Source organism: Paenibacillus sp. Y930, assembly GCF_056786375.1.
On record NZ_JBXCIX010000006.1, the window covers coordinates 1 to 230,686 of the forward strand.

The window sequence follows — 230,686 nt, forward strand, 5'->3', positions numbered from 1 at the left end:
CCTTGGTCACTTTGATGTTATTGGCAGAAGTAGCAGATTCAGTGACAACTTCCTGCGGAAGTTCGTGAATACCTGAACGTTAGGTGAAATACATGCAAAGAATTTTAAGGAGCAATTATGAATCAAAATACCCTAAATTCCAATACAATATCAAAACTACTTCAGCTGGATAATGAGCTAAGGGATCATTACGATGCAACTCTAGACCATTTTATTGGGCTATATATTCGTAGTGAAGAAGGCATAAAGTATGATTGTACGCCCGATGATGCCAAAGTATTTGCTTCCACGGGAATGGGTGGTGATCATTTTGCTTTCTCAACGCTGAAAGGAACAATCAGCGATTTAGATGAAGCTCCCATCTTGTTTATTCAACCTATGATGTTTGATAATCCAGTAAAAAAAGTAGCGAGAAACATTAAGGACTTATTCTCTATATATTTGAAACTCAAAGAATTTTATATCCTGGAAAGGTTTGATGGATATAAATCTGAGTCAGACATGATACATGATATAAAGAAGTACTATGATAAGGGATTAAAAGAACGAGCACAAGATATTGAATTCATATCTAAACAACTTGAAGGCCATCTTAAAATTAAGCCAATGGAGGATATATTTAATTATATGATAAAGCTAAGAGAATAATATATGGGGTATTTCATGTTGGCACGTACTTCACCTAACACAGTATTCACGCGGCGGCTGCGCCTTGGTCACTGGTGATGCTTTTGACAGAGTAGTAGATTCAGTGACAACCTTGCATGCGCAAGGTTCGTGAATACCTGAACGTTATCAGAAATACCTTAATAAATTTGTAGTTGGAGGTGAAGGTATCTCAAAGTTATATGAAATAATCTACAAGAATATCTATTTTATTAATTTTTTGCCTGTGATTATATTTCATATAATCTTACTGCCTATATGGCTACTAATTAATTTATTTCCATCATTGTGGGGAGTTAGCATTGTATCACAAATAGTAACGACATTATTTTTACCGTATATTCTGATTGAATTAAATATGAATTACAATATAAAATATGCGAAAAAAGTATTTATTATTAACTGGTTACTTGTCTCAATCTCAACTTTAGTTTCATTTTCATTGTCATATCTTAATTGGGCATTAGCCTCGGGAGGAATCTTAAATCCAGATAGTGAAACTATTCTAATAATAAGATGGGAATCAACAATCTCAATCATATTGATTTTTATTCTAAGCATTATTAAACAAATAAAACTAATACATCAAGATTAACAAACCTAATGAACGTAGATTGCAATGAAGAAGGTACTTCTGATAACACAGTATTCACGCAGCGGCTACGCCTTGATCACTATGATGTTTTTGACAGAGTAGAATATTCATGTGACAACTTGCTGCGGAAGTTCGTGAATACCTGAACGTTATAGGAAATCAGTGAGAATAAAAATAATCTAATAATATCAATGAGTGGGTGATGTTCTGAATGAAGAAGATGATAATTCTATTGATGATTATGTTTCTCATGAGTTGTCAGAGCCAGCAAGAAGAATACATGATAATAAAAGACGAACAAGGGAATGTTTTAGCTACAAATAATGATTTTAAGGTAATTGTAATTGCAGCTATGACAAGTAAACCAATTTTGGGGCTATATTTAGAATTTAAGGATAATGAAAAACTCAGAAAAATTGTTAAAGATAATTATGAAAAGTCACTTTACTTTTATCATTCAGAAGAATTATTATTTTCAGAAGAGATATTTATAGAACATCCTGAATATCTGTTTAATATAATATTTCAAAGCTTGGACGAAAAGGAATTATCACGAATGGAAGAAATCTTGAAAATATACAATGATTAGTAAACTCAGAGAAGCCACTGACTTCGTCTAACACCATATTCGCGCTGCGGGCATACGCCCTCGGAAAATCGAGGATCAGATTCAACTATTCATTCAGCTCCCATGGAAGAACGGAATTACTTCCATCATCTGTGGTGCAGCGTTTGCGCTGCATGTATGGCTAACGGAGAACGATAGTTCAAAAGGTACGTAGATTAAACCCTCTACTTAGAAGCAAACTAGATTAATAGTTTCTAAAGGGAGGTTTTGTTATGAACTTGAGTGAGTTGTGGCGGTTGTACGAGGTTGATAAACGTATTCAAGGATTTAGTCCGAAAACATTAAAAGCTTATGTCCTCCAGCACAAAATGCTGATGTTGGAACTTGGCGATATCGAAATATCAGAGATCACGTTAACAATGTTGAAGGAGTACTTGGCCAAACAAGCAGATCGATTAAAGCCTAGTAGCCTAGGGCATCGAATTCGGTTTGTTCGTTCCCTTTTTCGCTACGCATATGAGGAGACGTACCTGACTTCAAATCCCTCTCTAAAATTAAGAGAACCAAAACTGGATAAACGTATTCCTAAATTTTTGATCGAGGAAGAAGTTATTCACTTAAAGATCTCTTGTCAGTCACTTAGGGAAAGAGCTCTTCTTGAGTTTCTTTACTGTTCCGGCTGCCGAGTTGGTGAAGTGGAGAAGATAAACATCGAGGATCTCAACTGGGAAAACTGCTCTGTAATAGTTGATGGCAAAGGGTCAAAGCAGAGAGAAGTTTACTTTACGACAGAGTGCAAAGTATGGTTAAAGAAGTATCTTGCTAGCCGTACTGACTCCTGTAAAGCCTTATTCGTAACCGATACACATCCGACTTGTAAATGTCAACATAAGAATGTATATTTTTGCTTGTTTAATGATGTACAAAATCACTTGTCTTCTTTCACAAAGTGATCCTTCAAACGGTAAGATTCGCCTACAATCGTGACGACTGTTGCATGATGTAAAATACGGTCTAAGATGGCATTTGCTAACTTTGGTTCCCGAAAAACTTCATCCCATGCCTTAAAATTTACATTCGTTGTAAAGATCGTACTTCGCTTCTCATAGCGCATATCGATGAGCTGAAAGAAGATCTTTGCATCCTCAGGTTCAATCGGGAGATATCCGATCTCATCGATGATGAGAAGCTTGTATTTTGTATAGTGTTTGAGTCTCGTTTCCAAGCGATTCTCTAATTTTGCACGCTTAAGATTCTGAATAAGATCATGGCATTTAATAAAATACGTGCTGGTTCTTTTCTTAGCTGCAGCAATGCCAATCGAGGTGGCTAGATGCGTTTTCCCAACTCCACTAGGGCCTAAAAATACAATGTTTTCATTGGCCTCCAGAAAGCGTAGGGTACTAAAATCCAAGATTTGCTGTCGATTCACAGACGGTTGAAAGCTAAAGTCAAAATCCATGAGTTCCTTCTTGTGAGGGAAAGCCCCGACCTTAACCATTGCTTCGATCATGTTCTGTTCACGCACATCGATCTCGTAGCTTATTAACTTCACGAGCGTGTCCATAAACGACAATTGGTTAAGGATACTAAAGTCGACGACCTCATCCAGATGAGCAACCATTTGTTTTAACTTCAAATATTCTAAATGCTGTAAGGCTTGTTGGTAGGAGGTTCCCTTCATTCAAAGACACCTCCGATCGTGCGAAGATTCTTCTTGGCTAGGTCATTAATATCTGGATAGCTTGGCATAGACAGCTTGAGATTCTCTCTGTAATGCTCTTCTTTGTAATTCAATCTTGTCTCACCTAAAGGGTGGCGTACCAGAAGTTTCGTGTTATAATAAGCATACAAATGGTTGTCATAGACTTGTAAGCCTACTGTTTTTCCTTGATACCCAGCGGGAACTGAGTATTGTCTGGATTAGTAGGAGATCATGTTTGATGCATTGATCTTCACAAGCTTATGATGTATGCGATAGGAACTTCTTACACGCTCTGTTGGCAGTGGGTGTAGGGAGTTCTTTTCCTTTTTTAAAGAAAGAACAGGTACTTTTCCACTCCCTTGATGGAACGATTGATTGACACGGTTACATAGTTTTTGAATGAAGTCATGAAGTTCTGGCAAGCTTAATTTTCCTTGGTACGCATGGATCTCATCGAGTAGTTTCATCTGTGCTTCTACCTTTCCTTTTGTCCGTGGGCGACCGGCTACACAGGGCTTCACGTTAAATCCAAAGTCGGTAGCAAATTGGTTGAACTTCGCGTTAACTTTTCCAGCAGATTGTTCCGTTCTTGCTTCATCCATCACCGTTTTCATGTTGTCGGTTAAGAGCTCATGAGGCACACCGCCTAGGGTTTCAAAAGCTTCCGTTAAGAACGACATTAACACGGCTTGTGACTTCGTAATGCTCATATGGTAGAAGCGAAAACGTGAATAGGATAGCAGCAACACGGCAACATTGATCTCTACTTTCTCACCCTCGCGAGTTTCAAAGCGAATATTTTCTTTCCAATCTAGTTGGGCTTGCACGCCTGGTGCCGTCTCGAAACGAATGGTTCCTTTGGGTGATGGAAGGCGATCTCCTTGTTTGAAGTAAGCTTCAAACGCCGGCTTACGAGCAATGTACGCCCTAAAAGCAGAGGCAGAGCAATCCAACCCATGATTATCCTTCAGATATTGCCACAACACACGCTTGTAATAGAAGATTTGCTTGCTGTCTTCAGAAAGCAAAGCAGCAATGATCTCGTAATACTCATCGATCTTAGATCCCTTGTCTTTCGTTGTTTTCTTTGTAAATCCATCGAGATACTTCTGGATGGTACGAGGATCTACGTCTAACTCTCTAGCTAATTGACTTCTATTGATTTTCATCTTAAGATTCTCCATCAATGATTTAAATTTAGGTAAGTCTAGTAAACTACGAATCTCAAATTCCGTTTGAACATCCAACGTCATGTACATGTGCTCATCTCTCCCTTGAGAAAAGTATGTAGCATGTCGTCAAAACTGTACATTATTATTCAAGCGTTTCTGTACATATTTAGACTAGCATTTGTACCGACTAAACGAATGGCTATTCCTACGATCAGGTGGGCTTTGAAACGGCTGGCAGATCGGGGAGAAATCAAAGCAAATGTATATCCCCATCGATTTAGACATACTTATGCGTGCCAACTACTGGATAACGGTGCACCATTGGATTTCATCCAAGGTATGCTGGGGCATGAAAAAGCATCAACCACGCAAATCTATGCTCAGCTCCGTGGTGAGCGCCGGAGAGAACTTTATCGGCGATTTTTTTAGCATGAATTAGCGGTGGACTCGCCTTTAGTGATCCTCCGCTATTCAACTAAAGGGCAGTTTATTGAAGTAACATTTGTAACAAAAGAAGGTGATTTTACGTTTTAATACATAATTGCTATGCAGGAGGGATTTCATTGAGATTGAAAATTATAACTTTGTTGATTTGTATATTAGCTTTATCCGCTTGTGGATCTAAACCGGAGATAACAATAGATTCCGATGTAAACAGTGTTTCGTCTTCGCATCCTGATTTAAATCAAGATAAAAGATTTAATGATGGATTTGTAGGATTCGTGGTAAAGAAAGAAAATAATCAAGTTCTTGTCACAAACCCAAATGTTCAAGACTTCAGTGCGAACGGCGGGGAAAAATACTATTATTCGGCTGAATGGTATACGAACGTCCCCTCCAACATCGAGATCGGTCAGAAAGTGGAAGTATGGGTCGCTGATGGCGCTAAGACAACTCAATATCCAGGTAGAGATACAGCGGTGGATGTTGAGGTTCTTCAGACTCCGCAACCAGATGGAGCCAACTTAATCGAAGAAGATGCTATCCGAAAAGCTCTTGCTTCAAAGGAAGTAGCAGCGGCTAATTATTCATGGCCAGTTATAAAAGAAGTGAAATATGACATATCTAAATCTCGTTGGACGATTTTCGTAACACAGATGAGCGAAGAAAAAGTGTTGGAGATAATTGTTGATGATAAGTAGAAAGCAAATTTGGAAGTTTTTATTAAGCTAACGGGGAACGATAGTTGAATAATACCCATGGATGAGTAGGCGTTGTGATGGCCTGCTCATTTTATTAAGCTAAAGGGCAGTTTAGCAAAATAATCACAACCGTATTCTGGTAATATAATTTTTAGGAGGAAGTCACTTCGCCAAGAGCCTGTAACAGTTTTACCTTTCTAAATTTAATAAAGGAAGCAATTCTCCAAGGTACTACATAGCTAAAAGCAACTATAAAGAAAAGCATACCTAGACTTGTTGGATCCATGCCAGAAAAATATTGTCTTGCTACGAATCGAATCACCACAACTGCAATCAAAACGATAAAAAAGGATTTATTTTTTTGTGCATAAATCTGTCCGTCCTGACGAATTTCATAGTTGGTAGTCAACATAAGAGGAACTGCCAGTAATACCCCGATCAAAGATGCTACGCCAATTTCCCGAATTTTCAAGTGGAATGGAAGTTGTGAAAACATAGAAATCACTGGAAATAAATAGAGTATCGGGAGCAAAATTTTGATCCCCGACCCTTGAATCGGGCGAAACATCGCCCTAGTGCGCCTCCAAAATACTAACCCTAAAATCACAACCATGAATCCATAAATGGTTAATCCGTTCACTTTTCATTCTCCTTGTTCGCTTATTGTTAGACGATTAAGTCTTGTTTTTCGTTTGCACCCTGATAATATCGCCCTTTATTAGGAGAGAAATAGTAACCTTTGTCAACAATTCCATGTTACTATAGTCACTCACTAGTATGAGATGTGACAGGTTCGCTCAGTTGCTAGAAGGAGGGGCTTAGCTCAGCTTGGAGCACACCTCTTGTTGGTTACACACTCGAAAAAACTATTCAAAAAGTAAGACAATTTGCACGGGGTCATTGCTCAGCTGGCAGAGCGCTACACTGGCAGTATAGAGGTTAGGGGTTTGATCCCCCTTTCCTAAATGGTTTTGGATATTATCTCTACGATATGGCAGGGTTATAAGATAAGTTTACATTTAAGAATGATCTCAATATTTGGTCAAATTACACGCTTAGACTCTTGTTGACGTGGTGCAACCATTCTTCCAAGTGTAAGACCGAACCATACCAAGAAAAGGATGAGTAGTAGCGCGATAACAGTACCTATCAGAAACGTCACTACATCTATCACAGCTGCGTCGAATAATCTATAAAGGGTATACGTGGAATAGGGGATTTCAAGTAACGATGCTGTGATGACACCTGGAGAGTACATTTTTAATGCAATGGTCACCCCAACATGTTTAATACCATCCAGCAAAATCACGGCAACGATTCCAACAAACAGCATATTTAGTTTGCCGTTACTGTCGAAATCTTTTATAGCCAAGTATGTTATTAAACTAAGAAACGAACCGAGCAGCAATACCGCAAACGTAAATTGAAATGTGATGCGCTTTTCCCAATTAATCAGGCGGTTTCCCATAGCTAAAAAAGGATGGTCCTTATTTACCCTCAGACACTTCTCTATCGTCACAATTTCTTCTCCGTCATGGATGGAAAATATGATCGGCAGCAACCATATCAAGGTTTTTGTGCTGATAAGTTCATTTATGTACCATAACATTATCATCGCCTTCCTTTCGTTGCATTGTACGGATAACGTAGGCGAAGAAACGTAGCTTCAACCTCTTGGGCAGAAGCTTACTGACGCCTGCATATAAGAATCGATTATGCCATCCTGGGACAATAAGTGATTTTTTCCCAAGGTTACGTATGGCTGCTGTGACGACGGATGACGCACTCATTGCTCCAACGTCACTAATGCCTGCAACCTCTTGAAATTCCGTCTTCGTTGCCCCAGGACATACGGTTAGCACATCGATTCCCTCATGTTTCAATTCATATGACAAACCTTCTCCAAAATAAGCGTTGTGAACTTTCGTAGCGGAATAATGTGTCCAGTAAGGCACAGGACTGAAAGCGACACTGGATGAAACGAAAACAATACCTCCGCGCTTGCGAACGGCCATTTGCTTGCCGAACGTATAGGCCAATAGAATAGGCGCTAAACAATTGACATGCAGCATATCCAATTCTTTCTGTATATCGTTATTCAAAAATGCACCCGTGATGCTGAATCCTGCGCAATTGACTAATAAGCCAATTTCAATCGTATCTGTTATAGCAAGGATCCCAGTTAAAAAATCTGGCCGAGTTAAGTCAACGGCGGCTACTTTTATCTCTACTCCATGCTCCTTAACTAAAGTCTGTGCCAATTCATTCAGCTTGTCTTCACGGCGTGCAACCAATACCAGATTCATCCCGCGACTTGCAAGTTGCTTGGCAAATTCGGCGCCAATACCGGAGGATGCTCCAGTTATTAAGGCCCATGAGCCATATGATTCGATAAATGTACCCATATCATTTCACTCCTAAATAATAATTAATTGAGTACTCACTTAAATTAGAGGAAAAAAGAATGGCTGCCGTGGACTGTTTCATTATAGACAACTGCAATCAGCTATATTTTAGCTATTGTTGTACGATCAGGCCATGCAACAGCAAATGCACAAGATGGCGAATGTATGGCTCTTCTTCGAGCATGAAAACGTTGTGTCCAAAGCGGGAACGGATAATAACGTATACGAGAATAGATGACGTGAGCGATATCATGGCAACTTCATAAGAACCTTCATCCCATTGCTCACTTGAAGTTCCATTGTTAAGTGTGATACTGCCAATTGTACCGATATTCTTGATCAGATGAAGCACCCCTTGGGATACCGTTTCATCCTGAATCATTTCTGGAGACCAAATAAGCATAATGTAATCTAAATTTTCCTTCAGAAAATGTAGGTATCTCATCCCGTAATGAACGAGCGCTTCCTCCAGCGGCAGTTGCGCAAGCTTTTCTTTCTCCTCCTGTATTCGCAACGCAAAAGAAAAATTGTTCACAAGATCGAGTAAAAGTTTCCGTTTATCGCCGAAATAGTAGAAAATAAGTCCTTCCGCAACGCCGCACTCATTCGCGATTTCTTTGGTCGTGGTAGCATGAAAGCCTTTTTGCGAGAAAAGCTTCAGTGCTGCCTTAAGAATAAGCTCCTTCTTGGATTCCTTGTCCTCTTTTATTGGCAAAATAATATGTCCTCCCTTTGAATACGAATATCATTTTATTTGAGTATATACTCAAATTTTGTCTTATGTTCAGTCCTTTGTCAAGAGGGGGTCAGAATGGGTGTGTTTCGCATCAGAGGTGTCAAACTAACCCTTATCACGTTTTTTTGTATTGTGGGGTTGAAGCAACGGTAGGGTTATGGGGAGCCAGTTATTTGGTTGGTGCAAGAGATGTTACGGCTGAGACGGTAGCCTGGTGGATATCTTTATAATATGGGAGGAATTACAGTGTGAAGGTTTATTACTGGCTTTATAACGCTGAAGGTTCTAAACTGTGTGTTAATCCGCTTAGGTCAGCTCGTTTTCATTGTAGGCGGAATTATCATCTTGCTTCCAGTGCCTACTCCGCTATTACTGATTGGATTCATTCTGGTAGGTCTCGGTCTTGCACCCATCTATACTGGGCTGCTCCATGAAGGGCCACAACCCGGTAAGCTTTACACTAACGGAGAACGATAGTTCGATAATACACATTGATGAGCAGTACTTCGGTAGCCTGCTCTTTTTATTAAGCTAAAGGGCAGGATTATTGAACGAGATAAATCAAATCTTTTAATATAAGGGGGGGTATTTTGATATTTTCAAGGAAATTTCTAGGGTTTGTTTTAACTACTTTGTTAATTGGAATATTCCTTACTTTCCTTTTTGCGATAACAGAAGGCTCAAGTTTCTTAGCTATTGGACTTCTTCTTACAGGTGCTTTTCCATTTGTACTTCTAATTGGGGTACCTGTATCTTTCTTATCTGATTACCTAACAAAAAATCTAAACGGAAAACAAAGAAATATAGTGGCATTATTTATTCATAGTATATTTGGTTTAATAGCTGGATTAGTGATTTCTTTCTTATTTGAGAGTTTATTTCTTGTTGGAGTAACAATTATAGCCGCACTTATATTCTGGTTAGTTGATGAATTTTTGAGAAAGAAAATAAGGATAAAAAATAAAAAAATTTAACTAACCGAGAACGATAGCTCAATAAAAACACAAAGGCAGCAGTCACACTGACATGCTGCCTTTGTTCAACTAACGGGAAGTTAATCTCCAATATGTGGTATTATATGTTTATTAAGTTAATGACTTCGTTAATTCAATATCAGTACGGATGGAGGGGGCTAATAACATTAAAAAGAAAAAACTTGTGGGATTGTTCGCATCAATATTCCTCATTTTATATGGTATATGGAAACTGATTGATTTTTTTGAACCAAAAGTTGGTCCAGTAGGTAACGGTCCTAGTGACACTGTTGTGGAAATAGTATGGATATTATTTGGTATATCAATGATTTTTGGTGTTGGTGGAGTGATTTGTTTTTCTTATTCAATTTTTAAAAAGAAATGACTAATTAATAATCCAAAAGTTAGTTGTTTCGCTAACGGGGTACCATTAGTTGAATGATACTCATTAATGAGCAGGCGCTAAGGTGCCTTATATTGTCGAGTGGCGGAGAAAATGAATTATTAAAGGACGAGGGGACGGCAATTAAAATGAATAAAAGCACAAGCATTCCATTAGTTTTGATTATTCTAGGAACTTTACTGATAGGTTTTATTTTGGGCATCTCTGTTAATAAATCTAACTCAACTAATGAGAATCAATACCGCTACCAATTAATTAGTGCTAACGATAGTAATCTAATATTATTCGACCAGAAAACAGGTGAGTATTGGAGAAAGTTCATTCCGGCTAATGAAGGTCCTACTGAATGGGAAAAAGAGAACTCACCAGTTGAGAACTAAAGCATCAACGTGAAGATTTTCAATATGTATTAATCCAGAGGGGTCAAAGTCAATAAATCAAGTTTTGCATTACGCTAACGGAGAACGTTAGTTGAACGTAAAAAGGAACAGTTTGCCTCGGCAGCTGTTCCTTTTTTTATTAGGGTAGGATAATAAAAAAAGTGAATGAGTAAATTTATCAAAAATGATATGATATAACTAAAACTACCAAAAAAGGAAGTTGCGACACGGTACTTTCGTTTTTTTCATTGCAAGCTATTTTTATGATCATTTTTTACGGACTATTAATGTTGATGGGTCTATATAGTCTTTACTTGTTCATTAAACTGCAGATACGAGGTATAAAAGCCCTAGATATTTATCTTGATGAAAAGAGAAATAGACGTTTATAACTACCACCCTAACGGAGAACGATAGTTCAATTATATTAAGGCAACCGTGCGGCAGTATTTTCTCGATTAACGGTCAGGTTAATTCGAACTTACAATATAACCAAACTATAGGTAGTATATATGAGAAAAAGAATAAGAGGTGATTGTCATGAAGTTTGAATATACTGTCCTGGGAAAGCGGGATGATATATACGGTGTTAGATACATTTTGGATGAAAAAGAGCATCTTCCAAAATACAATGATATCTCCCTCATAAGAGTTTTAAATATTCTTGGAGATCAAGGATGGGAACTGGTAGTCAAAGAAAGCCGAAGTACGTATATTCTAAAGCGTCAGCTGAGATAGAAAATCCTTGGATTTTCAGCTTTTACATACCCACTTGTTATCTAACGGGCAGGATACTTAAAAACTGCAAAGAGAAATTTGGTCATAATGTATGTTCGGGAGGTGATATTTTGGTTAATATAATTTATATTTCACTCACTGTTATATTTTTAGCGTTGTTAATATTTGGACTTATACAATGTAGAAAACATTCCTTTACTGCAGGTTTTTATTGCTTTCTCATTTTAATTGTCCATCAGATTTTACCTTATATTTATTCCCCTTTTATTCATAAATACATTAATTATTCATTGACTAGCGGTAATACTCCCATGGGAATGACTATTGGTGAATTAGTAGCTTGGTTTACTCTATTTCCTAGAATTATAGAAGTTATTGCTTTTAGCTTTTTAGTAGTTGGACTATATCGAATGTGGAAATCTAAGATCATCAAATCATGATCATCACAGTTTATTCAGCTGACGGGCATCGCTTGTTTACTTGAACGGACGCTATTTGAAGGGAAGTAAACGATCGTGGCGGTTGATTGTGAGGAATACCTTTATGAAATCGGGGGACGTATTATGAGTGAAATAGAAGAAGTGCTACCAGGTGGGAATGTCAACAAGGTTGTTCGAGTAGGCGATACCATACGCCGAAGTGCTAACAACAATCCGTATGTAAATGATCTTTTGCTTTATTTGGAAAAAAGCGGATTCTACAATGCCCCACGTTTTCTCGGCATGGATGAACAGGGGCGCGAAATGTTTACTTTTATCCCAGGTGAGGTTCCTGGAAATGACTATCCGGATATAGCACCTTACATGTGGTCGGATGCTTCGCTTATAGAAATAGCGAAATTACAGAGACATTTTCACGATACAACACGAGGGTTTGCTTCCAAAGCAATACCAAAAAACGCTTATCCAGATCCAGCAATAAATGAAGTCGTTTGTCATAACGACGCGGCGCCGTATAATATCGTCTTTAGAGACCAGCGCCCAATGGCGCTCATCGATTTTGATATGGCAAGTCCGGGGCCTCGTATTTGGGATATCGCGTATACACTGTACACAACCGTTCCGCTTGCCAGTTTCGAGCCGGCTGCACCCGATGCGGCAACGACGCCCTATAGTCCCGATCTACATGCTGGAAATCGTCGTCGTCGGATTGCTCTGTTTTTTGAAAATTATGGTATGGAAGCCCCGGATAACCTAAAGGAGTGGGTTATTGAGCGCCTTCAAGCTATGTGTACAACCCTTTCGCAAGGCGCAGCTAATGGGGAGGAAGCTTTTGTGAAAATGATTGAAGAGGGTCATTTATCGCATTATGAGCAGGAAATTAAGTTTTTGACTTTGCATTTCGACGATTGGACTATATATCCAGGTTAATATACAGTGAGCCATCATTGAACTAACGAAGAACGATAGCTTAATAACGATAAGAAGGCAGCCGGATAGTGCAGACGGCTGCCTTTGTTCAACTAACGAGCAGCTTTGTTCGAATAGGGGTCGCCTCACGAAACGGTAAAAATCGTACGTTAATTGAATATGGACACAAAAATAGCCATCATAAGGATTTTGCTGTCAAAAATTTTACTGAACCTTTTTCCTCTTGAGAGCGAATTAAGGGTTGTAACACGTCAGGGAGGGGCCCCCATGAATGATAAAGAGTTAATACCGTGGCTTGAAAAAGCAACGTTGGGCGACGAGTCGTCCTTTCAGCTTGTCTATCAAGCGACTCACCAAGACGTCTATCGGACGGTTGCTTTTCTCGTCTACAACAAACAGGACATTGAGGATATCGTGAATGAAATTTACCTGCGCATGTGGCGGTCGTTTCACACGTACGACCCGAACCGGCCATTCCGGTATTGGTTGCACGGGATCACTGTACGCCAAGTCCAGGATTGGAAAAGAAAAACCTGGCGGCGAATTCGCCTCTTTGAACGAAACCGGCAGATGACTTTCGAACAGTTCGAGTGTACGGACAAAGCTGTCCTGCAGTCCGAAATGCAGCATGAGCTGTTCAGCCTTGTCCGTCAGTTATCTTACAAACTACGTGTGGTCGTCATCCTGCGCTATTTTCACGACTATGCTCTGGTAGAAATCGCAGATATGCTGCAGATCCCAGTTGGTACAGTGAAATCCAGGCATCATTTGGCACTGAGAGAACTCCGAAAACGTTTCGAAATGACGGGAGGAGACGTGTATGTCTATTGATAAGGAATTGCGTGAAGAACTACGTCAGGCAGCAGATTCGATGAACTGCCCACCTGAATTGTATGGACGTGTCCGACATTCCTATCAACACTATGTAAACGAAAAGAGAGGTGGATCTCCCATGAAGAAACATATTCTGGCAGGCATTATCGCAGCAGCAATCCTGATTCCGTCTGCAGTATTTGCTGCTTCCTATCTGGCCGATGATATTTTCGGCTCTTCTGCGACCATTGAACAGCAGGGTGGTACACAGGAAGGTTATCAAGAGATTGAAGGAATGCTTCAGGAAGTAAAAGGCAAGCTCACGGAAGACGAATTCAAGGAGTACATGGAGTTAACCAAGCAGTTAATGCAATTAAAGCTGAAGATCACCGATGAAAATGGAGTCAAACATGAGGAGAAGTTGACCAAAGAAGAGCAGCAGCAGTTTGAGCAGCTCGCATCCAGACTAGCCCCTTACTTCGAGAAGATAAACGGAACCGCCAAACCGTAATAAAATGAAGCAGGGACCCATCCGATCTGGATTGGGTCCCTTTTTCTTTTGTTGAAATAAATGGAATTTTAGTGTAACTATACTTCAAGTTAATCCCTTATTTAGTTAGAACGGGTTTCAAAAGATAGTACCGATATTCCTATTTCAATCTGGAAAGGAAACATATTACAAATTTTTACGTCTATAGTAAGGAAGGTCAGAAATTAAAAGCTCTTCGGGAGGGACATAAAAATGCTGAATAAGTTATTAATACCTTTACTTGTATGCATCTTATTAACACTTGCTGCTTGCAGCAATAAACCTTATGGACATTACGAAGATAATAAAATGATTGGGAATATTGAACTGGTGGAACCAGAAAATAACTTGGTTGAAGTGGATATTTCTGAATGGGATAAAAGAGATGTTAGAGGTAACGTCAACGATTACGGCGTGTCTATTAGGGTTAAAGTAACGGATGATTTGATTATTAAGAAAGAGGATGGGTCCATATCCAATATTAATTCATTAAAAATCGGACAAAAAGTACTTCTCAACCCACCAAAAGGGAGTGATGAAGGCGTCACATATGAAGCAAAGGAAATTATTTTGATGGGAATGTCATACAAGGAGAAGTATAAACGATTATTGTCCAACCAAGAGGGGAGGTATCTGACAACGGTATTTGTTAAAGAAGGAGACTCATTGCCATCAACAACGGAAGATACACTGATGGGTCTTCCATCCAAAAGTCCAATAAACTTCGGAGTTTATCAAGAGGACTATGTTGTTGATTATAAGCAGGAATTGAATATTGAAAACTTCCCTGTCATGCTAGTATTTGATGCAGAGGGATTAGTTTACAAAACGTATGATGTAGATGAATTGGTAGCTTTTTTTAACGGTATATTATAATTAAGGCCCGCTCCGAAGGTGAGTTTTAGTGAACTCTTCCATGCGAAGCGCCTTAACTCAAAAATAAATCGACACTACATTTCATAGCTTCTAAATTGAGAGAATGCAGGTGAGAAATTGAACTTTGTTTTCATTAAACGATTTTTAATAGTAGTAGCAATTTTTTTTAGTTGGTTTATTATTCACACTACTTTCGTCATAATAGATGGGTTAAATGATGAATTGAAATCTGTTGACGTGGCTGTAGTATTAGGAAATAAAGTAGAAACTAATGGACAGCCTTCTGAGCGGTTAAAAGCAAGATTAGATAAGTCCGTAGAACTTTATGATGAGGGCTATTATACTTTCATCATTGTAAGTGGTGGTATTGGTAAGGAAGGCTTCGATGAGGCAAAGGTTATGAAATCATACTTAATAGATAAAGGGATAGCGGAAGATAAAATTATAGAGGATAATAATGGGTACAACTCCTATATGACCGCCCAAAATACCAGCAAAATTATGCTTGAGTTGGAATTAGACTCCGTTATGGTTATTACCCAATATTTTCATGTATCTAGGACAAAATTAGCGTTTAGTAAAATGGATTTTAAAGAAGTGTATTCAGCTCATGCCAAAATCGTTGAGTTTAGAGATATTTACTCAATAATACGAGAATTCCCAGCATATTATAAATATCTCTTTGAATAATGAGAGAAGGATTAACCCTGTACTTTGAAATCATCGTGTAATCTCCGCAGACGGTAAGCGTTCATTGCGAATTCACGTAGCTCCTCAAGAATGGTATAATTCGCCCATGCACCTGCGACAGCGCCGATCCCAGGCACCATCTGCAACATTTTCCGGAAATCAATGGATTCGCGATACTCGATCTGAAATGTCTCCCAGTCCATATTATTGGAGTATTCAGCGTCAGAGAGCCATTGTTCCTTTTCAATATGCCAATGCTTGATGGAATCCAACAATCTAACACGGTTGTCCGGACCCGAAAACGTCATTTGAAATACTTTGAGAATGAATACACGCTCCGAGAAATGTTTGGTGTCATAACCGTAAACATGTGCAAGCTGGAACAAAAATTTCATTTTGATCGCAATTAAAGCTGGAAAGTCTACCATGCTAAACATAATACCGCCTGCTCCCGTTCCTGCGCCTTCGGCAACAGCGACTTTTTGGTACAGGGCAAATAACTCAGTTGCTTTTTGATCGGTAGACTCCAATTCCAAGTTACGTTGAACCGGACCTCTAGGCGTATATTCCGCACCGAACAGTGCTGTACGCACGATCGATTTTATGGTGGACGTAATGATGCTGTGTACCTTCGGGGGAATCAAATGATTAATTCGATTGCCGATTGTTTTCGACGTTTTTTCCAGCCATCCCGGAGGTTTGAACATTTTTTGCTCCCAGTCGGCAACTTCCCTTTGCACTTTATGCTCGTAATTCATGATCAATCGCTCCTCCAAAAATCCTATAAATAGAATTGCTATGAAATCAACATAAGTAAATGGTTTACTAATCTCTTAATGCTCATTAATCGTTTCTTTCAATGTAGCGATAAACGCTTGAGCTGCCTTCGATAAATATCTTCCTTTACGACTTGCGATTACGAGAGTTCGTGTTGGATGTGACTTTAGCTTAAGGTATATTGGCGTGTAATCAGAAAGTGAATTACGAGTCAACATATTCGGAACAAATGCGATGCCCATTTCACCGGCAACAAGCGATTGTACTGTATCGATATTTGTGCTTTCAAATACAATGCGAGGGCTGAATCCAACCGCTTCACAAAGTTCTAACGTAATTTGACGGAATCCTTGACCACGCTTCAATGCAATAAATGGTTCATCTTTCAATTCAATAATATCAATAGGGTCTGTGCGACCTGCTAATCGATGATTTTTCGGTACTGCGACGCAGATTTCTTCTTCCATATAAGGCTCGCAAGAAAGGGTTGCGTCAATTAACGGTAAGCTTAGTAGACTTAGATCAGTTCCACCACTAGCCGTTAATTGCTCCAGCTTGGCTGTAGTTTCCTCCACAAGCACAACTTCAATTTGCGGATACTGTGCTCCGAACCTTGGAAGTACAAGAGGTAAGATATGTGCACCAGTAATCGGTAATGTGCCAACAACGAGCTTCCCTTTACGCATTTGAGCCATATCGTCCATCTCTTGACGTAGCTGCTCGACCGCATCGAGAATATGCTGAGCCTTTTCAACGAATACTTGCCCAGCCTCGGTTGGTTCTACAGAATTGGTCGTTCTACGAAATAGCATAACATTCAATTCTTGCTCTAGCTTCGATAATTGCTGACTTAATGAAGGCTGAGCAATATGAAGCTTCTCCGCAGCCCGTGAGAAGTTTTTATCCTTAGCGATCTGTATGACATAGCTTAATTGTCTTAATTCCATAGTATTACCTACCTTCTTTATAATAACGATATACTTAATCGTGTAGCCGATCTCCAACTGAGAAGGATTATCAAAATCAATAAGAGATACTACTTCTATAGGTTAATCCTATAAAGGTTATAGATATTATATCTTAGAATAATGAAAAAAGACATGTTATGATTATATTAATAAAAAAATGCGTTGCACGGCAATGCTATACAATCGATAGAGGTGATTATAATGGCGAAAAAAACAATGTTCGAGAAAATTTGGGAAAATCACGTCATTCATCAAGAAGAGGGCAAACCAAGTGTAATTTATATCGACCTACATCTTGTTCATGAAGTAACTTCTCCACAAGCATTTGAAGGTCTTCGTTTGTCTGGACGTCAAGTTCGTCGTCCTGAACGTACATTCGCAACAATGGATCATAACGTTCCGACACAAGATCGTTTCAACATTAAAGATCCAATTTCTAAGCAACAAATCGATACACTTACTCAAAACTGTAAAGATTTTGGCGTTAAGTTGTATGATCTTGATAGCCTTGACCAAGGTGTTGTTCACGTAATGGGACCTGAGTTGGGACTTACAGCTCCAGGTAAAACAATTGTTTGTGGTGACTCTCATACTTCTACTCATGGTGCTTTCGGTGCGCTTGCATTCGGTATCGGCACTTCAGAAGTTGAACATGTTATGGCAACTCAATGTTTACAACAATCTAAAGCAAAAACAATGGAAATTCGTTTCAATGGTAAACGTAAACCAGGCGTAACAGCAAAAGATTTAATTCTTGGCGTTATCGCTCAATATGGTACTGACTTTGCAACTGGTTATGTTGTTGAATATACTGGTGAAGCAATCCGTAGCTTATCTATGGAAGAGCGTATGACTGTTTGTAATATGTCAATCGAAGCTGGTGCTCGTGCAGGCATGATCGCACCTGATGAAACGACTTTCAACTATCTACGTGGTCGTCAGCATGTTCCTACTGAATATGATGCAGCGGTAGAAATTTGGAAAGAACTTGTAACTGATGAAGGCGCTGAGTTTGATACAACGGTTGATTTCGATGTAGATTCTCTAATCCCGCAAGTAACTTGGGGAACTAGCCCAGGTATGGGTACAAACATTGAAGCATCGGTACCTAACCCTGCTGAAATGGCAACAGAAAATGAACGTAAAGCTGCTGAAGCAGCTCTAGAATATATGGATTTGAAACCAGGTACGCCAATGACTGAAATTGAAATCGATTATGTATTTATCGGTTCTTGTACAAATGGTCGTATCGAAGATTTACGTGCTGCTGCTGAAATCGCTCGCGGATACAAAGTGTCTGAAAAAGTTACAGCTATCGTTGTTCCAGGTTCAGGTCGCGTTAAGATTCAAGCAGAAGAAGAAGGTCTTGATAAAATCTTTACAGAAGCTGGATTTGAATGGCGTGAAGCTGGTTGCTCTATGTGTCTTGCAATGAACCCAGACGTATTACAACCAGGTCAACGTTGTGCTTCAACATCTAACCGTAACTTCGAAGGTCGTCAAGGTCGTGGTGGTAGAACGCATCTAGTGTCTCCAGCAATGGCAGCTGCGGCAGCAATCGAAGGTCGTTTCACAGATGTTCGTAACTGGGAAGTTAAACAACCAGTAGCTAACTAATTGGAGATAAGAAAGGGGTAACCATCATGGAAAAATTTATTCAACATACAGGAATTGTAGCTCCAGTTGACCGCGTTAACGTCGATACGGATGCAATCATTCCAAAACAGTTTTTGAAACGTATTGAGCGTAGTGGTTTTGGTCAGTTTTTATTCTACGAATGGCGGTTTGACGAAGAAGGTAATGTAAATCCTGAATTCGAGCCGAACAAACCACGTTATGAAGGTGCATCTGTACTTATTTCTCGTGCTAACTTCGGTTGTGGATCTTCTCGTGAGCATGCTCCATGGGCAATTCTTGACTATGGTTATAAAGTAGTTATCGCACCATCTTATGCCGATATCTTCTTTAATAACTGTTTCAAAAATGGTATTCTACCTATTAAACTTAGCGAAGAGCAAGTGGAAGATTTGTTCCAGCGTACTGCTAAGTATGATGGCTACCAATTAAGTGTTGATCTTGAGAGCAAGAAGTTGACTGATAACTATGGTCTTGATATTACTATTGATATCGATGAGCACCGTCGTCAATTTTTACTTCAAGGTCTTGATGATATCGGTCTTACGCTTCATCATGTTGATGCAATTACAGCATACGAAGAAAAACGCGCTCAAGGCATCGTATAATATACGATTTTCAGACACCGATTGGCAATTTATTGCTAATCGGTGTCTTTGTTTTTCATTTTAGTAGATACATATGGGAAAAATAGAGATATAATGGTAGATAAGAGAGTTGATCGTTTAATATTGTTGCCATGCGCAACTTTTTCGGACAAGTTACGTCTAAATTGGTGATGGGTTGACAGCATCTGAGATTGAAGAAATGATCATCGAGGTGGGAAATGAAAAGAGTTGTTAGTAGTTTTATCGTTGTATTGAGTTGCTTCTTACTGTTTGGAATTGTAGGTAATGTATCTGCAGCAATCGTTCCGAAAATATTTGTTGACGGGAATCAATTGCATAGTGACGTTGATCCGTTTATTACAAAAGGTACAACCCTTGTACCGCTAGCTGTATTATCAACTGGACTCGGATATACAGTGAAATGGGACCAAGCATTAAAACAAGCTACTGTGCAAGATGATGACATTAGTATCGTGTTAACGATTGGTCAGAAAATCGGCATGGTTAACAATGAAAGCTATGAATTAGCTTTGGCGCCTATTGTGGTTAAGGGACGCACGATGGTACCTTTACGGTTTGTAACGGAAATTTTAGGGTTTAAGCTAGAGTGGAAGCAAGTTGAGCAAGAAATTTATTTGACTAGTCCAGTGAAAGTACCCGAAATCATCGAACCGACGACACCTGCAGTACAAACAGGGACGGTAACTGGAATAACGGTGGATGCAGATTCTACTATTCACATTAATTATTCAGGTTCAATGAATGAGCCTACTACAATGCTATTGAGCTCTCCCGATCGGCTTGTTGTTGATTTATCAGATACAGGCTATACATACGACTTATCTACTAGTTTTATTAAAGGTCAGACGGAGGTTACTTTAGATGGATTTGAGAATATTACAGGGTATCGATATTCAATATTTAGTAATAATCCTCTAACTGCAAGATTTGTTATTCTATTAAATGAGACTCCAAATTACGAAATTGTGAAGACTGATACGGAAGTGAAGATTTTGTTTGGTGATATGGTCGGAACGGAGCCACCGTTAACTACCGAACCACCAACGACGCCTCCACCAGTAACGGAAAATGGGGATAATCAAGGTAAAGATGTTTATCATGTCGTGCTTGATGCTGGTCACGGCAATGGCGATCCAGGATCAGTAAATAGCAAATTAGGACTGTTTGAGAAAACCTTTAATCTAAGTGCCGTGTTGAAAATTAAAGGTGAGCTTGAAAAAAATCCGAAAATAGTTGTTCATCTAACAAGATCGGATGATACATATTTAGAATTAACGGAACGTGTTGCATTTGCTGAGAAAATACCTGGTCTTGGTAAGAAGGCGGATATCTTTATATCGGTTCATGCGAATAGTTTTACGACAAGTGATGCTAATGGTACGGAAACATATTATAGTAACGCTAGTAGTAAGACGCTTGCTGAAACGATACATCCGCATGTTGTCGCAGCAGTTGGCTTGAAGGATCGTGGTGTGAAGACCGCTGGCTTCAAAGTAATCAAGGCTACAACAATGCCGGCGATTCTATTAGAAGTAGGCTATATGAGTAATGCTGGTGATATTAAAGTACTATTTAATGAAGCGACCCAAAATAAGTTGGCTGTAGAAATAGCAGCTGGCGTGAACAAATATTTGAATCTGCAATAGAATATTTGCTGAACCGATATCATTCACTCTATAAATCTATCATTCAATAATGGTATGATAGATTTATAGCTTTGAAGTTATGTACATATATCTACAGCGATTCTGTTATTTTCGTTTACCGTTTTTCGTATTTGATAATTAGTTATGCAATATATGATATTAAATTTGAATAATAAGGTGGAATTTAATTATGCCAAAACATATTTCGTGGAAAAAAATCATGAGCGGGGCGATTGCCTTTACGCTTATAGCTGGGAGCTCAATTCCTGTATTAACGGCTAATCCGGTTTCAGTAGAAGCAGCTACAACAACGGCAACAAATACAACAAAAGCAACTGGAATTACACCATTTGTAGATATTCCTGTTGGCTTGTATGCTGAGAAGCATATTTATCGTCTGTCGCTACAACAAATTGTTAAAGGTTATCAAGATAAAAAAACAGGTACATTTACCTTCCAATACAATAATACAATTTCGCAAGAAGAAGCTGTTATTATGGCCATTCGTTTCGCAGGATTGGTGAATGAACTTAATACGACAGATATGATTATTTTTGATGAGAAGTTTGTTGTCAAAGAAGATTATAAGCCATACATAGCGCTTGCTTTCGAAAAAGGACTACTTGATCGTGAGCTGGAATATGAGCTTGCAGCTGCAGATACTGTGAATAAATGGGGTTCAAAAGCAGCAAGTCGTGAATGGGTTACCAAACTAGTTATTAAAGCGCTAGATGCACAGCAGAAAGCAGATGAACTTGCTAATAGTGCGACAACATTTACAGATAATAACAAAATAGATAGTAAATATATTGGTTATGTCAATGCAGCAGTTGAATTAGGTCTTATTAAAGGGCTAACTGCGACAACATTTGGACCTGCGTCCCCTATTAACCGTGCAAGCTTTGCGACAATTCTAAGTCGTGCGCAAAAGGATTTCCCACTTGAAGTTGAAGGTCAGCATTATGGTATTCTAACAGCGATTACCGACAAGTCGATTACGATCTATGAGAATGATGTTGAGACAACTTATGCAACAGATGCAACAACAGGATACTACGAGACGGATAATGATTTTGCGATTGATCGTAAAGATCTAACAAAGTACGGAGAAGTAGCTTTATTTGTATCTGGTGGAGTTGCAAAGTTCATTGAAGCCCAAGGTAAAGAGACGTATGTGGAGAGTATTACGACAACAGTTGGTATAGTGAATATTGAGAAAAAAACGATCTATGTATATATTGACAAAGATGCAGTTCCTATTATTTATAATGATAATGTGAAAATATTGAATGCTAAAGGTGAAGCGATCCCGGTATCGACGATTAAGCAAAATGATAGCATTACCATTTTACGCGATACATTCCGTGAAAATTCAGTTCCGATATCGATTACGTTGAACGAGTCTGAAAAAGTGTCCTCTGTTGTAACAGGTACTATGTACAATTTAGATAAAAAAACAATTACAGTGGATACAGATAAAGGATTTGTAGTTAAATTACTTGCTCCAAAAGTAGCAGTTTCCATTCCGTTTGTTAATAATGCTACTATGTCTGATCTAATTAAAGAAGTTGACCAAGTGACGATTACGATGAATGATAAGGATGAAGTCATTAGTATCATTGTATCCGATCGTAATATGAATACGATGTATGCTCCTAACATTGTTAACTTTGATGGAGCGAATAAATTGATTACGGTGACCGATTCAGAAGGGGATAATGCGCAAGCAATTTACTTAACCGATGGGACTCGTTATATGATGGATGGCGTAAGCGTAGATTATAAGACGATTACAAGTATTGTAGATGGGTGGCAAAATATTGTACTTCGTTATGCGGAGCAAAATGATAAAAAGGTTGCTATCTATTATGATTTGGTTTCCAAATATGAAGGTGAGCTTGTGTCGTTGAACCAGACGGACAAAATTGTAACGTTCAGCCTGCCTGATGATACGATCGTGAAAATGGATTACAGAGGAGCTACGATCGACAGTCTAACAAATACATCGACTACGTTCTCGAATATGAAGGTGGGGACGAAGCTAACATTCGAGTTATCTTCATCTGATGTGAAAGTTACTTCCTTCAACTTACATGAAACACATCAACTAACGATTCAATCGATTACACAGTCTACGGAAGAAATTAAATTCAAAGATAGTAAAGGCGATTTATATTTCGCTCTATTTGATGAAGTGGAAATTGTAAAGGCCGATGGCTCTGCTGCAACTCCCAAAGATCTCGTGACTGGAAAAACAGTATCAGTAATTTTTGTTGGAAGCCAAATTTCAACGGTTACTATTCCGTAAATACGACATTATACGTAACATTTTGTGAAAACTGCCCTTTTTGGGCAGTTTTTTTTGTAATATAAGAAATTGTTACTTGCACAGTGTAGATTTTTTCGCTACACTTTGAACGATGGTTAAGAAGTGGAGGCAAACGAATGAATGGAAAGCAAAAAATGAGGCATGTGTTAGACATATTAGCTGATATGTTTCCTGATGCTCATTGTGAACTTATTCACAGCAATCCATTTGAATTAACGATTGCTGTACTGCTTTCAGCGCAATGTACAGATGAGACAGTGAATAAGGTGACGGTTAATTTATTTCAAAAGTATAAATCTCCAGCAGATTATTTGGCTGTGCCTCTTGAAGAACTTGAAGGAGATATCCGGAGAATTGGTTTGTTTCGAAGTAAAGCTTCTAATATACAAAAATTATGCCGTATCGTAATCGATAAGTATGATGGCGATGTGCCAGATACTCATGAAGGTTTAATTGAATTACCTGGGGTTGGACGTAAGACGGCTAATGTTGTGATGTCTAACGCGTTTGGCGTTCCTGCCATTGCTGTTGATACTCATGTTGATCGTGTCTCCAAACGTTTAGGTTTTGCCAAACAAGACGATACCGTATTAGAAGTGGAACATAAGCTGATGAAGCTAGTACCGCGAGAGGAATGGACCCTTACACATCACCGTTTAATCTTTTTTGGCCGCTATCATTGCAAAGCGCAAAATCCGCAATGTGCAGTCTGTCCTTTGATTGAGTTGTGCAAAGAAGGAAAGAAGCGTATGAAAGTCACTGAAACAACTAAAGCTAAGTTAAAAACTAATGCTAATGCAAAAACTAAACTAAAGTAATGAGGATGATTAACAAATGAAATGCATTTCCGTGTACACAAATAGCTTTGAAAATTTTTCTGATATTTATGAGCAAGTTCTAGAATCACCACCACAAGACAATGAAGATATTGTAGTTGATGGCATTACGGTAAGTGGATCTGGACATGTACCAACTCAATATATTGAACGTATGCGTGCAAAACCAGAGGTTGTTGTTATGAGAGAAAAAGCTCGCGATATTATGATTCTTCAACACGGTAACGTATTTGAAATCTGCTTACCATCTGATGAAGAAGAAGTAGAAGAATATGAAGAAGAATTAGAAGTTGTTGAATAAGGAGAGACATTGATATGTCGATGGTTAGTTTACTAGAGAAGATTCAATATATCTCAAGTGAAATGACTTCACATAACGATCATATACATGCTCACAAAGCATTAGAGTTGAATAGTAAGCTGACTGAAGGTCAGCTTACTATTGCTTTATGTGGACACTTTTCTGCAGGGAAATCTACATTAGTTAATACTTTATGTGGCGCCAAATTGCTACCATCTAGCCCAATTCCGACAAGTGCGAATGTCGTTACGATTTCATATGGCAAGCAGAGCAAGGCAGAAGTAGAAGTGTGGAGTAATGGTATCACTCGATATGATGAAGTAGCAATTGAACAGTTAGAGCAATATTGTACCGATGGTGAAAAGTTTATTTCGGTTAATATACAGTATCCAAGTCCTCTATTAAAGAAAGGACTAGTACTACTTGATACACCTGGAATTGATTCAACCGATGCGGCACATAAGCTAGCGACAGAATCCGCTTTACATATGGCAGATGTCGTGTTCTATGTAATGGATTATAATCATGTTCAATCAGAAATTAATTTTTCCTTTGCGAAAGAGCTGAAGGAATGGAATAAGCCATTATACTTTATCGTTAATCAAATTGATAAGCACCGCGAGCAAGAATTAAGCTTCGCGTCCTATGAGCAAAGTGTTGTAGAAGCGTTCCATGCATGGCATTTGGAGCCTGCTGGCATCTTGTATTTGTCATTGCGAGAACCCAATCATCCGCATCATCAATGGCATTTATTACAGCGCTTACTTGATGAATTAGCAAAACAACAATCGCATCTAAGTACATTTAGCGTCTGGTCATCGATTTTCCAGTTAGCTAAGGAGCATGGTCAGATCATAGAGGAACACTCCTCTGAGAAGCGCCACGAGCTGCTAGAGGCTATCGGAGGCGAAGATCAGCTTATTCATGTGGAAACACAATTGCAGGCGCTTAATGGAGAAATCTCAGAACTGCAAGCGCAATCAGAACAGTTTCCAATTGTGCTTCGCAAAGAAATTGAGGAAGTATTAGACAATGCGAATATTACACCTGCTGAACTACGGGATTTGGCTCATCAGTTTCTGGAAAGTCGAAAGCCAGGCTTCCGTCAAGGTCTACTATTTGCCAAGGGCAAGACCGCTCAAGAGCAAGAACGCCGCCTGGCACAATTTTATGTAGAACTGAAAAAGCTCACGAATGCAGCGATTGAATGGCATCTTAAAGTACTGCTTCGTAACGCAGGTAAGAAAATCGCTTATGACGAGCAAAGGTTAGAGCAGCTTCTGCTAATGGTTGATGAGCATAGTCCTTCGGAGCAATTGCTCAATGAAAAAGTAAATCATGGAGCAGTTTTCGGTAATGAATATACGATAACGTATAGTAAAGACTTGTCCAATACGATTAAGCTTAACTATCGCCTTGTTGCACTCACTATCGTTGATCAATTGTGGGACCACTTGAAGACTAGTCATCTGACTCGAAGTAATGAGCTACATGAGCAACTGATGCAGTGGAAGGAACGGGCAGCGGCAGTAGAACAGTATCGTTTGCTTGAAGAGGAAATTTCTGAATATCAAGTGAAGCTACTGTCTAGCTTAGAGCCACCTATTCAGTCGCCTATTCTGCCTAATCCGTCGCAGCTGCTTCTAGAAGAGGAGCAACCAAGTCAAGAGGATGAATTGTTATCATTTGTTGGGCAGAAGGAGCAAGTCGATCTAAGTGAGATGTTCGCTGCTCATGATGACAACGTGGCGAGCTCATTTTCTGTGGAGCAACAACAATCACTACAGTATGATATTAGTGATCAGCTTAAGGCGGTAGCGAAGCTCATTGCAACTGTAGAAGGTCTGGACAGTATTGCGCATGATTTATTAGTGAAAAGTGAGCGACTAACACATAATGAGTTTACGATCTCTTTGTTTGGTGCATTTAGCGCAGGTAAATCATCGCTAGCTAATGCACTAATTGGAGAAGCCGTCTTGCCCGTTAGTCCGAATCCGACTACAGCAGCGATTAACAGCTTATTACCTCCAAAAGCTGGCTTCGAGCATAATACTGCACTGATTTATATGAAATCGAAAGAACTAATGCTCGATGATATGTATTACTCATTGTCACTGCTAGGCCATACGATCCCCAAGAAAGCGAAAGAAGATGTTGAGCATCTCTTTAAGCTAATTGATAGTATTACACCTGATAGTATTCATAATGGGGGTAGAGCTCATTATAGCTTCATTAAAGCGGCAAGGCAGGGCTGGGCGGCACAAGAGCAATGGTTAGGTCAAGAACGTAAAGTTGATCGAGATCAGTATGTGTTGTATGTTGCGGAAGAACAACGCTCATGCTATGTACAAGAAATAAAGTTCTATTATGATTGTCCTTTGACTGCAGCGGGAATTATTCTAGTGGACACTCCTGGAGCTGATTCTGTTAATGCACGTCATACTGGCGTAGCGTTCAATTATATTAAAAATACGGATGCGATTATTTTCGTAACGTATTACAATCATGCATTTTCACATGCTGATCGACAGTTTTTGAACCAACTAGGACGCGTGAAGGATCAATTTGAACTAGATAAAATGTTCTTTGTCGTTAATGCAGCGGATCTCGCTTCGGATAGTGAAGAGCTTCAAGGTGTGTTAGATCATGTCGAGCGTAATTTGAATGGGCATGGCATTATGAAGCCAAGGTTGTTCCCGATTTCTAGTATTCAAGCGTTAGAAGCGAGACAGAATGAAGATCCGACGTTATTACAGCAATCAGGTCTAGCTGTATTTGAGCAACTGTTTTTCCAATTCATTCATGATGAGCTAGGTTCATTAACAGTAGATGCTGCTAAGCAGGAATTACTGCGTAGTCAGCAGTTAGTAGCAGGTCTGTTGCAAGGCGCACAGCATGCGCAAGCAGACAAAGCAGCGTCTCTACTAGCGCTCGCATCTGCTGAGCAAGCATTAGGTGAGCCAATTGAACGTTTTGCTAAGTCGATGATCCCGCAAGCGTTAAAACAAGAAATCGAAGAGTTAATGTACTATATTATTCAGCGTATACGTTTCCGGTTTGGCGACTTCTATAATTATGCCTTCAATCCATCACAGCTAAGGGATGATATAGGGCAGCTGTCACAAGCGGTATGGACGTCATGGCTAGAATTACAACGAACGCTTGCCCTTGAGTTAGAGCAAGAACTATTGGCTACTACGATGCGAGTTGAGAAGAAACTGAAGCAGCAACTAATGGAACCTTATATTCACTTAAGTGAACAAGCCGTTACCCAATTGAACGGTTACTCTCTCGCTGCCTTTCATATTGACGATATCGATCAGCCTGCAGGGCAAATTTCTTGGGCGTATGATGAGATGAAATCAAAGTGGCTGTGGAGTCAGTTCAAATCCCCAAAAACTTTTTTTGAAGGCGAAGGTAAAGTAGCACTTCGTAAAGAATTAGATGCGCTACTATTTCCAACGATGGAGATATGGATGAAGGCAGTAAGTAGCGAGTGGTTGCTGCACTATGATGCACAGTGGCAGGAGCATACGCAGATGCAAGCGAATAAATTGCTTGCTAGTATTGCTCAATTCACATCGCAGCAGCGTAAATTATTGTCTGATGAAGCTTATGTATTACAACTTCAAACCATTTCAAAAGCAGTTAATGACATCGTTGATATTGCTTGATTATCATTATCATAAATTACTTATTACGCGAATGTCCATTTCTTTCTATGTCAGAAAGAAATGGGCATTTTTGCACAAATGAGTGTGAAAATATGCAAAAATGGAGCAATACGAACATATTAGCTACTAAGTACCATCAATTGAGAGTAAAGTTAAACTATGTTCACTCATTTGCCATATTAAGAGTTCACATAGTTGGAAACGCTACAAATTGCAGTTTGCTGTTCTTTGCAGGAGTTGATAAGATTCTTGCATATTAAACAAATGTGGGGAGTTGACCGTCTTGGAAATACTGAGGCAGCTGAAAGCCTTCTATCTACCAGAGAAGAAATTTATTGTAGGATCATTGTTTTTCCTCGTTCTTGCTACTGGAGTAGGTCTTGCTCAGCCTTACCTTATGAAGTATTTGATCGACGAGATTATTTTGAAGGAGAATTTTGAACTCGTTGTACCAATTGCGTTATTAGTTGTAGGCGTTGTAACATTTAAGGCAATCAATCAGTTTTTACATGGTTTCTGTGGTGGTAGATTAGGTAATCGAGTCGCTACTAGAATGAGAAATGCATTGTATGAGAAGTTGAATACGCTGTCTTATCAATATTATGATAAGGCAAAAACGGGAGATTTGATGTCACGTTTAACGGCGGATTTGGAAGCTATTCGTAACTTTATTGGCTTTGGCTTTGCGCAATTATTGAATGTGTTCTTAATGGCAGTTTTAGGCGGAACAATGATGATGGTTTTCAGTTGGAAGTTAACATTAATTACGTTGTTACCACTTCCGTTATTGCTATTTCTTGCTTTCCGCTTTGAAAGTCGGATTCATCCAATATTTAGAGAGATGCGTAAAGCGATGAGTAATCTGACAACGGCTGTACAAGAAAATATTACAGGCGTTCGTACCGTTAAGTCGTATGCTCGAGAAGGCTTTGAAGTTGACAAGTTTTCAGAGCGAAGTGTTGCTTTTCAGAAGAATCAAATTAATGCGTCAGCCAAATGGGCACAGTATTTCCCGATGATGGAACTTGTCGCTAACCTATGTGTCATTATTCTGCTTGTAGCGGGTGGTACGATGGTTATCAATGGTTCTTTAACGCTTGGTCAGTTTGTTGCTTCTTTTAATTTAATCTGGTTCATTATTGGTCCAATGTGGGGACTAGGGTTCCATATTAATAACTACACGCAATTCAAGGCTTCTAGTGAACGCGTGTTAAATCTACTAGCAGAGCCGATTAAAGTGAAGAATAAAGCGCATGCAAAAGTACTTCATGCTCAAGATGTTGTGGGTGAAGTTAAGTTTAACCATGTAACATTTAACTATCCAGATAAGAAGCCTGCTGTAACGGATATTGACTTACACGCTCCTGCTGGGTCAGTCATTGGTTTACTTGGAGCAACAGGTTCTGGTAAATCAACGATAATTCAATTGCTGATGCGTGCCTATGATGTTAAGCAAGGTTCAATTACAGTTGATGGTCAAGATATTCGTGAGCTAGATGTCGGATCGCTGCGTACGATTATTGCACCTGTATTCCAAGAGACTTTTCTTTTCTCATCGTCTATTAGAGATAATATCTCTTATGGTATTTCTGGGTTATCACAAGAGGATGTCGAACGTGCAGCAAAGCTTGCGAAAGCCCATGAATTTATTATGGAAATGCCACTTGGATATGACACGGTCGTAGGGGAACGAGGCATGGGGCTATCTGGTGGACAGAAACAACGTCTTGCGATTGCGCGCGCATTTATCAAAAATCCGAAAATTCTCATTCTTGATGATGCGACCAGTGCAGTCGATATGGAAACAGAGCATGATATCCAAGCGGGCTTCAAAGAGCTAATGGCTGGCAGAACGACATTTATTATTGCACATCGTATTTCATCGTTAAGATTTGCCGATGAGATCATTGTGTTAGACGAAGGTCATATTGTACAACGTGGTAATCATCAATCATTACTAACGCAAGATGGACCTTACCGAGACACATATCAAATACAATATGCTGATTCGCCAGAGCAACAAATAGCCTCTGCGGTTAGTGAGAAAGTGTAGAGGAGGTCTTGTAAATGGCGAAAAAAGCAAAAGTAGAAGAAACGATTAAAAATGATCGTTTTATATATACGGATGATGACGCAATTGAGAAAAGTTTTAACTGGGAACAGCTTAGTCGATTATTTACTTACATGAAGCCTTATAAGCGTGAACTTATTCCTGTTATCATCATGATGGTTATTGGTACATTAACTAAACTAGGTGTACCACTACTTATCTTTTATGGAATTGACCATGTCATTGATCCCAAGAAAGGGTCAGGGCTAACTAGTGATCTGTGGCTATTAGGCGCAATTATGCTTGGAATGTATCTCATTCAGTTATTTGCAACACAGTTTCGAATTCGTAATACGAATATCATTGGTCAAAAGGTACTGTATGATCTGCGTACCCATATATTCACTCATATTCAGAAGCTATCATTCCGCTTTTTCGATAAGCGACCAGCCGGTTCAGTCCTTGTACGTGTAACGAATGATGTTAATGCCCTGCAAGATTTGTTCACCAATGGTGTAGTCAATCTATTGATGGATATTGTTCAATTAGTAGGTATCGTAGTGATCTTGCTGGCGATTAACATTAAGCTAGGCTTGGCAGTTATGATTACTGTTCCGCTCATGTTTATTGTGTCTACTTCATTGCGGAAACGGATTCGGTTTGCTTGGCAGGATGTTCGGATGAAAAACTCGCGCATTAACTCACATTTGAATGAAAGTATTCAAGGGATGAAAGTGACGCAAGCTTATGTACAAGAAGAGAACAATATCAAATTTTTCAAAGATATGAATGCATCTAACTTGAAATCTTGGAATAAAGCATCAGCAATGAATCAGGCGTTTGGTCCGATTATTGAGATCACTTCTGCGATCGGTACTTGTATACTATTCTGGTACGGTACTCATCTTATTCAGATTGGAGTATTCTCAGTAGGTATGTTAGTTGCATACTCAAGCTATATGAGTAACTTCTGGGAGCCGATCAATCGTCTTGGTCAAATGTATTCACAATTACTAATCGCGATGGCATCATCAGAGCGTATCTTCGAATTTATCGATGAAGAACCTAATGTTGCACAGAAGACGGAAGCAGGAGCATTGCCGCATATTGAAGGTAATGTAAAGTTTGAAAATATCGTATTTGAATATGAACCTGGTAGACCTGCACTGAAAAATATTTCGATTGATGTGAAAGCTGGTCAATCGATCGCTTTGGTCGGTCATACTGGCTCGGGTAAAAGTACCATTATTAATTTGCTATGTCGCTTCTACGATCCTGTACAAGGACGGGTTCTCATTGACGATACCGACATTCGAGATATTACATTTGACAGTTTGCGAACACAGGTAGGTCTTGTGATGCAAGATACGTTCATCTTCTCAGGAACGATCAAAGATAATATTCGTTATGGTAAATTAGATGCGACTCATGATCAGATTGTAAAGGTAGCGCAAGCTGTTAACGCTCATGAATTTATTATGAGTTTGCCAGATGGCTACGATACGCAAGTAGAAGAGCGGGGCAATATGTTATCTATGGGTCAAAGACAATTATTATCATTTGCTAGAGCGTTATTGTCTGATCCGAAAATTCTTATTCTTGATGAGGCTACGGCGAGCATTGATACCGATACAGAATTGAAAATTCAAGCTGCATTGAAGGTGCTGCTGAAAGGCAGAACATCGTTCATGATCGCTCACCGACTATCTACGATTCGTCATGCTGATGATATTATCGTGCTAGATCATGGTCAAATCGTCGAACAAGGTAATCACCAACGATTGATGCAAGAAAAAGGCGTATATTATGGACTCATCCAAGCACAATATCGTTATTTATAGTTGATTTTTCTACGAAGAACCTCAATAATGGAAGAAAACAATGTCTATTCACGAATATTAGTATTCGAAAGAGTAGTCATATGATTCCAGGAGGTTCTTTTTTTATGTATGGAGCACCATATTCAAATAAAGCTCGTAAATTGCTTTTATTAGGTTCTGGAGAGTTAGGTAAAGAAGTTGTTCTGGAAGCACAGCGTCTTGGTGTAGAAACGATAGCGGTAGATCGTTATGAGCATGCTCCTGCTATGCAAGTAGCCCATCGCTCTTATGTTATTAATATGCAGGATGGAGAAGCTTTGCGCCAAGTCATTGAAGCTGAAAAACCTGATTATATTGTCCCTGAAATCGAAGCGATAGCGACTGATATGTTAGTACAATTAGAGTTAGAAGGTCATCGTGTTATTCCAACTGCTCGTGCCGCGCAGCTTACAATGGATCGTGAAGGTATTCGCAGATTAGCTGCGGAAACACTCGCTTTACCTACAGCACCTTATCAATTTGCTGAATCATTAGATCAATTACGTGAAGCGACAGTGCAACTTGGTTTTCCATGTGTCATTAAACCTCTGATGAGCTCTTCAGGAAAAGGACAAAGTGTATGTCGTTCTGAGGAAGATATAGAAGTATGCTGGAAGTATGCTATGGAAGGCGGAAGAACGCAGAAACAACGTATTATTGTGGAAGGTTTCGTTCAATTCGAATCAGAAATCACGTTGTTGACCGTTCGCAGCGCATCTGGAACGAGCTTCTGTAATCCAATTGGTCATATTCAACGTGATGGCGATTATATCGAATCATGGCAACCACATGAGATGTCTGAAGCTCAGATTGTTGAAGCAGAGCAGATTGCACGAACGATTACTGATGAATTAGGTGGTTATGGTATTTACGGTGTAGAACTATTTCTAACGAAGGATGGCGTATTGTTCAGTGAAGTATCGCCCCGTCCACATGATACTGGAATGGTGACGATGGCAACGCAAGATTATTCGCAGTTTGCCTTGCATGTTCGTGCTATTCTAGGCTATCCTATACCTACCATTCGCCAATTGACGCCAGGTGCATCACATACGTTAAAAGCAACGATGGAATCAAAGCATTTTATGATTGGTGGAGTAGAAGAAGCATTATCTGTGCCTAATACTACGGTTCGCATATTCGGCAAGCCCGAGACTACAGTAGGTCGTCGCATGGCGGTAGCACTTTCTAGTGGAGATAATACGGATGAAGCGAGAAGCTATGCAACCAGAGCAGCAAAATCATTATTCATTGAAGAGATAGTTCAATAAGTGGACTTTGATTATAAGAAATTAAGTAGGTGAAACAATGGGTAAGAAACAGAAAAAGGTAACAAAGCAAAAGGAATTTACGAGCAGCAAAAATGAATCTAACACGACAAGTGGATCAAGCTTGAAGGATTTACTCGGTAGTGATGTGCTGGAAAAGTTGAAAGCACAAAGTGACGCACTTGTACAAGCGGATCAAGATCGTAAAAACAAGGAAGCCGAGGCGAAAGCGGAGCAACAACGCTTAGAGCAGAAGCGACTTGAAAATGATTTTGACTATTTGCTTAACAATAGTGATACAAATTGGAGTAAATATAAGTAACAGATATAAGTAATGCTTTAGTATTAAGGTAAGTTGGACTGCTCTGAGAGTCGTTATAATATGACTTTTAGAGCAGTTTTTTTGTGCTGTGATTTTCTAGCTAAGCTCCATTCAGCACATTGCGCATCGATCCGCAATACCAGTACTCTCAGTGCACCTCACACCTATTAACGAAACTTGCGGACTGTAAGGACGTTATTCCTACGTTTTTCGCTTATTATGAGTTATCGAGGACTCAGAGGACGTTATACACTCGTTTGCGCTGAATGTAGCTACTACGCCATAACAAAGCCAAAAGTACCTTTAATAAGCGCTGAATGGTGCTATCAAGCACGGCGAAATAAAGAAAAAGTTTCTTTAATAGTCTGTTGACATGGCAATTAAGCGTAGTTAATGTAACTTTTTGCGCTGTTAATAACATTCACGATTTCTAGGCAACTGTCATATGCTAGAAGCAGAGGACTTAGAATGGAGTGGGTGACGGATGGAAATATCGGTTCGACAAGGCGACACACTATGGAATTATAGTGTCATGTTCGAAATCCCGATCGGACTAATTATCGATGCAAATCCAGATCTGGGCGATGAATTGCAAATTGGGGATGTTGTCGTAATACCTGGCTACGAATGGTATGAATATGAAATTGTAGCGGGCGATACGATCTGGCAAATTGCTAAGCGTAACAACATTACTGTTAATCTTTTGTTACAGAGTAATCCTAATCTAGAAGCTGATCAATTGCATATTGGATCTAAAATAAGATTGCCTCGGCGCATCGTTGGTAGAATAATCAATGCGAACAAAAATTACACATATGAGCATTTTTATCAAGATGCGATGAGGCTGATGGAAGTATATCCGATGTTAACGGTGAATTCGATCGGAACATCTGTAATGGGTAAAGATATATTAGAACTACGTCTAGGAACAGGACCATCAGAGCTACATTATAACGCGGCAATGCATGCGAATGAATGGATTACTGCTGCATCGTTGATGACTTTTATTAATGATTTCTTGCTCGCTTTAACGAATAGTGGAACATTGAATGGCCAAAGCGTTTATCCAAGCTACAAGACACATACCTTCTCTTTCGTGCCTATGGTTAATCCAGATGGTGTTAATCTTGTATTGAATGGGTTGCCTGAGAAGGAGCCGTTTCGTTCGAATGTATATAATATCAATGATGAAAGTACTAATTTTCAAGGGTGGAAAGCAAATATTAATGGTATTGATCTTAATAAACAGTTCCCAGCGTTATGGGAGGTTGATGCTGTTCAAGGCCCACAAGAGCCGGCGCCGCGAGATTACTCAGGCACAGCTCCGCTAACGGAACCAGAAGTGATTGCTCTTGCTAATCTGACGAAAGAGAGAAATTTCAATCAAGTGTTAGCTTTGCATACACAAGGAGAAGAGATATATTGGGGCTTCCAAGGGTTAGAACCACCTGAATCAGAAATGATTGCTAATCGAATGGCACAAGCGAGTGGATACAATGCTGTTCGAACGGTGAACAGTACAGCTGGTTATAAAGATTGGTTTATTCAAGATTGGCGTAGACCTGGATTCACGATCGAATTAGGATTGGGCACAAATCCATTGCCACTAGATCAATTTAATGATGTGTATGATGCTACAAAAGCTATTATTTTGGAATCAATGAAAAGTGTAAATGCTTGATGCGTTGAAAGTTGGATGTGATAAAAGTTGGATACGATGAATAAGTGAAGCTTCGGCTTTCCGTGATGGAATCATGGGGAGCTGAGGCTTTTTTTATTGTAAATGAGCTGCTCAATTGCTTATTTGCTATCTTATCTGTTGTAGTGTAATGTAATGTAGAATATACGTTCGTATCGGTGTGTTGACAGAATTATACTATGAATCATTTACCGTTCACAAAAATTGGGATTAGCGTTTGCCTAATTGGCAGTATTGCGAGTATGATGTTATTATGTTTGCTATGCTAACATAGCTTAGTCGGCGGCGAATATGAATTGAAACGAAAGAAAAGACAAAGACAGGTAGTTGATTGGGGGAAGATCATGACAGAGCATATCGATCTTTTTAATACAGTTACAAAGAGCGAAGATTATGGTGCGGATGATATTCAAATTCTTGAAGGCTTAACAGCTGTAAGGAAACGACCAGGTATGTATATTGGTAGTACAGGCAGTTCAGGACTTCATCATTTGGTATGGGAAATTATCGACAATGCTGTAGATGAGCATTTGGCAAAGCATTGTTCAGCGATAGAAGTGACTTTACATAAAAATGGTTCAATTACCATTCATGATAATGGTCGAGGAATTCCAACAGGGATGCACAAATCGGGAATTCCTACACCACAAGTCGTATTTACAATTTTACACGCGGGTGGAAAGTTTGGCGGCGCAGGATATAAGAAGTCTGGTGGATTGCATGGCGTAGGCGCTTCTGTTACGAATGCACTATCGGAATGGCTTGAAGTAGAAATTTTCCGTGAAGGTAAAATTCATAAGCAACGGTTTGAATATTGGATTGACAAAAAAGGCAAAGAGCATGTCGGAGAGCCAGTTTCTACTCTAGAAGTGACTGGAAATACGAATCGTACAGGAACAAAGGTTACATTTAAACCAGATATTAAAGTGTTCGCTAACGGTATTCACTTCAATTACGATACATTAGCAGAGCGATTGCAAGAAATTGCTTTTCTTAACTCTGGGTTTAAAGTTACGATTAAAGACGACCGTACGGGTACAATCGATATATTCCATTACGAAGGTGGAGCAAAGCAATTTGTCGAATTTTTGAATGAAGGCAAATCGGTTTTGCATGATGTTGTCCATTTTGCTGGTGAGAAGGAAGATATTGAAGTTGAAATCGCGCTTCAATATAACGATGGTTATACGGAGACGATTGTATCATTTGTCAACTCGATTCCAACTCGTGGCGGCGGTACGCATGAGACAGGTTTCAAGGCTGCCTATACCCGAGTCATGAATGATTATGCTCGTAAGGTAGCTATTCTCAAAGAAAAGGATAAAAACCTCGATGGTAATGATCTTCGTGAAGGTATGATGGTGGTCATTAATACGAAGATGTCTGAGGTTGAATTTGTTGGTCAGACGAAGGATCAACTCGGAAGCTCATCTGCACGTGGTACGGTTGATGCCATTGTAACTGAGCGTATGAACGTTTTTCTTGAGGAAAATCCACAGGTTGGTCAATCTCTTCTGAAAAAAGCTGTACAAGCTGCAAGAGCTCGTGAAGCGGCACGCAAAGCACGTGAAGAAATTCGCACAGGGAAGAAACGTAGTGAAAGCTCCAATCTGGGAGGTAAGCTGACGCCTGCGCAATCGAAAGATTCCTCGCGTAATGAGCTGTTCATCGTAGAGGGTGACTCTGCGGGAGGATCAGCAAAGCAAGGTCGAGATTCGAAGCATCAAGCGATTTTACCGCTTAAAGGTAAGCCGATGAATCCTGAGAAATCAAAGCTTGCTGATATTTTGAAAAATGAAGAGTATCGTGCGATTATAGCGGCGATTGGAGCTGGTGTTGGTTCTGAATTTGAAGCTGAGGAAAGTAATTATAGTAAAGTAATTATTATGACCGATGCCGATACTGATGGCGCCCATATCCAAGTATTGCTACTTACATTTTTCTATCGCTATATGAAGCCATTAATTGATACGGGTCGTGTCTTTATTGCACAGCCGCCTTTATATAAAGTAACTCGCAAATCAGGTAAGCTGAATACGATTCGATATGCTTGGACCGACGAAGAGTTACAAAATTATACGAAAGAAATGAATAAAGGCTTCGAACTACAGCGTTATAAAGGTCTTGGTGAGATGAACCCTGATCAGCTTTGGGAAACGACAATGGATCCTGAGACGCGTACGTTGCTGCAAGTTCAGATCGAAGATGCCGCTAAGGCAGAACGTCGTGTATCTACTCTTATGGGAGATAAAGTAGATCCTCGTAAGCGCTGGATCATTGAGAACGTAGACTTCACAGATTATGTTGAGTAGGTAAGGTAATTCAAAACGTGGGCTTTGATAACGATGAGTATGCTGACGTAGCATATTCGACATCGCATCTGAAACGAACTAATGCTTTCGAGGTATGTTTCTTTCAGAAACATCTTAGGTTCGCGTGTACAAAAACGTACACTTGCGCTTCCGCCTTTCTCAAGTAGCGTTTCACCTGCTCGACTTGCGAAAGCCCACGTTTTGAACCTTTATTTAAATAGTAATACAAATATTTCGTAGCCATGCTGAAAAGTTTAAGGAGCGAGGATTATGAGTACTTTAGAAGAATTTTTACCTGCGTTTCTTGAAGAAGTGGTAGGGGACCGCTTCGGACGCTATTCCAAATATATTATTCAAGATCGCGCGATTCCCGATGTGCGTGATGGCTTAAAGCCAGTACAGCGTCGTATTTTATATGCCATGTACGATTCAGGTAATACACCTGATAAGCCATATCGTAAATCAGCGAAAACAGTCGGTGATGTAATGGGTAACTATCATCCCCACGGTGATTCATCGATCTACGATGGTATGGTGAGAATGGCGCAGCCATGGAAGATGGGCTATACGCTTGTCGATGGTCATGGTAACTGGGGATCACAAGATGATGATCCTGCAGCAGCGATGCGTTATACGGAAGCGCGCTTGTCGAAGATTGCGATGGAACTATTACGCGATATTGAAAAGCGTACTGTATTATTCAAAGATAATTTTGATAATACAAACAAGGAGCCTGTCGTATTACCGTCACGTTATCCCAACTTGTTAGCTAACGGTGCTAGTGGAATATCCGCTGGTTTTGCAACGGAAATACCTCCACATCATCTCGGTGAGATTATTGATGCAAGTATTGCTTACATGAATAATCCTGCGATTGAGCTTCCTGAAATTATGCAAATTGTTAAAGGTCCAGATTTCCCTACCGGTGGTATTATTATGGGGGAAGATGGGATACGCGACGCATATGAAAGAGGTAAAGGACGTATTTACGTACGTTCCAAAACAGAGATCGAAACGCTTCGCGGTGGCAAACAGCAAATTGTTATTACGGAAATTCCTTATCAAGTTGTGAAATCACGCCTTGTAACGGCGATGGAAAATATTCGACTTGAGAAAAAAGTAGATGGTATCGCTGAAGTTCGTGATGAGAGTGGTCGTAATGGATTAAGAATTGTTGTCGAGCTGAAGAAGGATACTGATGCTACAGGTATTCTTGCTTATTTGTTCAAAAAAACAGATTTGCAGGTTACGTATAACTTTAATATGGTTGCGATTGTTAATAAAGCTCCGCAACAATTAGGTATCCTTTCAATGATTGCTGCTTATATCGAGCATCAGAAGGAAATCGTTACGCTACGTACCAAATACGATCTTGAAAAAGCTGAAGACCGTGCCCATGTGCTAGAAGGTCTCGTAAAAGCACTTAATCTACTTGACGAGATTATCGAAACGATTAAAGCTTCGAAAAATCGTGGAGATGCTAGTGATAACTTAATGGCAAAATATCAGTTCAGTGAACGACAAGCTGACGCTATTCTTACATTACAATTATATCGCTTAACGAATCTTGAAGTTAATTCTTTGGAAAAAGAACATGCAGAGACGATGAAGAAAATTAAGTATTTGCGTTCTATTCTTGATAATTCCAAGAAACTAATTGCTGTTATCCAGCAGGAGCTACTAGAAATCAAGTCAACGTATGAAATTCCGCGTCGTTCATCTATCCAGAGCGAAGTGGAAGAGCTGAAAGTTAATCTTGAAGTGCTCGTTAATTCAGAAGATGTTCTTGTTACATTAAGTCACGAGGGCTATGTGAAGCGGACGAATATGCTTTCTTATACGCGATCAGGTGCTGAGCTTGAAGGCTCTGGTGTGAAGGAAGGCGATGTGATTCGTGAATTGCTGCAAGTGAACACGCTAGATAACTTGCTTTTATTTACGAAAAAAGGACAGTATTTCCTACTGCCCGTTCATCAGATTCCAGAGTTCAAATGGAAGGATACCGGTACAGCAATCGTTAACATCATTCCACTAGCGAAAGATGATAGCATTGTAACGGTCATTCCTATTAGAGATTTGAACATTGAGAAAAGTCTCGTCTTTGTTACGAAGCGTGGCCAAGTAAAACGAACAGAGTTGAAGGAATATGCAACGACTCGTTCGACAGCGATTGCGGCTTGCAAAGTATCGGATGGAGATGAAATTGTTACGGTAGTATTAAGTGACAGTACATTAGATTTGATGCTAGTTACTGCACAAGGAATGTCCATTCGTTTTGCTGAAAGTGAAGTGAATGCGATGGGCCGAACGGCTGGCGGCGTTAAAGGAATTAGCTTAAAAGCAGATGATGAGATTGCATCAGCACTTTGGGTTGATAATGATGAGGGTGAAGTTCTTGTCATCTCCGACACTGGTCACGGTAAACGTACATTGTTACTCGATTATCCGATTCAAGCTCGTGGTGGTAAAGGTGTGCAAACCTTCGAGTTCAAAGAGGGTAAACGTGTTCGTACGAACGGACAGAAGCTATTTGCAGCATTCTATTGTCGTGAGCCAATTCAGATCTCAGCATTTACTGAAAAAGCTGTTAAATATGTCGTAGACTCTGAACGTACAATTATAGAAGAACGCAAAGCAATCGGACGAGCAATATTTACGTTCGATAAAGATGACTCTATTAGAATATTGTTTCAGCTTAAAGAGTTAAAGGGAATAGCAAAAACTGATCTGTAACGATTAGATAAATAGTAATATCAATATTAAATGGAACAAGGGTTCTCCTCATGTAGGAGAACCCTTGTTTTGATGATGTCATTCTAATTGAGAATATCTTTTTTAATAGTTGAAAATGTAGGCCATGTCGAAAAATGTTGGATAATTTTCGTTTGTAGGAATAAGGAACCATTTGTAAAATCTTGTAACGGGATCGTTTGTGAAGAAGTAGTGATTTTGTCACTTTTTTACTTAGTAGTGTAAAAATACTTAGCTTTTTACTGGAAAACCTTGTGGTTTTATATTACACTTATGAGAACACCTCAATGGAAGGAATTAGATGATGATAGATGTACATTGTCATATCCTGCCAAATCTTGATGATGGCGCCTTGGATATGGAAGAGGCAATTGCGATGGCAAGACAAGCAGTGAACGATGGAATTCAACATGTTGTGGCAACACCACATCATCGGGCTCATCACTTCTTTAATGAACGAGTGACGATAGAGAGGTCTGTTCAACAGTTGAAGCAGCAATTAGTAGACTATAATATACCATTACATATTTATCCTGGGCAAGAAGTTCGTACATATTCGGACCTTATGCTAGATTACGAGAAGGGTCTTTTGCAATCTCTTAATAATAGTCGTTACTTGCTGGTAGAATTTCCAAGTTCACATGTACCTGATCTAGCTGAAGAAATCATGTATGAGTTGAGTCTATTAGGTGTGGTTCCGATTATTGCACATCCGGAACGTAACAAAGAGCTTGCTAATGATAGTACTAGATTGAAAGATTTAGTTCGCGAGGGAGCATTGGCTCAGATGACGACCAATTCAATAACAGGTCAACTAGGGAAATCTATTCAAAAGAAATCTCTTGCTATGTGTAGGGAAGGACTTGTTCATTTCATTGCAACTGACGCACATAATGTACAGACTAGACCATGTATCCTTTCTGAGGCATACCAATTAATTAATGACCAGTTAGGCAAAGAGTTTGTTGATTACTATCAGACAAACGCAGAGCTATTGCTACAAAATGAAGCTATCGAACAACAAAATCTTTTGATGGCTAAGCGTAGCTGGTACAAATTTTGGTAGTGGTTTCAAAAATGGAGGAGAGAAATGAATCTATTAGTAAAAAGAATGGTACAAACCATCGCGCTTTTACTAGTTTTGGTAGTAGGAGGCAGCGCTGTTGGTTCGCCAATAAGTGAAGCGGCAAGTCAAAAGTCTCTCACTGTTGAACGGATCGATATGCATTTTATCGTGGATGGTAAGGTGTACCACACGCCGAAGGATCAACAGGCATTCGTCTACAAAGGGCGTACTTATGTGCCAATTCGCTTTGCGAGCTATTTGTTTGAGAATTGGGTCGTATGGGATCAAGCTAACGCAACTGTCAATATTGATCACCCTACAGCAGCACAATTGAAACAGCTGCAACAATTCAAACAGCAATATTTGACTCCGAATGCAGATATCACGAAGCCAGCATCAGTTGGACGTACTGAGAAAATAGCTCAGAACACGATTGAAACGAGCTATAAGTTTTATGGGGTAAAACAACTAGCACCTAGTGATGCTATCACTGTCAATTATAAAGGTACTGTGTATGTCCCTGTTAGATACTTCTCAACGCAAACAAACAGTACGATCTCCTATAATGGAGCTGCCAAAAGTATTACTATGAAGCTTGCCAAGAATCAAGGGGATTCGAATACAGGTAATGGTAATGGCGACGGCAGTAGTGAAAATGGTGAGAAGCCTGGCGGTTCTGGTGCTGGTGCTACTGATCCAGGAGCGGGAGCAATTGATCCAACTAAGCCTACAAGAGCAAGTATTATAGCTGCAACTCAGACAAAGTTGGAAGAATTGCAGTCGGGATGCTCAACAAAAGCGTCTTCGCTTTATAACAAGTTTTTAACCGCAGCAGATAGTGATAAGCAAACTTACATTAATCAAGGATTTGCAGCAGTTGATGATTGCGATACGCAATTTGGAGCAGCAATTAGTAGTATGAATTCACAGCTAGAGCAGCATGGATATGAAAGCGGCGATGAAGCTTCCACATTCCAAAAAAAATACGATGATACTAAGGCTGCTATGTATGCGAAGTTTTTAGGTTAATAGTTTCAGATGACGATTTCGTCATAATAATATATGAGGTGATAATGAAATGATGAAAATGACTAAAAAAACAATTATGTTATCCGCTGTAGCATTGATTGCAGCTAACGCTTTAACTTTTGGCCCTGTTTCTTATAAAGTGAGTGCAGCAGATCCAGTAGTTGTTGAAAGTGTTGAAAAATGGAATAGTATTCATACACAAATTGACGATGATTTGAAAGCTTTAATAAATCCTGCAGTAACTCAAATCAATACAATCGTGGATAATACTGATGCCGTTGATTTATTACCTGGACTATGGAGTGGCCTTGATTCTAACGTTGATAAAACGGCTGCTGAAACTTTAGTCAAGGAAGTTATTAAAGGTTTGATCAAAGAAATGTATACAGATGGTTCTTCAGATTTAAGCAATGGATTAAACGCTAAACTGAATGAGTTGGCTGTAGAGCTTGGTAATGGAGCAAACTATCCTACTCTTAATAAAAAAGATGTTGCAGACTTCGTAATTGAGCTTGAGAAACAGGTGCTTGCGAAAGTTCGCACTGCTGACATAAGCAATATTGTGGGCGTTGAAGATGCAATGGCAGCATTTTCTCTAAGCTTAGATGAAGTAATCCCAGCGGTTTGGGGTAACACTAACCTAGAGGTTGTAAAGTTTTTACGTGAACTATATCCAAATCAAGCGGCATTAAAGGCTGATCTTGTTATTATGCAAACAGAAATAGAAGCTAACGCTACAAATAAGGAAGAACTTAAGCTAGCTGGTGCTGCACTAGGACTTGCTTATGTTAAGGCTGGGCTAGTTAATCAAGATGCACTAGGTACTCCACAGCGCTTAAGTAATACAAAATACAGTTTCCCTCAATTCAAAATATTGGGAGCGCAAATAAAAGGTCTTCCTGTTCATGCATTCAAATTTACAGCGCCTGGCTTGACATTTACAGTAGAGGGTGATTACTTAGTTGCAACAACTGCAACACCAATAACATCTGCTACATCTTTTACTGTAAAAGCGACGTTGAGAACTGATTTAATCCCTGTTGGATTACGTGGTGCCGATGTATTTACTCAAAATGTAACATTGAGACCTGCATCTAGTGTTGGCGGTGGCGAATTCATTGATACTGAACTAAGTCTAGTACCTAACGCAACTGCAATCGCTCAAAACATTAATGCGAAAATCGAAGCTGCTCTAGTGGAAATTGGAGAAGTAGACACAAATAAAGATCTATTCGCACTTCGCGCTTTGATTGAAGACGAATTAAGAGCTGCACTGACTGTAAATGCTGCTGGTCAGTTAACTTATAATAACGGCGTTGCTGAATTGAAGCTATCAGCGGCAGACTTAAGTAATGTATTAAGCCAAGTAGATGGAATTGTGAAAACGGCTAATGCAGCACTTCAAGCAGTAGTAGAAGGTGCGGATCCAGTTAAACCGGTTCTTAATCTATCTGTAGGTAATCAGGCTGATGTTAAAGTAGTACTTTCTAGTGAGCTACTTAACGCTCTTGAAGCGAAAGGTATTTACGCAATTGGAGTAATTTCTAATGGCGTTATAATCGAAGTTCCTCTTACGGAGCTTAAAGGAAATAGCGTATTACAAATTACAAAGAATACTGGTATCACTCCGGAATTAAAAGCAGGAATGAAACAAGTATCTGATGTGTTCAATGTTTCGGTATTTGATGCAGAAGGTAATGAGCAGCATGAATTCAAAGCTCAAGCTCGTTTGGTTCTTCCAGTAAATAGCGGAAGTGTTACACATGCAAATTACTTAACACTTGCGAAAATCGAAGACGGCAAGCTAATTAATTTGGGTGGTTCTTATAACCCGGCTAAAACGCAATTCTCTGCAATGCGTAATACATTCTCATCTTATGTTGTTGTTGAGAACCCAGTAGCGTTCAAGGATACTAGTGAACTTGCTTGGGCAGAGGATGATATTCTAAAAGCAGCTGCGAAAGGTATTATTGTTGGACGCGCTGAAGGAGTATTCGCTCCACGTGCGGAAATTACTCGTGCTGAGTTTACAGCTATGCTTGTTAGAACACTAGGTATCGAAGCAGTTAGTCATACTGAAGCATTTGCTGACGTGAATGATAGTGACTGGTACCAATCTGTTGTAGCAACAGCAGCAGCTTACGGCTTTATCAATGGACGTTCAAGCACTACGTTTGATCCTGATGCACCAATTACAAGAAGTGAAATGGCAACAATTACTTCCAACGTACTTGTGAAAGTATTAGGCTACAAACCAGTTAGTGATGTGAATGATACATTGAATGTATTTACAGACCAAGATGAAGTTGTTCCAGCGCATCGTGCAGGTGTTGCACTTGTTGCACAAGAGGAAATTGTTCAAGGTAAAGGCTTAGGCGTTTATGATCCAAAAGGAACATTTACTCGTGCTGAAGCAGCTGTCGTTATTAACAAATTGTTGAACTTAAGATAATAGCACAAGATTCCTCCTCTGCTTCTCTGGGGGGAGGAATCTTTTTATTTTGGAACATTATGCAGTTGAGACCCCCAACAACACGAATAACTAGAATATGTATAGACGGGAGTACGTTCGAGAAATGGAATTAGAGCTTAGAGATTATGTGGAGATAATAAAGAAAAGACTAAAGTTAATCGGGGTGATTGTTGCAATACTAGCCTTGGTAACAGCAGTTGTTAGTTATTTTTTTATTAAGCCAGAATATGAATCGAAAACTATGTTAATAGTCAACAATAATAGCGAAGTAGCTAGTGGACTTGATTTGAATAGTGTCAATCTAAACCTGAGGTTAATCGATACATACAAACAAATTATTAAAACAACAGCGATTACGGATAAAGTTGCCGAACTTAATTCAGACCTTGAATTAACTGGTGAGCAAATCATACAATTAATTACAGTTTCTTCAGTAAATAATACTCAAGTATTAACGATTTCCGCTCGTCATCATGACCATGCAACGACGGTTAAGCTAGTTAACGATGTAGCAGCTGTATTCGTTCAAGAAATACCGAAAATTATGACCGTTAATAATGTGTCTATTCTCAATGAAGCGAAGCTTAGTGAAAATCCATCACCAGTACAACCAAACCCAATGCTTAATATTGCAATAAGTATTGTTATTGGCTTAATGCTTGGAGTGGGCATCGCCTTTTTACTAGAATACTTGGATGATACGATTAAAGATCCACAGGATGTTGCACAATATTTGGATTTACCAGTCTTAGTTAGTATACCAAGGCTAACTGCAGACGATTTTAAAGTCGGAGCTGCTAAAACACCTTCAAGGGTAACGAGATCTAATAGAGCGGAGGCGAGCAAAAATGTCACATTCACCGAGTAAATCGAAGCGTAACATTATTTCGCTTAGCAATCCAAAATCTCCAATTAGTGAATCATACCGAACTTTACGAACGAATATTAGTTTTTCGGCTGCTGATAATGAAGTAAGAGTCATTATGGTTACTTCCGCTAGTCCAGGGGAAGGGAAATCCACAACGGCTGCTAACATTGCGGTAACGTATGCACAAGCAGGTCATAAAGTTATGGTAATGGAACTAGACTTACGTAAGCCAACCGTTCATAAAACGTTCAACGTAACCAATCGTGCTGGCATTACGCATGTCTTAACCAAGCAAGCGGGCTTAGAGGAAGTAATTAGAGCGACGGATATTCCTAATATCGATATTATTAGCTCTGGTCCAATACCGCCGAATCCAGCAGAATTATTAGGGTCTAATCAACTAATTAAAGTGTTAAACGGGCTAAAGCAAGTATATGACATTGTCATTTTAGATACGCCGCCTCTTCTAGCTGTAACTGATGCACAATTGGTTGCTGCTAATTGTGATGGAGTCATTTTAGTTGTCGATTCTGGGCAAGTAAAGCGTAGTGCAGCCATTGATGCCAAAGAAAAGCTAGACAGAGTAAACGCTAAAATTTTGGGAGTAGTCCTTAACAACGTTAAGAAGAAGAAAAATGATAACTACTACTACTATTACTATGGAGAAACTGAAGACTAGTAGAGATGATGGAGGCAAGATATGAGCTACTCCCGGATGCGAACTCTAGTACTTATGATAGTAGATAGTAGTATTATTTTGGGTTGCGTTGCATTGGCATATTTATTTCGATTTGATGCAGTTCTTACTTCGGTAGAAATCCGGCAGGCCGCTATATATAGCGGGATCGCTATAGTAATAGGCTTAATTGTACTTTATAAGCATGGACTATATCGTCGTGCTTGGCAATTTGCTAGTATTGGTGAAGTTGTGCTCATCTTTAGAGCTGTAACGATAGGTATTCTATTAGCATATACCATTACTTCACTCGTCATTCCAGGACGTGTACCTATTTCAATTGGATTCCGCACCTATGAGCTAGCTCTATTAGGAATAGGGGGTTCAAGGTTTATCTTTCGTATTATTAAGGACAATTACATCAAACCGACTAATAAGCAACGACAGACGTTAATTATTGGAGCAGGTCAATGTGGTGTATTAGTCTTTCGCGAGCTTAAGATGAACGCGGCCTCTAATCAAGGAGCGGTTGGATTTATTGATGATGACCCGAGAAAATGGGGACAAAAAGTGCTAGGTCTTCATGTTATTGGTGGTAGAGAACATATTATTAAAATTTGCAATGAACAGCAAATAGATGATATTATTATCGCTTTACCATCGGCGTCCCGTACGCAAATATCAGACATAATTTCTATTTGTAAGCAAACGAATGCGAAGCTGAAGATGGTTCCGCAAATTAGTGAATTACTAGAAGGCAAAGTCGAGCTAAGTATGATCCGTGATGTCGGAGTTGAGGATCTGCTCGGGCGTGAGCCAGTTGTCCTTGAAAATGATGGAATTGACGAATATATTGCGGATAAGGTTGTATTAGTAACAGGGGCTGGTGGTTCTATCGGTTCAGAGCTTTGTCGGCAAATTATGAACTTCAAACCGAGTAAGCTATTGTTGCTCGGTCATGGGGAGAATAGTATCTATCAAATTCATCGTGAATTGAAGGATAAAGTTGAGAACCTAGTACCAATCATTGCAGACGTGCAAGATCGTAAGAGAATGGAACAAATATTCAGACAGCATCAGCCACATGTAGTTTTCCATGCGGCTGCGCATAAGCATGTGCCTATGATGGAAGAAAACCCCTCAGAATCCATAAAAAATAATGTATTCGGAACACGTAATGTGGCAGAATGTGCAGATATTTATGGAGCAGAGCGCTTCGTATTAATATCAACTGATAAGGCTGTTAACCCTACTAGCATTATGGGGACAACGAAGCGAATTGCAGAAATGTTTATTCAATGCTTAGCGAAGCAAAGTGCAACGAAGTTCAGCGCGGTGCGATTCGGTAATGTATTAGGAAGTCGCGGCAGTGTTATTCCGTTATTCAAGGAGCAAATTGCTGCAGGTGGACCTGTAACCGTTACTCATCCTGAGATGGTTAGATACTTTATGACGATACCTGAGGCTTCCAGACTTGTTATTCAAGCAGGTGCATATGCCAATGGTGGGGAAATCTTCATCCTTGATATGGGTGAACCCGTGAAGATCGCAGACCTTGCTAGAGACTTGATTCGTCTATCTGGCTATGAGCCTGAAGTTGATATTGAAATCAAATACTCAGGCATACGCCAAGGTGAGAAGCTGTATGAGGAACTGCTGCTGGAAGAAGAAGGAATGACCGATACAGAGCATAGTCGTATCTTTATTGGAAGACCCGCATCCTTCAATCGTGAAGATATTGAACTAGAGTTAAGACGGTTAGAACGTATATTAGGTGAAGATCGTGCAATTATTCAAGAGCTACTGTCTCGGATTGTCCCTACTTATGTTAGGGAGAAGACGGAAGATAAGAGGGTTCTTGTTTCGAGTTCATAATGCGTAAGGAATTAATGAGGATGGGGGGAGTGCAATAATGCTACTGCCTCCCTTTTGCGTGAGAGATACATAATTAAGAATACCAATATAGGAGATTAGACATGAGAAACATTCCTTTTTCACCTCCGGATATTACAGAAGAAGAAATAGCGGAAGTAGTAGATACATTAAGATCAGGCTGGATTACAACGGGTCCTAAAACTAAAAAATTCGAAAAAGAAATTGCAAAGTATTGTAATACCTCTAAAGCTGTTGCGTTGAACTCAGCTACTGCGTGTATGGAAATGACATTAAGGATGTTGGGAGTAGGTCCTGGTGATGAAGTAATTACATCAGCATATACATATTCTGCATCAGCAAGTGTGATTCATCATGTGGGAGCAACTATTGTGTTAGTAGACACTGGAAAAGATAGCTACCATATTGACTATGACGCAATCGCAGATGCAATAACAGAAAAAACTAAAGTAATAATTCCAGTAGATATTGCAGGAGTAATGTGTGATTATAGTCGGATTTTTGAAGCTGTTGAGAGTAAGAAGCACTTATTTAGACCATCTAATGTAACACAAAAATTGTTTGGTAGGGTTATTGTACTAGCAGATGCAGCTCACTCTATTGGTGCTACATATAAAGGTAGAATGAGTGGCGAAGTTGCAGATTTCACATCCTTCTCATTTCATGCAGTTAAAAATCTGACTACTGCTGAAGGTGGAGCTGTCACTTGGAGAGATGTTGCTGGGATGGATAATGAAGAAATCTATCGTCAATATATGCTCTTATCACTTCATGGTCAGACGAAAGATGCATTAGCTAAAACAAATGCAGGATCTTGGGAGTATGATATTGTTGCACCAAATTATAAGTGCAATATGACGGATATTATGGCTTCAATTGGATTAGTACAATTAAAAAGATACGGTCATATTCTTGAAAAAAGAAAAGAAATGATCCAGTTATATGATTACAAATTAAGAGATTTGAAAGTAACAAGTTTGAAGCATTACTCTGAATACATTAATTCTAGTGGTCATTTATATCTAGTGAGAATACACAATAAAAATGAACAATATAGAAATATGATTATAGAAGAAATGGCAAAAAAAGGGATTTCTACAAATGTTCATTATAAGCCGTTGCCATTATTATCAGCATATAAAGACTTAGGATTTAGCATTGAGAATTATCCAAATGCATTCGAAATGTATAAAAATGAAATTACACTACCATTACATACTCAACTAGATAATGAAGATATTGAATTTGTAACTGAAAGTTTAATTAGTTTACTATCTGTTTAGTATAGAGTGAAAAGTGAGGTTAATCTATGTATGCCAAGATCTTAAAAAGAATTTTTGATTTATTATTATCCTTATTAGCTCTCCCTTTTTTTGCAATAATAATATTAATTGTTTCTCCATTAATATATATAGAAGATAAGGGACCTATCTTTTATAATGCCCAAAGACTTGGGAAAAAAGGTGAATTATATAATATGTATAAGTTTAGAACGATGAAAGTAAATGCGGGGGATATAAGAAACCCAGATGGTTCTACCTTTAACTCAGAAGATGATCCTCGTTTAACTAAAGTGGGGAAAATGTTAAGGAAAACGAGTATTGATGAAATTCCTCAAATATTGAATGTTATTATTGGAAATATGTCAGTTATTGGACCGCGTCCAGATTTGCCAGAGCATATTAATTATTATCAAGATAAGGAAATTAAAAAATTGGAAGTTTTACCAGGAATTACTGGATACAACCAGGCATACTTTAGAAATTCAAATGAATGGAAAGACAGATTAGTAAATGACGTTTATTATGTTGAAAATTTATCTTTAATATTTGATGTGAAAATATTATTTAAGACAATTGATAGTATTATGAACAAAAAAGGAGTTTATATCTCTGCTCAAACTAATGATACAAGAGGTGTAAATATTAATGATAAATAATGATTTTTTATCAACAATGCAATACGATTGCTTTGCTTTAGATTGGGATTCTGATTATTTTGGAGTGAAATCTGCCAGGGTTAATTTAAAAGCACAGCTTAATAGCAGTCAATTTTCAGTGATTACTAATTACTGTGAAAAGTTTGAGTTTATAACGATTTCTAATGAAGGAAATATTAATGAAAATAATCAAGCATTAGGACATTGCTCAAATCTATTTTTAGCTGATATGAATATACAATTTTCTAAGAAGATGGAAAAAATAAACATTAAAACTGATAAGCGGGTTAAAATCAATAATAATATCAAGGAAAATATAGATATTATCCGATTAGCTGATTTGTCATTCCAATATTCTAGATTTTTCAATGATTCTAATTTAGATAAAGGTAAAGCTTTTGCTATTTACTCTCATTGGACACAGAGTGCATTTAATAGAAATGATAAATACTTTGTAGTTGTAGAAGAAAATAATATTTACATGGGTTATTTACTATTTAAGTTAGATAAAGCTAATAACCTAGGTGTCATAGAACTAATAGCAGTTAATGAAGAATATAGAGGGCAAAGAATAGGAACTACATTAATTGAACATATGGAACAATATGTTTTTCAACAAGGGATGACTAAAATTAAAGTAGGTACTCAAGCTAATAATGTATCAGCTATAGGCTTTTATATTTCAAGTGGATATCGCTATACGAGCTGCTCGTCTATATATCACATGTGGAACAAAGGTTGAAATAAAGTATAGGAGTGTTATTTATGGCCCATGTTCTAGTTACGGCACACTTAGGAAGACATTTTTATAAATTTGGTCATTCAGATTATGAAGTGTTATTACAAATGGGGCATGTGGTTCATGTCGCTGCTAACTTCGATGATGATCTAGACAAATTTGAAGATCCTAGAGTTACGAAACATCAAATTAATTTTGATAGAAATCCATTCACTTTTAAAAATTGGAAGGCATTGGGGGAACTAGAAACCTTACTCCAGAGACAACATTTTGATTTAATTCATACTCAATCTCCTTCTGGTGGTGCAGTTACGAGATTAGCTGCTAGAAAAACCAGGAAAAAAGGCACTAAAGTAATTTATACTGCTCATGGTTTTCATTTTTTTGAAGGAGCCCCAAAGAAAAATTGGTTAGTATATTTTCAAATTGAAAAATTTCTTTCTAGATACACAGACTGTATTATTACGATAAATAAAGAAGATGAAGATACAGCAAAAGATAAATTGTTAGCTCCTCAGGTAGAATATGTTCCTGGAGTAGGGATTGATACAGGGAAATTTAGATCAGTGTCTATTGAAAGAAAAGATGAATTAAGAAAAGAATATGGTTATGCTGCAAATGATCGGCTTCTTATCTATGTCGGTGAACTTACTGTTAGAAAAAACCAAGAGTTACTAATCCACGCAATTTCTTTGATAGAGAATAGAAGCTCTATGAAATTGTTATTAGTAGGTACTGGTGTACTCGAAGCACATTTAACGAAATTAGTTAAAGATGCTAATCTTGAAGATACAATAAAGTTTCTTGGATACCGTAATGATGTTGATAAGTTAATGGGAATGTCTGATGTTGTAGTTTCTACATCATTGCAAGAAGGGTTACCACTAAATATCTTAGAAGCCATGGGATCGGGTTTACCAATCATTGCTACTTCATGTAGAGGTAATCGAGATTTGGTAATTAATAATGTTAATGGAATCTTAGTTCAACATAATGCTCGTGATTTAGCCCAAGCTATTCAGTCTCTTTCAAATGATAGGGAGTATCGCATTATATTAGGCCAAAATAACAAAAAATTAGTTCAGCAATATTCGAAATCTGTAATTCAAGAGAGAATGAGTAAATTGTATGACATAGAGCTTTCACGCACTTACGAATATTCTCATCTAAGGGAGAGTTAAATGAACATATTAGTTATAAGATCAAATCCAGTTGATCCTGATCCAAGAGTCGAAAAGGAAGTGAAAGCTCTTATAGATGAAGGTTATAATGTAGAAATATTTGCATGGAATAGAGAAGAAGATCACCCAATTGTTACATCTAAACTACAAGTCAATGAATCCATAATTGTTAATAGGATTGGAATCAAAGCAACTTATGGTGGCGGAATGAAAAATAACATTGGACCACTATTGAAATTCCAATTAGCTATATTTAAGTGGGTAACTAAAAACAAAAAAAAAATTGATATAATACATGCATGTGATTTTGATACGGCACTCATGAGTCTGATACTCAAAAAGCTATATAAAAAGAAATTAGTCTATGATATTTTCGATTATTATGTGGATGCATTTAATGTTCCTGATCAGCTACATAATATCATACAGAAAATTGATCATTATATTATTAATCATGCGGATGAAGTAATTATATGTTCTGAAAACAGATTAATCCAGATACAAGAGACATACCCCAAAAACTTAACTATAATCCACAATGCACCAGAAGAAATTTCACAAGACTTGTTTGAGCATTCAAAGATATTAAAAAATAACAAACTTAAAATTGTTTATGTAGGAATATTAAGTGAGGATAGATTAATAGGTGAATTAATGGAAGTTGTCAAAGAAAATGAAAACTACGAAATTCATATCGGAGGGTTTGGTCAACTTCAAGACAAAGTTGAAAAAGCATCAATAGAGTCAGATAATATTTTTTATTATGGAAAAATGAAATATAATGAGGTATTGCAGCTTGAAAACCAATGTGATGTTATGATAGCTTGCTATAACCCTGCAATTCGGAACCACACCTATGCTGCTCCAAATAAGTTTTATGAGGCATTAATGTTAGGAAAACCAATTATTATGGCAAAGACTACAGGATTTTCTGATGTTGTAGAGAAGTACAGATTTGGAGTTACCATTGAATATTCAAAAACTGGATTAATAGAAGGACTGGGAAAAATAGAACCGCTTGTTAATGATACAGAAATTAGCATTAAAATGAAACAATTATACTTTGATCAATACTCTTGGTTAGAGATGAAAAGTAGACTTCAAAAAATATATCTCCGATTAATACAATGAATTGATTTTGTGAAGTTGAAATGCGACAGATATAGATAACTTTTAAACAAGGAGTTTCAATTTTATGCTTATTATTATGTTGTTAGTATCAATTGGAGTTACTACTTTTATTATAATAAAGCGCAGTAGCAAAAAAGGGGCAAATGCATTTACGAGTTTATTGTTCTCAATAATGTTTTTCTACATGATCATTCCCTTTTTTTTATTAATAAACAAAGATGAAATGAGAGAATATTCTACCCTTCAGATATATTTGTATGACTACAATACAAGTAAGCTCTTTTTCTATCAAGTTATTGTGCTTGTATTTATATCCATTTTCTATTTAACATATAATCGGACATTTAACCGGATGTCTAGTTCTACGGCAGCAATTGAGTCAAAATCGTTAATTATAATTAGATATTCTAAGCTGGTGGGTTGGGTTTCATTAATTATTGGTGGATTAAGTTTTATTATATTTTTAGGATCATTAGGTGGCGTTAGACAGGCATTAGTTATCTCTGAATTAGCTAGATCTTTTAACACGCAATTAACAGAGTTTATGCCGTACTATGCTTCAATACTAATCATTCCTGCAAGACTAATTACTCTTACCCCCATTTTTTTTATGATGGTGTATTTATTTCAATCATATAACAAAAAATATTTGATATTAATGATTTGCACATTACCTATAGCTGTGATATTTTATTTGTTTAATGCAGGCAGAGCTCCATTGTTAGCTTATCTTCTTTGTTTTGTTATACCACTACTGAAAAGGAGAATTAAGTATCCATGGTCAATAATTCTAATTATAGGAATTGTTTCTCTACCACTTCTGGATATTTTAGATAGTATATTTTTATATTTTAGTAATGGAGTTTGGGTTGATTATTCTAGCAACTATAGCAGTTATTTATATCAGTTTTCATTTCCGTACAAAAATCTCGTGAATTCTCTTGATATCGTTACTGAAAACGGGATTCGATATGGACAAGATTTTATTACATCTATTATTTCATTTGTACCTGGAATTAACTTTAGTATTTCATATGAAATTACAGCTCATTATTTTCTAGGCGAAAACTGGAAGTTGATTGGTGGAATACCTAATGATCTAATTACATTTTCGATTATAGAATTTTCTTTATTGGGGGTAATTATTTTCTCATATTTGCTAGGTGTAATATTAGCGAAAATAGATTTTAAGTTATCAAAGTGGGAAAAAAAGTCCGCTTATATTTTAGTCAGTAGTTCAATTAATGTGCTTCTGTTTTTATTTGTACAAGCTGCAGATATTCAGCCGCTTTTAAGGAGTTTCTTACTTATCGCACTCGTTATTGGTGTATTAATTTCAAGTGGAAAGGTGAAAAATTAATGAAAATATTATATATCACATCTGTTCCATTAGAATACAGTTCGTCTGCAAACATGAGAAATTTAGCACTTATTACCGGTTTTCAAAAAATGGGTTTTGAGATTTCCACGTTAAGTTCTATTCCTGAAATAGAATCTAGTTACTACGATAAAACAATGGTGAGAACTGACTTTAAAGACCGATATTGGATGGAATTAGGAACAATTCATACTAAATTCACTTCAAAGAAGGTAGAATCTTTATTAGATAAACTAAAATCGAAGCTTAAGGTTACTGCATATAAAGTGTATACATGTTTGTCCTTGTACGATTCTCGAGCAAGATTAGCAAAGCGAATTCCAGTATCTCTTGCTAATGAGGAGTTTGACCTAGTTATTTCTTCATCTGATCCCAAATCATCACACTTAATAGCTGAACAATTAATAAGCCAATACCCGAATATAACTAAGTTGTGGTATCAATATTGGGGTGATCCGTTTGCTATCGATGTAAATAAAAATACACTTCTACCGACTTGGATGGTTGAACGTGAAGAAAGAAGAATTATAGAAAAATGTCATAAATCAATTTACGTATCTCCTATTACCCATGTTGTAATGCAAGAAAAATATCCTGATCTAAAGAAAAAGATGGTTTTTGAACCAATACCGTATAATGAACAATTATTATATGAAGTAACTAACAATTCACAATATACTTTAGGTTATTTTGGAGATTATTATAGTAAGGATAGAACCATTACACCATTGATCAATTCAATAATAGACAGTGAAATTAAGCTGCACCTTATTGGAAATTCCGACATTTCAATAACCAATACTGATAACATTAATTGTATGTCGAGACAAAGTATTGATATTGTTAGGGAATTAGAGGCAGAAGTAGATTTATTGATTTGTGTATGTAATAAAAAAGGAACTCAAATACCTGGTAAAATATACCACTACTCAGCTACTAATAAGCCAATATTACTTATAATTGATGGGGAACATAGTAAGCAGTTAGCAAGTTATTTCTCTCAATTTGAACGATATTATATTTGTGAGAATAAGGCAGAAGACATTCGAAGTAAAATGAATGAAATAATTAACTTTAAACAAAATTTCAAACCTTTAGATTATTTCTCTGCAAAGACAATTGCCGAACGCTTAGTTGGCAAGGTTATATCTGATAAATTATGAACTTATTATCTATAAAATAGTATTTGGATAATAGTGGTAATAAGTGAATAGATATTTTTTGTGAATAGATAGTTCAAATCAGGAGATGTTTATTTTTATGAAAAGTATTATAAAAAGTATATTTATTTTATTTTCAAGATGTATAATGCCACTATTTTTTGATAAAAAGTATCTAAGAGGACGTTGGTTTGATAAGACGGTTGTTGGATGGAAATGGTGTTGGAGAAGTCTACTTTTTCAAAAGTTTCTTGGTGCCAATCGTCATGTACCTTTTCCTGTCTCGCATAATAACGTATTTGGTGATATTAATAAACTGATATATGATGTTAATGATATGAACAATTTTCAACATTATGGATGTTATTTCCAAACGTGGAGCAGTGCAGAAATAATAATAGGTAAAGGTAGTTATATTGCACCTAACGTAGGGTTAATAACACAAAACCATGACGTGTATGATCTTAATAATCATGATGCGGCAAAAGATATTGTCATTGGAGAAAATTGTTGGATAGGCATGAATGTAGTTATATTACCTGGAGTTGTCCTAGGAGATAAAACTATCGTTGGTGCTGGTGCGGTGGTTTCTAAGAGCTTTCCTTTGGGAAACTGTGTGATTGCTGGAGTACCGGCAAAAATGATAAAACAGATTGATTAAGAAAAGAAATATTTTGCACATTGTCTATAAACTAAATAAGAGTAATTTTGTAGAGGGATGATATATGTATGGAAACGAACACAGCATCCCCTTTTGTTAAGTCTATTATCAGACTGATCTCAGGTTCCTCAATAGCTCAACTTATTACAATACTTGGATCTCTAGTAATAACGAGAATATATACACCTGATCAATTGGGAATATATAGTTTATTACTAACTTTCATATCTATTTTTGGACCAGTCATATCAGCAAAATACGATGCTGCTATTGTATTAGCTTCAAATGAAGATGAAGCTATAGATTTAATATGGGGAAGTTTGATTGTAGCCATTGTACTTGGTGGTATATTTTCGGTTATTTATATTGTTTATTTACAATTTAACCCTCAAATATATGAAGAACTAAATGGCTGGTCTTATATTATTATATTAATGTTACTCACTCAAGCCATAATAAATATATTAGATAATTATAACAACAGACATCAACAATATAAAGTAATCTCCTCAGTTTATGTAAGAAGAACGTTTTTTCAAAATTTAGGATTTATCACATTAGGATTATTAAAACTTGAAACAATAGGTCTGGTAGTATCACAACAAATTGGTATGTTCTTCGGATTAAAAACTCAAAGTAAATTTATTTTATCTCAAAAAGATATTTATCGTGTTAGAAATTGGATAAGAATAAAGAATGTTCTTATTAAGTATAAAAATCAGTTATTTTATGCTTTTCCTGCGCATTTTATTAATTCTTTATCTTATTCTTTACTTAATTTTTTTATTACTGGTCTTTTTGGGTTAGCTGTTTTTGGATATTATTCAATGACATTTAGAATTTTAGCATTACCACTAAGCTTAGTCAGTATTAACGTATCAAAAGTATTTTTCAGAAATGCCTCACAATTATTTGAAAGTAAATTAAATTTCAATAAATTGATTACTCAAGTGACAATGTTATTAGCGTTAGTTTCAATACCCATGGTTATTGTTTTGCTTTTGTTTAGCCCGAAGTTGTTTGAATTTTTCTTTGGCCCAGGTTGGAGTGTTGCAGGGGAATTCGCGCAAATATTAGCACCAATGTACGGAATAAGATTAATAGTTTCTGCCATATCTCCAACATTAATGATTGTTGGTAAGCAAAAGTTGGAAGTTCTCATGCAATCTTTATTTATTATTTCATCGCTAGTGTCATACTTTATTTGTGCTATATTCGATCAAAGTATAGAAGCATTCTTAACATATGTTTCAATCTCATATTCATTAGTTTATATAGTATTTTACATAGTTATTTATAGACTTAGTAAAGATCAGGAGATGAATAATAACAATGCTTAATGTCATAGGGTTAGGATATATAGGATTACCAACTGCATTAATGTTTGCTAAAAGCGGAATAAAGGTAGTTGGAACTGATCTTAATATGAAGATCATCGACTCATTAAATAACAATCAACTCACTTTTGAAGAAGAAGGTTTGAGAGAGCTATTTGAACAGGCAAGAAACAATGGTATTGAATTTACAACTGAGTATCAGAAAACGGATACTTATATTGTTGCTGTTCCCACACCATATATACACTCTAGTAAGAAATTAGATCCTTCATATGTTATTAGCGCAGTAAACAAAATCTTAGATCATTGTGAATCAGGTGCAATAATAATTATTGAGTCTACCATTTCTCCAGGTTCTATTGATCGTCATATAAGAGACATTATTATCGATAGAGGCTTGGAGATCGGTAAGGATGTACATCTTTGTCATGCCCCTGAGAGAATAATTCCAGGAAACATGTTATATGAACTAGAGCATAATTCTAGAACAATTGGTACTGATAATTTAGAAACTGGAGAGAAAGTAAAAGAATTATATGAAAATTTTTGTGAAAGTGAAATAGTTATAACTGATATTCGTTCCGCAGAAATGTCCAAAATAGTTGAAAATACTTATCGTGATATTAATATTGCCTTTGCTAATGAGCTTGCCAAGATATGTCGAACAGATAATATGGATGTATATGAAATTATTCGGATAGCTAATAAGCATCCTAGAGTAAATATTTTGCAACCGGGTCCAGGTGTAGGAGGTCATTGTATATCTGTAGATCCATGGTTCTTAGTGGGAGATTACCCGGATCTTACAAATCTAATATTAACAGCAAGAAAAATAAATGATTCTATGCCTACACATGTATTAAGTAGAATACGAGATATCATGAAAGAGCATAATATTAGAGATATATCAAGAATTGGACTGTATGGCCTTGCATATAAAGAAAATGTTGACGATACAAGGGAGAGTCCCGCACTTCAACTTCTTGAAAGAATGGATGAACATTTAGCATTTGGAGTTAAAGTATATGACCCATTGGTTAATAATATGATTGTGGACAATCAGTATTTTGACTTCACTAAATTTATTGATGATATAGATATAATTGTTATTCTTACAGCACATGATCATATCAAGTTTAATTTAGAACTGTGTAGAAATAAGTTAATACTTGATACGAAGAATATTTGTAGTTTTGAAGGTGTGTACAAACTTTAAGGAGGCTCCACATGACAATTCGCAAAGCAATAATCCCAGCAGCAGGTCTAGGAACTCGCTTCCTACCTGCGACAAAAGCACAACCGAAAGAAATGCTCCCAATCGTGGACAAGCCTACCCTACAATATATTATTGAAGAAGCTGTTGCATCAGGCATTGATGAGATTCTTATTATTACAGGTCGCAATAAGAAGTCAATCGAGGATCATTTTGACAAATCAGTTGAACTAGAGCTTGAACTTGAGGCAAAGGGCAAGTTTGATCTGCTTGAAGAGGTACGTAAAATTTCCAACATGGTAAACATACATTATATCCGTCAGAAGGAACCTAAAGGGCTCGGACACGCGATCTATTGTGCCAAAAGCTTCATTGGCAACGAACCTTTCGCAGTCTTGCTAGGGGACGATATCGTCCACAGTGAGAAGCCATGTCTTAAGCAGCTTATAGATGTGTATGAATATTACAATAGCTCTGTGCTAGGCGTGCAGCAAGTGGAACAGAAGGATGTACATAAGTATGGGATCGTCGATGGACAGAAGATAGACAATTCCGTATCTCGTGTCAATCAATTGGTTGAGAAGCCGAAGACGGAGGATGCACCTTCTAATATTGCGATTTTAGGACGTTACATTATTACGCCTGAAATCTTCACTATTCTTGAACAAACGCCTCCAGGTGCGAATGGTGAGATCCAACTTACAGATGCGCTTAATCAATTATCTCGTAGCGAAGCGGTCTATGCATACGAATTTGAAGGACGTCGTTATGATGTTGGAGATAAGCAAGGGTTCTTGGAAGCGACGGTGGAATACGCTTTAAGAAGAGAAGAACTTAGCGAACCATTTATGGCATACTTAAAATCAATTGTGAACGTAGAAGGATAATTTATGCAACATAATAGAAAAACTCTCCGTCTAATATTATGGGGACTTGTTATTGCTCTGCTTATATCAATATTTCTACTATCCAATCAACCGGCTTCAAGTTCTGCTAAACTCAGTACGACTATTGCTGAGCATACGATTCATATTTATGAGAAGTTGACAGGAACGGATATTACGATAAAGCAGTGGGATCATAAGTTGCGTAAAGCTGCACATTTCTCGTTCTACTGTGTACTAGCCATCTTGGTGATGACTTTATGTCTAGTCAGTGGCTTAAGTAGGAAGAGGTCTATCTTAATTACTATGGTTGGTGGAGTTATTTATGCGAGCATAGATGAATTACATCAGCTCTTTGTCAATGGTAGAGGTGCGAGTGTACGGGATGTTGGTATTGACAGCTTAGGCGTAGTCCTTGGCATCACAATTATATGGTTAGTCAGTAGGAGATGGAAACGATGAAAAAATGGAAAAAGGTAGTAATATGGATAGCTTCAATTCTAGTAGTAGTTGCTATCGGTGGAGCTTTTGCAGCGAATTATGCGATTGATAAGATGCTAGGCTCGATGAGCGGTATAGGTGCTGAGATTATGGACAATACAGGAGCCGAAGGCGAGTCGGATAATGCACCGACACTAGATAGCCCTGATGTTTCGCAGAATGAAGATACTAATTCGAACGATGTTAACTCTAATAACTCAGATGATACTCCTGTAAGCAATGATTCCTCGCCATCTACTGGCAATAATGGTGAAGGTGGAGGCAGCACGGGAACGGTTGCTCCTGATCCCGATTCAAGTCAAAGTCAACCATCAGAGGGTGACAAAGATACAGGCGGTTACAGTGCTTCCGTCTCTACCGATAAGGCAAAGGAAATTGAAGAGAACGTAACGCTAGGCGAAAAGGCAAAAGTGGTTTCGATTCTAACGAAGCGATTATCTGCTTCTGATCTTGCAACGATCCAGTCGCTAGCGAGTGGTGGATTATCCGTTGAAGACAAAAAGGAAGCACGAACGTTAATGCTGGAAAAGCTATCAGAGGATGAGTACGATCAGCTTATTGCGATTGCAGCGAAGTATGGCGTGAGCCAAGGCAAATCCTATGCCGAGGTTTCTGAGGAATAGTACGAGCTTGACGCGTTAATACTTCGAACAAGTAGATTGAATAGATTTTGTCAGATGAAAAACCTTCAAGTATAGTAATTCATGTCGTAAGATATGAGCTACAATCTTGGAGGTTTTTTTGTTGATATGCCGATTTGACGTATACTAAAATGATTAATAGTCGAATATGTATACTAAAACGATGAAGATTGAGAGGTTATATATGAAGAAATACTATAAATGGATAAACTTAATTGGACTCATTGTGATGCTTATCATTAATTTTGCAGCCACGAGAGGCAAGATTGGAGGTAGGACAACGGCTGAAATATCCGCCCAATACCCAGTGTTAATTACTCCAGCAGGTTACACCTTTATAATATGGTCACTGATCTATGTATTTCTGATCGGATTTGTTATTTATTCATTCACTAGAAAAGGTAGGGAAGATAAAGTTAGTGAAATGGTTGGTCCTTACTTTTACCTTAGTTGTCTATTCAACAGTTTATGGATAATTTTATGGCAATTTGAGAAGATAACGAGTAGCGTATTTATAATGTTAGCGTTAATAATCACATTAATTGTAATATATATTGCGACACAAAAGTTTATCGTCGCGCAACAAAACAAAATAAATGTTTGGTTCGTGTCTGCGCCTTTTAGTTTATATCTTAGTTGGATATGTGTTGCGACAATAGTTAACATTGCAGTAGCACTATATGCAAATCAGTGGAAGGGATGGGGAGTAAGTGATATAGCTTGGACAATATTAATGCTTCTTGTAGCTACATTACTTGCATTAGCTATAGGTTTTAGAAATATTGATCCGATTGCTGTGCTAGTGTTTGTTTGGGCATTTATAGGTATTGGTGTAAATCAACAAGCAGTTCCTGCTGTTGCAATTACTGCCTTTGTATTAGGAGGTGTCTTATTCATTAATGCTATCTTTCTAGTTGCGAAGAGATGGAGAAAGAAATATATATCATAGACCAAAGAACATCCTACCAACGCTTTCAAGCCAAATTGCTACAGTTTTCTCGTGCAAACTGTTACATGGTGTAATAGATTTGTATAATGTAGCAGTTTTTAGCGTAAACTATTAATTGCATTAATCTTTCTTTCGACATTTAATATCAGTATAATAAGGAATAGATAATATTGTCAGGAAGTAGGTGTAAGCTATGGTATCAGAGGATTTCTCAAAATTATGGAATAAGCTTTCACGAGATTGGAAATTGACGCTGGAACAAGAACTATCACCCTTAACAGAAGGGCAATTAAATATTTTGGAATTACTGCTAGAGTGCTCACCGATGAAGCCATCTGATTTGCTCCAGCATTTATCAACGACGCCTGCAGCAATTACAACAATTCTTGATCGCATGGAGCGCAATGAGTTAATTATTAGAGTGCGAGATGAAAAGGATCGCCGCGTTGTTTGGATTGAAGTAACAGATAAGGGACAAGCTGAGACTGAAAGAGGATCGAAGATTAAGCGAGACATTATTGAACAGTCGCTCGATAACATTTCCGCTCATAATCAACAGCTGCTCGTTTACTTGCTTGGGAAAGTTGCTAGTACATCATAGATTACATACATAATATGGGATGCATATAGATACAGCAACAAAAAAAGATATCTTACGCAGTTCACTCACTATTCTACAATGAATATGGAGGGGCGTTAGGATATCTTTTTGTTATTGTTAGTTATTGCTTTGTCGCCTGCATCGATTCTAATCGCTTGTTCAGCATCGCTAGATTGCTCTCTAACGCGTCGTAATCCTTCGAACTGAGTAGCGAGTCATCTCGTGATTCTAATGTCTCAGCAACGGGTAGAATACGATAGCGATTATAGCTGTCTGGCTTGTAGCGATGTACCCATGTCGGAGTTGCTTCAACATTCGTTAATTCAATGGCTCCTGATTCATAATGCTTGCGTATATTAACTTTGTAGATTACGCCATAATCTTTGGATTCACCACGTTGATTGGAGATGAAATTACCCATGGAATATATGATTAGTCCTTGTCGTTCATTACCATCTTCATCGAACGTCGATAGCATTTCATAAGGCTGGAGCACATGTGGATGCGAACCGGCAATAATGTCAGCACCAGCAGCAATCAACTCACGCGCTAATGACTTCTGTTCCTCGCTCGGCTGTGTTTGATATTCATTGCCAAAGTGAAGCGCAATCGTTATGACTTCAGCGCCATCTGCACGCAATTGGTTCATATCTGCAATGATTTTATCTTTATCGATCAAATTAACAAGATAATCTTTGCCGGCTGGGATCGGAATGCCATTGGTACCGTATGTATACGATAATACTCCCATAGCAATATCGTTATGCTCAATGATGGTCGAAGCTTGGGACTCTTCCAGTGAAGCAGCAGTACCAGCCGTTGTAAAACCAATATTGTGGACATTTTCTAGTGTAAGCAACAAACCTTTTTCGCCTTTGTCTAGCGAATGATTGTTGGCAGTAGACAGTAGATTAAATCCTGCATTCCATAAAGCTTCAGCTAGCTCGGTCGGTGCATTGAAGGTAGGGTAACCAGTATACCCGAACTCGCTTCCTGCAATTGGCGTCTCTAGGTTCGCCATCACCCAATTACCGTCTTCAAGAATAGAGGCAATCGGCTCGAAAAACGGAGTGAAATCGTACGTATCTGTTTCTTTATTATAGGCGCCTGGTAGTTGTGGTGTATGACTCATAATATCGCCAACGCCGATCCAAACCGCATCAGTATATTCAGGGAGTGTAGGTGTAGGTTCAGGGGGAGGTGATGGTGTAGCAATAATGGTAGATTCATCCGTTGTTTCATTGCCAGATTGACTAATTGGTGTATTCAAATTATTAAGATCTTCGGACTGTTTCGCATTAATTATAACGAAAAAAGCTACGATAGCAATGAGTATAAATAGTATTAATATACCGTTTAGAAGCCAAAGCAATTTACGCTTAGGCAATGATGATCTCGAACTCATCTGTTCACCTTCTCTATTAATATTTGGTCAAAAAAAACCGTTCGACCGATTCAAGGACACGATCGAACGGCATTGAACTTCCTCTTTAGAGAAAATATTGGGCAGCTTGTGTTAATTGTTGCTGGCTAAACAGCGACCATGGCGCTTGCTGCTCTGGCGGTATCGATTGGAACGACATCGGTTCCTTCGTTGTTGGATGAGCGACAGTAATTGAAGTTGACCAAAGCGCGATTTGAGAATAGCGTTGTTGTACAACTTTTCCATACTTCTGATCTCCGACAAGAGGACAACCAATATGAGCCATTTGAGCTCTAATTTGATGAGGTCTACCCGTATATAATTTGATAGCTACTAGACTGTGACTATTCGCTTGATGTAGTACTTTATAGCTTAATTTGGCATCTTTACTATCTTGTGTTGGTGCATTGTAGACTGTTACTTGATTTATGCGAGTATCCTTGACGATATAATGCAATAGATCGGCTTCTAGCGTCGATGGGACGCCCTCTACGACACATATATAGGTTTTATCGAATGAACGACTACGCACTGCTTCAGACAAGCGAGAAGCCGCTTTGGAAGTCTTAGCGAACAACATTGCACCACCAACAGGGCGATCTAGTCGATGAACAAGACCTAAGTAGACATTACCAGGCTTTTCATAGCGGATCTTAATATCCTCTTTAAGTAATGTAAGCATATCTGCATCGCCTGTTTCGTCCTCTTGTGAGGGGATACCAGGCGGCTTCTGTACAACAATGATATGATTATCCTCGTAGATGATCGGGATCTGCATTAGTTGGACTCCCAACGACCCAAAATACCGCAAGGCAATGCTAGACCAGACTTTGTAATGGGCAGGCCGATTTCTCCACAGTTAATTTCTCCGCCGTATTTTTTCTGCATGCTCATCGTTAGTAAATGCTCTAGAACGGTAGGAGAAAGTCCAGTTGTGTAAGAATTAATAAGTAAAAATAATGGATTATCACTAAGAATACTTGTACATTCCTGCAGGAATGGGAATAAATTCTCTTCTAGCTTCCAGGTTTCACCTTTTGGTCCACGTCCATAAGACGGAGGGTCCATTATAATGGCATCGTATGTACGGCCACGACGTTGCTCACGCTGTACGAATTTGAAAACATCATCCGTAATGTAGCGTATTGGTGCATCTTCAAGTCCAGAAAGTTGAGCATTTTCTTTCGCCCATTGTACCATGCCTTTTGATGCGTCAACATGACATACTTCAGCACCTGCAGCAGCACATGCTACTGTAGCTCCACCTGAATAGGCAAATAAGTTTAACACGCGAATCGGGCGGTTAGCTTGGCGGATCTTGTCCATCATCCAGCTCCAGTTCGCTGCTTGTTCAGGGAATAGCCCCGTATGCTTGAAGCTAGTCGGCTTAATATGGAAACGAAGCTCTTTATAGCTAATGGTCCAACGCTCCGGTAATTTATCATTTTTCATCTGCCATTCTCCGCCGCCAGAATTGCTGCGATGGTAGTGAGCATCTGCTTTGCGCCATTGCTCATTCTCGTCTTGGATAGGCCAAATAATTTGAGGATCGGGGCGACGAAGTACGTAATTCCCCCAACGTTCTAGCTTATCACCTTCACCAGTGTCGATTACTTCAAAATCTGTCCATTGATCTGCTATATACATTCAATTAATTCCTTCCTAATCGTAAGTCTTGTCGAGATATGTTATCATCGCTTATTATAACGAAGGAAAGCAATCTTATCAATGTAGGGTTATATATTTAATATAGAAGGGCTTGAATGAAATGTTACAATTTGAATGCGAATGCGGTAATAAAACAGCTTTTTTTGCTACAGGTGATATGGATGAACGAAGAATAGAAAGTCTAGATATGGAAGATGATGATGCGGTAAGCTATATTATTAGCGAAGATCGGATCACTTTGAAATGTGGATTTTGCGGTAAACGGTATGTACTGAAAAACTATGAAAATCTATAATTTAAACTAGGACTGATCAGTCCTAGTTTTGAAAGGGTGAAGAGATATGGTCGCGAAAAATCGAGAGCAACTGATCCATGTTGCTGCCCGTTTATTTTTAAGTAAGGGCTACAAATATACAAGTATCGAAGATGTATGTATTCGAAGCGGCATATCGCGCTCCAATCTTTACTATCACTTTAAGAGTAAGGAAGAATTATTATTTGCCGTTGTAAGCTTTTGGGGCAATCGATATGAGTCGGCATTAGAAATTTCACTGGGACAAGAAGAGATTTCTGCTAAGCTGAGAATTGAAAGCTTTATTGAGCTACTGCTGCAAGAAATTGCTGCTAGAGGGAATAAAGGGACATGCCCATTTACCGCGATGTACCAGCAAAGTCCGGTTGATGCGAAGGACGTACATGATCGCATTCAACAGTTTTTCAATGTATTATATGAGCTCATTAAGAAGTTACTAGAGCAAGGCATTCAAGCAGGAGAATTTCGAGCAGGAATAAGTAGCGGTGAATGTGCTTACTTGTTCGTGTCTGCTTTGGAAGGATCACTTATACTAGCAGAAACATTGAATGATATAACAATTGTACGTACAACCTCTGATCGATTTTTCAAATTGCTCGTATAAAGTAAGTTGAAGCTGCAAACGATTAGTGTCTAATTTACGTTAGCAACTCACTTCACGAACGGCATAAGTTTACTTATTGAAAAATTAAGCAGTCCAGAGTATGATGTAATTACACTTGTATGTACAAGTAGGTGGTTTTAGTTTATACTACTCCTATCATTGTACGTACAACTTAAGGGGGATGGAATTTATGCTAACAACAAAAGCATATCAATTTTGGTTTATTACAGGTAGTCAGCACTTATATGGTCCTGAAACATTAGAGGAAGTAGCAGATCATTCTATAATTATTGCGAAAGCGCTTGATGAAGCTGCAACAATTCCGTTTCCAGTTGTGTTCAAACGATTAGTAACGACTCCAGAGGAAATTCGTCGTGTTTGTGTTGAAGCGAGCTCAGATGATTCTTGTGCTGGTGTTATTACTTGGATGCACACGTTCTCGCCTGCCAAAATGTGGATTCACGGCTTGAGTGAGCTTAGAAAACCATTGCTCCATTTACATACACAGTTCAATCGTGATATTCCTTGGGATAGCATTGATATGGACTTTATGAATACGAATCAATCTGCACATGGTGACCGTGAATTCGGACATATCTTCTCGCGTCTTGGCATGGAGCGTAAAGTAATTACAGGCTACTGGGATCATGAAGAAACTCGCTCAAGAATTGCCGAGTGGATGGGTTCAGCTATCGCTTACTCAGAAAGCAAAAACTTGAAGGTAGCACGCTTTGGCGATAATATGCGTGAAGTATCGGTAACGGAAGGCGATAAAGTAGAAGCTCAATTGAAGCTAGGCTGGTCTATTAATGGATATGGCATTGGCGATCTTGTTGCTCGTATGAACGATGTATCTGACCAACAAGTGAAAGCACTATTAGATGAATATAGCACGACCTATACGATTAGCGATGCAACACGTAGTGATAGCGCTAAATGGGATTCGATTGCTGAACAAGCGAAAATTGAAATCGGCCTGAAAAACTTCTTAGTAGAAGGCGGATTCGGTGCATTTACAACGACATTTGAAGATCTTCATGGCATGAAACAACTTCCTGGGCTAGCGGTTCAACGCTTAATGGAACAAGGATATGGCTTTGGTGGTGAAGGCGACTGGAAAACATCTGCGCTAACTCGTCTTATGAAGTTAATTGCTAATAATAAAGGTACTAGCTTCATGGAGGACTACACATATAACCTTGATCCAGCTAATGAAATGATTCTAGGATCTCATATGCTAGAGATTTGTCCGACAATTGCTGAGCAACGTCCATCGATCGAAGTTCACCCACTAGGTATTGGTGGTAAAGCTGATCCAGCTCGCCTTGTATTCAACGGACAAAGTGGCAAAGCAATCGTTGCTTCTATCGTTGACTTAGGCAATCGTTTCCGTCTAATCGTTAACCAAATCGAAGCTGTAACACCAACAGAAGCTATGCCTAATCTTCCTGTAGCACGTGTACTGTGGAAGCCAGAACCGTCATTGAGAGATTCAACAGAAGCTTGGATCTACGCTGGTGGCGCTCATCACACTGTATTCTCTTACGTAGTTACAACACAACAGCTAGTTGATTGGGCTGCTATGGTAGGTATTGAGTGCGTTGTGATCGATAAACAAACAACAATCCGCAATTTCTTGAACGAATTGCGTTGGAATGATCTAAGCTATCGCGTAAGATAATATAAACAAAAAAGAGATGTTCTATGATCACTACAGCGTAGTGAGTAGAACATCTCTTTTTGCTATTCTTCTTTACCCCAAACCTTATCCAAGGTAACGTCACGACCAGAGTAGACACGAGATTCCGCGTAATATTTCGGATCTTTACGATGGAAGTCTTGATGATATTCTTCAGCAGCATAGAATTCAACCGCTTCTTTAATTTCCGTTGCAATTGGCTTATCGAAGCGACCGCTAGTACCTAGATCAGCTTTAGTTTTTTCAGCTGCTAGGCGTTGTTCTTCGTTATGATAGAAGATCGCAGTTTTGTATTGACTCTTTTGATCATTACCTTGTCCATTTGGATCAGTGGGATCAATTTGTGGCCAATATAGCTCAAGCAATCTCTCATATGGGAAGATAGAAGAGTCAAACGTAATTTGCACAACTTCATGATGACCAGTTTCCCCAGTTAATACTTGCTCATAAGTAGGGTTGACGACATCTCCGCCCATATAGCCAGAGATAATACCATGAATACCTGGCTGTTCTTCAAATGGTGTAACCATACACCAGAAGCATCCACCAGCGAACGTTGCTTTTTGCATCATTGATGTTTCCTCATTTCATAGCTGTTATCTCACAGAAGGAGTATCTCATATTATAAAGGTGTTAAAGCCTCACGTCCACTTGAAATGAATGAAACTGTTTTGAAATACCTAAAGCAATGAAACAAAACCCAGCAACATGTACGGTATGAGTACATAAGCGGCCAAACGCCCGAAGCTTCCAATGAAGGTTCAAAAAGCGGGCTTTCAGAACCGAGCAGTTGAAACGCTACTTGAGAAAGGCGGAAGCGCAAGTGTACATGTTTGGTACACGCGAACCGTACTTTCCAAGTTCGTTTCAAATGCGATGTCGAGTATGCTACGTTAGCATACTCATCGTTATCAAAGTCCAGTTTTTGAATTTCCCCTAAAGAGACTTATATTTTAATATAGCTTCCCATAGAGTAGCATCCTCATTGCCCAAACGCCATGCAGCGATACCTGCAAGATCATATTTCTTAGCTAATTTAATCCGTTCAATGACGGTTTGCTGTGTTTCGGCCCAGAAAACATGCGTGTAGCCATTTAATTGGTAGGTGTATTTATATTGTCCTGACTTGGCGTCGAAACTGCTTGTAGCACCGTTTTCTTTGATGACCTTTGCTATGTTTTTCATAGTTATAGATCGGTTGTCTACAAGATTACCTTTTGCATCGATACGCCATTCACGCACATAGAAAGGTATACCGAGTATCAGCTTATTACGCGGTATACCATAGTCAAGATATTGCATGATCCCTTCTTCAACCCAGTTCATGCTTGCAACAGAACCGGCTTCATCAGAGCCCGTCCAATGCTCGTCATATGCCATGATCATAACATAATCTACAACTTTACCAATTGCAGCTTGATCATATGCGGTATTGTGATTCCATCGTACATCGCCACGCATCAAGTCAACAGATACTGTTAGTTTTTGCTTGTGGGCAGCTTCTGTTAATTTAATGACAAAAGCAGTGAAAGCGTCACGATCTTTTGCGGAAATATTTTCAAAGTCGAGGTTTAATCCTTTAACGTTAATCGCTTTAAGACTTTTGATAAGTGCAGTGATGAACACATTTTGAGCAGACACATCTTTCAGAAATGCTGTAGTCATCGCTTTATCAAATTGATTATGTACGAGTGGAATAATGTCTATACCTTGCTCGGACATCGATTTTACTAATTGTGCATTCGCATTTTCGTTCAGCTTGCCAGTAGCATCATCTAAGTAATACCATGTTGGAGAATCAATATCGAGCCCTTGGGTATTTGCTACATGCTGGTTAATCGTTGAAACTGAGCTTGATCCGTTCCAGCCCATGAATAAGAAGTTTTTGACTGTAGTAAATAGCTTTCTACCATCCTGATTGATGAGGGTACTGTTACTTAATGATTTCGAATAGGTTAAAGCAGATTGCAAAGAAAAGAACGACTTTACAGCACGCTCATTTTGATGCACAGTATAATACGCGATATTCGTCCATAGGACAGACTCACTTTGCTTCACTTCGGCTGCATAGAGCTTTTTCGCTGCTGCTACTGCAGAATCAAGAGATACGAAGGAGGATGATAGTTTTCCTTGTGTATAGACTTGATAGGAAGCGGTATTACTGTGGACTACTTTTTGAGTAGCGCTGTTATATACTTGACTATTGCTCACTTTATTACTTGCCATAATCGCTTCTTTTAGAAAAGAATACGTTTTACTTTGAGCGACCTGCTCACCATTTACAGTGATCATATAAACTGCAGTAGATGATTTCATTGTTTTACGATTCGCTTCGCTAATATTATCCCAAATCCACTGATTATTATTGAGATCCATAATATGCGAATTTGTCCATTTCGCAGCTTCTTTTTTGGCTTCGTTGAGATTGTAGAAGCTCCAGGTGTTATAAGTGTTATCACCTTGATAAAGCTGGTAGTTCGCATAGTTTTCATACGCCCAACCAACATTTTCAAGATCACGAACGTAGGAGTTTATTTGTGTTGCAGCATATTTTTTTGCAGCTGACAAAGAACTGTATTCTAGCTTTGTAGTAGATTGCCCGTCTATGTATACTTTGTATTTGGGTAAATTATTCCATACCCACTCACGGTTACTAATCTTTTCTACATGACTATAACTATAGTATTTCGCGTAGGCAATAGCTTTCTGCGCAGTAGGAAACTCTTTCAATAGCTTTTCATTTTGATAAACTCGATAAAGTGTCGTATTACTTGCGGCATCGACCGAAGTAGGTAATGCCAAAAGTGGGGAAATAAAAAGAATAAATGCTAAAAACGTTAAAATCTTCTTCTTCACGAACTAATCACTCTCCTAAAACTTTTCGTAATAATGGGCATGATAATGCTTCTTTGTAACGAAAAGTTACGTCGAAAGCATACGCTCAAACTTTTCCTATTACTTAGTATAACGTGAAAGTCTAGCAAATGTTACTTGGTAGATTATGAGAATCGAAGAAAATAGTAATAATATGTAATTACTGCTATTGCGTTTACAGGATTTTTAATTAAAGATTCACCAAAAGCATCGATGTGGTTAATATCCTATATATTGAATGTTTTAGGAATCATATTGGTAATTGTTGTTTTACCAGTTGTAGTAGTGGTATTAGCGTATCAAATGTACAAGTAATATAAAGAAAAAATTGAATAGACCAAATCGGAAGTGATATTAACAAAAAATGGGCATACTATCTAGTAATTCCCCCTTGAAGAATGATATAATGTAGTCATAAAACTTAAGGACGTGATCATTATGGGAAATGTTGTTTCTTTTAATAAAAAGACCATTGCTAACAATCCCATTAATAAACACAAGAAAAATTCTTTAGTTAAACAAGCTTTTAGTGAACTTTACAAGGAAACGGGTGTTGACTTTTATAAAGTAATCACTGGTGATGAGAAAGAAAATAAAAGACTTAAGTTCAAACAACACCAAGAAAAACTATTGTAGCTGATTAGCACATTGAGTCTGACAGGTACAGTTCAATCTATAATTCAAGAAGCAGTTACAACGAAGTTAGAAGAATTCGGTTACTATCAAGAAGATGAAGAGGCATGATTGTTAATACATAAATATTGAAATCCAGACCACATTTTCCTAACAGAATATGAAGTCTTTTTTACTCTAATAGATAGTAGCCTTAATGAATACTCCCGCCATTTATAGAAGTGGAAGTCCTCTCGGCGAAAACGGATAGACGCAAAAAAACGTTCCATCGTCATTACTGACAATGAAACGTTTATAGTTAGCTTGTGAAGCTTACGAACCTGTTTCAGCCCAAAATTGTTCAGATTCTTCGTCAATTCCTAATGTAATGTCTGAACGGAATACTCGCAATTGATATTCTGTATAGAAATATTGTTCAAGCGCTTCTAGAATATTGGATTGAATAATATATTGAGAGCGACCTGTTACCCAGATCTCAGCTGTATATCCATACTCTTCATCCCAAGCAAGTTGAACCTCTATTTCCTCAGGTTTTACACTACGACGATCTGCAATATTTAAGCAAATAGCGTTAATAATTTCATTAGTATATACTCTCATAATTAGAAAGGACCTCTTTGATTACGATCATCTTCATCATCACGACGATTACGATCTTGATAATGGCCTGCTGCTGCTGGCTTTTTGTTATTGCGAATGTATGTCCATGCTGCACGAATAACCATGAAAATAGCTAAAATTGCTGCGATATTAACTAGCAAACCAAGAATTTCTCCGAAACCACCCATGTTTGCGAACATACCGCCGAATAGCATTCCTGCTAATCCACCAATCATCATGCCCTTCATGAATCCGCTACCGCCGAATAGACCGCCAGATTTCGCTGTAGATCCTGCACCTGTAGTTGATTTTGTACCTGATGTTTTGCTTGAAGAACTTCCTGATTGCGTAGTGCTATCACTCTTTTGTGTGAAGCTTTGCTTGTTGGATTTGAATCCGCCACCTCTTTTTGCATCAGCTGTGTCACCAAAGCCAAAGCTTAGCGCAAGGAATACAGTAAGAACAAGCATTGTTATTAACCCTTTTTTCTTCAAAATAAGTCCCTCCTGAAAAGTTTCTTTAAGTTGCTATACTAGAGCAATACGTCTATTATATACATTGGTTTCACTTTTATCTAATAAATATTTTGTAGGTGATAGAGAATGGTCTACCCAGAGGAATATATTAACTATTTAATCGAATTTCATGCGACACGTGATTATTTCGAATGTCACGAACTGCTAGAGGAATATTGGAAAGAGCATCCCGAAGACGGTAATGAAGCATTTTGGGTAGGCTGCATTCAAGTTGCAGTAGGTCAATATCATGAGCGCAGAAATAATTTACGTGGAGCTCGATTAATGTATGAGTCGGCTATTGTGAAATTCACATTGCTACCAGGGGTCGTTAAGGGCATCGATGTTCAAGATATTACAGCGCAGCTAGAGCAGCGTGTGCAGGCTTGTCAGCTACAATTACCTTATAACGACATGAAGTTCATCATTGTGGATCCTCAATTAGGTGAACTGTGTGAGAAGGCAGTCGCGCTACGTAATTTACGTTGGGATATTTCGAGTGAAGAGGTAAGTGAAGAAATTATTCATCGCCATAAGTTACGAGATCGCCGTGATGTTATTGCTGCAAGGCAGGAAGCACTTCGGAAAAAATCAACCGTTCGTGGACTTAAAGACGAGCAGCAATAGTTGTTGACTTTATTAACGTAGAACCCGCAAATGACTATTATAGATTTGGCTATCACTTTTCAGCACAAAACTATGCGTTTTGCTGTTAAAGTCAATCTTCATATGATCTTCATAATATATTTTATGTCTTAGCTCGTAGTAAAAAGGAAACGGATCGGCAATTCCCGGAGCATCGTCAGCGATTGGCTCTTCAATCAATTCAAGGGTAGCAATGCCATTATCTCCACAGCCATCGCCTACAGTATCGTGAAGAAATTTCAATTTTTTATGTGTAGCGTTTAGAATAGGCATTAATTGCTGTTGTGCTGCTGGAGTAAATGTAATTTGCATAGTTAACCTCACCTTTGGCATTGGATTTATGAATACAGTATAATTAATTATGAGTTTATTTGTGGAAAATATCAACTTTGTTGTAAAAGTGTTAGTTTTGAACTACCTCTATTCGTTTGCTTAAATGAATAGTGATATTACATAGTGAGGGTGATTAATAATGAAGCCATTAGAACAATTCCGACTAATTAATACAGAAATTAAGCAATATGAGGAAGCGTTAGCGGTGCTATATTGGGATTTGCGTACGGGTGCGCCTCGTAAAGGAATGGACACCCGCTCCCAAGTGATTGGTACACTATCGGCAGAAATGTTCGCTCGTTCTACGTCACAGCAATTAGGAACATTATTGACTGAGCTTGAAAGCGAAGAGGTATGGAGTGAATTAAGCCCATTGAATCAAAGCTTAGTGAAAGAATCTCGTCTAGATTATGATCGTAGTGTGAAAATACCTCCAGCACTATATCAGCAATATGTCATTCTAACTGCTCAAGCAGAATCGAAGTGGGAAATTTGTAAGGAAGAAAACGACTTTGAAAGCTTTCAGCCTTTGCTAGATCAAATTATTACGATAACGAATGAAATGATTGATCTTTGGGGAGTTAAAGCATCGCGTTATGATACATTGCTTGATCAATATGAACCAGGGATGACTGTTGCTGAGCTTGATCGTATTTTCGGAGATTTGCGTGATCAACTTGTACCGCTAGCCGAGAAAATTGCAGCTAGTCCGTATCAGCCGCGCACGGATTTCTTGCAACAAAGCTTTGATGTTGAGCAGCAGAAAGCTTATAGCAAATTTATTCTTGAGCAAATGGGCTTTGACTTTGAAGCGGGAAGACTTGATGAAAGTGTTCATCCGTTTGCGACGGGGCTTAATCCAGGTGATGTTCGTATTACAACGAGATACCTTCCTAATGATGTAACGAGTGCGCTATTTGGCACGATTCATGAAGGCGGACATGCGATGTATGAACAGAATATCGGAGCAGAGTTAATTGGTACGACGTTATGTACAGGTACATCAATGGGCATTCACGAATCACAATCAAGATTTTGGGAAAATGTAATTGGTCGTAGTAGACCGTTCTGGAATGCTTATTACGAGGAATTGCAGTCTAAATTTCCTCAGCTAGCTTCTATTGATATGGATACATTTTATCGTGGTAACAATGTAGTAAACCCATCACTTATTCGGATTGAAGCTGATGAGTTAACGTATAACCTACATATTATTATTCGCTACGAGATTGAGAAGATGATTTTCAATGAAGGATTGCAAGCGAAGGATTTGCCGAGAGAATGGAATGAGAAGTATGAGCAATATTTAGGGGTTACGCCTCCTAATAACGCGGAAGGTGTGCTGCAAGATGTCCATTGGTCTGGTGGTGCCTTTGGTTATTTCCCATCATACTCACTTGGAAATATGTATGCCGCACAATTTATGAATACGTTAGAGCAGGATATGCCAGATGTATGGGCTAAGGTTGAAGCGGGTGAGTTGCATCCTATTAAAGACTGGCTAGCAGAGCGGATCTATCGATATGGGAAGATGAAGTCGCCGAGTGAACTTGTGCAAGAGATTACAAATGAGCCGCTTAATCCACAGTATCTAGTTGAGTATTTGAAGGAGAAGTATACAGATATTTACCGTCTAGATGAAGTGTGATGTGAGTTGTAGTGTGAGTATGAGATGGAATTGAAAGTGTTGAAGCACAGCGAATGCTGTGTTTCAACACTTTTTTTGGTTTGGAAGCCTGCTTGCTAGTTGAAACAAAGCAAAAAGTGTCGTTGTTTGGATCCGAATAGTGCATCTGTAACGCCAAAATTGATGCTACAGCGTAAGAATAGCTCGATTAGAGCTGAATAAGTGTACAAGTGTCGTTGTTGACACCCGAAGTCCGCTCGCTCCCTGGGAGCTCGTCAAAAAATAAAATTTGAATAACGTTTCACCATGTGGCATCGGACTGAATAGGCTATAGCACATTACAGAAAGGGAGTGATTGCTATGAAATATAGTAAAACTTTACTGATACTCATCGCGGGAATAATTACTGTAGCGGCTATATTAAGTGGTTGCAGCAAAAAGGAGGACTCAACAACGACTGTCCGAATTGGCGAGGTAACGAGATCGCTATTCTATGCTCCGCAATACGTAGCGATTGAAAAAGGATTTTTTACAGAAGAAGGTATTTCGATTGAACTTATAACGACACCTGGTGGCGACAAAACGATGACGTCATTGCTTTCTAACGTGATCGATGTTGCATTAGTTGGTTCTGAAACATCCATTTACGTAACACAGCAAGGTGCGGATGATCAGATTATCAATTTTGCTCAGCTAACGCAAACGGATGGTACATTTCTAGTTGCCCGCGAGAAAGATGATAATTTCAGCTGGGAATCGTTGCGTGACAAAACTTTCCTTGGTCAAAGGAAGGGTGGCATGCCACAAATGGCAGGCGAATTTACATTAAAAAAGCATAATATTGATCCACAGAACGATCTAGAATTAATTCAAAATGTAGACTTTGCTAATATTGCGCCAGCCTTTTCATCAGGAACGGGTGAATATGTGCAATTATTTGAACCAACGGCATCTATTTTTGAAAAAGAAGGTCTTGGTCATGTTGTCGCTTCCTTTGGTGTAGAAAGTGGACTTTTACCTTATACCGTATTTATGACGAAGCAAAGCTATATCGACAAAAACAAAGATGTCGTTCAATCATTTACTAATGCGGTGTATAAAGCTCAATTGTGGGTAGAGGAGCATACAGCTGCAGAAATTGCTGAAGCAGTAGCGACTTACTTTGATAATGTCGATCATGACATTATGGTTAGCTCGATTGAACGTTACAAGCAGCAGGGCTCCTATGCAACTGATCCAATAGTGGATGAACAAGAATGGAATAATTTACTTGATGTGATGACAAGTGCAGGTGAATTGAGCTCACGCACAGAGCATAGCGAAATTGTAAATACGACATTCGCTCAGGCGGCTATTGATCAATAATATTAATGCAAGGAGAGACGATCATGAACAAAGAAGCGATATTAGAGCTTAAGGATCTCTCCCATGTCTATGTCAATGATACAGGAGCCGCATTAGCTGTTGATCATATTAATCTTGTCGTGCATAAGGGAGAATTTATTAGCCTTGTTGGACCTAGTGGCTGTGGGAAGACAACGATCCTCAATATTATAGCTGGTTTGATTCAACCAACTCACGGTGAGCTAAGGGTATTGGGGGAGAAAATTAATTCTCCTACTCCAAAGCTTGGTTATATGCAGCAGCAAGACTATTTGTTCCCATGGTTGAGTATTCAAAAAAATGCAATGCTCGGACTTCATATTCGTAACCAACGCTCCAAGCTGCAAGAGGAAAGAACGGAGCAATTGCTTCTTGAACTTGGGCTTGAAGACACCTCACATAAATATCCCCATCAATTATCAGGCGGTATGCGACAGCGAGTAGCTTTAGCGAGAACACTAATTACTGACCCTGAAATTTTGTTGCTTGATGAACCGTTTTCTGCGCTAGATCTCCATATTAAAATGCAACTAGAGGAGCTAGTGCAGTCAACGCTCGATCGTATGGGGAAGACAGCAGTTCTTGTTACGCATGATCTGGCGGAAGCGGTAGCAATAAGTGATCGCATCATCGTGCTAGGTAGAAACCCAGGTCATATTCGGAAAATTGTGACGATCCCAAGAGATCTAAGATCCGTAGGTCCAATTGAGGCCCGGAAGCATCCTAAATATCAATCGTACTTCGAGGAAATATGGAATGAACTGGAAGAAGAGATGGAAAGAGGAGGAAACGATTAGATGGCTAAGTATGTTGGAGAGCATATGCAATTGTATCTTGTATATATACGTAATAAAAAGCTGAAAACATTACTTGTCCTCTTTACACAATTCCTTCTTATTACTTTCTTTATCGTAGGCTGGGAACTAGCGAGTAAAGCAAAGTTCGTAGACCCGCTTATTTTCAGCTCACCTAGTAAAATTGCGTTGCATTTGTATACGACCATTTCAGATGGCTCGATTTTACCTCATATTGGTATTACAGTTGCGGAAACGATCGCAGGATTTTTGTTAGGGACTTTGCTTGGTACAATCATTGCAGCATTATTATGGTGGTTTCCATTTGTCGCAAGGGTGTTTGATCCGATTCTAGTTGTGCTCAATAGTATGCCTAAGGTAGCGCTTGGGCCACTTTTAATCGTTGGGCTTGGACCTGGCTTTAGTTCTATTGTTGCGATCACTTTATTAGTGACGGTTATTATTACAACGATTAATATTTATAATCGGTTTCGCGAAACAGAAGAAGGATACTTGAAGGTTGTAGCTTTGTTTGGCGCCAATCGCTTTCAAAGCTTCTATTATGTTATTTTACCATCCTCATTTCCAGTCATCATTTCAACGTTAAAGGTGAATGTTGGCTTGTCCTGGATTGGTGTTATCGTAGGTGAATTTCTAGTTGCGCGTTCGGGACTCGGTTATTTAATTATTTATGGTTTCCAAGTATTTAACTTTACATTAGTGCTGTCTACTTTAGTCGTTATTGCGGTCGTTGCTACGATTATGTACCAAATTGTTAGCATGGTTGAACGAAAAATAGTTTCTGGCTGGAAAGAACGTTGAGCAAAAGCTATACTAGGAGAATCATATATACTTTGAACATCTCCTAGTATAGAAATGGAGCACTTTGTATGGGAATTCGTGTTGTTAAGACGGCAATCGCCACCATTATCGCCATTTATTTGGCGAGTTATTTTGATCTGAAGCCTGCATTATCGGCAGGTATTTTAGCGATACTAGGTGTTGAAGTTACGAGAATGCAAGGGTTGACGAAGACTGCTACTCGATTTATTGCATCCGTACTAGGACTTGGCCTAGCATCGCTTATTTTTGTGACGTTAGGATTTTATTATTGGACGGTTGCGATATTTATTCTCATTTCTTTCCCGATTCTTTCCCGATTTAATTTGAAGGAGGGTATCGTTACAAGTTGTGTTATTGTATTCCATCTGTACACATTTGGGGAAGTGACATTTTCACTTATATGGAATGAAATTGGTTTGCTCTTGGTCGGCTTGGGTTCAGCAACGGTTATTAATATGATGTACATGCCTAAAGACGATGAATCGATTCAAAAGCTGAGAGTGGAAATCGATGAAAAATACTGTGTTATTTTCAATAAGATGGCGATCACCCTGCGAGATCATACTTACATTTGGAGTGGAGAGGAACTACTTAAAGCTGATGCAGCGATTAAGAAGGGCAGTATGCTCTCTATTCGTAGTAAAGAAAATAACTTTTGGAGTTTCGAAGCGTATTGGTCCACCTATTTTGAAATGCGTAGGCAGCAACTGGACTCGATCGATCAAATGATGAGTAAAGTTGCACTAATTAATGGACATCTCGATCATAGTGATCTTATTGCTGATTTACTGGAACAATTAGGCCAGGATACTCGTTCTAAAATTTACGTTGGAGAAGTTAAGGACAAGCTTCAGGAGCTAAGTCAGCAGTTTCGAGCCATGCCGCTGCCACGTACAAGAGAAGAATTTGAGATAAGAGCATCGTTATTGATGCTTATGCATGAGATGAATCGCTATCTCGACATTGCAAAGCGCTTGAAGCGAAAAAAAGAGCATATTGAAAAGGAATTAAAGGTTGGAAGGGTAGAGTAATTAAATAATGATTATGAAACTGACAAAGAGCGATTGTAGCCATCATGCTGCATTCGCTCTTTTTGTTAATGAAATTTACGATTCGAAAATGTTATTGGAATATTCCAAGCGAATTTAACAAATATAACCAATTTAATGGTATAATAAACTTGTTTTGTGAAATTTATTTCTTAGGAGGAAATTATGAAAAGAGTTAAATGGATTTTAAGCGCAGCATTAGTTCTGCAATTAGTATTTGGTTTAGTGATGGTATCAGCAAGTGAAGGTACAAGTAATGATTACAAAAATCATTGGGCGGCAGTAACGATTGAGAAGTGGATTGAAAATGGATGGATAACAGGATATAAGGATGGAAGCTTTAAGCCTAATGGAAATATTACTAGAAGTGAATTTGCAGCATTAATAAATCGTTCATTTGAAGTAGAAAATAGTAATGAAAAGATAGAGTTCAAAGATTTAAATAGTGAGCACTGGGCATATCAAAATTTGCAAAATGCTGTTAGTGCAGGCTACATGTCAGGAACAGGTAATCAAATGATTTCTCCTGATAAATTAACAACGCGTCAAGAAGCAGCGGTAATGGTTGCAAAAATAGCTGCAATTCCAACTGTTGAAAATGGACAATTAACGTCCAAAGATGCCGATAAAGTAGCTATATGGAGTAAAGAAGCAATTATTTCTTTGATTAATGAAGAAGTATTAAAAGGTGACACAAATGGAAATATACGTCCTACAGATCAATTGACGCGCGCTGAAGCGGTTGTACTTATTGACAATGCATTACAGGCTTTGAAGTCAAAAGAAACATCTTATAATACAGCAGGTACATACGGCTCGCTAGATGAGGCTACAGTTATTAAAGGTGATGCTGTTATTGCAGCGGCTGGTGTTACTTTGATAAATGTTATCATTGAAGGTGACTTAACCATTGCTGAAGCGGTTGGTGAGGGTGATGTAACCCTTCAACAAGTTACGGTTAATGGGTCAACCTATGTTCAAGGTGGTGGAGAAAATTCCATACATATTGAAGATTCTGTCTTGTTACGCATTATCGTTGATAAAAAAACTGGTACAGTTCGTATTGTAGCCATTGGTGCAACATCTGTTCAAGAAGTATATGTGAAATCTTCGGTGAAAATAGAAGAATCGAATGTAACGGATTTGGGCTTCAATAATATTGAGCTTGGTAAAGAATTGCCTAAAAACTCTACAGTGAATTTGATTGGACAGTTCGAAGATGTCAATGTATTAGCAGCAAATATTGTTGTTAAAGTTCCAAGTGGTTCTATTCATAGCTTGAATATTGATGAGGGCGCGCAAAACAACACGATCTCACTAGATAAAGATGCGAAAGTATTAAGTCTTATTATTGATTCGCTTATCAAAGTTATTGGTGAAGGACTTGTAGATAAAGCTACTGTGAACGAAGGTGGTAAAAACTCTGAGTTCGATAAATTACCAACTACTATTGATGGTGTAGGACAAGGAAGTATTGTAACTACTCCACCTGCAGAAACGACACCGGGCGATTCTACAGGTGGAGGTTCATCTAATGGAGGGGGATCTTCTAACGGTGGTGGAGACACATCCAACGGAGGGAATACATCCACAGAACAAGGTGCTGCGATTCAAAGTGTGGAATTTGAAAATGCTGATGAAATCATCTTGAACAAATCATATGTATATGAACAAAATGTTGATGTTGCAGGCTTTGCACCTACGCACTTTAGTTACTTAGCAGTTTTGCCGCATGAAATTGATGCAAGAGATGTAACGCTTACACTAACAACAGACAAAGATGCTACAGTAAATCTTCAGGTTGAAAAAAGAGGCGTTCAAGATGCCAAGGAGTCAATTTCAGTTGTTGCTTCCAAAAGTACTACAATCCAGTTTGAACCTAATGTGGAATATTTAATCAATGCGACAGTGACGAGCGGTAACAAGGTTAACGTGAAATATTATCAATTCAGAATAACCTATGAAAGAACGCTTCAAGAAGCATTTGCATTAAAATCCAATAATAACTTTATCGATAATGAGTTAGCTATAAGATATCATTTGGAGTCTTCAATATTAGAAGTGGGCGATATCGTTACAGCTACAATTGCCGCTACAGATTCAAGTTCAGGGCAAGCAACTGTGATTACTTCGGAAGTTGGAGAAACATCCGATAGACCTATAGGAAGCAATATTCAAATGGATTTTTATTTAGCAACGATGGGTCAGTCTTCTGCTATTTATTTCATCCCTGCCACACTGATAGGTGAGATTAAGATAGTCGTTACACGCGGCGGCAAAGAAATTTATAATGGAGGCTATAATTATAATCTAACTCCTGTTAAAGTTGTTGATTCTTTAGAAGGAATAACTCCATATGTGTTAACAACAGCGGAATTAACTGAATTTGATCTTACTTCTTATTTTCCTTTAAAAGCGGCAAAAGCATATTCAATTGATATCTCTAAAGACAATTTGAACGAGCAATACGCGGATGCAGTTTCTTATATGTCTGTTTGGACACATGAAGAAAGAGTTATATCATTCGATGAGATTAAACAAACGATAAGTTACGATAATAATCAAATTAATCCACTTAATGACTATGAAAACAAGCATGAATTTTACCACCATATTTATTCGGAAGGAATTAATAACGCCGGGGAATTCGAAACAGAAGCTACCGATGTAGCTTATATTGTGTTCTTTAATAGTAAAGGCGAAGTATTAGGAGCTACTCCCGTTCATATTACATTTAATGAAGATACCATTGGTGAAAATGTAGTTCTGAAAAAATAATATTCGTTAGACAACTGGGAAAAACCCAAACATTGGATGATTGATGTTTGGGTTTTTCTGTATGTATACAGCATAAGATGATATCGTATCTAATGTAATTCGCTCATTTTCCGAAAATGTGGTCATAGAATAAGCTCTTATTTCATACTATTGAATTAACATGTAGCAGGAGTTTTGAGTCAACTCAAATAGGCGTAGGTTAGGCTACGACTCCATCTTACATATATGTTGAAAAATATATTGGAATTGTAGGACTACAGTAATCAACAAACGCCTATCACTTGCATACACTTTAAGTGAATGATTGTATGGAGGAGGTTAAGTCGATGACTAGAGCAAATAAACAGCTACGCTGCAGAGAAATTATTACAAAAGCTGTTTGCGGTAAAGGACGCAAGTTTAGCACATCAACTCACACAGTTACGCCACCGCATAGACCGACGAGCATTCTTGGTGCTTGGGTTATTAACACGAAGTATGAAGCGGTCAAAGCGGGTAATGGAGTTGAAGTAATCGGTACTTACGACATTAATATTTGGTACTCGTACAACAACAATTCGCAAACGGATGTAGCGAAGGAAAGCGTACAATTTGTAGAGAATGTGCCGTTATCCTTCCTCGATCCTAAGCATCGGGTTTCAACAACTGAAGTGCACGCTGAGTCAGTTACTGAGCCGAATTGTATTGAGGCGAATATTTCTGCAAATGGCGATTCCGTGCTAGTACGAGTAGAGCGAGAGTTTCTTGTTGAAATGATTGCAGAAACAAAAGTTTCTGTAGCAGTCGTACCTGATGGATGCCCTGATCCAGATGGTAAAGATTTCGATCATGATGAGCATGATGACGATGATGATTTCGACGATCTTGATCTTCTAGACGGCGATATCTAGAGGAAAATGCAATTTGTATAAGATATGCCGAACGTACGACAAACTTGAGGGCGAAAGCCCTCATTGTTTTTATTTATTTTCTTAAAATGAAAAATAAGATGAAGGCGGTTGAACCTTCATGGATAATAAATGGTATTTGCAGCTCGGTAACGCGAATGAATATAAGTTCATTGCGCAGCCGGAGCTGTTATTTTGTTCTTATGAGCTGATAAAGTATGCTACAAGTAAAGACTTGCTTGTTCATCAAGGTGGAGAATTGACTGCCACTGGTGATGAAGATAAGAAAGTTAAGCTAGAACAAGATGCTGATCGCCAAAGTGAAAAGACTCTTATCTGGCTTCGCTGCGACCAGCAGTATACTCATCAATATTATTTTGGAGCTCACCACATCAATATTAAGAGTGAAAGCTATATGGCTACTTCTACAACTGATAGAAAACGGATTTGGAAAACTAGAGGATTGCGCGTAACTGAACAACTTACGGATGAAAGATTATTTCTTCTGCGAATATTTGATTTTTGTCTACTTAGCTGGCAACGAGTGAATGCGGACTTGAAGCCTATGCAAACAGCCATGGCAGTGGAACGAGATCACACTATGCAAATTAAATATGATGGTTCGGTAATATCCGAGCATACACTTCGACAAATGGAAGTGTATGCAGGTCGTGCCTTATATGCTTTATGGCTTGATGCTGGTTCGGTATTAGTAGCGGTTAGCGGTACGGGAAGTATTGCAATCCGTGAAGTATGGTCACTAGATGACCTTCATTATGTGGATGATCAGCAGGCTATTTCCTTGTCTTTGGTTGCGCTAGCTGAAATTGCATCAGAGCAGCTGGAACATAAGTTGTTAATAGGGGCAGATCCAGAATTTGCACTATTGAATACATCCAATCAAATCGTACCAGCCTCGAATTTCTTCGATATCAATTCAGATACCAAGATCGGTGCAGATGCGTTGATGTCGCGCCAAAAAATTGTATATCCTGTGGTCGAACTTAGACCATCTCCCAAACGATTACCTCATCAATTAATCAATCAAATGAAGCGGTTGTTGCTAGATGCTGCACTCCTTATAGATGATCATAAATTACGTTGGGTAGCGGGAGCTATGCCAGTTGATGGGCTGGCGTTAGGAGGGCATATTCATTTTAGCGGTATTACAATTACACCGCGCTTGCTTCGCATATTAGATGGAATTGTAGCGATACCACTTGCAACGATTGAAGATCCATTGGGCAGAGGGCGCTATAAGCGATACGGTGCGTTAGGTGATTATCGTAGGCAGCCACATGGAGGATTTGAATATAGAACGCCACCTAGCTGGTTAATCTCTCCGGCGGCCGCTAAAGCCGCTTTAACGTTAGCGTATATTGCGATGAAAGACTATGATAGCCTGGCACCTAGTTTTTCACTTAAACTAGAATGGTGTCAGGCTTATGATGAAGGCGATTATGAATTACTAGCTTTTGCAAGTCGCACAATGCTGGAACAGATAACGACGCTGCCATCTTATTCAGAATATGCTAATGATATCGAGCCGCTGCGTAGAGCGATTGAAGAACAGCGTCATTGGGATGAGCAACGAGATATACGTGAGCGGTGGGGGATACCTAAAGAAGTCGTTCAAAAAGCAGACTTTGATAACGAAGCGAAGCAGGAAGCTTAATCGGCATCTTCTCGGCTTTCGAAAGCTCGCATTGGTATAAAACCTGGGATTTCTCACTTACTATTGAATAGTAAGTGATGGAAATCCTTTTTATTTTGCAAAAAAACTCGAACACTGTAACATGACATGCTAGAATGAATATAGAAGAAAATGAGATGTCTTATTTCCTGAATCTTGAGGAGGAAAGCAATGATTGTCGATTACTTTGCAGAAGGAAATGAACCGACAAGTATTACATTATCTTATTACGATCAGCTCAATGGTAATGACCTAGAATTGAAAGTAAGTATGATGTTTAATGCCACTTGTCTGTTCTCAACTGCTAATAACCTACAGAAAATTATCATTCAATATAACGAGGAACAATTAACGTTAGAGCGAAATATGCTTCAGACTTGGCTTGGATATACGCTCGATCAAATCGAATCCGAGAAAAAGTTTCTTAAGCAAGTGAATAAGAAGCTAGAAGCTGGAGAGCGGCTTCCAATCTAGCATAGTGGTAATGAAAAGTTTTAGGAGGATCAAAAAATGTCAGCTTATACACCGATGATTCAACAGTATTTAAGCATTAAGGAAGGGGTTCAAGATGCCTTCCTTTTTTTTCGACTAGGTGATTTCTATGAACTGTTCTTTGAAGATGCGATTCTTGCATCTCGGGAGCTTGAAATAACGTTAACTGCTCGAGGTGGAGGTTCAGTAGAAAAAATACCAATGTGTGGCGTTCCATATCATGCAGCGGATAGCTATATCGCAAGACTAATTGACAAAGGCTATAAAGTTGCGATTTGTGAGCAGGTTGAAGATCCCGCTGATGCTAAAGGTATCGTTCGTCGTGAGGTTGTACGGACGATCACTCCAGGTACAGTAATGGAATCTAAATCGCTTGATGGAAAGCAGAACAACTTTATTGCTGCGGTCGTGGAACAAGATGGGTTATTCGGTTTGGCTAGTAGTGATCTATCTACAGGTGAAATTTACGTCACTTCGTTTGTAGGGCGAATAGATTCATTAATGGATGAAGTGAATATTTATGCTCCTGCGGAATTGGTCGGGGATCAACCACTATTAACGCAATTAGATCAATCTAACAATTGGAGCAAGAAAGTTCCACTAACCCCTTGGGAAATGTGTTCTGAGGAGATGCTAGCGGAGCAATTTAGTGAAGAGCAAATACAAGAGCTAACTGGTGCTAGACGAAAAGCGGTTAGAGTACTATTAAGTTATTTGGAGGATACGCAGAAACGTAATCTAAGTCACTTGAAAATACTACATAACTACGAGCCGAACCAGTATATGATTCTTGATTACCATACTAGAAGAAATCTTGAGTTGACGGAAACAGTCAGAGATCGAAGTAAAAAGGGCTCTTTGCTATGGCTACTTGATCGGACACAGACGGCCATGGGTGCAAGACTATTGCGTCGTTGGATTGATAAGCCATTACTAAGCGCTAAAGGGATTGTACAGCGTCAAAGCGCAGTTGAAACATTGTATCTCGATATGATTTTACGTGAGGATATACGACGTGAATTAGCGCCTATTTACGACCTTGAGCGGCTTGTTGGACGAGTTGCCTATGGTAATGCCAATGCCAAAGATGTACATGCCTTGAAGCTATCATTACGTCGTGTGCCTGCACTTGTGCAATTATGCGAACAATCCAATTCTAATGTACTGCAACAATTAGTGAAAAGTGTAGATCCTTGTGATGATTTGGCCGATCTGATTGACACTGTACTTATTGATGATCCACCGCTTTCATTACGTGAAGGTGGTCTGATTCGAGATGGCTATGACAATTATTTGGATCAACTGCGTGAGGCAAGTAAAAACGGTAAAGTATGGCTCGCTGAGCTTGAGCGTAAAGAACGTGAAGCAACAGGAATTCGTACTTTGAAAATTGGATTTAATAGAAATTTCGGTTATTACTTAGAAATATCGAAAGCGAACGTTGCTAATTTACCTGAAGGACGCTATGAACGCAAACAAACGTTAACGAATGCCGAGAGATACGTTACGCCAGAGCTGAAAGAAAAAGAACGACTAATTCTTGAAGCAGAAGAGAAAATGGTCGATTTAGAATATAGTAAATTTATTGAGTTAAGAGAACATTTATTGGAGCATTTGGCACGTTTGCAGAAAGTTGCTGCAATGATTGCTGAGCTTGATGTCTATCAAAGTTTGGCGCTTGTTAGTGCTGAACTGAGATTTGTGAAACCGACGATAACGGAGCAATATGATCTTCATATTGTAGAAGGTCGTCATCCCGTTGTTGAATTAATGATGGAGGGTTCTTCGTTCATAGCGAATGCTACAGATTTGTATCGTGATGATCATAGCATTCTACTTATTACGGGACCGAATATGGCTGGGAAAAGCACATATATGCGTCAAGTAGCGCTTATTTGCATTTTGGCGCAAATCGGCTGTTTTGTACCAGCTCAATCCGCTACCATACCGTTAACCGATCGTATTTTCACGAGAATTGGTGCTGCAGATGATCTTATCGGTGGACAAAGTACATTTATGGTGGAAATGAAGGATATTCAGATGATGACAGAACAAGCGACATTAAGCAGTCTTGTCATTATCGATGAATTAGGAAGAGGTACCTCGACTGGCGAAGGTATGGCCATTGCCCAAGCAGTTATTGAATATGTGCATGAGCATATTGGTTGTAAAGCGTTAGTGTCGACTCATTTCCATGAGTTGTCACACTTGTCGTCATCGTTAACATCACTTGTGAATGCGCGTATGGCAGTAGAGGAAAGTGGAGACCATGTTACTTTCCTACGCAAATTAGTACCAGGTGCAGCGGATACTAGTTACGGAATATACTGTGCCCAGCTTGCTGGTCTGCCCGATTCAATCATTACGCGAGCATATCAGTTACTTGATGAGGATCCAACAGTAGAGATACAGCCGATTCGTAAAGTCGTTGCTCCAGTCAAAGCGGTCAACGCTTCTACTACGATAAGTCAAGCTGAAGCAGATCAGCATATGGAACGAGCGCACACGATTGCTACAGCTTCAGATGATACGGAACGAGCGTATTCTGTAGCTGAATCAGCATCCGTTACCATGCAAGCAACGCAGCTAATTGCTGAGGCTACTGACAGCCCAACTGCTACTCTAGCTGCAGATGTGGTCCAGCTCTCAATATTTGAAGAAGCATCGATTGAAAAAGCGAAACCGAAGCTATCTAGCTCGGAGGAGCAAGTCGTAAAGCAGCTTAAAAAGCTGGATTTGTTCAATATGACACCGATGCAAGCGATGAATATTTTGAATGAATTGAAAACTAAACTACATTAATTATTAATGACATTAAATATAGTGCAAAGCTCATTTGGAGAGGAGGATAAGCAATGAAAAGAGTGAAATTACTGGATGAACAATTAGCGAATCAGATTGCGGCAGGGGAAGTGGTTGAGCGTCCAGCCTCAGTAGTGAAGGAGCTAGTAGAAAATGCGATAGATGCAGGCAGTACGACGATTGATGTTACAGTCGAAGAAGGTGGCTTAGCTTATATTCGCGTAACAGATAATGGTGATGGCATCGAGCAAGAGGATATGCTAACTGCATTCGAACGCCATGCAACGAGTAAAATATCTACAAGCAGTGATCTCTTCCGAATTGCGAGCTTAGGTTTTCGTGGTGAGGCATTGCCAAGTATAGCTGCTGTGGCAAAGGTCGAATGCATATCTTCCATTCATCAAAGTGGACTTGCTCATAAGTTAATTATTGAAGCAGGCAAGCGTGTCGTAGACGAACCATGTAATGCTCCAAGAGGTACCGATATGATCGTCAAAGATTTGTTTTTCAATACGCCTGCTCGCTTGAAATATATGAAAACAATTCAGACAGAACTTGGGCATATTTCAGATTATATGAATCGGATTGCATTAGCGCATCCAGGTATTGCGATTACGTTAAAGCATAATGGAAATATGTTGCTGCGGACACTTGGAACGGGTGATCGATTGCAAGTTATTGCTGCTATCTATGGAACAAGTACTGCGAAAACGATGATAGCGATTGACGGCTCGGATCCAGATTATGAGATTATCGGTTATATATCGAAGCCTGAACTAACACGTGCTAATCGTAACGGTATGACTGTCATTGTGAACGGCAGGTATATTAAAAGTATTGCGGTCAATCATGCTATAGCAGAGGCATATCATACGCTGCTGCCTATAAATCGTTTTCCACTTGCTATCATTGAAATTCAGATGCATCCTGCATTGCTAGATGTCAATGTGCATCCTTCGAAATTAGAAGTGCGCTTTAGTAAGGAAGTGGAGCTTAAAGCATTAATTGAACAGGCTGTTCGTGAAAAACTGGGAAATCTTCGTTATACACCTGGAATGGATGCTGTTAAGCGTCCTGACCGTTCTGGTCCTTCATTGGTTCAAGATTCGATCTCGTTTCATGTTGCAGATGGGGGCTTGAAGTACGGCGCACCATCAAAACAAATTACGTTCGGCAACGATCAAGGGCGTGAAGCGAAGCCTGTTGCAGGTAATCGTAGTTATGATATACAGGGTGGCACAGCTGAATTTATCCCGAAAGACGCAACAGCGAGATTGTATGGTAGAGCAGCGGGTTCAAACGACAATACATCCGAATCTGCAACAGTTACGGGCAATGGAATGAGTGGTAAAGCTTATGGGCAGATGACTGAAGCTAATACTATAGTTAACGAAACAACTGAACATAATAATCAAGGTCAGCAGTTCGATAGCGAAAGTACTGAGCAGGTTTCTAAAGTGACTCATAATTTGAACGGATGGCAACAACAAGGCGATCCAGATCAAAGAAATGAGAGCAGTGAACGAAATCGTGATTTCCCAGAATTGCATTGGATTGGTCAGCATCATGGCACATATATTATTGCTCAGTCTGATGATGGGCTTTATCTGATCGACCAACATGCTGCTCATGAGCGCATTAATTATGAATATTTCTTATATAAATTTGGCCATCCACAGCTGGCTAGTCAACAACTACTTGTGCCGATCACGATGGAATTTACGCCCGGCGATGCGGAGGCATTACGAGAGCTATTGCCTTATATGGAACAAGCAGGAGTAGTGATGGAGCCGTTCGGACAACAAACGTATCTTGTACGTGCATATCCTGAATGGCTTCCAACTGGACAAGAACAGATGATCCTTGAGGAAATGGCAGACTATGTAATCTCAGAACGGAAAAAGATCGATATTATGAAATTCCGCGAAGAAGCAGCGATTATGTGTTCTTGTAAAGCGTCGATTAAAGCAAATGATCGGATGAATCGTGAAGAAGGTGATGTGTTGCTAAGAAGACTAGCGGCATGTACCCAGCCGTATACTTGTCCTCATGGTCGACCTATTATTGTTCATCTATCGACGTATCAATTGGAGAAAATGTTTAAGCGGGTGATGAGTTGATCGTAACGACGTCTCAGGCGCCGACTAGTAACTTGCTACAACAGGCTAAGCGATTAGCCAACGAGTTGTCTGCACTACTAGTCGCGCGAAGACAATTGACGGTATCAAAGCTATTACAACAAAGTGAAGACGGAAAAGTACTCGTAGCTACTGATGGCGAATTGCGCTTGTATGACCTAGAGGCAAAGGAACCAAACAAACCGCTAATCTATCATCCAAGTATGGCTTTTGTGAAGTTAAAGTCGATGCTGCGCGGGGGCCATGAAACATTGATTACGTTAAGTCGATGTGAAGCGGGTGATACTGTATTGGATTGTACCGCCGGTCTTTGTTCTGATACGCTCCTATTCTCGATGACAGTTGGCGATCAAGGAAAGGTCATTGCGCTGGAAAGTCAACGTTTGTTGTATACGATTGTCCGTGAAGGACTAGCAACTTATGAAACGTCAGTACAAGAAATAGAGCAAGCGATGCGCAGAATTGAGCTTAGATGTGAAGCGCATGATCAATATTTAGCTGGGCTGGACGATCAAAGTGTAGATATTGTATATTTTGATCCAATGTTCCGCCAGCCATTGCATGAATCAAGTGCGATTAAAGCGATTCGTACGGTAGCTAATCCGAATGCCCTTGTGTTGTCTAGTATAGAGCATGCAAAGCGTGTTGCTCGTAAATGTGTTATTTTGAAGGAACATAGTATGAGTGAAGAGTTTGAAAGGCTTGCGATTCCTCGGACGAATGATGTACGAGGGAATAAAATTGCATATGGTGCTTGGTATGCATCAGATCTAGCGTGAAGCATATAATTAAGGAAGTGGAAGCAATTTTGAAGAAACCATTATTAGTACTGATTGGTCCTACTGCAGTAGGGAAGACAGCACTAAGTATAGAACTTGCCAAGCAATATAATGCTGAAATCATATCTGGAGATTCGATGCAAGTATATCGCGGCATGGATATCGGTACAGCGAAGATTAAGATGGAAGAAAGAGAAGGTATCGTTCATCATTTGATTGATATATGCGAGCCAGAAGAGTCTTATTCAGCAGCTGACTTTCAGACGAATGCTCGTGCCTTAATTGATGATATATATGCAAGAGGCAAACTACCATTTATCGTAGGTGGTACAGGGCTTTATATTGAATCACTCTGCTATCAATATCGGTTTGCAGATAAAGGTTCAGATGAAGTGTTTCGTCTTGCACAAGAACGATTTGTTGAAGAGCAAGGTCCCGAGGCGTTACATGAGCGATTAGCTGCAATTGATCCGACTACCGCAGAGCGACTTCATTATAATGATGTCCGCCGGGTGATACGTGCATTAGAAGTGCATCATGTTACAGGGATCACATTTAGCGAGCAACAGAAGGATCAAGTGAAGGAATCGCCATATGATCTATGTATACTTGGCTTGACGAGAGATCGTAAAAAGCTATATGCTCGTATTGAAGAGCGGATCGATCTCATGCTTGGGGAAGGGTTACTAGATGAGGTGAAATCACTGTTAGCTCGTGATTTGCCATTGCACGCGGTACCACTTCAAGCGCTCGGCTACAAGGAAATGATCGCTTATTTGCATGACGAATGTAGTTATGAAGCGGCGCTAGAGCTATTAAAGCGTGATACAAGACGATTTGCGAAACGGCAGCTTTCATGGTTCCGACATATGAAAGATATTCAGTGGATCGACATGGATGAAAATTTTCACAACAATTTACAATGTATTCATGCTATAATAGCAGGAAAGTTTCAAGATCATCTTGAATATATTACTAATCAAACTTATAAGTAGGCGGGGGTAACGTCCATATGAACAAATCTATCAATATTCAAGATACTTTTTTGAACCAACTTCGTAAGGATCAAATTCAAGTTACTGTTTTTTTGATGAATGGATTCCAAATTCGCGGATTTATTAAAGCATTTGATAACTTTACAATTATTATTGAAGTTGAAGGTCGTCAGCAAATGGTTTACAAGCATGCCATTTCTACTTTTGTGCCGCAACGTAATGTAACACTAATGCAGCAAGATTCAAGTCAATAGAACGGTTAAGACGCAACTGAAACTTTTTCAGATGCTTTTCGTCTAATTAGATAGCGGCATTCAGGAGCAACCCGATGTTTAGCCGGGTTGCTTTTGTTATTTATTGTGTATACTTCATGTAAGTACAAGTTCAAAGTCTGCTTTTTGATCAGTATTGTGAAGTGTATTTATGCTTCTGCGGGAACATTTTATTACATCATAAGTTATACTATGCAGTTGCAAAAAGTTTTAGGAGGGGTCAGCATGAGTGAGCAAGGTGGAAATAACCGTGCGAACAACAAAGAAGCAAGTAGTAATCATACTAACAAAAAGAAAAATAAGAAGAGAAACAAAGGAAAAATATGGTTTTACAGCTTATTCTTCTCGATTGTTCTTGGTATTGTCTGTGCCATTGCAGGGTATTTATTCATTATTCTTAATGGTGAGAGGCTACTTGCAGAAAATGGAGACAAGTTAGTATTTGGTGAGGCTTCCGTTATATATGATGCTAATGGAACGGAAATATCAAGATTATACGACGTGTCGGATAATCGAGAAATAGCCGAGTTTTCAGAAATACCTGAAATCGTCCGCCAAGCCTTTATCTCAACTGAAGATCAGCGTTTCTATGATCATTCAGGCTTAGATTTCATTGCAATTGGTAGAGCACTAGTGAAAGATATTATTGCACGTAGCGCCGTTGAGGGTGGTAGTACGATCACACAACAGCTAGCGAAAAATGTGTTTCTAACAGGGGACAAAACGGTGTTCCGTAAAGCGACTGAAGCTTCCATTGCCGTAGCGCTAGAACAACAAATGTCCAAAGATCAAATTTTGGCAATGTACTTGAATCGAATCTATTATGGTCGAGGCATCCACGGTATTAAAGCTGCCGCTGAATATTATTTTGATACCGAATTAGAAGATTTAGAATTATGGCAAGCCGCTACATTAGCAGCGATGCCGAAAGCACCGAACCGTTACAATCCGGTGAACAATCCTGAGGCATCGAAGGATCGTCGTGCTGTCGTATTGAGATTATTATATGATCAAGGTTATATTACAGAAACTCAGATGAATGAGGCGAAAGCTGTTGAATATGTCCAGCCTGATCATGCAGATAAGTATACGAATTCCAAATATACTGCGTTTATTGATTATGTTATAGAAGAAGCGATAGAGGTTACAGGATTGCCAGAGGAAGAGCTACGTGTTGGTGGCTTCCAAATTCATACAACCTTAAATATTAGCGCTCAAGATATAATGGATGCTGAATTTGAGAATAAAGATAACTTTGAGGAAAGCGTTGATGAGGAATTAGCACAAGGATCGATGATTATTATTGATCATGCTACTGGAGAGATTAAAGCAATGTCTGGTGGTCGTGATTATGTGAAAAAAGGCTGGAATCGTGTTACTCAGCCAAGACAGCCAGGATCAGCCTATAAGCCGATTATCTCTTATGGTCCTGCATTAGAAACGCTGAATTTCACACCATCAACTGTGTTGAAAAATGATAAAAAATGCTTCAATAATTACTGCCCACAAGATAGATGGGGAGCGGCGTCCGTAACGATGCAGCAATCTCTACAAGATTCTCGAAATCTAGCTGCTGTATGGTTATTGAATGAAGTAGGCTTGAAGGCTGCTGATGCATTTGCAACAAGATTAGGTGTTGGTCTTACCGATGATGATATGAATTTATCGAGTGCACTAGGTGGACTTAGTAGAGGTTTTTCACCGCTACAGATGGCAACGGCCTTTAGTGTTATTGCTAATAATGGGGTTTCTGTTGATCCCCATACGATTACTTCTATTACAGGCAAAGGTTATGACTATAAATATAAAGCACCGAAAGCAGAACGGTTAATGAAGGAAACGACAGCATCATATCTTACGGCTATGATGCGTAAAGTTGTAGATTCTGGAACGGCCAAAAGAGCTCAAATTGACCGTCCAGTGGCAGGTAAAACAGGTACGACACAGCACGGTATTCCTGATTATAAAGGTAAAGGTAATCGTGATGCGTGGTTTGTTGGTTATACTGCGGAATGGACAGCGGCGGTATGGATGGGTTATGACAAAACGAACGCAACTCATGTATTGAAAAGTGGTAGTTCGCAAGCTGCAACACTATTTGCGAAAATAATGAAGCCAGCACTTGCTACCATTCCCAAAAACAACTTCACTGAGGTGGAAATTCCCGAAGTAGAAGTTCCAACATTAACGATGGGGAACTTAGCTCTAGAATATGATGCAGAAGTTATGAAAGTTACTTTGAAATGGGATATACAATATGAGGGTGACGTAACCTTTGAGGTGTTCCGGATGGAACAAAATAGCGGGAACTTTGTTCACTTTGCAGAGACCGAGGGTCAATATATGATTGATGATGCTTATGTGTTCCCAGGAAACAATTATCAATATTATGTGATCGCACATGATCTGGAAAATGATATTTCAAGTGATCCTTCTAATAAAGTGTCCTTTGATATTCCAGATGGTGATTTGGTCATCCCAGATATTCCAATGGAAGGTGACGAAGATGACTTTGTGGAAGGTAATCCATATCCAACGGATGATTGGTCACAACCAAATGTCACTCCAACACCTGCGCCACCGATCGAGCCAACATCAACACCGACTCCTGAGGTGACGCCAACTCCGACACCAATCGTACCAGATGAGCCGTGGGAAGAGGAAGTACCGCCTGAGCAAGAGTTTGTACCTGAAATTGATGGAGGAATAGATCAGATCACACCGTAACGAAATGAAAAGTATTATTACAGATTCAAACCTATAACTGCTGAAGAGAGCACAAGGACATATATGACATTCGCAATAGACATTCTATTGATATTTATGCGAAAACGTTATAAATGTTGTGCTCTCTTTTTCGTAAATGTTGGATATTGGTGCTGACTATGTTAAGCTTCAAATATAGTGTTTATGGTGTAATAGGAAAGGTACGTTTACTATGAAAAGAAAATTTTCTGATCGTGCAAACTGGCGTAGAATTGTACGTAAAAGTTATTCATGTCTGTCACTCGATAATAAAGAGTTTCATGGATTACTTACCTTTTATCGGATACATGAGCTTCGAGATCCTTTATATAAAGAATATGGTGAACATCGTTTATGTCTAGCTGATGAAGGTTATTTGTGGATGCAACATTTTCCTAAAGGAGAGCATTTCGTCATTACGACAATGTTCGACAAGCAGGGGAAGGTAGTCCAATGGTACATCGATGTCTGTAAAACACAAGGATTAACGGAACAGCAGGTTCCTTGGTTTGATGATCTGTATCTTGATGTCGTCGTCTTGCCCAGTGGTGAAGTGTTTCTAATGGATGAGGATGAATTAGAGGAAGCGTTCAAGAGCGGGGATATTTCGTATAAGGACGTGGCAATGGCGAAAAAAACTGCGAATAGATTATTGTCAATGATTCGCAATGGGAAGTTTCGTTATTTTACACTTAGTATGAAGCATAAGCGTATCTATGACCAAGCGCGGGAATTGAGTGAATCGTGATATGAAAAAGAGACGTGAGAAAATAGGCTTTTTTCGTAAATGTTTTCGAATATTTATATTAGCTGTTTCCATAGTGTTCATCTGGTGCATATATTGCTACGGCTTACTGCTCTATGGTCAACAAGATGCTCCGCTCCAGCAGGCAGACACCGGCATCGTCTTAGGTGCAGCGCTGTGGAATAATGTTCCCAGTCCAGCACTGCGAGAACGATTGGACGGGGCGTTGGCATTGTATGAAGAAGGAACGATCAACTATTTAATACTTAGTGGTGGGAAAGCATCGAATACTTCATTATTATCTGAAGCGGAAGGGATGCGCGACTATCTCGTAGCGGCAGGTGTTCCTGCTGAGAAACTATTATTGGAGAAACAATCTACTGATACCTATGAAAATCTATTATTTAGCTATGAGATTGCCAAGGCAAATGAACTGCAATCGTTCATAATCATTACGCATAATTACCATGGTGAGCGTGCAGCAGATATTGCGTCCTTTCTACATATGGAAAATGTTCAGGTTAACGGTGTGAAAACAAAGGTGCTTAATGAATCATATCATTATACAAGAGAAGTGTTAGCTTATACAAAATGGCAATTGAATAAACTACTTTCACTGTTGAATATCTACATTTGAGTAAAATTCATGAATCTTCTAATATGTAAGAAATAGCTAGAATACACTGATACTACGTATAGCTTGCACAGCTTTTGATGAAAGAAAGGTGATGCTAGTAATGAGTAGTAAAGTTATTTCAGGTGAGCCTTACGTAAACACTCGTTCATCACGTCAAATTAATGTGGTGTTACGAAATCATGAACCGCTACAAATGATAAGCGATACACATTTAATAGAAGAAAAGCATGAAGTCGAAGAAAAAATGCAACAAGCACCTAATATTTATGCTGAATTTGAAGAAGAATTAAATCAAATGATTGGCATGGATCAAGTGAAGCAAATCGTATATGAAATATTTGCCTTGTTACAAATAACGAAAATGCGCCAAGAGGCAGGGTTAAATGGATCAGCTCAAGTGTATCATATGATTTTCAAAGGTAATCCTGGTACAGGAAAGACGACGATTGCTCGAATCGTTGCTAAGCTGTTTCAGAAGATGGGTGTCCTTTCAAAAGGGCATCTTATCGAGGTGGAACGGGCTGATCTCGTAGGTGAATATATTGGGCATACCGCGCAAAAAACGAGAGATTTGGTAAAGAAGGCGATGGGTGGAGTACTGTTCATCGACGAAGCCTATAGTCTTGCACGAGGCGGGGAAAAGGATTTCGGTAAGGAAGCGATCGATACGCTTGTGAAGCATATGGAAGATTCGAAAAATCAATTCATCCTTATTCTTGCAGGCTATCCCTACGAAATTGAACAATTTCTCATGACGAATCCTGGACTACCATCTAGATTTCCGATCATTATTGACTTTCCAGACTATACGGTAGATCAGCTTATGCAAATTGGTGAGCAAATGATTAAAGAAAGAGATTATTCACTTTCACAGCATGCGTTATTCAAACTTCGTCAACTCGTTATGCAAGCGAAGCAAAGCGAAGAGTTTTCATTCAGTAATGCTCGCTATGTCCGCAATTTGCTAGAAAAGGCGATCAGGCAGCATGCGGTTCGCTTAATGGGACAATATCCAAGGCATGCCCCTTCGAGAAATGAATTAATAAGTATTCGTTCTGAAGATATTAAGTTATAATAATGAAGGCACTTTTCGCATATTAAATGCGGAAGTGCCTAATTGAATGTAAGGGAGAAACTTTTGATGAAACAACAACGTAGTGACACATGGAAACAGCTTGAAGTATTAGTAGAACAAACTGAAGTAGAAATTAGAGATGCTTTTCTTGACATAGAGCGTATAAGTGAAAAGAATCAATGGAAAGTTATAGAAGCATTTCAGAAATATAAAGTGAGTGATTTTCATTTTGCAGGCTCGACTGGCTATGGCTATAACGATCGAGGACGTGAAGTATTAGACCTTGTCTATGCTGAAGTATTTGGTGCAGAGCAGGCGTTGGTTCGTCCACATTTTGCGTCGGGTACACATACCATTAGCTGTGCTTTGTTTGGAGTATTGCGTCCTGGTGATGAATTACTGTATATAACGGGCACACCATACGATACATTGCATAAAGTTATCGGAAAAGCTCAGGATGGCTCAGGCTCTCTAGCTGATTGGGGAATATCATACAAAGCGGTTGAACTATTAGCAGATGGACAAGTTGATTGGGCAAAGGTTGAAGGAAGTATTACATCTAATACGAAGGTTATCGGTATTCAGCGCTCGCGCGGATACGACTGGAGAGCTTCTTTCAATATTGCACAAATTCAAGAGATGGTTACACGCATTCGTGAAATTGCACCGCATGTCATTATTTTTGTAGATAACTGCTACGGTGAGTTTACCGAGCTACTAGAACCAACTGAAGTTGGTGTTGATCTGATGGCAGGATCATTAATTAAAAACCCAGGCGGTGGTATTGCTGAAACTGGTGGCTATATTGCAGGTAAGCAGCAATATGTAGAAGCGGCTTCGTATCGCTTAACAGCACCTGGTATTGGTGGTGAGGTTGGGGCAACGCTAGGGACGCTGCGTGGGATGTATCAAGGATTATTTCTAGCTTCACATCTCGTATCCCAAGCCATTAAAGGGAGTGTATTAGCTTCGGCGTTATTTGAAAAGCTTGGCTTTGAGACAAAGCCCACATGGCAGGAAAAACGAACGGATCTTATTCAAGCGATACGCTTTGGACAAGCTGATCATTTAATTGCATTTGTGCAAGGTATTCAGCAAGCAGCAGCAGTCGATTCATATGTTACACCAGAGCCTTGGGACATGCCTGGATATGAGCATGCTGTTATTATGGCGGCGGGCACATTTATCCAAGGAGGAAGTCTAGAATTGTCTGCGGATGCCCCAATCCGTGAACCATATATTGCTTATATGCAAGGCGGGTTAACGTATGCTCATGTCAAATATGGACTGCTTACTTCTTTGTCGAAAATGACCGATAAGGGCTTGATTGTAACGAAACCTTACACAGGTTGACATATTTATACTAGCTAGTTACAATGATGGTAAAGTGGCTACAGGAAGGATGGTGCGATATGGCTGACGATATTCGTAGAAATATGGCCTTGTTCCCAATAGGTATTGTAATGAAGCTTACCGATCTAACGGCGAGACAAATTCGTTATTATGAACAGCATGAGCTAATTGTTCCTGCAAGGACTGGCGGTAATCAACGCTTATTCTCATTTAATGATGTAGAAAGACTACTTGAAATAAAATCGCTTATTGAAAAAGGTGTTAACATCGCTGGTATTAAGCAAGTGATGAATCCAGTTTCTAAGGAATCCGAGGAAGCAACGATCGTAAGTGAGCAATCTGAGGTTAAGCGTCGTGAAATGTCAGATACTCAGCTTCATCGTATGCTTAAGCAACAATTGATAGAAAAAAGACCAGGTCAAACATCTATCATTCAAGGTCAGCTATCGAGATTTTTGCATAAACGCTAGTGCTTTTCATTGGTGAAGAGTTATATCAAGGAAGCTATGAAAAGTATGGTTTATGCTTTCGAAGTGACTTTTCATTGGTGAAGAGCTATATCAAGGAAGCTATGAAAAGTATGGTTTATGCTTTCGAAGTGACTTTTCATTTGTGAGTGAGCTATATCAAGGCGATATGAAAAGTTGGAGGAGATGATTTTATGGGTTACACGAAAGAGGACATTAGACGAATTACGGAAGAACAAAATGTACGATTCATTCGCTTGCAGTTTACAGATTTGCTTGGTGCAGTGAAAAACGTGGAAATCCCTGTAAGTCAACTTGAAAAAGCACTAGATAATAAAATGATGTTCGATGGATCTTCGATCGAAGGTTATGTACGTATAGAAGAATCAGATATGTATTTATATCCTGATCTAGACACTTGGGTTGTATTCCCTTGGGTAACTGAAGTTCGTATTGCCCGTTTAATTTGTGATATTTATATGCCTGACGGAACACCTTTTGCTGGTGATCCACGTCATATTTTGAAACGAGTGTTAAAAGAAGCTGAAGAAATGGGCTTTACCAATATGAATGTTGGTCCAGAACCAGAATTCTTCTTATTCAAAACGGATGAAAAAGGCAATCCGACAACAGAATTGAATGATCATGGTGGTTACTTTGATCTAGCACCTATGGATATGGGTGAGAACTGTCGTCGTGATATCGTGCTTACGTTAGAAGAAATGGGCTTTGAAATTGAAGCATCTCATCATGAGGTTGCTCCAGGTCAGCATGAAATCGACTTTAAGTATGCCGATGCAATTCGCGCTGCTGATCAAATTCAAACATTCAAACTCGTTGTAAAAACAATTGCTCGTGTACATGGTTTACATGCATCCTTTATGCCTAAACCACTGTATGGTGCAAATGGGTCAGGAATGCACTGTCATGTATCTTTATTCGAAGGAAATGAAAATAGATTCTATGATGAAAGTGATCCACTAGGCTTAAGTAAAGATGCTCGCCACTTTATGGCAGGTATTATGACTCATGCCCGTGCAATGGCTGCGATCATGAATCCTACGGTTAATTCTTACAAGCGACTTGTGCCTGGTTATGAAGCGCCGTGTTATGTTGCTTGGTCTGCAAGTAATCGTTCTCCAATGATTCGGATTCCAGCATCACGCGGTATTTCGACTCGTGTAGAAGTGCGTAATCCAGATCCAGCCGCTAATCCATATTTGACACTTGCCGTTGTATTGAAAGCGGGTCTAGATGGTATTCGTAATAAGACGACTTTAGTTCCTCCGACAGACCGTAATATTTATATTATGTCTGAAGAAGAGCGTCTAGATGAAAATATTTTCAGCCTGCCTAACGATCTTCGTGAAGCATTGAATGAGCTACTTCGTAGTGATGTTATCTGCGACGCACTGGGCGACCATGCGTTAGCTCACTTCTATGAACTGAAAGAGATCGAATGGGATATGTATAGGACCCAAGTTCACCAATGGGAACTTGATCAGTATTTGACGCATTACTAATTAGGGGAACCCTTGATGCTACTGGCATTGAGGGTTTTTCTTGTTGGGGGGCAGTGCCATTATTGGTGAAAATAGGAAAAAGGTATGATGGCGGGAGGGAAGCCTATCCTTTACACTTGATGAGGAGCTTGTACGCGTCAATGCAAGATCGAGAAGAGAAGATAAAATTAGGGAGTGTACATTATGAATGAAATGATAGAACAACAGAAAGATTTCGGTTTTGCGAGAGTATACGCGATTGAGTTACTCTACAAAGAAAAACCGTTACTTGATCGCGAACTACTTTATGCCAAAATGGAGCAATATACTGGAAAAACAGATCAACCGCAAAATGAAGATAACAAGAGCGGCTCGCTGGCCGTATGGGAACCCTATGAGCAGCCGGAGCAGGGCGATATGCTTCATTTTTTTCATTTGAATTATATGGTGGAATATTCAGAAGGGGAAATGCCTGCGCAAACAAGTATTACAGGTATGAGTCCGCACCCGATATCCGAATATGAAGAAGCAGTTCAGCAAAGTTGGCATTGGAATGAAGCCGGCCAAACTCTGCAGGAGTGCAACTACTCGTTACTACTCGTTGATATGATGGCATCTGGACTGGAACCGAAGAGAAGATTGGAGCTACATACGAATGCGCTTCGTGCAATTTTGGAAATTGCTCCTTGCGATGCTATTTATTTTAGAGAAAGCAAAAAGTTGGTTGAGCCGCGCATGTTTTTGACTGCTGTTGATGCAGGAGAAATTTTATACGGAGCAGTGAACATTCGTTTTTATAATGTTGAAGGCACTGGAAGCAACCGTCAGGAAGGTCTTATGGATTCCGTTGGACTCGCTGCACTGGGCATTCCTGATGTGCAATGCCACTTCTATGATATGGATACTTCTGAGGTAGCCGACATATTGACGAATTTTTCTTACTATTTGTTTAATCAAGGCGATATTATTACGGATGGCGAAACGTTAGGCTTTACAGAGGAGATGCGTTGGCGTTGCGAGCATCAATATGCACTGGCTGCTCCACATCGCGTAGTAATTGATCTTGATCCCGGCCAGCCATACTATGCGGGACGTCAGGGCGGAGTTGACGAATAGTCGATAAATACCTAACAGGGCACCTTGTTATAAGGCGCCCTGTTTACAACATATTAGTTTACTTAGGAATGATGACGACGATGTTTTTTAGCGATTACAAGTACTCTTTGCCCAGGTCTAATTCTTAAAACTTTAGTTCTTCTAGCAACACCCATAGGAGTCACCTCCATATTCAGATAATACTATTATATGAAAGTTAATTGAAATTGCTCTAGACGGATATAACCCTTTGAAGTTAATTAATTAAGTATAAGAGGGGGAATGATTTGATATTCCCCTCTCGACTGATTAAAAGAAAAACGGGAGTAAAAATAAAGCTCCGATAGTCGAAAGCGGAACTCTGCGCTGGAAAAATCTGCGTCTAGGAAAAAAGCCGGGATGAAAACCAAACTGTCTATAGGTAGATTCATATTCTTGGAAACCATTTATTCGATCTGCCATTTCATTTGTAGGAATTGCAAGTGTGACATAATCTTGATCGACATGAGCAATAAATCCGTCATATGAATTACCGTCTGTAGTTTGAATACCGACATATTTATTCATACAACTCCAACAAATTTCTTCATAACCATTACTTTCCATTGTTAGCCTCCTTAGTATCTGACTCACAATAGTCTATGGTCTAGAAACTATAATGCACATGACATTCGCCTATTAATATAAAAAGAAGATTTTGATGGAAATCAAGAAAGTACAAATCATAAGTTAATTTAGTATAGTATTTTCAAAGGAGTTAATGTAAAATATAGTAAATTAATGTTAAGGTGGGTTATTCATGAAAGTGTTTGTTTATTTTCGGCTTAAGCATGCTTTGTATATTATTATTTCTTTGTTGCTGCTTACTAGTTGTGCATATCAGCAAGTCACGACGATTACTACAAGTACATCTAACGAAATAACAGCTGAGGGGATGTTAGCTAATCCTAATCGAGACTTTTTCCAATATGAAGAGGGATTTTATGTTAACGCAACTAGAACAGGGGAGAGTGAATTTGAATACACATTAGGTAAGGAAATTGGTGAAATAACTAAAATTTCAACAAAGGCAAAGCAATACCAAAGTGGAACAGCTAATATGCTACCAGTGGGCACGAAGCTTTATGAAACGGATGCGTCTTATATTGTAGCTGTTGTAGAAAATGTTGAAATTCCTTATACGCAAATAATTAGTGCTAATGCAGAGTGATAGGTTCTTTAATCTATATTAGATAATAGAAAAAAACTAAGGCTTGAAGCTCAAGCCTTAGTTCCATATAACTCATCTAGAGTAACGAGTGTGAATCCTTTATCCTGTAAATCTTGAATAATATAAGGGAGTAGTTCGACTGTATTGCTAATATGCTTACCACCAAATGAATGCATAAGAATGATACTATCTGGCTTTGTATCATCGTTAATCATTTTCCTCATTTCTTCAACTGATGTTCCAGCCCAGTCCCGAGTGTCTACATTCCATCCCACGAAACTTCTACTATCGTTTTTCATAGCGTCTCTAACTACATCATTAACAGCTCCATAAGGCGCTCTAATCCAGTCTGGCTTAAAACCAATAGCAGCCTGTATTAACTCATCTGTCCGCTCTATTTGTGCAACAATCTCTTTACTAGTAAGCTTAGTCAAATCCGCATGATTATAAGAATGATTGCCTATGGCATGCCCTTCATCCACAATTCTTTGAAGAACGGAGCCGAGTTTTTCTACTTGTGTTCCAACAACAAAGAAAGTAGCTTTTACTTTATATTGTTTTAATATATCTAAGATAGCAGGAGTATACTTTGTATCGGGACCATCATCAAACGTTAGTGCGATATATTTTTTAGTTGCAACATCTGGATCAGATGGTTGAATCGGTTGTTCGGTAGATTCGGGTTCAGTAACCGTTGGAGGCTCTGTTGGTGCTGGTTCTGTAGCGGTAGGTACTTTTGTTGTTTCTTGCTCTGTACTGTTATGTTCTTGTTCAGGTATCTCTGTACTCGTTGGTAATTCTATGTTTTCAGGTGTAGATTCAGGCGATATTGTAGGTGTTGGTGACGTTGCTGGATCATTAGAAATATTAACGTTTTCATCGATATCATTGTCGGGATCTTGTACAGAAGGTAGATCGATATCGTTAGATTCTGGCTGTTTATTCGATGTAATGTCTGACGTTTGCTCTGAATGAAAAGATTCTGTTAACGCTGAAGACTGTGAGAATAATGGTAAAATAAAATGTTGGACAGCTTTCGATTGGATACTGAAAAAGGGAATGATCATTGCAATGAATAATATTAGTGCGAAAAGTCGTCGTCGTTTTCTTTTTTTCTTCTGCTTGATTATAACCATTCTTGTAGTCGTTGATTGATCAGGGATGTACATGACTTCACGCCTTTCGTAAAAACACAGAGAAGTATGCTTTAACTTATTAGGAATGGGTTAAATATTCAGTGTGTTGTTCTCTTATATACTAAACGTATGAGGGAGGAATAAAGTTTTCGAATTATAGAAAAAAAGAGCCTTACATCGCAATGATGCAAGACCCTCTTAGAAATCAAATTATAGGTTATAAATTATTGAAAAATTTCAATAATTACTACTAGACTTCACAAGCTATTCCATCACCATCACGATCTAATTTCTTAGAGTAGCCAGGATCACCCTTCATAATTGGAGCAGCACCTGCCTCACGAACTTCTGTACAGTTTTTATATACAATATTCGATGGTGTAGATGTCGCACTACTTTCTGTATCCGTAGGATTTTTGCCAAATAGATTTTTCGGTTTTGTTACAATAAATAATACTTTCTCACCGTTGTCGTAAGCAGATAATTGATGGCCGACCCAACTGCCAGCACCTCGATTATCACTTGGATTGATATACGCTACGCTAGCGCCTTTTCCACCTTCTGCACACATTGCCATTGGCCACTCATCGCGATCATAGCCTTTCATAGTGTCAATGCCTGCCAAAGAATTTTTACGATTTTCATCTGCTCCTTCGCGGTCGATAGTACACACATCTGAATGACCATTTTCTATTGCGCTGTAAATATGGAGTGCGGTTTCAGGATAGCTATCGCTAGGGAATTCAAGAATATAATCATAATCGTCGGGTTCCGTTTGCGTGGTAGTTACTGGTGTGACGCTTGGCGCTGGAGTAGCTACATTGTTCTCAAGTTCGACAACTGGAGACGTGTTCTCATCTTCGTGGGAACTACTTACATCTTCATGCTTAGATTGTTCTATCACTGAATGATCAACAACGGATGGAGCTGTTATATCAGTTCCGCAAGCAGTTAACAATAACAGAAGCAAAAGTGAACATAACATAAACCATTTTTTCAAATTACTCACTCCTAAAACTTTTCATAGCATCTCGATATTCTTCATTGAAAAATGAAAAGTAGCATCGAAAGCATAAGCCAAAACTTTTCATATTCTTCTAGATAGGGCATGCTGTGATGAAAAGTTACATCGTAAGCAAGGGCTAAAACTTTTCATAGCATCTCGATATTTTTCATTGAAAAATGAAAAGTAGCATCGAAAGCATAAGCTAAAACTTTTCATATAATCAATTCCATAAAAATAGACCATCAGTTACATAGTAACTGATGGTCTATTAAAGTATGCATACAATGAGAATTAGATAATCAATGCATATCACGGAATAATCCGATTACTTTACCAAGTATAGTTACTTTTTGCAATCGGATTGGCTCCATAGAAGAATTTTCTGGTTGCAATCTAATATGATCTTTTTCGCGGTAGAATGTTTTGACGGTTGCTTCATCATCTTCAGTCATAGCAACAACGATATCACCATTGTTAGCTGTTTGTTGTTGTCTAACAATAACCATATCTCCATTATGTATTCCGGCTTCGATCATGCTTTCACCGACAACATTTAAAATAAACACATTATTATCTCTAACAAAATTAGTAGATAGCGGGAAATAATCCTCAATGTTCTCTGTAGCGGTAATCGGTATACCAGCAGTAACTTTACCTATAACAGGAATATGCTTAACTGGAAAAGGAATGATATTACTATCTTCTTCAACTGTATCTTGATCCAAAATTTCAATCGCACGAGGCTTAGTTGGATCACGGCGAATAAATCCTTTTTTCTCTAGGCGATCCAAATGACCATGAACCGTAGAACTTGATAATAATCCAACTGCTTCCGCAATTTCGCGAACAGATGGTGGATAACCTTTATCTTTAACTTCTTGCTTAATAAAATCTAATATAGATAGCTGTCGCTTTGATATTTGTTTCATCAAGATCATCTCCACATTTTATTAGGCAAATTATAACATAGAACTCGAGTTCGCACAAACATAAGTTCTCAAGAATATATGTTCGTATTTTTATTGGAATCCATTGACACGGAACGTCTGTTCGTGTATTCTAAAAACAGAACAAACGTTTGGGGGATGGTTTTCATGTCAACGTATAATCCATATGCATATCGCAGTTATATAAGTTCCAGTAACAGTAAGAGAGACACTCAAGTACATAAGCAGTCTGTTCGGTTTTCTCTACCAAAGGTATCGATGATCAGTAAAGGGTTTTTTATACTTACGTTAACTGCACTTATTGTAATGAGTTCGTTTTTGTTCAGTGCTACAGCTTCGACTACAAATGGTGATTCACTGATGGATGGTGAAACGATTATCGCTGTAGGTGCTGGCGATACACTTTGGGATATTGCAAAGCATCATTATAGTAATACCTCAGATATTAGCTATATTGTATATCTTATTAAAGATCGTAATCAGTTAGAAAATGCGACTATTACTCCTGGTCAGCAATTAATATTACCTTCATTATAATGATTTTGAATATTAGTCTGTAAAGTTCATCGATAGAAGATGCAACTTTATAGACTTTTTTGTTATAATGAAATTATTGTTCTAAAATCAAAGAAATATGTGAAGTTGCATCTCCTTGAAATTCATGTCAACATTATGGGATTGCTAGCTAGAAGGGAGTGGAAGAAATGGATATGGAGAAATTGATTGCTCGTATTAATGAGCTATCACGTAAAAATAAGTCAGAAGGTTTAACAGCTGATGAGACAAAGGAACGTGAAGAATTACGTAAAAAATATCTTCTCAACTTTAGATCTAATATGAGACAACAACTTGATAATATTGAGATAGTTGATGATGATGACCAAGGTGACAATAAAACAGTATTAAACTAAATATTCATTCAAATAGTTCAGAGGGGGATTTATATTGTCGCGTTCTTGGGAGAGAAAAGTTAAGAAAAATATGGCTACTGTTAATAAAGCACGCAAGAAATCAGGTGCTGGAAATTTAGTTATGAATGTTGAGAAGAAACAAGAAACTCGTTTCACTGGTCGAAATTACATTTTACCTGCAGTACTTGTTCTATTTATTGGTATGTACAACTTTTTAATGCTGATGGATCCTACATTTAAATTCAATACGATGTATTGGATAACGATTGTGAGTTACTTCTTACTTGCAGCATTGTTCTATTTCCGCAAACCATACCTAACAATAGGAAAAGACTATGTTCAATCTCGCAGAATGATGGGGGACAAGCAGTTATTTGCTGCTGCTATTAAAGAAATTAAAATCCAAAGTGGATATGTCATTATCGTTCCCAACCATGGAAGTAGTTGGACATACTCTAAGCTGTTTAATCGTTTCCCATTGCAAGATATGTCGGTAGCATTAAAGAAATTTGCTGAGAAACATGACATTACATTTACAGAGTAGAGCTAGTGATTATTAATTATGTAAAGAAAAATTGTATGAATAGATTTGAATAGGGATAGTAACATGACTTAAGGGGAGAAACCGACGTGAAGAAGGCAGTACTTTTTGATTTGGATGATACGTTACTGTGGGATGATCGCAGTGTGAAAGAAGCATTTCGTGTTACATGTGAATTTGCCCAAGCAGAAACTGGAGTTGATCCAGAGGCGCTAGAACAATCAGTTCGCCAAGAAGCTAGAGCGATCTATGAAGCTTTTGACGCTTTCCCGTTCACAAAAATGATCGGTATTAATCCGTTTGAAGGACTTTGGGCTCGTTTTGCTGAAGGAGAACAACAGGAATTCCGTCAACTTCAACAATTTGTACCTTCCTATCGTACGAATGCTTGGACGAAGGGTCTAGCAGCACTTGGTATTGATAATGCAGAGCTAGGTGAGAAATTAGGCGAAATGTTCCCAGCAGAGCGCAGAAGTCGTCCTATCGTCTATGAAGAAACATTTGCAGTATTAGATCAATTGAAGGATCAATATAAATTATTACTTCTAACGAATGGTTCACCTGATTTACAACGTGAAAAGCTGGCAGGTGTTCCGCAGCTTATTCCTTATTTCGATCATATTATTATTTCAGGTGAATTTGGGGAAGGCAAACCTAGAGCTTCGATATTCCAACATGCTTTAAGCCGTTTGGAACTAGAAGCAGAAGACTGCATAATGGTTGGAGACAAATTAACTACGGATATTCTTGGCGCTAATACAGTTGGAATGACTTCTGTCTGGATTAATCGCCACGGTATAGACCGCAATGATGATATTATTCCTACACATACAATTACTAGCTTGAATGACTTATTTGAATTGTTAGCTTAATTACTTAATGAAAAAGCATCTGAGCTGCAGATCTGTGTAGCTCGGATGCTTTTTAATATCTATGCGGGTAACTCATTCAACGTTTACGTCGTTTTCTAATGCATATAGTTACTGCTGTTGCGATTAGAATGACAGCACTTATTAGCAGCATATAAGTTGTTTTTTTATTTTTTTGGAGTTCATTGATTTGCTCTAGATCGTAAGTAGCATCTGATAAAAGTTTTGTTCCGCCACAAATATCATCGGTTGCTAATTCACCAGCTACATATTTATATAAGTAATTTTTTTTAGAAGTTTCATAAGCATAAACAACATATTCATCACCTTCAATCAACACTGTTCCAGCAGGAGTTACTAATGTAATGATGTGTAGTTCGTCCCCTTTTAATGTTGAGGACACTTCAAAAGTTACTCTGCTTTTCTTATTAATCGAACCAACATCCTCGTAAAAATGTTCAACAACCTTCCCAACGAATACAGCGTCATTCTCTTTATACAACTGTTTTGGTTCTACTTTATATATTGAAGTTATTGTCAGGAATTTTCTAATATAGCAAGTAACTTTTTGCCGTCTTTCTTTGTAGTTTTCCCATACTTGGCCTGACCTTCGACAATTACTACTAATATATTCTTATTAGGTGAAATCCAAATATCATAAGTTACTGGTTCATATGAAATAGTAGGATCAGTATAGATAATATCAATTCTATAATCAGCAGACTGAGACATAGATACTAATAGGTTTTCAAAGGAGATATTTTGTATAATTTTCATTACAGTTTCGACATTTTTAATATCCTCCATTTTATTATAAACGGTGTAGCTTTGCCCATCTGGTTTACTGAAGTGAAGATTTAAGTTTTCATAAGGGTTTTGCGCATCCAATGCTTCTTTTTCGTTACAAGCAACTACAATACACATGATGAACAATAATAGTAATGAAGCGACAATACACTTTTTCATATTTATCCTCCAGTATAAAATATATTTATTCATCGCGAAGTGTCAGTACATTGAAACTTATCGACATCATTACTTATGAGCAAACAAACTTAATCCTCAATAGTAACATCCATTGGCTTGATATCTACATAACGGATAAATGATTTGAAATGTTGCTAATTTTTGTAAATTTAAATTAGTTACTGCTGTTGCGAATTCATCTAAGAACAATGAAAGAGAAGGGATAACTGCTTAATAACGAGGGCTAAACAATAAAAAAGCTGGCCTGCCAAATGACAGAACCAGCTTGATGATGGCGAGATTATTTTTGGAACGCAGGATCATCATGAGAATGTGCAATCCAGCCTTCTGTTTCTATAAATAAGCGAATAGCTACGATTTTTTTGTTGTCCATTAATGTGAAGAAGTGAGGGATGTTCTCAGGAACAGAAATCAAGTCCCCAGCTTCTAGTTCAACATCGAAGTAACCAACATCTTCAGTACCTTTAATAATAAAGATCCCTTTACCAGCAGTTATCGCACGAACTTCATCTTCAGTATGTGTATGAACGTTCTCGAATTTTTTAAGCAATTCTTCAAGATTCGGAGTACCTTCTGATAATGTAATAACATCCCAAGTTAGATAGCCACGACGAACAGCAATTTCACGGATTTCATCATCGAATGTAGCAAGAATTTCTTGCTTCTCTTCATCAGTAAGATCAAACTTCTCTTGTAGACCAACACGTAGCTTGGAAACATCCCAATGTTCATAGATTACGCCTTGTTGTTCAAGGAACGCGCCTACGTTTTCTTCTCCTTGAATACGTTCGTCTGTATTTCGAATTCTTATCTCAGCCATGTATTATTCCACCTTTTCCAATAGGAATTAAATTCTTATACGTATAATTATAAATGATATTGATGTACTTGTCGATTATTTACCTTTCAACTTTGGTGAATTTCTGATAAAATTTGTGTTAGTGATTTTGGGAAGGGTGTATATAATTGTTAATTAGCAAACTTCAAGAAGAACTTCAAAAGAGAATTCTTATATTAGACGGTGCAATGGGAACGATGATTCAGCAGGTTGATTTGACTGAGGATGACTTCGGTGGCGCTGAATTAGATGGCTGTAATGAGATGCTTGTATTAACGAGACCGGATGTCATTCAGTCTATTCATGAGCAATATTTAGCCGCTGGTGCTGATATTATTGAGACGAATACATTTGGCGCTACAAGCGTTGTACTAGCCGATTATGATATTCAAGATAAGGCAAGAGAAATTAATTTAGCAGCAGCAAAGCTAGCAAAGGATGCTGCTATCAAATATAGTACGCCAGAAAAACCGCGTTTTGTTGCGGGCGCGTTAGGTCCAACAACGAAAACTCTTTCTGTAACGGGAGGGGTTACGTTTGATGCATTAATAGATAGTTACTATGTGCAAACTGTTGCGTTAATTGAAGGCGGCGTAGATGTTATTTTACTTGAAACTTCGCAGGATACACTTAACGTTAAGGCAGCTAGTGTAGGTATTAGACAAGCATTCGAAACAACAGGGATTACATTGCCGCTAATGATCTCGGGAACGATCGAGCCGATGGGAACAACGTTAGCTGGACAAAGTATAGAGTCCTTCTATATTTCTTTAGAGCATTTGAAACCGATATCTATTGGCTTAAACTGTGCGACAGGTCCAGAATTCATGCGTGATCATATTCGTTCTTTAAGCGATATTGCTCGCACTGCAGTATCATGTTATCCGAACGCTGGATTGCCAGATGAAAATGGTCTATATCATGAGACACCGCAATCACTAGCTCATAAAATCGAAGATTTTGCGAAGCAAGGGTGGTTGAATATTGCAGGTGGTTGCTGTGGTAGTACGCCAGCACATATCGAAGAACTGGTAAAAGTTCTTGCCAAATATGAGCCTCGTCCACAAACCGGTGATCATTCTGACGCTGTCTCAGGGATCGATACTGTATTTATTGAAGCAGATAATCGCCCAATTATGATTGGTGAGCGTACAAACATTTCTGGTTCTCGCAAATTCAAACGACTTATCAAAGAAGAAAAATTTGACGAAGCTTCAGAAATCGCGCGTGCACAGGTGAAGAATGGTGCTCATGTCATTGATATCAACTTGCAGGACACGGATATTGATGAGGAGTATGCCGTTCATAACTTCCTACCGCAAGTAATGAAGAAGATTAAAGCGCCAATTATGATTGATTCCACATATGATCATATTATTGAACTAGGTCTGAAATACTCTCAAGGTAAAGCGATTATTAACTCCATTAACCTTGAAGATGGTGAGATTAAATTCAAGGCGATCGTACCATTAATTCATCGTTATGGCGCGGCGGTTGTTATGATTCTTATTGATGAACGCGGACAGGCTATAACGCGTGAAGCGAAGCTAGAAGTTGCGGATCGTGCTTATGATTTGCTTGTGAATAAATACGGTTTGAACGAAGAAGATATTATATTTGACCCGAATATGTTCCCAGTTGGTTCTGGTGATCCGCAATATATTGGTTCAGCTGTCGAGACACTTGAAGGTATTCGGATGATCAAGGAGAAATATCCACGTACGAAGACGATTCTTGGATTAAGTAACATCTCATTCGGATTGCCTGATGCTGGTCGTGAAGTGTTGAACTCTGTTTACTTGTATCATGCAACGAAATCAGGACTTGATTATGCGATTGTTAATACGGAAAAGCTAGAGCGCTATGCTTCAATCTCTGCGGAAGAGCGTGAATTAGCTGAACAATTAATATACAACACGAATGATGAGACGTTAGCGGCGTTTGTAGCTGCATTCCGTCATAAGAAGGTCGAAAAGGTTGAAAAGCTTTCTAATTTATCATTAGAGGAGCGTCTATCATCTTATATCGTTGAGGGCACGAAGGAAGGTCTAATTGTTGACCTTGAATTAGCTCGAGAGAAATATTTGCCACTTGATATTATTAATGGTCCACTTATGGCAGGTATGGCTGAAGTCGGCAGACTATTCAATAACAATGAGCTTATTGTTGCTGAAGTATTGCAAAGTGCGGAAGTGATGAAGGCTTCCGTGACGCATCTTGAGCAATTTATGGAGAAAACCGAATCTGCAATTAAGGGGAAAATCATTCTTGCTACCGTTAAAGGTGATGTGCATGATATCGGCAAAAACTTAGTTGAAATTATTCTATCTAATAATGGCTACAAAATTATTAATCTAGGTATTAAAGTACCGCCGGATCGCATTATTGAAGCATACCGCGAAGAAAAGGCAGATGCTATTGGTCTATCGGGTTTATTGGTGAAATCTGCGCAACAGATGATCATTACAGCACAGGATTTACGTGCAGCTGGAATTGAAGCACCGATTATGGTTGGTGGTGCAGCATTAACTCGCAAATTTACAAGAACACGTATATTACCGGAATATGATGGGCTTGTTATTTATGCCAAAGATGCGATGGATGGGCTCGATATTGCTAATAAATTGACGACGCCAGAATTACGTGCTGTCGTTGAAGAAGAGTTTGTGCAAATTCGCGAGGCGCTTGCAAATGAAGTTGAGACGGAAAAGAAATTACCTACAATGACTAGAGCAGTGAGATCTCATATTTCACAAGATACACCAGTCTTTATTCCACCAGATACAGATCGTCATATATTGCGTAATATTCCGATCAATCAAGTATTGCCATATGTAAATATGCAAATGCTGCTTGGACATCATCTTGGTGTTAAGGGACAAGTCGATAAGCTACTTGAAACGGGTGATAACAGAACAACTCAGCTGAAGGAAACGGTAGACAGCATTTTTGCTCAAGGAATCGAAGAAGGCTTCTTAGAAGCGAACGGAATGTATCGTTTCTTCCCTGCCCAGGGCTCTGGCAATGATGTTATTATTTACGATCCTGAAGACCATAGTAAGGAAATTAAAAGGTTTACATTCCCGCGTCAGCAAGTTGAGCCGTATTTATGTCTTGCAGATTTCCTGAAATCGGTTGAAAGTGGAATCATGGACTATGTAGGATTTATCGTCGTTACAGCGGGTAAAGGAATTACCGATATTTCTGCTGCATGGAAGGATAAAGGGGACTACTTGAAATCACATGCAGTACAGGCGTGTGCGCTTGAAACGGCAGAAGGTCTTGCTGAGAAGGTTCATCATATGATGCGTGATATTTGGGGTTATCCAGATCCGCTTGATATGACGATGAAAAAACGCTTCGGTGCGCGTTATCAAGGAATTCGAGTGTCATTCGGTTATCCAGCATGTCCTAATCTTGATGATCAAGGCCCGTTATTTGAATTAATGAAGCCTGAGGATATTGGAATGTTGCTTACGGAAGAATTTATGATGGAGCCAGAAGCTTCTGTATCAGCAATGGTCTTTGCTCATCCTGAAGCGCAGTACTTCAATGTGGATAAAGCTTAATGTTTACAAGGGTTTCTGAAAAGGTCTAGTAAGTTTATCGGAAATCTATGTTATTCATGTTTTTCTCAGATGAAGCCATCTGTAGAATTTGATGGATAACGTATATGTAACCTTAACCTACGCTAATTGATATAAACCTTTCTTTTATTTGATTAACAATCAGATGAAGGGAAGGTTTTTATTTTGACTAGAAAACGTAAGGTATCACAAAAAAAAATTGGATTAGACGTTGTTACCTTAGATGAAGTGAAGGCAATTGTAATTAGAAATAAAGAACTAGAAGGTTCAAGAGAGGGGACTATACGGAATTACAGGAAATTTTTCAGACATTTGGAAAGTTTCTTAATTGCAAACAAGATTGAAAATATTAGAGTATTGACTGAACAAGATGCGAAAGGTTTTATGTATTATTTGATAACTCGAGGACTTCAGAGCGGAACAGTTAATAGTTACTTAAACAATGCAAAAGGTTCATTCAAAATTCTAAAGGAAGAAGGTTTGTGCAATCATATCTTCAAAAATACGAAATACTTAAAGACTGATGAGAAGAAAATAGATTTTTTAACAATCGAGGAAATAGATGCTTTCTTGAAAGTTATGAACTTAGACAAGTATACAGAATTTCGTGATTATGTATTTACCCACGTGTTAATTGATACGTTTGGTAGAATAGGGGAAACATTATCAATTACCAAAGAAGATATTGATTTTGAAGCTCAAATAATAACCTTTAGAAAAACTAAGCAACGGAAAATAAGGTCGGTTCCATTCTCAAATAAAACCGCTATGCTTTTGAAGAAATTGTTAATTGAAATTGAAGAGTTTGGAGGTGATCACCTTTTTCAGTCTTGGAATGGGAAACCACTTGAGAGAAGCGGGAGAGAGGTGTCTACTAAGATGAAAGAATATGCGAAACGAGCGGGAATATCCAAGCGAGTGCATCCTCATATTTTTAGACATTCTGCTAGTGCATTTTTCTTAAAGGAGACTGGGAATATTAGAGTATTGCAAAAAATTCTGGGGCATTCAGATATTACGATTACACAAAGATACTCGCATGTATTAGATAGCACTGTTCATGATTTGCATGATAAATATTCACTTGTTAATGCCTTGGAGGAATCTAAGAAAAGAAAAACCAAGATGTAATGTTAGAGACAAGTTGATAATGACAATGCTATTTGAAGCGCCTGTACGTGTATCTGAGCTATGCAATATCAAGAATGAGTTGTAATCAAGTGCTAATGTTTTGACACATGCTAAAGGCTATAAGGGACGTCTAATCTATATCAGCAAGGTTATGAGTTGATATATGCTTAGATTTGAAGAGCTTAAGATTAAAAGGTTCAAGCATAAGTTTAATGATGAAATCGAGGACGAACTCTTTCTAAACCAATGTTTGAAGGAGCTTTGTAAGAACGCTGATACTCAGAGAACTTCTAAATCACCTTAGAAGTTCTTGACAACGGAAGCTGTAATCGCTGAAAAACCTGAGCCGAATAAACCAAGCATGCCTGATATGGGCGGTATGGGTGGCATGGGCGGCATGATGTAGGACTGACAAGGCTTTCGAGCTTTGTAGAGGCTTATAGCTTCTCCTATTCGTGTCCTTGAATCTATGTTCTCACTTTTCACTTTGTGAAGTAGTGTGGTTCACAATTAATTCGCATAACGACTACCACTTCTCATGATTTCAAAAATCTATGAGAGGTGGTAGTTTTTTTGTTGCTTAAATTTGCTTATGAGGAGTTTATTACTGACAGAAGATTCAAGAACACAACAGCAGTGAACATCAAGAACTATAATCAGCTTTTGCAACCGTTTGTTGATTATTGTGTGGCTAGAGGAGTATTGAACGTAGAACATGTAACACAGTCTCATATCAAGGATTATCTATTGATGTGCCAAGAGAAGGGAAACAAGCCGAACACGATTAACACGAAGATTATGCGAATCAGAGCTTTTTACAACTTCTTAGTTGAGGAGAAGGTTGTTAAGGAAAACATAGCTAAGAAGGTGAAGATGCAACGTGTTGATGTGAAGATTGATGTGTTCACAGACGAACATATAAGACAAATGTTAGCTTATTACAGAGGATTGCGTAGGAAGGAACAATCATATTTCTCGTATAGAGGATATTTGTTAATCATTACATTGCTATCAACAGGAATTAGAAGGAAAGAAGCAGTCATGCTCAAATGGTCTGATGTTGATATAAAGAACTTAACAATGAACGTGTATGGTAAGAGCAGACAATATGAAACTGTCTTTCTAACTGAGAAGCTTTCAAAGGAACTAATGGTATATCGTTCATTTTGCGTACATCATTTTGGTCATGAGAATGATTATGTGTTCTTGAATCGTGATAACGCACCAATGACTGATTTTTCAATCTCACAGTTATTCGATAACCTAAGACAGCATATGAACTTCAAGGATGTAAGAGTAAGCCCCCATACGTTCAGACATACATTCTGTCATAGACTTGCTATGAGTGGTATGTCAGCCTTTGCAATTCAGAAGCTAATGAGACATTCAGATGTGTCTACAACAATGCGGTACGTGGCTATGTGGGGTTCTGAGCTTAGAGGGGAAAATGAGAAACACAATCCTCTGAATATGTTTGAGATTTAGTTATAAGCTTAGAAGATTCTAAACTATTGGAGCTTGAGGATTAATATGTCCTCAAGCTTTATTTGTTTACTTGAAGATTTATTAGTAGAATGAGAAGGCAAAAGAGTAACTTTAACTTCTTGAATATTTTCTGGAAAAGGTATTTTGTTATTATTATATATGTGTTATAATGGAAATCTTGATTATGATTAAATGAAATTTTAGGCACATACAGCAAAACTGTACTCTATTTTAGAGTGTGCCTAGTGTAGAAAATATAAATCAATCTTTTCCTTAAGAAGGGCTTATTTGCTTTGTCTACAGGAGAGGTGTTGAACTACGCTAGAGTTGTCTATTATTTCATTGACGTATTGTTAAGAGTTCAATATCAACAATAATTCCTCTGAATATAGACACTTTAGACTAGTTAATTCTAGTTTAAGGTGTCTTTTTACTTCAATGAAACTAAGTTTGTTAGTATGTTGTATTGCAAATTTAGTATAAGCCTCTTCTACATAGTTTCATTATCATGCCCCTCTTCTATTTCAAATCCAATAATTTAGCTTTTCTCTAAGGGATAAATAACTGATAGGAGAAAAGAAAATGAAAATGACGATGACAGACGTAATTAAAGAAGAGTATAAGGATTGGAAATCAGGAGATTTAGTAAGTATAGCTAGTGGTACAGGAAGTGGAAAAAGCTATTTTGTACAACAGGTATTATCTAAGTATGCAAAAGAAACCAATGACTTGATTCTTTATCTTGTTCCTAGGGTGAAATTAAAGGAACAGATAGAAGAAGAATTACAAAAAGAAGGTATAAGAAACGTCGAGGTAGTAATGTATCAGGGTATAGGAGAATTTTATAATAATATTCCAATCAATTCTTATCTGTATTCATATAAATATATTGTATGCGATGAATCTCATTATTTCACAAATGATGCAGGGTTTAATGACTACACTGATATTACATTGGAATATATAATGTCAGCTAATCATGCTATAACATTATTCCTAAGTGCAACAGGAAAGTTGATTATTGACTATCTCGAAAAGTTCTTTGCTGAAAGACGTCTGTTCAAGTATTCAATGGAAAAAGATTATAGCTTTATAAGTTACTTGTCAGCTTATCAATCGTTTGAAGAGTTAAAGAAAAGAATAGAGTGGCTTTTCAAAAATAATAATAAGACGATGATTTTTATCCAAAGAGATGACCTTGCATATGAGATTTTTCGTGAGTATGAAAATGATACGACTTTTGTTTGTGGAGTAGATAGTAAGTACAACGAATCCATGAATAAAGATAGAGTGAAAAGTATAACTGAAGATGAAAGATTCGATACTTTGTTTTTAGTAGCAACAGCAGCGTTAGATGTTGGTGTTAACATATACGATAAGGATGTAAAGCACATTATTATTGATATGCTCGATACTGACACTTTCATACAATGCCTTGGAAGAAAACGATTCTATGAAGATGAAGAGAAGAGCATAGGAGTATTGTTTCGACATTATACTAATCAACAGTTAGGTGGCTTTATTTCAAAAGAAAAGCCAAAAGTTGAATTTGGTCAGGTTTACCATGGGGTAAAAACATCAAATAAGAGAAAGTTAATTGATCAAGGTAGATTTCTTTATTTTGATCCAGTAACAAAAGAGACGAAGTTCAATAACTTAAGATATGTGAAGTCAGCAATAAACTTAAAGAGGTATGAAAATTATGTTCTGGAACCTAATGGTCATCTTAAAGCGGTGAAGTCTTTACTTAATTATAAAAATAAAGTATCAATAAGCGACGTTACCACCATTAAGAATGAGAGAAAGGCTTTGCTGGAACAATATGTAGGTTCTGAGTTTACAGTTAGTGAAGCTAAGGATTTCATAAAACTGTTGAAGCTCAAGAATAGAAAATCAAAAAAGATTATAAAAAGTCGTGAACATGCTAATGAGGAATTAGTGTGTTTGAGTTTTGATTATAAGTTTGAAGAGCTTAAGAAGTACATTACAGATGAAATTGGAAGGAGAAAACAGGTATGGTTATGGAAGTTGATTCCCATTGAGACAAATTGAGCTATAAGCTATATATAGGTTATGGTCTAATCTGTCTTAATTGTGAATGGGTGTATGTGAACAGGGGGCATTTCGGTAACGAAATGACACCAACAAATGATGCGCTGTCATTATGTGAACATGAGCGGAAGGAGCGATAGCGACAGTAGCCATGTTTATATAATGCAGGTCATCATGCGTTAGCAAAGTTTTGAACTTTATGTTGTAATCTGACTAATAGAGAAGATACATAAGTACTATTTCAGCACATCACATTGTTGGTGTGCTTTTTTGTATGTGTGAATCGCCAATCCATCACTCAGAGAACAACATCTACATAGAACTGATGTTCTAAATCAAGTAGGTATGATAAAAGTAATACCACTAACTAGATTCTCAACAACTAAACAGGTAGCCGAGTTCTATGGAGTAGAGACTGTTACAATCAACAATCTAAAGCTCCACAATGGATATGAGATTAACAGAGCAGGAATCAGATACACTAGGCATCAGGAGCTTAAAGATGGTCTATCTTCATTAGTTGATGGAGTTAGTGAGTGGCTTCAAATGAAAGTTGAATTAGGTATCGCAAACGGTATCAGTAACCTATATCCTAAGAGAACAGTGTTATTACTAGGTTTCATGCTAGAGGGTTCAATAGTGGCTGATAGAGTCCGACAGTTGATTAGTGGTGTTGAACTTATAGAAACTAAGAAGCATAAGAGAAATCGTCAACCTAAGTCTTATGGTAGTCATGCAACAGGTGATTGGATTGATGATCTAGTTGAATCGGTGAGTAAGATTCCACCTAGAGTAGTTAATACTAAGTCGGTTATTGATGAATTGATTGATTCATCATTTGATGAAGTTGTAGTAGAGACAAAGGTTAATACGGATTCTAATGAGATTATCGTTGTTCAGAACAATCAAGCAGTAACAAGTTCATTACAGGTTGCTGAGACTTTTGGAAAGCAACATAAACACGTTTTAGAAGCAATAGATAAGATGATAATAGATGTGCCGAAATCTCGACCTATGTTCTATGAAGCTGAAACTGCTGATAGTTATGGTAGACCAAGACGAACTTTCTACATGAATCGAGATGGCTTCACACTATTGGCTATGGGATTCACAGGAAAGAAAGCAATGCAATTTAAGATTGGATATATCGAACAATTCAACCTTATGGAGAACCAATTGAAATCACAATCACCTTCTATTGCAGTAGCTTCATACATGATAGACGACCCAATCAAACGTGCTAAACAATGGATTGAAGAACAGCAAGAGAAAGTTCTATTAGAGGAAGTTGTTCAGGAAAAAGTTAAGATGATTGAGTATAAGGATGCGTGTAGCAAAGCTCAATAGATTGAATTTGAGGAGTTAGCTTACAAAAACAGTAGTAGCAATCTAATAGAGTCAATTAGAGCTTATTTAGTAATCTAACAGTGCATTAACTAAGATTGTGGCGTATTGTAATGTTTTGTTATAAAATGTAAACGAGGTGATGGTAATGGAATTTTTTAAGTTATATTCTGAACGTAACAATCCCATAGTAAATGATGTATATGAATATGAGGTAATATCAGAAAAATGCAGAATACAAATACACTGGATATTGATGGATATTTTCAAAATAATAGGTGAAAGTCAAATGTTGAACACATTAAACAAAGGTATTCTTGAAGAGTTTGGAAGTCTAGAATTTAATGTAGAAGGACAAAAATTTCAAGATGTGTATAGTTATATGTTGAAGTGTGACAACATTAAGTATTTAGATTGTTTAGATTACATATCGAATTACTTTTATAGCCAGATCAACTACTTTGCTAAAGTAATATATACTAGAGATTCCGCTAGTAACAAATATAAATCGAATAATATTAATAAAAAAATAGAATTGCTCAATTATAGACTACGTCAGAACTCGATTGGATACGAAGTTATAGAGGGGCAGCTTGTCCGTATTGATAATCAATACATACATAATGAGATAGTGAAAAATGCTATTAAGCTACTACATGATAATGATTTTAGAACGGTTTCAGATGAATTTCTTAAAGCTCATGAGCTTTATAAACAAGGCGACTACAAAGAATCTATTGTAAATGCTGGAAATGCATTTGAAAGTGTAATGAAAACAATATGTGCAAAGTGTAGTTATCAATATGATGCACAACGAGATACTGCTAACAAGCTAATTAGTCATTTGTTTGATAATGAATTTATTCCGTCATACATGAAAAGTCACTTTCAAGGTCTAAAACAAGCACTAGAAAATAGCACTCATGTTTTGAGAAACAAAAATGGTGGTCATGGTCAGGGAGACGAGGTACTTAATGTAGATGAATCAATAGTTAAGTATACGTTGAATCTATGTGCAACCAACATAGTATTTCTAGTAGATAGATATAAAGAACTCCGATAAAAAATTTAGTTACTACTATTTTAAATTTATTGGCTCTTTTAGATGTTATTGATGTTTTTGTTCATTGAACTAACATGCGAATTAGTTCAAGAAGAACCTAGAAATAGTTATCATAGAATTTGAAACATTATCCATATTTTTACGTATATGATAATATACAAAACTTTTTCAATATACGGTATTGAATAGGTGCATCATATGTAGTATTGATAAGGGGGATTGCTAATGGATAATGAAATGGAGATTCAAGAACTAAAAAACCGTATATCTTCACTTGAGAATCAAGTCCAAAACAAACCTAAGGTATCAAACGCATTAAAGTTTATCTTAACTATTGTAATTGTGTTCGTGGTCTTAATGCTCTTAATGTTCGTGATTGGTATCTACAACTATGTAGGTGTAACAAATTAAGCTAACGTCAGCGGTTTTCTTTAGGTTGAAAATCAAGATTAAGATTTAACATAGCCAATTTATTAAAAGAATTATCCATGTAGTGACACAACTATCAACCCCTGTTACCACCACACGATACGATAGAGTTTGCCCACTTCTATTCAATTTGAAGTGGGTTATTTTTTTTTCCTAGAACAAAGTGAATCTTACTTACTGAATCAGTTTCGACTATTAGAACAGCGTTCATGTCTTGATGGATGGAAACCCCTGTTTTATCGGAGTGATACGAGTGAGAGTATCGAGTAGGAGTGCATCAATAGTCATGAGATACTACCTAAAATACAATTGAGAACTATTATCAGGTTACGAAAACATTGCTTTTCGTAACCTAGGAACGGTATACTTATTTCATCAAATACATATCTAAGGTCGTGACAAAATGGAAGAAAAAGTAATCAACTTGAATCAGCTTATAGCGAAACGTGGAGTTAATGATGATATAAACGAGCAAATTGAAAAGAAGTCAGCCATGTATCAAGGTGACTATGATAGATTCGTAAAGTTTGCACAACAAAACGGATTGAATATCTCATTTGATACACTTGAAGCATATCTGAAACATACCGTTGATAGTGGTCTAAAACTCAATACATTCAATAGACGAACCGCAAGCATTAAACACTTCCTAATCAATGTACTAGGTCAAACTGAATCAGCAGAACAAGGCAAACGTATTGCACTATTAAGACAAAAGTACAATGATGAAAAGTATTCCAAACAGAAGCAAGTTAAAGGACAATCAGCAAAGCCAAAAGAAGAAGTTCTAACATTGATTCGTAATCTTGATGTGAGAGCTAAAGCCATTTGCTTATTCAATCTGATTACCGCTTGTAGACCGTCTGAAATGGTGCTAGTGACAATTGGTGACATTGATTTTGAGCATGGAACAGTTGAAATTTACATGAAGAAACAGACGGAATGGAAAACTAAGCACCTAACACTTGAAGTACTCAATGCTATCAAGGACTATATGAAGGTATACAATCTTACTTCTGAAAGTTACTTAGTCGGTGAAGTGAACAGACACAAACAATATAAAAGCAAGAAAATATCTGATACAGCTTATAGAAAGTTGATTCACAAATGGCTTGGGTATGCACCCTACACTCTTAGAAAAACGCAGATTTCAGCCATGCACAAAGCAGGTGCAGACCTAGCAACCATAGCAGAACAAAGTGGACATAAGAACCTTGAAACCATCAATAAGCACTATTTATCAGTCGATGGTGGCAAGGTGAAGAAATATCTGTAGACAACGATTAATAATTGGAGTTGAACCTATATGTGTTCTATAGATTTCAGACATGTACTACCTGAATTAATCAAATATATGTTCGTCACTGAAAAGTAAATTACTGAAACAATAATTACTTGATTTACAAGTAATGAACATATATAAGTATTACAATACTGTTTTAATGAAACTTAATCCTAAAGATGTTAGTGCCACACTTTTTTCAACGACCTTAATTTTTGTCAAAGTAAATTCATCTGTAGTAATAGGTAGATTTGAATGAAAATGATTGTATATATCACTTGATTTAAAAGATTCATATTTAGCGATATTCGATGAAGATCTGAGTTTATTTTGGTTAAGTTCGATTAAACCTAGACGCTCTAGTGAGTTGATAGAAATAGGGCGGTGGATAGTACCATTAGGAGCAAGAAGTATATGCTCTGCTTGAGCTAAACCTAAAGAATCATTTTCATCTGTAAATCTAATATCAACTATAGGTATGCCAATATTAGGAGAAAAACATATTAGGGTTTGAGCATCTTCTGATGATAAATCTCTTAAAATTGAAGAAAATTATGGTAGAACAAGATGATTTTTTCTTGAATCTAGTGAAGATGAAATTAAGTTAGCAAACATTTCTCTAAGCTCTTCTGAATCAAGTTGAAACTTTGCATCTTCAATTGCTTTAAGTGCTAGATTTATTTTGCTATCATCTCTATTTTCAATAGGTATATTCTCATTCTTAGAAATAATACTTTGTTTGAAATCTTCTAATGTCTGATCTCTAACTATGTTTAATTTGACAAATGGGTCTAACACAACATGAAGTACACCTCTTAATGCTTGTCCAACAAGATTTGCGGAAGGGTTAAGTAATTCTTTTTTTGTAGGTTCAGGTATTAATTCAGCTATTATCTTGCTTTCTTCTAACATAAAATCACCCATTTCTATGTAATTTCTTCCTACTATACCATGTTAACAAAAATAGGTAAAATTGCAGTTTTATTTTGACCTGTGAACAAGCTGGGAGTGGATTAGAAGCTTGTTGTAACTAAGCTAGACCGTCTAGCTCGTAACACTAAAGAGGGCATATAATTGATTGAGAAACCTTTTGAGAAGGGTGTAAAGGTTCATGTTCTCAATGTAGGCTTATTAGAGAATACAAGCATGGGGAGATTCTTTCTGACCACACTTTTAGCTGTAGCTGTAGCTGTAGCTGAAATGGAACGTAACATGATTGTTGAGCGAACACAGGAAGGTAAAGCAATAGCCAAGCAAAATGCTGACTATAAGGAAGGTAGACCTAAGAAGTACACTCAGTATCAACTAGATGAAGCTATGAAGCTTCTCGAAACAATGTCATTTGCTCAAGTTGAGAGAGAGATGAATCGTAGAGGTACAACAATCAGTATGAGTACTTTGAAGCGTGAAGCTAAGAAGCGAAAAGCTAAGAAGTTAGCACAGGAAGTTTAAGGATTTTGAGAGCAGGTGCATGTCAGTGTTGATATGTTCCTTTTTGTGGATTAGCTGAGTACAGTATAATATAGGTATAAATGGAAAAGGGGTGTAGAGATTGCAACGATTAGATATGTATTATAAAGCTCTTGAGATGGGCAATGAAAACCTAAGCAATGCTACAGGTGATAAAGAGCGAGTTTTAGAAGAAGTAAGAAATGAAAGCCTCCTTCAAGTCATATTAAGAGTTCATTTGTACATCGAGCGAGAATTAAATACGATGTTAAACGAATTGAATTTAGATGCTATAGGTATTCATAACAATAGATTCAAAACAAAGCTAGATATTATTTATAAGCTAAGTATGATTGATAATAAGTTATATGATGTGCTTACAAAGCTGAATTTAATTAGAAATGAGTTTGCCCATAAAATTGATACCAAAGGAGATGAGGAGTTTTATAAACAATTGATAGATGGAGCTTCTGGGTTAGTATTAGACAACCATAAGACTGATGTGAAAATGAAAGAGCTATTGTACAAAGAAAAACTGTCTACAAACCATAAGATTAAAATGCTATTAGTAAACATTTGGATTACATTGAAGTTTACTTCTACTAATATGAATAAAGTGAAGTTAGATATGGCTACACGATTAGAAGGTGAAGTACGCCAAAAGATAAATGAATTAGAATAAGCGTTATTTAATAACTAGATGATATGGTTTGAAATCAGTTCGAGGTCACTTGATTTTCAACTAATATGGTTTTAAAAATAGAAATAGTGTCGAGAAGCATTGAGACGTAAAGGTCTTAGTACCGCTTTTGAAAATCAAATCAAGGTGTAAAATCATTCTTTTATTTAGCTGAATTAGAATATGTAAGTAATAAATTTCTGTATATAGTAGATAGCTATGAAAGGAGTATCTTATGTTACTACAAGAGTTTGAACACAGGTGTTCAAGCAAAGAATATGTTTTTGGTAGTACTCCAGAAACTAAATATTATATTATTACATTTTCAAAAAGATATGGAAATTATCTAGTGAGAATATTAAAGAATCATAAGATAATATTTGAAACAAATGTTCATAGATTAAAAAAAGCCAAGTATCATTCTTTTGAGTGGCTTCTTATATATGATCCTCTAGTGATTGAAAATAAAAGTGTCACAATGGTACACTATAGTCCCTATAGAACAATAAAAGGTAAACCTAACGATAATCCATGGTTCGAATGTTCGAAGTTACAATTAAGTTTAGACTTAAAAACTTTTTATAGAAATAATAAAGAATTTTCTAACAAAAATACAGTAGAGTCTTCTTTAATTAAGTCCATTTTTGACGACCTTGAAGCTGAACAAACAGAGGATGGTTTTGGATTAGAAGGAAATGTGAAATACTATTATGGCAAACGCTATGAACGTGATTCTAACAATAGGAGATTAGCGATAAAAAAGCATGGACTGAATTGTTATTCTTGCGGATTTAACTTTGAGAAGGTATATGGTGATCGTGGTAAAGACTTTATAGAAGTACATCATATTAAGCCTTTGAGTACTATCGAAGAAGCAGTGGAAGTGAATCCTGAAACTGATTTAGTTCCCTTATGTGCAAATTGCCATAGAATGGTACATAGAAGACGAGATAATGTTCTTAGTATTGATGAAATTAAAGACTTAATATCAATTAATATTTCCAGACCATGAATAATAAAGAGGGTGAATCCATGAAATCAATTAGAGATGAGATACATGAGTTGATTGATGCAATACCTGATGAAGTATTATACGAAGTCAAACATGAACTAGAAAGAATCAGATTTGAAAGCATGATTCCAACAGTCACACCTACAAAAGAAGAGCTAGAGCAAATTGAAAAAGCTGAGAGAGAATTTGCTAGTGGAGAGTATTACACCTTTGAGCAAGTGTTTGGCAAGGGTGGAATATTGGAAGATAAAACATGATCTACTATTAGCGAAGGTTACTATCATGCAATTGAAGTAAACGAGAAGAATATTAAGTTTTTGGGTACGCTCTTTTTAGTTTGAAATTACAGGTGGAAAAACTGTTTTAGTGTGGAGATAATAATCAAACTTGAAGCGGGCTGAGAGGTTGATATATGTCCTGAGATCGACTCTGAGTCACTGTTCATATCTAACTTAGGAACTTGACAAGCTCTGTGAGAACGTCACTGAGAGCTTTAAAGAGGATGCGAGATAATTGATAGGTAGCCCCCTAGTTTATAGCAATTAAGTTGGTAACTCCTTGTCTAGTAGCCACCCTCATACATACACACGAATTAGTTTGAATCATGGAGCGAACTGAAAAGATAATATGTTGCATGTTCTTGGGAATATAATGATAGAAATGTCTGAGAACTAAGAGATTTATTAGAGTCAATTATCTAAATGAAAAGAGGTCAAAAGCATGAAAGAACTTAGAGAAAAACTACACAAACTTCTTGACGAGATAACAGATGAGAGTTTAAGTGAAGTTAAACTTCAGCTACAAAAAATCAGATTCTTTGAAGTAGTTGAGTTCGATGATGAAGAACTGACTGAGGATGAAAAGGCACAAATAGAGCAAGGTGAAGAAGAACTCGCTAGAGGTGAAGTATACACCTTTGAAGAAGTGTTTGGTGCGGATAAAAAGGAATGAATTTCATGTTGTTAACAGTTATTAAAGAATGGTCTCAAACCTAAGGCATAAGTGGATAACCATCTACTAGTGCCTTTTTTCTTTATTGTTGTATAATTAACCTAAAATTAGAAACAGTTATTGTTTTATATATTGTTCATATAGAATTGAGGTGATAAGAGTGAGTGATAAGAGATTTGATGAGAAGGACTATTGGAGAGCTGTAATTCTCTATGGACTGAATACAGCTACATATAAGATTGCTCTTTGACAAGCTCTAATCAACTTCTCAACAATGGACAAGGATTTTGTGTCTATGGACATGTTAGCCGAAGCTTTTTTTAATCTATACCATGAACGCTTGAAAAACAATATGCCTCAAATGAGTATTCAGGGCAGAAGAACGGCAATGGAGCGTATTGTTGATTTATATAATTTAAGTAAGCTAGATAGAGATGAAGCTATCACTAAAGTCAAGCTAGAAGCTTTTAATGATGTGATACCAAGGTTTCATACTGTTAATGGTATTGATCTACCGATTTCATTCTATGAAGCGGGTAAAGATGGATTGGTCATTAAAGACTCTCTATTTGAGGTATTCAAGGGTAAAGAGAGTGAGTCACTAACAGAGGAATTACAATCAAGATGGGACTTGTTAGAATCAGCTTTTGAAATGAGACATTCAGAGGCGAGTATGAGCAATGATATTAGACGTATCTACCTAGAGAGTGGCTATGATAGAAAGAGCATCACACATACGATTCCCGTGCTTAATGGCTATCAGAACGGTGTTTGTTTCTGTTGCGGTGAACAGATAGAAGGGAAGATTCATGTGGATCATGTAATACCTAGACAAGTTGTCTATCATGATGAGATTTGGAATTTGGTATTGTCTCATGAATTTTGCAATCTCCAAAAGAGTGATTACTTGCCAAGCATGGTTTATGTGGAGAAATTGATTGCAAGGAACGAAAACTTTATTTCTAGCAAACATCCCATATCAAACAAGCTTGTTGAAAAGCTTGGTAAGACACCAATAGCAAGAAGAAAGAACATCTTGAAGGTGTATGAGGATGTAAAGGTTGTTCTAGGTGGAGCTACATGGGAAGGGATTCGTGGCTATAATCCGATGACAGATACATTTTATAAAACATTTATAAGGAGCTTGAAGCTATGATTGTTTATAACAAGTTAGTACGTGATAAGATACCTCAAATCATTGAAGCTAGTGGGAAGACATGTGTAGTAAAGATACTGGATGATGTAGCCTATGAGCAAGCTCTAAAGGACAAGCTTGTAGAGGAAATGAATGAAGTTCATGGAGCTAAGAGTGATGATGAGCTGATAGAAGAACTAGCAGATTTGTATGAGGTGTTGAGTTCATTAGTATCAGCTAAAGGTGTTAGTGAAGAACAGTTTCTTGAGATAGTCAAAGCTAAGAACGAAAAGCGTGGTGGATTTAGGGATAAGGTCTTTTTAATTAATGTTAATGAATAATTTGTTCTAACATAGAACTACTGAGACTACAAAATGTATAAATTAAGGAGTTTTTACGTTAATAATTTCATATGGGGTGAGACTATGTTTATAGTATACATTTTAGTAAGTATGATGACATTACCCTTGCTAAGGAAGATAAACATTAAATATTCAAAAAAAAATAGTGGTAATTTTGAAAAGGATACTACCCCGAGATACATTGCAATTACTATTCTATTTTTGTTTCTAGTTAGTATGATTTCATTTTTTTTAGTTATTTATGAACTGTTGAATTTTTTCAATAAGACTGAGGGAGAATTTGCTGTGTATACCTATTTTATTTCAATAGTGTTATATTTTTTATTTGTTATTAAGTTCAGCAGTGAGAAAGAAAAAACATAGGCGGTGGGGTGAACCTAAGTCCTACTCATCTCAATAATACATCTTTTGTAGATCATATTAGTCTTCCCCCTAAAAATGTAAGTAATTTTTTAATTGTTCTTGAATACTACTTCACAACTAGCTACCACTACTTTATAATGAAGAGTATTGAAAATTATTGAGAAGCGGTAGTTGCCTAATAATTGTGAATGAAACGTAGATATAACAAGGGGTTTGAGCTATCACGCAGCATCTGTTGCAGCTATGTTCTTGACAACTGAAGCTGTAGTAGCTTATAAGAATCTCTACATGAGTATATAGTAGTATACTGAAATAGAAATAAAGACTAATGATAAAGGAGCCAACTTAATTTGTTTGGCTCTTTTTTGTGTGATTTATAAGATTAAGATTGAGTTAGGTAAGGAAATGCTCACAATAGGTTCTGGATTTCTGTTCAGTAACTCGTCAGAACTTCTCGTACCATTAATGATATGAACCTTGATAAAGCCATCTGTTGTTGATATAATTTGGATAATCAAATAAAAGAAATGGCGTAATATCAAGGGTTTCATGAAGATATTGGAATGTTGCTTACGGAAGAATTTATGATGGAGCCTGAAGCTTCTGTATCAGCAATGGTGTTTGCTCATCCTGAAGCGCAGTATTTCAATGTGGATAAAGCTTAATATAGTTAATAAAAGGATAAATAGAACCGTCACTATTACAGAGATTATGCTCTGATAGTGACGGTTTTTTTATTGGTGAGAGATATTTTTGTAAAACCATAGACATATATTTAATTGTTTGCTAATATCTCAGTGTACTTTACAGAACAGTGTTTTATAATGTAGAACAAATGATAGAGGAGTTGGATTTTCTCAAAATGCCAATTATTCAGGCGATTGATCGAGCTCTGAAAATTATCGATTTATTTGATGAGCAGCATATGGAATTGAAAATAACAGAAATTAGCCAAAGAATGAATCTTCACAAAAGTACAGTGCATTCACTTTTGAAAACGCTTCAACTGCATGGCTATATTGAGCAGGATACTGAACTAGGTAAATACCGCTTAGGCATACGCTTTGTAGAGAAGGGACAATTGTTTCTTAACCATCTGGATTTGAGAGATTTTGTGCGGCCTTATCTAAGGGAACTATCAATGCTTACCGGACAGACGACGCATCTGGTTACATTGGAAGGTAATGAAGGGATATACATTGATAAGGTAGAGGGAGAAAAAGCTGCAATACGATATTCGCGAATTGGAAGAAGAGTTCCGCTTTATACAAGTGCATCAGGTAAAGTACTCCTTGCTTTTCAAGATGAGAATGATCGCAACAGGCTATTATCTACTTTGACATTTGAAGGAAGAACAGAGCGTACTATTACGAATAGTAATGATTTTGCAGCGGAATTGAACAACGTCTTTCAGTTTGGTTATGCGATTGATAACGAAGAGAATGAAGCGGGTGTCAGATGTGCAGCAGTACCAATATTTAATCATCAACAACATATTATTGCTGCGATGAGTCTATCTTCATTGGTGGCTTTAGTTGATGAACAAGAGTTGTTAGCATATATTCAGTTATTGCAGAAAGCTTCTATGGAAATCTCCAAGAGAATCGGATACGGCGGCAATTAATTCTATGATGATGTTATATTCGCTAGCTAATCTTATACTTAAGAACACTGTTTTATAATATAAAACAAATGGAGGCTAGATGATGAGAATTATTCGATATGCTGAAGAGGATACGATTAAGCTTGCGAGTATTAATGATGCTCAACTGCTATGTGAATTAAGTGAAACCGATGTTATGAGTGTATTCAACAACGCAAAAGCGTTGGGTCAAACGGCATTACAGTACGTAGAATCAACTCGAATCGGAAAATCAACGAAACATGTAGATATCGACAAGCTGAACGTACTCACTCCCATTATCGCACCAGAGGTATGGGCGGCAGGTGTAACCTATGGACGGAGTAAGGAAGCACGAAATTACGAGGCAACGGATGGTAAATTAGATGCATTAACCTTCTACGACAAAGTCTATGAGGCAGAAAGACCTGAGCTATTTATGAAATCTACAGCTGCTCGTACTGTAGGTCCTGGTGATGAGGTCTGTATTCGAAGTGACTCTAATTGGCAGGTGCCAGAGCCTGAGTTAGGACTATTATTAGATAACAAGGGCGAGATATTAGGTTATATCGTCGGTAATGATATGAGCTGCCGAGATATAGAAGGGGAAAATCCACTCTATCTGCCTCAAGCGAAAATATGGAAAAACTCCTGTTCAATAGGACCTGCAATTCGCTTGGCGGAAACGGTAAATGATCCTTATAACCTCGATATGATTTGCCGAATCTATCGTGATGGCAAGAAGGTAGTTGAGGAGACGGCTAATACCTCGCAATTAAAGCGTAAGCTGGATGAATTAGTATCATTTCTGATAAGAGATAATATTGTTTTTGATGGAACTGTGCTATTAACCGGTACATGTATTGTGCCACCTAATCAGTTCACTTTACAGGAACATGATGTCATTGAAATTGAAATTGCTACAATTGGTACGTTAAGAAATAGCGTGATTTGTGCTTAAGAAAACATGGTTTGGAGGAGAAAGGATGGTTCAGATGACAGAGCAAGTATATGGTAATTATATTCAAGGCAGCTGGCAGTATACAAAAGAAGAGCAATTACAAAAAAGTATTAATCCTGCTCACAAAAATGAGGTAGTGGGTTGGCTGCCAGTTTCCACAGCAGAAGATTTGGAAGCTGCTATTGAATCAGCCCATCAAGCAAAACATAGCTGGAGAAAGCTAGCAGGTTCTGAACGTGGTAATTATCTGTATAAAGTAGCAGATATTCTTGAAGCTCGAATAAATGAAGTTGCAGAAACGATGACAAGAGAAATGGGTAAAACATTGGCCGAAGCAAAGGGTGAAACTGCACGTGGAGTTGCAATCTTAAGATACTATGCTGGCGAAGGTATGAGGAAAATTGGCGAAGTTATTCCTTCGACTGATGCGGATGCGTTAATGTTTACGACAAGAACTTCATTAGGGGTTGTAGGTGTCATTTCACCTTGGAATTTTCCTGTGGCGATTCCAATTTGGAAAATTGCTCCTGCACTTATCTATGGAAATACCGTTGTATGGAAGCCAGCAACGGAAACTGGAGTAACGGCCGCAAAAATTATGGACTGTTTTGATCAGGCAAAGCTGCCATTAGGTGTGTTGAATATGATTATTGGAAGCGGTATCACGATTGGTCAAGGTATCGCTGAGCATAAATTAATAGATGGCATCAGCTTTACAGGCTCTAATACGGTAGGAAAGCAGGTAGGTCAAGCCGCTTTAGCGCGGGGAGCAAAATACCAGCTAGAGATGGGTGGAAAAAATCCTATCATTATTGCAAGTGATGCAGATCTCGATCTAGCTGTGGAGGGTACGATTAGTGGAGGTTTGAAATCCACAGGTCAAAAATGTACAGCAACTAGTAGAGTCATTGTGTTGAAGGATGTATTCGAGACATTCAAACAAAAGCTAGTCGAGAAGGTATCAACTTTAACAGTTGGAGACGGCATGGATTCCGCTACGTGGTTAGGTCCTTGTGCGAATGAAAAACAGATGGAAACCGTTCTATCCTATATCGAATTAGGGAAAGAAGAAGGTGCAAGACTTCTTACTGGCGGATCAGCACCCCAAAATCCATTGCTCCAAGAGGGATTCTATGTCGAGCCTACTATTTTTGACGAAGTGAAGCCTCATATGAGAATAGCGCAAGAAGAAATTTTCGGCCCTGTACTTACGCTCATTGAGGCTGATTCCTTTGAAGAAGCGATTAAACTGGCTAATGATTCTGAGTATGGATTAAGTGCTTCTATTTATACCCGCAATATTCAGCATATGATGCATTTTATTCAAGATATGGAAGCAGGAATGGTAAGAGTGAATGCGGAAACAGCCGGAGTTGAACTGCAAGCTCCATTTGGCGGTATGAAGCAATCAAGCTCTCATTCAAGAGAGCAAGGCCAAGCAGCTATTGAATTCTATACCTCTATTAAAACAGTCTTTATTAAATCATAAATGATAGACAAGTAGAAAGGGGCGAGCATGTGTATGAAAATCGAGGATATTATGGGTCAGGAAATAGATGGAATATACGATATTTTTACGCATGCATCGGGACCAGAGGGGAAATTGCCACTTACACCTGATATGCTGCGAAACTCTCCTAGTGGTGACTTGTTTGGTTTATCGCAAAATGTAGGAATGGGCTGGAGTCCAAATCATTTACTAGGAAAGCAAATTCTTATATTAGGCACACAAGGTGGAATTAGAGATGTGAATGGGCAGCCCATTGCATTAGGCTATCATACGGGTCACTGGGAAATCGGAGAATTGATGAAGTCTGTCGCTGAAGAAATTAATGATAGTGGCGGTATTCCATTTGCAGGATTCGTGAGTGATCCTTGTGATGGTCGCACACAAGGTACGACTGGTATGTTCGATTCATTACCTTATCGTAATGACGCTGCGATTGTGTTGCGTAGATTAATCCGTTCCTTGCCGAAAAGAGTAGCAGTTATTGGCGTAGGCACTTGTGATAAGGGGCTGCCTGCTATGATGCTTGCTATTGCAGGTTCTCCTCAATTGCCAGGGATCATTGTGCCTGGCGGTGTTACGTTGCCACCGACGAATGGGGAAGATGCCGGAAAAATTCAAACGATCAGTGCAAGATATGCTAATGGAGATCTAAGCTTAGAGGATGCTGCGGAATTAGGCTGCAAGGCTTGCGCAACTCCAGGTGGCGGATGTCAATTTCTCGGCACAGCTGGTACAGCACAGGTCATTGCGGAAGCGATGGGTCTTACTGTTCCCCATGCAGCACTTGCTCCCTCAGGGCAAAAAATATGGCATGAGATGGCTCGTCAATCGGCAAGAGCAGCTATCCATATGGATAGCCTTGGGTTAACGACAAAGGATATTTTGACAGATGATTCCATTCATAATGCAATGGTCATACATGCTGCATTCGGCGGTTCAACGAATCTCTTATTACATATTCCAGCTATTGCCCATGCCGCAGGCTTAACTATCCCAACGGTTCAGGATTGGGCAGAAGTGAATAGACGAGTACCAAGATTAGTTAGTGTATTACCTAATGGACCGCAGCCCCATACTACTATTCGCGCATTCCTTGCTGGTGGAGTGCCAGAGGTGATGCTACAGCTAAGAAAGCTGGGAGTTATCAAAGAACAGGCAAGAACAGTAACAGGGCAAACGATCGGCGAAGTAATTGATTGGTGGGAAGGCTCTAGCAGAAGGAAAGCAGTGAGGCAATTACTAATCGATAAGGACGGTGTGTTGCCAGAGGAAGTAATTTATAGTCCTGAACAAGCCAAAGCCGCAGGATTAACCTCTACTCTTACTTTTCCAATAGGCAATATTGCACCTGAAGGCTCCGTCATTAAGTCCACAGCTATAGATCCAAGTAAAGTGGATGTGAATGGTGTGTACAGTCATACAGGTAAAGCAAAAGTATTTACCACTGAGAAATCTGCGATTGCTGCTATTAAAAGTAAGATGATTGAAGCGGGAGATATTTTAGTGTTAATTGGCCGTGGTCCTTCTGGAACAGGTATGGAGGAAACCTATCAGCTAACCTCTGCACTGAAATATTTGCCGTATGGAAAAGATGTATCCTTAATTACAGATGCTCGTTTCTCTGGCGTATCGACAGGTGCTTGTATTGGTCATATTGGACCAGAAGCATTAGCGGGCGGTCCAATTGGTAAGCTAAGAACGGGAGATTGGATTGATATCCAAATTAATTTATTCACGCTCGAGGGCTCGATAAATATGGTTGGAGATGATCATTTCCCTTCAACAATTGAAGAGGGAAATAGGGTATTAGCGATACGAGCTATTCATCCAGAACTATCCGCCGATCCAGACCTGCCAGCTGATACTATTCTATGGGCTGCGCTGCAAGCTGCAAGCGGTGGAACATGGCGCGGATGTATCTATGACACTGAACGTATCAAGTCACTATTAGAAATAGGGATGAGATCTGAGGAAGGTCAACAATTACTGAAAAGCTATCAATAAACTACTTATGTATAAAACCAGTTTTTTGGACGAACTAATTTGAAAGTTAACAGTAAAAGTGTTGCTGATTTACTCAGCAACACTTTTATTTGTCTAGGTAGAAATTTCATTAACAGCAAGTTAATTTTAAGTGAACAAATTCCATTGTATTACGAACATATATTCTGTACACTAGAATGGAGAAAAGATCATATGCGTACAACCTAATGCGACAGCAGAAAGTAAGGAGTAATGGGATGAACGAGTGGACAGGTAAGGCAAAAGATATGCAGGAATGGCTGCGTGGACTGAAGGATCAAACTGAAATTATGAAAAACGTAACGGAATGGCGCGTTATTCCACCAAGAGATGCTTTTTCCGTTAGTTTACCAATAGATTTACATCCAGAACTTTATAAAGCGTTGCAAAGTAAAGGGATGACTGAACTATATACGCATCAACGAGATGCATTTGAAGCTGCTAGTCGTGGTATGCATGTTGTAACGGTTACGCCAACGGCATCGGGTAAGACATTATGCTATAACCTTCCTGTTCTGCAAGAAATCGTGGAACATCCAGAGTCAAGAGCATTATATATGTTTCCGACGAAAGCATTAGCGCAAGACCAAGTGGCGGAGCTGCAACAATTTGCCGACCTTATGGATTGTGAATTGAAATGTAATACGTATGATGGGGATACGCCACCGAGCGCTCGCACAGCGATTCGTAATGCTGGTCATATTGTCGTTACGAATCCAGATATGCTGCATTCGGCTATATTGCCGCATCATACGAAATGGGTAAAGCTATTCGAAAACTTGAAATTCATCGTTATCGATGAAGTGCATGCTTATCGAGGCGTATTTGGCTCACATGTTGCCAATGTTATTCGTAGATTGTTACGTATTTGTCATTTCTATGGTTCAAATCCGCAATTTTTATTAGCTTCTGCGACTATTGATAACCCTGGTGAACATGCTTCGCGTCTCATCGGCAAGCCAGTTCATGTCGTTGATGTGAACGGAGCACCTTCAGGTGAGAAGCACTTTATTTTCTATAATCCGCCTGTCGTTAATGAACAGCTCGGCATCCGCAGAAGTAGTGTGCTTGAAACGAAAAAGCTAGCAGGTATGCTCATTAAGCAGGGTCTACAAACGATCGTATTTGCTAGAAGTCGTGTTCGTGTGGAGCTGCTGCTTACTTATTTACAAGAGTTAACGGATCATAAAGTGAATGATCATACGATTCGTGGGTATCGTGGAGGCTACTTACCAAAGCTGCGCAGGGAGATTGAAAAGGGCTTGCGTTCTGGAGAAATCAAAGCTGTTGTAAGCACGAATGCGCTTGAGCTGGGCATTGATATAGGACAGCTGCAAGCTTGTGTATTGAATGGATATCCTGGCACGATCGCCAGTACTTGGCAGCAATCGGGACGAGCAGGGCGACGTAATGAAGTATCGGTTACTTTCCTCGTCGCTAGTAGTAGTCCACTTGATCAATATATGGTGCAAAATCCTGATTATTTCTTCAATCGACCACCTGAACGAGCATTGATCGATCCTGATAATTTATTAATTTTAATTGATCATGTGAAATGTGCAGCCTATGAATTACCGTTCCAACGTGGTGAACAATTTGGCAAGGAATCTTTGGAGGATATGTTAGAATTTCTAACTGAAGAGAAGGTGGTTACTTATTCTGGTGACAGATGGTTCTGGATGGAGCAATCATTCCCAGCGCACAATATATCACTGCGCTCAGCCGCGGGTGAAAACTTTATTATTATTGATATTAGCAATCAAAATAAGGTGATCGGTGAAGTGGATCGGTTTAGCGCACCGACATTAATTCATGAAGAAGCGATCTATATTCATGAAGGTATTCAATATCAAGTTGAAAAACTAGATTATGAAGAGAAGAAGGCGTATGTTCGAGAAGTAGATGTAGATTATTATACAGACGCTAATCTCGCTGTTGAGTTGAAGGTGCTTCATATCGATCAACAGAAAGTAACTGGTGAGCTAGAGCAATGCTATGGTGAAGTTACGGTCAATGCACAGCCAACTATTTTCAAAAAAATCAGATTGCTCACTCATGAAAATATTGGATCAGGGCCGATTCATCTACCAGAGGAAGAGCTGCATACGGCTAGCTATTGGTTTACTTTCTCCGATGAGCGATTAGCGGCTATGACGAAGGAACAGGTGCAATCTGCGCTCTTAGGTCTATCGAATGTACTATCTAATATAGCTCCGCTTTATCTGATGTGTGATCCTTTTGATATTCGTGTTATGCCTCAAGTGAAAGCATTACACACGGGGAAACCAACGATCTTTTTCTATGATCGATATCCTGGTGGCATTGGTCTCAGCAAAAGGCTATATGAGATTCATACTTCGCTTATTGCTAATGCGCAGCAATTAATAACGCAATGTCAGTGCATTAGTGGTTGTCCTGCATGTGTTGGTCCGATTGAAGAGGTTGGCATCATTGGGAAACAAGCTGCGTTGCAATTACTAGATCTATAATTACTATCAATGTGCTGAGAGGAGGGGCTGGATGAGTAGTTTGAAATCGCGTTTACAACGATTGCAAGGCGTAAACAATGCTGAGCAGTCTCATAGTAGCAATACAATTGTAAGTGAAGCATCTCAAGCTGAAGGTGCAGCGGCAGTTGATCAAGTAGCAATAGCGCAAGTGAAAGAACCATATGCAGAGCAGTGGAGTGCGCTTGATGTACATGTCGTAAGTAATGAGCATGGTGAATTTTTAATGCGCACGCATCGATATGGCAGTACTCATTATCACGGCATGCATCGACTAGGGGAATGGCCTCAAGTTGCTCATCATCTCCAAGCCTTTTTCCCAGAGCATCAAGCACATTCAGAAAATATTCTATTTCTCGATTTGGAGACTACAGGACTTGGTGTAGGTGCAGGTAATATACCATTTATGATCGGACTAGCCTATTGGGAAAATAATGAACTTATCGTTCAGCAAGCATTAATTCGTCATCCTGCGGAAGAGCGAGCGATGCTTGCATATTTACATCATCTAACAAAACGCTATACTCATCTAATTTCATATAACGGTAAAAGCTTTGACTGGCCATTGGTACATAGTCGCTACGTTATGAATGGGATGCGTCAAGAAATATGGGAGCCGCTTCATATTGATTTGCTACACCCTTCACGCAGTTTATGGCGTAATACGTTAGAATCCTGCAAGCTTAGTCATATCGAGGAGATGCGCTTAGGAATTACGCGAGTTGAAGATGTACCTGGATCAGAAGCGCCTAGATTGTATTTCGAATATTTGGCAGACGGCAATCCAACGATATTAGAAGGTGTATTTCTTCATAATGAAATTGATATGCTATCATTAGTCTCATTGGCAACCCGTTTTGCTTATTTGTTAAGTGATACAGAAATTACTCATTATGTACAGCAGCCATCAGAGCCAGAGGAAATGGTTCGGACAGGTCTTTGGTTAGAAAAGATGGGGTTAACTACTTATTCCGAACAATTATATACGATGGCAGTACATGTTCCGACTACCGCCTCCAATACGTTAATGCTGCTAGCTATGCGAGATAAGAAGCAACGGCATATGTCTCGAGCACTGTTACTTTGGCATCGAATGGTTGAACATATCGGTAAATTTCCACAGCGGGATGAGATTGATGCAGCGATTGAACTTTCAATGTATTATGAGCATAAGACGAAGCAATATGATAAAGCATATCATTATGCAACGATCGCTTTGGAGGCATCATTGAACTATGTGAATTATGCTCGGCGCAAACTGCGTAATGAACAGCAACAAATCGAAGCGATCCGCAAACGTTTGACGAGGATAGCGAAAAAAGGCGATAATTAGATAGTAACGTGCAGCTAATGCTAGGGTTTTCCTGCCATTAGCTTTTTTTCTCTGTAAAGAAATGAATTATTATGTTATCTTGAATATTAATGAAATAAATTAATTTTAAGAACAGTATTAATTGAATAGCATCTTTATGATCTGTTCATATAATAGGAGAAGGATAAAATGACAGCTATGCATAACAAATATAAAGCGTTGCTTATTGATTTGGATGGTACGATGTATCATGGCGATTCGCCAATCGAAGGTGCAAGTCAATTCATAACATATTTGCAGGAGCATAATTGGCTATATCGATTCGTTACGAATAATTCTTCGGCGACGGCACAGCAAGTTGCCGAGCGATTGAACACAATGGGTATTTCTGCAAATGCTGAACATATATGCACGTCTGCTCAAGCTACAGCACATTATATAGCCAAGCAATGTGGTCCGAGTCGACCAAAAGCTTTTATCATTGGTGAGCACGGCTTACGGAATGCATTGTTAGATGCTGGAATCGAAATTACAGATCAGAATCCAGATTATGTCGTTCAAGGAATAGATAAGTCGTTCAATTATGAAAAGGCTACCCAAGCGATTACTCTCATTCGCGAAGGTGCAACATTCATTATGACGAATCCAGATTTGTTACTACCTGCCAATGGAGGCTTCATTCCTGGAGCGGGATCAATAGGCGCGATGTTACAAGCTTCATCTGGCAAGCAGCCGATTGTTATTGGCAAGCCATCGAAAATTCTTGTTCACTATGCACTGTCTCAGCTTGGCATTGAAGCACATGAAGCGTTAGTAGTTGGTGATAATATGTCTACTGATATTGCAGCAGGTGTTCATTCTGGTTGTGGTACTGTGTTATTATATACAGGGTTAACGAATGCTAATAATAAGTCATACTATACGGAGCAGGCTGGATGCGATGCTGATTATATTTTCGAAACGATATATGACTTCCAACAGTTTTTGATGAAGGACTAATATTATTATTTGATCAAATTTATCACCAAATATAATAGAGTAGATGTAATGTTCTTGGAACATGATAGGGAGGATTTCAAGCATGTACGAATTACCAGAATTAGATGTTATACGCGCTGTGTTAGCTGAAAAGTATGCAGGAGCTCCAATAACGAAAATCGTTGTAAATAGTAAAGTATTAGTAGGTAAAAAAACAAGACTAACCGATGCATTAGTGCACGCGACGATATGGTTTGTCGAACGCCGAGCAGGTCATCTGATCTTGCATCTTGATACGGGCAAGCGCCTGATGATTTATTTACAAGAAGGAAGCCGTTTTTATGGTGGCGAATCTGGCGAAGCATTGAAATCAGGTGCGCATTTGGTATTGTACTTTAATAATCGCTACGTTGCTTTCTACGATCTTGCGGATGAAGCTGTTCAATTGCTAACGGTTCGGGAAGTAGATGACCAACTGAAAATATGTGGACCAGACCCGCTTGATAAGCGCTTTACATTAAGTGCGCTGCAACTTGTATTAGGGAAAAAACGTAATTATTTGAAAACACTACTGCTCGATGCCACGTTAATGACGGGAATTGGTGCAATTTATAGTGATGAAATATTGTTTGCAGCGCGCCTGATGCCTAATCGTAAAGCAAATACGTTAACAGCAGCCGAGGGTGAAGCATTATATACAGCGCTGCAAACGATCATGAAAAATGCAATTGCTGATGGTGGGTCTAGGGAACAAGCATTGTTTGCGCAGGACTCATTTACAGGGAGCTATATTGACAAGTTACAAGTCTATCAACGTGAAGGTGAGCCATGTCACGTCTGCTCAGAGCCAATCCAGCACATTGTTGTAGCAAAGCAAAAAAGCTATATATGTCCAAATTGTCAGCAATAATGAATGAGCTGCTTCATTGATAAGTACAAAACTTGGTAATAGTATAAAGGAGACTATCATATGATTCATGTCTATTTAGATGATTTCCGCAAATGTCCTACAGGTTTCGTACTTGCAAAAGATGCGGCTGAGTGTAAAATGTTAATTGATATGGAAGAGATCGATATACTATCTTTAGATTTTGATCTTGGTTGGAATCAACCAACGGGTTATGAAGTCGTTCGGCATCTTATTGCAACAGGTAAATTTCCAAGGACGATCTATTTGCACACATCGAGTATGTTTGGTCGTGAACAAATGTATGAAGCTTTGAAGGAATCGATACCAGCTGATGTTGAACTGTTCGGCAGAGCCATGCCTCAACAAGTTATGGATGACATTAACAAAAAATCAAATTGAACGATGAAAGAGGCAAAACATGAGTAAGTGGATAGGTACATCCAATAAAAACTTTTCCCCATATGCAATGGAGGAACTGCGCAGAACATTTACAACGATTCATTTCACACAGCTTGTACCTGGTGAAGTGTTTTTATTCGATATACCGATGGAAAGTGATGAGGTCGGGCAGCAGTTGTCCACTTCGGAACTTATCTTTCTAAGACATGTACAACCTATTGATCGGGAATTTGCATTAACAGGACAAGCTTCAGATGTAGAGCAGCTTGTTCAGATGATTTCTTATATTGAAACTTCAATTTCTGACAAACAAATTTCGATCCATATTCGTACAAGCCGTGACAGCTTGCTTGTTAATACGAAGGCAGAGATTAAAGAGGTTATGGAAGCAGCAATTGTAGAAGCGGGTGGGCAGCTAGTTTTACAAAATCCTGATCTTATTATTGCGATTTACGCGCATCATTCTCATCTTTATGTTGGTTTTGGAACGGTGGAGGAGATGCGTTCAGATTGGCCTGGTGGTGCGATCCGTTTCCAACGTGAGGAAGGACAAGCTTCTCGTGCCAAGTTCAAGCTGCTTGAGGCGGAGAAAGTATTTGGACTAGATCTATCATTATTCAAACAAGCAATCGACGTTGGCGCTGCTCCTGGAGGCTGGAGTAGTTTGCTGTTAGAGCGAGGCTTGAAAGTAACAGCTATTGATCCAGCGGTATTGGATGAGCAAGTTATGCGTCATCCAGCGCTAACTCATCTGAAGATGAATGCCTCAGATGTTAAGCTTCCGAAAGCTAGCTTTGATCTTATTGTATGTGATATGAGCTGGAATCCATTGTTAATGAGTAAATTAGTAATAGGATTACGTCCTGCATTAAAGCCTTATTCTTACGGCGTCATTACGTTAAAACTAATGAACAAAAAAGTTATGCAAAGTATTCGAGAAGTGAAGGAAAGATTAGGTTCGGGTTATAATGTATTACAAGCAAAACAACTTTTCCATAATCGTGATGAAATTACATTGCTGATTCAGAAAAATGGTTAAATAATGGTGCTTGTTATTGTATAATAGAACAAAATAAGTTATTGCATATTAAAACTAGATAATGTGTTGTAGAAAAGCATTCTACTGCCTAACCGGCGGTGGAATGCTTTTTTTTTGTGCGGCGAACATGGACTTATGCGGCGAGCATGGGCGCTAGCTTTAGTAAAATGGAGGAGATTGCGATGAAACCTTTAGCGTTAGGTACTGTTATTCAAGATCGTTATAGTGTAGCAGAATATGTTGCAGAAGGAGGGATGGGTCGGCTATATAAAGTACGTGATCTTAGGCTAGAGGGAATGATTAGAGCGATGAAGGTATTGAAGCCGGAGTTACAGGAACGTACGAGATTTACTACTGTGAGAGAGTCTGAAGCTAAGTTGCTAACATTGCTTCAACATCAAGGCTTGCCGATGATTTATGATCATTATCATGCTAATGAACAGCACAATGAGATCATCGTAATGGAGTGGATCGAAGGTCAACAGCTTGATCAGTTTTGTGTAGAGCAAAAGTTTCCACTATCTTACGAACTTATATTGTCGATGAGCATCGAACTGATTGAAGCAATCCAATATTTACATGAACAGTCTCCCGCTATTATACATCGAGATATTAAACCAACGAATATAATGATTTGCCGAAATGGACATGTCAAATTAATTGATTTTGGTATAAGTAAGCGACATCGCACGCATCGGGTGCAGCCTACTATCGCACTGGGTACCCCCGGATTTGCTTCACCCGAGCAGATGAAAGGGATACCGACAGATGAGCGAAGTGATCTATATAGCTTTGGTTGTATACTCTACTTTTTATGTACCGAGGGGAAACAACTAGCGAATCAGTATGATTTACAACAAATAGAATACATTATTAAACGTGAATTGGCTCATATTTCAATTGCGCTACGACATCTAATTCTACACTGTTTGCAGCCTAACCCACAATATAGAATCGAACAAGCTTCACAAGTGAAGACACAATTGCTTCGGTTAGCTTCTCGACATTCTTCTCCGCAAGCCACTTATTCAGTTAAGCAACCACTATGCAATGCTCAGAGGAGCAAATCTATCGCAGTGTTCTCTCTTCATTCACAAGCTGGTGCGACGACAATCGCGATGTTAATTGCTCAGCACTACGCATTACACGAACGTGTGAAACTGATTGAGTTTTGTGGACCATCCGCTTGTCTAGAAAGTATTCCCATTGTGCAGAAGCAGCTTGCGGAGTCTAATCCAGCGATGAAGGAAATCGATCCGTACTATAAGGAGGTAATGATTGATCTCATCGAGCATCATATATTCCACAGTGCGATGGATACGAACAGCTGTGATGCTACGGATTCATTTGTAAGAAGAATTAGTAAGGATAGCTCAGCAGATGTTCAAGTAATCGATTTTTCGAGTGGGTGGAGTGCTGAATTAGTCGAGCAAATTCGTGAACAATTGAGCTATGTCGTCCTCGTATGTGATCCAGCAATTATTGTAAGTAATGAGAGGAACTTTCTCAAAATCCAGCGCTTACTTGCTATATTAGAAAAATATAATATTACGTATACGTGGATTAATAATAAAGACTGTCATTTTAGTGGGCGCAAAGCATGGAATCTACTTAATAATGGTCGGGAAGTGTATTCAATTGCAATGCTACCAACGGAAGACGTCTATAGCGAGATGTGGAGTCGACATTGGTTAAGTGGTAGAACTAAAGTGTTGAAAAAATTAAAAAATAAGTTAATGCCATTAATTAAAGTAATCGATTTGTCGCTTGAGCGTGTAGACTAGCTTGCATTATTGACCTTGCTTCCTTTATGATGAAAGTACCTAGAATATAAGGTGGTGCAAGCAATGAATGATAAAATATTAGTCGTTGAAGATGAGGCGGGTATAGCCCGTATTTTACAATTAGAACTTGAACATGAAGGCTATGAAGTCGGTCTTGCTAGTGATGGTAAGATGGGCTATGAGATGATTAATACTGGCGAGTACCAGCTCGTTTTATTAGATGTGATGCTTCCTAAGATGAGTGGGATAGAAGTGTTAAGACAAGTAAGGCAGTCTGGTAATCTTATACCGATCATATTATTAACGGCTAGAGACACGGTTCCTGATAAAGTAAGTGGCTTTGAACATGGAGCCAATGATTATATTACGAAACCATTTGCAGTTGAAGAATTGTTAGCGCGGGTACGTAATATTTTACGAATATTCCAACAGAAGTCAAAGGATGCTGAAGGCTCAGATATTATAACTTTAGGAGATTTAACGATCGAATTAAGGTCTCGTAAAGTGACTCGCAAAGAAAATATGATTGAGTTAACGCCACGAGAATTTGAATTACTCGTATTTTTAGTTGAAAATGTCAACGAAGAGAAATCTCGTGAAGAAATATTGTCTGAAGTTTGGGGCTATGATTTCATCGGTGAAACTAATCTAGTTGATGTATATATTCGTTATTTGCGGCAAAAACTCGACAAAGGATACCGCTATAAGCTCATTCACACAGTTCGTGGAGTAGGATATATGATCAAGGAGCCTGATTGATGACTTTACGTAAAAGGTTTACTTTATTCACCATATTTTGGCTGATCTTAATTCTAATATTTTTTAATATATTCGTTTACTACTATGTCATCAAAATTACGACGGAAAGCGAGGAAGAGATCATCTCTAATAAGGTGAAGCTCATCCTCGAAAATCCGCGAATCCAGAGTGGTAGGGGATTGAATACCGCCGAACTTCTTAATGAATATTACAATGTAAATGAGATGATACGGATTATTAGTCCGAATAATCGTGTTGTTAATATTACTGGATCTAATGCGATATTATTAGAATTACCTACAGAGTATAGTCAATATCGTCATTCTGGGATGTACACCAAAAGTGGTGAGCGAATTATTTATACACGGGTTCCGTTGTATGAAGATGGTAACGTTATTGCGATGATGGAAGTTAATCGAATACTCGATGAATTGGATGACTATTTACAAATTTTAATTGCCGCGCTAAGTGTAACGAGTGGTGGCGCGATATTGTTTGCAATTTTTGGTACATACTGGTTTACCTCTCGCTTAACAGAGCCGATTTCTCAGATGGTCACTACGATGCGTGAAATTGATCGGAGTGGTAAGCTCCGCAAGATTGAACTTGGTGAACGAGAAGAATCTGCAGAGTTACAACAACTAATACGTGCATTTAATCAGATGATCGACCGTCTTGATCGTACCTATGAGCGCCAGAAGTTTTTCGTGGCGGATGCGTCGCATGAATTGAAAACACCACTTACCGTTATCTCAAGCTATGCCAATATATTGAAGCGTTGGGGTGCGAACGATGAAAGTGTGCGTACAGAGGCGATTGACGCTATAGCTAGAGAGACGATTAGATTACAAACATTAACGAAATCAATGCTAACTCTTGCCGAAGCTGAACAAGAGGATTGGTTGTCGTTAGATACGTTTGATGTCATTCCCGTTGTAGATGAGATTGCGACGATGATGGAAACGACATTTCAACGATCCATTCGTGTGAAGGCATTATCTCATAATGTGAAAATGGTCGGGGATAGAGATAAAATTCAACAGCTTCTCGTTATTCTTGTCGATAACGCGCTGAAGTATTCCAAAGATACGATTGATATTTCTGTGTCGCAAAATAAAGGTATTGTGCGGATTGAAGTGAAGGACAAAGGAATCGGTATCCCTGAAAATGAAATACCGCATTTATTTGAACGGTTTTATCGCGTGGATGGTGCAAGGGCGAGAACGACCGGTGGTGTAGGTCTAGGGCTTGCTATTGCGAAACGGATCATCGATCTACATGAAGGTAAAGTAGAAGTATTCAGTCTGCACAATATTGGTACGTCAATTACGTTACAATTTAAACAAAGGAAGTAGCTTATGGATATTTATTTTCGCGGGACAAGTGATGCTCATGGTGTGCCAAGACTTTATTGTGAGTGTAATGTTTGTGCTGAGGCTAGATCGGATGAAGGCATAAATCGCAGATTACGTCCGAGCGTTCAGCTGTTTCTGACCAACCACGCGCCGTTATGGATCGATTGTGGACCAGACTGGTATGTGCAGATGGAGCAGGCTAATGAGCGGTTTGTGCAGCATATGCTTATTACACATGCACACTTCGATCATATTGGTGGTTTGCCACAATGGTATGATCAATGTCGTTATGTTGATCTCCCAGCGTATTTATATGCGGCGGCAGAAGTGTTGGATGTAATTAAAGAGCGGTTTCCTTGGATTTCTAATAAAGTTCAATTTATTACGCTTGATGAGGGCTATACATTCGCAGATTGGAACTTATCGATATGGCGGGTTAATCATGGTCATAATGGCTATTCCTATGCATTCCGTTTTGAACATCAGTTAGAAGGAGTTAACTGGGTGTATTGTCCTGACTCTATTGCTTTAACAGAAGAGCAGCAGCAGCCGCTGTTCGATCTTGATCTGCTTATTATCGGTACGAGCTTCTATAAAGAACCATTCACAATTGAAACACGCTCATTATACGATGTAACAGAAGTGTTGGAATGTATTAAATTATGGCAGCCGAAGCAAGTGAGATTGACTCATCTATCGCATCATATTGATGTGAGGGACAGCGTTCATTTACCTGAGCATGTTCAATACGCACAGAACAAACAACCGATTAAGCTATAGTGGCTTAATCGGTTGTTTGTTGTTACGGACAATACAATGATAATTAACAAGAGGTGATCAGATGGACGAAGTTTATTCTGATTAGCGCTTTGTTTCGAATCTAAATCAATCATTCGATTGAATGACTAATAATTGTCCAGTCGTAATCTGGATCGTTCCTGTACCATCAATAAGCTTGTTGCTGACTCCGATCGATTCACCTTTTTCGATTGTGGCATTATGCAAAGGGTACATGAATCCATCGAGCGTAATGCCAGTCACGACATCGGAGTAGGGTAGGAGAGAAATATAGTCAAATTGATCGCGCTCAACGAATAGCTTATCATTCATCAGTTGTATGCGGTTATGAGCATCGATCAAACTAGCTTTAATGCCTTGTCTAAGTGCTAACGACAAAAGTTGAATATTGCCTAATGAATGGTCAAATCGAGTGCCTAGTCCGCCTAGTAAAATAATTTCGCTGCTGCCACGCTCGATAGCGTGGAGAAACGACAGTTCCGTATCGGTATAATCTTTATCAATGGCATCGAAGTTAAGTATTTCTTTGCTTTTTTGTTCAATGTTGCGGTATTGCTCCTTCGTTACAGAATCAAAATCGCCGATAGCAATACTCGGAGTAAAGGCGTTTTCGATTAGAAACTGAGCACCGCGATCGGCTCCAATGAGATAATATTGTTGGTCTATGTATGGTAGTGCCCATTCACCGAGCTGGCCACCACTGCAGATGATGCTGATATTTGAATTCATGATAATGAGTTCCTTTCATGCGGGAAAATGATACTTCTATACTTCAGTGCATGAGCTTTCTTTTGATTGTAGATAATCGTTTGTCCTGCACTATACATTAATATAATGGAATTGCGCGAAAAAGTCATGTTTCGACAGCCCCTTGTTTAATTTAATACTATCACTGAAATCAAGCGTCAATGGAAAAAGGGTCTAGAGGAATTAATGATTCCGTTAGATGATGAGTTGAAATAAAGGTTCATGGTTGTTCATTATCAATCTTTTCGCTATGATAGATAGGATTAATGAACAGAAAAGAGGTATTAACTTGACTAGGAAAACAAAAGTATTATTCGTATGCCTTGGTAATATTTGCAGATCACCGATGGCAGAAGCTGTTATGCGCCATTTTGTTGCGGAAGAGAAGCTATCTGATGTGATTGAAGTTGATTCTGCTGGCACAGGGGATTGGCATGTTGGAAAAGAACCTCACGAAGGAACAAGAGAGCTATTAGATGGAAGAAAAATTTCATATACAGGTATGAAGGCTCGTCAAATTAGTGGTTCAGACGAGGTGGATTTTCAATATATCGTATGTATGGATGATCAAAACTTGAAGGATGTACAGTCAGTCTTCAATACAGCAAAAGCAGAAGGAGCTAAAGGTAAAGTGATTACGTTTATGTCTTTAGTTGCTGGTGCGGACGTTACTGAAGTACCTGATCCATATTACACAGGTAACTTTGAGTATGTATATGAGTTAGTGGAAGCGGGTTGCCGCACATTGCTTGAAGAGATCAAGCAAAGCTTATAATCACACATATGCGCGAACCGTCAATTAGTTCGAAATGGGTATAATAGGGTGCGGGCGCGTGCATGTTTGGTATAGGCGCACTAGTGTGCGAACGAGCGGACACACAGAACGCTATTGATGGTAAAATGCTCATAAATCACTAGCAAACGAGCGAATAAGGTCATCTGAGTCCGTGAAAACTCAATATAAGCGGAAATCGCAGGAATAACGTCCCTACAGTCCGCTAGTTTCATGGATTGAATTGCTAAGTGTTGTGGATGATTCGCAATGTACTTAACGTACTGAATGTACTTAGCAGAAGAATGCTGAGTTGGGTAGCTGAAGTTGCATCAGCACACTAACATGTAAATGGCAGTTTGCTTGAGGAAGCACACTAGTGTTCGAGCGAACTTACATTGCTTTAGTGAAATTATTTGGTCGAAGAATAAGAGGACTGAAATCAGTCTTGATTTTGTGATTGATGGTTTTAATGGTTAGCGTTATAATGACTGAATAAGGTCGTGAAGCACACGCCGCTTCTATACAATGAATATCCAGATCAGTTGATTTGGAAGTTTATTGTGTGGAAGCGGCTTTTTGTTTGTATTAGAAAATCAATCAGGAATCTTGCTAATTTACAAATAGAAGGAGGCGAATGTTATGGATCGTTTTACAAAGCAATATGAAGAGTGGTTAGCGGAAAATATTACAACTGAGAAAAACCCAAGAAGATTAGAAATATTACAAAAGGGGCTGGGTCATGGTACTGTTGAGTTTCTCAGAACTATATGGTTTCCTGCTGTCGGAAACTTGAATCATTTGTTTCCAGAGTGGGAGGTTCGTGACTTTAATAATGGCTATCGTTATTTGGATTTGGCATATATGCCTGGTGGCGTAAAAGGTGGTATTGAGATTCAAGGCTATGGCCCTCACGCAAGAGATCTGGATGTGTGGCGTTTTAAAGATTTATGTCGACGACATTGTTTGCTGGCACTAGATGGTTGGACTTTTTTACCGATTGCCTATCCTTCAATTGTGGATGAGCCACAGCAATGTCAACAATTAGTACTCTCATTTATAGGTAAATATATGGCATCGAATTTGCCTGAAACTTGTCGTGGTTGGAAGCTGAAACCGTGAGATTTACTCGACGACTTTTGCGTCCGATTACACCGTTCGAACTTGCTGATCACTTACGGATATGCGATCGACATACAAGGCGGATTTTACATGATCTCGTAGACGTACAAATACTAGAAATCGCAAGCGGTAAAAAGAGAGCGCGTACATACAAGTTGCGAATGTAATCACAAACGAGCACATTAAGATGTGAGCGGACACACAGTACGCTAATTAGTTATAAATCAACACTTTGAGAGTTGAGAGGACACAGAGAACGCTATTGATAGTATTATGCTCAACATTCACTAGTGAACGAGCGAATAAGGTCCTCTGAGTCCGCGAAAACTCAATATAAGCGGAAAACGCAGAAATAACGTCCTTACAGTCCTCTAGTGTAGCGAATTGGCTACAATGTGTTGAGTGAGCTTAGCGCAGATTGCTGAGTTGGGTAGCGAATGTGGCATAAGCTCCATGCGACGCACATTAAAACTACTTTTGGCTTTGTTACGCCGCATAAGCACAATAGTGCGCAAACGAGCGGACACACAGAACGCTAATTAGTTAAAAACCAACACTTTACGATGTAAGAGGACACACAGTACGCTATTGATAGTATTATGCTCAACATTCACTAGTGAACGAGCGAATAAGGTCCACTGAGTCCGTGAAAACTCAATATAAGCGGAAATCGCAGGAATAAGGTCCACTGAGTCCGCTAGTATTGCTAATGGGTTTGAGATGTACTGAAAGTGCTATGTAGCGGATAGCACACAATGTGCTGACAGAGTACGTAATAACTATCAATAGATTGGAAATGAAAAGGAGTATAACAGGTGGCTAATTAGCTGACACTGTTATACTCCTTTTTGCAGTAGCTTGCTTTTTGAACCGCCCTGAATTAACCCTCAGGTATGAAGTAGCGGATCGCTGCTGGTACTTCCTTCTGCCAAAATCCCCATTGATGGCGACCATCTTTTTCTTCATAGAAGATTTTCGCATCGCGTTCTTCCAACAACTGCTTCATCTCACGATTCAATTGGACAAAGTTATAAACGCCTGTATCTGTTTCATAGGCATCCTCTTGTAGGCCGACAACCATGAAAATATCTAGCCAATCCAGATCACCAATCGTAGCAACAATTTGCTGTGAAGCATCGTAGAATGCACCTGACATTGACATCACTCTTGTAAATAAGTCCGGGTGCTGCAAGGCGATGTGTAGCGATACTGTTCCACCGAGTGAATCACCAGCTAGTACACGCTCTTCAGGTGTAGTGCGCACCGGATAGTTCTCTTCGATAAAAGGAACCAATTCTCGGGCAAAGAAATCAACGTAAGCTTGATGTTTTGCACCGTCGGGCGTATATTCAGCCGTACGCACGGATTTATCAACATCGACACCTACAATAATAAACGGTTCAATGCCTTCGTCAAGAATAAGCTCCTGAGCAGTTGTTGCAATTCGTCCGAAGTTGAAGAAATCTTCGCCATCCTGACAATAAATAACCGGATAACTTAATACTTCATTATAGCCTGGTGGTAAATAAACTCTTAAATTGCGACTGCCTTCAGGCAAAATATTACTTACAACTGTACTTTTTAAGATCGTGCGTTTTAGATAACGAGCGTCTGTCATTGTAAAAAATCTCCTTTAAATTAAAGTATGGAAAATCAGTTAAGAGGGAAAATAAAAGGTAATCTGTGAAATTAAAGCGAAAACTAGCTTTTGTATTACACTGTTATAGTGTAAATATGAACCTGTTATATATACACTTTGATGATTAAATGATGAAAAAACGCTAAATTCAGTGGATTTGTGCTTTTTTTCTTTGACCATCAACAGTAAACAGGGTTATAATAAGTCTATAACAGAGACACACAATTTTCAAATATTTTAAGGTGAGGTGAGCGTTCTCCATGAGCAAATTGCCATATGAAGTTCAATCAGAACCAGTTGCACCATTATATGTACTAACATTAGATGGTGAAGTGGCTAATCCGGAATATATGCCGGATCTTACTGATGAGCAGTTAAAAGAAGTTATGTATCGCATGGTATTCACTCGTACTTGGGACGAGCGTGCTATTAACTTAGGACGTCAAGGTCGTCTTGGTTTCTACGCACCAGTTTCAGGTCAAGAAGCTTCAATGATTGGTAGTGAGTATGCACTTAATAAAGAAGATTTTGTAGCTCCAGGTTACCGTGATATGCCACAGATTGTATGGCACGGCCTACCACTATATCAAGCGTTCTTATATTCTCGTGGTCACCAGCATGGTGGTCAAATTCCAGAAGGCGTTAACGTATTAATGCCGCAAATTATTATTGGTGCGCAAGTGCTTCATGCAATGGGCGTAGCAATGGCATTCAAAAAGAAAAATCAAAAAAATGTAGCGATTACGTATACTGGTGACGGTGGTTCATCTGAAGGTGACTTCTATGAAGCATTGAACTTCGCTGGTGCATTCAAGCTACCAGCAGTTTTCGTTGTACAAAATAATGGCTATGCTATTACAACGCCATATGCTAAACAAACAGCAGCTCTTTCAGTAGCACATAAAGCTATCGCTGCAGGTATTGTTGGTCAACAAATTGATGGTATGGACGTACTTGCTGTAATTAAAGCAGTTCAAGATGCTGCTCAGCGTGGACGTGACGGTGAAGGTGCAACTTTACTTGAATTACTAACTTATCGTTTCCGTCCGCATTCTCTTGCAGATGATACGACTAAATATCGTACTAAGGATGAGGAAGCAGAATGGGCGCTTAAAGATCCACTTACTCGCTTCGGTAAATTCCTTGAGAAAAAAGGTCTTTGGACAGAAGAAGATACGCTTCGCGTAAAAGAAGAAGCAAAAGCAGCTGTAGCTGAGAACATCAAGAAAGCTGAGCAAACTGAGAAAATGACAGTTGCTGGACTTATTGATTCTATGTTTGAGCATACACCGCAACATTTGGAAGCTCAAAAAGCTGATTTCGAGTAATAGGGAGGATAAAACGACCATGGCACAAATGAATATGTTAGAAGCGATTCGCGATGCGATGCGCGTAGAACTTACACGTGACCCTAATGTTGTCATCTTTGGTGAAGACGTAGGTAATGTCGGCGGTGTATTCCGTGTAACTGAAGGATTACAAAAAGAATTCGGTGAGGAAAGAGTATTCGATACTCCACTAGCTGAATCTGCAATTGCTGGTATGGCGGTTGGTATGGGGATTCAAGGCTTCCGTCCGATTGCAGAAATTCAATTTGTTGGTTTCATCTATGAAGCACTTGATCAAATGTTTGTTCAAGCGGCACGTATGCGTTACCGTTCTGGTGGACGTTATAACTCACCAATCGTATTCCGTACACCTTTTGGTGGTGGAGTAAAAGCTGCTGAGCTTCATACAGATTCTCTAGAAGGTCTTGCGATCCAGACTCCTGGTATCAAAGTAGTTATTCCTTCTAACCCTTACGATGCAAAAGGTCTGATGATCGCTGCAATTCGTGACAATGATCCAGTATTCTTCATGGAGCATCTTAACTTATATCGCGCATTCCGTGATGAAGTTCCTGAAGGTGAATATACAGTTGAAATCGGTAAGGCGAATGTCGTTCGTGAAGGTTCTGATGTAACGATCCTTACTTACGGTATGATGGTTCATACATCTCAAAAAGCTGCTGATGAGCTTGAAAAACAAGGTGTGAAGGTAGAAGTTATCGATCTTCGTACACTTATGCCGCTTGATATTGATACAATCGTTGCTTCAATCCAAAAAACGAATCGTTGTATCATTGTTCAAGAAGCACAAAAAACTTCTGGTGCAGCTGCAGAAATTATTGCTCAAGTGAATGAGCATGCGATTCTACATCTTGAAGCTCCAGTTCTACGTGTAGCTGGTCCAGATACTGTGTATCCTTATGCACAAATCGAAGATCAATGGCTTCCAACACCTGCTCGTATTATTACAGCAGTAAATAAAGTACTAAACTTCTAAGATTAAGACATACTGAGATATAAAAGCTATAGCCTGTCTTCATGGCAGGCTAAGCAACAAGGAGGTAAATTTCGGTGGCTAAATTTGAATACCGATTTCCAGAGCTAGGTGAAGGTTTACATGAAGGTGAAATTGTTAAAGTTCTTATTACAGTTGGTCAAGCAATAACTGACGACGATATCATTATGGAAGTTCAAAATGATAAAGCGATCGTTGAAGTTCCTTGTCCAGTTAACGGTAAAGTGCTTGAAGTGTTGATGAAAGATGGCGAAACTCGCAAAGTTGGCGAAGTTGTAGCTATTATCGAAGCAGAAGGCGAAATTCCTGAAGGACTTGGCGGTCCTGCTGAAGAGGCTAAGGAAGAAGCTCCAGCTCCAGTAGCAGCAGCAACTCCTGCAGCGGCTTCAACTCCTGCAGTATCTGATAATGCATCAGTTCTTGCAACGCCAAGTACTCGTAAATTCGCTCGTGAACAAGGTGTAGATATTAAACAAGTAGCTGGTACTGGCAAAAATGGCCGTATCACTCGTGAAGATGTTTCAGGATTCGGCGGTGCTCCAGTAGCAGCTCCAACAACCGAAGCAGCTACTTCGGTTGCATCTGAAGCTCCAGTAGCGGCAGCTCCTGTTGTTTCTGGCAGTGCATATCGTCCAGAAGAACGCGTACCGTTTAAAGGTATTCGTAAAATGATTGCTGGTGCGATGTCCAAATCAGTATACACAGCTCCTCACGTAACTATTATGGATGAAGTTGATGTTACTGAACTTGTTGCACTTCGTACGAAATACAAACCATACGCAGAGAAAAAAGGTTCGAAACTAACTTACCTTCCATTTATCGTAAAAGCTCTTGTATCTGCTTGTCGTGAGTTCCCAATTATGAACTCTACACTTGATGAAGCAAGCCAAGAGATCGTTTACCGTAAATTCTATAACGTTGGTATCGCTACAGATACAGACAACGGTCTAATCGTTCCTGTTGTTGAAGATGCTGATCGTAAAAACCTATTTGCAATTGCAGACAATATTCGTGATCTAGCTATTAAAGGTCGTGAAGGTAAACTTGCTGCTAATGAATTACGTGGTAGTACAATTACAATTTCTAATATCGGTTCTGCTGGTGGTATGTTCTTTACTCCAGTTATCAACTTCCCAGAAGTTGCTATTCTTGGTACAGGTCGTATCTCTGAAAAAGCTATCGTACGTAATGGCGAAATCGTAGCAGCTCCAGTAATGGCTCTTTCTCTAAGCTTTGATCACCGTCTAATTGATGGTGCAACTGCTCAAAACTTCATGAACCACATTAAAAAGCTTTTGGCACAGCCTGAGCTATTCATTATGGAGGTGTAAGAGATGGTAGTAGGTGACGCTTCATTAGATATTGACACTCTAGTCATTGGTGCTGGTCCTGGTGGTTATGTAGCTGCAATTCGCGCTGCGCAACTTGGTCACAAAGTACTTTGTGTAGATAAAGCAACTGTTGGTGGTGTATGTCTTAACGTTGGATGTATTCCTTCCAAAGCTCTAATCTCAGCTTCTCATCAATATGAGAGCATTAGCAACGCTTCGACTTTCGGTATCGAAGTTGGCGAAGCTAAAGTAGATTGGGCACAAGTTCAAAGTTTCAAAGACGGTATCGTTTCTAAACTTACTGGCGGCGTAGCTGCTTTGCTTAAAGCAAACAAAGTTGAATATTTCAACGGTGAAGTAATGTTCATTAACGAAAACGAAGCTCGTGTATTTAACGATCAAGAAGCTCCTCGTTACCGTTTCAAAAACTGTATTATTGCGACTGGATCACGTCCAATCGAGCTTAAAGCATTCCCTTATGGAGGACGTATCGTTTCTTCTACTGGAGCGCTTAAACTTCCTGAAATTCCAAAAAGCATCGTAGTTATCGGTGGTGGCTATATCGGTATCGAGCTTAGCCAAATGTACTCTAACTATGGTACACAAATTACTGTTATTGAAGGTTCTGATTCAATCCTTCCAGGTTTTGATAAAGACGTTTCTGCAGTTGTTTCTAAGAAATTCAAAGCAAAAGGTGCTAACATTATTACTGGCGCTCAAGCGAAAGCAGCAACTCAAACAGATAAAGATGTAACAGTAACTTATACTGTTGGCGATAAAGAAGAATCTGTAACTGCTGATTACCTTCTAGTAACTGTTGGCCGTCGTCCTAATACTGACGGTGAACTAGGTCTAGATCTAATCGATGTGAAAATGACTGATCGTGGACTTATCGAAGTTGATGAGTATGGTCGTACAAACATTCCTCATATCTATGCCATTGGTGATATCGTTCCTGGTCTTGCACTTGCTCACAAAGCAATGTACGAAGGACGTATCGCTGCTGAACATATGTCTGGTCTTGCTAGCGCTGTTGATTACAAATGTATTCCAGCAGTTTGCTTCTCTGATCCAGAAATCGGTAGCGTAGGTATTAGTGAAGGCGAAGCGAAAGAGCAAGGTCTTAATGTTAAAGTTGGTAAATTCAACTATGGCGTTAACGGTCGTGCAATGAGCTTAAATGCAACAGAAGGCTTCGTAAAACTTATCGGCGATGCGGAGACTGGCTTATTGCTAGGTGCTCAAATCGTTGGTCTTGAAGCTTCTAACTTGATTGCTGAGCTTGCTCTAGGAATCGAGATGGGCGCTACGATTGAAGATATTGCTCTTACAATCCATGCTCACCCAACACTTGGTGAAATCGTTCTTGATGCAGCTGAAATGCTGCTTGGACATCCGATCCATGCTATTGCAAAAAAATAGACAATAATTTAGTTTGACGACAGATTATTGTATTTATAAAGGTTTCAAGTCGCATATGATCGTATATGTTGCTTGAAACCTTTTTTATAGGATATTCAAAATATTGGCTCGTGATCACGATGTAACGCGTTGTAGCATTTTCTTGGTGCTGACAAGCCAATATTTTGAACTTATTATATTATTAAGAAATGAGGGACTACTATGGATTTAGGGAAAAAGACACCTGCGGATTCATTTACACTAATGACGCAACTTATTTTCCCGTTGGATACGAATCATTATGATACAATGTTCGGTGGGCGATTAATGGAATATATGGACAAAGCAGCTGCGATTGCAGCGATGAGACATGCACGCATGAGATCGGTTACAGCTTCGATGGATAGTATTGATTTCCTAGCACCAATTATGGTTGGTGAAGTCATTGAGATTCAGGCGTTTGTGAGCTGGACGCATCGTAGCTCAATGGAAATCTATGTGACTGTGACATCCGAAAATCTAATTACGGCCGAGAAGAAGCAAACGGTAACTGCGTTCTTTACCTTTGTTGCACTAGGGGAAAACGGTCGTCCAGCAAAAGTGCCTGGGTTAGAGCCGCAAACTGATTTTGAGAAACAATTGTTCGAACAAGCTCCAGAACGTCATGAATTGCGCAAAAAACGTAAATTAGAGCGGAAGAATGGTATACAGCAGTAACAAAATGAAGAACTGATTTAGGTGATCAATTGACCTGAAAATTTGACATAACTAAAAAGAGGAGAAGCATTCGGCTCCCCCAAAAATCTTTTACTTTCAAAAATATCAAAAAGGGTAGCGATAAACGCTACCCTTTTTATAAGTAATATTATACATTATAATAACAAAAACTTTATTCTATGTTGATTTCGCTCATTGGAATGCCAAGTGCTTTTGCTACACCTTCACCATAAGCTGGATCTGCTTTGTAGCAGTGTGTGATGTGGCGAATCTGAATATGTTTTTCAACGCCATTCATATTACGACCAGTATTTTCAAACAACACTTGTTGCTGTTCTTTGCTCATTAGGTTAAAGAGCAGGCCAGGCTGTTCAAAATAGTTATCATCGTCTTCTCTGAAATCCCACTGAGTAGCAGCGCCATTGATAGCTAGAGGCGGTTCTTTGTGTTCAGGCTGTTCTTTCCATTCACCATAGCTGTTCGGCTCATAGTGCAGTGTGCTTCCTTTGTTTCCGTCAACTCTCATTGCGCCATCACGATGGAAGCTGTTAAATGGACATTTCGGTTGGTTAACTGGAATATGATGGTGGTTTACACCTAGACGGTAACGCTGAGCATCACCATACGAGAATAGTCTGCCTTGCAGCATTCTATCAGGTGAGAAACTAAGACCTGGAACGACATTAGCAGGTGTGAAAGCAGCTTGTTCTACTTCAGCAAAATAATTCTCTGGGTTTCTATTAAGCTCGTATTCTCCAACTTCAATAAGTGGGAAATCCTTCTTATACCATACTTTTGTTACATCGAACGGGTTATAAGGCATATTATTAGCTTGTTCTTCGGTCATTACTTGGATGAACATCTTCCATTTCGGGAAGTTGCCATTTTCTATATTTTCATATAAATCTTTCTGATGGCTTTCACGATCTTTACCAACAAGCACTTCTGCTTCTTGATCAGTCAAATTCTCGATATCTTGTTGTGAACGGAGATGGAATTTCACCCAAGTACGTTCATTTTGTGCATTGATCATGCTGAACGTATGGCTACCAAAGCCATGCATATTACGATACGATTTCGGAATACCGCGGTCACTCATTACAATCGTCACTTGATGTAGTGCTTCAGGTAATGACGTCCAGAAGTCCCAGTTATTATTGGCACTACGCATATTCGTACGAGGATCACGCTTAACGGCATGATTCAAATCTGGGAATTGCATCGGATCTCTGAAGAAAAACACAGGAGTGTTGTTTCCTACAAGATCCCAGTTTCCTTCTTCGGTATAGAATCTCATGGCATAACCACGAATATCGCGCTCGGCATCAGCCGCACCACGCTCGCCGGCAACAGTGGAGAAACGAACGAACATATCCGTCTGTTTACCAATTTCAGAGAAAATACTTGCTTTAGTATATTTAGTAATATCATGTGTTACGGTAAATGTGCCGTAAGCACCAGACCCTTTTGCATGCATACGTCTTTCAGGAATGACTTCTCTATCAAAGTGTGCTAGTTTCTCCAATAGCCAGATATCCTGTAAAAGGATGGGACCTCGCGGACCTGCTGTCATCGAGTTCTGATTATCAACAACTGGGGCACCTGCTGCGGTAGTTAACTTCTTTTGATTTTCATTATTACTCATGAAAATGCACCTCCTAATTGGTAAATTAAACTCATTATTACTATAACATATTACTTATTTTTATATAACTATATTTATTGATTTTTCAGTTTTTTGATTGCTTCTAATCTATGATTCGAATACAGGGCTTTTTGTTGTTCACTGAGTTGAGTATGTAATTAACTCCACTTAATATATGACAAAAGATATGCTATAATAATAAGAATATTCTCTTCATTACGTCTTGTTAAAAGAGTAAGTTATTCGTAATGAGAAGTTTGACAAATGCTTACGAAGTAACTTTTCATTACTTTGAAGTTATGATGTATGCCAATGAAAAGTTGTAGGAGTGAATGGAATGGTAACTAGTGAGCAGGCTTATTTGCAGCTATTAAAAGATGTATTAGAAAATGGCGAGAAGAAGGAAGATCGTACAGGTACGGGAACGATATCTTTATTCGGATATCAGATGAGATTTTCACTTAGTGAAGGTTTCCCGCTACTAACGACGAAACGCGTTCCATTCAAGCTTATTGCTAGTGAACTACTATGGTTTATTAAAGGCGATAGCAATATTCGATACTTATTAGAAAACAATAATAATATATGGAATGAATGGGCATTCAAGCGTTGGATTGAATCGACTGAATATACAGGACCAGATATGACTAACTTTGCGCACCGTGCACTAGCTGATGAGCAATTTGCAATGCAGTATGAGGAGCAGCTAGCATATTTCAAGCAACAGGTATTAGCAGATGATCTGTTTGCTGAGAAATTCGGCGACCTTGGCAATGTATACGGCAAGCAATGGCGTGAGTGGAAAACATCACAAGGCGCTGTTATCGATCAATTAGCCGATATTATTGCAACGATCAAAACAAATCCAGATTCTCGAAGATTGATTATATCTGCGTGGAATCCAGAGGATGTTCCGACAATGGCTTTGCCACCTTGTCATACGATGTTCCAATTCTATGTTTCGAACGGTAAGCTAAGCTGTCAATTGTATCAACGCAGTGCTGATATTTTCCTCGGTATTCCGTTCAATATTGCGAGCTATGCGTTGCTGACGCATCTTATTGCCCATGAATGTGGTCTTGAGGTTGGCGACTTTATTCATACATTAGGTGATGCGCATATTTATGTGAATCATTTGGAGCAAATCGAGACACAGCTGTCGCGTGAACCAAGAGCATTGCCTACTTTGCAGTTGAATAAGGACAAGCAGTCAATTTTTGAATTTGAATTATCTGATATGAAGGTAGAGGGTTATGAGCCGCATCCTACTATTAAGGCGCCAGTAGCCGTATAGTTGAGTAGGAAAGCAAACTTGAGATTAGTTAAAGAAATATATACATCTAAAAAAGCCATCATTAAGCGACGGGTCATGCTGAGCGATTAATGATGGTTTTTGAATTTGGCAGTTTATCATCATAAGAATCAAATTTTATCGGTAATGTGATTCTTAATGCATAATAGGCAGAGTTGTAATAGATGTCGTATAATATATAAGTATAAGAATTAGATGATAATTAAGGAGAGAACAATATGTCTTTAACATTAATCGTTGCAACAAGTGAAAATAACGCAATTGGTGTAGATAATAAAATGCTATGGCACTTGCCTGCTGAGTTTGCTCATTTCAAAAGAACAACATTACATAAAACGGTGCTAATGGGTCGTAAAACGTTTGAGTCGCTTGGAAAACCACTTCCTAATCGCACAAATGTAATCCTTTCAAGACAAACAGGGCTTATTATAGAAGGCTGCGAAGTTGTACATTCGGTAGAGGAAGCAATTGAGAAATACGGGAATGAAGAGCTGATGATTACTGGTGGAACGGAAATATATAAGCTGTTTATGCCTTACATTGATAAGATGTACATTACGAAAGTTGATGTAGAAATTACAAATGCCGATGCCTATTTCCCGAGTTATAATGAGGAAGATTTTGAGCTTGTTCATAGTGAAAAAGTATTGAAAGATGAGAAAAACAACTATGATTTCACTATATATACGTATAATCGGGTGAAATAGTGCAAATGGTTGCTGCTTACTAGTTGAGATAAATTCATGTAAATAGTGCAAATGATTATGATGATAGTCCATTACGAAAAATGAGCTGAAAATGATAGCATTAGTGTAACGAATTAATTTACACTACCTCGATTGAGGATGAATATATATATCGATGCCTGCACTAATGATCCGTGTAAAGGTAAGGGCTTCGGGATATTGGGGAGATGCTATCATGTCAATGCCAACTGGGTTTTTGGACTATGAAAGAGAAGTGCCTACAGATCGCAATCCGCGTAGTCGTGTGCATGACTGGAAAGAATTTCATAAGCATATGTCTGACCAACAACTACAAACTCAAGGTGCCCGTTGTATGGATTGTGGCACGCCATATTGTCATACAGGAATTGAAATTGGAAATACGGTATCTGGGTGTCCGGTTAATAACTTAATTCCTGAGTGGAATAGCCTTGTATATCGCGGTCAGTGGAAAGACGCATTGAATCGTTTACACAAAACGAATAATTTTCCAGAGTTCACAGGACGTGTATGTCCTGCTCCGTGTGAAGGCTCCTGCACCGTTGGTTTGATTGGTGATGCAGTTTCTATAAAAACGATCGAAGAAGCCATTATTGAACGTGGCTTCAAAGAAGGCTGGGTCGTTGCACAGCCGCCTCGAATTCGTACAGGTAAGAAAGTAGCTATTGTCGGGTCAGGTCCTGCTGGATTAGCTACTGCTGCTCAATTGAACAAAGCGGGTCACACCGTAACTGTATTCGAGCGTGCTGATCGTATTGGTGGATTGTTAACGTATGGTATTCCGACAATGAAGCTTGAGAAGCATGTTGTAGATCGTCGTGTTTCCATTTTACAAGAAGAAGGAATTCAATTTATTACGAATACTGAAATTGGTAAAGATCTGCCGGCAGCAGCGCTATTACAGCAATTTGACGCTGTTGTGCTTGCTCTTGGAGCTACGAAAGCAAGAAGCATTACGATTGAGGGATCAGAATTGAAGGGGATTTATCCCGCAATGGATTACTTGAATAGCACCATTAAAAGTTATCTTGATTCTAATCTGGATGACGGTAATTACATTTCTGCAAAAGGGAAAAATGTTGTTGTTATTGGTGGCGGTGATACGGGGACAGACTGTGTAGCTACAGCACTTCGTCATGGCTGTGAGTCTATCGTTCAATTCGGTACAGTTGCAAAAGCGCCCAAGCAGCGTGATGCTTTACAAAATCCATGGCCTCAATTTCCCCATGTGTATACATTAGATTATGCACACGAGGAAGCGAAAGCGATATACGGCGAAGATCCTCGTCAATTCTCTGTTCTGACGAAGAAATTTGTTGGAGATGAGCAAGGGAACTTGAAGGAGCTTCATACGGTGAAAATAGAACGCTATATCGATGAGACAGGCAAGAAAATATACAAAGAGCTAGAAGGAACGGAGCAAGTATGGCGAGTAGATATTGCGCTGATTGCGATTGGGTTTGAAGGCCCTGAAGCAACAATTATTGAACAACTAACTTTGGCAACGGACAGCCGTTCTAACGTGAAAGCTCGCTATGGTGACTATAGAACGAATATTGATAAAGTATTTGCTGCAGGAGATGTTCGGCGTGGACAAAGTCTTGTCGTATGGGCGATTAACGAAGGGCGTCAAGCGGCCAAAGAAGTTGATAAATATCTCATGGGCAGTTCGATGCTGCCTTCATAGTTAGTGGAATAAAAAGTGGGTCGCTAAGAGTGGAAATAGCGATCCACTTTTTTTATATCTAATTGCATGTTTGTTTTTAGTTGTTTTTCCAATCTTGTGTATTTATCATTATGTTGATGATCGTTTTTAATCGTGTGCTTATGTTCTTGAACTACTTGTCCATATAGTGCTAATTTGTGATAAAATATAATTATATTGTTTTGCATAAGGAGATTGTTGCGTGATTAGATATGGGTTAGACCAGATAGAAGAGTTGAAATTTATTACATTTGATATTCATATCGAGAAAAGAGATCAGCAATGGGTTGATATTAATCTCGTTCCAGTTGTTTTGGAGGGAGCGCCACTTCCAGAGGATCTTATTGATTTTAATATACTTGTTATTTGTTCGCATGAAGGCATTATTGCACAAATGGTTCCGCAGGATGTTGGTTGTGATTGTGAATATCAGCTGACGTTCTCAGAGAAGGAACAAGTGCGCCAATATGTGGAATCGACCCAACTTCAATTATTAATTGCTCAAGCAGTAGCATAAAGCTAGTGTTATCGTCACTTACTGAATAATGATCTGTTATTTGCAGGAATTAGGTTCTAATTCTCGAAAGTAAAAGGATATACTGTTGGAGAAATGGGGCTGAAGTTAACTATGGAGCAAAGTAGTGTTCTGTCGCTTGATTCAGTGGATCGCATACGATTCTATGTTCAACAAAAATATGCACATTTACCCCAAGAGAAACATGCTGAAATCGTTGCTGATGCGATTGTGAAAATTATTGAGCGTCAGTTGCCGCCCTATCACCCAGAATTAAAACGTCACATTACAAACACATTGATTGAGCAAGTCGTTATTCCGCAGAAACGGCCTGTTTCATTACAAGACATTGATATGGTCTGTAGTGAAGCTCCATTAACGAACGGGGATTGGGAATTGCTCCGTAATTGGAGAGTAGATAAAGGTGTAATTGTCGAGACTACTCCGAGTAAATGGTCACTTTGGAGCAACATTACTACATCGGTTCACGAGCATAGAAAAAGTATGGCTTATGGACTGGCTTCTCTAGTGCTGATCTTTGCAGTAAGTTTGTATGCTTATTATTCGCCGGCGGTTATGAAGGACAAGCAAGCTGACTTAGTTGTCATCAATGAAAGTTCTGTGGTAGGACCAATTGAAGTTTTGGCGTATAATGAACTTCCGTCGGACTTTCAATATATAGCGGTGAACGAGTCTTTATTGATTCAATATTTGAATAGTCGGGATTCTATATTAGTAGATGAGCCGTATTATACTGCTATCATGGATACTGCCAAACAATTCAATATCCATCCAGTACTTCTGTTTGCCATTACTGGTCAAGAGCAAGCTTTTGTAAGTCGCGACAATGAGCGAGCAGCAGAAATCGCCAATAATCCGTTCAATGTATTCCATAGCTGGGAAGATTATAATACGACGATTGAAGATTCGACTGCGATTGCTGCACGAACATTGGTTAATTTAAGCAAGGACCGTCCTCAAGATATTGATCCGATCGTTTGGATTAATCGTAAATATGCAGAAGACCCTAATTGGTCAACTGGAGTAAATAGCTTATTCACTACCATGATTAATTATATTAATGATTAACACCATTAATTATTAGTGAATGAATCATGAAGGAGTTATTATGAAGACATTAATTATAGCCGAAAAACCAGATATGGGTCGAAATATCGCTGCTGCAATTGAGCCGAAAGCGAAAAATATGCGTAGTTACTTAGAAGGTGAAACGTATATTATTTCATGGGCGATCGGTCATTTAGTTGGACTAGCAGAGCCAGACGCTTATGATGATCGATATAAAAAATGGAATATTTCTCATTTGCCAATTATTCCGGAGCAGTTCAAATTAATTGCGAATAAGCGAACAGCTGATCAACTAAAAGTTATTAAAGACTTAGCACAACGCTGCGATCATATTGTAAATGCTTGTGATGCTGGGCGAGAAGGGCAATATATCTTCTCGCTTATTCAACGTTATTTGAAGCTGAATCAAACTGTCGAGCGACTATGGATCTCGGATCTAACTGCTGAAACGATACGTAAAGGATTTCAAGAGTTACGATCGGAAGCGGATTATTACAATTTAACGTTAGCCGCATCTGCTCGGAGTGAAGCGGATTGGCTGATTGGTATGAATGGGACTAGAGCATTTACAACTAAGCATAATGAATTGATGTCTGTCGGTAGAGTGCAGACGCCTGTATTAGCATTAATTTATGATCGTGAAGCAGAAATTGCGAAATTCGATTCGTTAACATTTTTTGATGTCGAAGCTCAATTTCAGCAAGAGGAAACGAATTATAAAGGAATGTGGCAGGGTGACCGGATTACGGAGAAAGAAAAAGCTGACACGATCGTTTCCGATGTAAAAGGAAAGCGCGGGATGATCGAGTCTTATGAAGCAAAAGAAATGAAAGAGTACCCTCTTCGTCTGTATGATTTAACATTGTTGCAGCGGGAAGCGAATAGTAAGCTTAATTTTTCAGCTAAGAAGACGTTAGATATTGCCCAAAGCTTATATGAAAAGCACAAAGTTATTACTTATCCGCGTACGAATTCTAACTATGTAACAGAACAAAATATACCAGAGATGCATAAGGCGCTTAATGCATTGCAAAATACGAGCTACGGTCAATGGGTGCAGCAAAGTGATCGTTCTCTTGTCCATATCGGTAATAAATCAATTTGTAATCCTGCTAAAGTAGAGGATCATCATGCGATTATGCCAACGGTTCGTAAGGCGACTTCACTTTCAGCAGATGAACAGAAGTTATATGATCTTGTCGTGCGCAGATTTCTGTCGCAGTTCTTTCCACCAGCAAGATATATGGGACATACCGTTCTGACGAAGGTTGAGCAGCATCTATTCAAAAGTAATATGAAACAGTTGCTCGAGCTTGGTTGGAAAGTGATCTATAGCGATCAGAGTACGGAAGCGGCGACAAAGCGGAAGAAAGCAACTGCCGATGGTGATGATCCAGATGAGGTTACAGAACTTGATCAGCCATTCGAGTTAAATGCTGATGCTGATGTACTGTGCAAAACTGCGACAGCAAGAGAGAAAGCGACGAAGCCACCGAAGTCATTTACAGAAGGAACGCTTCTAAGAGCGATGGAGAGTGCAGGCAAGCAGATCGAAGATGATGAGATGCGAGAGGCGATGAAAGACTCGGGACTCGGGACGCCTGCGACTAGGGCTTCCACGATCGAACGTTTGAAGACGGTTGGTTATATTACGTTGGTCGGTAAAAGGATAACGATTGCGAACAAAGGTAAAATCGCGATTGAACTCATTCGTGGCGCAGGTGTTGAGCTGCTAACATCCCCTGAAATGACTGGTATGTGGGAGAAACGATTGAATGATATTGCGCGCGGAAACGCATCGAACGAGCAATTTATGAATAATGTGAAGAAGTTTGCGACGATGATCGTTGATAAGGTACGAGTGCAGCCGATGGTAGCCAAATCTTCATTCGAAAAGCAGGAAGTAGCTCCGAAACGAACGAGGAGCACTAAAAAAACGGATGTAGAAGATGCTGAAGGCAAAGAAGTAAAGCCTCGTACTAGGAAATCAACTGTCAAAGAAGCGGGTGCCTCGCGTGCTAAAACATCAACAGCAGCTGGTACTAAAGCATCAACAGTTGTAGCTAGCACGACAGCTGCTAGTCAGTCAAAGTCAGCGGCAAAAGCTACAATAGCTACTGCGGACAATGGTGCGAGCGCAACGAGTGGCTTACAATTGATTACCCCTTGCCCAAGAGCGGGTTGCGGTGGTCAGTTGTTTATGGGTCGTAAAGATTATGGTTGTTCTCATTATCGTTCAGGATGTACGGTCATTATTAGGCGAGAAGTGTTCGGACATTCTATTACATCTGATGATCTTAAGACATTGACTAAGAGCGGTAAGACACCAAGCTTGAAGTTATATACTCCCGGCGGCGAGCATGTGGACGGTAGAATTGTACTAGTCAATCGTGATACTGGCGAATTGTCGATAGATATGAATTAGTATGTGAGATGTTTCAAGTGGAAAATGCAAAAAGATCAACTACCCTCCTGTGGCTGGTAGTTGATCTTTTTTGTTGTTTAGTTAGAAGAGGGTTGAAAGCTATTTGTTTTTAATAGAAGGATTTCCTGTGGATTTAGCAACATTATCCATATTGTTGACGTATATGATATTATGCAATATTTATCCAATGTGGTGAATGGGGGTTTTTGAAATCGAAAAGAGATTGGTAAAGGGAGCAATATACGGATTTTTAATTGGCTTAGCCCTCGCTATTGTATTTATTCCAGATACTATTACGCATGTAGATGCTAATATAACTACGATCTATTCAATCCCGATAGGGGAGTATTTGCTTAAATTACTTAGACTTGCTGTGAAAATAAGCTTAGCAACGACTGTTGTTCTATGGATTCGAGAATCTTATAATGGTTCAACTAACGAGGAACGAGTGCTTAATGCGAAGCTAATCTAACAGTTTAAAATGGGAACACTGATTTGAAAAAAGTTGAGGGGAATAACAATATGGAAGAAAAAGTATTGCGATTTCTAAATAAAACATATCCTATTTATTTTTATAATGTAGAAGCAGTAACAAATGAAATGTACCGTTGCCAATCAAAAAAAGGTGTCTTTTTTGTTCGAATAACGAATTATAAGACATATCAAGAACAATTAGAAGAAGTTAATTGGACTAATTATCTATATAACCAAGGCATCGGGGTTCCAAAGATAATACCCACTATAAAAAATTCATTAATTGGAAAGTTAATGTTTGAAGAAGAGAAGCTAGTAGTTGTATTTCAGGCTGCATCAGGAATCCATCTACCACGATCAAAATGGAACGCATCTGTATTTAGAGGTATTGGCCAACAAATGGGCAGAATGCATCGAGTGAGTAAAGGATATATGAAATCTGAGACTACTGCACATATCAATCATTGGCACGAGTGTGATGAATTTGATTTTCTGAAATACATTCCTGGAGAAGAGAAGACCATACGCGAAATTACACAAGATGTTGTAAACAATATTAAGGAACTGCCACAGGATAATTCAAATTATGGTCTAATACATGGAGACCTGTGGCTGGAAAATATCCTTGTAGATAGTAACTCTAAACTAACGATGATTGATTTTCAAGACTGTGAAAAGCATTATTATTTATACGATTTAGCCGTTCCAATCTATTCTGCACTGGAGTTCTCGTTCTCAGGGGGAGAGAATATAAGAGATTATGAACGATCCATTACCAGGGCGTTAATAGATGGATATAAAGAGGAGAATGACCTCTCTTCTGAGATGCTTATGAAACTACCGCTGTTTTTGAAGCTAAAAGAATTGTTTGAATATAATTTGATGCACATGTATTGGAATTCTAAAGAGCTAAGCGAGGAACAAGTTCGAATCTTGAACTTATATAGAAATAAGATAGAATTCACCCACTTTAGAACTAACAGTGAAGGGGGATATAATTGAGAAAATTATTTATTTTAATGCCTTTAATATTCTTGATGTTAGTAGGAATAGTCGCTTGTACTTCACAACCACTAGTTGATAATAAAATTGGGAGAGTAGAATTCTATGAATTCAATACAAATACTGAATGGACATTAGAAGATATCATTGAGCCTTTTAGTCGTCAAGAATTAAACTTAAAGCCACAAATGGAAGGTGAGTACCCAAAGTTAAACGATGTTGGATCCAAGGCATATGAATTAATCGATGGAATGGTATTTATTCACTTATTCGATAATAATGAGGAATTAAAAGAAGGAAAAAATCAAATTAAACAAGCTTATGAATATGAAAAATGGGGACTTAAAGTTTACGAAGTAAACAATATGTTGTTTGTTTATATGCCAGCACATGCGACTGACGAATTAGTAACTGAAAAACATAGGGCAATGATAAGTGCCATCGAGGAAATGATTAAAAATAATAAGTGTTGTATTTAGTTCGAAATAATCACTAACGGGAGATTGTATGACGATTGTTTATATTCACTTTAGGAGGGAAATTGGAATGAAAAAGGTTTTTACAATAGTTTTAACTATTACTATGATAATGACAATTTCTTCTTGTTCGAACGATACAGGGACAGCGAAATTACTTGATAAAGAGGGTGTTGCACCCTATGAGTTATCTGAAAACGACATATATCTTCTACAATCCCTGGCTCTCGTAGGTGATGTGAATATCATTTCATTCAAGGCTCCAAAAATCGCAAAAACCCTTAAAGCAAATGTTTATGTTTTAGAAGATAACGGCATATGGAACACTGTGGGAGGTGGACAGATTTTATTGGGAGAGGAGGCTGCCCCCGATGGCCGATTGGAAGGCACGTTTGCAATGTTACTTAAAGATGATTATGCAATAGATATGCACATCAACACAAAGGTGCGAGCCTCCTATCAAATAGGAAAACTTGATGTCGATTACAAAATCGTTGCCTCTACAAAAGGATTTCTGACCGATTTTCAAGAGATTGAACTCGACAAAGAAATACCAGTAGCAATTATGATTTATGACAGCGGTACGAGTATGAAAAGTTATTCTATGGAGAGCTTCTTTTCGCCTTCTGAATTTGAAGGAATGGACTTAGTGCAGGTGGTCACACTGACTTTTACGGAATAAGCTGTTCGAAAATATTGATACATTATTTTTCTCGGCGCTTTATATGTCATATTATTCATATTTTATGTATTAAAGATTGTGGAAGGAGTACTTAAGTTAAATCGATCAGTATTATAATTAGTTACGTGTGAGGTGAACAACAAATGTCGAAGAGCAGGTTTATATCTGGTCTGGGATTGATTGCATTAAGTGGGGTTTTGTACACAGTGGAAAGATTTATAGCTGTTTTTAAATGGGCTAGTGAGACTGCACCAGTAAAAATTAATGGGTCTGGCTCGTATCTCTCTGAACCAACTATGCCTGGTATTTTTGATAATTTATTTATAGGGGGTTTCTTAATACTTGGATTAGTTTTATTAATAATTGGGCTAAGAAAAGGAATTAAAAAATCTATTTGAGGTTATTTCTCAGTAACCTTCTTGCACTTTGGGATCGTCAGAAGGTTTAGTGAAAAAGAGCGGAGGGATTATTTGAAAAAACTTTTTACAGCAATCCTACTTATTTTAGTTGTAATTATTTTATGTGCGGCACCGCAAGCTGAAGCCTTGTCCTGCGCACCGCCACTTCCCGTTAAGGAGGAGCTGGACGATAGCACTGTCGTTTTTAAAGGAAAGGCAGTCAAGATTAAAAAGGACGGACTTACTGTGTTCCAGATCGATGAGGCTTGGAAAGGAGTAGAGACCTCTCAACTTGAGATTTATGATAACGGGTGGGATCCTTTTATTAAAGATACGGAATATTTGGTATTTGGAAGCGTTCAGGAAGGAGTGCTTCGCATGAATTTGTGTGGTCGAACGGGACCTTGGGACAATGCAAATGAAGCGGCGATGAAGGATTCAGGCATCAAGTCTATTAATCCTGGATTAACAATGGAGGCGGAGCAATCTAAACAACAGGGAGGGTATGCTATTCCGGCGATCATAGTAGTCATCGTTGTTGCATTTCTGTTGCTGTTCATCGTATTGATAAGGAATAAATGGAAACGGTGACGTTTAAAAACATTTTAATGGGAAGGTGCTAAGTGATTATGATACTCAATGAATTTCCGGCATTTGAAGCAGTCTAATTTATTGATCCAAAGAGGTACTATACCACAATAATCATCGGGAAAAGGCAGCTGTTAATTCGGCTGCCTTTTCCACGTTATTGGACAGAATACTTACAATATATGCTAATATGGAATAGAGTACTTTTCATACGGGCGCAGCTTGGGGTTTATTTGCGGCTTCTCGATATTCCGGTGCCGAGCCTCTACGGTCCCACGGCCGATGAGGAAGGCAAATGAAGTGAGTACTTCACTCGCTGCTATTCGGCTGAACTAGCCTAATGTAATGAAGGAGCTCCACGATAGTTCAAAATCAGAAACGGTAGTCTAGGAAAGGTGGCTTAATAGTGAAGACCTTAATAAGTGCTTTGTTCAAAAGTAAAAAGGAAAAGCTTGTTATGACACCAATAGCTTTTCTCACAGCTAATTGTTTTCTAATTACTGCGATGAATGGTTAGATAATTTGTTGGAGCTTGCAACGTAGGAGGAGCTCCTCTTTTCATTGAAGAAATGGGCATTTCAGTTTAATGCTTATGGGAAAAAAAACTAATTTTTGAAATAATTAAATGGCTTACGCTCTTATATTTCAACTATATGTATCGGAGCAGTTGAATAATAAATACGAACCACAAAATGAAAAGTTCTATATAAGATTTTGGGCAAAGGTAGAATGAAGGTTATATATAAAATTATATTCGTTCAAAATAAAGGATGGGGATAATGAATAAAATATGGTTGTCCGTCGGATTGATCTGTGTCACCCTCTTAACGAGTGCCTGTATTATAGTCTTTCAATCAAAGGAAATCAAGGCGGACAGAGTTTTCGGATTTGGAAAAAGCATGAATGAATACAGCATTTCAATTAGTCGAGCAGGCGAAAACATAATCCCCAGCACATTGGAGCATTACAACGAGGTAAGCGATGATTCCGCAACTAATATTTCTTATACGGTCGTCTATGAGCAGAGCAAGTGGTTCAAGAAAGATCAACGCATTCTGAGGTTACTTCGGTTCGAGAGACCATTTCCTACCGATCAAAATGTAAAAGTGCAGAGCTTTTATCACAAATTAGTGGATGAATCGCTTGCCCTATTTGATGATCAAACCTCCGTTTTTACTCGATTGTATGAAAAGCGTGAAGCCTACAACAATTTATTTGATCTGATTCCGCAGTCTATCGTTATTCCTAGAAAAACAGATATCAAAGAAGCAAGGCTGTGGTTGCAGCAGCATGATCCACAGTTTTTATATCTGAATGATAATATCGAATATACACCATGATATTCCTTTGAAATAACTTTTAAATGAATACACTTCCACACTATAAATATAGGAGTTGACCAAATGGAGACAATATTAACAGAAGAAATGATCTTGGATGACCTAATAAAAACATTTCGTCGTTTATTCGGTTTAAATGTAATTGAAACTACTTCTATAAAACGAGGTTGGTTAAACTTAAAATGGAAAGTTACCACTGATGCAGGGGAATTTTTACTTAAACAATACAACAAACAAAGATATAAATTAATTAACCCAGAGGATCTATTATTTGCATTTTCTCAACAGATTCGATTGTATGACCAAGGTCTAGCGTGCTCCAAAGTATTATCACAGAATGAAAGAATTTTGTTTGAATCTGATAATGGAGAACTCTTCATGGTGATGGAATTTTGTCAGGGGAAAATAGTTCCACCAGGTAAAACTAATGTCCATCAAATATACGCTTTAGGTCGAGCAACAGGAAAAATGCATCGATTGTTAAATGACGGGACACTGGGCATTAAAAATAGTCCGCAATTTATTCCTCCAAGCCGTGAGGAGCGTTTAACACATTGGAACTCAGTTTGGGAAAAGACTAATGGAGTTGGTAAACCTCAGTTGCTTGCTGTTATAGAAACTCAATTTAAAGCTACTGAAGAAATGGATATAGAAGTACTCGAATTACTTCAAACAGGATGGGCACATCGTGACCTCTGGGTAGATAATCTTTTATTTAATGATAACGGATTAACTGCAATTCTAGATTTTGATCGACTAAAGTATGACTATCCGCAACTTGATGTAGCTCGTGCTGTTATGTCATGTGCATTAGATGATCATTTAGATGTTTCCCTAGCTTCGGCGTTTATGGAAGGGTACAGTGAAGAACGCAAAGTGGTAGAGGGCTATTTAACATATTCATTACAGTTGTTGTGGTACATGGAAAGCACATGGTGGATTAATGCTAACATGGATCAACATAGTGTACCGCCAGGTCGCTTCGCAAAGGAAATGATTTGGCTTGCTGATAGTCAAAAAAACATTTCGGCTTTGTTAGGAAATATTTAGACAATGCAAAACAATAAAGATGGAATGAATGCCACAATTAAATATATATAGAAAGTGAGGAACAAGGAATGTTTCCAATATTAGAGACGGACAGGTTGATACTAAGAGAAATTTCAAAGGGTGATGCGAAGGGCATATTCGCTTGTTTTTCCAATGAAAGTGTAACTCGCTATTATGGGCAAGATACATTAGATCATATCGAACAAGCAGAAGCTTTTGTTGATTTTTTTGCAAATAGCTATAAGGATAAAAGAGGAATACGATGGGGAATTGAAATAAAAGGAACGCAGGGAATAATTGGGACTGTTGGATTTAATGCTTGGTCTCCCAAACATAGACGAGCAGAAATAGGCTATGAAATACATCCTCAGCACTGGAGAAAGGGCTATATCTTCGAAGCCGTATGTAAAGTGATTCAATATGGAATTGATGAATTCGGTCTGACTCGCATAGGGGCAGTCGTTTTCGTAGATAACGAAGCCTCCAATAAATTGCTAGTCAAAGCTGGATTTCAAAAAGAGGGCATTTTGAGAGATTATATGTATCAAAATGGAATAGCGCACGATACATACGTATATTCAATTCTTAAAGATAGAAAATATTAAAAAAAGCTAGCGCAGTGGAGGATGTCCCCTAACTGTGCTAGCTTTTAAGATATAAAATATTAATAGCGTGAAATAAATGGTGGGATTTGCTGTAATGATTGAACGGATAGAAATTGACCTTTAGGCTCGATATTAACATCTATAATATTGTAGCACCATTCATCGGGAACAACGACATGAATAGCATGGATGCCAGCAGATAATGCAGGTACAATATCATTGCGAATAGAGTTGCCAATCATCCAAGTTCGCTCACGGTCGAATGAATTAGCAGTTAGCACTTCATCCAATGCAGCAATATTTTTCTTCTGACGAATATATATACGATCATCGAAGTAACGATCAAGTGACATATCTTGTATTTTACGCAATTGAATCTTCTGCTCTCCACCTGTATAGAGAGAAAGCTGATGTCCTTGCTGCGTTAATTGTTGCAATGTGTCCTCCATATGAGGATAGGCTTCCGTCTCATGACCGTAAACGTCCAATCCAAGCTTCCAAAGTGTATCAATCTCAACAGGGGAAGAAGCGCGACCGTGTAATTGGCAATAATAATGATACGTATCGATAAAAGATTGCGGGAAATGTACGCTTTTGAAGCCACTCTCCGCAATAAGTAGAGTATCAAGTGTAGCCTGCTTAGCTTTTACCTCATCAACGGTTAATATAGAATGATTGAACCAACTTACAACTTGCTGGGCAAATTGTTCTATAGATTGAAAGAAATAACGGTTACAATAGATTAATGTATCATCAAGATCAAATAAAATTTGTTGCGACATAGTGTGAAAACTCCTTATCTACATGGATGCTACTATGTTCAATCTAACCTATCGAAGTGATACAGTCAATGAATAGGGGCTGCGTTACGAGAAATGACACTATTGTGCGTGACGTTGTTTGCACTCTAGTAATTTGTTCTTAATATAGGAAATGCGGCGCTGTACATAGAAGTCTTTACTTTCTCGACGTAATTCTGAAGGCTTAACTTGCTCACCCGTATCGTTATTTTCAATTGTTAGTCTACCATCATCAAAAAAGGTGAACGTAAGATCTCGCTGAGGTGGGAATTTCTCTACGAAACGAAAATGTTGACGATTGGAATGCATGTTAATCAAGCCTCCTAATAACGAATTATTAGAACATGTGTTCTGATAATAGTATACCAAACATTTGTTCGTATGGAAAGAGTTGTTTTTTTGACGTAAACTAGTAGTTAGAAGCGTTTTCATAAATGGGAAGGATGCGAAAAATGTTAAGAATACAAAAATTATCTAAATCAATTCCAGGCGGCCCAAAGCTGTTGAAAAATATTACTTTCGATGCTTATGAGGGAGATTTCATAGCGATCAAAGGCGCTAGCGGAAGTGGAAAATCTACATTATTGAAATGTCTCGCACTTCAACAAAACTGGACATCTGGCAAATATATATTTAATGGGAACAATATATTTGAAGGTGGAATTCGGGCAAAGTTGAAGTTGAAGCAAGAAGTTGCGTACTTAGAGGAAAAGCCTTTCTTATTTCCAGATAAGACGGCGTTAAAAAATGTAATTATCGGTGCAATAGGCCAAACTCCGGCATGGAGAAGATGGACAGGCTTGATGCGCAATGATGATTATATGGGCGCAATGGATATGATTGAAAAGCGTGGTTTGCTTGATAAGGCAAAGATGAAAGCAAAGCATCTCAGCGGTGGAGAACAACAGCGTATTGCGATTGCAAGAGCGTTAGTGCATGGTGCAAAAGTTATTGTTGCCGATGAACCCGTTGCAGGTCTAGATCCACATGCAGCCGAATTAGTATTAGCTGAATTAAAAGCGCTATGTAAAGAACAAGGTATTATCGTCATTGCTGTCCTTCATCAAGGAGACTGGGCAGAACGATTCGCTGATCGCGTGATTGGTCTTAATGGTGGGGAGTTAGTGGTGGACGTGTACGGTCGCAGACTAACAGAAAGAGAAAAAAACCTGATATAGGGAAGTTCAAAAAGCGGACTTTGATAACGATGATTGGCTTCGTAGTTTATTCGGCATCGAATATGAAACGAACTTGGAAAGTACGGTTCGCGTGTACCAAACACGTACACTTGCACTTCCGCCTTTCTCAAGTAGCGTTCCATCTTCTTGGTTCTGAAAGCCCGCATTTTGAACTCTCATTGGAAGAGGAAGTTTAAAAAGCGGAACCCTCATTTGAAGCTTCGGGCGTTGGCCGCTTGTGTACTCGAGCCGTACACGTTGATGGGTTTTGCTTCGTTGCTTGTGGGCAACCCCTATTACAATTTAGCATTCATCAATAGAAAATACATCAAGTAGCTGGTGTAGCTTCTATTGAGGGATGCTTGTTTCACTATATGAACATTACTAATGAGGTCTATTAACTACACCTTCATACGAAAAGCTCATTTAATGACATGGTGATGAAGAAAACACATATACATAGTTATAGTGGAGGTGTAGTAATGATTCAGCTTGGCAGTATGATTGCTTTATTCGCGATCGGCATCGTTGTTATTTGCGGGATATGTATGTACGTGCAGAAAAGTATTAAAGCACAAAACTACATTAGCTCGTCGTTGTATGGAGAAACGATTCAACTTCTGCAGGATAAGCATGATTTGCATCGCTTTGGTATTGGTCAGTTTTTGAAACGACATTATGGTGAACTTAGTTCATTCAGTCTATCGTTCAACACATTAGGAGTGCTAGCAACATCGTTATTGTTGTTCGCACCGCTTGTGAAGAATGGAGGACTTGAGCTTGTCTTGATCTTATTCCCTATTATAGGTGTGGTGTTTGTACTGCTATCAGCAATGCTAGCTCAGCTAATATCGTCACAGCCTACCGCTGGTGGATTATATCATGTTGTATTTCGCCAATCAGGATCAATGCTAGCAAGTGTCATTGGTAATCTTAAATTAATTGCACAAGTGAGTCTTATCATATGGTATAGCTACGGCTGCACTTATTTTATAGCTATATTGCTAGCGCCGCATACGTCATTTTTTCAGCAGCAGTTTGGATTTTATAGTACTGCTGTTGTGATCGTATTATTACAAGTTATGATCAATAGTTTGAAAAGCTCATACATAAGATCGCTCCAAGTCGTCGGATTATTATTACAAATACTAGGCATCGTAGCATTGATTAACTGTGTCACGATGACGATGTTTGCGAATGGTTATTCAGCTATCTACATATTCATTTCGCAGCATAATGCATCATCTTTGTATTTGAATGCAGGATCAGCTACCTTTGCTCAAATTGGTTTGGTTATTGCATTAATGAGTAAATGGTTTGTTGGAACAGAGGAGGCTTCAAGTGGAGCCGAAGAAACGTTAGAACCAAAAATCCGCACACCATGGTCGATATACCTTGCTAGCAGCTATACTTATATTATTGGATTTGTGCTATTACTTGTCTTGTCTAATCTCGTTATGAACTATAGTGTGAACGGGAATATCGCTAACATCGAACAATGGTTAACTTATCTTGTTGTTGAATCGAAAGTTTGGGGAGATATTTTAATCATCATTGCTATATTGGCTTGTTGGCAAAACAGTCAAAGCAGCTTAACCCATGCTTCCAGAACGATGCTTGCGATGTCGAGAGATCGTATGCTGCCATTCTCTAATAAACTAGGCATGGTTTCATTCAATCGGCAAATTCCCCATATCGCAGTTGCAGTAGTAGGGATCATTGCGATCATTATATTAATCTTGCTCGGTATTCTACAAGTGAATGCGATACTTGAAACGATGGCTCTGGTCGTTGTTGTCTGTTATGGCAGTCTATATGTACTTACGCTCTATTTCACTAGAGATGTAAAGCTAGATTCACTTTGGACAATTGGTGACTGGTCAAATTCGGTGCGCTGGATATTAATATTTGCTCTACTAATTATCGTTGCAGCAGCAAGCTATTATGTGAACTATTATATATTGCTTAGTATTGGATGTATACTCATTGTCGGGATGATTTACACCTACACTACAGTAGGTTTTGCAAAGCTAATGAATAACAATAGCCAATTTACAAGAGATACTTTTGAGTTAGAGGGAAAGCTACCATTGCAGTGATGGGAAATGTTACGGAAATGATGGTAATTTCCTTAGTTATTTCCCGGGGAAGCGCATAAAGTTACATTTTCATTCAAAGTTTCGACGGTAAAACGATAGCCTAATAGCAGGAGATGATGTCGAAAAAATACGGATTTTCGTCCAATTTTGCCAATAAAGTCAGTTAGGCGTTATAATGATGACTAGAAGTTATGAAAAGTTTTAGATTACGCTTTCGAAGTTACTTTGCATCGCAGGGAGTATCACGAGAAGCTATGAAAAGTTTTAGGAGGGCTTTATGGAGCAACAGGAACAATCTTCACCTAGCCTTGAGACACAATTGTTAAATGAAGCTTTGACGTATTATAGCTTTCTTGAACAGCCGACCATCTTAGTCGGACATAGTGGTATGAATAATACAACGCGTATTGTTCGAGATGGCAATAAGCAATATAACTTACGAATTTATAATAATCATCAGGATAAAAGTAAGCTGCAATTCGAGCATGAAATACTAGAGCGACTACAATCCGAATCGGAATTACACATTATGTCGCCGATTCCAGTGTTGAATCGATTTGGCAGTACGATCACTGAATTATCTAATGGGAAATTAGTTGCGATGTTTCACTATATTGAAGGTGTCAGACCTTCGATTGATCGTGTAGAGCATATTGCTTGGCTGGCAACAGCTGCTGCAAAGCTGAGTAAAGGGCTGGCAGCATTACGAATGGAAACCAAGCCTGCATATACTCCGTATTATCAATTGGCAACGAATTACGAACCACTTCATGATGAGCGTATCGATTCTTTGTGCGCAACAACGGTGACTTTAGCCGAGTTGAAACCGCATATGCTACGAATTAAGGAAGAGAGAGCTACGTTAGAGGCAATGCAAGATGACTTTGCTTCGTTACCACAGCAATGGATTCATGGCGATATTAACTGCAGTAATGCATTAAGCTTAGATGACCAAGTTGTCGCTATACTAGATTTTGAATTTGTGACAGAAGATGCTAGAGTGATGGAATTAGCTGTATTGCTAGCAGAACTTATTAAGCCTGCCGCAACCAATTTGACGTATAAGCTGCAGCTTGTGAAGGATGCTTTTTGCCGAGAATTACCGTTACAGGATGAAGAGTTGAGGCTGCTTGAGCATCTCGTGAAACTTAGATTAGTAGATGTTGCGATGCATTTCATCGGGCGCTATGAAGAAGGGTTAGATGATGAATCTACCGTTGGCACAATAATTATTAATACAGATTTTGCAATTACATATATTAGATCGTTTCACGTATAAAATAGGTATGAAGGTGAGGCGAATGGGATGAGTTTGGCAGAAAGCTTAGGATATAGTAAGGAAGATCGTTTGTTAATTATTAATGGTGATGATTATGGCTTGAATTATTCGGTAAATGCAGCAGTGCAGCAGCTGCTTGTGAACGGCTCAATTAGTTCTGCAACATTAATGATGCCATGCGCTTGGGCTCGTGAAGCTGCACTATGGAGTGCGGCTCACCCTCAATATGATGTAGGGGTTCATTTCACATTTACAAGTGAATGGGATAACTACAAGTGGGGTCCAGTGACAAGGCATAGTGATGTATCGTCGCTCGTTACTAATGAAGGGTATTTTCATAATAATTGCAAACAATTCGAACAAAGTGCTTCACCAAGTCAAGTGAGCTTAGAATTAAGTAGTCAAGTCGAGATGGCAATTAATTTGGGTGTAAAACCAACTCATGCAGATAGCCATATGGGTAGCTTATATGGGTTAGAGACAGGTAGACACTTCATGCTTGAAACATTAGATGTATGCGCTTACTACGGACTACCATTTCGACTCCCTCGATATGTGAATCCACTACAGCAGCATGTTGTCAGTCAGCAGTATATCGAATCGATCAATATGCTTGCTAGTGTAGCGGATCAGAAGGGTGTTATTATATTAGACTATTTGGTTGGCTTGCCGTTTGAACTAGGGCAAGATGAAACTACGGATAGTTTTACCGATTCATTAAAGGAGTTCGTGACGCAGCTGGCGCCTGGTGTTACTGAACTAATTATTCATCCTAGTAAACCATCATTAGAGCTTGATATGTTCCACCATGAGCCGCAGAAGCGCGTCATAGAATGGGAAGCGATGCAGAAAGCAGATTGGCAGCAGCATTTGCAGGAGCAACAGATTAAGCTCATTTATTGGCATCAATTACAGGAGCTACAGCGTAGTTCAACGTTGCGCAGCTATCCATTCTAATTCTGAATATATTGTTCGTTATCAAAGTCCGCTTTTTGAATTACCTATACTAGGGAGGCCGTCGTATTGAACGCAGATATTATATACCAACTCAATGAAGCTATGAAACAAAATGTAGGGAAAGTAATTGTAGGAAAAGAGGATGTTATTGAATTGCTCGTCATAGCTTTGGTGACATCAGGTCATGTATTGCTAGAAGATGTACCTGGCACAGGCAAGACGATGCTAGCGAAGTCATTAGCAAGCTCTTTATCGTTAGCCTTTAAGCGAATTCAATTCACCCCCGATTTATTGCCATCTGATCTTAGTGGCATTCATTTCTTCAATCAGAAGGAATCGGATTTTGAATTTCGTCCAGGACCGTTGTTTACTCATTTGCTGCTTGCTGATGAGATCAATCGTGCAACGCCAAGAACGCAATCAAGTCTGTTAGAGTGTATGGAAGAACGCCAAGTAAGTATTGACGGAGAGACGATGAAGCTTGAGCGACCATTTATGGTTATTGCTACGCAAAATCCAATAGAACAGCAGGGTACATTTCCTCTGCCAGAAGCACAGCTTGATCGCTTCCTCTTCAAAATAAAAATGGGTTATCCATCTACGGATGAAGGTCTAGTATTATTGAAAAGATTTATGAAAAGTGATCCGCTACAAGAGCTTACGCCGATTGCTTCAAGAGAACAATTACTGGAGGCCAGCGCAAGCTATCAAGATGTGCGAGTAGCTGATGATGTACTTGCGTATTTATTAACGCTTGTTGAAGCGACTCGCACACATGAGGATGTCATGATTGGTGTATCGCCACGTGGAAGTCAAGCACTTCTACGCGCTGTTCAAGTTCATGCGATATTGCGTGGACGAGATTATGTAACCCCAGATGATATTAAAGCGATGGCTAAGCCAGTACTTGCACATCGGATCGCGCTGCGCGGGTTGCAACGAGGGGTGAACGGTACTGAGAAAGTGATTGATCAACTACTAGAGCGATTACCTGTTCCTTCTGAAGCGCAGCTTGTTGCAGAATAGAGGCCTGTTATGGTGTTAATATGGTTTTTCTTAACGGCATTAATGATTGTAGTTGCACAATATTATTGGTATCGACGCTTTGTACTGCGCCACGTAGATTATACGCGACATTTCAATACAATCGCATGTTTTGAAGGCGAAGAGATCGAGATGATCGAGCAGATTAGCAACAATAAGCGGCTACTCATACCTTGGCTTTATATTGAGTCACAGCTTGAAGCTTCATTGAAATTCGGCAAGTCAGATAACCTAGCAGTAAGCTCAGGTAGTCTCTATCAAAATCATCATAGCTTCTTCACATTAAGAGGATTTACGAAAGTGACGAGAAAGCATCGTATTATTCCAGTGATGCGTGGGAAATACAAGCTGAATACAGTAAGTGTGACTAGCGGTGATCTTGTTGGATTGGCAAAGGTTAATCGAACAATTCCGTTAAATGGTAAGCTGACCGTCTATCCGAAGCCGAAAGCTATTCCTTTAGAAAAGATTCCTTATCATAGCTGGCAAGGCGATGTATCGGTGAAAAGATACATTCTTCCTGATCCCTTTGTTGTAGCGGGAACGCGGCAATATGAAGCGGGCGATACGTTCAAACAAATTAATTGGAAGGCTACGGCTAGAGCGGGGAGCTTGCAGGTTCATCAATATGATTTCACAGCGAATCGTAAATTAATGGTTGTGTTGAATATTGATGATCGTGAAGGAATGTGGCGCGTTGTATCCAATCCGGCGATGATTGAAGATGGGATTCGCTATGCAGCAGGTATTACGGAGGAAGTCATTAAGCAAGGGATGCAAGCGGGATTTGCTACGAATATGCGTACCGCTGAGCAACTTGACAGCCTCTATATCTCACCTAACAGTGGAGAAACTCACTGGTTATCGATGCTCGATGCGATGGCAACGCTGGAGCTTGAGCGGACGGAAAGTTTTTCAGATCTGCTTGATGCAATTATTGCTTCGAAAGTTTCATATACCGATTTTCTAATGATCTCGTCTCATTGGAATGAGGATTTGGAAGCTCAATTACGTGTACTTAGAAGCTACAATAATGCAGCACTTTGTTTGCAATTAGCTGATATGCAAACTGTTGAGGGAAGAGAAACGATACTGGAGGAGGTGAGTGCAGGGTGACCGAGCTTATCGTCTCAAGTCGTTCTCGGAGCGGGAAAAAGATTATGCGCACGATAGTACAAGCAGTAACAGAGCTAATCTTCCTTGCACCTTTCTATGTAACGATAGGTATTTACCTCTTTCCACCAATAGCGATTGTAAGTTGGTTAGTAGGTCTGATTATTGCATACACGCTGCCTCAATTGTTTCTGAAGGAAGGAAAACAGTATAAAAACTATACTAGAGTTGGTTTTGTACTCATTAGTAGTAGTGTTCTAACAGCGTTGTTCTATTCGTCAGTGTCCAATGAATTAACAATAATTAGTGTTATTGTGTGCCTGATTGCTAATGGTGTATTCATTTATAGTGGCATAAGAAATAATCTGTATAGTTGGCGTGCGAGTTTTACAACGGTTCATATGATGATTAGTATAATAGCTTTCATTGTATTGCAAATATTGAAGATAACATTACTAACAGAGATTGTGCAATATAATGGAATATTCAATATTTGTGGAATGATGGCAATCATTATTAGTTTGTATATTAACAATGAGCGCATGCTAGGAGATCAGCAAATTGTTGATGAATCATCACGAACTTCTCGTATGTCTGTTCGGATCAATCGGGTGCTCATTACGATTATCTCTATTGTATTACTTGCGATTGCACTTTTGCGTGGTATTCAGCAGCAGATTGAAGATTGGATTATGAATCTAATCAGACGGTTAATCGCTTGGTTTTCTAGCTATGAAGCAACTGAAGTTGTCGAGGAAAACGCTCAACCACCTGTTATAGGGGCTGGAGAAGCACTACCACCTGGAGAGCCTTCACTTTTCTGGACTTATCTTGAGTTGATTCTAAAGTACTTAGTAACCGCGGCTATCATTGTTGCTGCAGTATTCCTTATTATATATGGATCCAAAAAAATATTTAAGGTGATTAAGAACTTAATCGGAAGACTGTTCAATCCTTATAAATTAGGTGCTGGGTCTGATGATGCCTATATTGACGAAATAGAGGTACTGCAACCGATTGGTAAGCGAGCGAGACTACCGAAGCGGATGAAGCTTAAAACTAGCCATATGGATGCTAAGCGCTGGTCAACTCTTTCTAATGAAGATAAAGCTAGAGGCTTATACACCCATGTAGTTAAAGATAACATTACTGCTGGTTACCATTATCAAGCGAGTCATACAGCTAAGCAAACAATCGAAGAGATGCAAGTTCAACCACAAGCGCAGAGTAGTACTGCCAAGGCAGATGCTAAAAATGATCAGCATAAGATTGACTATGATCAATTAATAGAAGTGTACAATGAGGCAAGATATGGTGATAAAGCACCGAATGAAACGAAGCTGCAAAAATTATATGATAAATTTGTTATGAAAAAGTAACAAAAAACAGACGATAGCAGCCCAGAGGCTTGTTATCGTCTGTTTTTTTGAACTACCTCTTTCAATGAAAGTTCAAAAAGCGGGCTTTCAGAATCGAGAAGAGGGAGCGCTACTTGCGGAAGGAGGAAACGTAAATGTACGTTATTGGTACATGCGTACCGGACTTCCCAAGTTCGCTTCCTATTCGATGCCGAGTAACCATCCTGAAATACTTCGTTATCAAAGCCCGCATTTTGAACTACCTCTTAATGTGAGCTGCGATTTTATGGCCGTGGAATCTCCCCGACTCAATAAAAATTTCATTAGCATCCTGTTTGCGAGAAACAACGACACCAGCAAGATAGATGCCCGGCACATTACTTTCCATCGTCTCCTCATTAAAGGTTGGATGCCCCTCTTCTTCAATAGTAATACCTGCAGTAGTAAGAAACGGTTGATCGGGATGGAAGCCTGTGAGAGCTAATACAAAATCGTTCTCAAGCGTGATCACACCTTCTGCTGTATTCACTTTTATATGATGATTCGAGATCGATTGTACTTGAGACTGTAGTAGCAAGCGAATAGATCCTTTATTCAATTTAGCTTCGAACACAGGACGGACCCAAGCTTTAACGCTTTTGGATAGTTCTGCCCCGCGATAAATGACGGTTACATGAGCTCCGACACGCTCCAGCTCAAGTGCTGCATCGATGGAGGAATTACTGCCTCCGATAATAGCAACTTGCAGACCAGCATAAGGATGAGCTTCGCGGAAGAAATGGCTAACTTTAGGTAAATCCTCGCCTTCAATACCGAGCAAGTTAGGATGATCAAAATAGCCGGTTGAAATAATAACATTATCTGCGCGATATTGCGAAGGTTCATTATATTGATCAACAGCATCAAGAATAAAATGATGATCAACCTTCGTAATTTTTGTAATCGAAGTATATGGCTGTATACGAAGCTTGTGACGTTGGGCAGCCGTACGATAATAATTTAACGCCTCAAGCCGAGAAGGCTTATCATTCGCTGTCGTAAATGGAATATCACCGATCTCTAACAATTCAGGTGAACTGAAAAAAGTCATATATGTAGGGTATTGTGAGATCGAATGAACGATATTACGTTTCTCGATAATAAGTGGTGTAATCCCCACGCGTTGAAGTTCTATTCCTGCTGCAAGGCCACAAGGGCCTGCTCCGATAATTATAGTATGTTCAATATTCATCTTGTTCCTCCTAAAACTTTTTGTAGCTTCTAGCTTTATGCTTCTTATAACTTTCTTTGATCTATTGTACTCCTTCTTAATAGGTTATTCCAGAGATGAGCGATCAATCGCTTCTGCCATTGTTTTATCTGTTAAATGAGCATAGATTTGCGTCGTCTCGGGTGAAGCATGCCCTAGTTGCTCTTGTGTTTTGTATATATCGTTACGCAAATAATAATCCGTTGCGAAAGAGTGGCGCAATTTGTGGACGGACAAGTATGGTTTTCCAAAATGAGTCGCATACTTAATAACCATCGCTTGGATCGCACGCTTCGTCATGCGGGAGCCTTCATGTTTACCGTTAGCAAGTGCAAGAAATAATGCTTTTTCTTTTCTTGGTGATTTGTAGCGTGATTCACGAAGCTCTAGATAAGCTTTCATATCATCGATGGCTGCATGACGGAAATAAACAGGTGCTTTGAATGACTCATCATTATCACCTTTGCGAAAGACGTAGCAAAGCTTTTTCTTAAGATCAATATCGTCTATATTCAAATTAACAAGCTCAGAGACACGTAAGCCAGAGTGCAGAATAAGACTAATGATGCATGAATCACGAATCATATTGAGCTGATACGAATAGGTCGCTTGTTTGTTAAGAATCACTACGTTACCATAATCTGCACGAACAAAGGTTAGAAATTCTTCGATCTCATTGTCTTGCAGTAGCTTTCCTTCAAGCTTAGCAGCAGTATCTTTGGGCTTATGTGTACGTTTGATGGCAACTTTAGCCATCACATTTCGCTTTAGCAGCGGATAGAAATCATCGTCCTCGGCAATTTGACTTAAATAATGAAATAAAGAGCGAAGTGAAGACAGCTTGCGCTGGATGGTGGTCCGACTATTTCGATCTTCTGTTCGAGTAGAAAGATACATTTTATAACCATCAATGGATTCCATTCTCAACGTTTCTAATTCAAGTAAAGTGATCTCGTTCATCTTCGTAGCCTGTGATAGATGTTCCACGATCATCCAATTGAAGAAGGTTTCGTAATCACGGGTATATTCTAATAAAGAAGAAGGCGATAGATCAGGTAATTTATATTGAATGAATTGCTCAACATACCAAGGCATAAGAGGTATTCGGCGATCCAGATCAAAACGATCTTTTTGTTTCAGTATATTCATCTTTTCTCATACCCCCTATTGTTTGTTATGTCAATATTGTACCAACAGAATTAGTACGGTACAATGGTTGAAGCTTAGTTCGTAACGGTTCGGGAACAGGATTGGTTCGGAAAGCTTAGAAAATACATCAACGCTTTCGAAGCTACTTTTCATAATGGAGAAGTAGATTTAGAAAGTTGCTGAAAAGTTTTAGGAGGTGCAAGACATGAAAGTGGAAATTTGGTCTGATTATGTCTGTCCGTTTTGTTATATCGGTAAGACGAAATTCGAGAATGCATTAGCTCAATTTGCTCATAAAGATAAGGTCGAAGTGGTCTATAAATGCTTTGAGCTTGATCCAGGTAAGCATCCTAAACAATTAACAGTTGGTTCATTAGCGGAAAAGTATGGGATGACTGAAGAAAAAGCGAAGGAAATGACCCATGGTGTAGCGAGTCAAGCTGCTGAAGTAGGTTTGCGCTTTGAATTTGATAATATGTATACTGCGAATACGTTTGATGTACATCGCCTAATGTTTCTTGCACAAGAAAAAGGTATGGCATCAACTTATGTATCTACAGTATTGGAAGCTTATTTCACTAATAATGTTGATATTGCTGATCATGCTGAATTAATAAAGTTAGCCGTACAAGCTGGACTTTCTGAAGGGGATGCAGAGCAAGTACTTTCATCTGATCGCTATGCAACTGAAGTTAGAGCAGATGAACAACAAGCTAGCACTCTTGGCGTAAGTGGCGTTCCGTTCTTTGTACTTAACAACAAATATGCAATTAGTGGCGCACAACCTCAAACTGTATTTTTAAATGCGTTAGAACAAACATGGGCGGAAACTAATCCAACATTAGTTACATTGCAAGGTGACGATGAAGTAGGATTATGCGGTCCAGATAACTGTGAAATCAAGTAATCTGAGTGTTTCCTAGTAGTTTATAAAAAGTTTTAAGGGGGATTATTCGTGTCTAAAGTGAATGTATACGTTGGTTCATATGCTGAAAGCAATGAAAGTGGAGTAGAGGTATTTACACTTGATGAGCAGACAGGACAATTAACGAAAACAGATGAGTATATCGGCTTGATCAATCCGACTTTCCTTAATGTGGACATCGAGAAAAAGCAATTATATGCATCTTCTGTTCTTGTAAATGCTGATGGCACGAAGTCTGGAGAAATTTCTCAGTTTTCGATAGACACGGATGCTGGTACACTATCTTTAGTAGAGCAAAAGGCAACAGATACTGGTACAACATGTCATGTTCAGCGTGATCGAAATGATCAGTTTTTAACTGTAACAAGCTATGGTGGAGGTATGATTGGTCTTGTCTCTTTGAATGAAGATGGTTCGCTAGGCAAAGTGCTGGATGTTGTCCAACATAGCGCGACAACTGCTGACCCAGATCGTCAGGATCAACCACAGCCGCATCCGCATTCTAGCTTCTATAGTCCGGACGGCCTTTATTTATATGTACAGGATCTAGGCTTAGATGCGATCGTTTGTTATAAAGTAGACCAAGCAAACGGCAAGTTTATTAAATTGCATGTAACGAAGCTAGCAGCTGGTGCTGGTCCAAGACATCTTGCATTTCATCCAACGGCTCCTTATGCCTATGTGATTAATGAATTAAATTCAACAGTTACTGCATTTAAGTATGAGGCAGAAACAGGACAATTGAATGAGATTCAAACCATTACTACATTGCCTGCAGATTTTAACGGCGAAAGCTATTGTGCTGAAATCATTATTTCTGCTGATGGTAAATTTGTATATGGCTCTAATCGCGGTCATGACAGTATCGTTGCATATGAGGTCAATGAGGTTGACGGAACATTAACGACGCTTCAGCATATTTCTACAGCGGGTGGTCATCCACGACATTTCGCACTAACTCCAAGTGGTGAATACTTGTTAGTAGCTAACCGCGATGGCAACAATATTGTATCATTGAGACGCAATACAAGCAGTGGCTTACTAGAAAACATTGGTGTTGAGGTATATTCTACTAAACCAGTATGTGTCGTTCCGGTTTAAGAGGTAGTTCAAAAAGCAGACTTTGATAACGATGAAGTTGCTTCGAAGGTTAGTCGACATCGCATCTGAAGCGAACTTGGCAAGTACGGTTCGCGTGTACCCATAACGTACACTTGCGCTTCCGCCTTGCTCGAGTAACGCTTCACCTGCTCGATTCTGAAAGCCCGCTTTTTGAACCTTCATTTAATTGGGTAGTTCAAAAAACGGGCTTTGATAACGATGTAACATAGCATTAACAATGAACAGCAAACATAAAATTAACAAGTTGAAAATCAACTGTAAGTGAAGGGACTCATTCAAGCGTGTCAACTACGAATACAACATCAGAACTTAAACCAACTAAAATTTTAAAATGTAAAAATGCGGAATGTAAAGCATGGGTTAGAGACGAATTTGCACAAGAGGATCAATTATGTCCGATCTGCAAAGGTCCTATGATGAGAAGTATGCGTCATCTTCCTGCGGTACAGAATAAGGTGCCGAGCAAGCCTCGCAAACCGAAAAACGAATTTGATATTTAAGATCAAATATATAATATCTAATCACTAATGAAAAGACTGGTCACACTCTATAGTAAATAGAGCATGTGACCGGTCTTTTTTATAGCTAATGCGAAGAGTATTCAATAGTATATAGGCACAGACTGAAGTTATTAATGTGCCTTGGATATGATATGATGGATGTAACTAATATATAAATGAAGAGGTAGCTCAAATTGTCCGCTTGTTAACCCTTCATTGAAAGAGGATTGTTCATAATGAAGCGATTCAAGAAGTTTTATATAGAAACAACAAGTATTTGTAATTTATCATGTTACTTTTGTCCGCCAACCGAGCGTGCGAAGGGCTTTTTATCGGTTGAAGACTATCGGCATACTTTGTCGCAAATTAAGCCGTTTACTGATTATATATATTTCCATGTAAAGGGTGAGCCGTTGCTTCATCCGAAGATTGATATATTACTAGATATTGCTCATGAAGAGGGATTCAAAGTTAATATAACGACGAACGGAACTCTAATCAACAAAAATCGTGAGAAGCTGCTTGGTAAGCCTGCACTTCGGCAGATGAATTTCTCATTACATAGCTTTGATGGCGATCCCGGCAATCGTGATTTGAAACAGTATTTAGCAGATATATTAGCGTTTGTAGAAGAGGCGAGAACGACGACCAAGATGATTACTTCATTCCGTTTATGGAACTTGGCAGAGGATAATGAAGTGAATGTGGAAAAGGAACGAAATCGTGAATTGCTTGAGATGATAGAAACCGCATTCCAGTTAGATTACAAAATAGAAGAGTACTATTTACCTGGCACAGGCTCAGGCTTAAAAATTGCTGATCGTGTCTATTTGAATCAAGATCCACAATTCCGCTGGCCAGCACTCGATGAGGAAGAGGATGAAGGTGTAGGCTTCTGTCATGCGCTGCGCAATCAAGCGGGCGTACTTATTGACGGGACTGTTATTCCCTGTTGCCTTGATGGGGAAGGTATCTTGAAGCTTGGTAATGTGCATGAGCAAGGGTTTGAAGAGATTATTGAGGGCTCGCGTGCAACGGCTATTTATGATGGATTTTCTAGACGGCAGGCTGTTGAGGAGCTTTGTCGTAAATGTGGGTATCGGAAGCGGTTTGGGTAGAAGAGTAATGATCCATGCACAATGGATATCGGCAATAATGTGAGTAATAGACAAGCATCTGTCATTGGTATTTGCGGATGCTTTTTTTGTGTTTGCGTGTTCAGAGGCACATTAGTCACATACCTAGAATATGCTATTCAAAAAGGAGGTTTTAACCTGATGAATAATAATAGCGAACTGAGCTTGGTGACGAAAGCCTATCTAGATTCTTTCTTTAAAATACTTAATAACATGATTCGGGAAATGAGAAGTGCACCTATTACAAATAGTATCTCTGATATTTTTATACGACAGATGATTCCTCATCACGCAGCGGCAATTGAAATGTCTAAAAATATATTGCAATATACTACCAACCTTGAATTGCAAAATATCGCATTGAACATTATTGCTGAACAAACAAAAAGTATCGCGAATATGCAAGCGATACATCAGCAGTGCAGCTTAATGACGAACACTAATTATGAAATTGCTCAGTATATGAATGCATTTAAGGAAATATCTGAAACAATGTTTTATGAAATGGGTACAGCTCCAATTACAAATGGAGTAAATGCAAATTTTGTGAGAGAAATGATTCCGCATCACGAGGGTGCTATACGCATGTCGAACAACGTGCTTCAATTCAATATCTGTCCACCGTTAAAGCCGATTCTTCAGGCTATCATAACCTCACAAAGAGAAGGCGTCATACAAATGAAACAGCTTCTACTGAGACTAGATAGTTGTTGAATTAGAAAATAAGAAGGTGTGATTCTCATGAATTGCACCTTCTATTTATTTTAAATATAATGATTACATCCAAAACGGAAACTAAGTGTATGCATCATAAATGCTCTTGAAACAGAACAATGGTTGTAATCCTGCTGATTCGATCCACCTGCTTTATTCAGAACCACATAACTCCACCAAAAAAAATGAACAATAATTTTTCTGGAAAATGAACTTTTAACCACACTAAACACTCTTACAAGTGAAAGAGGTGAAGAAATGAATGTAGTCAAACTAGTGAAGCAAGCCAAGAGAGGCAATAAAGAAGCATTGCTCCAATTAATAATGTCCCAGAAAGATACATATTACAGGCTTGCTTTCAGCTATACGGGAAATAACGATGATGCGCTAGATGCAATGGAGGATATGATTGTAATCCTTTATGAAAAGATACATCAGCTGCAGAAAGAAGAATCCTTTTACAGCTGGAGCAAAACTATATTGGTTAATTGCTGTAAAAGCTTGCTTAATAACCGTAAGAAGCTGCTGTTAATGGAGGATATGAATATCCTTGAAGAAAATGAGGTAATCGACCCGTACAGGAATGATCCCTATCGTAACAGCGATCAACAAATGGATATACAGGCATTATTATTACATATCAATGAGAATCAAAGAGAAGCGATTCAATTAAAGTATTTTCATGATCTTGATAATCAAACGATAGCCGATATTTCAAATGTTTCATTAGGAACGGTTAAATCTAGAATATTTGAAGGGTTAAAAAAATTAAGAAACCATTATAGGGGTGATATTAATGAATGATATCGAAAAACTGTTGAACGATGAGCATAATCGTATGGACTCCATAACAGCACCTGATGAGCTAGAATCAAGATTGCGTAATGCTTTAGATAAGACTACTAATAAGAAGAAAAAACGTTTTGCAAAGGTGTGGAAGGTCGCAGCGGCAGTGTTGATAATGACATCCATTGTTAGTTACAACTATAATGCATTTGCTTACTATGGTAAAAAGCTACTTGGATTTGATGCTTTAATTGACGGTACGTTACTCTATCTCAATGAAGCGGGTATGGGACAAAGTATAGACGTAAGAACAACACTTCTAGATGGCACAGAACTTGTCATAGACGGGATTATGTCGGATGCCAATCAGTTCATTATGTATTACACATTATCTAATCAAAGTGGGCTGGATGATACTATCGACGTATTTAGCAGACCTCATATTAACGGTTTTCTAACCGATTCTAATTTTAATTCAGGAACTTCGATCCTTAATGACGATCAAACAGAAATAAAAGGGATGATGACTTTCGATCCAGTAAGTCCCTTTTCTAAGCAATTAACACTTTCCTACTGGGAAAATGCGACTACTAATCAGATGAGTGAAGATAGCATTACATTTGACTATTATCCAGATAAGGCGATGCAAACTGAAATTAAGCAAAAGATTAATGAAAGCTATAAGGTAGATAAAGGGTCAATTACTTTTAAGTCGATTACTGCGACACCAACGATGACTTTGATCAAAGGAACGATGAATGTCAAAAATTTTGATAGAGTGAGTTCAGCGTTAGATGGTATTGAATTAATCGCCAATGAAAATGAGATTCCAATTATAGGTAGTGGAAGAACAACTTCTTATAAAGGGACCACATTTGAAATCAAATACGATGTGCTGCCGAAAGAGCTTGAGTCATTGCAATTAGTTATCAATGAGTTTGTAGGTTATGAGAAGCTAGAGGCAAAATTTTCGCTAGAAGCTATTGTAGATGAGCCATTCATGCTTGAAGATAAAGAACTTTGGGTGAAAAATATTACTATGAGCTCAGAAAGAGTAGAAGTAACCATTGCAACGGATGAGGATGTAATGCTTGATGGTGTGTCTGTTGAAACGAAAGAGGGGATAGTTGCATTAACTACAACAGTTAAACAGGATATGATAAAGCAGGCAGATGGTACAATAATGAAGCAACGTACGTTACTATTTGATACTACAGATGAACCACAATATATACGAATTGAAGGTATGCATTATATGAAAGCATACAATTACGAAATTGAAATCCCAGTAAAGTAGATTGCTAATGCACCTAATAACGAGGTAGTGTTCTTGAAGAAATGTTCAAGTTCACTACCTTGTTTTTCTTAACTAATGAATCAACCCTCGATCATACCAAGATATCTTATTTCCTTGTCATTTACTGTAACAATTAAAACTCCACCCATTTTTTTTACTGGTTCATAGATTTCCGTGTCAACGGGAAGTTTAGTCGCCATTTCATGTTCGAAAGTAAGATCATCTGTAAATTGTTTAGTTATCGTTCCGACATGCTCACCAATCGTTAGTTCAGCTTGTTGTACCCATTCAATATCACTTGCATTCCCGTAAACAATATCCTTGTATTGAAAAATATCTGCATCCGGATTTCGAGATAGAATTTCTTCTGCGGTTGGATTACCTATACTTATCGCAGTATGCGAAGGTTGAGAATAAATTGCTTTGGATTGGTTACATCCTGTAAGTATGATTATAGCAATGAATAGTGCAATGATTGCTTTCATTACAGACACTCTCCTTATCTAATTTAGAAACGTTCAAACTGCTTATTCGATGTTATATTTTAACATTCCTATTAGTTACATAACGAAACAAAGTAACGTAATGTTGCAAATACTTGGTTGATACACCACTAGAAGAAGAGAAGGTTGTCAATAATGAAAAGAGGATATCACAATAATGATAAGTGACATTAAACACTTTAGAAAGCAGGTCATAAAGTATGGCAAGTAGGAAGCAAATAGAATGTGACTCACCAATAGATATGCATCATCGCCCTTACCCTACACCAAAGCGACCTTGGGTAATGCATCAAACGTGGAACGATGTTTTATTTGCTCACTGGCCAATTCCAGTAAAGGAGCTTCAAGCCATTGTTCCAGCTTACTTACCGCTTGATACATTTGAAGGACAAGCATGGATTAGCATCGTACCTTGTTGGATGAGTGGAGTGCGACCTCGATTTATCCCTTCAATACCTTATTTGTCGCAATTTCCCCAAATTAATCTAAGAACGTATGTCACATTGGACGGAAAGCCTGGAGTATATTTCTTCAGCTTAGATGCAGATCAATCTATTATGGTTGAATTGGCGAGGCTTGGCTTTCATCTTCCGTACTTTCGAACAACGATTCAATATAAGTCAGACGAGCATCATCATGTGAGTTATTATAGTGTTCGCAGAGACTCAAGAGCTATTAGCGGGCAATTCAAAGCATCGTATCGTCCAATTGATGATGTAATCACAAGCGAGCCAGGAACGTTGGAGTATTGGCTTAGTGAGAGGTATTGTCTGTACAGTGTAGATAAGAAGGGGCGTGTCTACCGTGGTGAGATTGATCATTGTCAATGGCCGCTACAGCCTGCTGAAGCCGACATAGAAATTAACTCATTGTTTTCTTCGTTTGGGATTGAAGTACCACAAAGTAAACCTCTTTTTCATTTTGCGAAAAGACTTCATGTGCATGCTTGGTTGTTAGAAGGTTGTCGGCCAGACAATAATTAACTTTGATGATTTTATTAAATGAAACTTTAAGTGGGTTTTGTTCGTCTATGTTGAATAATAATATAAACGTACTTGGAGGTTATTATTTATGAGGAAAATCATCATACTTTTTTTATGTGCAACTGTAATGTCTACTATTGCTGTTGGTTGCCAATCAGCAGATAATCGTACATTGGAAGTGGGGACAACTGACATAGTAATACAACCCAAAGAAATTGATAACCTGCTATTAGAAATTACAAAGATAAATCTGTATCAATCAAAAGGCGACGGTCTAACAGTGTTCAGTGATGTAGAAGCTATTGAAACGTTTAGAAGGATTATTTCCAGTGTTGAAAAAGAAGCGGGTATAGTGGATATGATTAGTCCAGATTTTAATTTGGATGTTATTTATGCGAATGAGAGTAAAGACGGATATCATTTGTGGATAGGAGAAGAAGGGCAAAAGAGTGCGCTGATGAAAACTAGTGATACGCATACCATCTACACTTTTCCAGAAGAAATGAATGTTAAGCTAATTGATTTAGTCGAACAACAACAATAATCTTGTCTAGCAGAATTCGACCGGTAGAGGATCTAACATTAATGCTAATAATTGAGGAGGGGAACGGTTGCATGAAATGGTTTGGGGAGAAAAAGTGGATGATTGGTTGTTTTGTCATGGTAATTATCCTGTTTTTACTTACTGTAAATTATGTTGTGATAAATAAACAGAATAATTCACTGATAGAAGGAGCAATAGACAATATGGACGCTGAATGGAATCAACTATACCTTCTATCAAAAACGATTAATAAATACTATATAATAAATGATTTTCAAGATTCAGAAAAGTTTCTATGGTATGTAAATCGAACTTGTTATAATTTTAAATTGGGAAGTCCACATGAAATTAATTGGAATATATACAATCTACTCACAATGGCTTATGACCCACTATTTAAAGATTTAGCCCTTGAGAAAGGTCCTTTAAACAAAGAAAAAGCAACCGAGCTATTTAAAGAGATGAATGATGAAATCATGATAATTAGTAAGAGCATTATTGAAATGAAGGATAAAGAGAAAGAAAAACTACTGCTAGAACCAACATCATCGGAGTTTATTGAGGTGAGCACAAAAATAAAAAGTGTCGCAGATAAATATGAAAAATTAGTAGATGATTATTTTAGAGGGAAATAAAAATACCCTATAGAATAGACCTTTTTTCAAATCTCTATTCTATAGGGTACCGTTTACATTAATGTAAGGGTCAGCACTGTCTCTAATCGATTAAGCTTCAAGTCAATTAATCTATCTTTACACCATAAGAATGAGCGAAATGGACGGCTTGTTCTCTGTCTAGTCGCACACCTTTAACATTAAACGACATGAAGTTAACGCCGTCCAAGTCAGCACCGCGCATATCTGCACCCTGTAGCTTAGCATTTGCAAGAACAGTTCTCGTCAGATCACAATTACGCAAGTCAGCTTTTTGTAGATTTGCCTCTGTAAGATCTGCCTCATGAAAACGAATGCCTCGCAAATCTTGTTTCTCAAAACGAGCTTGTCTCAAATTCGTGTAGGACCAATCTCCGTTTATTATTGAAATTCCTTCCATACGTGCTTTAATAAAGCTTGATCCTGTCATTTTACAATTATTGAATTTTGAGACGAACAGATTGGCTTCGTCAAAGATACAGTTCTCAAATGCTGATTCTGTATGAATGGAACTATTTAACGCTGCACCATTAAAGCTACATTCGATAAAACGGCAATTACTCGTATTAATTTCTTCTAATGAGGTATCTACAAAAGTGCAACGTTCAAAGGTACAGCGAATTAAATCCCCTTCATTCAAATCCTTATGATTAAAATTAACTTCTTTATAGTGTTGATCAATATATTCAAACATGGTGTTCCTCCCTATTTCAAAATTAAGCCTAATAGACCGACAAACGAAGTTGCTTGTTGTGGAGCGATGATACATCCTGCCAAATCCTCAATATCTACATGCAAACCGTCAAATTCACAATTGCTAAGATCAATTCCATTCAACTTTGTACCTGATAATAAAGCTTGATCAATGTTGCAAGTGGAGAAGGAAAACTTTTGTACAGTGGCCTGATAAAAGTCTGAGTTGATCAAAGAACAATGATCAAAATCTACTAACTTGAAAGTTGAAAAGCGGTACACGGAGTAATCGCCAACGCAGTTTTGGAAAGTTACGTTTTGGAATCTGCTTTTCGTGAAGTCTGTTCCGATTAATTTACAATTATTGAATTGCACGCGATGAAGAAAAGATCCAGACAAATCAACGTTAGACAGATCACATTTTTCGAAAATGACATCAGTAAGTTCCAGTTCCTGCAGTGTGGATTCCATTATAGTAATATTGTTAAAGACTACTTTATCGAAAGAGACTTTATTAGCATGCTGATCGTCAATTGTAATATCATGAATCGTACTATTGCTGAATTCATCCTTTGATTGCAAGGAGTATAGCTGCCCAGTAAGTGCAGGCAATTGTAAAGGGATTTTAGGTGATTCAATCTTGCTATTCATGTATACCTCCGGAAAAAAATAGAGTAACTACGTCAATGTGTAATCTACTATAATGATTGTCCAACTAATATACAAGCTTGAAAAATATGCGAAAGTATGTGCAATGGCTAAATGAATTCAAAGAAGTATGAAAGTGTGTGCAATGGCTTACTGGAATCTGAGACATCAGCAAGCTACAATATTAGGAGAACTTAATTTAGTGGGAATAAATCAGTAGTTTTAATTCATTTATTATTTTTTCAGTAATAACGTAAGCCTCACCATCTGAAGTCAGTAGTAAGCCGTTTTTTATGTTCGCATCTTCTGCAACATTCAATTGATACTCTATTGGTGATGCATCTTTAAAAGTCACATTCATATGAAACAGAGGAGCATATTCGGCTTCACGCGTATCGATAATTCCATATCTTATTGCATTTTCGAATACTTTTAAATCGTTGACGTCCTCAAATATCAGTTCTGGAAATGGTTCGTCCATGAAATCATTACAAACTTCAGTACATGTTACGATAATGGACTGTATTTCGGTTGAAATCAGTAAATCATTAATGGCATTAGCTAATTCTGTGTTTGACTTAAGGTGATAACCATTCACAGAGGTTGTAGAGAACTGCACATTTAATTCGCTGGCGGAGTAGAGATTTACGCTATAAAGCGTTCCAACTGTGCTATCTGTTTCTTTATAAATTGCAAGTGGAAGGGTAGAGACATCTTGTACCCATTGTTTAATAATATCAGGTTGCCTAATTTCATACAGTTCTCCATCACCGCCTCTAATCGAAATATAGTCAACATCATTAAGGAGATCACCGTATTGCACTTCAAGTGTCGTCTCGACTAGATTTTTTGGAGACACATCTAGACGTTTTGGAGATACATTAGAACAACCAGTTATAAGAATGACAAATGATACAAATACTAATAAGATTCGCATAGAATCAACGCCTCACTTCCAAAATATTACTACTTAATTACCTAACGTGTTGTAGTATTCGAAAGTTGCGTGGATTGAAATGTCTCATGTCCAATAGTAAAATGGAAATATAAAGGAGCCATGCTAGATACATGACTCCCCTACTGTAATAGTCGCTTTTAAGGGCGATTGGCTTTATAAGGATAATAAGGAATACAAATAGACGGATTCCTTGGTATGGGCGGTATATTTGTCGTTCCTGAATGACAATTTTTAATTCACCCACCATTACTACGACGATCATCCAAATACTTACTTGCTGGTTTGCCATAAGTTCGTTTGAAAATTCGTTGGAAGTAACTAACATCTGAGTATCCAAGATAATCTGAAATTTCTGTAATAGTTAATACAGATTGGGAAAGCATATAAATAGCTGTTTTCATGCGAATTGAATGAATATACTCACTAATCGTTTGTCCTGTACCTTTCTTGAATAGATTCGCAACATAATTTGGACTACGACGGATATAGTCGCCAAGATGTTCTTTCGTTATATGTTCGCGATAGTGACTTTGAATATAAGCTTTCATTCGGTCAATATGAATAATTGAAGCGGGTGCCAACTCCCCGCGGTCTAACTCTCGTTGCCAAAGCGCCAAAGTGTCTAGCAGAAAAGAGCTTGCACGTAAACTTGTATAGGTGTGCTCTTCACCATATTCACTCCATATTGGACGAAATGTTTCCATCGTACGATCAAACAAACCTGACGTAGAATGAGTCATGGAAGTACTTTGCAACATAGGGAGCATCTGATAAAGCTCGTCCAATGCCGTAAATTGATAACTAAATTTCTGATGAATAGTTCGGTTGGGAGTTTCCTCAATAATGGTAGCGTGCTGCGGAGTAAGGATAAAATCTCCTTTTTCTGCCATGATGGTTACATCGTCATAGGTGAAGGAGCAGCGGCCATAAGTCATAATATATAAATGGTATTGTTTGGATATATGTGTAAAGTGTTGCTGCCAATTCATTCCTTGATCATGCTTTATTGTCAATTCTGTGATCATCATTGCACCTCGGTATACTATAGTCCATCCATTATACTATAGTTCATGTACGCTGTGCTGAAAAAGGACTACAATAAGGGTGTAAATTAACTTATCAAATTTATTGACACTGGAAATAACAGATATCAGAAGGAGACTTATATGAGCCACACAAAAATCGTATGTACAATGGGTCCATCAAGTAATTCTATTTCAATCCTTAAGGAAATGATGATCGCGGGTATGAACGTTGCGCGTCTAAACATGGCACATGGTGAACTTTCTGACCATAGCGGACGTATTCAACTAGTACGCGAAGCAGCCAGCGCTGCTAATAAAATCATTGCAACGATGATGGATATTAAAGGTCCTGAAATTCGTATCGGTACACTTGAAGAGTCTAGCTACGAGTTAGTTGCAGGAGAAATCTTAACATTAACTACTGAGCAAGTAGCTGGTAATGGTTCTCGCGTTAGTGTGAACTATCCAGATATGACAAGTGTTATCAACCCTGGAGATGTTATTCTAATTGATGATGGTCTGATTGAGCTGCATGTGAAGGATGTTGAAGGCTCAAATATGCATTGCGAAGTTATGAACGGCGGAACATTGAAACCTCGTAAAGGTGTTAACCTTCCCGGCATTAGCACGACATTACCAGGCGTAACAGCAAAAGACATTGTTCATATTGACTTCGGAATTAAAGAAGGCATCGATATGATCGCTATGTCATTCGTTCGTAAAGCTGAAGATGTATTAGAAGTTCGTCAAATTCTTGAAGATAATAATGCAGCACATATTCAAATTATTTCGAAGATCGAAAATCAAGAAGGTGTAGAAAATCTTGATGCGATTATCAAAGTTTCTGATGGTATTATGGTTGCTCGTGGTGACCTTGGTGTTGAAATTCCAGCTGAAGATGTTCCAATGATCCAACAGATGATGATTGATAAATGTAATGAAGCTGGTAAGCCGGTTATCGTAGCAACACAAATGCTGGATTCCATGCAAGTTAATCCTCGTCCAACTCGTGCAGAAGTAAGTGACGTTTCTAACGCAGTGCTACAAGGCGCAGATGCGATTATGTTGTCTGGCGAGTCAGCAGCAGGTAAATACCCGCTTGAATCTGTGAAAATGATGACGATGATTGCTGAACGTGCAGAGTCAACGATTGATTACAATAAAGGCTATGCGAAGAAAATGAATGTGGAATCAACTTCCATAACTGAAGTTATCTCTCAAGCGGTTGTAAACAGCTCATTGCAACTCAATGCAAAAGCGATTCTTACGCCTACTGAAAGTGGCTTCACTGCTCGTATGGTATCCAAATACCGTCCACAAGCTCCGATCATTGCGATAACGCCGAATGAAAAGACATTAAGAAGTCTAACGCTTGTTCGTGGTGTTGTACCAGTCCAAGGTGAGTATGTTACAACAACAGACGATATGTTTAACTCTGCTATTCGTAACAGCGTTCGTACTAATATTGTTGAATCGGGTGACTTTGTAGTTATCTCTGCTGGTATTCCTACTGGACGAGCAGGCGCTACAAATCTTATCAAAATCCATCAAGTTGAATAGTTCCTCTATATAGTATATAGAAAGAGCAGTTACGTTCCGCAATCGTAGATTGCAACGTAACTGCTCTTTTCATGTACATAGAATTAACGTGCCGGCAATGGTAATGCCGTTTGCGGATATTGATAATCATCACGATAGCAGTGCGTTGAATCGTCATAGAGAGATTGCGAGAGTTGATGAGAGATTTCAAATATCGGCAACGATGGTTCAATGTGCAATGTCGAACCAAAGAAGGTACAATTTTTAAATTCGAAATCCATACAAGTAATTAAAATTACACAATCGGTAAAGATACAGTTCGTGAATGCAAAGCCATCGAAGCAGATTGTTTCATTTTGAAAATGTTCATTCGTGATCAAACTTAATTCCATAGTATAGTCACCTCAAAAGTTATTTAACCGGATTAGTTTCTATACTAACAAAGGTTTGTAACAATGTTTGTCGGTTTGTGGATGGCGCATTGCATATACTTATCGACAAAAAATGTGATAGAGTTGTAGTGTTGATTTTGGGAAATTTCATTTTACTGTTGAGTCTACCCCCTAATTTCGCTTATAATATATCGAGATAAGAATAAAGGATAGGGTGCATAATGAGTATATTAAACGTTGAACGTCTAAGTCATGGTTTCGGTGATCGTGCAATTTTCAATGATGTTTCATTTCGTTTGTTAAAAGGTGAACATATTGGACTGATTGGCGCGAATGGTGAAGGTAAATCTACATTTATGAACATCATTACAGGAAAACTTCAGCCTGATGATGGTAAAGTTGAATGGTCGCGCCGGATGCGCGTTGGTTATTTGGATCAACATGCAGTCCTTGCAAAAGGTATGACGATGCGCGATGTATTAAAAGGTGCATTCCAATATCTGCTCGATATAGAGCAGGAAATGAACGATATGTATATGAAGATGGGCGATGTAACGCCTGAAGAGCTAGAAAAATTGCTTGAAGAAGTTGGTAACATTCAAGATACATTAACGAATCAGGATTTCTATCTTATCGATGCTAAAGTAGATGAAATCGCTCGTGGACTAGGATTAACAGATGTTGGTCTAGACAAAGATGTTAATGATCTTAGTGGTGGGCAACGTACGAAAGTATTACTTGCGAAGCTGTTACTGGAAAAACCTGATGTTTTGCTACTAGATGAGCCTACCAACTACTTGGATGAGCAACATATCGAGTGGTTAAGACGTTATCTTCAGGAATATGAGAACGCATTTATACTTATTTCGCATGATCTGCCGTTTCTGAATAGTGTCATCAACTTGATCTACCATATGGAAAATCAAAAGTTGGAGCGTTATGTAGGCGATCATGATCATTTCCTAGAAGTACATGAGATGCGTACACAACAACTAGAGTCAGCTTACAAACGTCAACAGCAGGAAATTTCTGAGTTGAAAGACTTTGTTGCTCGCAATAAAGCGAGTGTAGCTACACGGAATATGGCGATGTCGCGTCAGAAGAAGCTAGATAAGATGGATGTTATCGAGCTTGCGAAAGACAAACCGAAGCCTCAGTTTAATTTCAAAGAAGGACGTACATCTGGTAAGTTGATCTTTGAAGCTAGACAATTAGTGATTGGTTATGGTGAGCCACTATCTCGTCCGCTTGATCTACGCATGGAACGTGGACAGAAAATAGCTTTGGTCGGGGCCAATGGTATCGGTAAATCAACATTGTTAAAAAGTATTTTAGGATTAATTCCTGCGGTATCAGGAGAAGTTGAACGCGGTGAGTTTCTGCAAATCGGCTATTTCGAGCAAGAAGCCAAAGATGCTAACAATAAAACATGTATTGAAGAAGTATGGAGTGAATTCCCTCACTATTCTCAATTTGAAGTTCGTGCAGCGCTTGCCAAATGCGGTTTAACGACGAAACATATTGAAAGTAAAATTCTCGTATTAAGCGGGGGAGAGAAAGCAAAAGTTCGACTATGTAAAATTATTAATCATGAGTCAAACGTGCTAGTACTCGATGAGCCTACGAATCACTTGGATGTAGATGCGAAGGAAGAATTGAAACGTGCGCTAAAAGCGTTCAAAGGTAGCATAATTCTTATATCGCATGAACCTGAATTCTACCGTGATGTTGTTACAGAAACTTGGAATTGTGAAGACTGGACAACTAAAGTATTCTAAATCAAACTATAAATGCAGTATACCTCCCTGGTATGCTGCATTTTTTTGTGCCATTGTTGAGTAGATTAACAAAAATATTGTGTTATGCGATACTTCATATTGTAATGAAAATTCATGCTAACTCACTTTAGCGGTATAGTTAAATCATTGATATTATAGTAAGGTTATACTATAACTGTGAAATTTGTGGAGAGGTGATAACTTGAAGATTGACCATCTTGTAATAAATGTAGATCAATCCATACAAAAGGATAAAGAAATAATTAACGCTATTCATTCTATAGGGTTGCCGTACAATCCTAAATGGGGGAAGGGCACAAAGGGATTCAAAGTATCGAATATTTGGATCGGAGATGAGTATTTTGAGTTAGTACGAATTAAACGGAATGATGGCGGTGGATGGATCCAAGAATGGACAAAAAAATATATGGAAGGACATCGAGGATTAATTGGCTTCGCATTAGAAGTCGAGGATATTGATAAAGTTTACGAGGATCTTAAGAGTCGTAATGTATCTATAACGCCCCCAGAGCCTTTGAAATTCCGTTGGTTCTTCAATCTGCTCAGTAAGACGATGCCTTGGCGTAACTCCTATCTATCTGCATTTGAAGGTGTACCGTTTCAGTTTTTTCTACAGCAAATGAATGACGAAAAATCCAAACAATTTATGCATCAATATATGGTTCCGAACAGTCGTGATCACGATATTAATGGTATTTCGGAAGTGAATATTTACGGTGAATTAACGAAGGAAGATAAGCGAGTAATTTACGCATTGTTCGAAGATTACGAGGAACAAGCAAATATGTTAACTATTAATCTTGCAGCTCAAACGATACGTTTCATTCATTCCGATACCTATAAAGTTGAAGTCATACTACAGTGCAATAATGCTAACTATGCTAGAAAAAATATAGAATTTAATAATGTACATATAATAAATCGTTAGAAATTTAACAGAACTGACAACCTTCCACCCCTTTTGGAGTGGAAAGCTGTCAGTTCGCTTTATAAGCCTAGTATCTAACTTTAATTATTCTATACACGTGCGCGGATTTCATCAATAAATGCTTTGCAGCCCGCCATCTGCTCTTCAGTAGCTGTTTCCATAATAATGTGAGTCTCTGGTTTGTATTGATTCAGTAGCTTCATGTATAGCTCATAATTCATAGAGCCATGTCCTGCAGGAACGGTTTGCACGGTCCCATCTGCTAAGCGAATACGATCTTTTGCATGTGCTCCAATAATACGATTTCCGAGTAGAGAGAATGCTTCATTCATTACTGCATCCTGTTGCTCAAGATTACCTTCATGAAGCAGATTACCTGGATCAATAACGACACCGATCATAGAAGAAGGTACTTCATCAAGCATTTGAGCTAGCTCGGGCGCAGTTCCGATCAAATGACCATGTGCTGCCTCTAAACCGACAAAGACGCCCCATTTCTCGGCTTCTTCTACTAGCTCTTCCAGCGTATTCTTCATAATCGCCCAATCTTGCTTCGTGTAAGGCACTGAATTAGTACCCGTTTCCGCAGCTACCATCGGAGCACCGAATAAAGAAGCATAGCGAATAAGTTCCTTAAAGCGATTCACATTGTTTCTTCTGATCTCTTCATCCTGATGAAAGAAGTGCAAATAGCAGCCTAATACTGAGATATGTACATCCTGCCGCTGAAATTCATTGGCGATAGACATGGCAAGACCAGGACTGATCCTACCATATTCATTAAAATCTACATCTGAAATCGCTTTCCAAAGTGCAAGTTGAACGTGACTAAAACCATGCTCACGCACTTTTACTGCCAGCTCACGATAAGGTAAGCTTCCCATTAAATGTGCAAGTACACCAACTGACATGCTTCATTCCCTCCCAATTTCAACAACTCATCCAGATAAATAGCATCCAGCTCATCTCTAGCAAACTATAAAATTCCATATTAGTCAACTAGTTTATCAATATGTGAACCTTACGGAATCATGAATTTCGTTAGGTTCTTTCTGCATTCTTCTCTTGTTAGATCAAAGTAATCTAAGTTAAAGTAAAGGTTTTATAAGTTTTTATATAAGTTTACTTTACTTTTATAAAGAGTCAGTTTATAATTTGATTCAAGAGGTGGTTGTCATGAAGAAAGATTTTGGTGATTCAATATCAAATAAGGTATATGAATATCGTGTACTTGCCAGAATGTCTCAGCAAGAATTAGCAGAGAAAGTCGGGGTTTCCAAACAAACCATCTTCGTAATGGAAAAAGGAAATTATGTTCCGACTCTGCTGTTAGCTTTTCGAATTGCCGATTTTTTTAATGTTGATGTAAACGATATTTTTACTTATTTGAAAGGAAATGATCAAAATGATAACTAAGTTTTTCTCAGATATCCATAATGCAATTTTTCACCCTTTAAAGTCCTGGGCTGAACAATCTACGGGAAATTGGAGTATTCTCATTGGAGTTGGTTTTTTACTGCTTATGGGTAGTGCGATTTTTGCCTATGTATTTTATAAGAAGATTGGGCAAGACGACGAACGGACAAATAAAATCTTTTTGAAAAGCAGTTACTGTGTGCTGTGGGCAATTATTCTATGTGATATGATTTTTCCTAAAGAATATATGTGGAACATCTTTTTCTTGTACAAATATACGCTGGCATTTTTAGCTGGTGGAATTTACATGGCCGTCCAATATAAAAAGGATTTTTCATAAGGGAAGGTCGAGGAGTGAGAGGGGCTGGATCAGGTGAATAATGCTTTGTTCGTTGAGTAGGCACAGTATTTTCACCTTAAAGCCTGTCCTTTGAAGCTTCAAAACTCGATATGCTGCATTTTAGAACAGTGTGATTATTCCGATGATAATCAACCGTTTAAGCCTGAAATTGATAATTTACCATTTTAAGAAGCCACCAATCACCGTGTTTGAATGATGATTGGTGGCTTTTTTATATGCGGTGGTGCAATCGTGTGATAATATTCAATCTGCTCATCGTTAATATCGTAGGTCAAACGATATGCTTCATTCATTCCGATACCTATAAAGTTGAAGTCATTCTACAGTGCAATAATGTTAACTACTCTAGAAAAAATATAGATATTAATAATGTCCCTAATATAAATCGTTAGAAATTCCGTGAGTCGCAATTGGAATGGAGAGGTACAGATAATTCGTAATAAGGATTAATTGATTGGAGATAGTACAAATAATAACGTAGTTCATATGCCGAATGAGAAAAATTTTAAAGCTTATTTCAGTCTTTTTCTCAGAGGAATTTGTTATAAATATTTGAAATATTTGATATGATGTTCATATAAAAAACGTTGTTAATTCGTAGTTATTACGTTATAGGAAATCAGTGGAATTGACTGGAGGGATAAAGTTGACGTTGAATTTAGAGCAAGAACAATATCTACAAAGAGAATTTCAATTATCGTTAATAACTTTAGCTGCAGATCCAATTGAACAAGTCACATCACAAATCCCAGGATGTATAACTTGTGATATAGTTGAAGACTTTGATTTGTATAAAATACTATATTTTGATGCTAGAATTAATTATTTTAGAGATATTCAAAAAAAGTTGATCAGGGATATAGATTATATTATAGAAACCATGAGTGGAGATAAATTTCCATGCTTATTCATTAAATGCGAAGAAGAAATAGCGAAAAGTGAATATATTGAGATATTAGAATCTAATGAGTGGCGAAATATTAGAAAACTTGCTAATGAGTTTATAAAAACAACAGATTTGCAGAATAAAAAATTAAAGGCATATACATATGAAGGGAAGAATATTTGGATCAAACGGAATTCTTAATGTAAGTGGTTTCGAAGAAGGTACTTACATCCTATAACATATTATTCAAGTAGCGGCTATGCCTCGGTCACAAGTGATGATTTTGACAGAGTAGTAGATTCAAGTGACAATTTGCTGCGGAAGTTCGTGAATACAAGAACGTTAAAAGAAAGCTCTGTAAACCAAAACATCAATTGGAGGAAGTGTATGAAAGCCCAGCGTTCAACTTACAATATCCAAAGTGCTGCTTTAAGTTTTCAAGAGGAAGTAGAGCGATTAAGACTGCAAGCAACGATGAGTTGGCAAGAAGAATTCAGAATATTAAAGTGTGAATTTGGTTGTGTTTAGTTAATACGATACTTAAACTATCAGTGAAAAGTAAGTAAAATAATATGCAAGATTAAAGAATGAAAAAGGAGGAAAATAATATGGGAGTTTCTATTTATTATAGTTGTGAGAGAGACCATAATCTTACCAATAGTGAAGACCAAGAGATGCTAGCTATTATTGATCGATACAATGAAGGTTTTGAACTGAAAGACATTGGAGAAACGTTTTATGCTTATGACTATGACCAGGATCAACCGACAGTAATCTTTGATGGTTCAACAAAGCTTCCTTTATCGGATGACTTTGAAGACTCGATTTATGCATTGTTTTATTGGCTAGATTGCTTGACGGAAATTAGAAGAAGTATTTCTGGTGGGGATTGGCATGTACATCTTGATGATAACGATGTCATTTGGGATGGAGAAACAGGTTGGCAAATGCCTGAAGGGTAGTATCCATATTCATAGTAAGAGCTACAAGAAACATGCAAAGTAGAATAGAGGTTATTTCATTATATTCAATTTAGTAGTGAAGGAACTGATTCTATTACTTTGCAAATAAGGAGTTGAATACATATGACAACAAATGAGATGAAAATGTATATCGAAGGCGCGGGAGATTGCATTGTCACGAAATCGCTTCTGAACGGGGACGCTGCCTTGAAGTGGATGTTCAGGGGAGAACCTATGGATCCTTATGATAACGGTTGGATTGCCTATGGCGAACGTGATACACAGGAGTATGTGGATGATTCGGATAATTTGTCGATTGTCGATTTTAATAGATTGGCTAATATTGAGCCAGCGGTACTGATGATCTATGAGATGCGTATAGGTGCAGATTTGGAATTTATGAGCGATACGACCGGAAAATATTTTATTGACTTGACGACAGGGCAAGAGATCAGGGACAAAGTGAAATCTCCTCTTATGGTAGCATTTGAGCAAAATTTAGAGTTTCTTCGCAAAGATGAATATACGTATGAGTATCTGCAAAGCTTGTTTGTGCCAAGTGAGAAGATACAACCGTTTGTGATGGGCGAGATAGACATGCCGACTGGAGAACTCGCAATTGCTGATCCGCTAGCATATTTGTACCAAGATAAATACGCTCAGCCGCTCAATCGGAAATTGCCTGCTGGTTCGTATCCGGTGGAATTAGCGATTTGTCATTCAGATATTGCTGGCAAACGGATTGCCGCTGCAAGGCTAAAGGTGAAGGAGCAGCGCGTTGTCCGCTATGAAACGGTGATGCCTAAAGGTAAAACGATTGAGCAGCTCAATGAGCCAGGAGCATGGTTTTTCCTTGGCGTCGATGCTGGAATGGCAGCTTTTTGCGATGCAAGTGTTGCGATACAATATCGAGAGTTTTTGAGTCGCTGGCACGCTGAACATCCAGAAAGTAACCATTATGATGATTATTTTGCGGATATTCTTGCAGCAAGCTATAGTCAGTTCCCTGATATGCAACGAGCAGGCGGTGATTTCATTGAATGGGCTGTTCCAGAAACCGGAAATAGGATTGCAATGTTCTCTAGCGGGCTCGGTGATGGATTGTATACTGGATTATGGGGATTGGACGAGCAAGATGAGGTATGTGAAGTCTTAATTCCATTTATGAATGTAGCGTATTTTTAAGGTTGGTGGATATTAATATGATCGGTGGTTTTGCTTCCTGAGTGCAGGACTGGCAATGTAAGTGATGCTGTCACTGAAAGCTCCAATATTGAGGCCGTTCCAGCTATTCCAATTTTCAATCGTATTCGTGAGTTGGATAAACAAGAAATGATGGCAATTTACCAATTTCTTGATGATAATAATTAATTAGAATGATTGTAGGGATCTTCTCAACAATATTAGTACGGTCATCAACCTAGCTAACGTGAAAAGAAGCTAAGCTATTCGTAGAGAGTTGATAATCTACGCTGGCTAGCTTTTTTTTGTTTTTATAAATTAGAAACATTATCTAGCTTAATTACGTTAATAAAATTATATGGAAGAAAACGATAAAAATAAACAGAAATAATGTTATGTAAACTTAAAGGAGGTAGCTCATGATTCAAACTTTGAACAAACGGATGTTAACTTTGACAGTTATCGCAGCTATATTATTACTCTCTGGTTGTGGTTTGAGTGAAGAAGACGTTATGAAAGAACTAATACCGACTGGGGAAGGAGAATTTGCTATACATCTGTTTTATGAAAATGGCTTACCAGAGAGTGAAACTAAGGATTTGAACATATTTCATAACTCTAACCCTACTATTACAAATGCAATTGGGCAGGTTCAATTTTGGGATCAATACCAAGAACGTAATGTTAAGTGGGCTAAGGCTCTAGAAATTAAGGAGTTTCCGAAGTATTTGGTCGTTGACAAAAATGGTAATGTGTTTAAAACCCCATATTTGAGTGTTGTAAAAGAACACATAACAGCATTACTGTTACCTGAGTGAATTATATTCTGCATTCAACTTAACAAGACAATGACTTCGATTGATGACATTGTCTTGTTTTTGAAAAGATATAAATACTATGAAAATTATCGTAATACAAGAATAAATTATAACGTAAATATAGTTATGTTAACTGTAACGCTGTAAAGAAAAAGGTGAAACCGCGATAAATTACCCCTCAACATAAAGCAACCAAAAAAATATTGAAAACGGCTAACAGAGAAAAATTCGACTTAATATAGGAATAGACACAAAGTACAAATGATAATTCAATTATTTGTACTTTACATTGCAGATAGACTATTACTTTACTATCAATATCAGTTATAATAGTAAAGAATACTAAGTAGAAAGTGGGAGAAATATGGGTCGCAAATGGAATAACATTAAAGATAAGAAAGCTTCAAAAGATGCAAACACTAGTAAAGTGTATGCTAAGTTCGGGATTGAAATCTATGTAGCAGCGAAAAAAGGCGAGCCAGATCCTGAAGCCAACCGTGCACTTAAAGTCGTGCTTGAGCGTGCGAAAACATATAATGTACCAAAAGCAATTATTGATCGTGCATTAGACAAAGCAAAAGGTAGCTCGGATGAAGTGTTCTCTGAACTACGATACGAAGGCTTTGGACCTAACGGCACTATGGTCATCGTTGATGCGTTAACGAATAATGTAAATCGTACTGCACCTGAAGTTCGTTCAGCATTTAATAAAAATGGTGGAAGTATGGGTGTAAGTGGTTCTGTTGCTTATATGTTCAATTCTACAGCAGTTATCGGTGTAGCAGATAAGTCAGAAGATGAAGTTATGGAGTTATTGATCGAAGCTGATGTCGATGTTAATGATATTATTGCAGAAGAAGATAACGTTATCGTCTATGCAGAACCAGATCAATTCCAAGCGGTGCAAGATGCCTTTACAGCTGCAGGAATTACAGAATTTACTGTTGCTGAAATCATGATGCTTGCTGCTAATGAAGTTGATCTTGCAGAAGATGCTCAAGTACAATTTGAAAAATTGATTGATGCGCTTGAAGATCTAGAAGATGTTCAACAAGTGTACCACAACGTTAATTTCGGTGATGAATAGTTGCTATTCGGATATCACAAAAATCTAGACTATGCTTGCGAAGTAACTTTATGACTACTAAGTAGTATATCAAGTTGTCACAAAATGTTTGGAAGGGGATAAGTATGCATATTGAAACTATCCAATTATGGGATGATCAAGAGCATGTTACACTAACAGCATATGTACCGTACCAGGTAGGTAGCGATCAAGCTAGTCAATCAAGACCAGCCATTATTATTTGCCCTGGTGGTGCTTATCTATACACTTCTGATCGCGAAGCAGAGCCTGTTGCGCTAAGATTTGCTTCATTAGGATATACAACATTTGTGTTACATTACAATACTTATTATGGTTCAGCTCCAATTCAACAAGCTAATCAACAGAATCCGAATGTGTTAGTGAAATTTCCACAACCACTGTATGACGTTGCTAAAGCTATTGCGGTTGTTCGTGAGAATGCAGCAAAATGGAATGTTCATGTCGATCAAATTGCAGTTGCAGGATTTTCAGCAGGTGGGCATCTTGCAGCTAGCATTGGTGTACATTGGGACAAACCTTATGTTAGTGAACATATTGGAGTAACAGCCGAGTTTATTAAACCGAACGCATTAATTCTTGGTTATGCTTTACTTGATAGTGTAATCTCTATGGAATTAATGAATGAAGAAGAAACATTGAAATACAAAGAGATGCTCAGCCTTATGAACTCTGTTGTTCTAGGCACATCAGAGCAATCGTATGAATTACTTGAAAGCTTCAGCCCTGCAAAATTTGTAGGAGCACATACACCGCCTACCTTCTTATGGCATACATCGGAAGATGATCTTGTTCTATCAGCAAATTCATTGCAATTTGCGATGGGATTAGTGAAGCATCGTATTCCATATGAACTTCATGTATTTGAAGAAGGTGGTCATGGTCTATCTTTAGCTGATCGAACAACTGCTGCTAATGAAGCTCAAATTAATCGTGCTGCATCGAGTTGGGTGGAGCTTGCCAATGAATGGCTGCAACGCAAATTCACTTAGAGGAAGTTCAAAAAGCGGACTTTGATAACGAGGACTATGCTAACGTAGCTTATTCGACATCGAATATGAAGCGAACTTGGGAAGTGTGGGACTCGTGTACCAATAACGTACACTGGAGTGTCCTCCTTCCTCAAGTAGCGCTCCATCTTCTCGGTTCTGAATGTCCGCTTTTTGAACCTTTATTGAAAGTGGAAGTTCAAATCAGTCACTTGTGATTACGATGAATATGCTAACGTAGCGTAGTCGACGTCGAATAGTAGTTCATAATAATATGAGGTAGTTCTTAAAGTAGATTTTTCTACTTTAAGAACTGCCTCTTTTACATATTAATACGAAGACTTATGATAAATTAGAAGCATCAAGTGGTATGCCAGATGATAGCATTTATTTATACGGTGCTCGCTCTCGATCTGGTATGGGGATACAATGACTATTACGGCAACTTCAAAAAAAAGATATTCAGAAGCGACAACTACAATAGAATTAAAACGTAATAATAGTTATGTAAACTAAGGTGTTGATAAAATAATTAGTAAAAACAATAAATCTGAAATTGTCAATGATAGTGCTAACGATCGTTCAGTCGTAACAACATCGTTCAATGCGCTTACTTCAGCAACAAATGCTTCCAACGTGGTGGAGGATAGGTTACAATTATTATAACTGGTATTATAAGGTGTTTTTGATATATATAACAAAAAATAGCACCTGAAAAAGGAGTGAATACGATAGATTATAGAAGAATAAGCTTTAATATAATTTATGGCAGCCTAGTATTATGGGGGGTAGGCTATATTCTAAGTAAATATAGAACAACTAATTTGACTAATAACCACATAGAGTATATCATAGATATATAATATCTATGATTGATAAATTTCAATTGTAATGTAAAGGGGGAAGAAATATGAAAGTGTTCGATTGTATCATTGTTGGAGCAGGTCCAGCTGGATTAAGTGCTGGTCTTATCTTAGGAAGAGCGCGAAGAGAAATTGCTTTATTTGATGACGGAACGAATAGGAATAGAGTCACGCAGGAGTCTCACGGGTTTCTAACTCGAGATGGAATAAAACCACAAGAGTTTAAGGAGTTAGGGTTAACGGAACTGGAGAAATATCCATCGATCTCACAATTTAATACAACAATTACTGAGATCATCAAAGATAATGATCAAGAAAGATTTATTGTCAAAACATCGGATGGTCTAGAGTTAATTACAGGAAAAATAATATTGGCCACTGGGATTCAAGAGGAATTTTCTGTTCCAAGTATAAGGGATTATTATGGGAAAAGCCTTTTTAGTTGCCCATACTGTGATGGCTGGGAACTACGCGATAAACCTTTAATTGTAATAGCAGAAAAAGAAGAGCATGTGATGCATATGGCTAAATTAGTTTATAATTGGTCGCAGGATCTCGTTGTTATTACAAATGGAGTTAAACTTTCACAAGAAGGGCTTCAAGAGTTACAATCACGAAATATCAAAATAAAATCAGATTCGATCAAGAGCTTACTAGGTGATGGTGGTATGCTCACAGAAATTGAATTTGTGACGGGTGAAACGTTCGAATGTACAGCTGGTTTTGTTGTTCCAACCTTTTATCGTCCTAATCAATTTGCAGAGAAGCTTGGTTGTGAAGTTCAAGATAATGGATCAATTGTAACCGATGGTGCTGGCAGAACAACAATCAAAAATATATACATTGCAGGAGAAACTGAAAAATCCGGACCTTCTTCATTACTTATTTCTGCTGCTGATGGTAGTAAAGCTGCGTTCTCTGTAAATGCGGATTTGACGATGGAACGTTTTTAGCATACTCCGTTGCTATGAGGAACACATATATTTTCATAAGAGTACGGTAGGGTTCATTATTCAATGATAAACTAAAAGTATTGATATTTTTATTTGCAAAGGGGTGGTTATCATTCAAGTTCGTCTTACTCCCTTTAGCGATAAATGGGCTCAACTGTTTCAAGATGAGGTTAATAATCTTAAAGTTATTTTCGGAGATCAAATTACTCAATTTGAACATTTCGGCAGTACGTCTGTTTCTGGCATGTTGGCTAAACCTGTCATTGATATGATGTGTATTGTTAATAAGATTGAAGCAGTTGATGCATTGAATGAGAAAATGAATGATCTAGGGTACGATATTGTCGGGGAATGGGGCATTTCAGGAAGAAGATTATTTCGAAAAGGCGGAGATAATCGAACCCATCATATTCACTTTTATGAAAGCGACAATTCTCATATCGAGAGACATTTAGTATTTCGAGACTATCTCCGTGTCCATCCAGAAGAAGTTGCTAGATACAGTCACTTTAAAGAAGAGTTAGCAAGACAATATGAGAATACGAGTGAGTATAGTCCAGCGAAAAAAGCATTTGTGACCGAAATGGAGCAACTAGCATTTACATGGTACGCCGAAAAACCGACAAAATAATGTTAATGCTAGGTTAATCAATTGTTTTAGTGTAAAAGCTTTAAGCCAGATAAACTCATGAATATTGTGAGTTTATCTGGCTTTTTTCTCTATTCTAGAAAATCGATAATGAAACAATAGAGTTGGTAATGTTTGGATAGAGAAAGGCGACATTATATGCTACAATAAGTGCGCAAAACTCATATTTTGCGCACTTTTGATTTAGAGCGACTTTAATAGAGAGAGTCGAGCAAGTATGCGATATAATGTTCGCTTAAAACTCTAAAATAATGATAGAAACGCCTAATATCTTACAACACGAAGGGAGACACAGATCGAGATGGAACATGATGAATATATGATGGCTTTCAAGTTGTGGATGAAGCAAGCAGGATATACAGAAACAACGAAAAGAGAATATGAGCGCGAAGCTTTTTCTTTTCTAGAATATATTGAGGAGCTTCCCTTGCAACAAATTAAGAAGCTGACAGTTGTAAGTTATCTCGTACAACATAAAGAGCATGTGTCGGAATCAACTCGTAATCGAACTCTTGCAGCATTAAGAAGTTTTTTCAAAGCGATGAATGATTTTGAAATGATGCAGGGGAATCCAGCAATAGATGTAAAAAAATCTAAAACAGAAAAAAATGTTTTGCCAGTATATTTGGAGCAAGATCAATTAGAGAACACGATGAATTATATTGACGGGAAATATAGAGCGCGTAATCTAGCTATATTTTTGTTAATGGCTTATTCAGGTTTGCGTGTAGGGGAAGTCCATCGTCTTAATCTCGAACATTATCATCTTGAGAAAAGTTCAATTACTGTTCTCGGAAAAGGTCGCAAATGGAATGAGATTCCACTATCAGCTGAAGTGAATGCATATATGCAACAGATGGTGGAGCAACGACTCACTCCTTATCGACAAAAAGAAGACGCCTTTTTCGTATCACAAAAAGGGCGCCGATTATCGATTAGACAAATTCAAAAAATAATGTCAACGATGTTTCAGGCGATGAAAGAAGATCATAATGAGTTGCGACATCTGAAATTATCATGTCATAAGCTCCGCCATTCGTTCGCTACATTAATGTTACGAAACCAAGTTGATATTCGAATCGTAAAAGAATTGATGGGGCATACATCTATCGAAACTACGATGATCTATACACATATTCAAGATGATGATAAGAAACAAGCGATTTCATCTGTTCAAATTCCTACTATACCTAATCTAGAAATCGTTGACGTATCTCAGGGGTAGGCAGCAAGCAGGCTTGCTGCTTACCGAACCACCGGAAGCGATTCTTGGCAAAAAAATGATAAAAAGGATTGCGAATAAAGGGTGGAATGAACTTCAGTAGATGGATTAGTTTCCACGGACCGTCCAAATACTTTGCTACACGAATGGCACCTGTAGAGTATAAGTACGCTTTATTATTGTCAATACAAATAAAGCTGTCAAGATTAGTAGGTAAGTGAAATTGCTGAATGAGACGTTGACCAAGTTCGCCTTCAATTGCAGCATAGGACACTTTTGCCGTTCGATCTCTAGCAATGATCCATTGTGTAGCGCCATTACAGAAAGAGCACTGACCATCATATAGGACAATCAATGATGGAGTAGGAGGTTGAACTTCTGTTTTAATTGTCTTTGTGTCGTCATTAGTCATATGTGGCAACTCCTCTCAAAGCATTCATCTGATATAATCAAATTATGATGTATTTACCTGTTCGATAAAGAGAAAAGTACATTGGATATTTAGAACGTTTAGTAATCGTTCAGTATTATGTAGTGTATGTGAAGTATATCACAAAGTTACAGATTAGAAAAGGAGATTAACGATTTGATTATTGGATTAATAATTGCGCTTCTAATATATAGTTTATTAGTATTTTATATTGGATGGAGTGGATATCGAGGTTTTGGTTTGAAAGGCAATCGTTGGTTTATTGCTTGCTATAGTATCGTACTTATTGTACTGTCAATTTCATTTATTATTGGAAGATTGGGCAATGGTTCAGCTGTCTTTAGTATTATCGGTAATTATTGGTTAGCTACTTTTGGATTATTGTTACTTACATTGCCTGTCGTTCATATTGTTATGCTCATTATGAGATTTACAAAGATTGACCGTAATAAAACAAGATTGACAGCGACAACGCTTGTACTAATTATCGTATTAGGAACGTTAATGTATGGCAGTTATCTAGCGTATACTCCTAAAGTAACGGAATATAATATTGCAGTACAAAAATCTGGTGTTGAAGACTTGAAGATTATAATGCTTTCCGATACTCACTTTGGTTATTTATCTGGGATTAAGCATGCTAAGCGATTAGTGGAAGAAGTGAACCAACTCGATGCAGATCTTATTCTTATTCCAGGAGATATCATTGACGATGATCTAGATATTGTTGAAAAGAAAGGGATTTTTGCGATATTGGCTGGAATGGAAAGCAAGTACGGTGTCTTTGGATCACTGGGGAATCATGATAAATATCGTGGTCAAATGGATAAACTTATTGAATCGATAGAGACAGCTGATATAGAGCTATTATACGACGAAGTTTTTCTGCTAAATGATGAAATATATATTGTGGGCAGAAAAGATAAAACGGAAAGTGATCGATTAGCGACAAAAGAGCTAGTTGCAGGATTAGATCAAAGTAAGCCAGTATTTTTATTAGATCATCAGCCGTATGAATTTGCGGAGGCTGCTGCAGCTGGAATCGATTTACTTGTTGCAGGTCATACCCATAAAGGGCAAATTGCACCAGGAAATCTCATTACGAATCGATTGTTCGAGAATGACTATGGTTACTTGCAAAAGGGTAAACTTCATACGATTGTTTCATCAGGATATGGATTTTGGGGACCACCGATTCGTCTCGGAAGCCAATCTGAAATTGTTGTTATTCATGTAGATTTTGAATAATTGAAAGCCGGTAGAAGAGGGGATAATACCAACCCTTATTCTACCGGCTTTTTTTAATGTTATGCTGTTTTTTTATGCATTATATAAATGACTAATATTAAAATGAATCCAATGAATGCAAGGCCAGAAGCTAGCCAAGGTAAGCCACTAAGCCCCATATTCGTAATGACGATACCGCCAAGATACGCTCCAGAGGCATTCCCCATATTTAAGAAGGAATGATTAGAGGTGGCAACTAACATCGGTGCTTCGCTAGCTAGCGTCATCGTTCGTAATTGAATACCCGGGAAAATACTAAATGCTGCTACACCCCATATGAATATTGTAATAATAGCCAAAATAGGATTTTGTAATGTAATGGAAAGCACTGCAAGTACGATACTAAGAATCGCATAATTAACGATAAGATAAGGTAGTGTTTTCCAATCAGAAAGTTTTCCGCCAATCAGATTACCAATAGTAACAGATATACCAAACAATACTAAAATCCATGTTACACTATGTTCCTGGAAGCCACTTATTTGCTGTAAAATCGGCGAAATATAGGTGAACATTGCGAACATGCTTGCACAACCAAACATTCCAGTTACTAACATTAATAGTACTTGCGGCTTTATGACAGCTTTAATTTCTTGCTTAATACTCACATGACTGTTTTCAGTAATCTTCGGAATATACTTCCATATACCTAAAAGGGCAATGAAGCCAAGTATAGTTATTACTCCGAATGAAGCTCTCCACCCATATTGCTGTCCAATAAATGTTCCGAATGGAACACCTACAATATTAGCAATCGTCAGGCCTGCTAGAACCAATGCCACAGCACTACCTCTTTTGTGAGCAGGAACAAGATGAGTAGCAATTACAGTACCAGCTCCCAAAAATGTACCGTGTGCTAATGCTGTTATTATTCGAGCGGTGATAAGTAATGGATAAGTAGGTGCGATCATCGACAAACCATTACCTAGAATGAAAATAAACATAAGTAAAACCAACAATCTTTTCTTAGCGATCGAATGGGTAAGGATCGTTAATAGTGGTGCTCCTAATGCGACGCCTAACGCATAACTTGTAATAATTTGACCAGCTTGAGGGATTGTGACACTCAAATCATTAGCAACATTCGGTAGTAACCCCATGACGAGAAATTCTGTCATCCCTATTGCAAATGCACCGATTGTTAACCACATTAATGAAATGGGCATTCTTTCTTTCTCTTTAATATGTGTAATTGACGCTGGTGCAGTGTTACTCATAACTAGATTACTCCTATCCAATCTGTTTTCTATCTATACGAAGCAGATCTTATCATAGAATGTTCTGCGATTTATTACAATGCAACATCTTGGTTTCCTTCCTATAAATGTGATATATCTTGCTTTTTAATGATGTGATTATTGTAAACATTATGTATAATAATAGATGTGCGACGATGAATTAGAAAATCATTTATAGAAAGAATGCGAATAATTATGGATGAAAAGTTATTGTATATTGGAAGGATAACAGCAAGGAAGAATTGGAGTTTACCAAGCCATCATCATCCGAATTGGAGTGAAGTTGTTTTCGTAGTGAAAGGTGAAGGTGTTGTTACCATTAGCGGAGAACGCTACGCTGTTCAAGAGGGCGATCTACTCGTATATAACCAAGGTATTATTCATGAGGAATATTCATCCACAGCTAACCCACTTGAAACCTATTACTGTGGTATTTCGCATCCGAATCGTTCATTACTTATTCCAATCGAGAACAGACCAATTATTAAAACAAAAGGAAGTAAAGCTACAATTGAATCATTATTATCCTTGCTATATGAGGAATCGCAGCAGCAAAGGGATGCATTTCAAGAAGCTTCGGAATATTTGTTAATGACGTTAATGATATGGATTAAGAGATTATCTGAATTAGAGCAATCATCCAAAAACGTAGATAGAGATTCTGAATCTTTGGCACTTAGAATTAAAGAGTATTTAGACTTGAATTATTTACGTCATATTTCATTAAATGATATTGCCAATGCCTTTCATATGAACTCTTATTATTTGTCACATGTTTTTCGTAGTAAATACAATGATTCTCCGATAAATTATATTTTGAATCGAAGAATGGGAGAGGCAAAGCAGTTGCTTGTTCAGTCCAAAATGAAGGTGTCAGAAATTGCTCAAGTGTTAGGTTATGAGAACAGTAATTACTTTACTATATTGTTTAAGCGAATTATGGGGGAATCACCTACGAAATTCAGAAAAAGAGAGTGGCAGGAACGGATTAATTTGTAGATAAGTGTACAATAAATTCGTGAAATTAATTTTCAACAGATTCATCGAATTCACAATATAATGAAGAGTAAGGTGGAAGATATATGGAAGCAACATTGACTTGTAAATCATGCGGATCAGTTATTTCTTGCTCGGTGGATATATGTCCGACCTGTCATATTAAATCACCTAAGAAGATGAGTGATAAGAAAAAGCTAACATTGATCAGTTTTTTAGTTGTTGCAATTATCATTATTGTTATTATACCGATGGCAGCTTCACTACTATGGATGCAAGCGAAATAAACAAAGATAGAACGGAGGATAATACCTCATGTTCTACCTTTGTCTTTTTGTTAAGTGATTCGGTGAATAGACCATATTTGCCCTACATTGGATCCTGATCCTAAGTTGAGATTAATAGTTAATCCAGAGTTATCGTAGAATACTGCAAGTTGATCACCAGCTGAGAGATTGACTTCGGTATTAATAATAACACTACCTGAGGCGAGTAAAACTCGAAGCGTTAATAAGAGTAGAATACTTACATCTAATACTGGGAATGGACTTCGTGCGAGATCAGTTGCAGTTGGCGCAGTTCTTCGTAGTATAATAGCAGGCTCGCTTCCAGCACCTAATTGAATACCGATAGTAGCAGTAGTTTTATATGGTATCGTTACACTAATCTGATAACGTCCAGTAATTGGAACAGTATAAACTCCAGTTGTTGCGTTGAAATCAGCGGAAGTATAGTAGGGGTCTGCTGATAGCCAGTTCCCAATTTGTGCACCTGCATTAAGATTGGTAGCTGCTCGATTGACGGAGATTCCAGTACTCATAATGTTGGGTCCAGTCGCTCCAGTAGGCCCGGTTGGACCTTGGATACCAGTGGCCCCGGTAGGCCCAGTACTTCCTTGAATGCCAGTAATGCCTGTGGGTCCGGTAATACCAGTAACACCAGTAGCTCCAGTGATTCCTTGGATACCCGTAACTCCCGAAGGTCCAGTAGTTCCTTGAATACCGGTAATACCCGTAGGACCTGTAATTCCTTGAATGCCAGTAGCCCCAGAAGGTCCAGTTGTTCCTTGAATACCAGTAACGCCTGTAGCTCCAGTGATTCCTTGAATGCCAGTAACCCCGGTAGGTCCAGTGATTCCTTGGATACCAGTGACACCGGTCGCCCCAGTAATTCCTTGGATACCCGTAACTCCCGAAGGTCCAGTAATTCCTTGAATACCTGTAATACCCGTAGGACCTGTAATTCCTTGAATGCCAGTAGCCCCCGAAGGTCCAGTTGTTCCTTGAATACCAGTAACTCCGGTAGCTCCAGTAATTCCTTGAATACCAGTGCTACCTGTAGCTCCAGTAATTCCTTGAATGCCAGTTGCACCCGTCGAACCAGTTACTCCTTGGATACCAGTAATGCCGGTGGGTCCAGTGATTCCTTGGATACCAGTGGCACCTGAAGGTCCAGTAGATCCTTGGATACCAGTATCTCCGGAAGGTCCGGTTTCACCTTGAATGCCAGTAACGCCCGTGGGCCCAGTTTGACCTTGGATACCAGTAATTCCAGTGGAGCCAGTATCTCCTTGAACTCCAGTAACGCCGGTGGCTCCGGTTTCTCCTTGAATGCCAGTAACCCCGGTAGGTCCAGTAATTCCTTGAACGCCAGTGGCTCCGGTCGTCCCAGTAGTTCCTTGAATACCAGTGACACCTGTAGGTCCAGTGATACCTTGGATGCCAGTGCTACCTGTAGATCCAGTAATTCCTTGAATGCCAGTAGCACCCGTAGTTCCGATTTCTCCTTGAACTCCAGTTGCACCCGTCGAACCAGTATCTCCTTGGATACCAGTAATGCCGGTGGGTCCAGTGATTCCTTGGATACCAGTGGCACCTGAAGGTCCAGTAGATCCTTGGATACCAGTATCTCCGGAAGGTCCGGTTTCACCTTGAATGCCAGTAACGCCCGTTGGCCCAGTTTCACCTTGGATACCAGTAATTCCTTGAATGCCAGTAGCACCCGTAGTTCCGGTAGCTCCTTGGATTCCAGTAGCCCCAGAAGGTCCAGTACTTCCTTGAATACCAGTGATACCGGTTGGTCCGATTTCTCCTTGAACTCCAGTTGCACCCGTCGAACCAGTTATTCCTTGAATGCCAGTAGCCCCGGTCGTTCCAGTGATTCCTTGGATGCCCGTAACCCCCGAAGGTCCAGTTGCACCTTGAACACCAGTGACTCCGGTAGGTCCAGTAATTCCTTGGATACCAGTAGCCCCTGTAGGCCCAGTAGTTCCTTGAATACCAGTGCTACCTGTAGATCCAGTAATTCCTTGAATGCCAGTAACGCCTGTAGCTCCAGTGATTCCTTGGATGCCCGTAACTCCGGAAGGTCCAGTGATTCCTTGGATGCCAGTAGCCCCGGTAGCTCCAGTTACTCCTTGAATACCAGTAACTCCCGTAGGCCCAGTCGTTCCTTGGATACCAGTGGCTCCCGTAGTTCCGGTAGGTCCGGTAGCTCCAGTAATTCCTTGAATACCAGTAACACCTGTAGGTCCAGTGATTCCTTGGATGCCAGTGCTACCTGTAGATCCAGTAATTCCTTGAATGCCAGTAGCACCCGTAGTTCCAGTTGTTCCTTGGATACCAGTAACGCCTGTAGCTCCAGTTACTCCTTGAATACCAGTAACGCCTGTAGCTCCAGTGATTCCTTGAATGCCCGTAACTCCCGAAGGTCCAGTGATACCTTGGATGCCAGTGCTACCTGTAGATCCAGTAATTCCTTGGATGCCAGTGCTACCTGTAGATCCAGTAATTCCTTGAATACCTGTAATACCCGTGGGTCCAGTAGTTCCTTGAATACCGGTAATGCCCGTAGGTCCAGTAACTCCCTGAATGCCAGTTGCTCCTTGAATACCAGTAGCTCCGGTAGGCCCAGTAGTTCCTTGAATACCGGTAATGCCCGTAGGACCTGTAATTCCTTGAATGCCAGTAGCCCCTGTAGTTCCAGTAATTCCTTGGATACCCGTGGGTCCGGTAACTCCTTGAATACCAGTGGCTCCCGTAGTTCCGGTAGCTCCTTGGATACCAGTAATGCCTGTAGGTCCAGTGAATCCTTGAATACCAGTGACACCTGTAGTTCCGGTTATTCCTTGAATACCAGTAACACCTGTAGATCCAGTAATTCCTTGAATGCCAGTAGCACCCGTAGCTCCCGAAGGTCCTGTTGCACCTTGAATACCAGTGCTACCTGTAGATCCAGTAATTCCTTGAATGCCAGTGCTACCTGTAGGCCCAGTCGTTCCTTGGATACCCGTAACTCCCGAAGGTCCTGTTGCACCTTGAATACCAGTGCTACCTGTAGATCCAGTAATTCCTTGAATGCCAGTGCTACCTGTAGGCCCAGTAGTTCCTTGAATACCCGCAATGCCCGTAGCTCCAGTTGTTCCTTGAACTCCAGTGGCCCCGGTAGTTCCAGTAACCCCTTGAATGCCAGTAGCTCCGGAAGATCCAGTAACTCCTTGGATACCAGTGACTCCTGTGGGTCCAGTAATTCCTTGGATACCAGTGGCTCCGGTCACCCCAGTTGTTCCTTGAATACCAGTAACGCCCGTGGGTCCGGTTGCTCCTTCAGTACCAGTAACGCCTGTAGCTCCAGTGATTCCTTGGATACCAGTAACGCCCGTAGTTCCGGTAGCTCCTTGAATACCAGTAACGCCTGTAGTTCCAGTGATTCCTTGGATGCCAGTGCTACCTGTAGGCCCAGTAGTTCCTTGAATACCCGTAATGCCCGTAGCTCCAGTTATTCCTTGAACTCCAATGGCCCCGGTAGTTCCAGTAACTCCTTGAATGCCAGTAGCTCCGGAAGGTCCAGTAACTCCTTGGATACCAGTCGCGCCAGTAACGCCTGTAGCTCCAGTGATTCCTTGAATGCCCGTAACTCCCGTAGGCCCAGTCGTTCCTTGGATACCAGTAACGCCCGTAGTTCCGGTAGCTCCTTGAATACCAGTAATGCCTGTAGCTCCAGTTACTCCTTGAATACCAGTGACACCGGTGGACCCAGTAATTCCTTGGATACCAGTAGCCCCTATAGGCCCAGTAATTCCTTGAATACCAGTGACACCTGTAGTTCCGGTTATTCCTTGAATACCAGTAACACCTGTAGGTCCAGTGATACCTTGGATGCCAGTGCTACCTGTAGATCCAGTAATTCCTTGAATGCCAGTAGCACCCGTAGCTCCAGTTACTCCTTGAATACCAGTAACGCCTGTAGCTCCAGTGATTCCTTGAATGCCCGTAACTCCCGTAGGTCCAGTCGTTCCTTGGATACCAGTAACGCCTGTAGCTCCAGTGATTCCTTGGATACCAGTAACGCCCGTAGTTCCGGTAGCTCCTTGAATACCAGTAACGCCTGTAGTTCCAGTGATTCCTTGGATGCCAGTGCTACCTATAGGCCCAGTAGTTCCTTGAATACCCGTAATGCCCGTAGCTCCAGTTGTTCCTTGAACTCCAGTGGCCCCGGTCGTTCCAGTAACTCCTTGAATGCCAGTAGCTCCGGAAGGTCCAGTAACTCCCTGAATGCCAGTTGCTCCTTGAATACCAGTAGCTCCGGTAGGCCCAGTTGTTCCTTGTATACCGGTAATGCCCGTAGGACCTGTAATTCCTTGAATGCCAGTAGCCCCGGTCATTCCAGTTGTTCCTTGGATACCAGTAGCGCCTGTAGTTCCAGTAATTCCTTGGATACCCGTGGGTCCGGTAACTCCTTGAATACCAGTAACGCCTGTATCACCAGTGATTCCTTGAATGCCCGTAACTCCCGTAGGCCCAGTCGTTCCTTGGATACCAGTGGCTCCCGTAGTTCCGGTAGCTCCTTGGATACCAGTAATGCCTGTAGGTCCAGTGAATCCTTGAATACCAGTGACACCGGTGGACCCTGTAATTCCTTGAATACCGGTAATGCCCGTAGGTCCAGTAATTCCTTGGATACCAGTGGCTCCGGTCGCCCCAGTAGTTCCTTGAATACCAGTGCTACCTGTAGATCCAGTAATTCCTTGAATACCAGTGACACCTGTAGTTCCAGTGATACCTTGGCTGCCAGTGCTACCTGTAGATCCAGTAATTCCTTGAATGCCAGTAGCACCCGTAGCTCCAGTTACTCCTTGAATACCAGTAACGCCTGTAGCTCCAGTTACTCCTTGAATACCAGTAACGCCTGTAGCTCCAGTGATTCCTTGAATGCCCGTAACTCCCGTAGGCCCAGTCGTTCCTTGAATGCCCGTAACTCCCGTAGGTCCAGTCGTTCCTTGGATACCAGTAACGCCTGTAGCTCCAGTGATTCCTTGGCTGCCAGTGGTTCCAGTAGCACCCGTAGCGCCAGAAGGTCCAGTAACTCCTTGAATACCCGTAGCCCCAGTAATTCCTTGAATGCCAGTAGCCCCTGTAGATCCAGTAAATCCTTGAATGCCAGTAGCCCCCGTAGTTCCGGTAGCTCCTTGGATACCAGTAACGCCTGTAGCTCCAGTGATTCCTTGGCTGCCAGTGCTACCTGTTGGCCCAGTGATTCCTTGAACACCAGTGGCCCCGGTAGTTCCAGTTGTTCCTTGGATACCAGTGGCTCCCGTAGTTCCGGTAGGTCCAGTTGCTCCTTGAATGCCGGTAATGCCCGTAGTTCCGGTAGCTCCTTGAATACCAGTAATGCCTGTAGTTCCAGTGAATCCTTGAATACCGGTAATGCCCGTAGGTCCAGTAATTCCTTGGATACCAGTAGCCCCTGTAGGCCCGGTAATTCCTTGAACGCCAGTGGCTCCGGTCGCCCCAGTAGTTCCTTGAATACCAGTAACTCCGGTAGCTCCAGTGATACCTTGAATACCAGTGACACCTGTAGTTCCGGTTATTCCTTGAATACCAGTAACACCTGTAGGTCCAGTGATACCTTGGCTGCCAGTGCTACCTGTAGCTCCAGTAATTCCTTGAATGCCAGTAGCACCCGTAGTTCCGGTAGCTCCTTGGATTCCAGTAGCCCCCGAAGGTCCAGTACTTCCTTGAATACCAGTGATACCGGTTGGTCCGATTTCTCCTTGAACTCCAGTTGCACCCGTCGAACCAGTTACTCCTTGGATACCAGTAATGCCCGTGGGTCCAGTGATTCCTTGGATACCAGTTGCACCTGTAGGTCCAGTAGATCCTTGGATACCAGTATCTCCGGAAGGTCCGGTTTCACCTTGAATGCCCGTTGGCCCAGTTGGACCTTGGATACCAGTAACGCCAGTGGGTCCAGTTATTCCTTGAATTCCAGTAACACCGGTCGGTCCGGTTTCTCCTTGGATTCCGGTAGTTCCAGTGGAGCCAGGTTCTCCTTGAACTCCAGTAACTCCAGTAGGTCCAGTTACTCCTTGAATTCCGGTGTCACCTGTAGGTCCAGTATCTCCTTGAACTCCAGTAACGCCGGTGGCTCCGGTTTCACCTTGAATGCCAGTTGCACCCGTCGAACCAGTTACTCCTTGGATACCAGTAATGCCGGTGGGTCCAGTGATTCCTTGGATACCAGTGGCACCTGAAGGTCCAGTAAATCCTTGGATACCAGTATCTCCGGAAGGTCCGGTTTCACCTTGAATGCCAGTAACGCCCGTGGGCCCAGTTTGACCTTGGATACCAGTAATTCCAGTGGAGCCAGTAATTCCTTGAACGCCAGTGGCTCCGGTCGTCCCAGTAGTTCCTTGAATACCAGTAACTCCGGTAGCTCCAGTAATTCCTTGAATGCCCGTAACTCCCGTAGGCCCAGTCGTTCCTTGGATACCAGTGACACCGGTGGACCCTGTAATTCCTTGAATACCGGTAATGCCCGTAGGTCCAGTAATTCCTTGGATACCAGTGACACCTGTAGGTCCAGTGATACCTTGGCTGCCAGTGCTACCTGTAGCTCCAGTAATTCCTTGAATGCCCGTAACTCCCGTAGGCCCAGTCGTTCCTTGGATACCCGTAACTCCCGAAGGTCCAGTTGCACCTTGAATACCAGTGCTACCTGTAGATCCAGTAATTCCTTGAATGCCAGTGCTACCTGTAGGCCCAGTAGTTCCTTGAATACCCGTAATGCCCGTAGCTCCAGTTGTTCCTTGAACTCCAGTGGCCCCGGTAGTTCCAGTAACCCCTTGAATGCCAGTAGCTCCGGAAGATCCAGTAACTCCTTGGATACCAGTGACTCCTGTAGGTCCAGTAATTCCTTGGATACCAGTGGCTCCGGTCACCCCAGTTGTTCCTTGAATACCAGTAACTCCCGTGGGTCCGGTTGCTCCTTCAGTACCAGTAACGCCTGTAGCTCCAGTGATTCCTTGGATACCAGTAACTCCGGAAGGTCCAGTTGCACCTTGAATACCAGTGATACCTGTAGGTCCGGTAACTCCTTGAATACCAGTAACGCCTGTAGCACCAGTGATTCCTTGAATGCCCGTAACTCCCGTAGACCCAGCAGTTCCTTGAATACCAGTGACACCTGTAGTTCCGGTTATTCCTTGAATACCAGTAACACCTGTAGGTCCAGTGATACCTTGGCTGCCAGTGCTACCTGTAGCTCCAGTAATTCCTTGAATGCCAGTAGCACCCGTAGTTCCAGTTGTTCCTTGGATACCAGTAACGCCTGTAGCTCCAGTGATTCCTTGGATGCCCGTAACCCCCGAAGGTCCAGTTGCACCTTGAACACCAGTGACTCCCGTAGTTCCGGTAGTTCCTTGGATGCCGGTAATACCCGTAGCTCCAGTAATTCCTTGGATACCAGTAACTCCGGTAGCTCCAGTAATTCCTTGAATACCAGTGACACCTGTAGTTCCGGTTATTCCTTGGATGCCAGTGCTACCTGTAGATCCAGTAATTCCTTGAATGCCAGTAGCACCCGTAGTTCCGGTAGCTCCTTGGATACCAGTAGCTCCCGAAGGTCCAGTTATTCCTTGAATACCAGTAACACCTGTAGGTCCAGTGATTCCTTGGATGCCAGTGCTACCTGTAGATCCAGTAATTCCTTGAATGCCAGTAGCACCCGTAGTTCCAGTTGTTCCTTGGATACCAGTAACGCCTGTAGCTCCAGTGATTCCTTGGATGCCCGTAACCCCCGAAGGTCCAGTAACTCCTTGAATACCCGTAACTCCCGTGGGTCCGGTTGCTCCTTCAGTACCAGTAACGCCTGTAGCTCCAGTGATTCCTTGGATACCAGTAACGCCTGTAGTTCCAGTAACTCCTTGGATTCCAGTAGCCCCTGAAGGTCCAGTTGTTCCTTGAATGCCAGTAACGCCTGTAGCGCCAGTAATTCCTTGGATACCCGTAACTCCCGAAGGCCCAGTTATTCCTTGAATACCCGTAACTCCCGAAGGCCCAGTTATTCCTTGAATACCCGTAACTCCCGAAGGTCCAGTAATTCCTTGAACGCCAGTGGCTCCGGTCGCCCCAGTAGTTCCTTGAATACCAGTAACTCCGGTAGCTCCAGTAATTCCTTGAATACCAGTAACGCCTGTAGCTCCAGTGATTCCTTGGATACCAGTGACACCTGTAGTTCCGGTTATTCCTTGAATGCCAGTAGCCCCCGTAGTTCCGGTAGCTCCTTGGATACCAGTAATGCCTGTAGGTCCAGTGAATCCTTGAATACCAGTGACACCTGTAGTTCCGGTTATTCCTTGAATACCAGTAACTCCGGTAGCTCCAGTAATTCCTTGAATGCCAGTAGCCCCCGTAGTTCCGGTAGCTCCGGTAGCTCCTTGGACACCAGTAACACCAGTAGTTCCAGTGATTCCTTGAATCCCGGAAGGCCCGATAGGTCCAGTATCTCCTTGGATTCCAGTATTTCCTTGGATACCAGTGGCACCCGTAGTTCCGGTATTCCCAGTAGCTCCTGACGGATCACCGGATGGACCGGTCGGTCCCGTGGGACCAGTTGGTCCGTACATTGTCGGAATGGATAATGCTGTTTCCAATTTTGCTTGATATACTTTAGTGGCTTCTGTAACACTTTTTATCGTTTGTCTAACACTTTCATTAATTTGTAGAAGTTCCTTAATTGTAGAATGTGTAGGAGTTTGACCTGGAATTGTACCGAGTGCGTACTGAATTTTTTCGGCTTCTGAATTTAATATATGGCTTAATCCGATTTCTTCAAGCGCGATAGATGCAATTAATCTATTAATTGCATCTTCTCTTGAAATGGAATAGGGAGTAGGTATTGAAGAATCGTCATCTGTCACTGCTATTCACCACCTGCTAATCTGCATCATTAGAGGTATTCTATTACTTTATTGATTGCATTGTGATGAAATAGCATAAATTATCAAGATATCATTCTAGGTTGAACGGTACGAAGTCACTTTTCATTCGTGTTGCCGAATGCTCCCCAAATAAATAGTAATACAACAGCTACTACTACAGTGAGCAAAGGTAAAACGAAAATAATAAAATCTTGATACGTCATTACGTTCATTCTCCTTTAACATAGGAAGTATTGAAAAGAAATAGTCGCATTAATAAGTAAAGTGAAGGTATTAGTAATGCGAGTCCGAGAATAAAGACCCCGACTAATGCTATGGCCATACTTTCATTCGTAAAGTTCTCATAGATTGAAACGTACGGATAGAGTACATATGGCAAATGAGCTGCTCCGTATCCATAGAACGCAAAACCATATTGCAACATTACAAAAATGAATGACCAGCCAAGTTTCTTGTTTTTCAATACAAGGGAAACAGCAATAATAAAGCAAATCAACGATAGAACAAAGACCCATGCGATATTTAACATATTGTCGAAATGTTCACGATTATGATTGTAGATAGCAAAGAATACAAACAAGCTACTTAATATCGTTGGAATGCTCCAAACTAAAGCATAATTACGTACTACTCGATAAGCGGCTAGATCGTGGGCTTTATCAGCATAATAAGTGAGAAACATCGCCGAAATATATAACACACTAATTACTGCCAAAATAACAACGCTCCATGAATAAGAGCTTGTGAACAGTTTTTTCACTAGGAAGATAACTTGTCCAGTTTCGTTAACCTCCATATAGCCACCTTCTGAAATAGTCAGTACGGTAGATAATGCAGCTGGAATCAAGAGCCCACTTGCACCGTAAAGCAAGGTATACCAAGATTTTTTTGTCGTTCCATAATGATTGAATGCGTAATATGCGCCGCGAATGGCGATTAGCACGATCGCAATACTTCCAGGGATAAGTAAAGCAGTTCCTAGATAAAAGGCGGTATCCGGGAAAAAGCCTACGATCCCAACAAAGAAAAACACAAAGAAAACATTGGTCACTTCCCAGACAGGGGAGAGATATCGATCTATAATGTTATGGATCAAATGTCTTGTACCAGAAATGGTACTGTAATAGACGAAAAATCCCGCTCCAAAATCAATGGACGCTATTATTAGATATCCGAATAGAAACGTCCAAAGAACAGTGATCCCAAGTACCTCATAGCTCATATTATCACCCTTTACTTTTCATATAAGGCAAGTTCATCTTCAGCCTTATTGTTACGGAACATTTTGATAAGTACTTTAGTCGAAGTAATACCAAGGACAAGATACAGTAGAAAGAACAACAGTAGCATTAGATCAACATGATCAGATTTTGTTGCACCTTGGGCAGTTCTCATCAATCCACGAAGAATCCATGGTTGTCGGCCGACCTCTGAAAATATCCAACCATGCTCTATCGTCAACATAGCAAGTGGTGCGGCTATAACGACAGACCATAGCAACCACTTGCGATATATATTCCCTTTCTTGCGAACTAATTGAACGATGAACAAAGTGGTTATTGCAGTAAGCAGTGCGACATAACTCATTTTCATATCAAAGATATAGTGGATCCATAACGGAGCCCAATCTTCTTCAGGAAATTGATCCAATCCTATTACTTCAGCATTAGGATTATTAAATGCTAAGATGCTTAAGCCGTACGGAATAATCAGCGCATTTTTAATGTTGCGATTTTCATCGAGCGTCCCACCGAACACTAATGGTGCTTGTGAAACTGTCTCAAAATGCCATTCGGTAGCAGCTAACTTTTCTGGTTGATAAACAGCGAGATATTTGCCGGAAATGTCGCCAATTAGCGCAGTTGAAAGCATAAATACAAATGCACAAATCATCGTTAGCTTTAATGCTTTACGATGATAGCGATGTCTTTGACCTTTCAAATAAGCGAAGGCAGCAATGGCAGCAAGTATTAATGCTGATGTTAAATAGGCAGATGATAACACATGTGCCACTTTCGATGGCATCGCTGGACTAAGCATTGCTTTATAAGGATTGATCCCTACAATTTGCCCATCTAAATATGTAAATCCTACAGGGTAATTCATAAATGCATTTACAATGGTAATGAAGATAGCTGATGCTGATGACCCGATAACTACGGGAATAAGCAGCCATAGATGTGTTCTTTTATTTTTGAAACGGTCCCAGGTGTACATATAGATCCCTAGAAAAATCGCTTCGAAGAAGAAGGCGAACGTTTCCATGAACAGCGGAAGAGCAATGGATTGCCCCGCTACTTGCATAAAGCTTGGCCATAATAAGCTTAACTGTAGACCAATAGCAGTTCCTGTCACTACGCCTACGGCAACGGTTATGATATATCCGCGTGCCCAGCGTCGTGCCATAAGTATGTATTCAAAATCATTTTTACGGATGCCGATCCATTCAGCAAGTGCTATAAATAAAGGAACCCCGACCCCAATTGTTGCAAAGATAATATGAAACGCTAAAGTTAATGACGTTAACATTCTACTAAATACTACTGGATCATAGCTCATATTGTTATTCTCTCCTAAAACTTTTTGTTAGCTTTCTTATGCTGCTTTTTGTAAACAAAAAGTCACTTCGAAAGCGTAAGCTACAACCATTTACGCAACAAGGCTAGTGACATAATGCCAGCAACGATGAAACATACCGTAATCAATTTCTTTTCTTGAAATTGAATTTTTTTATCGCGATTCTCTTTGGACCATAGCGTATTTTTCATGTCGGCTCCTTTAAATATTGGAAGTAGTTACTTGTTCAGCTGTATATATCTTTCCATTTGATAGAAAATATATGTATAGGTTTAATAAATTTAACGGAAAAGAAGGAAAGGGATATTCGTCATGATTGCTTTAATCTCTTCATATAGTAAGTATGAGGCATGACTTGTAAGATAATATCCCACTAAATAAAGCTATACATATATATAAGTAATGGGGGTGTATGTATTGCAGTGGTATGAACATATGAATAATGATGATTTAATGAAACAAGCTAATATAATAGATGAAGTCATTCAGTTAGAATTCGAGATGGAGGATATAGATCAACCGTTGATTGAAGAGGTCCATCAACGCTCACAAATTTCTTCTGATGAACCTCCAGTAGAAATCAATCATGGTGAGCGAGTAAGGGCCTTATATATTCAATGGTTAGAGCTACTATTATATGATCAAACAGCGTTATCACAATTACTTCAAGCTGAAGCGGTACATATTCAAGCATTTCTTTCTGAAGATCGTCAATATTCTTCACATCCCACAAGACAAG

Annotated in this window: 208 protein-coding genes, 1 tRNA gene and 8 pseudogenes (1 of these 217 cut by a window edge); 172 read left to right on the top strand and 45 right to left on the bottom strand. The window is 38.8% G+C overall.

Translation table 11 applies throughout. The features are described 5' to 3' along the window. Nucleotides 1-117 precede the first annotated feature (117 nt). From AC1TO5_RS16765 to AC1TO5_RS16775, 3 genes are all read left to right on the top strand, one after another. Nucleotides 118-648, top strand: coding sequence for a hypothetical protein (locus AC1TO5_RS16765; RefSeq protein ID WP_482063989.1), 531 nt, complete (start codon nucleotides 118-120; stop codon nucleotides 646-648). Between the two features lie 824 nt (nucleotides 649-1,472). Continuing rightward, on the top strand, nucleotides 1,473-1,850 hold the full coding sequence (locus AC1TO5_RS16770; protein ID WP_482063990.1) for a hypothetical protein: 378 nt from the start codon (nucleotides 1,473-1,475) through the stop codon (nucleotides 1,848-1,850). 251 nt (nucleotides 1,851-2,101) lie between these two features. Continuing rightward, nucleotides 2,102-2,782 (top strand): tyrosine-type recombinase/integrase, encoded by a 681-nt coding sequence (locus AC1TO5_RS16775; protein WP_482063991.1) that lies wholly within the window; start codon nucleotides 2,102-2,104, stop codon nucleotides 2,780-2,782. On the opposite strand, the gene istB is transcribed toward AC1TO5_RS16775, so the two are convergent. Continuing rightward, the gene (istB, locus tag AC1TO5_RS16780; RefSeq protein ID WP_482063992.1) at nucleotides 2,758-3,513 is read right to left on the bottom strand and encodes an IS21-like element helper ATPase IstB; all 756 of its coding nucleotides are present in this window, start codon (nucleotides 3,511-3,513) and stop codon (nucleotides 2,758-2,760) included. The genes AC1TO5_RS16775 and istB overlap by 25 nt on opposite strands. Continuing rightward, nucleotides 3,510-4,793, bottom strand: a pseudogene (istA, locus tag AC1TO5_RS16785) (IS21 family transposase). The gene istB and the pseudogene istA overlap by 4 nt, the downstream one beginning before the upstream one ends. 33 nt (nucleotides 4,794-4,826) lie before the next feature. On the opposite strand from istA, the gene AC1TO5_RS16790 reads away from it, so the two are divergent. Both AC1TO5_RS16790 and AC1TO5_RS16795 read left to right on the top strand, forming a co-directional pair. After that, nucleotides 4,827-5,135: a tyrosine-type recombinase/integrase gene (locus AC1TO5_RS16790; protein ID WP_482063993.1), complete on the top strand. Its 309-nt coding sequence runs from the start codon at nucleotides 4,827-4,829 to the stop codon at nucleotides 5,133-5,135. A 134-nt stretch (nucleotides 5,136-5,269) separates the two neighbouring features. Beyond that, nucleotides 5,270-5,848 carry a DUF3221 domain-containing protein gene (locus AC1TO5_RS16795; RefSeq protein ID WP_482063994.1) on the top strand — a complete coding sequence of 193 codons (579 nt, stop codon included), beginning with the start codon at nucleotides 5,270-5,272 and terminating at the stop codon, nucleotides 5,846-5,848. A 151-nt stretch (nucleotides 5,849-5,999) separates the two neighbouring features. Here AC1TO5_RS16795 and AC1TO5_RS16800 read toward each other — a convergent pair whose 3' ends face one another. After that, nucleotides 6,000-6,461: a CcdC family protein gene (locus AC1TO5_RS16800; protein WP_482057077.1), complete on the bottom strand. Its 462-nt coding sequence runs from the start codon at nucleotides 6,459-6,461 to the stop codon at nucleotides 6,000-6,002. A 280-nt stretch (nucleotides 6,462-6,741) separates the two neighbouring features. On the opposite strand from AC1TO5_RS16800, the gene AC1TO5_RS16805 reads away from it, so the two are divergent. Then, a tRNA-Ala gene (locus tag AC1TO5_RS16805) sits at nucleotides 6,742-6,812 on the top strand. 78 nt (nucleotides 6,813-6,890) lie between these two features. Here AC1TO5_RS16805 and AC1TO5_RS16810 read toward each other — a convergent pair. The 3 genes from AC1TO5_RS16810 to AC1TO5_RS16820 all read right to left on the bottom strand — a co-directional run bounded on the left by AC1TO5_RS16810 (nucleotide 6,891) and on the right by AC1TO5_RS16820 (nucleotide 8,968). Continuing rightward, on the bottom strand, nucleotides 6,891-7,457 hold the full coding sequence (locus AC1TO5_RS16810) for an HXXEE domain-containing protein (protein ID WP_482063995.1): 567 nt from the start codon (nucleotides 7,455-7,457) through the stop codon (nucleotides 6,891-6,893). Then, entirely contained in the window at nucleotides 7,438-8,253 is an 816-nt protein-coding gene (locus AC1TO5_RS16815) for an SDR family NAD(P)-dependent oxidoreductase (protein WP_482063996.1), read from the bottom strand. The genes AC1TO5_RS16810 and AC1TO5_RS16815 overlap by 20 nt, the downstream gene beginning before the upstream one ends. A 112-nt stretch (nucleotides 8,254-8,365) precedes the next feature. Continuing rightward, entirely contained in the window at nucleotides 8,366-8,968 is a 603-nt protein-coding gene (locus AC1TO5_RS16820) for a TetR/AcrR family transcriptional regulator (protein WP_482063997.1), read from the bottom strand. A gap of 108 nt (nucleotides 8,969-9,076) precedes the next feature. On the opposite strand from AC1TO5_RS16820, the pseudogene AC1TO5_RS16825 reads away from it, so the two are divergent. From AC1TO5_RS16825 to AC1TO5_RS16865, 9 genes and pseudogenes are all read left to right on the top strand, one after another. Continuing rightward, a pseudogene (locus tag AC1TO5_RS16825) lies at nucleotides 9,077-9,430 on the top strand (MFS transporter); the annotation flags it as partial. Between the two features lie 149 nt (nucleotides 9,431-9,579). Beyond that, entirely contained in the window at nucleotides 9,580-9,963 is a 384-nt protein-coding gene (locus AC1TO5_RS16830; RefSeq protein WP_482063998.1) for a hypothetical protein, read from the top strand. 477 nt (nucleotides 9,964-10,440) lie between these two features. Beyond that, nucleotides 10,441-10,746 carry a hypothetical protein gene (locus AC1TO5_RS16835; RefSeq protein ID WP_482063999.1) on the top strand — a complete coding sequence of 102 codons (306 nt, stop codon included), beginning with the start codon at nucleotides 10,441-10,443 and terminating at the stop codon, nucleotides 10,744-10,746. A gap of 677 nt (nucleotides 10,747-11,423) precedes the next feature. Beyond that, nucleotides 11,424-11,924, top strand: coding sequence for a hypothetical protein (locus AC1TO5_RS16840; protein WP_482064000.1), 501 nt, complete (start codon nucleotides 11,424-11,426; stop codon nucleotides 11,922-11,924). A gap of 123 nt (nucleotides 11,925-12,047) precedes the next feature. Continuing rightward, nucleotides 12,048-12,854 carry a phosphotransferase gene (locus tag AC1TO5_RS16845; RefSeq protein WP_482064001.1) on the top strand — a complete coding sequence of 269 codons (807 nt, stop codon included), beginning with the start codon at nucleotides 12,048-12,050 and terminating at the stop codon, nucleotides 12,852-12,854. 267 nt (nucleotides 12,855-13,121) lie between these two features. After that, the gene (locus AC1TO5_RS16850; RefSeq protein ID WP_482064002.1) at nucleotides 13,122-13,685 is read left to right on the top strand and encodes a sigma-70 family RNA polymerase sigma factor; all 564 of its coding nucleotides are present in this window, start codon (nucleotides 13,122-13,124) and stop codon (nucleotides 13,683-13,685) included. After that, entirely contained in the window at nucleotides 13,675-14,178 is a 504-nt protein-coding gene (locus tag AC1TO5_RS16855; protein ID WP_482064003.1) for a DUF3600 domain-containing protein, read from the top strand. The genes AC1TO5_RS16850 and AC1TO5_RS16855 overlap by 11 nt, the downstream gene beginning before the upstream one ends. Before the next feature lie 231 nt (nucleotides 14,179-14,409). Continuing rightward, nucleotides 14,410-15,072: a hypothetical protein gene (locus AC1TO5_RS16860; protein ID WP_482064004.1), complete on the top strand. Its 663-nt coding sequence runs from the start codon at nucleotides 14,410-14,412 to the stop codon at nucleotides 15,070-15,072. 117 nt (nucleotides 15,073-15,189) lie between these two features. Then, a complete protein-coding gene (locus AC1TO5_RS16865) occupies nucleotides 15,190-15,762 on the top strand; it encodes a YdcF family protein (RefSeq protein WP_482064005.1) in 573 nt (190 codons plus the stop codon). 11 nt (nucleotides 15,763-15,773) lie between these two features. Here the strand turns inward: AC1TO5_RS16865 and AC1TO5_RS16870 are convergent, their stop codons facing one another. Next, nucleotides 15,774-16,520, bottom strand: a complete 747-nt coding sequence (locus AC1TO5_RS16870) for an EcsC family protein (protein WP_482064006.1) — start codon at nucleotides 16,518-16,520, stop codon at nucleotides 15,774-15,776. A 75-nt stretch (nucleotides 16,521-16,595) separates the two neighbouring features. Next, entirely contained in the window at nucleotides 16,596-17,486 is an 891-nt protein-coding gene (locus AC1TO5_RS16875; RefSeq protein WP_482064007.1) for a LysR family transcriptional regulator, read from the bottom strand. Nucleotides 17,487-17,708: 222 nt separating this feature from the next. Between AC1TO5_RS16875 and leuC the strand changes: the two genes are divergently transcribed. The 35 genes from leuC to AC1TO5_RS17050 all read left to right on the top strand — a co-directional run bounded on the left by leuC (nucleotide 17,709) and on the right by AC1TO5_RS17050 (nucleotide 63,138). Then, complete coding sequence (gene leuC, locus AC1TO5_RS16880) at nucleotides 17,709-19,124, top strand: 3-isopropylmalate dehydratase large subunit (protein ID WP_482064008.1); 1,416 nt, start codon at nucleotides 17,709-17,711, stop codon at nucleotides 19,122-19,124. 26 nt (nucleotides 19,125-19,150) lie between these two features. Next, nucleotides 19,151-19,750, top strand: a complete 600-nt coding sequence (leuD, locus tag AC1TO5_RS16885) for a 3-isopropylmalate dehydratase small subunit (protein WP_482064009.1) — start codon at nucleotides 19,151-19,153, stop codon at nucleotides 19,748-19,750. A 218-nt stretch (nucleotides 19,751-19,968) separates the two neighbouring features. Then, a complete protein-coding gene (locus AC1TO5_RS16890; protein ID WP_482064010.1) occupies nucleotides 19,969-21,417 on the top strand; it encodes an N-acetylmuramoyl-L-alanine amidase in 1,449 nt (482 codons plus the stop codon). Nucleotides 21,418-21,607: 190 nt separating this feature from the next. Continuing rightward, nucleotides 21,608-23,725, top strand: a complete 2,118-nt coding sequence (locus AC1TO5_RS16895; protein WP_482064011.1) for an S-layer homology domain-containing protein — start codon at nucleotides 21,608-21,610, stop codon at nucleotides 23,723-23,725. Nucleotides 23,726-23,862: 137 nt separating this feature from the next. Next, a complete protein-coding gene (gene nth, locus AC1TO5_RS16900; protein ID WP_482064012.1) occupies nucleotides 23,863-24,564 on the top strand; it encodes an endonuclease III in 702 nt (233 codons plus the stop codon). A 16-nt stretch (nucleotides 24,565-24,580) separates the two neighbouring features. Beyond that, nucleotides 24,581-24,883 (top strand): NAD/NADP transhydrogenase alpha subunit, encoded by a 303-nt coding sequence (locus AC1TO5_RS16905; RefSeq protein ID WP_482064013.1) that lies wholly within the window; start codon nucleotides 24,581-24,583, stop codon nucleotides 24,881-24,883. Nucleotides 24,884-24,897: 14 nt separating this feature from the next. Then, nucleotides 24,898-28,557 carry a dynamin family protein gene (locus AC1TO5_RS16910; protein WP_482064014.1) on the top strand — a complete coding sequence of 1,220 codons (3,660 nt, stop codon included), beginning with the start codon at nucleotides 24,898-24,900 and terminating at the stop codon, nucleotides 28,555-28,557. A 283-nt stretch (nucleotides 28,558-28,840) separates the two neighbouring features. Beyond that, nucleotides 28,841-30,610, top strand: a complete 1,770-nt coding sequence (locus tag AC1TO5_RS16915; protein ID WP_482064015.1) for an ABC transporter ATP-binding protein — start codon at nucleotides 28,841-28,843, stop codon at nucleotides 30,608-30,610. Nucleotides 30,611-30,624: 14 nt separating this feature from the next. Next, on the top strand, nucleotides 30,625-32,448 hold the full coding sequence (locus AC1TO5_RS16920) for an ABC transporter ATP-binding protein (protein ID WP_482064016.1): 1,824 nt from the start codon (nucleotides 30,625-30,627) through the stop codon (nucleotides 32,446-32,448). A gap of 104 nt (nucleotides 32,449-32,552) precedes the next feature. After that, nucleotides 32,553-33,737, top strand: a complete 1,185-nt coding sequence (gene purT / locus AC1TO5_RS16925; RefSeq protein ID WP_482064017.1) for a formate-dependent phosphoribosylglycinamide formyltransferase — start codon at nucleotides 32,553-32,555, stop codon at nucleotides 33,735-33,737. Between the two features lie 37 nt (nucleotides 33,738-33,774). After that, nucleotides 33,775-34,056: a YqkE family protein gene (locus AC1TO5_RS16930; RefSeq protein WP_482064018.1), complete on the top strand. Its 282-nt coding sequence runs from the start codon at nucleotides 33,775-33,777 to the stop codon at nucleotides 34,054-34,056. 484 nt (nucleotides 34,057-34,540) lie between these two features. Beyond that, nucleotides 34,541-35,737, top strand: a complete 1,197-nt coding sequence (locus tag AC1TO5_RS16935) for a M14 family zinc carboxypeptidase (protein WP_482064019.1) — start codon at nucleotides 34,541-34,543, stop codon at nucleotides 35,735-35,737. A 362-nt stretch (nucleotides 35,738-36,099) separates the two neighbouring features. Further along, on the top strand, nucleotides 36,100-38,067 hold the full coding sequence (gene parE, locus AC1TO5_RS16940; RefSeq protein WP_482064020.1) for a DNA topoisomerase IV subunit B: 1,968 nt from the start codon (nucleotides 36,100-36,102) through the stop codon (nucleotides 38,065-38,067). Nucleotides 38,068-38,337: 270 nt separating this feature from the next. Next, nucleotides 38,338-40,800, top strand: a complete 2,463-nt coding sequence (gene gyrA, locus AC1TO5_RS16945; RefSeq protein ID WP_482064021.1) for a DNA gyrase subunit A — start codon at nucleotides 38,338-38,340, stop codon at nucleotides 40,798-40,800. A 319-nt stretch (nucleotides 40,801-41,119) separates the two neighbouring features. Then, nucleotides 41,120-41,884, top strand: coding sequence for a tyrosine-protein phosphatase (locus AC1TO5_RS16950; protein WP_482064022.1), 765 nt, complete (start codon nucleotides 41,120-41,122; stop codon nucleotides 41,882-41,884). Between the two features lie 24 nt (nucleotides 41,885-41,908). Next, entirely contained in the window at nucleotides 41,909-42,913 is a 1,005-nt protein-coding gene (locus tag AC1TO5_RS16955) for a stalk domain-containing protein (protein WP_482064023.1), read from the top strand. Between the two features lie 49 nt (nucleotides 42,914-42,962). Then, nucleotides 42,963-45,365: an S-layer homology domain-containing protein gene (locus tag AC1TO5_RS16960; protein WP_482064024.1), complete on the top strand. Its 2,403-nt coding sequence runs from the start codon at nucleotides 42,963-42,965 to the stop codon at nucleotides 45,363-45,365. 124 nt (nucleotides 45,366-45,489) lie between these two features. Then, nucleotides 45,490-46,254: a YveK family protein gene (locus AC1TO5_RS16965; RefSeq protein ID WP_482064025.1), complete on the top strand. Its 765-nt coding sequence runs from the start codon at nucleotides 45,490-45,492 to the stop codon at nucleotides 46,252-46,254. Next, nucleotides 46,235-46,933: a CpsD/CapB family tyrosine-protein kinase gene (locus tag AC1TO5_RS16970; protein WP_482064026.1), complete on the top strand. Its 699-nt coding sequence runs from the start codon at nucleotides 46,235-46,237 to the stop codon at nucleotides 46,931-46,933. The genes AC1TO5_RS16965 and AC1TO5_RS16970 overlap by 20 nt, the downstream gene beginning before the upstream one ends. Before the next feature lie 21 nt (nucleotides 46,934-46,954). Next, on the top strand, nucleotides 46,955-48,805 hold the full coding sequence (locus tag AC1TO5_RS16975) for a polysaccharide biosynthesis protein (RefSeq protein WP_482064027.1): 1,851 nt from the start codon (nucleotides 46,955-46,957) through the stop codon (nucleotides 48,803-48,805). 101 nt (nucleotides 48,806-48,906) lie between these two features. Beyond that, entirely contained in the window at nucleotides 48,907-50,106 is a 1,200-nt protein-coding gene (locus tag AC1TO5_RS16980; RefSeq protein WP_482064028.1) for a DegT/DnrJ/EryC1/StrS family aminotransferase, read from the top strand. 26 nt (nucleotides 50,107-50,132) lie between these two features. Further along, nucleotides 50,133-50,762: a sugar transferase gene (locus AC1TO5_RS16985; protein ID WP_482064029.1), complete on the top strand. Its 630-nt coding sequence runs from the start codon at nucleotides 50,133-50,135 to the stop codon at nucleotides 50,760-50,762. Next, nucleotides 50,752-51,504, top strand: a complete 753-nt coding sequence (locus AC1TO5_RS16990) for a GNAT family N-acetyltransferase (protein WP_482064030.1) — start codon at nucleotides 50,752-50,754, stop codon at nucleotides 51,502-51,504. Before AC1TO5_RS16985 ends, AC1TO5_RS16990 begins: the two co-directional genes overlap by 11 nt. A gap of 23 nt (nucleotides 51,505-51,527) precedes the next feature. Further along, the gene (locus AC1TO5_RS16995; RefSeq protein ID WP_482064031.1) at nucleotides 51,528-52,682 is read left to right on the top strand and encodes a glycosyltransferase family 4 protein; all 1,155 of its coding nucleotides are present in this window, start codon (nucleotides 51,528-51,530) and stop codon (nucleotides 52,680-52,682) included. After that, nucleotides 52,683-53,813 carry a glycosyltransferase gene (locus AC1TO5_RS17000; protein WP_482064032.1) on the top strand — a complete coding sequence of 377 codons (1,131 nt, stop codon included), beginning with the start codon at nucleotides 52,683-52,685 and terminating at the stop codon, nucleotides 53,811-53,813. A gap of 64 nt (nucleotides 53,814-53,877) precedes the next feature. Beyond that, a complete protein-coding gene (locus tag AC1TO5_RS17005) occupies nucleotides 53,878-55,173 on the top strand; it encodes an O-antigen polymerase (protein ID WP_482064033.1) in 1,296 nt (431 codons plus the stop codon). Then, nucleotides 55,173-56,354, top strand: coding sequence for a glycosyltransferase family protein (locus tag AC1TO5_RS17010; protein WP_482064034.1), 1,182 nt, complete (start codon nucleotides 55,173-55,175; stop codon nucleotides 56,352-56,354). Before AC1TO5_RS17005 ends, AC1TO5_RS17010 begins: the two co-directional genes overlap by 1 nt. Before the next feature lie 97 nt (nucleotides 56,355-56,451). Next, on the top strand, nucleotides 56,452-57,012 hold the full coding sequence (locus tag AC1TO5_RS17015; protein ID WP_482064035.1) for an acyltransferase: 561 nt from the start codon (nucleotides 56,452-56,454) through the stop codon (nucleotides 57,010-57,012). 68 nt (nucleotides 57,013-57,080) lie between these two features. Next, nucleotides 57,081-58,352: a lipopolysaccharide biosynthesis protein gene (locus AC1TO5_RS17020; RefSeq protein ID WP_482064036.1), complete on the top strand. Its 1,272-nt coding sequence runs from the start codon at nucleotides 57,081-57,083 to the stop codon at nucleotides 58,350-58,352. After that, nucleotides 58,345-59,565, top strand: coding sequence for a nucleotide sugar dehydrogenase (locus AC1TO5_RS17025; RefSeq protein WP_482064037.1), 1,221 nt, complete (start codon nucleotides 58,345-58,347; stop codon nucleotides 59,563-59,565). The genes AC1TO5_RS17020 and AC1TO5_RS17025 overlap by 8 nt, the downstream gene beginning before the upstream one ends. A gap of 11 nt (nucleotides 59,566-59,576) precedes the next feature. After that, nucleotides 59,577-60,449 carry a UTP--glucose-1-phosphate uridylyltransferase GalU gene (gene galU / locus AC1TO5_RS17030; RefSeq protein WP_482064038.1) on the top strand — a complete coding sequence of 291 codons (873 nt, stop codon included), beginning with the start codon at nucleotides 59,577-59,579 and terminating at the stop codon, nucleotides 60,447-60,449. 3 nt (nucleotides 60,450-60,452) lie between these two features. Next, the gene (locus tag AC1TO5_RS17035) at nucleotides 60,453-60,908 is read left to right on the top strand and encodes a VanZ family protein (RefSeq protein ID WP_482064039.1); all 456 of its coding nucleotides are present in this window, start codon (nucleotides 60,453-60,455) and stop codon (nucleotides 60,906-60,908) included. Next, a complete protein-coding gene (locus AC1TO5_RS17040; RefSeq protein ID WP_482064040.1) occupies nucleotides 60,905-61,570 on the top strand; it encodes a hypothetical protein in 666 nt (221 codons plus the stop codon). Before AC1TO5_RS17035 ends, AC1TO5_RS17040 begins: the two co-directional genes overlap by 4 nt. 202 nt (nucleotides 61,571-61,772) lie before the next feature. Continuing rightward, entirely contained in the window at nucleotides 61,773-62,537 is a 765-nt protein-coding gene (locus tag AC1TO5_RS17045) for a tryptophan-rich sensory protein (protein ID WP_482064041.1), read from the top strand. A gap of 193 nt (nucleotides 62,538-62,730) precedes the next feature. Next, entirely contained in the window at nucleotides 62,731-63,138 is a 408-nt protein-coding gene (locus AC1TO5_RS17050) for a MarR family winged helix-turn-helix transcriptional regulator (protein WP_482064042.1), read from the top strand. 121 nt (nucleotides 63,139-63,259) lie between these two features. Here the strand turns inward: AC1TO5_RS17050 and AC1TO5_RS17055 are convergent, their stop codons facing one another. From AC1TO5_RS17055 to AC1TO5_RS17065, 3 genes are all read right to left on the bottom strand, one after another. Further along, the gene (locus AC1TO5_RS17055) at nucleotides 63,260-64,543 is read right to left on the bottom strand and encodes a CapA family protein (protein ID WP_482064043.1); all 1,284 of its coding nucleotides are present in this window, start codon (nucleotides 64,541-64,543) and stop codon (nucleotides 63,260-63,262) included. An 85-nt stretch (nucleotides 64,544-64,628) separates the two neighbouring features. After that, on the bottom strand, nucleotides 64,629-65,339 hold the full coding sequence (locus AC1TO5_RS17060) for an RluA family pseudouridine synthase (RefSeq protein ID WP_482064044.1): 711 nt from the start codon (nucleotides 65,337-65,339) through the stop codon (nucleotides 64,629-64,631). Further along, nucleotides 65,339-66,208 (bottom strand): class I SAM-dependent methyltransferase, encoded by an 870-nt coding sequence (locus AC1TO5_RS17065; RefSeq protein WP_482064045.1) that lies wholly within the window; start codon nucleotides 66,206-66,208, stop codon nucleotides 65,339-65,341. The genes AC1TO5_RS17060 and AC1TO5_RS17065 overlap by 1 nt, the downstream gene beginning before the upstream one ends. A 121-nt stretch (nucleotides 66,209-66,329) precedes the next feature. Here AC1TO5_RS17065 and AC1TO5_RS17070 point away from each other — a divergent pair, with 121 nt between their 5' ends. From AC1TO5_RS17070 to araA, 3 genes are all read left to right on the top strand, one after another. Continuing rightward, nucleotides 66,330-66,524 (top strand): hypothetical protein, encoded by a 195-nt coding sequence (locus AC1TO5_RS17070; protein WP_482064046.1) that lies wholly within the window; start codon nucleotides 66,330-66,332, stop codon nucleotides 66,522-66,524. 46 nt (nucleotides 66,525-66,570) lie between these two features. Then, entirely contained in the window at nucleotides 66,571-67,146 is a 576-nt protein-coding gene (locus AC1TO5_RS17075) for a TetR/AcrR family transcriptional regulator (protein WP_482064047.1), read from the top strand. A 190-nt stretch (nucleotides 67,147-67,336) separates the two neighbouring features. Further along, on the top strand, nucleotides 67,337-68,827 hold the full coding sequence (araA, locus tag AC1TO5_RS17080; protein WP_482064048.1) for an L-arabinose isomerase: 1,491 nt from the start codon (nucleotides 67,337-67,339) through the stop codon (nucleotides 68,825-68,827). 62 nt (nucleotides 68,828-68,889) lie between these two features. Here the strand turns inward: araA and msrA are convergent, their stop codons facing one another. Both msrA and AC1TO5_RS17090 read right to left on the bottom strand, forming a co-directional pair. Next, on the bottom strand, nucleotides 68,890-69,414 hold the full coding sequence (msrA, locus tag AC1TO5_RS17085) for a peptide-methionine (S)-S-oxide reductase MsrA (RefSeq protein WP_482064199.1): 525 nt from the start codon (nucleotides 69,412-69,414) through the stop codon (nucleotides 68,890-68,892). Between the two features lie 367 nt (nucleotides 69,415-69,781). Beyond that, nucleotides 69,782-71,701 carry a glycosyl hydrolase family 18 protein gene (locus AC1TO5_RS17090; protein ID WP_482064049.1) on the bottom strand — a complete coding sequence of 640 codons (1,920 nt, stop codon included), beginning with the start codon at nucleotides 71,699-71,701 and terminating at the stop codon, nucleotides 69,782-69,784. Nucleotides 71,702-72,157: 456 nt separating this feature from the next. Between AC1TO5_RS17090 and AC1TO5_RS17095 the strand changes: the two genes are divergently transcribed. Beyond that, entirely contained in the window at nucleotides 72,158-72,355 is a 198-nt protein-coding gene (locus tag AC1TO5_RS17095) for a hypothetical protein (RefSeq protein WP_482064050.1), read from the top strand. Between the two features lie 309 nt (nucleotides 72,356-72,664). On the opposite strand, the gene AC1TO5_RS17100 is transcribed toward AC1TO5_RS17095, so the two are convergent. Further along, on the bottom strand, nucleotides 72,665-72,952 hold the full coding sequence (locus AC1TO5_RS17100; protein ID WP_482064051.1) for a DUF2653 family protein: 288 nt from the start codon (nucleotides 72,950-72,952) through the stop codon (nucleotides 72,665-72,667). Nucleotides 72,953-72,954: 2 nt separating this feature from the next. Beyond that, nucleotides 72,955-73,446, bottom strand: a complete 492-nt coding sequence (locus AC1TO5_RS17105) for a hypothetical protein (RefSeq protein ID WP_482064052.1) — start codon at nucleotides 73,444-73,446, stop codon at nucleotides 72,955-72,957. 108 nt (nucleotides 73,447-73,554) lie between these two features. On the opposite strand from AC1TO5_RS17105, the gene AC1TO5_RS17110 reads away from it, so the two are divergent. After that, a complete protein-coding gene (locus tag AC1TO5_RS17110; protein WP_482064053.1) occupies nucleotides 73,555-74,094 on the top strand; it encodes a DUF309 domain-containing protein in 540 nt (179 codons plus the stop codon). Between the two features lie 12 nt (nucleotides 74,095-74,106). On the opposite strand, the gene AC1TO5_RS17115 is transcribed toward AC1TO5_RS17110, so the two are convergent. Then, nucleotides 74,107-74,424 carry an iron-sulfur cluster biosynthesis family protein gene (locus AC1TO5_RS17115; protein WP_482064054.1) on the bottom strand — a complete coding sequence of 106 codons (318 nt, stop codon included), beginning with the start codon at nucleotides 74,422-74,424 and terminating at the stop codon, nucleotides 74,107-74,109. 160 nt (nucleotides 74,425-74,584) lie between these two features. Between AC1TO5_RS17115 and AC1TO5_RS17120 the strand changes: the two genes are divergently transcribed. The 22 genes from AC1TO5_RS17120 to AC1TO5_RS17225 all read left to right on the top strand — a co-directional run bounded on the left by AC1TO5_RS17120 (nucleotide 74,585) and on the right by AC1TO5_RS17225 (nucleotide 102,617). Continuing rightward, nucleotides 74,585-76,093 (top strand): carboxypeptidase M32, encoded by a 1,509-nt coding sequence (locus AC1TO5_RS17120; protein WP_482064055.1) that lies wholly within the window; start codon nucleotides 74,585-74,587, stop codon nucleotides 76,091-76,093. A gap of 339 nt (nucleotides 76,094-76,432) precedes the next feature. After that, nucleotides 76,433-77,437 (top strand): ABC transporter substrate-binding protein, encoded by a 1,005-nt coding sequence (locus AC1TO5_RS17125; protein WP_482064056.1) that lies wholly within the window; start codon nucleotides 76,433-76,435, stop codon nucleotides 77,435-77,437. 23 nt (nucleotides 77,438-77,460) lie between these two features. After that, nucleotides 77,461-78,252 carry an ABC transporter ATP-binding protein gene (locus tag AC1TO5_RS17130; RefSeq protein WP_482064057.1) on the top strand — a complete coding sequence of 264 codons (792 nt, stop codon included), beginning with the start codon at nucleotides 77,461-77,463 and terminating at the stop codon, nucleotides 78,250-78,252. Continuing rightward, on the top strand, nucleotides 78,253-79,071 hold the full coding sequence (locus AC1TO5_RS17135; protein ID WP_482064058.1) for an ABC transporter permease: 819 nt from the start codon (nucleotides 78,253-78,255) through the stop codon (nucleotides 79,069-79,071). It abuts the gene before it with no gap. A gap of 68 nt (nucleotides 79,072-79,139) precedes the next feature. After that, nucleotides 79,140-80,123: an aromatic acid exporter family protein gene (locus AC1TO5_RS17140; protein ID WP_482064059.1), complete on the top strand. Its 984-nt coding sequence runs from the start codon at nucleotides 79,140-79,142 to the stop codon at nucleotides 80,121-80,123. A gap of 183 nt (nucleotides 80,124-80,306) precedes the next feature. Then, a complete protein-coding gene (locus AC1TO5_RS17145) occupies nucleotides 80,307-82,919 on the top strand; it encodes an S-layer homology domain-containing protein (protein ID WP_482064060.1) in 2,613 nt (870 codons plus the stop codon). Between the two features lie 326 nt (nucleotides 82,920-83,245). After that, the gene (locus AC1TO5_RS17150; protein WP_482064061.1) at nucleotides 83,246-83,809 is read left to right on the top strand and encodes an outer spore coat protein CotE; all 564 of its coding nucleotides are present in this window, start codon (nucleotides 83,246-83,248) and stop codon (nucleotides 83,807-83,809) included. A 118-nt stretch (nucleotides 83,810-83,927) separates the two neighbouring features. Next, nucleotides 83,928-85,481: a putative amidoligase domain-containing protein gene (locus AC1TO5_RS17155; RefSeq protein WP_482064062.1), complete on the top strand. Its 1,554-nt coding sequence runs from the start codon at nucleotides 83,928-83,930 to the stop codon at nucleotides 85,479-85,481. Nucleotides 85,482-85,670: 189 nt separating this feature from the next. After that, nucleotides 85,671-85,973: a hypothetical protein gene (locus AC1TO5_RS17160; protein ID WP_482064063.1), complete on the top strand. Its 303-nt coding sequence runs from the start codon at nucleotides 85,671-85,673 to the stop codon at nucleotides 85,971-85,973. A gap of 36 nt (nucleotides 85,974-86,009) precedes the next feature. Beyond that, the gene (gene mutS, locus AC1TO5_RS17165) at nucleotides 86,010-88,793 is read left to right on the top strand and encodes a DNA mismatch repair protein MutS (RefSeq protein ID WP_482064064.1); all 2,784 of its coding nucleotides are present in this window, start codon (nucleotides 86,010-86,012) and stop codon (nucleotides 88,791-88,793) included. A 53-nt stretch (nucleotides 88,794-88,846) separates the two neighbouring features. Then, nucleotides 88,847-90,913: a DNA mismatch repair endonuclease MutL gene (gene mutL / locus AC1TO5_RS17170; RefSeq protein ID WP_482064065.1), complete on the top strand. Its 2,067-nt coding sequence runs from the start codon at nucleotides 88,847-88,849 to the stop codon at nucleotides 90,911-90,913. Then, the gene (locus tag AC1TO5_RS17175; protein ID WP_482064066.1) at nucleotides 90,910-91,710 is read left to right on the top strand and encodes a class I SAM-dependent methyltransferase; all 801 of its coding nucleotides are present in this window, start codon (nucleotides 90,910-90,912) and stop codon (nucleotides 91,708-91,710) included. The genes mutL and AC1TO5_RS17175 overlap by 4 nt, the downstream gene beginning before the upstream one ends. Before the next feature lie 29 nt (nucleotides 91,711-91,739). Next, on the top strand, nucleotides 91,740-92,705 hold the full coding sequence (gene miaA / locus AC1TO5_RS17180) for a tRNA (adenosine(37)-N6)-dimethylallyltransferase MiaA (RefSeq protein ID WP_482064067.1): 966 nt from the start codon (nucleotides 91,740-91,742) through the stop codon (nucleotides 92,703-92,705). Between the two features lie 17 nt (nucleotides 92,706-92,722). Next, nucleotides 92,723-92,959 (top strand): RNA chaperone Hfq, encoded by a 237-nt coding sequence (gene hfq / locus AC1TO5_RS17185; RefSeq protein ID WP_482064068.1) that lies wholly within the window; start codon nucleotides 92,723-92,725, stop codon nucleotides 92,957-92,959. Between the two features lie 243 nt (nucleotides 92,960-93,202). Further along, on the top strand, nucleotides 93,203-95,704 hold the full coding sequence (locus AC1TO5_RS17190) for a transglycosylase domain-containing protein (RefSeq protein ID WP_482064069.1): 2,502 nt from the start codon (nucleotides 93,203-93,205) through the stop codon (nucleotides 95,702-95,704). A gap of 211 nt (nucleotides 95,705-95,915) precedes the next feature. Next, the gene (locus AC1TO5_RS17195) at nucleotides 95,916-96,470 is read left to right on the top strand and encodes a ribonuclease FAU-1 family protein (protein WP_482064070.1); all 555 of its coding nucleotides are present in this window, start codon (nucleotides 95,916-95,918) and stop codon (nucleotides 96,468-96,470) included. Between the two features lies 1 nt (nucleotide 96,471). Continuing rightward, nucleotides 96,472-97,104: a YdcF family protein gene (locus AC1TO5_RS17200; RefSeq protein WP_482064071.1), complete on the top strand. Its 633-nt coding sequence runs from the start codon at nucleotides 96,472-96,474 to the stop codon at nucleotides 97,102-97,104. Nucleotides 97,105-97,204: 100 nt separating this feature from the next. After that, nucleotides 97,205-98,179, top strand: coding sequence for a stage V sporulation protein K (spoVK, locus tag AC1TO5_RS17205; RefSeq protein WP_482064072.1), 975 nt, complete (start codon nucleotides 97,205-97,207; stop codon nucleotides 98,177-98,179). Nucleotides 98,180-98,245: 66 nt separating this feature from the next. Continuing rightward, nucleotides 98,246-99,532: a methionine gamma-lyase family protein gene (locus AC1TO5_RS17210; protein ID WP_482064073.1), complete on the top strand. Its 1,287-nt coding sequence runs from the start codon at nucleotides 98,246-98,248 to the stop codon at nucleotides 99,530-99,532. Nucleotides 99,533-99,591: 59 nt separating this feature from the next. Beyond that, entirely contained in the window at nucleotides 99,592-100,002 is a 411-nt protein-coding gene (locus AC1TO5_RS17215; protein WP_482064074.1) for a MerR family transcriptional regulator, read from the top strand. Between the two features lie 191 nt (nucleotides 100,003-100,193). Then, entirely contained in the window at nucleotides 100,194-101,522 is a 1,329-nt protein-coding gene (gene glnA / locus AC1TO5_RS17220) for a type I glutamate--ammonia ligase (RefSeq protein WP_482064075.1), read from the top strand. Nucleotides 101,523-101,705: 183 nt separating this feature from the next. Continuing rightward, entirely contained in the window at nucleotides 101,706-102,617 is a 912-nt protein-coding gene (locus AC1TO5_RS17225) for a DUF4261 domain-containing protein (RefSeq protein ID WP_482064076.1), read from the top strand. A 288-nt stretch (nucleotides 102,618-102,905) separates the two neighbouring features. On the opposite strand, the gene AC1TO5_RS17230 is transcribed toward AC1TO5_RS17225, so the two are convergent. Continuing rightward, a complete protein-coding gene (locus AC1TO5_RS17230; protein ID WP_482064077.1) occupies nucleotides 102,906-103,202 on the bottom strand; it encodes a phosphatidylinositol kinase in 297 nt (98 codons plus the stop codon). 193 nt (nucleotides 103,203-103,395) lie between these two features. On the opposite strand from AC1TO5_RS17230, the gene AC1TO5_RS17235 reads away from it, so the two are divergent. Next, nucleotides 103,396-103,806, top strand: a complete 411-nt coding sequence (locus tag AC1TO5_RS17235) for a hypothetical protein (protein WP_482064078.1) — start codon at nucleotides 103,396-103,398, stop codon at nucleotides 103,804-103,806. Nucleotides 103,807-103,856: 50 nt separating this feature from the next. Here the strand turns inward: AC1TO5_RS17235 and AC1TO5_RS17240 are convergent, their stop codons facing one another. The 3 genes from AC1TO5_RS17240 to lexA form a co-directional block, all read right to left on the bottom strand. Beyond that, nucleotides 103,857-104,975 carry a polysaccharide deacetylase family protein gene (locus AC1TO5_RS17240; protein WP_482064079.1) on the bottom strand — a complete coding sequence of 373 codons (1,119 nt, stop codon included), beginning with the start codon at nucleotides 104,973-104,975 and terminating at the stop codon, nucleotides 103,857-103,859. Nucleotides 104,976-105,192: 217 nt separating this feature from the next. Continuing rightward, nucleotides 105,193-105,942, bottom strand: a complete 750-nt coding sequence (locus AC1TO5_RS17245) for an excalibur calcium-binding domain-containing protein (protein WP_482064080.1) — start codon at nucleotides 105,940-105,942, stop codon at nucleotides 105,193-105,195. Between the two features lie 305 nt (nucleotides 105,943-106,247). Further along, on the bottom strand, nucleotides 106,248-106,877 hold the full coding sequence (lexA, locus tag AC1TO5_RS17250; protein WP_482064081.1) for a transcriptional repressor LexA: 630 nt from the start codon (nucleotides 106,875-106,877) through the stop codon (nucleotides 106,248-106,250). Between the two features lie 165 nt (nucleotides 106,878-107,042). Here lexA and AC1TO5_RS17255 point away from each other — a divergent pair, with 165 nt between their 5' ends. The 4 genes from AC1TO5_RS17255 to AC1TO5_RS17270 all read left to right on the top strand — a co-directional run bounded on the left by AC1TO5_RS17255 (nucleotide 107,043) and on the right by AC1TO5_RS17270 (nucleotide 109,219). Next, nucleotides 107,043-107,432: a LysM peptidoglycan-binding domain-containing protein gene (locus tag AC1TO5_RS17255; protein WP_482064082.1), complete on the top strand. Its 390-nt coding sequence runs from the start codon at nucleotides 107,043-107,045 to the stop codon at nucleotides 107,430-107,432. Nucleotides 107,433-107,599: 167 nt separating this feature from the next. After that, a complete protein-coding gene (locus AC1TO5_RS17260) occupies nucleotides 107,600-107,806 on the top strand; it encodes a DUF896 domain-containing protein (RefSeq protein ID WP_482064083.1) in 207 nt (68 codons plus the stop codon). A gap of 34 nt (nucleotides 107,807-107,840) precedes the next feature. Next, entirely contained in the window at nucleotides 107,841-108,350 is a 510-nt protein-coding gene (locus AC1TO5_RS17265) for a hypothetical protein (RefSeq protein ID WP_482064084.1), read from the top strand. Nucleotides 108,351-108,436: 86 nt separating this feature from the next. Next, a complete protein-coding gene (locus tag AC1TO5_RS17270) occupies nucleotides 108,437-109,219 on the top strand; it encodes an HAD family hydrolase (RefSeq protein WP_482064085.1) in 783 nt (260 codons plus the stop codon). A gap of 76 nt (nucleotides 109,220-109,295) precedes the next feature. Here AC1TO5_RS17270 and AC1TO5_RS17275 read toward each other — a convergent pair whose 3' ends face one another. The 3 genes from AC1TO5_RS17275 to AC1TO5_RS17285 all read right to left on the bottom strand — a co-directional run bounded on the left by AC1TO5_RS17275 (nucleotide 109,296) and on the right by AC1TO5_RS17285 (nucleotide 111,023). Further along, nucleotides 109,296-109,718 (bottom strand): hypothetical protein, encoded by a 423-nt coding sequence (locus AC1TO5_RS17275; RefSeq protein WP_482064086.1) that lies wholly within the window; start codon nucleotides 109,716-109,718, stop codon nucleotides 109,296-109,298. A 35-nt stretch (nucleotides 109,719-109,753) separates the two neighbouring features. Further along, nucleotides 109,754-110,182 (bottom strand): hypothetical protein, encoded by a 429-nt coding sequence (locus AC1TO5_RS17280; protein WP_482064087.1) that lies wholly within the window; start codon nucleotides 110,180-110,182, stop codon nucleotides 109,754-109,756. 301 nt (nucleotides 110,183-110,483) lie between these two features. After that, entirely contained in the window at nucleotides 110,484-111,023 is a 540-nt protein-coding gene (locus AC1TO5_RS17285) for a 1,2-dihydroxy-3-keto-5-methylthiopentene dioxygenase (protein ID WP_482064088.1), read from the bottom strand. Between the two features lie 206 nt (nucleotides 111,024-111,229). On the opposite strand from AC1TO5_RS17285, the gene metH reads away from it, so the two are divergent. From metH to AC1TO5_RS17325, 8 genes and pseudogenes are all read left to right on the top strand, one after another. Beyond that, nucleotides 111,230-114,610, top strand: a complete 3,381-nt coding sequence (gene metH, locus AC1TO5_RS17290; protein WP_482064200.1) for a methionine synthase — start codon at nucleotides 111,230-111,232, stop codon at nucleotides 114,608-114,610. A gap of 183 nt (nucleotides 114,611-114,793) precedes the next feature. After that, nucleotides 114,794-115,759: a tyrosine-type recombinase/integrase gene (locus AC1TO5_RS17295; protein WP_482064089.1), complete on the top strand. Its 966-nt coding sequence runs from the start codon at nucleotides 114,794-114,796 to the stop codon at nucleotides 115,757-115,759. A 307-nt stretch (nucleotides 115,760-116,066) separates the two neighbouring features. Then, nucleotides 116,067-116,165: pseudogene (locus tag AC1TO5_RS17300) on the top strand (TCP-1/cpn60 chaperonin family protein); the annotation flags it as partial. A gap of 167 nt (nucleotides 116,166-116,332) precedes the next feature. Further along, on the top strand, nucleotides 116,333-117,244 hold the full coding sequence (locus tag AC1TO5_RS17305) for a tyrosine-type recombinase/integrase (protein ID WP_482064090.1): 912 nt from the start codon (nucleotides 116,333-116,335) through the stop codon (nucleotides 117,242-117,244). A gap of 582 nt (nucleotides 117,245-117,826) precedes the next feature. Then, nucleotides 117,827-119,296 (top strand): helicase-related protein, encoded by a 1,470-nt coding sequence (locus AC1TO5_RS17310; RefSeq protein WP_482064091.1) that lies wholly within the window; start codon nucleotides 117,827-117,829, stop codon nucleotides 119,294-119,296. Between the two features lie 345 nt (nucleotides 119,297-119,641). Further along, nucleotides 119,642-120,643 (top strand): Rha family transcriptional regulator, encoded by a 1,002-nt coding sequence (locus AC1TO5_RS17315; protein WP_482064092.1) that lies wholly within the window; start codon nucleotides 119,642-119,644, stop codon nucleotides 120,641-120,643. A gap of 145 nt (nucleotides 120,644-120,788) precedes the next feature. Continuing rightward, nucleotides 120,789-121,703 carry an STM4504/CBY_0614 family protein gene (locus AC1TO5_RS17320; protein ID WP_482064093.1) on the top strand — a complete coding sequence of 305 codons (915 nt, stop codon included), beginning with the start codon at nucleotides 120,789-120,791 and terminating at the stop codon, nucleotides 121,701-121,703. Between the two features lie 832 nt (nucleotides 121,704-122,535). Next, nucleotides 122,536-123,408, top strand: coding sequence for a tyrosine-type recombinase/integrase (locus AC1TO5_RS17325; protein ID WP_482064094.1), 873 nt, complete (start codon nucleotides 122,536-122,538; stop codon nucleotides 123,406-123,408). A gap of 150 nt (nucleotides 123,409-123,558) precedes the next feature. Here the strand turns inward: AC1TO5_RS17325 and AC1TO5_RS17330 are convergent. Further along, a pseudogene (locus AC1TO5_RS17330) lies at nucleotides 123,559-124,338 on the bottom strand (DUF4393 domain-containing protein). A 96-nt stretch (nucleotides 124,339-124,434) separates the two neighbouring features. On the opposite strand from AC1TO5_RS17330, the pseudogene AC1TO5_RS17335 reads away from it, so the two are divergent. The 22 genes and pseudogenes from AC1TO5_RS17335 to AC1TO5_RS17440 all read left to right on the top strand — a co-directional run. Beyond that, nucleotides 124,435-124,866, top strand: a pseudogene (locus tag AC1TO5_RS17335) (recombinase family protein); the annotation flags it as partial. Between the two features lie 100 nt (nucleotides 124,867-124,966). Continuing rightward, nucleotides 124,967-125,545, top strand: a complete 579-nt coding sequence (locus AC1TO5_RS17340; protein ID WP_482064095.1) for a hypothetical protein — start codon at nucleotides 124,967-124,969, stop codon at nucleotides 125,543-125,545. A gap of 232 nt (nucleotides 125,546-125,777) precedes the next feature. Further along, complete coding sequence (locus AC1TO5_RS17345) at nucleotides 125,778-126,554, top strand: HNH endonuclease (protein ID WP_482064096.1); 777 nt, start codon at nucleotides 125,778-125,780, stop codon at nucleotides 126,552-126,554. 20 nt (nucleotides 126,555-126,574) lie between these two features. After that, nucleotides 126,575-126,811: a hypothetical protein gene (locus tag AC1TO5_RS17350; RefSeq protein WP_482064097.1), complete on the top strand. Its 237-nt coding sequence runs from the start codon at nucleotides 126,575-126,577 to the stop codon at nucleotides 126,809-126,811. Nucleotides 126,812-127,274: 463 nt separating this feature from the next. Beyond that, complete coding sequence (locus tag AC1TO5_RS17355; RefSeq protein ID WP_482064098.1) at nucleotides 127,275-127,505, top strand: hypothetical protein; 231 nt, start codon at nucleotides 127,275-127,277, stop codon at nucleotides 127,503-127,505. A gap of 295 nt (nucleotides 127,506-127,800) precedes the next feature. Then, nucleotides 127,801-128,661 carry an HNH endonuclease gene (locus AC1TO5_RS17360; protein WP_482064099.1) on the top strand — a complete coding sequence of 287 codons (861 nt, stop codon included), beginning with the start codon at nucleotides 127,801-127,803 and terminating at the stop codon, nucleotides 128,659-128,661. Next, entirely contained in the window at nucleotides 128,658-128,981 is a 324-nt protein-coding gene (locus tag AC1TO5_RS17365; RefSeq protein ID WP_482064100.1) for a pyrophosphohydrolase domain-containing protein, read from the top strand. Before AC1TO5_RS17360 ends, AC1TO5_RS17365 begins: the two co-directional genes overlap by 4 nt. A gap of 935 nt (nucleotides 128,982-129,916) precedes the next feature. After that, nucleotides 129,917-130,030, top strand: a pseudogene (locus AC1TO5_RS17370) (vitamin B12 dependent-methionine synthase activation domain-containing protein); the annotation flags it as partial. Nucleotides 130,031-130,227: 197 nt separating this feature from the next. Continuing rightward, on the top strand, nucleotides 130,228-130,989 hold the full coding sequence (locus tag AC1TO5_RS17375) for an IclR family transcriptional regulator (RefSeq protein ID WP_482064101.1): 762 nt from the start codon (nucleotides 130,228-130,230) through the stop codon (nucleotides 130,987-130,989). An 82-nt stretch (nucleotides 130,990-131,071) separates the two neighbouring features. Beyond that, nucleotides 131,072-131,947 carry a fumarylacetoacetate hydrolase family protein gene (locus tag AC1TO5_RS17380; protein WP_482064201.1) on the top strand — a complete coding sequence of 292 codons (876 nt, stop codon included), beginning with the start codon at nucleotides 131,072-131,074 and terminating at the stop codon, nucleotides 131,945-131,947. Nucleotides 131,948-131,972: 25 nt separating this feature from the next. After that, entirely contained in the window at nucleotides 131,973-133,436 is a 1,464-nt protein-coding gene (gene gucD / locus AC1TO5_RS17385) for an alpha-ketoglutaric semialdehyde dehydrogenase GucD (protein ID WP_482064102.1), read from the top strand. A gap of 27 nt (nucleotides 133,437-133,463) precedes the next feature. Then, on the top strand, nucleotides 133,464-135,461 hold the full coding sequence (locus AC1TO5_RS17390; protein WP_482064103.1) for a YjhG/YagF family D-xylonate dehydratase: 1,998 nt from the start codon (nucleotides 133,464-133,466) through the stop codon (nucleotides 135,459-135,461). A gap of 236 nt (nucleotides 135,462-135,697) precedes the next feature. After that, a complete protein-coding gene (locus tag AC1TO5_RS17395; RefSeq protein WP_482064104.1) occupies nucleotides 135,698-137,968 on the top strand; it encodes a DEAD/DEAH box helicase in 2,271 nt (756 codons plus the stop codon). A gap of 31 nt (nucleotides 137,969-137,999) precedes the next feature. Further along, nucleotides 138,000-139,319, top strand: coding sequence for a ribonuclease H-like domain-containing protein (locus tag AC1TO5_RS17400; protein ID WP_482064105.1), 1,320 nt, complete (start codon nucleotides 138,000-138,002; stop codon nucleotides 139,317-139,319). 168 nt (nucleotides 139,320-139,487) lie between these two features. Further along, entirely contained in the window at nucleotides 139,488-140,297 is an 810-nt protein-coding gene (locus AC1TO5_RS17405) for a TIGR01457 family HAD-type hydrolase (protein ID WP_482064106.1), read from the top strand. A gap of 82 nt (nucleotides 140,298-140,379) precedes the next feature. Continuing rightward, on the top strand, nucleotides 140,380-141,186 hold the full coding sequence (locus tag AC1TO5_RS17410; RefSeq protein ID WP_482064107.1) for an Fpg/Nei family DNA glycosylase: 807 nt from the start codon (nucleotides 140,380-140,382) through the stop codon (nucleotides 141,184-141,186). Nucleotides 141,187-141,246: 60 nt separating this feature from the next. Continuing rightward, entirely contained in the window at nucleotides 141,247-141,585 is a 339-nt protein-coding gene (locus tag AC1TO5_RS17415) for a cyclic-phosphate processing receiver domain-containing protein (protein ID WP_482064108.1), read from the top strand. Nucleotides 141,586-141,604: 19 nt separating this feature from the next. Then, entirely contained in the window at nucleotides 141,605-142,624 is a 1,020-nt protein-coding gene (locus AC1TO5_RS17420) for an SAM-dependent methyltransferase (protein WP_482064109.1), read from the top strand. Between the two features lie 182 nt (nucleotides 142,625-142,806). Beyond that, the gene (locus tag AC1TO5_RS17425) at nucleotides 142,807-144,408 is read left to right on the top strand and encodes a serine/threonine protein kinase (RefSeq protein ID WP_482064110.1); all 1,602 of its coding nucleotides are present in this window, start codon (nucleotides 142,807-142,809) and stop codon (nucleotides 144,406-144,408) included. Nucleotides 144,409-144,471: 63 nt separating this feature from the next. After that, complete coding sequence (locus AC1TO5_RS17430; RefSeq protein WP_482064111.1) at nucleotides 144,472-145,167, top strand: response regulator transcription factor; 696 nt, start codon at nucleotides 144,472-144,474, stop codon at nucleotides 145,165-145,167. Continuing rightward, a complete protein-coding gene (locus AC1TO5_RS17435; RefSeq protein WP_482064112.1) occupies nucleotides 145,167-146,522 on the top strand; it encodes a sensor histidine kinase in 1,356 nt (451 codons plus the stop codon). The genes AC1TO5_RS17430 and AC1TO5_RS17435 overlap by 1 nt, the downstream gene beginning before the upstream one ends. Before the next feature lie 3 nt (nucleotides 146,523-146,525). Then, entirely contained in the window at nucleotides 146,526-147,302 is a 777-nt protein-coding gene (locus AC1TO5_RS17440; RefSeq protein ID WP_482064113.1) for an MBL fold metallo-hydrolase, read from the top strand. Between the two features lie 105 nt (nucleotides 147,303-147,407). Here AC1TO5_RS17440 and AC1TO5_RS17445 read toward each other — a convergent pair whose 3' ends face one another. Continuing rightward, nucleotides 147,408-148,049: a thiamine diphosphokinase gene (locus AC1TO5_RS17445; protein WP_482064114.1), complete on the bottom strand. Its 642-nt coding sequence runs from the start codon at nucleotides 148,047-148,049 to the stop codon at nucleotides 147,408-147,410. A gap of 268 nt (nucleotides 148,050-148,317) precedes the next feature. On the opposite strand from AC1TO5_RS17445, the gene AC1TO5_RS17450 reads away from it, so the two are divergent. Next, nucleotides 148,318-148,842: a low molecular weight protein-tyrosine-phosphatase gene (locus AC1TO5_RS17450; RefSeq protein ID WP_482064115.1), complete on the top strand. Its 525-nt coding sequence runs from the start codon at nucleotides 148,318-148,320 to the stop codon at nucleotides 148,840-148,842. Between the two features lie 639 nt (nucleotides 148,843-149,481). Further along, a pseudogene (locus AC1TO5_RS17455) lies at nucleotides 149,482-150,128 on the top strand (transcriptional regulator). 713 nt (nucleotides 150,129-150,841) lie between these two features. Here the strand turns inward: AC1TO5_RS17455 and AC1TO5_RS17460 are convergent. After that, nucleotides 150,842-151,579, bottom strand: coding sequence for an alpha/beta hydrolase (locus AC1TO5_RS17460; protein WP_482064116.1), 738 nt, complete (start codon nucleotides 151,577-151,579; stop codon nucleotides 150,842-150,844). 281 nt (nucleotides 151,580-151,860) lie between these two features. Here AC1TO5_RS17460 and pdhA point away from each other — a divergent pair, with 281 nt between their 5' ends. From pdhA to AC1TO5_RS17485, 5 genes are all read left to right on the top strand, one after another. Further along, nucleotides 151,861-152,928 carry a pyruvate dehydrogenase (acetyl-transferring) E1 component subunit alpha gene (gene pdhA, locus AC1TO5_RS17465; RefSeq protein ID WP_482064117.1) on the top strand — a complete coding sequence of 356 codons (1,068 nt, stop codon included), beginning with the start codon at nucleotides 151,861-151,863 and terminating at the stop codon, nucleotides 152,926-152,928. A gap of 19 nt (nucleotides 152,929-152,947) precedes the next feature. Next, a complete protein-coding gene (locus AC1TO5_RS17470; RefSeq protein WP_482064118.1) occupies nucleotides 152,948-153,925 on the top strand; it encodes an alpha-ketoacid dehydrogenase subunit beta in 978 nt (325 codons plus the stop codon). Between the two features lie 74 nt (nucleotides 153,926-153,999). Further along, a complete protein-coding gene (locus tag AC1TO5_RS17475; protein ID WP_482064119.1) occupies nucleotides 154,000-155,274 on the top strand; it encodes a dihydrolipoamide acetyltransferase family protein in 1,275 nt (424 codons plus the stop codon). A gap of 3 nt (nucleotides 155,275-155,277) precedes the next feature. Then, nucleotides 155,278-156,696 carry a dihydrolipoyl dehydrogenase gene (lpdA, locus tag AC1TO5_RS17480; protein WP_482064120.1) on the top strand — a complete coding sequence of 473 codons (1,419 nt, stop codon included), beginning with the start codon at nucleotides 155,278-155,280 and terminating at the stop codon, nucleotides 156,694-156,696. A gap of 201 nt (nucleotides 156,697-156,897) precedes the next feature. Then, nucleotides 156,898-157,392, top strand: coding sequence for an acyl-CoA thioesterase (locus AC1TO5_RS17485; protein WP_482064121.1), 495 nt, complete (start codon nucleotides 156,898-156,900; stop codon nucleotides 157,390-157,392). A 172-nt stretch (nucleotides 157,393-157,564) separates the two neighbouring features. Here the strand turns inward: AC1TO5_RS17485 and AC1TO5_RS17490 are convergent, their stop codons facing one another. Continuing rightward, nucleotides 157,565-159,037: a catalase gene (locus tag AC1TO5_RS17490; protein ID WP_482064122.1), complete on the bottom strand. Its 1,473-nt coding sequence runs from the start codon at nucleotides 159,035-159,037 to the stop codon at nucleotides 157,565-157,567. 337 nt (nucleotides 159,038-159,374) lie between these two features. On the opposite strand from AC1TO5_RS17490, the gene AC1TO5_RS17495 reads away from it, so the two are divergent. The 16 genes and pseudogenes from AC1TO5_RS17495 (at nucleotide 159,375) to AC1TO5_RS17570 (ending at nucleotide 173,422) form a co-directional block, all read left to right on the top strand. Continuing rightward, entirely contained in the window at nucleotides 159,375-160,331 is a 957-nt protein-coding gene (locus AC1TO5_RS17495; RefSeq protein WP_482064123.1) for a thymidylate synthase, read from the top strand. Between the two features lie 236 nt (nucleotides 160,332-160,567). After that, nucleotides 160,568-161,056: a dihydrofolate reductase gene (locus AC1TO5_RS17500; protein ID WP_482064124.1), complete on the top strand. Its 489-nt coding sequence runs from the start codon at nucleotides 160,568-160,570 to the stop codon at nucleotides 161,054-161,056. A 214-nt stretch (nucleotides 161,057-161,270) separates the two neighbouring features. Then, nucleotides 161,271-162,761, top strand: coding sequence for a glutamate synthase subunit beta (locus AC1TO5_RS17505; protein ID WP_482064125.1), 1,491 nt, complete (start codon nucleotides 161,271-161,273; stop codon nucleotides 162,759-162,761). Between the two features lie 220 nt (nucleotides 162,762-162,981). After that, nucleotides 162,982-163,296 (top strand): hypothetical protein, encoded by a 315-nt coding sequence (locus tag AC1TO5_RS17510; protein ID WP_482064126.1) that lies wholly within the window; start codon nucleotides 162,982-162,984, stop codon nucleotides 163,294-163,296. A gap of 111 nt (nucleotides 163,297-163,407) precedes the next feature. After that, a complete protein-coding gene (locus AC1TO5_RS17515; protein ID WP_482064127.1) occupies nucleotides 163,408-164,382 on the top strand; it encodes a hypothetical protein in 975 nt (324 codons plus the stop codon). Nucleotides 164,383-164,422: 40 nt separating this feature from the next. Further along, entirely contained in the window at nucleotides 164,423-166,807 is a 2,385-nt protein-coding gene (locus AC1TO5_RS17520) for a DNA topoisomerase 3 (protein WP_482064128.1), read from the top strand. 196 nt (nucleotides 166,808-167,003) lie between these two features. Next, entirely contained in the window at nucleotides 167,004-167,279 is a 276-nt protein-coding gene (locus AC1TO5_RS17525) for a hypothetical protein (protein ID WP_482064129.1), read from the top strand. A gap of 50 nt (nucleotides 167,280-167,329) precedes the next feature. Further along, nucleotides 167,330-168,283, top strand: a complete 954-nt coding sequence (locus AC1TO5_RS17530) for a phosphotransferase enzyme family protein (RefSeq protein WP_482064130.1) — start codon at nucleotides 167,330-167,332, stop codon at nucleotides 168,281-168,283. Continuing rightward, complete coding sequence (locus AC1TO5_RS17535) at nucleotides 168,280-168,762, top strand: hypothetical protein (protein ID WP_482064131.1); 483 nt, start codon at nucleotides 168,280-168,282, stop codon at nucleotides 168,760-168,762. The genes AC1TO5_RS17530 and AC1TO5_RS17535 overlap by 4 nt, the downstream gene beginning before the upstream one ends. A gap of 67 nt (nucleotides 168,763-168,829) precedes the next feature. After that, nucleotides 168,830-169,441, top strand: a complete 612-nt coding sequence (locus AC1TO5_RS17540; protein ID WP_482064132.1) for a hypothetical protein — start codon at nucleotides 168,830-168,832, stop codon at nucleotides 169,439-169,441. 143 nt (nucleotides 169,442-169,584) lie between these two features. Continuing rightward, nucleotides 169,585-169,839 carry a hypothetical protein gene (locus AC1TO5_RS17545; RefSeq protein WP_482064133.1) on the top strand — a complete coding sequence of 85 codons (255 nt, stop codon included), beginning with the start codon at nucleotides 169,585-169,587 and terminating at the stop codon, nucleotides 169,837-169,839. A 72-nt stretch (nucleotides 169,840-169,911) separates the two neighbouring features. Beyond that, nucleotides 169,912-170,430 (top strand): hypothetical protein, encoded by a 519-nt coding sequence (locus AC1TO5_RS17550; protein WP_482064134.1) that lies wholly within the window; start codon nucleotides 169,912-169,914, stop codon nucleotides 170,428-170,430. A gap of 209 nt (nucleotides 170,431-170,639) precedes the next feature. Then, nucleotides 170,640-170,726 (top strand): annotated as a pseudogene (locus AC1TO5_RS17555) (DinB family protein); the annotation flags it as partial. A gap of 480 nt (nucleotides 170,727-171,206) precedes the next feature. Then, nucleotides 171,207-171,767 carry a hypothetical protein gene (locus AC1TO5_RS17560; protein ID WP_482064135.1) on the top strand — a complete coding sequence of 187 codons (561 nt, stop codon included), beginning with the start codon at nucleotides 171,207-171,209 and terminating at the stop codon, nucleotides 171,765-171,767. A 63-nt stretch (nucleotides 171,768-171,830) separates the two neighbouring features. Next, entirely contained in the window at nucleotides 171,831-172,817 is a 987-nt protein-coding gene (locus AC1TO5_RS17565) for a phosphotransferase (protein ID WP_482064136.1), read from the top strand. A 68-nt stretch (nucleotides 172,818-172,885) separates the two neighbouring features. Further along, nucleotides 172,886-173,422 (top strand): GNAT family N-acetyltransferase, encoded by a 537-nt coding sequence (locus tag AC1TO5_RS17570; protein ID WP_482064137.1) that lies wholly within the window; start codon nucleotides 172,886-172,888, stop codon nucleotides 173,420-173,422. 59 nt (nucleotides 173,423-173,481) lie between these two features. On the opposite strand, the gene AC1TO5_RS17575 is transcribed toward AC1TO5_RS17570, so the two are convergent. Both AC1TO5_RS17575 and AC1TO5_RS17580 read right to left on the bottom strand, forming a co-directional pair. Continuing rightward, nucleotides 173,482-174,204 (bottom strand): HAD family hydrolase, encoded by a 723-nt coding sequence (locus AC1TO5_RS17575; protein ID WP_482064138.1) that lies wholly within the window; start codon nucleotides 174,202-174,204, stop codon nucleotides 173,482-173,484. Nucleotides 174,205-174,303: 99 nt separating this feature from the next. Next, a complete protein-coding gene (locus tag AC1TO5_RS17580) occupies nucleotides 174,304-174,531 on the bottom strand; it encodes a hypothetical protein (RefSeq protein ID WP_482064139.1) in 228 nt (75 codons plus the stop codon). Nucleotides 174,532-174,674: 143 nt separating this feature from the next. Between AC1TO5_RS17580 and AC1TO5_RS17585 the strand changes: the two genes are divergently transcribed. From AC1TO5_RS17585 to AC1TO5_RS17615, 7 genes are all read left to right on the top strand, one after another. After that, a complete protein-coding gene (locus tag AC1TO5_RS17585) occupies nucleotides 174,675-175,400 on the top strand; it encodes a phosphonate ABC transporter ATP-binding protein (RefSeq protein ID WP_482064140.1) in 726 nt (241 codons plus the stop codon). A gap of 482 nt (nucleotides 175,401-175,882) precedes the next feature. Next, on the top strand, nucleotides 175,883-177,499 hold the full coding sequence (locus AC1TO5_RS17590) for an amino acid permease (RefSeq protein ID WP_482064141.1): 1,617 nt from the start codon (nucleotides 175,883-175,885) through the stop codon (nucleotides 177,497-177,499). Nucleotides 177,500-177,776: 277 nt separating this feature from the next. Beyond that, entirely contained in the window at nucleotides 177,777-178,778 is a 1,002-nt protein-coding gene (locus tag AC1TO5_RS17595) for a phosphotransferase enzyme family protein (protein ID WP_482064142.1), read from the top strand. A gap of 27 nt (nucleotides 178,779-178,805) precedes the next feature. Beyond that, a complete protein-coding gene (locus AC1TO5_RS17600) occupies nucleotides 178,806-179,735 on the top strand; it encodes a polysaccharide deacetylase family protein (protein ID WP_482064143.1) in 930 nt (309 codons plus the stop codon). Between the two features lie 102 nt (nucleotides 179,736-179,837). Then, nucleotides 179,838-180,761, top strand: a complete 924-nt coding sequence (locus tag AC1TO5_RS17605; RefSeq protein ID WP_482064202.1) for an AAA family ATPase — start codon at nucleotides 179,838-179,840, stop codon at nucleotides 180,759-180,761. 9 nt (nucleotides 180,762-180,770) lie between these two features. After that, entirely contained in the window at nucleotides 180,771-181,895 is a 1,125-nt protein-coding gene (locus AC1TO5_RS17610; protein ID WP_482064144.1) for a DUF58 domain-containing protein, read from the top strand. Then, entirely contained in the window at nucleotides 181,892-183,271 is a 1,380-nt protein-coding gene (locus tag AC1TO5_RS17615) for a hypothetical protein (RefSeq protein WP_482064145.1), read from the top strand. The genes AC1TO5_RS17610 and AC1TO5_RS17615 overlap by 4 nt, the downstream gene beginning before the upstream one ends. A gap of 238 nt (nucleotides 183,272-183,509) precedes the next feature. On the opposite strand, the gene AC1TO5_RS17620 is transcribed toward AC1TO5_RS17615, so the two are convergent. Beyond that, the gene (locus AC1TO5_RS17620; RefSeq protein WP_482064146.1) at nucleotides 183,510-184,481 is read right to left on the bottom strand and encodes a YpdA family putative bacillithiol disulfide reductase; all 972 of its coding nucleotides are present in this window, start codon (nucleotides 184,479-184,481) and stop codon (nucleotides 183,510-183,512) included. 84 nt (nucleotides 184,482-184,565) lie between these two features. Next, a complete protein-coding gene (gene xerS, locus AC1TO5_RS17625) occupies nucleotides 184,566-185,648 on the bottom strand; it encodes a tyrosine recombinase XerS (protein ID WP_482064147.1) in 1,083 nt (360 codons plus the stop codon). A gap of 205 nt (nucleotides 185,649-185,853) precedes the next feature. Between xerS and AC1TO5_RS17630 the strand changes: the two genes are divergently transcribed. The 7 genes from AC1TO5_RS17630 to AC1TO5_RS17660 all read left to right on the top strand — a co-directional run bounded on the left by AC1TO5_RS17630 (nucleotide 185,854) and on the right by AC1TO5_RS17660 (nucleotide 192,128). Beyond that, nucleotides 185,854-186,555 carry a DsbA family oxidoreductase gene (locus AC1TO5_RS17630; RefSeq protein WP_482064148.1) on the top strand — a complete coding sequence of 234 codons (702 nt, stop codon included), beginning with the start codon at nucleotides 185,854-185,856 and terminating at the stop codon, nucleotides 186,553-186,555. Between the two features lie 48 nt (nucleotides 186,556-186,603). Then, nucleotides 186,604-187,674, top strand: coding sequence for a lactonase family protein (locus tag AC1TO5_RS17635; protein ID WP_482064149.1), 1,071 nt, complete (start codon nucleotides 186,604-186,606; stop codon nucleotides 187,672-187,674). A 302-nt stretch (nucleotides 187,675-187,976) separates the two neighbouring features. After that, complete coding sequence (locus tag AC1TO5_RS17640) at nucleotides 187,977-188,195, top strand: cold-inducible protein YdjO-related protein (RefSeq protein WP_482064150.1); 219 nt, start codon at nucleotides 187,977-187,979, stop codon at nucleotides 188,193-188,195. Nucleotides 188,196-188,431: 236 nt separating this feature from the next. After that, nucleotides 188,432-189,313 (top strand): radical SAM/SPASM domain-containing protein, encoded by an 882-nt coding sequence (locus AC1TO5_RS17645; RefSeq protein WP_482064151.1) that lies wholly within the window; start codon nucleotides 188,432-188,434, stop codon nucleotides 189,311-189,313. A 159-nt stretch (nucleotides 189,314-189,472) separates the two neighbouring features. Beyond that, nucleotides 189,473-190,045 (top strand): DUF305 domain-containing protein, encoded by a 573-nt coding sequence (locus AC1TO5_RS17650; protein ID WP_482064152.1) that lies wholly within the window; start codon nucleotides 189,473-189,475, stop codon nucleotides 190,043-190,045. 258 nt (nucleotides 190,046-190,303) lie between these two features. Continuing rightward, nucleotides 190,304-190,849 carry an RNA polymerase sigma factor gene (locus AC1TO5_RS17655; protein ID WP_482064153.1) on the top strand — a complete coding sequence of 182 codons (546 nt, stop codon included), beginning with the start codon at nucleotides 190,304-190,306 and terminating at the stop codon, nucleotides 190,847-190,849. Next, nucleotides 190,842-192,128 carry a DUF4179 domain-containing protein gene (locus AC1TO5_RS17660; protein ID WP_482064154.1) on the top strand — a complete coding sequence of 429 codons (1,287 nt, stop codon included), beginning with the start codon at nucleotides 190,842-190,844 and terminating at the stop codon, nucleotides 192,126-192,128. Before AC1TO5_RS17655 ends, AC1TO5_RS17660 begins: the two co-directional genes overlap by 8 nt. A gap of 80 nt (nucleotides 192,129-192,208) precedes the next feature. Here the strand turns inward: AC1TO5_RS17660 and AC1TO5_RS17665 are convergent, their stop codons facing one another. Continuing rightward, the gene (locus AC1TO5_RS17665) at nucleotides 192,209-192,613 is read right to left on the bottom strand and encodes a hypothetical protein (RefSeq protein ID WP_482064155.1); all 405 of its coding nucleotides are present in this window, start codon (nucleotides 192,611-192,613) and stop codon (nucleotides 192,209-192,211) included. A gap of 218 nt (nucleotides 192,614-192,831) precedes the next feature. Here AC1TO5_RS17665 and AC1TO5_RS17670 point away from each other — a divergent pair, with 218 nt between their 5' ends. The 3 genes from AC1TO5_RS17670 (at nucleotide 192,832) to AC1TO5_RS17680 (ending at nucleotide 194,793) form a co-directional block, all read left to right on the top strand. After that, nucleotides 192,832-193,614 carry a YqjF family protein gene (locus AC1TO5_RS17670; RefSeq protein ID WP_482064156.1) on the top strand — a complete coding sequence of 261 codons (783 nt, stop codon included), beginning with the start codon at nucleotides 192,832-192,834 and terminating at the stop codon, nucleotides 193,612-193,614. A gap of 88 nt (nucleotides 193,615-193,702) precedes the next feature. Beyond that, on the top strand, nucleotides 193,703-194,158 hold the full coding sequence (locus AC1TO5_RS17675) for a YhfM domain-containing protein (protein WP_482064157.1): 456 nt from the start codon (nucleotides 193,703-193,705) through the stop codon (nucleotides 194,156-194,158). 71 nt (nucleotides 194,159-194,229) lie between these two features. Further along, nucleotides 194,230-194,793, top strand: a complete 564-nt coding sequence (locus AC1TO5_RS17680; protein WP_482064158.1) for a hypothetical protein — start codon at nucleotides 194,230-194,232, stop codon at nucleotides 194,791-194,793. A 106-nt stretch (nucleotides 194,794-194,899) separates the two neighbouring features. Here the strand turns inward: AC1TO5_RS17680 and AC1TO5_RS17685 are convergent, their stop codons facing one another. The 4 genes from AC1TO5_RS17685 to AC1TO5_RS17700 form a co-directional block, all read right to left on the bottom strand. Further along, nucleotides 194,900-195,505, bottom strand: a complete 606-nt coding sequence (locus tag AC1TO5_RS17685) for a pentapeptide repeat-containing protein (RefSeq protein ID WP_482064159.1) — start codon at nucleotides 195,503-195,505, stop codon at nucleotides 194,900-194,902. Nucleotides 195,506-195,516: 11 nt separating this feature from the next. Beyond that, a complete protein-coding gene (locus AC1TO5_RS17690) occupies nucleotides 195,517-196,155 on the bottom strand; it encodes a pentapeptide repeat-containing protein (RefSeq protein ID WP_482064160.1) in 639 nt (212 codons plus the stop codon). A 196-nt stretch (nucleotides 196,156-196,351) separates the two neighbouring features. Then, entirely contained in the window at nucleotides 196,352-197,089 is a 738-nt protein-coding gene (locus AC1TO5_RS17695; protein WP_482064161.1) for a hypothetical protein, read from the bottom strand. A 257-nt stretch (nucleotides 197,090-197,346) separates the two neighbouring features. Further along, nucleotides 197,347-198,123: a helix-turn-helix domain-containing protein gene (locus AC1TO5_RS17700; RefSeq protein ID WP_482064162.1), complete on the bottom strand. Its 777-nt coding sequence runs from the start codon at nucleotides 198,121-198,123 to the stop codon at nucleotides 197,347-197,349. A 153-nt stretch (nucleotides 198,124-198,276) separates the two neighbouring features. Here AC1TO5_RS17700 and pyk point away from each other — a divergent pair, with 153 nt between their 5' ends. Further along, nucleotides 198,277-199,695 carry a pyruvate kinase gene (gene pyk / locus AC1TO5_RS17705; protein WP_482064163.1) on the top strand — a complete coding sequence of 473 codons (1,419 nt, stop codon included), beginning with the start codon at nucleotides 198,277-198,279 and terminating at the stop codon, nucleotides 199,693-199,695. Between the two features lie 83 nt (nucleotides 199,696-199,778). Here pyk and AC1TO5_RS17710 read toward each other — a convergent pair whose 3' ends face one another. Further along, nucleotides 199,779-200,066, bottom strand: coding sequence for a hypothetical protein (locus AC1TO5_RS17710; protein ID WP_482064164.1), 288 nt, complete (start codon nucleotides 200,064-200,066; stop codon nucleotides 199,779-199,781). 221 nt (nucleotides 200,067-200,287) lie between these two features. Here AC1TO5_RS17710 and AC1TO5_RS17715 point away from each other — a divergent pair, with 221 nt between their 5' ends. After that, nucleotides 200,288-201,844 (top strand): ABC-F family ATP-binding cassette domain-containing protein, encoded by a 1,557-nt coding sequence (locus AC1TO5_RS17715; RefSeq protein WP_482064165.1) that lies wholly within the window; start codon nucleotides 200,288-200,290, stop codon nucleotides 201,842-201,844. A 202-nt stretch (nucleotides 201,845-202,046) separates the two neighbouring features. After that, the gene (locus tag AC1TO5_RS17720; RefSeq protein WP_482064166.1) at nucleotides 202,047-202,793 is read left to right on the top strand and encodes a VOC family protein; all 747 of its coding nucleotides are present in this window, start codon (nucleotides 202,047-202,049) and stop codon (nucleotides 202,791-202,793) included. An 89-nt stretch (nucleotides 202,794-202,882) separates the two neighbouring features. Here AC1TO5_RS17720 and AC1TO5_RS17725 read toward each other — a convergent pair whose 3' ends face one another. After that, nucleotides 202,883-203,704 carry a sugar phosphate isomerase/epimerase family protein gene (locus tag AC1TO5_RS17725; RefSeq protein ID WP_482064167.1) on the bottom strand — a complete coding sequence of 274 codons (822 nt, stop codon included), beginning with the start codon at nucleotides 203,702-203,704 and terminating at the stop codon, nucleotides 202,883-202,885. 265 nt (nucleotides 203,705-203,969) lie between these two features. Between AC1TO5_RS17725 and AC1TO5_RS17730 the strand changes: the two genes are divergently transcribed. The 13 genes from AC1TO5_RS17730 (at nucleotide 203,970) to AC1TO5_RS17790 (ending at nucleotide 214,202) form a co-directional block, all read left to right on the top strand. Further along, nucleotides 203,970-204,209 carry a helix-turn-helix transcriptional regulator gene (locus AC1TO5_RS17730; protein WP_482064168.1) on the top strand — a complete coding sequence of 80 codons (240 nt, stop codon included), beginning with the start codon at nucleotides 203,970-203,972 and terminating at the stop codon, nucleotides 204,207-204,209. Further along, nucleotides 204,199-204,549, top strand: a complete 351-nt coding sequence (locus AC1TO5_RS17735; RefSeq protein ID WP_482064169.1) for a DUF2178 domain-containing protein — start codon at nucleotides 204,199-204,201, stop codon at nucleotides 204,547-204,549. The genes AC1TO5_RS17730 and AC1TO5_RS17735 overlap by 11 nt, the downstream gene beginning before the upstream one ends. 667 nt (nucleotides 204,550-205,216) lie before the next feature. Further along, on the top strand, nucleotides 205,217-205,657 hold the full coding sequence (locus AC1TO5_RS17740; RefSeq protein WP_482064170.1) for a hypothetical protein: 441 nt from the start codon (nucleotides 205,217-205,219) through the stop codon (nucleotides 205,655-205,657). Between the two features lie 186 nt (nucleotides 205,658-205,843). Next, complete coding sequence (locus tag AC1TO5_RS17745; RefSeq protein ID WP_482064171.1) at nucleotides 205,844-205,984, top strand: hypothetical protein; 141 nt, start codon at nucleotides 205,844-205,846, stop codon at nucleotides 205,982-205,984. Between the two features lie 80 nt (nucleotides 205,985-206,064). After that, entirely contained in the window at nucleotides 206,065-206,418 is a 354-nt protein-coding gene (locus AC1TO5_RS17750; RefSeq protein ID WP_482064172.1) for a hypothetical protein, read from the top strand. A gap of 123 nt (nucleotides 206,419-206,541) precedes the next feature. Next, a complete protein-coding gene (locus AC1TO5_RS17755; RefSeq protein ID WP_482064173.1) occupies nucleotides 206,542-207,603 on the top strand; it encodes an immunity protein Imm33 domain-containing protein in 1,062 nt (353 codons plus the stop codon). Between the two features lie 24 nt (nucleotides 207,604-207,627). Next, the gene (locus AC1TO5_RS17760) at nucleotides 207,628-207,789 is read left to right on the top strand and encodes a hypothetical protein (RefSeq protein WP_482064205.1); all 162 of its coding nucleotides are present in this window, start codon (nucleotides 207,628-207,630) and stop codon (nucleotides 207,787-207,789) included. Between the two features lie 230 nt (nucleotides 207,790-208,019). Further along, nucleotides 208,020-208,418: a hypothetical protein gene (locus tag AC1TO5_RS17765; RefSeq protein WP_482064174.1), complete on the top strand. Its 399-nt coding sequence runs from the start codon at nucleotides 208,020-208,022 to the stop codon at nucleotides 208,416-208,418. A 364-nt stretch (nucleotides 208,419-208,782) separates the two neighbouring features. Further along, a complete protein-coding gene (locus AC1TO5_RS17770; protein WP_482064175.1) occupies nucleotides 208,783-209,505 on the top strand; it encodes a YebC/PmpR family DNA-binding transcriptional regulator in 723 nt (240 codons plus the stop codon). A gap of 104 nt (nucleotides 209,506-209,609) precedes the next feature. Next, nucleotides 209,610-210,515, top strand: coding sequence for an alpha/beta hydrolase (locus AC1TO5_RS17775; RefSeq protein WP_482064176.1), 906 nt, complete (start codon nucleotides 209,610-209,612; stop codon nucleotides 210,513-210,515). Between the two features lie 907 nt (nucleotides 210,516-211,422). Then, nucleotides 211,423-212,328, top strand: coding sequence for an NAD(P)/FAD-dependent oxidoreductase (locus tag AC1TO5_RS17780; protein WP_482064177.1), 906 nt, complete (start codon nucleotides 211,423-211,425; stop codon nucleotides 212,326-212,328). A gap of 112 nt (nucleotides 212,329-212,440) precedes the next feature. Continuing rightward, entirely contained in the window at nucleotides 212,441-212,959 is a 519-nt protein-coding gene (locus tag AC1TO5_RS17785; protein ID WP_482064203.1) for a GrpB family protein, read from the top strand. A gap of 319 nt (nucleotides 212,960-213,278) precedes the next feature. Continuing rightward, on the top strand, nucleotides 213,279-214,202 hold the full coding sequence (locus AC1TO5_RS17790) for a tyrosine-type recombinase/integrase (protein ID WP_482064178.1): 924 nt from the start codon (nucleotides 213,279-213,281) through the stop codon (nucleotides 214,200-214,202). Here the strand turns inward: AC1TO5_RS17790 and AC1TO5_RS17795 are convergent. Next, nucleotides 214,168-214,611, bottom strand: coding sequence for a thiol-disulfide oxidoreductase DCC family protein (locus AC1TO5_RS17795; RefSeq protein WP_482064179.1), 444 nt, complete (start codon nucleotides 214,609-214,611; stop codon nucleotides 214,168-214,170). The two genes, AC1TO5_RS17790 and AC1TO5_RS17795, sit on opposite strands and share 35 nt — an antisense overlap. A gap of 174 nt (nucleotides 214,612-214,785) precedes the next feature. Between AC1TO5_RS17795 and AC1TO5_RS17800 the strand changes: the two genes are divergently transcribed. Continuing rightward, nucleotides 214,786-215,877, top strand: a complete 1,092-nt coding sequence (locus AC1TO5_RS17800) for a metallophosphoesterase (protein ID WP_482064180.1) — start codon at nucleotides 214,786-214,788, stop codon at nucleotides 215,875-215,877. Between the two features lie 59 nt (nucleotides 215,878-215,936). Here the strand turns inward: AC1TO5_RS17800 and AC1TO5_RS17805 are convergent, their stop codons facing one another. Then, nucleotides 215,937-217,133, bottom strand: coding sequence for an MFS transporter (locus tag AC1TO5_RS17805; protein WP_482064181.1), 1,197 nt, complete (start codon nucleotides 217,131-217,133; stop codon nucleotides 215,937-215,939). 216 nt (nucleotides 217,134-217,349) lie between these two features. Here AC1TO5_RS17805 and AC1TO5_RS17810 point away from each other — a divergent pair, with 216 nt between their 5' ends. Together AC1TO5_RS17810 and AC1TO5_RS17815 are read left to right on the top strand one after the other, a co-directional pair. Continuing rightward, nucleotides 217,350-218,153 carry an AraC family transcriptional regulator gene (locus tag AC1TO5_RS17810; protein ID WP_482064182.1) on the top strand — a complete coding sequence of 268 codons (804 nt, stop codon included), beginning with the start codon at nucleotides 217,350-217,352 and terminating at the stop codon, nucleotides 218,151-218,153. A gap of 83 nt (nucleotides 218,154-218,236) precedes the next feature. Continuing rightward, nucleotides 218,237-218,437 carry a hypothetical protein gene (locus tag AC1TO5_RS17815; protein ID WP_482064183.1) on the top strand — a complete coding sequence of 67 codons (201 nt, stop codon included), beginning with the start codon at nucleotides 218,237-218,239 and terminating at the stop codon, nucleotides 218,435-218,437. 50 nt (nucleotides 218,438-218,487) lie between these two features. Here AC1TO5_RS17815 and AC1TO5_RS17820 read toward each other — a convergent pair whose 3' ends face one another. The 5 genes from AC1TO5_RS17820 to AC1TO5_RS17840 form a co-directional block, all read right to left on the bottom strand. Further along, complete coding sequence (locus AC1TO5_RS17820) at nucleotides 218,488-227,349, bottom strand: beta strand repeat-containing protein (protein ID WP_482064184.1); 8,862 nt, start codon at nucleotides 227,347-227,349, stop codon at nucleotides 218,488-218,490. Between the two features lie 116 nt (nucleotides 227,350-227,465). Continuing rightward, complete coding sequence (cydS, locus tag AC1TO5_RS17825) at nucleotides 227,466-227,573, bottom strand: cytochrome bd oxidase small subunit CydS family protein (RefSeq protein ID WP_482064185.1); 108 nt, start codon at nucleotides 227,571-227,573, stop codon at nucleotides 227,466-227,468. A 5-nt stretch (nucleotides 227,574-227,578) separates the two neighbouring features. Continuing rightward, on the bottom strand, nucleotides 227,579-228,592 hold the full coding sequence (locus AC1TO5_RS17830) for a cytochrome d ubiquinol oxidase subunit II (protein ID WP_482064186.1): 1,014 nt from the start codon (nucleotides 228,590-228,592) through the stop codon (nucleotides 227,579-227,581). 11 nt (nucleotides 228,593-228,603) lie between these two features. Further along, a complete protein-coding gene (locus AC1TO5_RS17835) occupies nucleotides 228,604-229,929 on the bottom strand; it encodes a cytochrome ubiquinol oxidase subunit I (protein ID WP_482064187.1) in 1,326 nt (441 codons plus the stop codon). An 80-nt stretch (nucleotides 229,930-230,009) separates the two neighbouring features. Next, entirely contained in the window at nucleotides 230,010-230,138 is a 129-nt protein-coding gene (locus AC1TO5_RS17840; RefSeq protein WP_482064188.1) for a hypothetical protein, read from the bottom strand. A gap of 226 nt (nucleotides 230,139-230,364) precedes the next feature. Here AC1TO5_RS17840 and AC1TO5_RS17845 point away from each other — a divergent pair, with 226 nt between their 5' ends. Continuing rightward, nucleotides 230,365-230,686, top strand: partial view of an alpha-helical endospore appendage domain-containing protein gene (locus AC1TO5_RS17845; protein WP_482064189.1) — the 5' portion only. Its footprint extends 125 nt past the window's final position; 322 of the gene's 447 nt are visible here — the first part of the coding sequence; the start codon lies at nucleotides 230,365-230,367; the stop codon falls past the right edge of the window.

Coding starts and splice junctions, on each gene's coding strand:
- AC1TO5_RS17575 (WP_482064138.1), bottom strand. CDS start 174,204: ATGTCGCAACAAATTTTATTTGATCTTGATGATACATTAATCTATTGT.
- AC1TO5_RS17255 (WP_482064082.1), top strand. CDS start 107,043: ATGTCAACGTATAATCCATATGCATATCGCAGTTATATAAGTTCCAGT.
- gucD (WP_482064102.1), top strand. CDS start 131,973: ATGGTTCAGATGACAGAGCAAGTATATGGTAATTATATTCAAGGCAGC.
- AC1TO5_RS17145 (WP_482064060.1), top strand. CDS start 80,307: ATGAAAAGAGTTAAATGGATTTTAAGCGCAGCATTAGTTCTGCAATTA.
- AC1TO5_RS17565 (WP_482064136.1), top strand. CDS start 171,831: ATGGAGACAATATTAACAGAAGAAATGATCTTGGATGACCTAATAAAA.
- AC1TO5_RS17695 (WP_482064161.1), bottom strand. CDS start 197,089: ATGCGAATCTTATTAGTATTTGTATCATTTGTCATTCTTATAACTGGT.
- AC1TO5_RS17805 (WP_482064181.1), bottom strand. CDS start 217,133: ATGAGTAACACTGCACCAGCGTCAATTACACATATTAAAGAGAAAGAA.
- AC1TO5_RS17345 (WP_482064096.1), top strand. CDS start 125,778: ATGTTACTACAAGAGTTTGAACACAGGTGTTCAAGCAAAGAATATGTT.
- AC1TO5_RS17190 (WP_482064069.1), top strand. CDS start 93,203: ATGAGTGAGCAAGGTGGAAATAACCGTGCGAACAACAAAGAAGCAAGT.
- AC1TO5_RS17405 (WP_482064106.1), top strand. CDS start 139,488: ATGACAGCTATGCATAACAAATATAAAGCGTTGCTTATTGATTTGGAT.
- msrA (WP_482064199.1), bottom strand. CDS start 69,414: ATGCAAAAAGCAACGTTCGCTGGTGGATGCTTCTGGTGTATGGTTACA.
- AC1TO5_RS17780 (WP_482064177.1), top strand. CDS start 211,423: ATGAAAGTGTTCGATTGTATCATTGTTGGAGCAGGTCCAGCTGGATTA.
- AC1TO5_RS17435 (WP_482064112.1), top strand. CDS start 145,167: ATGACTTTACGTAAAAGGTTTACTTTATTCACCATATTTTGGCTGATC.
- AC1TO5_RS17730 (WP_482064168.1), top strand. CDS start 203,970: ATGAAGAAAGATTTTGGTGATTCAATATCAAATAAGGTATATGAATAT.
- AC1TO5_RS16810 (WP_482063995.1), bottom strand. CDS start 7,457: ATGTTATGGTACATAAATGAACTTATCAGCACAAAAACCTTGATATGG.
- AC1TO5_RS17715 (WP_482064165.1), top strand. CDS start 200,288: ATGAGTATATTAAACGTTGAACGTCTAAGTCATGGTTTCGGTGATCGT.
- AC1TO5_RS17690 (WP_482064160.1), bottom strand. CDS start 196,155: ATGAATAGCAAGATTGAATCACCTAAAATCCCTTTACAATTGCCTGCA.
- AC1TO5_RS17040 (WP_482064040.1), top strand. CDS start 60,905: ATGAAAAAATGGAAAAAGGTAGTAATATGGATAGCTTCAATTCTAGTA.
- glnA (WP_482064075.1), top strand. CDS start 100,194: ATGGGTTACACGAAAGAGGACATTAGACGAATTACGGAAGAACAAAAT.
- AC1TO5_RS17755 (WP_482064173.1), top strand. CDS start 206,542: ATGACAACAAATGAGATGAAAATGTATATCGAAGGCGCGGGAGATTGC.
- AC1TO5_RS17400 (WP_482064105.1), top strand. CDS start 138,000: ATGAGTAGTTTGAAATCGCGTTTACAACGATTGCAAGGCGTAAACAAT.
- AC1TO5_RS17745 (WP_482064171.1), top strand. CDS start 205,844: ATGAAAGCCCAGCGTTCAACTTACAATATCCAAAGTGCTGCTTTAAGT.
- AC1TO5_RS17605 (WP_482064202.1), top strand. CDS start 179,838: ATGAAACAAAATGTAGGGAAAGTAATTGTAGGAAAAGAGGATGTTATT.
- araA (WP_482064048.1), top strand. CDS start 67,337: ATGCTAACAACAAAAGCATATCAATTTTGGTTTATTACAGGTAGTCAG.
- AC1TO5_RS16935 (WP_482064019.1), top strand. CDS start 34,541: ATGGAAATATCGGTTCGACAAGGCGACACACTATGGAATTATAGTGTC.
- AC1TO5_RS16975 (WP_482064027.1), top strand. CDS start 46,955: ATGAGCTACTCCCGGATGCGAACTCTAGTACTTATGATAGTAGATAGT.
- AC1TO5_RS17645 (WP_482064151.1), top strand. CDS start 188,432: ATGAAGCGATTCAAGAAGTTTTATATAGAAACAACAAGTATTTGTAAT.
- hfq (WP_482064068.1), top strand. CDS start 92,723: ATGAACAAATCTATCAATATTCAAGATACTTTTTTGAACCAACTTCGT.
- AC1TO5_RS17590 (WP_482064141.1), top strand. CDS start 175,883: ATGATTCAGCTTGGCAGTATGATTGCTTTATTCGCGATCGGCATCGTT.
- AC1TO5_RS17410 (WP_482064107.1), top strand. CDS start 140,380: ATGTACGAATTACCAGAATTAGATGTTATACGCGCTGTGTTAGCTGAA.
- AC1TO5_RS17230 (WP_482064077.1), bottom strand. CDS start 103,202: ATGGAAAGTAATGGTTATGAAGAAATTTGTTGGAGTTGTATGAATAAA.
- AC1TO5_RS17240 (WP_482064079.1), bottom strand. CDS start 104,975: ATGTACATCCCTGATCAATCAACGACTACAAGAATGGTTATAATCAAG.
- AC1TO5_RS17150 (WP_482064061.1), top strand. CDS start 83,246: ATGACTAGAGCAAATAAACAGCTACGCTGCAGAGAAATTATTACAAAA.
- AC1TO5_RS17580 (WP_482064139.1), bottom strand. CDS start 174,531: ATGCATTCCAATCGTCAACATTTTCGTTTCGTAGAGAAATTCCCACCT.
- AC1TO5_RS17010 (WP_482064034.1), top strand. CDS start 55,173: ATGAAAATATTATATATCACATCTGTTCCATTAGAATACAGTTCGTCT.
- AC1TO5_RS16960 (WP_482064024.1), top strand. CDS start 42,963: ATGATGAAAATGACTAAAAAAACAATTATGTTATCCGCTGTAGCATTG.
- AC1TO5_RS17500 (WP_482064124.1), top strand. CDS start 160,568: ATGTCTTTAACATTAATCGTTGCAACAAGTGAAAATAACGCAATTGGT.
- AC1TO5_RS17310 (WP_482064091.1), top strand. CDS start 117,827: ATGAAAATGACGATGACAGACGTAATTAAAGAAGAGTATAAGGATTGG.
- AC1TO5_RS17680 (WP_482064158.1), top strand. CDS start 194,230: ATGAAATGGTTTGGGGAGAAAAAGTGGATGATTGGTTGTTTTGTCATG.
- AC1TO5_RS17620 (WP_482064146.1), bottom strand. CDS start 184,481: ATGAATATTGAACATACTATAATTATCGGAGCAGGCCCTTGTGGCCTT.
- AC1TO5_RS17540 (WP_482064132.1), top strand. CDS start 168,830: ATGAAAAAGGTTTTTACAATAGTTTTAACTATTACTATGATAATGACA.
- AC1TO5_RS17425 (WP_482064110.1), top strand. CDS start 142,807: ATGAAACCTTTAGCGTTAGGTACTGTTATTCAAGATCGTTATAGTGTA.
- spoVK (WP_482064072.1), top strand. CDS start 97,205: ATGAGTAGTAAAGTTATTTCAGGTGAGCCTTACGTAAACACTCGTTCA.
- AC1TO5_RS17710 (WP_482064164.1), bottom strand. CDS start 200,066: ATGGAATTAAGTTTGATCACGAATGAACATTTTCAAAATGAAACAATC.
- AC1TO5_RS17155 (WP_482064062.1), top strand. CDS start 83,928: ATGGATAATAAATGGTATTTGCAGCTCGGTAACGCGAATGAATATAAG.
- AC1TO5_RS17100 (WP_482064051.1), bottom strand. CDS start 72,952: ATGAGAGTATATACTAATGAAATTATTAACGCTATTTGCTTAAATATT.
- AC1TO5_RS17600 (WP_482064143.1), top strand. CDS start 178,806: ATGAGTTTGGCAGAAAGCTTAGGATATAGTAAGGAAGATCGTTTGTTA.
- AC1TO5_RS16815 (WP_482063996.1), bottom strand. CDS start 8,253: ATGGGTACATTTATCGAATCATATGGCTCATGGGCCTTAATAACTGGA.
- AC1TO5_RS17015 (WP_482064035.1), top strand. CDS start 56,452: ATGAAAAGTATTATAAAAAGTATATTTATTTTATTTTCAAGATGTATA.
- AC1TO5_RS17650 (WP_482064152.1), top strand. CDS start 189,473: ATGAATAATAATAGCGAACTGAGCTTGGTGACGAAAGCCTATCTAGAT.
- cydS (WP_482064185.1), bottom strand. CDS start 227,573: ATGACGTATCAAGATTTTATTATTTTCGTTTTACCTTTGCTCACTGTA.
- AC1TO5_RS17325 (WP_482064094.1), top strand. CDS start 122,536: ATGGAAGAAAAAGTAATCAACTTGAATCAGCTTATAGCGAAACGTGGA.
- AC1TO5_RS17065 (WP_482064045.1), bottom strand. CDS start 66,208: ATGTATATAGCAGATCAATGGACAGATTTTGAAGTAATCGACACTGGT.
- AC1TO5_RS17235 (WP_482064078.1), top strand. CDS start 103,396: ATGAAAGTGTTTGTTTATTTTCGGCTTAAGCATGCTTTGTATATTATT.
- AC1TO5_RS17725 (WP_482064167.1), bottom strand. CDS start 203,704: ATGTCAGTTGGTGTACTTGCACATTTAATGGGAAGCTTACCTTATCGT.
- AC1TO5_RS17360 (WP_482064099.1), top strand. CDS start 127,801: ATGGACATGTTAGCCGAAGCTTTTTTTAATCTATACCATGAACGCTTG.
- AC1TO5_RS17750 (WP_482064172.1), top strand. CDS start 206,065: ATGGGAGTTTCTATTTATTATAGTTGTGAGAGAGACCATAATCTTACC.
- AC1TO5_RS17775 (WP_482064176.1), top strand. CDS start 209,610: ATGCATATTGAAACTATCCAATTATGGGATGATCAAGAGCATGTTACA.
- AC1TO5_RS17225 (WP_482064076.1), top strand. CDS start 101,706: ATGAATGAAATGATAGAACAACAGAAAGATTTCGGTTTTGCGAGAGTA.
- AC1TO5_RS17130 (WP_482064057.1), top strand. CDS start 77,461: ATGAACAAAGAAGCGATATTAGAGCTTAAGGATCTCTCCCATGTCTAT.
- AC1TO5_RS17280 (WP_482064087.1), bottom strand. CDS start 110,182: ATGAAAAAGTGTATTGTCGCTTCATTACTATTATTGTTCATCATGTGT.
- AC1TO5_RS17140 (WP_482064059.1), top strand. CDS start 79,140: ATGGGAATTCGTGTTGTTAAGACGGCAATCGCCACCATTATCGCCATT.
- AC1TO5_RS17125 (WP_482064056.1), top strand. CDS start 76,433: ATGAAATATAGTAAAACTTTACTGATACTCATCGCGGGAATAATTACT.
- AC1TO5_RS17380 (WP_482064201.1), top strand. CDS start 131,072: ATGAGAATTATTCGATATGCTGAAGAGGATACGATTAAGCTTGCGAGT.
- AC1TO5_RS17070 (WP_482064046.1), top strand. CDS start 66,330: ATGTTACAATTTGAATGCGAATGCGGTAATAAAACAGCTTTTTTTGCT.
- AC1TO5_RS17285 (WP_482064088.1), bottom strand. CDS start 111,023: ATGGCTGAGATAAGAATTCGAAATACAGACGAACGTATTCAAGGAGAA.
- AC1TO5_RS17420 (WP_482064109.1), top strand. CDS start 141,605: ATGAGTAAGTGGATAGGTACATCCAATAAAAACTTTTCCCCATATGCA.
- AC1TO5_RS17320 (WP_482064093.1), top strand. CDS start 120,789: ATGGAATTTTTTAAGTTATATTCTGAACGTAACAATCCCATAGTAAAT.
- AC1TO5_RS17560 (WP_482064135.1), top strand. CDS start 171,207: ATGAATAAAATATGGTTGTCCGTCGGATTGATCTGTGTCACCCTCTTA.
- AC1TO5_RS16970 (WP_482064026.1), top strand. CDS start 46,235: ATGTCACATTCACCGAGTAAATCGAAGCGTAACATTATTTCGCTTAGC.
- AC1TO5_RS16980 (WP_482064028.1), top strand. CDS start 48,907: ATGAGAAACATTCCTTTTTCACCTCCGGATATTACAGAAGAAGAAATA.
- AC1TO5_RS17355 (WP_482064098.1), top strand. CDS start 127,275: ATGAAAGAACTTAGAGAAAAACTACACAAACTTCTTGACGAGATAACA.
- AC1TO5_RS17095 (WP_482064050.1), top strand. CDS start 72,158: ATGGGAAATGTTGTTTCTTTTAATAAAAAGACCATTGCTAACAATCCC.
- AC1TO5_RS16895 (WP_482064011.1), top strand. CDS start 21,608: ATGCCAAAACATATTTCGTGGAAAAAAATCATGAGCGGGGCGATTGCC.
- AC1TO5_RS17595 (WP_482064142.1), top strand. CDS start 177,777: ATGGAGCAACAGGAACAATCTTCACCTAGCCTTGAGACACAATTGTTA.
- AC1TO5_RS17770 (WP_482064175.1), top strand. CDS start 208,783: ATGGGTCGCAAATGGAATAACATTAAAGATAAGAAAGCTTCAAAAGAT.
- pdhA (WP_482064117.1), top strand. CDS start 151,861: ATGAGCAAATTGCCATATGAAGTTCAATCAGAACCAGTTGCACCATTA.
- AC1TO5_RS17810 (WP_482064182.1), top strand. CDS start 217,350: ATGGATGAAAAGTTATTGTATATTGGAAGGATAACAGCAAGGAAGAAT.
- nth (WP_482064012.1), top strand. CDS start 23,863: ATGAATGGAAAGCAAAAAATGAGGCATGTGTTAGACATATTAGCTGAT.
- AC1TO5_RS17670 (WP_482064156.1), top strand. CDS start 192,832: ATGGCAAGTAGGAAGCAAATAGAATGTGACTCACCAATAGATATGCAT.
- AC1TO5_RS17035 (WP_482064039.1), top strand. CDS start 60,453: ATGCAACATAATAGAAAAACTCTCCGTCTAATATTATGGGGACTTGTT.
- AC1TO5_RS17485 (WP_482064121.1), top strand. CDS start 156,898: ATGGATTTAGGGAAAAAGACACCTGCGGATTCATTTACACTAATGACG.
- AC1TO5_RS17665 (WP_482064155.1), bottom strand. CDS start 192,613: ATGAAAGCAATCATTGCACTATTCATTGCTATAATCATACTTACAGGA.
- AC1TO5_RS17570 (WP_482064137.1), top strand. CDS start 172,886: ATGTTTCCAATATTAGAGACGGACAGGTTGATACTAAGAGAAATTTCA.
- AC1TO5_RS17315 (WP_482064092.1), top strand. CDS start 119,642: ATGATAAAAGTAATACCACTAACTAGATTCTCAACAACTAAACAGGTA.
- AC1TO5_RS17610 (WP_482064144.1), top strand. CDS start 180,771: ATGGTGTTAATATGGTTTTTCTTAACGGCATTAATGATTGTAGTTGCA.
- AC1TO5_RS17815 (WP_482064183.1), top strand. CDS start 218,237: ATGGAAGCAACATTGACTTGTAAATCATGCGGATCAGTTATTTCTTGC.
- AC1TO5_RS17545 (WP_482064133.1), top strand. CDS start 169,585: ATGTCGAAGAGCAGGTTTATATCTGGTCTGGGATTGATTGCATTAAGT.
- AC1TO5_RS17430 (WP_482064111.1), top strand. CDS start 144,472: ATGAATGATAAAATATTAGTCGTTGAAGATGAGGCGGGTATAGCCCGT.
- AC1TO5_RS17160 (WP_482064063.1), top strand. CDS start 85,671: ATGATTGTCGATTACTTTGCAGAAGGAAATGAACCGACAAGTATTACA.
- AC1TO5_RS17055 (WP_482064043.1), bottom strand. CDS start 64,543: ATGAGTTCGAGATCATCATTGCCTAAGCGTAAATTGCTTTGGCTTCTA.
- AC1TO5_RS17020 (WP_482064036.1), top strand. CDS start 57,081: ATGGAAACGAACACAGCATCCCCTTTTGTTAAGTCTATTATCAGACTG.
- AC1TO5_RS17050 (WP_482064042.1), top strand. CDS start 62,731: ATGGTATCAGAGGATTTCTCAAAATTATGGAATAAGCTTTCACGAGAT.
- AC1TO5_RS17045 (WP_482064041.1), top strand. CDS start 61,773: ATGAAGAAATACTATAAATGGATAAACTTAATTGGACTCATTGTGATG.
- AC1TO5_RS17005 (WP_482064033.1), top strand. CDS start 53,878: ATGCTTATTATTATGTTGTTAGTATCAATTGGAGTTACTACTTTTATT.
- AC1TO5_RS16790 (WP_482063993.1), top strand. CDS start 4,827: ATGTCGTCAAAACTGTACATTATTATTCAAGCGTTTCTGTACATATTT.
- AC1TO5_RS17685 (WP_482064159.1), bottom strand. CDS start 195,505: ATGTTTGAATATATTGATCAACACTATAAAGAAGTTAATTTTAATCAT.
- mutS (WP_482064064.1), top strand. CDS start 86,010: ATGTCAGCTTATACACCGATGATTCAACAGTATTTAAGCATTAAGGAA.
- istB (WP_482063992.1), bottom strand. CDS start 3,513: ATGAAGGGAACCTCCTACCAACAAGCCTTACAGCATTTAGAATATTTG.
- AC1TO5_RS17765 (WP_482064174.1), top strand. CDS start 208,020: ATGATTCAAACTTTGAACAAACGGATGTTAACTTTGACAGTTATCGCA.
- AC1TO5_RS16840 (WP_482064000.1), top strand. CDS start 11,424: ATGGGAACTGGTAGTCAAAGAAAGCCGAAGTACGTATATTCTAAAGCG.
- AC1TO5_RS17060 (WP_482064044.1), bottom strand. CDS start 65,339: ATGCAGATCCCGATCATCTACGAGGATAATCATATCATTGTTGTACAG.
- AC1TO5_RS17450 (WP_482064115.1), top strand. CDS start 148,318: ATGATAGATAGGATTAATGAACAGAAAAGAGGTATTAACTTGACTAGG.
- gyrA (WP_482064021.1), top strand. CDS start 38,338: ATGAGTACTTTAGAAGAATTTTTACCTGCGTTTCTTGAAGAAGTGGTA.
- AC1TO5_RS16910 (WP_482064014.1), top strand. CDS start 24,898: ATGTCGATGGTTAGTTTACTAGAGAAGATTCAATATATCTCAAGTGAA.
- AC1TO5_RS17460 (WP_482064116.1), bottom strand. CDS start 151,579: ATGACAGACGCTCGTTATCTAAAACGCACGATCTTAAAAAGTACAGTT.
- AC1TO5_RS17395 (WP_482064104.1), top strand. CDS start 135,698: ATGAACGAGTGGACAGGTAAGGCAAAAGATATGCAGGAATGGCTGCGT.
- AC1TO5_RS17525 (WP_482064129.1), top strand. CDS start 167,004: ATGGGGGTTTTTGAAATCGAAAAGAGATTGGTAAAGGGAGCAATATAC.
- lexA (WP_482064081.1), bottom strand. CDS start 106,877: ATGAAACAAATATCAAAGCGACAGCTATCTATATTAGATTTTATTAAG.
- AC1TO5_RS16955 (WP_482064023.1), top strand. CDS start 41,909: ATGAATCTATTAGTAAAAAGAATGGTACAAACCATCGCGCTTTTACTA.
- AC1TO5_RS16985 (WP_482064029.1), top strand. CDS start 50,133: ATGTATGCCAAGATCTTAAAAAGAATTTTTGATTTATTATTATCCTTA.
- AC1TO5_RS17675 (WP_482064157.1), top strand. CDS start 193,703: ATGAGGAAAATCATCATACTTTTTTTATGTGCAACTGTAATGTCTACT.
- AC1TO5_RS16845 (WP_482064001.1), top strand. CDS start 12,048: ATGAGTGAAATAGAAGAAGTGCTACCAGGTGGGAATGTCAACAAGGTT.
- AC1TO5_RS17440 (WP_482064113.1), top strand. CDS start 146,526: ATGGATATTTATTTTCGCGGGACAAGTGATGCTCATGGTGTGCCAAGA.
- AC1TO5_RS17415 (WP_482064108.1), top strand. CDS start 141,247: ATGATTCATGTCTATTTAGATGATTTCCGCAAATGTCCTACAGGTTTC.
- xerS (WP_482064147.1), bottom strand. CDS start 185,648: ATGAATATACTGAAACAAAAAGATCGTTTTGATCTGGATCGCCGAATA.
- AC1TO5_RS16860 (WP_482064004.1), top strand. CDS start 14,410: ATGCTGAATAAGTTATTAATACCTTTACTTGTATGCATCTTATTAACA.
- AC1TO5_RS17505 (WP_482064125.1), top strand. CDS start 161,271: ATGTCAATGCCAACTGGGTTTTTGGACTATGAAAGAGAAGTGCCTACA.
- AC1TO5_RS16995 (WP_482064031.1), top strand. CDS start 51,528: ATGGCCCATGTTCTAGTTACGGCACACTTAGGAAGACATTTTTATAAA.
- AC1TO5_RS17350 (WP_482064097.1), top strand. CDS start 126,575: ATGAAATCAATTAGAGATGAGATACATGAGTTGATTGATGCAATACCT.
- AC1TO5_RS16905 (WP_482064013.1), top strand. CDS start 24,581: ATGAAATGCATTTCCGTGTACACAAATAGCTTTGAAAATTTTTCTGAT.
- AC1TO5_RS17000 (WP_482064032.1), top strand. CDS start 52,683: ATGAACATATTAGTTATAAGATCAAATCCAGTTGATCCTGATCCAAGA.
- AC1TO5_RS16965 (WP_482064025.1), top strand. CDS start 45,490: ATGGAATTAGAGCTTAGAGATTATGTGGAGATAATAAAGAAAAGACTA.
- AC1TO5_RS17790 (WP_482064178.1), top strand. CDS start 213,279: ATGGAACATGATGAATATATGATGGCTTTCAAGTTGTGGATGAAGCAA.
- AC1TO5_RS17835 (WP_482064187.1), bottom strand. CDS start 229,929: ATGAGCTATGATCCAGTAGTATTTAGTAGAATGTTAACGTCATTAACT.
- AC1TO5_RS16870 (WP_482064006.1), bottom strand. CDS start 16,520: ATGAATTACGAGCATAAAGTGCAAAGGGAAGTTGCCGACTGGGAGCAA.
- AC1TO5_RS17365 (WP_482064100.1), top strand. CDS start 128,658: ATGATTGTTTATAACAAGTTAGTACGTGATAAGATACCTCAAATCATT.
- AC1TO5_RS16765 (WP_482063989.1), top strand. CDS start 118: ATGAATCAAAATACCCTAAATTCCAATACAATATCAAAACTACTTCAG.
- AC1TO5_RS17490 (WP_482064122.1), bottom strand. CDS start 159,037: ATGAGTAATAATGAAAATCAAAAGAAGTTAACTACCGCAGCAGGTGCC.
- AC1TO5_RS16875 (WP_482064007.1), bottom strand. CDS start 17,486: ATGGAATTAAGACAATTAAGCTATGTCATACAGATCGCTAAGGATAAA.
- AC1TO5_RS16920 (WP_482064016.1), top strand. CDS start 30,625: ATGGCGAAAAAAGCAAAAGTAGAAGAAACGATTAAAAATGATCGTTTT.
- lpdA (WP_482064120.1), top strand. CDS start 155,278: ATGGTAGTAGGTGACGCTTCATTAGATATTGACACTCTAGTCATTGGT.
- leuC (WP_482064008.1), top strand. CDS start 17,709: ATGGCGAAAAAAACAATGTTCGAGAAAATTTGGGAAAATCACGTCATT.
- AC1TO5_RS17630 (WP_482064148.1), top strand. CDS start 185,854: ATGAAAGTGGAAATTTGGTCTGATTATGTCTGTCCGTTTTGTTATATC.
- AC1TO5_RS17215 (WP_482064074.1), top strand. CDS start 99,592: ATGGCTGACGATATTCGTAGAAATATGGCCTTGTTCCCAATAGGTATT.
- AC1TO5_RS17530 (WP_482064130.1), top strand. CDS start 167,330: ATGGAAGAAAAAGTATTGCGATTTCTAAATAAAACATATCCTATTTAT.
- AC1TO5_RS17795 (WP_482064179.1), bottom strand. CDS start 214,611: ATGACTAATGACGACACAAAGACAATTAAAACAGAAGTTCAACCTCCT.
- parE (WP_482064020.1), top strand. CDS start 36,100: ATGACAGAGCATATCGATCTTTTTAATACAGTTACAAAGAGCGAAGAT.
- AC1TO5_RS17390 (WP_482064103.1), top strand. CDS start 133,464: ATGTGTATGAAAATCGAGGATATTATGGGTCAGGAAATAGATGGAATA.
- AC1TO5_RS17110 (WP_482064053.1), top strand. CDS start 73,555: ATGGTCTACCCAGAGGAATATATTAACTATTTAATCGAATTTCATGCG.
- AC1TO5_RS17495 (WP_482064123.1), top strand. CDS start 159,375: ATGGTAACTAGTGAGCAGGCTTATTTGCAGCTATTAAAAGATGTATTA.
- AC1TO5_RS17025 (WP_482064037.1), top strand. CDS start 58,345: ATGCTTAATGTCATAGGGTTAGGATATATAGGATTACCAACTGCATTA.
- purT (WP_482064017.1), top strand. CDS start 32,553: ATGTATGGAGCACCATATTCAAATAAAGCTCGTAAATTGCTTTTATTA.
- AC1TO5_RS17260 (WP_482064083.1), top strand. CDS start 107,600: ATGGATATGGAGAAATTGATTGCTCGTATTAATGAGCTATCACGTAAA.
- AC1TO5_RS16990 (WP_482064030.1), top strand. CDS start 50,752: ATGATAAATAATGATTTTTTATCAACAATGCAATACGATTGCTTTGCT.
- AC1TO5_RS16930 (WP_482064018.1), top strand. CDS start 33,775: ATGGGTAAGAAACAGAAAAAGGTAACAAAGCAAAAGGAATTTACGAGC.
- AC1TO5_RS17470 (WP_482064118.1), top strand. CDS start 152,948: ATGGCACAAATGAATATGTTAGAAGCGATTCGCGATGCGATGCGCGTA.
- AC1TO5_RS17210 (WP_482064073.1), top strand. CDS start 98,246: ATGAAACAACAACGTAGTGACACATGGAAACAGCTTGAAGTATTAGTA.
- AC1TO5_RS17195 (WP_482064070.1), top strand. CDS start 95,916: ATGAAAAGAAAATTTTCTGATCGTGCAAACTGGCGTAGAATTGTACGT.
- AC1TO5_RS17660 (WP_482064154.1), top strand. CDS start 190,842: ATGAATGATATCGAAAAACTGTTGAACGATGAGCATAATCGTATGGAC.
- AC1TO5_RS17830 (WP_482064186.1), bottom strand. CDS start 228,592: ATGAGCTATGAGGTACTTGGGATCACTGTTCTTTGGACGTTTCTATTC.
- AC1TO5_RS17735 (WP_482064169.1), top strand. CDS start 204,199: ATGATAACTAAGTTTTTCTCAGATATCCATAATGCAATTTTTCACCCT.
- AC1TO5_RS17515 (WP_482064127.1), top strand. CDS start 163,408: ATGGAGCAAAGTAGTGTTCTGTCGCTTGATTCAGTGGATCGCATACGA.
- AC1TO5_RS16890 (WP_482064010.1), top strand. CDS start 19,969: ATGAAAAGAGTTGTTAGTAGTTTTATCGTTGTATTGAGTTGCTTCTTA.
- AC1TO5_RS17115 (WP_482064054.1), bottom strand. CDS start 74,424: ATGCAAATTACATTTACTCCAGCAGCACAACAGCAATTAATGCCTATT.
- AC1TO5_RS16800 (WP_482057077.1), bottom strand. CDS start 6,461: ATGGTTGTGATTTTAGGGTTAGTATTTTGGAGGCGCACTAGGGCGATG.
- AC1TO5_RS17135 (WP_482064058.1), top strand. CDS start 78,253: ATGGCTAAGTATGTTGGAGAGCATATGCAATTGTATCTTGTATATATA.
- AC1TO5_RS17585 (WP_482064140.1), top strand. CDS start 174,675: ATGTTAAGAATACAAAAATTATCTAAATCAATTCCAGGCGGCCCAAAG.
- AC1TO5_RS17520 (WP_482064128.1), top strand. CDS start 164,423: ATGAAGACATTAATTATAGCCGAAAAACCAGATATGGGTCGAAATATC.
- AC1TO5_RS16850 (WP_482064002.1), top strand. CDS start 13,122: ATGAATGATAAAGAGTTAATACCGTGGCTTGAAAAAGCAACGTTGGGC.
- AC1TO5_RS16855 (WP_482064003.1), top strand. CDS start 13,675: ATGTCTATTGATAAGGAATTGCGTGAAGAACTACGTCAGGCAGCAGAT.
- AC1TO5_RS17075 (WP_482064047.1), top strand. CDS start 66,571: ATGGTCGCGAAAAATCGAGAGCAACTGATCCATGTTGCTGCCCGTTTA.
- pyk (WP_482064163.1), top strand. CDS start 198,277: ATGAGCCACACAAAAATCGTATGTACAATGGGTCCATCAAGTAATTCT.
- AC1TO5_RS17840 (WP_482064188.1), bottom strand. CDS start 230,138: ATGAAAAATACGCTATGGTCCAAAGAGAATCGCGATAAAAAAATTCAA.
- AC1TO5_RS17445 (WP_482064114.1), bottom strand. CDS start 148,049: ATGAATTCAAATATCAGCATCATCTGCAGTGGTGGCCAGCTCGGTGAA.
- mutL (WP_482064065.1), top strand. CDS start 88,847: ATGAAAAGAGTGAAATTACTGGATGAACAATTAGCGAATCAGATTGCG.
- AC1TO5_RS16770 (WP_482063990.1), top strand. CDS start 1,473: ATGAAGAAGATGATAATTCTATTGATGATTATGTTTCTCATGAGTTGT.
- AC1TO5_RS17655 (WP_482064153.1), top strand. CDS start 190,304: ATGAATGTAGTCAAACTAGTGAAGCAAGCCAAGAGAGGCAATAAAGAA.
- AC1TO5_RS16775 (WP_482063991.1), top strand. CDS start 2,102: ATGAACTTGAGTGAGTTGTGGCGGTTGTACGAGGTTGATAAACGTATT.
- leuD (WP_482064009.1), top strand. CDS start 19,151: ATGGAAAAATTTATTCAACATACAGGAATTGTAGCTCCAGTTGACCGC.
- AC1TO5_RS17200 (WP_482064071.1), top strand. CDS start 96,472: ATGAAAAAGAGACGTGAGAAAATAGGCTTTTTTCGTAAATGTTTTCGA.
- AC1TO5_RS17375 (WP_482064101.1), top strand. CDS start 130,228: ATGCCAATTATTCAGGCGATTGATCGAGCTCTGAAAATTATCGATTTA.
- AC1TO5_RS17120 (WP_482064055.1), top strand. CDS start 74,585: ATGAAGCCATTAGAACAATTCCGACTAATTAATACAGAAATTAAGCAA.
- AC1TO5_RS16950 (WP_482064022.1), top strand. CDS start 41,120: ATGATGATAGATGTACATTGTCATATCCTGCCAAATCTTGATGATGGC.
- galU (WP_482064038.1), top strand. CDS start 59,577: ATGACAATTCGCAAAGCAATAATCCCAGCAGCAGGTCTAGGAACTCGC.
- metH (WP_482064200.1), top strand. CDS start 111,230: ATGGGAACGATGATTCAGCAGGTTGATTTGACTGAGGATGACTTCGGT.